This is a genomic window from Streptomyces sp. YIM 130001 (genome assembly GCF_003574445.1).
Lineage (GTDB): Bacteria > Actinomycetota > Actinomycetes > Streptomycetales > Streptomycetaceae > Streptomyces.
On sequence record NZ_KZ984557.1, the window covers coordinates 113,746 to 299,541 of the forward strand.

At 70.8% G+C, this 185,796-nt stretch carries 155 protein-coding genes, 2 tRNA genes, 2 pseudogenes and 1 riboswitch (1 of these 160 only partly in view); of the genes and pseudogenes, 92 read left to right on the plus strand and 67 right to left on the minus strand.

Going from position 1 to position 185,796, the window contains the following annotated elements:
• The 3 genes in view from DSC45_RS19135 to DSC45_RS19145 are tightly spaced (each overlapping or abutting the next) and all read left to right on the plus strand, a layout consistent with a single transcriptional unit that may run on beyond the window.
• Nucleotides 1–664: the 3' end of a flavin-containing monooxygenase gene (locus tag DSC45_RS19135; protein WP_119292559.1), read on the plus strand. Its footprint begins 872 nt before the window's first position; the window shows 664 of its 1,536 coding nt (coding positions 873–1,536); its start codon lies off the left edge, out of view; the stop codon is at nt 662–664.
• Entirely contained in the window at nt 661–1,731 is a 1,071-nt protein-coding gene (locus DSC45_RS19140) for an alpha/beta fold hydrolase (protein ID WP_119292561.1), read from the plus strand. The genes DSC45_RS19135 and DSC45_RS19140 overlap by 4 nt, the downstream gene beginning before the upstream one ends.
• A complete protein-coding gene (locus tag DSC45_RS19145; RefSeq protein ID WP_119292563.1) occupies nt 1,728–2,606 on the plus strand; it encodes an SDR family oxidoreductase in 879 nt (292 codons plus the stop codon). The genes DSC45_RS19140 and DSC45_RS19145 overlap by 4 nt, the downstream gene beginning before the upstream one ends.
• A gap of 135 nt (nt 2,607–2,741) precedes the next feature.
• Here DSC45_RS19145 and DSC45_RS19150 read toward each other — a convergent pair whose 3' ends face one another.
• The 3 genes from DSC45_RS19150 to DSC45_RS19160 form a co-directional block, all read right to left on the minus strand.
• Nucleotides 2,742–2,936, minus strand: a complete 195-nt coding sequence (locus DSC45_RS19150; RefSeq protein WP_119292564.1) for a hypothetical protein — start codon at nt 2,934–2,936, stop codon at nt 2,742–2,744.
• Between the two features lie 85 nt (nt 2,937–3,021).
• The gene (locus DSC45_RS19155; protein WP_119292566.1) at nt 3,022–6,384 is read right to left on the minus strand and encodes a S41 family peptidase; all 3,363 of its coding nucleotides are present in this window, start codon (nt 6,382–6,384) and stop codon (nt 3,022–3,024) included.
• Nucleotides 6,385–6,520: 136 nt separating this feature from the next.
• Nucleotides 6,521–6,961 carry an SsgA family sporulation/cell division regulator gene (locus DSC45_RS19160; RefSeq protein WP_119292816.1) on the minus strand — a complete coding sequence of 147 codons (441 nt, stop codon included), beginning with the start codon at nt 6,959–6,961 and terminating at the stop codon, nt 6,521–6,523.
• A gap of 287 nt (nt 6,962–7,248) precedes the next feature.
• Between DSC45_RS19160 and DSC45_RS19165 the strand changes: the two genes are divergently transcribed.
• The gene (locus DSC45_RS19165) at nt 7,249–8,409 is read left to right on the plus strand and encodes a serine hydrolase domain-containing protein (protein ID WP_119292818.1); all 1,161 of its coding nucleotides are present in this window, start codon (nt 7,249–7,251) and stop codon (nt 8,407–8,409) included.
• Between the two features lie 90 nt (nt 8,410–8,499).
• Here the strand turns inward: DSC45_RS19165 and DSC45_RS19170 are convergent, their stop codons facing one another.
• The 4 genes from DSC45_RS19170 to DSC45_RS19185 all read right to left on the minus strand — a co-directional run bounded on the left by DSC45_RS19170 (nt 8,500) and on the right by DSC45_RS19185 (nt 13,529).
• A complete protein-coding gene (locus DSC45_RS19170; RefSeq protein ID WP_119292568.1) occupies nt 8,500–9,354 on the minus strand; it encodes a DMT family transporter in 855 nt (284 codons plus the stop codon).
• Nucleotides 9,351–9,914 carry a YbaK/EbsC family protein gene (locus DSC45_RS19175; RefSeq protein WP_119292570.1) on the minus strand — a complete coding sequence of 188 codons (564 nt, stop codon included), beginning with the start codon at nt 9,912–9,914 and terminating at the stop codon, nt 9,351–9,353. Before DSC45_RS19175 ends, DSC45_RS19170 begins: the two co-directional genes overlap by 4 nt.
• A 60-nt stretch (nt 9,915–9,974) precedes the next feature.
• Complete coding sequence (locus DSC45_RS19180) at nt 9,975–11,645, minus strand: penicillin-binding transpeptidase domain-containing protein (RefSeq protein WP_119292572.1); 1,671 nt, start codon at nt 11,643–11,645, stop codon at nt 9,975–9,977.
• Between the two features lie 150 nt (nt 11,646–11,795).
• The gene (locus DSC45_RS19185; protein ID WP_119292574.1) at nt 11,796–13,529 is read right to left on the minus strand and encodes a dolichyl-phosphate-mannose--protein mannosyltransferase; all 1,734 of its coding nucleotides are present in this window, start codon (nt 13,527–13,529) and stop codon (nt 11,796–11,798) included.
• 134 nt (nt 13,530–13,663) lie between these two features.
• Between DSC45_RS19185 and rsmI the strand changes: the two genes are divergently transcribed.
• The 8 genes from rsmI (at nt 13,664) to DSC45_RS19225 (ending at nt 21,623) form a co-directional block, all read left to right on the plus strand.
• Nucleotides 13,664–14,527 carry a 16S rRNA (cytidine(1402)-2'-O)-methyltransferase gene (gene rsmI / locus DSC45_RS19190; RefSeq protein ID WP_119292576.1) on the plus strand — a complete coding sequence of 288 codons (864 nt, stop codon included), beginning with the start codon at nt 13,664–13,666 and terminating at the stop codon, nt 14,525–14,527.
• A gap of 258 nt (nt 14,528–14,785) precedes the next feature.
• Nucleotides 14,786–15,205, plus strand: coding sequence for a hypothetical protein (locus tag DSC45_RS19195; RefSeq protein WP_119292820.1), 420 nt, complete (start codon nt 14,786–14,788; stop codon nt 15,203–15,205).
• 182 nt (nt 15,206–15,387) lie between these two features.
• Nucleotides 15,388–16,059 carry a DUF3159 domain-containing protein gene (locus DSC45_RS19200; RefSeq protein ID WP_240434727.1) on the plus strand — a complete coding sequence of 224 codons (672 nt, stop codon included), beginning with the start codon at nt 15,388–15,390 and terminating at the stop codon, nt 16,057–16,059.
• Between the two features lie 123 nt (nt 16,060–16,182).
• Complete coding sequence (locus DSC45_RS19205; RefSeq protein ID WP_240434728.1) at nt 16,183–16,839, plus strand: TetR/AcrR family transcriptional regulator; 657 nt, start codon at nt 16,183–16,185, stop codon at nt 16,837–16,839.
• A gap of 86 nt (nt 16,840–16,925) precedes the next feature.
• A complete protein-coding gene (locus DSC45_RS19210; RefSeq protein WP_119292578.1) occupies nt 16,926–17,834 on the plus strand; it encodes a TatD family hydrolase in 909 nt (302 codons plus the stop codon).
• A 303-nt stretch (nt 17,835–18,137) separates the two neighbouring features.
• Nucleotides 18,138–19,580: a resuscitation-promoting factor gene (locus DSC45_RS19215; protein ID WP_119292826.1), complete on the plus strand. Its 1,443-nt coding sequence runs from the start codon at nt 18,138–18,140 to the stop codon at nt 19,578–19,580.
• Nucleotides 19,581–19,803: 223 nt separating this feature from the next.
• Entirely contained in the window at nt 19,804–20,691 is an 888-nt protein-coding gene (gene rsmA / locus DSC45_RS19220) for a 16S rRNA (adenine(1518)-N(6)/adenine(1519)-N(6))-dimethyltransferase RsmA (protein ID WP_119292580.1), read from the plus strand.
• Nucleotides 20,688–21,623, plus strand: coding sequence for a 4-(cytidine 5'-diphospho)-2-C-methyl-D-erythritol kinase (locus DSC45_RS19225; RefSeq protein ID WP_119292582.1), 936 nt, complete (start codon nt 20,688–20,690; stop codon nt 21,621–21,623). Before rsmA ends, DSC45_RS19225 begins: the two co-directional genes overlap by 4 nt.
• Before the next feature lie 150 nt (nt 21,624–21,773).
• Here the strand turns inward: DSC45_RS19225 and DSC45_RS19230 are convergent, their stop codons facing one another.
• The 3 genes from DSC45_RS19230 to DSC45_RS19240 all read right to left on the minus strand — a co-directional run bounded on the left by DSC45_RS19230 (nt 21,774) and on the right by DSC45_RS19240 (nt 27,662).
• A complete protein-coding gene (locus tag DSC45_RS19230; protein ID WP_119292584.1) occupies nt 21,774–23,651 on the minus strand; it encodes an outer membrane protein assembly factor BamB family protein in 1,878 nt (625 codons plus the stop codon).
• Between the two features lie 150 nt (nt 23,652–23,801).
• A complete protein-coding gene (locus DSC45_RS19235; RefSeq protein WP_119292585.1) occupies nt 23,802–25,607 on the minus strand; it encodes an outer membrane protein assembly factor BamB family protein in 1,806 nt (601 codons plus the stop codon).
• Between the two features lie 246 nt (nt 25,608–25,853).
• Nucleotides 25,854–27,662 (minus strand): ABC-F family ATP-binding cassette domain-containing protein, encoded by a 1,809-nt coding sequence (locus tag DSC45_RS19240; protein WP_119292587.1) that lies wholly within the window; start codon nt 27,660–27,662, stop codon nt 25,854–25,856.
• Between the two features lie 238 nt (nt 27,663–27,900).
• Between DSC45_RS19240 and DSC45_RS19245 the strand changes: the two genes are divergently transcribed.
• Nucleotides 27,901–28,674 carry a helix-turn-helix transcriptional regulator gene (locus DSC45_RS19245; protein WP_240434729.1) on the plus strand — a complete coding sequence of 258 codons (774 nt, stop codon included), beginning with the start codon at nt 27,901–27,903 and terminating at the stop codon, nt 28,672–28,674.
• A gap of 44 nt (nt 28,675–28,718) precedes the next feature.
• Here the strand turns inward: DSC45_RS19245 and DSC45_RS19250 are convergent, their stop codons facing one another.
• On the minus strand, nt 28,719–29,024 hold the full coding sequence (locus DSC45_RS19250; protein WP_119292589.1) for a hypothetical protein: 306 nt from the start codon (nt 29,022–29,024) through the stop codon (nt 28,719–28,721).
• 21 nt (nt 29,025–29,045) lie between these two features.
• On the minus strand, nt 29,046–30,716 hold the full coding sequence (locus tag DSC45_RS19255; RefSeq protein WP_119292591.1) for a sodium:solute symporter family protein: 1,671 nt from the start codon (nt 30,714–30,716) through the stop codon (nt 29,046–29,048).
• Between the two features lie 269 nt (nt 30,717–30,985).
• Between DSC45_RS19255 and galT the strand changes: the two genes are divergently transcribed.
• The 4 genes from galT to DSC45_RS19275 all read left to right on the plus strand — a co-directional run bounded on the left by galT (nt 30,986) and on the right by DSC45_RS19275 (nt 35,445).
• Nucleotides 30,986–32,044 carry a galactose-1-phosphate uridylyltransferase gene (gene galT, locus DSC45_RS19260; protein ID WP_119292592.1) on the plus strand — a complete coding sequence of 353 codons (1,059 nt, stop codon included), beginning with the start codon at nt 30,986–30,988 and terminating at the stop codon, nt 32,042–32,044.
• Complete coding sequence (gene galE / locus DSC45_RS19265; RefSeq protein ID WP_119292594.1) at nt 32,041–33,048, plus strand: UDP-glucose 4-epimerase GalE; 1,008 nt, start codon at nt 32,041–32,043, stop codon at nt 33,046–33,048. The genes galT and galE overlap by 4 nt, the downstream gene beginning before the upstream one ends.
• Before the next feature lie 47 nt (nt 33,049–33,095).
• Nucleotides 33,096–34,238 (plus strand): galactokinase, encoded by a 1,143-nt coding sequence (galK, locus tag DSC45_RS19270; protein WP_240434743.1) that lies wholly within the window; start codon nt 33,096–33,098, stop codon nt 34,236–34,238.
• 436 nt (nt 34,239–34,674) lie between these two features.
• The gene (locus DSC45_RS19275) at nt 34,675–35,445 is read left to right on the plus strand and encodes a response regulator transcription factor (RefSeq protein ID WP_119292598.1); all 771 of its coding nucleotides are present in this window, start codon (nt 34,675–34,677) and stop codon (nt 35,443–35,445) included.
• Here the strand turns inward: DSC45_RS19275 and DSC45_RS19280 are convergent.
• Entirely contained in the window at nt 35,404–35,901 is a 498-nt protein-coding gene (locus tag DSC45_RS19280) for a MarR family winged helix-turn-helix transcriptional regulator (protein WP_119292600.1), read from the minus strand. The genes DSC45_RS19275 and DSC45_RS19280 overlap by 42 nt on opposite strands.
• 187 nt (nt 35,902–36,088) lie before the next feature.
• On the opposite strand from DSC45_RS19280, the gene DSC45_RS19285 reads away from it, so the two are divergent.
• Together DSC45_RS19285 and DSC45_RS19290 are read left to right on the plus strand one after the other, a co-directional pair.
• A complete protein-coding gene (locus DSC45_RS19285) occupies nt 36,089–36,910 on the plus strand; it encodes a trans-aconitate 2-methyltransferase (protein WP_119292602.1) in 822 nt (273 codons plus the stop codon).
• A gap of 18 nt (nt 36,911–36,928) precedes the next feature.
• Nucleotides 36,929–37,261 (plus strand): annotated as a pseudogene (locus tag DSC45_RS19290) (VOC family protein); the annotation flags it as partial.
• Here DSC45_RS19290 and DSC45_RS19295 read toward each other — a convergent pair.
• From DSC45_RS19295 to DSC45_RS19305, 3 genes are all read right to left on the minus strand, one after another.
• On the minus strand, nt 37,262–37,864 hold the full coding sequence (locus DSC45_RS19295) for a Uma2 family endonuclease (protein WP_119292603.1): 603 nt from the start codon (nt 37,862–37,864) through the stop codon (nt 37,262–37,264). It abuts the pseudogene before it with no gap.
• A 96-nt stretch (nt 37,865–37,960) separates the two neighbouring features.
• Nucleotides 37,961–38,665 (minus strand): TetR/AcrR family transcriptional regulator, encoded by a 705-nt coding sequence (locus DSC45_RS19300; protein WP_119292605.1) that lies wholly within the window; start codon nt 38,663–38,665, stop codon nt 37,961–37,963.
• On the minus strand, nt 38,662–39,657 hold the full coding sequence (locus DSC45_RS19305; RefSeq protein WP_119292607.1) for an acyl-CoA desaturase: 996 nt from the start codon (nt 39,655–39,657) through the stop codon (nt 38,662–38,664). Before DSC45_RS19305 ends, DSC45_RS19300 begins: the two co-directional genes overlap by 4 nt.
• A gap of 342 nt (nt 39,658–39,999) precedes the next feature.
• On the opposite strand from DSC45_RS19305, the gene ppc reads away from it, so the two are divergent.
• On the plus strand, nt 40,000–42,732 hold the full coding sequence (gene ppc, locus DSC45_RS19310) for a phosphoenolpyruvate carboxylase (protein WP_119292609.1): 2,733 nt from the start codon (nt 40,000–40,002) through the stop codon (nt 42,730–42,732).
• Between the two features lie 89 nt (nt 42,733–42,821).
• Here the strand turns inward: ppc and DSC45_RS19315 are convergent, their stop codons facing one another.
• The 7 genes from DSC45_RS19315 to DSC45_RS19345 all read right to left on the minus strand — a co-directional run bounded on the left by DSC45_RS19315 (nt 42,822) and on the right by DSC45_RS19345 (nt 48,622).
• Nucleotides 42,822–43,361: a hypothetical protein gene (locus DSC45_RS19315; RefSeq protein ID WP_240434730.1), complete on the minus strand. Its 540-nt coding sequence runs from the start codon at nt 43,359–43,361 to the stop codon at nt 42,822–42,824.
• Nucleotides 43,362–43,498: 137 nt separating this feature from the next.
• Nucleotides 43,499–44,092, minus strand: coding sequence for an aminoacyl-tRNA hydrolase (gene pth / locus DSC45_RS19320; RefSeq protein WP_119292828.1), 594 nt, complete (start codon nt 44,090–44,092; stop codon nt 43,499–43,501).
• A 130-nt stretch (nt 44,093–44,222) separates the two neighbouring features.
• On the minus strand, nt 44,223–44,816 hold the full coding sequence (locus DSC45_RS19325; RefSeq protein WP_119292613.1) for a 50S ribosomal protein L25/general stress protein Ctc: 594 nt from the start codon (nt 44,814–44,816) through the stop codon (nt 44,223–44,225).
• Nucleotides 44,817–45,024: 208 nt separating this feature from the next.
• On the minus strand, nt 45,025–45,999 hold the full coding sequence (locus DSC45_RS19330) for a ribose-phosphate diphosphokinase (protein ID WP_119292615.1): 975 nt from the start codon (nt 45,997–45,999) through the stop codon (nt 45,025–45,027).
• Nucleotides 46,000–46,106: 107 nt separating this feature from the next.
• A complete protein-coding gene (gene glmU / locus DSC45_RS19335) occupies nt 46,107–47,552 on the minus strand; it encodes a bifunctional UDP-N-acetylglucosamine diphosphorylase/glucosamine-1-phosphate N-acetyltransferase GlmU (protein ID WP_119292617.1) in 1,446 nt (481 codons plus the stop codon).
• 120 nt (nt 47,553–47,672) lie between these two features.
• Nucleotides 47,673–47,743 (minus strand) — tRNA-Gln (locus DSC45_RS19340).
• A gap of 6 nt (nt 47,744–47,749) precedes the next feature.
• A complete protein-coding gene (locus DSC45_RS19345; protein WP_119292619.1) occupies nt 47,750–48,622 on the minus strand; it encodes a hypothetical protein in 873 nt (290 codons plus the stop codon).
• Nucleotides 48,623–48,787: 165 nt separating this feature from the next.
• Between DSC45_RS19345 and DSC45_RS19350 the strand changes: the two genes are divergently transcribed.
• On the plus strand, nt 48,788–50,182 hold the full coding sequence (locus tag DSC45_RS19350) for a sensor histidine kinase (protein ID WP_119292621.1): 1,395 nt from the start codon (nt 48,788–48,790) through the stop codon (nt 50,180–50,182).
• A gap of 15 nt (nt 50,183–50,197) precedes the next feature.
• Here the strand turns inward: DSC45_RS19350 and DSC45_RS19355 are convergent, their stop codons facing one another.
• Together DSC45_RS19355 and DSC45_RS19360 are read right to left on the minus strand one after the other, a co-directional pair.
• Nucleotides 50,198–50,701, minus strand: coding sequence for an SUKH-3 domain-containing protein (locus DSC45_RS19355; protein ID WP_119292623.1), 504 nt, complete (start codon nt 50,699–50,701; stop codon nt 50,198–50,200).
• Nucleotides 50,701–51,222, minus strand: a complete 522-nt coding sequence (locus DSC45_RS19360; RefSeq protein ID WP_119292625.1) for a YwqJ-related putative deaminase — start codon at nt 51,220–51,222, stop codon at nt 50,701–50,703. Before DSC45_RS19360 ends, DSC45_RS19355 begins: the two co-directional genes overlap by 1 nt.
• A gap of 343 nt (nt 51,223–51,565) precedes the next feature.
• On the opposite strand from DSC45_RS19360, the gene DSC45_RS19365 reads away from it, so the two are divergent.
• The 3 genes from DSC45_RS19365 to DSC45_RS19375 all read left to right on the plus strand — a co-directional run bounded on the left by DSC45_RS19365 (nt 51,566) and on the right by DSC45_RS19375 (nt 56,335).
• Entirely contained in the window at nt 51,566–52,543 is a 978-nt protein-coding gene (locus DSC45_RS19365; RefSeq protein ID WP_119292627.1) for an SMI1/KNR4 family protein, read from the plus strand.
• 5 nt (nt 52,544–52,548) lie between these two features.
• On the plus strand, nt 52,549–55,155 hold the full coding sequence (locus DSC45_RS19370) for an SUKH-4 family immunity protein (protein ID WP_119292830.1): 2,607 nt from the start codon (nt 52,549–52,551) through the stop codon (nt 55,153–55,155).
• 286 nt (nt 55,156–55,441) lie between these two features.
• A complete protein-coding gene (locus DSC45_RS19375; protein WP_119292628.1) occupies nt 55,442–56,335 on the plus strand; it encodes a coiled-coil domain-containing protein in 894 nt (297 codons plus the stop codon).
• A 48-nt stretch (nt 56,336–56,383) separates the two neighbouring features.
• Here the strand turns inward: DSC45_RS19375 and DSC45_RS19380 are convergent, their stop codons facing one another.
• The 3 genes from DSC45_RS19380 to DSC45_RS19390 form a co-directional block, all read right to left on the minus strand.
• Nucleotides 56,384–57,985 (minus strand): sodium/solute symporter, encoded by a 1,602-nt coding sequence (locus DSC45_RS19380; protein ID WP_119292832.1) that lies wholly within the window; start codon nt 57,983–57,985, stop codon nt 56,384–56,386.
• Between the two features lie 98 nt (nt 57,986–58,083).
• Nucleotides 58,084–58,554 (minus strand): DUF485 domain-containing protein, encoded by a 471-nt coding sequence (locus DSC45_RS19385; RefSeq protein WP_119292630.1) that lies wholly within the window; start codon nt 58,552–58,554, stop codon nt 58,084–58,086.
• 241 nt (nt 58,555–58,795) lie between these two features.
• Entirely contained in the window at nt 58,796–60,400 is a 1,605-nt protein-coding gene (locus DSC45_RS19390; protein WP_276145466.1) for an MDR family MFS transporter, read from the minus strand.
• 547 nt (nt 60,401–60,947) lie between these two features.
• Between DSC45_RS19390 and DSC45_RS19395 the strand changes: the two genes are divergently transcribed.
• From DSC45_RS19395 to mfd, 3 genes are all read left to right on the plus strand, one after another.
• A complete protein-coding gene (locus DSC45_RS19395) occupies nt 60,948–61,736 on the plus strand; it encodes an ABC transporter ATP-binding protein (RefSeq protein WP_119292632.1) in 789 nt (262 codons plus the stop codon).
• Complete coding sequence (locus tag DSC45_RS19400) at nt 61,733–64,312, plus strand: ABC transporter permease (protein ID WP_119292634.1); 2,580 nt, start codon at nt 61,733–61,735, stop codon at nt 64,310–64,312. The genes DSC45_RS19395 and DSC45_RS19400 overlap by 4 nt, the downstream gene beginning before the upstream one ends.
• Nucleotides 64,313–64,629: 317 nt before the next feature.
• Entirely contained in the window at nt 64,630–68,166 is a 3,537-nt protein-coding gene (mfd, locus tag DSC45_RS19405; RefSeq protein ID WP_119292636.1) for a transcription-repair coupling factor, read from the plus strand.
• Between the two features lie 85 nt (nt 68,167–68,251).
• On the opposite strand, the gene DSC45_RS19410 is transcribed toward mfd, so the two are convergent.
• Nucleotides 68,252–68,887: a TetR/AcrR family transcriptional regulator gene (locus DSC45_RS19410; protein ID WP_119292638.1), complete on the minus strand. Its 636-nt coding sequence runs from the start codon at nt 68,885–68,887 to the stop codon at nt 68,252–68,254.
• Nucleotides 68,888–69,063: 176 nt separating this feature from the next.
• Here DSC45_RS19410 and DSC45_RS19415 point away from each other — a divergent pair, with 176 nt between their 5' ends.
• The 15 genes and pseudogenes from DSC45_RS19415 to DSC45_RS19485 all read left to right on the plus strand — a co-directional run bounded on the left by DSC45_RS19415 (nt 69,064) and on the right by DSC45_RS19485 (nt 85,345).
• Nucleotides 69,064–69,924 (plus strand): SCO6745 family protein, encoded by an 861-nt coding sequence (locus DSC45_RS19415; RefSeq protein ID WP_119292836.1) that lies wholly within the window; start codon nt 69,064–69,066, stop codon nt 69,922–69,924.
• Between the two features lie 40 nt (nt 69,925–69,964).
• A pseudogene (locus tag DSC45_RS36440) lies at nt 69,965–70,263 on the plus strand (PucR family transcriptional regulator); the annotation flags it as partial.
• A gap of 103 nt (nt 70,264–70,366) precedes the next feature.
• Nucleotides 70,367–70,693, plus strand: coding sequence for a hypothetical protein (locus tag DSC45_RS19425; protein ID WP_119292838.1), 327 nt, complete (start codon nt 70,367–70,369; stop codon nt 70,691–70,693).
• Between the two features lie 115 nt (nt 70,694–70,808).
• Nucleotides 70,809–71,558: an N-acetyltransferase gene (locus DSC45_RS19430; protein WP_119292840.1), complete on the plus strand. Its 750-nt coding sequence runs from the start codon at nt 70,809–70,811 to the stop codon at nt 71,556–71,558.
• A gap of 257 nt (nt 71,559–71,815) precedes the next feature.
• Nucleotides 71,816–72,472 (plus strand): SurA N-terminal domain-containing protein, encoded by a 657-nt coding sequence (locus tag DSC45_RS19435; RefSeq protein ID WP_119292640.1) that lies wholly within the window; start codon nt 71,816–71,818, stop codon nt 72,470–72,472.
• Nucleotides 72,473–72,984: 512 nt separating this feature from the next.
• On the plus strand, nt 72,985–73,947 hold the full coding sequence (locus tag DSC45_RS19440) for a nucleoside triphosphate pyrophosphohydrolase (protein ID WP_119292642.1): 963 nt from the start codon (nt 72,985–72,987) through the stop codon (nt 73,945–73,947).
• Entirely contained in the window at nt 73,944–75,368 is a 1,425-nt protein-coding gene (locus DSC45_RS19445; protein ID WP_119292644.1) for a cytochrome P450 family protein, read from the plus strand. Before DSC45_RS19440 ends, DSC45_RS19445 begins: the two co-directional genes overlap by 4 nt.
• A gap of 120 nt (nt 75,369–75,488) precedes the next feature.
• Nucleotides 75,489–76,670 (plus strand): transglycosylase family protein, encoded by a 1,182-nt coding sequence (locus DSC45_RS19450; RefSeq protein WP_119292646.1) that lies wholly within the window; start codon nt 75,489–75,491, stop codon nt 76,668–76,670.
• A 181-nt stretch (nt 76,671–76,851) separates the two neighbouring features.
• Nucleotides 76,852–77,039, plus strand: a riboswitch (cyclic di-AMP (ydaO/yuaA leader).
• A gap of 4 nt (nt 77,040–77,043) precedes the next feature.
• The gene (locus DSC45_RS19455) at nt 77,044–77,742 is read left to right on the plus strand and encodes a transglycosylase family protein (protein ID WP_119292648.1); all 699 of its coding nucleotides are present in this window, start codon (nt 77,044–77,046) and stop codon (nt 77,740–77,742) included.
• Nucleotides 77,743–78,276: 534 nt separating this feature from the next.
• Nucleotides 78,277–79,557, plus strand: a complete 1,281-nt coding sequence (eno, locus tag DSC45_RS19460; protein WP_119292842.1) for a phosphopyruvate hydratase — start codon at nt 78,277–78,279, stop codon at nt 79,555–79,557.
• 208 nt (nt 79,558–79,765) lie between these two features.
• On the plus strand, nt 79,766–80,254 hold the full coding sequence (locus DSC45_RS19465) for an FtsB family cell division protein (protein WP_119292650.1): 489 nt from the start codon (nt 79,766–79,768) through the stop codon (nt 80,252–80,254).
• 89 nt (nt 80,255–80,343) lie between these two features.
• Entirely contained in the window at nt 80,344–80,880 is a 537-nt protein-coding gene (locus DSC45_RS19470) for a DUF501 domain-containing protein (RefSeq protein WP_119292651.1), read from the plus strand.
• A gap of 74 nt (nt 80,881–80,954) precedes the next feature.
• Nucleotides 80,955–81,908: a Ppx/GppA phosphatase family protein gene (locus DSC45_RS19475; protein ID WP_119292653.1), complete on the plus strand. Its 954-nt coding sequence runs from the start codon at nt 80,955–80,957 to the stop codon at nt 81,906–81,908.
• A gap of 398 nt (nt 81,909–82,306) precedes the next feature.
• On the plus strand, nt 82,307–83,722 hold the full coding sequence (locus DSC45_RS19480) for an NAD(P)/FAD-dependent oxidoreductase (protein WP_119292655.1): 1,416 nt from the start codon (nt 82,307–82,309) through the stop codon (nt 83,720–83,722).
• 294 nt (nt 83,723–84,016) lie between these two features.
• Nucleotides 84,017–85,345: an SAM-dependent methyltransferase gene (locus DSC45_RS19485; protein ID WP_119292656.1), complete on the plus strand. Its 1,329-nt coding sequence runs from the start codon at nt 84,017–84,019 to the stop codon at nt 85,343–85,345.
• A gap of 91 nt (nt 85,346–85,436) precedes the next feature.
• Here DSC45_RS19485 and DSC45_RS19490 read toward each other — a convergent pair whose 3' ends face one another.
• The gene (locus DSC45_RS19490) at nt 85,437–87,971 is read right to left on the minus strand and encodes an ABC transporter permease (protein WP_119292658.1); all 2,535 of its coding nucleotides are present in this window, start codon (nt 87,969–87,971) and stop codon (nt 85,437–85,439) included.
• 90 nt (nt 87,972–88,061) lie between these two features.
• Nucleotides 88,062–88,832 carry an ABC transporter ATP-binding protein gene (locus DSC45_RS19495; RefSeq protein ID WP_119292660.1) on the minus strand — a complete coding sequence of 257 codons (771 nt, stop codon included), beginning with the start codon at nt 88,830–88,832 and terminating at the stop codon, nt 88,062–88,064.
• Nucleotides 88,833–89,250: 418 nt separating this feature from the next.
• Here DSC45_RS19495 and DSC45_RS19500 point away from each other — a divergent pair.
• From DSC45_RS19500 to DSC45_RS19510, 3 genes are all read left to right on the plus strand, one after another.
• Nucleotides 89,251–89,333 (plus strand) — tRNA-Leu (locus tag DSC45_RS19500).
• Between the two features lie 293 nt (nt 89,334–89,626).
• Complete coding sequence (locus DSC45_RS19505; protein WP_119292662.1) at nt 89,627–90,181, plus strand: hypothetical protein; 555 nt, start codon at nt 89,627–89,629, stop codon at nt 90,179–90,181.
• 135 nt (nt 90,182–90,316) lie between these two features.
• A complete protein-coding gene (locus DSC45_RS19510) occupies nt 90,317–90,676 on the plus strand; it encodes a VOC family protein (RefSeq protein WP_119292664.1) in 360 nt (119 codons plus the stop codon).
• Between the two features lie 57 nt (nt 90,677–90,733).
• Here the strand turns inward: DSC45_RS19510 and DSC45_RS19515 are convergent, their stop codons facing one another.
• Nucleotides 90,734–91,492: a phosphotransferase family protein gene (locus tag DSC45_RS19515; RefSeq protein WP_119292665.1), complete on the minus strand. Its 759-nt coding sequence runs from the start codon at nt 91,490–91,492 to the stop codon at nt 90,734–90,736.
• A gap of 288 nt (nt 91,493–91,780) precedes the next feature.
• Here DSC45_RS19515 and DSC45_RS19520 point away from each other — a divergent pair, with 288 nt between their 5' ends.
• The gene (locus tag DSC45_RS19520) at nt 91,781–92,782 is read left to right on the plus strand and encodes a YihY/virulence factor BrkB family protein (protein ID WP_119292667.1); all 1,002 of its coding nucleotides are present in this window, start codon (nt 91,781–91,783) and stop codon (nt 92,780–92,782) included.
• A gap of 103 nt (nt 92,783–92,885) precedes the next feature.
• On the plus strand, nt 92,886–93,953 hold the full coding sequence (locus DSC45_RS19525) for a fatty acid desaturase family protein (RefSeq protein ID WP_119292669.1): 1,068 nt from the start codon (nt 92,886–92,888) through the stop codon (nt 93,951–93,953).
• A 67-nt stretch (nt 93,954–94,020) separates the two neighbouring features.
• Here the strand turns inward: DSC45_RS19525 and DSC45_RS19530 are convergent, their stop codons facing one another.
• The gene (locus DSC45_RS19530) at nt 94,021–94,332 is read right to left on the minus strand and encodes a glutaredoxin domain-containing protein (RefSeq protein WP_119292671.1); all 312 of its coding nucleotides are present in this window, start codon (nt 94,330–94,332) and stop codon (nt 94,021–94,023) included.
• A 103-nt stretch (nt 94,333–94,435) separates the two neighbouring features.
• On the opposite strand from DSC45_RS19530, the gene DSC45_RS19535 reads away from it, so the two are divergent.
• Nucleotides 94,436–95,137, plus strand: coding sequence for a DinB family protein (locus DSC45_RS19535; RefSeq protein ID WP_119292673.1), 702 nt, complete (start codon nt 94,436–94,438; stop codon nt 95,135–95,137).
• Here DSC45_RS19535 and DSC45_RS19540 read toward each other — a convergent pair.
• The 3 genes from DSC45_RS19540 to DSC45_RS19550 all read right to left on the minus strand — a co-directional run bounded on the left by DSC45_RS19540 (nt 95,134) and on the right by DSC45_RS19550 (nt 97,062).
• Nucleotides 95,134–95,658: a GNAT family N-acetyltransferase gene (locus DSC45_RS19540; RefSeq protein ID WP_119292675.1), complete on the minus strand. Its 525-nt coding sequence runs from the start codon at nt 95,656–95,658 to the stop codon at nt 95,134–95,136. The two genes, DSC45_RS19535 and DSC45_RS19540, sit on opposite strands and share 4 nt — an antisense overlap.
• 103 nt (nt 95,659–95,761) lie before the next feature.
• Nucleotides 95,762–96,499 carry a LolA-like protein gene (locus tag DSC45_RS19545; protein WP_119292676.1) on the minus strand — a complete coding sequence of 246 codons (738 nt, stop codon included), beginning with the start codon at nt 96,497–96,499 and terminating at the stop codon, nt 95,762–95,764.
• A 77-nt stretch (nt 96,500–96,576) separates the two neighbouring features.
• Nucleotides 96,577–97,062 (minus strand): DUF1269 domain-containing protein, encoded by a 486-nt coding sequence (locus tag DSC45_RS19550; RefSeq protein ID WP_119292678.1) that lies wholly within the window; start codon nt 97,060–97,062, stop codon nt 96,577–96,579.
• 393 nt (nt 97,063–97,455) lie between these two features.
• Here DSC45_RS19550 and DSC45_RS19555 point away from each other — a divergent pair, with 393 nt between their 5' ends.
• Nucleotides 97,456–98,355 (plus strand): Bax inhibitor-1/YccA family protein, encoded by a 900-nt coding sequence (locus DSC45_RS19555; protein ID WP_119292680.1) that lies wholly within the window; start codon nt 97,456–97,458, stop codon nt 98,353–98,355.
• 148 nt (nt 98,356–98,503) lie between these two features.
• Here DSC45_RS19555 and DSC45_RS19560 read toward each other — a convergent pair whose 3' ends face one another.
• Nucleotides 98,504–98,734, minus strand: a complete 231-nt coding sequence (locus DSC45_RS19560; protein ID WP_119292682.1) for a DUF4287 domain-containing protein — start codon at nt 98,732–98,734, stop codon at nt 98,504–98,506.
• A 105-nt stretch (nt 98,735–98,839) separates the two neighbouring features.
• Here DSC45_RS19560 and DSC45_RS19565 point away from each other — a divergent pair, with 105 nt between their 5' ends.
• Nucleotides 98,840–99,151, plus strand: coding sequence for a hypothetical protein (locus DSC45_RS19565; RefSeq protein WP_119292684.1), 312 nt, complete (start codon nt 98,840–98,842; stop codon nt 99,149–99,151).
• Nucleotides 99,152–99,181: 30 nt separating this feature from the next.
• On the opposite strand, the gene DSC45_RS19570 is transcribed toward DSC45_RS19565, so the two are convergent.
• From DSC45_RS19570 to DSC45_RS19580, 3 genes are all read right to left on the minus strand, one after another.
• A complete protein-coding gene (locus DSC45_RS19570) occupies nt 99,182–100,006 on the minus strand; it encodes a hypothetical protein (protein ID WP_119292685.1) in 825 nt (274 codons plus the stop codon).
• A gap of 345 nt (nt 100,007–100,351) precedes the next feature.
• Nucleotides 100,352–101,572 (minus strand): acetyl-CoA C-acetyltransferase, encoded by a 1,221-nt coding sequence (locus DSC45_RS19575; protein ID WP_119292687.1) that lies wholly within the window; start codon nt 101,570–101,572, stop codon nt 100,352–100,354.
• 115 nt (nt 101,573–101,687) lie between these two features.
• Nucleotides 101,688–102,761 (minus strand): SGNH/GDSL hydrolase family protein, encoded by a 1,074-nt coding sequence (locus DSC45_RS19580; protein ID WP_240434731.1) that lies wholly within the window; start codon nt 102,759–102,761, stop codon nt 101,688–101,690.
• A 187-nt stretch (nt 102,762–102,948) separates the two neighbouring features.
• Between DSC45_RS19580 and DSC45_RS19585 the strand changes: the two genes are divergently transcribed.
• Nucleotides 102,949–104,352, plus strand: coding sequence for a cystathionine beta-synthase (locus DSC45_RS19585; protein WP_119292690.1), 1,404 nt, complete (start codon nt 102,949–102,951; stop codon nt 104,350–104,352).
• Between the two features lie 427 nt (nt 104,353–104,779).
• Here DSC45_RS19585 and DSC45_RS19590 read toward each other — a convergent pair whose 3' ends face one another.
• From DSC45_RS19590 to DSC45_RS19610, 5 genes are all read right to left on the minus strand, one after another.
• A complete protein-coding gene (locus tag DSC45_RS19590; RefSeq protein WP_119292692.1) occupies nt 104,780–105,208 on the minus strand; it encodes a hypothetical protein in 429 nt (142 codons plus the stop codon).
• Nucleotides 105,209–105,524: 316 nt separating this feature from the next.
• On the minus strand, nt 105,525–106,457 hold the full coding sequence (locus DSC45_RS19595; RefSeq protein ID WP_119292846.1) for an ABC transporter substrate-binding protein: 933 nt from the start codon (nt 106,455–106,457) through the stop codon (nt 105,525–105,527).
• Between the two features lie 19 nt (nt 106,458–106,476).
• The gene (locus DSC45_RS19600) at nt 106,477–107,148 is read right to left on the minus strand and encodes an ABC transporter permease (RefSeq protein ID WP_119292694.1); all 672 of its coding nucleotides are present in this window, start codon (nt 107,146–107,148) and stop codon (nt 106,477–106,479) included.
• On the minus strand, nt 107,148–107,798 hold the full coding sequence (locus DSC45_RS19605; RefSeq protein ID WP_119292696.1) for an ABC transporter permease: 651 nt from the start codon (nt 107,796–107,798) through the stop codon (nt 107,148–107,150). Before DSC45_RS19605 ends, DSC45_RS19600 begins: the two co-directional genes overlap by 1 nt.
• Nucleotides 107,795–108,970: an ABC transporter ATP-binding protein gene (locus tag DSC45_RS19610; protein ID WP_119292844.1), complete on the minus strand. Its 1,176-nt coding sequence runs from the start codon at nt 108,968–108,970 to the stop codon at nt 107,795–107,797. The genes DSC45_RS19605 and DSC45_RS19610 overlap by 4 nt, the downstream gene beginning before the upstream one ends.
• 140 nt (nt 108,971–109,110) lie before the next feature.
• Here DSC45_RS19610 and DSC45_RS19615 point away from each other — a divergent pair, with 140 nt between their 5' ends.
• The gene (locus DSC45_RS19615) at nt 109,111–110,601 is read left to right on the plus strand and encodes an aromatic amino acid ammonia-lyase (RefSeq protein ID WP_119292698.1); all 1,491 of its coding nucleotides are present in this window, start codon (nt 109,111–109,113) and stop codon (nt 110,599–110,601) included.
• A 41-nt stretch (nt 110,602–110,642) separates the two neighbouring features.
• On the plus strand, nt 110,643–111,479 hold the full coding sequence (locus DSC45_RS19620) for a MurR/RpiR family transcriptional regulator (protein ID WP_119292700.1): 837 nt from the start codon (nt 110,643–110,645) through the stop codon (nt 111,477–111,479).
• 100 nt (nt 111,480–111,579) lie between these two features.
• Here DSC45_RS19620 and DSC45_RS19625 read toward each other — a convergent pair whose 3' ends face one another.
• Nucleotides 111,580–112,938: an APC family permease gene (locus tag DSC45_RS19625; protein ID WP_119292702.1), complete on the minus strand. Its 1,359-nt coding sequence runs from the start codon at nt 112,936–112,938 to the stop codon at nt 111,580–111,582.
• Nucleotides 112,939–113,145: 207 nt separating this feature from the next.
• On the opposite strand from DSC45_RS19625, the gene hutU reads away from it, so the two are divergent.
• From hutU to hutI, 4 genes are all read left to right on the plus strand, one after another.
• Complete coding sequence (gene hutU / locus DSC45_RS19630; protein ID WP_119292705.1) at nt 113,146–114,810, plus strand: urocanate hydratase; 1,665 nt, start codon at nt 113,146–113,148, stop codon at nt 114,808–114,810.
• 98 nt (nt 114,811–114,908) lie between these two features.
• Nucleotides 114,909–116,099 (plus strand): allantoate amidohydrolase, encoded by a 1,191-nt coding sequence (locus DSC45_RS19635; protein ID WP_119292707.1) that lies wholly within the window; start codon nt 114,909–114,911, stop codon nt 116,097–116,099.
• Complete coding sequence (locus DSC45_RS19640; protein WP_240434732.1) at nt 116,090–117,457, plus strand: formimidoylglutamate deiminase; 1,368 nt, start codon at nt 116,090–116,092, stop codon at nt 117,455–117,457. The genes DSC45_RS19635 and DSC45_RS19640 overlap by 10 nt, the downstream gene beginning before the upstream one ends.
• A gap of 92 nt (nt 117,458–117,549) precedes the next feature.
• Nucleotides 117,550–118,728: an imidazolonepropionase gene (gene hutI / locus DSC45_RS19645; protein ID WP_119292709.1), complete on the plus strand. Its 1,179-nt coding sequence runs from the start codon at nt 117,550–117,552 to the stop codon at nt 118,726–118,728.
• Nucleotides 118,729–118,735: 7 nt separating this feature from the next.
• On the opposite strand, the gene DSC45_RS19650 is transcribed toward hutI, so the two are convergent.
• Nucleotides 118,736–120,412, minus strand: coding sequence for an RICIN domain-containing protein (locus tag DSC45_RS19650; protein ID WP_119292711.1), 1,677 nt, complete (start codon nt 120,410–120,412; stop codon nt 118,736–118,738).
• A gap of 344 nt (nt 120,413–120,756) precedes the next feature.
• On the minus strand, nt 120,757–121,644 hold the full coding sequence (locus DSC45_RS19655) for an RNA polymerase sigma factor SigF (protein ID WP_119292713.1): 888 nt from the start codon (nt 121,642–121,644) through the stop codon (nt 120,757–120,759).
• Nucleotides 121,645–121,882: 238 nt separating this feature from the next.
• Between DSC45_RS19655 and DSC45_RS19660 the strand changes: the two genes are divergently transcribed.
• From DSC45_RS19660 to DSC45_RS35790, 6 genes are all read left to right on the plus strand, one after another.
• A complete protein-coding gene (locus DSC45_RS19660) occupies nt 121,883–122,251 on the plus strand; it encodes an STAS domain-containing protein (RefSeq protein ID WP_119292715.1) in 369 nt (122 codons plus the stop codon).
• Nucleotides 122,252–122,478: 227 nt separating this feature from the next.
• Entirely contained in the window at nt 122,479–122,958 is a 480-nt protein-coding gene (locus DSC45_RS19665) for an ATP-binding protein (protein WP_119292716.1), read from the plus strand.
• Nucleotides 122,959–123,374: 416 nt separating this feature from the next.
• Nucleotides 123,375–124,031, plus strand: coding sequence for an LPXTG cell wall anchor domain-containing protein (locus DSC45_RS19670; protein ID WP_240434744.1), 657 nt, complete (start codon nt 123,375–123,377; stop codon nt 124,029–124,031).
• A 104-nt stretch (nt 124,032–124,135) separates the two neighbouring features.
• Nucleotides 124,136–125,155, plus strand: coding sequence for a COG1470 family protein (locus DSC45_RS19675; protein WP_119292719.1), 1,020 nt, complete (start codon nt 124,136–124,138; stop codon nt 125,153–125,155).
• A gap of 80 nt (nt 125,156–125,235) precedes the next feature.
• Nucleotides 125,236–126,480, plus strand: coding sequence for a neocarzinostatin apoprotein domain-containing protein (locus DSC45_RS19680; protein ID WP_240434733.1), 1,245 nt, complete (start codon nt 125,236–125,238; stop codon nt 126,478–126,480).
• Between the two features lie 38 nt (nt 126,481–126,518).
• A complete protein-coding gene (locus DSC45_RS35790; protein WP_205571376.1) occupies nt 126,519–127,844 on the plus strand; it encodes a hypothetical protein in 1,326 nt (441 codons plus the stop codon).
• A gap of 112 nt (nt 127,845–127,956) precedes the next feature.
• Here DSC45_RS35790 and DSC45_RS19695 read toward each other — a convergent pair whose 3' ends face one another.
• Together DSC45_RS19695 and DSC45_RS19700 are read right to left on the minus strand one after the other, a co-directional pair.
• The gene (locus tag DSC45_RS19695; RefSeq protein ID WP_119292725.1) at nt 127,957–128,859 is read right to left on the minus strand and encodes an alpha/beta hydrolase; all 903 of its coding nucleotides are present in this window, start codon (nt 128,857–128,859) and stop codon (nt 127,957–127,959) included.
• Between the two features lie 127 nt (nt 128,860–128,986).
• Nucleotides 128,987–130,507 carry a peptide MFS transporter gene (locus DSC45_RS19700; RefSeq protein WP_119292727.1) on the minus strand — a complete coding sequence of 507 codons (1,521 nt, stop codon included), beginning with the start codon at nt 130,505–130,507 and terminating at the stop codon, nt 128,987–128,989.
• A 490-nt stretch (nt 130,508–130,997) separates the two neighbouring features.
• On the opposite strand from DSC45_RS19700, the gene DSC45_RS19705 reads away from it, so the two are divergent.
• Both DSC45_RS19705 and DSC45_RS19710 read left to right on the plus strand, forming a co-directional pair.
• Nucleotides 130,998–131,675, plus strand: coding sequence for a response regulator transcription factor (locus tag DSC45_RS19705; protein WP_119292728.1), 678 nt, complete (start codon nt 130,998–131,000; stop codon nt 131,673–131,675).
• 93 nt (nt 131,676–131,768) lie between these two features.
• Nucleotides 131,769–133,046 carry an ATP-binding protein gene (locus tag DSC45_RS19710; protein ID WP_119292730.1) on the plus strand — a complete coding sequence of 426 codons (1,278 nt, stop codon included), beginning with the start codon at nt 131,769–131,771 and terminating at the stop codon, nt 133,044–133,046.
• A 12-nt stretch (nt 133,047–133,058) separates the two neighbouring features.
• Here DSC45_RS19710 and DSC45_RS19715 read toward each other — a convergent pair whose 3' ends face one another.
• Complete coding sequence (locus tag DSC45_RS19715; RefSeq protein WP_119292732.1) at nt 133,059–133,601, minus strand: GtrA family protein; 543 nt, start codon at nt 133,599–133,601, stop codon at nt 133,059–133,061.
• Nucleotides 133,602–133,853: 252 nt separating this feature from the next.
• Here DSC45_RS19715 and DSC45_RS19720 point away from each other — a divergent pair, with 252 nt between their 5' ends.
• From DSC45_RS19720 to DSC45_RS19735, 4 genes are all read left to right on the plus strand, one after another.
• The gene (locus DSC45_RS19720) at nt 133,854–135,005 is read left to right on the plus strand and encodes a 5-(carboxyamino)imidazole ribonucleotide synthase (RefSeq protein ID WP_119292734.1); all 1,152 of its coding nucleotides are present in this window, start codon (nt 133,854–133,856) and stop codon (nt 135,003–135,005) included.
• Complete coding sequence (gene purE / locus DSC45_RS19725) at nt 135,002–135,568, plus strand: 5-(carboxyamino)imidazole ribonucleotide mutase (protein ID WP_119292736.1); 567 nt, start codon at nt 135,002–135,004, stop codon at nt 135,566–135,568. Before DSC45_RS19720 ends, purE begins: the two co-directional genes overlap by 4 nt.
• Nucleotides 135,565–136,773, plus strand: coding sequence for a dipeptidase (locus DSC45_RS19730; RefSeq protein WP_240434734.1), 1,209 nt, complete (start codon nt 135,565–135,567; stop codon nt 136,771–136,773). The genes purE and DSC45_RS19730 overlap by 4 nt, the downstream gene beginning before the upstream one ends.
• A gap of 184 nt (nt 136,774–136,957) precedes the next feature.
• Nucleotides 136,958–137,959: a hypothetical protein gene (locus DSC45_RS19735; protein ID WP_240434735.1), complete on the plus strand. Its 1,002-nt coding sequence runs from the start codon at nt 136,958–136,960 to the stop codon at nt 137,957–137,959.
• On the opposite strand, the gene DSC45_RS19740 is transcribed toward DSC45_RS19735, so the two are convergent.
• Nucleotides 137,904–138,761: a class I SAM-dependent methyltransferase gene (locus tag DSC45_RS19740; protein ID WP_119292737.1), complete on the minus strand. Its 858-nt coding sequence runs from the start codon at nt 138,759–138,761 to the stop codon at nt 137,904–137,906. The two genes, DSC45_RS19735 and DSC45_RS19740, sit on opposite strands and share 56 nt — an antisense overlap.
• A gap of 88 nt (nt 138,762–138,849) precedes the next feature.
• On the opposite strand from DSC45_RS19740, the gene DSC45_RS19745 reads away from it, so the two are divergent.
• On the plus strand, nt 138,850–139,398 hold the full coding sequence (locus DSC45_RS19745; protein ID WP_119292739.1) for a helix-turn-helix domain-containing protein: 549 nt from the start codon (nt 138,850–138,852) through the stop codon (nt 139,396–139,398).
• An 83-nt stretch (nt 139,399–139,481) separates the two neighbouring features.
• Nucleotides 139,482–139,724 carry a hypothetical protein gene (locus DSC45_RS19750; protein ID WP_119292741.1) on the plus strand — a complete coding sequence of 81 codons (243 nt, stop codon included), beginning with the start codon at nt 139,482–139,484 and terminating at the stop codon, nt 139,722–139,724.
• Nucleotides 139,725–139,776: 52 nt separating this feature from the next.
• Here the strand turns inward: DSC45_RS19750 and DSC45_RS19755 are convergent, their stop codons facing one another.
• Nucleotides 139,777–140,934 carry an acyl-CoA dehydrogenase gene (locus tag DSC45_RS19755; protein WP_119292743.1) on the minus strand — a complete coding sequence of 386 codons (1,158 nt, stop codon included), beginning with the start codon at nt 140,932–140,934 and terminating at the stop codon, nt 139,777–139,779.
• Nucleotides 140,935–141,154: 220 nt separating this feature from the next.
• On the opposite strand from DSC45_RS19755, the gene DSC45_RS19760 reads away from it, so the two are divergent.
• Together DSC45_RS19760 and DSC45_RS19765 are read left to right on the plus strand one after the other, a co-directional pair.
• Nucleotides 141,155–142,498 (plus strand): UDP-glucose dehydrogenase family protein, encoded by a 1,344-nt coding sequence (locus tag DSC45_RS19760; protein ID WP_119292745.1) that lies wholly within the window; start codon nt 141,155–141,157, stop codon nt 142,496–142,498.
• A 4-nt stretch (nt 142,499–142,502) separates the two neighbouring features.
• The gene (locus tag DSC45_RS19765; protein WP_240434736.1) at nt 142,503–142,967 is read left to right on the plus strand and encodes a hypothetical protein; all 465 of its coding nucleotides are present in this window, start codon (nt 142,503–142,505) and stop codon (nt 142,965–142,967) included.
• 27 nt (nt 142,968–142,994) lie between these two features.
• Here DSC45_RS19765 and DSC45_RS19770 read toward each other — a convergent pair whose 3' ends face one another.
• Nucleotides 142,995–143,507, minus strand: coding sequence for a CGNR zinc finger domain-containing protein (locus DSC45_RS19770; protein WP_119292747.1), 513 nt, complete (start codon nt 143,505–143,507; stop codon nt 142,995–142,997).
• 162 nt (nt 143,508–143,669) lie between these two features.
• On the opposite strand from DSC45_RS19770, the gene DSC45_RS19775 reads away from it, so the two are divergent.
• Nucleotides 143,670–144,047, plus strand: a complete 378-nt coding sequence (locus DSC45_RS19775) for a VOC family protein (RefSeq protein WP_119292749.1) — start codon at nt 143,670–143,672, stop codon at nt 144,045–144,047.
• Between the two features lie 42 nt (nt 144,048–144,089).
• Here DSC45_RS19775 and DSC45_RS19780 read toward each other — a convergent pair whose 3' ends face one another.
• The gene (locus DSC45_RS19780) at nt 144,090–145,262 is read right to left on the minus strand and encodes a membrane dipeptidase (protein WP_119292750.1); all 1,173 of its coding nucleotides are present in this window, start codon (nt 145,260–145,262) and stop codon (nt 144,090–144,092) included.
• Between the two features lie 215 nt (nt 145,263–145,477).
• Complete coding sequence (locus tag DSC45_RS19785; RefSeq protein WP_119292752.1) at nt 145,478–146,710, minus strand: LCP family protein; 1,233 nt, start codon at nt 146,708–146,710, stop codon at nt 145,478–145,480.
• Nucleotides 146,711–146,818: 108 nt separating this feature from the next.
• Here DSC45_RS19785 and DSC45_RS19790 point away from each other — a divergent pair, with 108 nt between their 5' ends.
• Nucleotides 146,819–147,379, plus strand: a complete 561-nt coding sequence (locus DSC45_RS19790; RefSeq protein WP_119292754.1) for an acyl-CoA thioesterase — start codon at nt 146,819–146,821, stop codon at nt 147,377–147,379.
• A 21-nt stretch (nt 147,380–147,400) separates the two neighbouring features.
• Here DSC45_RS19790 and DSC45_RS19795 read toward each other — a convergent pair whose 3' ends face one another.
• Nucleotides 147,401–148,771, minus strand: coding sequence for an LCP family protein (locus DSC45_RS19795; protein WP_119292857.1), 1,371 nt, complete (start codon nt 148,769–148,771; stop codon nt 147,401–147,403).
• Nucleotides 148,772–149,001: 230 nt separating this feature from the next.
• Here DSC45_RS19795 and DSC45_RS19800 point away from each other — a divergent pair, with 230 nt between their 5' ends.
• Nucleotides 149,002–150,063, plus strand: coding sequence for a glycosyltransferase family 2 protein (locus DSC45_RS19800; protein WP_119292756.1), 1,062 nt, complete (start codon nt 149,002–149,004; stop codon nt 150,061–150,063).
• A gap of 87 nt (nt 150,064–150,150) precedes the next feature.
• On the opposite strand, the gene DSC45_RS19805 is transcribed toward DSC45_RS19800, so the two are convergent.
• From DSC45_RS19805 to DSC45_RS19820, 4 genes are all read right to left on the minus strand, one after another.
• Complete coding sequence (locus tag DSC45_RS19805; protein ID WP_119292757.1) at nt 150,151–151,827, minus strand: LCP family protein; 1,677 nt, start codon at nt 151,825–151,827, stop codon at nt 150,151–150,153.
• A 78-nt stretch (nt 151,828–151,905) separates the two neighbouring features.
• On the minus strand, nt 151,906–153,618 hold the full coding sequence (locus DSC45_RS19810; protein WP_119292759.1) for an LCP family protein: 1,713 nt from the start codon (nt 153,616–153,618) through the stop codon (nt 151,906–151,908).
• Between the two features lie 264 nt (nt 153,619–153,882).
• Nucleotides 153,883–155,490: an LCP family protein gene (locus tag DSC45_RS19815; protein ID WP_119292761.1), complete on the minus strand. Its 1,608-nt coding sequence runs from the start codon at nt 155,488–155,490 to the stop codon at nt 153,883–153,885.
• Nucleotides 155,491–155,679: 189 nt separating this feature from the next.
• The gene (locus DSC45_RS19820) at nt 155,680–156,435 is read right to left on the minus strand and encodes a TIGR03089 family protein (RefSeq protein WP_119292763.1); all 756 of its coding nucleotides are present in this window, start codon (nt 156,433–156,435) and stop codon (nt 155,680–155,682) included.
• A 127-nt stretch (nt 156,436–156,562) separates the two neighbouring features.
• Between DSC45_RS19820 and DSC45_RS19825 the strand changes: the two genes are divergently transcribed.
• The 3 genes from DSC45_RS19825 to DSC45_RS19835 all read left to right on the plus strand — a co-directional run bounded on the left by DSC45_RS19825 (nt 156,563) and on the right by DSC45_RS19835 (nt 160,327).
• Nucleotides 156,563–157,999: a peptidoglycan recognition protein family protein gene (locus tag DSC45_RS19825; RefSeq protein ID WP_119292765.1), complete on the plus strand. Its 1,437-nt coding sequence runs from the start codon at nt 156,563–156,565 to the stop codon at nt 157,997–157,999.
• 99 nt (nt 158,000–158,098) lie between these two features.
• The gene (locus DSC45_RS19830) at nt 158,099–159,181 is read left to right on the plus strand and encodes a mannose-1-phosphate guanylyltransferase (RefSeq protein ID WP_119292767.1); all 1,083 of its coding nucleotides are present in this window, start codon (nt 158,099–158,101) and stop codon (nt 159,179–159,181) included.
• A 222-nt stretch (nt 159,182–159,403) separates the two neighbouring features.
• Nucleotides 159,404–160,327, plus strand: coding sequence for a DNA-3-methyladenine glycosylase family protein (locus DSC45_RS19835; protein ID WP_119292859.1), 924 nt, complete (start codon nt 159,404–159,406; stop codon nt 160,325–160,327).
• A gap of 86 nt (nt 160,328–160,413) precedes the next feature.
• On the opposite strand, the gene DSC45_RS19840 is transcribed toward DSC45_RS19835, so the two are convergent.
• The 3 genes from DSC45_RS19840 to DSC45_RS19850 form a co-directional block, all read right to left on the minus strand.
• Complete coding sequence (locus DSC45_RS19840; RefSeq protein ID WP_119292769.1) at nt 160,414–161,763, minus strand: coenzyme F420-0:L-glutamate ligase; 1,350 nt, start codon at nt 161,761–161,763, stop codon at nt 160,414–160,416.
• Complete coding sequence (cofD, locus tag DSC45_RS19845; protein ID WP_119292771.1) at nt 161,760–162,716, minus strand: 2-phospho-L-lactate transferase; 957 nt, start codon at nt 162,714–162,716, stop codon at nt 161,760–161,762. The genes DSC45_RS19840 and cofD overlap by 4 nt, the downstream gene beginning before the upstream one ends.
• Before the next feature lie 143 nt (nt 162,717–162,859).
• Nucleotides 162,860–163,360, minus strand: coding sequence for a cysteine dioxygenase (locus tag DSC45_RS19850; protein WP_119292773.1), 501 nt, complete (start codon nt 163,358–163,360; stop codon nt 162,860–162,862).
• A gap of 687 nt (nt 163,361–164,047) precedes the next feature.
• Here DSC45_RS19850 and DSC45_RS19855 point away from each other — a divergent pair.
• The 3 genes from DSC45_RS19855 (at nt 164,048) to DSC45_RS19865 (ending at nt 170,097) form a co-directional block, all read left to right on the plus strand.
• Entirely contained in the window at nt 164,048–164,311 is a 264-nt protein-coding gene (locus DSC45_RS19855; protein WP_119292775.1) for a WhiB family transcriptional regulator, read from the plus strand.
• A 378-nt stretch (nt 164,312–164,689) separates the two neighbouring features.
• Entirely contained in the window at nt 164,690–168,574 is a 3,885-nt protein-coding gene (locus DSC45_RS19860; protein WP_119292777.1) for a glycosyltransferase, read from the plus strand.
• Nucleotides 168,571–170,097 carry a DUF5719 family protein gene (locus tag DSC45_RS19865; RefSeq protein ID WP_119292778.1) on the plus strand — a complete coding sequence of 509 codons (1,527 nt, stop codon included), beginning with the start codon at nt 168,571–168,573 and terminating at the stop codon, nt 170,095–170,097. Before DSC45_RS19860 ends, DSC45_RS19865 begins: the two co-directional genes overlap by 4 nt.
• Before the next feature lie 53 nt (nt 170,098–170,150).
• Here the strand turns inward: DSC45_RS19865 and DSC45_RS19870 are convergent, their stop codons facing one another.
• A complete protein-coding gene (locus DSC45_RS19870) occupies nt 170,151–170,609 on the minus strand; it encodes a metallopeptidase family protein (RefSeq protein ID WP_119292861.1) in 459 nt (152 codons plus the stop codon).
• 369 nt (nt 170,610–170,978) lie between these two features.
• Here DSC45_RS19870 and DSC45_RS19875 point away from each other — a divergent pair, with 369 nt between their 5' ends.
• The 7 genes from DSC45_RS19875 to DSC45_RS19905 all read left to right on the plus strand — a co-directional run bounded on the left by DSC45_RS19875 (nt 170,979) and on the right by DSC45_RS19905 (nt 178,562).
• Nucleotides 170,979–171,356 (plus strand): DUF3499 domain-containing protein, encoded by a 378-nt coding sequence (locus DSC45_RS19875; protein ID WP_240434737.1) that lies wholly within the window; start codon nt 170,979–170,981, stop codon nt 171,354–171,356.
• 143 nt (nt 171,357–171,499) lie between these two features.
• Nucleotides 171,500–173,116 (plus strand): L-lactate permease, encoded by a 1,617-nt coding sequence (locus tag DSC45_RS19880; RefSeq protein ID WP_119292865.1) that lies wholly within the window; start codon nt 171,500–171,502, stop codon nt 173,114–173,116.
• A gap of 94 nt (nt 173,117–173,210) precedes the next feature.
• Nucleotides 173,211–174,578, plus strand: coding sequence for a phosphomannomutase/phosphoglucomutase (locus tag DSC45_RS19885; RefSeq protein ID WP_119292867.1), 1,368 nt, complete (start codon nt 173,211–173,213; stop codon nt 174,576–174,578).
• Between the two features lie 223 nt (nt 174,579–174,801).
• Nucleotides 174,802–174,972 carry a Trm112 family protein gene (locus DSC45_RS19890; protein WP_119292780.1) on the plus strand — a complete coding sequence of 57 codons (171 nt, stop codon included), beginning with the start codon at nt 174,802–174,804 and terminating at the stop codon, nt 174,970–174,972.
• 141 nt (nt 174,973–175,113) lie between these two features.
• Nucleotides 175,114–176,247 carry an SIS domain-containing protein gene (locus tag DSC45_RS19895; RefSeq protein ID WP_119292782.1) on the plus strand — a complete coding sequence of 378 codons (1,134 nt, stop codon included), beginning with the start codon at nt 175,114–175,116 and terminating at the stop codon, nt 176,245–176,247.
• A 114-nt stretch (nt 176,248–176,361) separates the two neighbouring features.
• On the plus strand, nt 176,362–177,513 hold the full coding sequence (manA, locus tag DSC45_RS19900) for a mannose-6-phosphate isomerase, class I (protein ID WP_119292784.1): 1,152 nt from the start codon (nt 176,362–176,364) through the stop codon (nt 177,511–177,513).
• Nucleotides 177,514–177,602: 89 nt separating this feature from the next.
• Nucleotides 177,603–178,562 (plus strand): cation diffusion facilitator family transporter, encoded by a 960-nt coding sequence (locus DSC45_RS19905; protein ID WP_119292786.1) that lies wholly within the window; start codon nt 177,603–177,605, stop codon nt 178,560–178,562.
• A gap of 71 nt (nt 178,563–178,633) precedes the next feature.
• On the opposite strand, the gene DSC45_RS19910 is transcribed toward DSC45_RS19905, so the two are convergent.
• The gene (locus DSC45_RS19910) at nt 178,634–180,772 is read right to left on the minus strand and encodes a fructose-specific PTS transporter subunit EIIC (RefSeq protein ID WP_119292788.1); all 2,139 of its coding nucleotides are present in this window, start codon (nt 180,770–180,772) and stop codon (nt 178,634–178,636) included.
• 376 nt (nt 180,773–181,148) lie between these two features.
• Between DSC45_RS19910 and ahcY the strand changes: the two genes are divergently transcribed.
• Both ahcY and DSC45_RS19920 read left to right on the plus strand, forming a co-directional pair.
• The gene (gene ahcY / locus DSC45_RS19915) at nt 181,149–182,606 is read left to right on the plus strand and encodes an adenosylhomocysteinase (RefSeq protein ID WP_119292789.1); all 1,458 of its coding nucleotides are present in this window, start codon (nt 181,149–181,151) and stop codon (nt 182,604–182,606) included.
• A gap of 136 nt (nt 182,607–182,742) precedes the next feature.
• Nucleotides 182,743–183,357, plus strand: a complete 615-nt coding sequence (locus DSC45_RS19920; RefSeq protein WP_119292791.1) for a hypothetical protein — start codon at nt 182,743–182,745, stop codon at nt 183,355–183,357.
• Between the two features lie 32 nt (nt 183,358–183,389).
• On the opposite strand, the gene DSC45_RS19925 is transcribed toward DSC45_RS19920, so the two are convergent.
• Nucleotides 183,390–184,403: an RDD family protein gene (locus DSC45_RS19925; RefSeq protein ID WP_119292793.1), complete on the minus strand. Its 1,014-nt coding sequence runs from the start codon at nt 184,401–184,403 to the stop codon at nt 183,390–183,392.
• Nucleotides 184,404–184,490: 87 nt separating this feature from the next.
• On the opposite strand from DSC45_RS19925, the gene DSC45_RS19930 reads away from it, so the two are divergent.
• Entirely contained in the window at nt 184,491–185,498 is a 1,008-nt protein-coding gene (locus tag DSC45_RS19930; RefSeq protein ID WP_119292795.1) for a stage II sporulation protein M, read from the plus strand.
• Nucleotides 185,499–185,796 lie beyond the last annotated feature (298 nt).

A 185,796-nucleotide genomic window follows, 5' to 3' on the forward strand; every position in this document is an offset into this window, starting at 1 on the left:
CAAGCGGATCCTGCTGTCCAACACGTACTATCCGGCGCTCGCGCAGCCGAACGTGGACGTCGTCGCCTCGGGGCTCGAGGAGGTGCGCGGCAACACCCTGGTCGCCTCCGACGGCACCGAGACCGAGGTCGACGCGATCGTCTTCGGCACCGGCTTCCACGTCACGGACATGCCGATCGCCGAACGGGTGGTGGGCGCCGAGGGCCGCACCCTCGCCGAGACCTGGACGGGCGGGATGAACTCGCTGCGCGGTGCGACGGCCGCGGGCTTCCCCAACTGGATGACGATCATCGGCCCGAACACCGGCCTCGGGAACTCCTCGATGATCCTGATGATCGAGTCCCAGCTGAACTACATGGCCGACTACCTGCGGCAGATCGACGTGCTCGGCGGCCGCGCCGCGCTCGACGCCCGCCCCGGCGCCGTGCAGGGCTGGAACGACCGCGTCCAGGAGCGGATGAAGCGCACCGTGTGGAACACCGGCGGCTGCACCAGCTGGTACCTGGACGAGAACGGCAAGAACACCACCATCTGGCCGGGCACCACCACCGAGTTCCGCGCGGCCACCCGCCGCGTCGACCTCGCCGAGTACGACGTACTACGCCCCACGGCCGCCGCGAACCGTGCCGCCGCGACCGCCGAGAAGGTGGAGGCGGACGCATGAGCCGGCTGACCCACGTCACCTCGGGGCCGTACGCACCACCCCCCGCCGCCCGCGAACTGACCGCGGTGTCGGCCGACGGCGCCCGCCTCTACGTCCAGGTGCACGGGCCCGAGGGCGCGCCCGCCGTCGTGCTCGCGCACGGCTGGACCTGCTCCACCGCCTTCTGGGCGGCGCAGGTGCGCGACCTCGCCACCGACCACCGCGTGATCGCCTACGACCAGCGGGGTCACGGGCGCAGCCCGGCCGCGGCCGACGCAGACGGGTACAGCACCCGGGCGCTCGCGGACGACCTGGAGGCGGTGCTCGCCGCGGCGCTCGCGCCCGGTGAGAAGGCGGTGCTCGTCGGGCACTCGATGGGTGCGATGACGCTCGTCGCGGCGGCCGGGCGGCGCGGGCTCAGGGAGCACGGGGCGGCCGCGCTGTTGTGCAACACGGGCGCATCCGACCTGGTCGCCGAGGCCACGGTGCTGCCGATGCGGGCCGGCCGGCTGCGTACCCGGCTGACCCGCTCGGTCCTCGGGTCGTCGGCCCCGCTCGGGCCGGTCACGCCGGTCGGCCGGAGCGTGCTCAAGTACGCGACCATGGGCCGCGCCGCGTCCCGGGAGCAGGCCGAGGCCTGTGCGCGGATCGTGCACTCCTGCCCGCGCCTGGTGCGCAGGAGCTGGTCGCACATGCTGCGGACGCTCCGGATCGACCGGAACGTACCGGAGTTGACGCTTCCCACCCGTGTCGTCACCGGTCTCGCGGACCGGCTGACCCCGCCGGTGCACGCGCGCCGGATCGCCGCCGCGCTGCCGGACGGCCGCCTGACCGAGCTGACCGGCGTGGGACACATGTCGCCGGTGGAGGCGCCGGACGCGGTGAACCTGGCGATACGGGAGCTGACCGGGGCGTATCTGGGAACCGCTTCGGCACCGCAGGCCGAGACGCCCGCACGTGAGACCCCTGCGAACGAGACCCCCGTGCCTGTGACCCCCGCGAACGAGACCACGGCAGGCGAGCGCGACTCCGTACGCAAGAAGCCCGCACCTACGAACTCCGGACAGACGAAGGAGGAGGCCGCATGAGCAGGGTGAGCCTCGAAGGACAGGTAGCCGTCGTCACCGGAGCCGCCCGCGGCGTCGGTGAACTCCTCGCGCGCAAGCTCTCCGCGCGCGGCGCGAAGGTCGCACTCGTCGGCCTCGAGCCCGACGTGCTCAAGGACGTGGCGTCGCGGCTGCACACCGAGAGCGATCACTGGTACGCCGACGTCACCGACCACGCGGCGATGGCGCAGGTCGCCCAGGAGGTCAAGCAGCGCTTCGGCAAGGTCGACATCGTCGTCGCCAACGCCGGTGTCGCCGGCGGAGGCCCGTTCATCGACTCCGACCCGGAATCCTGGCGGCGGGTCATCGAGGTCAACCTCATCGGCAGTGCGGTGACGGCCCGGGCCTTCCTGCCGGTCCTGATGGAGAGCCGCGGCTACCTCCTGCAGATCGCCTCGCTCGCCGCGATCACGCCGGCACCGATGATGTCCGCGTACTGCGCCTCCAAGTCGGGCGTCGAGGCGTTCGCGCACAGCCTGCGCGCGGAGGTCGGCTACAAGGGCGTACGGGTCGGGGTCGGCTACCTGTCGTGGACCGACACCGACATGGTGCGGGGCGCCGACCAGGACGACGTGATGCGTGAGCTGCGGCAGCGGCTGCCGTGGCCGTCCAACAGGACGTATCCGCTCGGCCCCGCCGTGGACCGGATCGTGGCCGGCATCGAGCGGCGGTCCTCGCATGTGTACGCGCAGTGGTGGCTGCGCGGGATGCAGTCGATCCGGGGGTATCTGCCGATGGTGATCGGGTCGGTGGGGCAGCGGGAGATGAAGCGGTTCGAGCCGCGGCTCGGGTCGGTCCCGAAGGGGCTCGTGGGGTCGGGCGGCGCCGCCGACGAGAAGGCACGGTCCGCGTCGTAGCGGGACGTGCTCCGAGCCGGAACGCGACGGCATCGAGCGCCGGACGGGCTTCTGGGAAAGCCCGTCCGGCGCTCGATGGCGACACGCGTCAGGGGCGCGCCCTCGGGCACGCCCCTGACGGGGTACGGGTGAGGGTTACTGGCCCTCGTCCGGCCGACGACGCTCGGTTTCGCGCTCACCGCGCTCGCGGAGCTGGTCGCCCTGCTCCTGCGCCTTGTCGCTGCCCTCCGACGACCGCTCCGACGCTTCGTCCTTCTTGTCGCCGAGGGCGTCGGTGGCCTTGTCCTTGAGCTCGTTGGCCTTGTCCTTGAACTGGTCCTGCATGCCCATGAGATTCACTCCTAGGGGTGAGGGGGGATCGGGCCTCGACCAGCGTTGCATGAGGTGACATACCTCGCATGTCGGACGGTTGCGCTCAGTCGCCGCGGCCTTCTGCACCGGTCTCCGAGCCGCTCTGCGCACTGTCCGCCGAGCCGCGCCCGGCGCCGTGTTCGGCCCGCGGCGGCAGCGGCGGGCGGCGGCGGTCCGGAACCTCCGAGTAGTCGGGCGGCGAGGCGGGCGGACCGCTCTCCAGCAGGTCGAGCGCCAGCTGCACCGCATCGTCCAACTGGGCGTGCCGCCCCTCCGCCCAGTCCAGAGGCGTACGCAGGATCTCCAGGTCGGGGGCCACACCCTGGTTCTCGATGGACCAGCCGTACTCCTCGAACCACGCCGCGTTCATCGGCACCGTGATCACCGTGCCGTCGCCGAGCCGGTGGCGGCCCGTCATACCGACCACACCGCCCCAGGTACGGCTGCCGACGACCGGCCCGAGGCCGAGCAGCTTGAAGGCCGCGGTGATCATGTCGCCGTCCGACGAGGTCGCCTCGTCGGCCAGGGCGACGATCGGGCCGCGCGGGGCGTTGGAGGCGTAGCTCACCGGCTGGGCGTTGCGGGTGAGGTCCCAGCCCAGGATGGTGCGGGTGAGCTTCTCGACGACCAGCTCGCTGATGTGGCCGCCCGCATTGCCGCGTACGTCGACGATGAGCGCCGGGCGGGAGACCTCCATCCGCAGATCGCGGTTGAACTGGGCCCAGCCGGAGCCGCCCATGTCGGGGATGTGCAGATAGCCGCACTTGCCGTGGCTCAACTCCCGTACGACGTCACGGCGTTTGGCCACCCAGTCCTGGTAGCGCAGCGGACGTTCGTCGATCAGCGGGACGACGGCGATACGGCGTGCCCGGGTCTCGCCCTCGGCCTCCGTCGTCGCCGGTGTGAAGGTCAGCTCCATCGTTGTGCCGCCTGCCCCGGCGAGCAGCGGGAACGGGCCCGTGAGCGGGTCGACCGGCCGGCCGTCCACATGGGTGAGTACGGCACCCTCGCGCAGCCCCGCACCGGCCAGCGGCGAACGCGCCTTGGAGTCCGAGGAGTCGCCCGGCAGGATCCGCCGGATCATCCAGCGGCCGTCCTTGCACACCAGGTTCGCGCCGAGCAGGCCCATCAGGCGCTGGTAGTGCGGCGGGCCCTCGTTGCGCCGGGCCGGGGCGACGTAGGCGTGCGAGGTGCCGAGCTCGCCGAGGACCTCGCGCAGCAGATCGGCGAACTCGTCGGGGGACGCGACCCGTTCGACGAGCGGGCGGTACTGGTCGAGCACCGCGGGCCAGTCGATGCCGCACATGTCCGGTTCCCAGAACAGGTCCCGGATGAGCCGGCCCGCCTCGTCGTACGCCTGCCGCCACTCGGCGGGCGGTTCCACCTCGTGCAGGATGCGGCGCAGGTCGATCCAGACCGTCGAATCGCTGTCGCCCGCCTCGGTCGACGGTGCCGCACGGAGGTCGTCGTCGTCCATCACGACGATCCGGCTGCCGTCGCCGCTCAGGGCGAACCAGTCGAGGTCGCCCACGAGTTCGGTGCGGGTGGCCTTGACGATGTTGAAGTACTCGAGGGTCGGCCGGCCCGAGGTGTCCGCGGGGTTGGCGAAGGTCTCGCCGAGCGCGCCGGAGATCGGCCAGCGCAGCCAGAGCAGTCCGCCGCCGGCCACCGGCTGCAGACCGGAGTACTTGGAGGCGGCCACCGGGAACGGCGTCACCCGGTTCGCCAGCCCCTCGATCTCGACGATCACCGAGCCGTCGGCCGTGATCCCGTCGGCCGGATCGAGCCCGCCCGCCGCGGGCCGCCCGTCCGGGGAGAGTGCGAACGGCGACGGGGTCGCGGACGACAGCGGCACCAGATACGGCCGGCAGCCGAGCGGGAACGACAGGTCCCCGGTGTGCACGTCGTAGACCGGGTCGAAGCCGCGCCAGGACAGGAAGGCGAGATAGCGGCCGTCGCGGGTGAAGACCGGATTCTCGTCCTCGAATCGGCCATTGGTGACGTCGATGATCGTGCGGTCCTGGATCCGGGCCATCTTGATCTGCCGCAACGAGCGGCCGATCCCCGGATGGGACCACGTCAGCCAGCTGCCGTCGGGGGAGAAGGCGAGGTCGCTCACCGGGCCGTTCACGGACCGGATCAGTTCGGTGACCTCGCCCTCGCCCTCCTCGCTCGCGTCGACCAGGAGGACGCGGCCGTCGTGCGAGGCGATCGCCAGACGCTCGCCCGCCGGGTCCGACACCAGCTCGAGAACCCGGCCGAGCCGGCCGGAGGCGATCCGCCGCGGCGGCCGGTCGCCGCTCGCCCTCGGCAGATATGCGATCTCGATCGCGTCCGGTCCCTCGGCGCTCGTGACGTACGCGACCTGCCCGCCGAGGCCCAGCATCTCCGGCAGCCGGACCCGTACGCCCGGGGTGTCGGTGATGGTGCGGGCCGGGCCGTCGCGGTGGGTCAGCCAGTACAGGCTGCCGCGGACGGCGACGGCGCTGGCCCGGCCCGTCTCGTCGACCGAGAGGCTGTCGAGGTTCCGCGCGGCCGGCACCTGGTAGCTGCGGCGGCCGGAGCGGGGGCCGCCGAGATTGACCTCGAGGCGGCGCGGGCGGGCGCCGGGGGAGAGGTCGTCGACCATCCAGAGGTCGCCCGCGCACTGGTAGACGACGCGCCGGCCGTCGCCGGACGCGTGCCGGGCGTAGAACGCGTCGTGGTCCGTGTGCCGGCGCAGATCGGTGCCGTCGGTCGCGCACGAGTACAGGTTGCCGGTGCCCTCGTGGTCGGAGAGGAAGGCGATCCGTCCCGCCACGAACATCGGGCTGTCCAGATGTCCTTCCAGATCGGGCAGCAGCCGCTCGCCGTGCAGCCAGAGCCGGCCCGTCGCGCCGCCCCGGTAGCGCTTCCAGGCCGCGGGTTCGTGCGGCGGCTTTCCGGTGAGCAGCAGGGTGCGGCGCTCGCCGCCGAGGTCCGCGACCGCGATGTCGTTGACCGGGCCCCAGGGGAGCTGGGCGCCGGGGGAGCCGTCGGTGGACATGCAGTAGGCCCAGCTGAAGTACGAGAACGGCTGGCCGTACGAGGACACCGCGAGGATGTCCGTGTTGCCCGCGGCGTCCGGGGGCGTCCAGCCGCACACGCGGGTGTCGGAGCTGCCCCAGTAGCTGAGCCGTCTTGACGGTCCGCCGTCCACCGGCGCGATGTGGATCTCCGGGTCGAGGCTGCGCCAGGTCGTGTACGCGATGGTGGCGCCGTCGGGGGAGAAGCGGGGGTGGCCGACGCGGGTGCGGTCCACGGTGACGCGCCAGGCGCGGTCCGGGGGCGTACGTCTTGATTCGCCCTCGGGAGTCAGCGGGGCGACCCAGAGGTCGTCCTCGGCGACGAAGCAGAGGGTGTCACCGTGGAGGTGCGGGAATCGGAGATATGCGGCGTCGTCACTCACGAGTCCATGCTTTTCCGGGGGGAAAGGGGCAGCAACTCGAGCGTGGGTTCGGGCGGCCGTGGGGCGGGGGTGCCGGGCGGGCGTTCCCGGGGCCGGCGGGCCTGCCCCGGGGCGCCGGTCGGACAGGGAGATGTGCTCAAACGCCGGACGGGCTCACGGTGCCGGACGGGCTCACGGTGCCGGACGGGCTCACGGTGCCGGCCGGTGTGTGCGAGGTCCCCGCCGGTGCGGGGGTCGCTGACCCGCCGACCTGGATCGCGTACGTGCGCTGCAGGAAGCGGATCAGGGGGCCCATGTCGAACTGGATGACCGTGACGCCGTCCGCTTCGTGGAACTCGAGTACGAGCTGGGCGCGCCCGCACGGCCATACCTGGATCTCACCGTGCCGGGCGGGTGACCTGGACCCGCGTTCGAGCAGCTCGCGCGGGCACGTCCATTCGTGACCGCCGGGGAAGGCGATCCGTACGGCAGGGGCGTCGCCGGCGACGTCGTAGCGCAGTGCGGCCCGGATGGCCCGGCTGCCTTCGGGAGAGTCCGTGACGATCCGGCACCGTGCGTGACCCTCGACGACCGACACCACTGCCCCTCACCCTTTCGACCTGCTTGTCCTGCTGAGACCTGCTGCGTCCTATTGCTCAAGTTGTGCTGTTTGTCCATCAATGTCGCATATAAGTGCGGACTTGAGCCACCCCTGAAGCCCTTCCGCAGGGACCCTTCGGCGACCGTTCACTCACTGTTGTCGGGTCGCGTACCCAGCACGGGCGCGCTCAGCACCGTGTGCCCACCCGGAATCGGCCGCGCAGGGCGAGCGTTGCACCATGGAGCGTGCGTCACCGTGGCGCAGGTGGAGCGGGGAGTGCAGTGGTGGACGTCCAGGGCACGGTGGCACCGGGGTTCGAGCCCGTCAGGGACGCTTTCGTGCGCAACTTCGAGACGCTCGGCGAGCGCGGCGCGGCGGTGGCCGTCCACCGCGACGGCCGCAAGGTCGTCGACCTGTGGGGCGGCGTGCGCGACGTCGACGGCGAGAGGCCCTGGGAGCCCGACACCGCGCAGATCGTGCGCTCGGCGACCAAGGGGGTGGCCGCCGCCGTACCGCTGATCCTGCACCAGCGCGGCGGGCTCGACCTGGACGCACCGGTCGGGGCGTACTGGCCCGAGTTCAAGGCCAACGGCAAGGAACGCACCCTGGTACGCCACCTGCTCACCCACCGCGCCGGCGTCCCCGCCCTCGACCGCCCGCTGACCGTGGACGAGCTCGCCCGCGGACCGGAAGCGGTCGCCGCCCAGGCTCCCGCGTGGGAGCCGGGCACGGACCACGGCTACCACGCGCAGACGTTCAGCTGGCTGGTGGGCGAACTCGTGCGCCGGGTCACCGGCCGGACCCTCGGCCACTGGATCGACCAGGAGATCGCCGGGCGGCTCGGGCTCGACCTGTGGCTCGGCCTGCCGGACGCGCGAGCGGGCCAGGTCGGCAGGGTGGGGCCCGTGGAACCGCCCACCGGCTCCTCCGCGCTGCGCCTGCGGCCCAAGCGGAACGTGGCCGAGGCATACGCGGACCCGCAGTCGCTCACCCGGCGGACCTTCGGCTCCCTCGCCGCGCCCGACGAGAACGCGCCCGCCTACCGCGCCGCGGAACTCCCCGCGTCCAACGGCATCGCGACGGCGCGGGCGCTGTCCGGCTTCTACGCCTCGCTCATCGGCGATGTGGAACGCGAGGACGGCTCGTGGGCCCGCCCGCTGTTCGCCCCGGCGACGGTGACTCTGGCGCGTACGGAGGAGTCGGCGGGGCCGGACCGGGTGCTCGTCGTCAACACCCGTTTCGGACTGGGGTACATGCTGCACGGTCCGGCTTCGCCGTTGCTCGGTCCGGGGTCCTTCGGACACCCCGGCCGTGGCGGCCCGCTCGGCTTCGCGGACCCCGAATCCCGAGTCGCCTTCGGCTACGTCACGAACGGCCTCCACAAGGGCGTGACCGCCGACCCTCGAGCGCAAGCGCTCCTCCGGGCCCTGAAATCAGCCCTCTGACCTCCGGCCGTCCGGGCCCGCCCGGCGGCAGGGGCCCCGATGGGGCGCGCCCTGGACCATCGGTCCGGCCGCCCCGGGAGACGTCCCCTTTCAAGCCCCCGGCAGCAGCATCAGCGAGATGCCCGCAACCATCACACCCGCCGCCACCAGGCGATACGTGCCGAAGCGTTCCTTGAAGAACACCGTCCCGATCCCCGCCCCCACGATGATCGACGACTCCCGCAGCGCCGCAATCGGCGCCAGCGCGGCGCGGGTCTGCGCCCACAGCACCAGCCCGTACGCAAGCACGGAGAGCGCGGCCCCGAGCAGCCCCCGCAGCGCGTACGGCCGTAGCAGGGAAGGCAGTCGGGCCCCGTGCCTGCGCAGCGCGAACAGCGGGACCGCAAGGCCCTCCAGGATCATCAGCCAGGCGATATAGCCGAGCGGCGTTCCCGAGGCCCGTACCCCGACCCCGTCGACGACCGTGTACGCGGCGATCGACAGCCCCGTCGCGGCCGCCGCGACCAGCGCCGGCCAGTGCGGCCGACGGCCCGAACCGCGGATGCCCCACAGCGCGAGCCCGACCAGACCCGCGCTGGCGACCGCCACACCCGCCGACTGCCAGCCGCCGATGCTCTCGCCCACGAACACCGCGGCCGCCACCGTCACCACGAGCGGCGCCGTACCCCGGGCGATCGGATACATCTGCCCGAAGTCGCCGAGGCTGAACGACCGCATGAGCAGCGTCAGATACGCGACGTGCAGTACCGCGGAGGTGACGAGCGCAGGCCACGCATCGGCCGCCGGGAGCGGGGCGAAGCAGGCGAGTACCGCGCCGATCAGCGCGCCGCCGCCGGACACCAGGGTGAAGGCGACGAGTTGGTCCTTGATGTGGTGCGCGATCGCGTTCCAGGACGCGTGCGTCACGGCGGCCAGGACGACGGCCGCCGCGACTATCGGACTCACGCGGAGTGCTCGGCGGCGTCGGAGGCGTCGCTCCCGGCCGGCTGCTCCCGCACGTCGACGAGCGTCGCGCCCGCGTGCGCGACCAGGTCCTTGGGCGTCATCGGGAACACGGTGTGCGGGGTGCCGGCCGCCGCCCACACCACCTCGTGATCGAGCAGACCGCGGTCGGCGAGCACCCGGGTGCGGGTCGTGTGGCCGAACGGCGGCACACCGCCGATCGCGTAGCCGGTGGTCTCCCGCACCAGCGTGACCTTCGCCCGCGTCACCTTCTCGGCACCGAGCTCGCGGCGTACGAGCTCCAGATCCACCCGTGACGAACCGTCCATCAGGACCAGGACGGGCACCCCGTCGGCCGCGAAGACCAGGGACTTGACGATCTCGCTCAGCTCGCAGCCGATCGCCGCGGCGGCCTCCGCGGCGGTACGGGTCGCCTCCGGGAAGGCGCGGACCTCACCGATCAGCCGCTCGAGCCCGAGTTCGCGCAGGGCTTCGGCGAAGCGGGGGTGGGCGGCGGGGCGCTCCGGACCATCGGCGGGCGTGGCGGTGTCTTCAGTGCTCATGGACGGCCACGCTAGCCGTCGGTGCAGGGGGCATGCGAATGGGTTACCCGGCGTCGCCCGTCAGCCGGCGGCACCGAGGACCGACGCCACCAGGGGACCCGCCGACTCGCCGCCGCGGCCGCCCTGTTGGACGACCGCCGCCGCGGCCATGTCGCCGTGCCAGGCAGCGAACCAGCCGTTGGGCTTCTTCTGGCCGTCGACCTCCGCCGAGCCCGTCTTGCCCCCGATGTCACCGCTCAGCGAGGCCATCGCCTCGGCCGCGGAGCCGGAGGTGGCCGTGTGGTTGAGCAGTGTGCGCAGCTGACTGTGGGCCTTGGGGTTCAGCTTGCGCGGGGCGGTGGCGAGGGTGCGCTTGTCGATCGTGGGGGAGATCACGTACGGCTGCTTGAAGGTGCCGGTCTTGGCGGTGGAGATGTACGAGGCCACGTTCAGCGGGCTCATCCGCACGCCGCCCTGACCGATCAGCGAGGCCGCCTTCTGGGCGTCCTTCTGCGCCGGCACCGCACCGTCGAAGGTGGGCACGCCGCTCGACCAGTTGCCCCGGCCGAGGCCGAAGACCTCCTGCGCCTGCTTGGTCAGATCGCCGTCGCCGAGCTTCTTGGCCTGGGTGATGAAGGCGGTGTTGCAGGACGCGGCGAAGCTGTCCCGGAAGGTACCGCCGTCGATCTTGAACTTCTCGACGTTCTGGAACTTCCAGCCGCCGTACGAGGCGTACTTGGGGCACGGGTGCTTCTTGTCGATCCCGGCCAGGTTCTTCTCGAGGAGCATCGAGGCGGTGACGATCTTCATCGTGGAGCCGGGGGCGAGCGAGCCCTGGAAGGCCACATTGAAGCCGCTGGGGCGGGAGTTGGCGGCCGCGAGGATCTCGCCGGTGCTCGGCTTGAGCACCACGACCGAGGCCTGCTGCCGGGCGCCCGCCTCCTTCTCGGCCGCGGCCTGCGCGGTCGCCGAGATGGTCGTCTTCAGCGTCCCGGGCGTGCCCTTGGAGAGCGTGGCGAGGGTCTTGTCGGGCAGCCCCTTGTCGTCCGATGAGTCGTCCTCGCCCTTGGCGCCGTCCTCGGCGGGCTTGCCGCGCACGATCTGCAGCTCGACGCCCGCGTCGCCGCCCGCCTTCTTGCCGTACTTCTCCCGCAGGCTGTCCAGCACGCCGCCCAGCGAGGGGTACTCGGCCTTGGTGAGCTCGGCGCCGTCCCGGTCCACGGCCTTGATCGGCGGGTTGCCCGACGCGCCGGTACGCAGCCGGTCCCCCTCGCGCAGGTCGGGGTGGAGCACGTCCGGCTTCCAGTCGACCACCGGCTCGCCGGTCTTCTCGTCCCGTACGACGGTCAGTTCGGAGGCGTACGCGACCGGCTTGCTCTTGCCCTTGTAGAAGACCTGGGCCGACACCTTGAACGGGACCTTCGTGCCGGTCCGCTTGCCCGGGGTCAGATCGACCTTGTCCAGGTGGGCGTCCTTGCGGTACCCGGTGAGCGCGGTACGGGCGGCGGCCGAGTCGTCGGTGTGCGAGGCGGCCTGTGCGGCGTCGCCCTTCGACCAGGCGGTGAGGAATTCGTTCGCGGTGGCCTTCACCTCGGCCGCGCTCGGCGGCCCGGTGGGTACCGCACGCTCCCCGGCGGTCTGCTGCCCGTCGTCGCCGTCGCCGCCGACCAGCAGGTACGCGGTCACGCCGACGGCCGCCACCACGACACCGACCGCGCAGGAGACCAGCGCGACCTTCATCTCCTTGGACATCTGTTCGCGCCCTTCGGCGCGCCCTCTAGTACCCACAGCCCTGCCTGCTCCTCCGGTACGGCCCCACGCATCTGCCGGACTGCGCACCCTATCCGCCGCCGAATCACCCCCGGCACTCAAGGGGTCACTGTGCGCGCAGCCGGTCGGGGGTCAGACCCAGGTGTCGAACCACATCCGGGACCGCCACTGGTCCATCGGGATCGTCTGGCCGGTGTAGATCGGCCAGAAGTAGATGAAGTTCCAGACGATGAGCAGCACCAGGACGCCGGAGACGACCGCGCCGATCGTGCGCCGCCGGTCCGTCGCGCCCGGTGGCCCCAGCAGCGCGCCGATCATCATCGCCACCGCGAGACACAGGAACGGGACGAAGACCACCGCGTAGAACACGAAGATGGTCCGCTCCTGGTAGGCGAACCAGGGCAGATAGCCGGCCGCGATGCCGCACAGGATCGCCCCCGCACGCCAGTCACGCCGCAGCAGCCAGCGCCACACCGCGTAGGCGAGCGCGAAGCAGCCCACCCACCACAGCAGCGGGGTGCCGAGCGCGAGGACCTCGCTCGCGCACTTGTCGGCGGTGCCGGAAGGACAGCCGTCGCGGCCGGCCGCCGGAGACTCGTAGAAGTACGACACCGGACGGCCCGCGACCAGCCAACTCCACGGATTCGACTGGTAGGTGTGGTTGTCGGTGAGACCCACGTGGAACTGGTACACGGTGTACTCGTAGTGCCACAGGCTGCGCATCCAGTCCGGCAGCCAGCTCCAACTGCCGCCCTGGCCCGCGGTGGTGGCCCAGTCCCGCAGATAGCCCTTGTCGCTCAGGATCCAGCCGGCCCACGAGACGACGTACGTGGCGATCGCGACCGGCACGGTGGAGACGAACGCGGGGAACACGTCCCGCCGCAGCACCGCGCGGTAGGGGGCGGCGGCCCCGGCGGTACGGCGGGCACCGACGTCCCACAGGACCGACATCAGGGCGAACGCGGCCAGGATGTACAGGCCGTTCCACTTGGTGGCGAAGGCCAGCCCGAGGCAGAGCCCCGCGGCCAGCCGCCAGGGCCGCCATCCCAGACGCAGGTCGTCACCGACCGAGACGTCCGGGCGCACCGTCCCGTCGGGATCCGTCGGCAGCGCCGCGGCGAGCCGGGCCCGCACCTTGTCGCGGTCCACCACCAGACACCCGAAGGCGGCGAGCACGAAGAACATCACGATCAGATCGAGCAGCGCGGTGCGGCTCATCACGAAGTGCAGCCCGTCGACCGCGAGCAGCCCGCCCGCCAGACAGCCGAGGAACGTGGACCGGAACAGCCTGCGCCCGATCCGGCAGAGCATCAGCACCGACAGCGTGCCGAGCACCGCGACCATGAACCGCCAGCCGAACGGATCGAAGCCGAACATCCACTCGCCGAGCCCGATGATCCACTTGCCGACCGGCGGATGGACCACGTACGAGGGATCCGTCGGAACGGTCACCCCGGAGCCCTGGCTCAGGACGTTGTCGTCGAAGTTCTTCGGCCACTCGACCTCGTAGCCGCGCTGGATCAGCGCCCAGGCGTCCTTCGCGTAGTACGTCTCGTCGAATATGACGTCGTGCGGCTTGCCGAGCTTCCAGAACCGCATGAGGCCGGCCACCAGGGCCACCAGCAGCGGACCCGCCCAGGCGAGCACCTTCACGAGCCGGGCGGCCCGGTGGGCGGGGACACCGAGCGCCGCCCACAGCCGCGGGCCCGGTGCGCGGTACGGGGGGACCAGCCGTTCACGCACCGGGGTGCTGGGCGTCGGGACGTACCCGAAACGGCGCAACCGGCGCTGCCACGACGGCTGCTGCTGTTCTGCCGGGCCCTGTTGCCGGGCTGCGGCGTCGGTGGAGGACGCGGTACTGGTCACCGCGCCATCGTAGGGAACCGCGCTGTGCGAGTCCCGCGCCGTCCCGGCGTGGAACCGGACGGCGTGCTGCCGGTTGTCCGCGGGCGGTACGGCGGACAACCGGGCGCCCCGCGGCGGGCTGCGAGGATGGGGGCGTGACTGGAACGCTCGTACTCGCAGGGACGCCCATCGGGGACACCGCCGACGCACCGCCGCGGCTGGCCACCGAGCTGGCCGGCGCCGACATCGTGGCCGCGGAGGACACCCGCAGGCTGCGGCGCCTCACCCAGGCGCTCGAAGTGCAGCCGCGCGGCCGGATCGTGTCCTACTTCGAGGGCAACGAGACCGCGCGTACGCCCGAGTTGGTCGAGGCGCTGGTGGGTGGCGCGCGGGTCCTCCTGGTGACCGACGCGGGCATGCCGTCCGTGTCGGACCCCGGCTACCGCCTGGTCGCGGCCGCCGTGAAGCAGGACATCAAGGTCACCGCGGTGCCCGGCCCGTCGGCTGTCCTGACCGCGCTCGCGCTCTCCGGCCTCCCGGTGGACCGCTTCTGCTTCGAGGGCTTCCTGCCCCGCAAGGCGGGCGAACGGCTCGGCCGGCTCCGCGAGGTCGCCGGCGAACGACGCACCCTCGTCTACTTCGAGGCCCCGCACCGCCTGGACGACACACTCGCCGCGATGGCCGAGGCGTTCGGCGGGGACCGCCGCGCCGCGGTCTGCCGCGAGCTGACCAAGACGTACGAGGAGGTACGGCGCGGGCCGCTCGCCGAGCTGGCCGCCTGGGCCGCGGAGGGCGTACGCGGCGAGATCACGGTGGTCGTCGAGGGAGCACCCGAGGTCACCGAGGAGCTCGACGCCGGGGAACTGGTGCGGCGGGTGCAGGTGCGCGAGGAGGCGGGCGAGCGGCGCAAGGAGGCGATCGCCGCGGTCGCGGCCGATGCGGGGCTTCCCAAGCGGGAGGTGTTCGACGCGGTCGTCGCGGCAAAGAACGCCGCTCGGCAGTCCCCGCGCGGGGCATAGGGACTATCGTGAAAAGCAAAGCAAAGGCCGCGCATCAGGCGCTTTCCCCATGACGGCCCCAAAACCGCGCCAATAGTCGACAGGCCTGGTGCGCTCCCCGCCATCGAGGCGTCCACTGGAGTGGGGGACGGATCCCGTTCCCGCCCGGTGGGGCTTGCCCTCCGGGGCGTCCTCGTCCGACGGACAGGAGGAGCCGGCATGAGCGAGATCACCGGCCGCGAGGCGGGCCTTCCGGGCCCTGCGGCGGCACCGTCCCCGATGGCCGCGTCCGCGCCGTCGCCCCGTCCCGTACCGGTGGCCACGGCGCACGAGTCGTACGCGTTCGCCTGCATGAGGTGCGGGCACGGGTGGGAGCAGGACTACACGATCGAGCACCACGTCGACGGCAAGGGCGAGGAGTTCGTGAACTACCTGGCGGACGGCGTCCGGGTCCCCTCGCCCCTGTCCCGCCCCACCTGTCTGAACTGCGGCGGGCACGTCGTCCGCATCATGCGTGCGGGCCGGGTCTCGTCGGTACGAGAGGTCACTCGACGGCTCTACGAAGGCCCCGCGGACGAACGTCCCGAGGCGGAGGCCGAGCCCGCCCCGGCCGCCGGCGGCGCCACGGCCGCGCCGTCCGGCGATGAGCACCACTGGCACCTCGCGGACCTCCTTCACCCCTTCCGCCACCGGGGCTGAAGCCCGTCCGAACCCCAGCCCGTCCGCCGCTCGAGGACGCAGGGCCGTCAGGCCCCCTCCCGCGCCGGACGGGTTCGGCGTTCCCAGGAATTTCCGGACGGGCCACCACTCCCTTGCGGATCGCGTCACTTAGTGACATGCTGTCACTCAGCGACGAAACGCGACCGGGAGGACCGATCACCATGACGATGACCACCGCACCTTCCCAGCAGCAGCACCAGCAGCGGACGGCGGCGCGAGGTACGACCCTGGACCAGCTGGGAGGCCCCAAGGGCCTCGTGTACACGACGCTCCCTGTGGTCGCGTTCGTCGCCGCGAACAGCCTCCGCGGCCTCACGGCGGCGATCATCACCGCAGGCATCGTGGCGCTGGCCATCGCCGTGGAGCGGCTGCTCCGCAAGGAGTCGCTGATGCCCGCGCTCGGCGGCGTGTTCGGCGTCGCGTCCGCCGCCGGCATCTCCTGGTACACCGGATCCGCGAAGGACTTCTTCGTGGTCGGGATCTGGGCGAGCCTGGCGGGCGCCGTCGTACTCCTCGCCTCCGTACTCGCGCGGTGGCCGCTGGCCGGTCTGATCTGGAACCAGGCCACGGGCAAGGGCACCGTCTGGCGCGCGGACCGGCGCTCGATGTTCTACTACGACGCCGCGACCCTGTTCCTCACCGTCATCTTCGGCTCCCGCTTCGTCGTCCAGCAGTGGCTGTACGACGCCGACCAGGTCGGCTCGCTGGGCTTCGCCAAGATCGCCATGGGCTTCCCGCTGCTCGCCGTCGGCCTCGTGGTCGTCGCCTGGGCGGCCAAGGCCTCGGACAAGCGCCTCAAGGTCGTCGGCCTGCTGCCCGCCCGGCGCGCCTGACCCGGCCCCGGCAGGTGTCTGCCGGGCAGCCCGACAGGGCACTTACTGTCATCGTGACACTCGACGCGTCGAGGAAGCACCGGAAGCCGACGCGTCCAGGAAGTACAGGAAGCAGGGATCGAGATGGCCGGCACGGCATCGGTGAAGCGCAGCGGCATGAGTGACGAGCGGCGTCGCCGACTGCGGCTCGAGATCTCCCGGGAGGCGGCCCGGCTCTTCTGGGCGCAGGGCGTGGACGCCACCAGCGGTGACCAGATCGCGGCGGCCGTCGGCCTGTCCACCCGTACCGTCTGGCGCCACTTCCGCACCAAGGAGAGCTGCGCCGAGCCCATCGTGATGCAGGGCATCAAATGGGGCCTGACGACGCTGCGGACCTGGCCGAGGGAGCTCTCCCTCGAGGAGCATCTCGCCGTGACGACGACGAGCTACGTCCGCGAGACCACGGAGGCCGAGCGCCACGACGACGGGCTCGCCGTCAAGATGATCGAGCTGGCCGACCGCGAACCGGCCATCCGTACGGCCTGGTTGATGGCGTGCGACGAGCTGGAACGCGAGATGGTCGAGATCTTCGCGGAACGCCTCCGCCTCCCCGCCGACGGTATGCAGGTGCGGATGTACGCGGCGGCGGCCTCGGCCGTGCTGCGGGTGATCAACGAGGTGGTGGGGGCCGCGGTGCTGGCCGGTGAGGACCTTACGCAGTACGCCGACGTCTCCGACCTGATCGCGAGGGCGATCCGCGATTCGACCGGCGGCGTGGTGGGGGACCCGGTCCCCGCGTGACCCTTCGGGGTGCATGTGTGGGGTGGCGCGGGGGTGAACGGGCGGGCGCGGGCGTCGGCGTTCGGCCGGTTCGTAGGATCGGGGTTATGAGTTCGAAGGATTCCGCACCGCCGTTGCCCGAACCGCTCCGCGGGGAGGTCGCCGATTCGCACACGCATCTCGACATGCAGGACGGGACGGTGCAGGAGGCGCTCGACAAGGCCGCTTCCGTCGGTGTGACGACCGTGGTCCAGGTCGGCTGCGACGTCGCCGGATCCCGGTGGGCCGCGGACACCGCGGCCGCGTACGCGCCGGTGCACGCTACCGTGGCACTGCATCCCAACGAGGCGCCGCGGATCGTACTGGGGGATCCTGGGGATCCTGGGGGTACCGCCCAGCCGTCCAGGTCTGGGGGAGGCCGGTCACGGCACGGGGAGCGGGCGGCCGGGGGAGAGGCCGCGCTCGACGAGGCGCTCGGTGAGATCGACCGGCTCGCGGCGCTCGACCACGTCAAGGGGGTCGGGGAGACCGGGCTCGACTACTTCCGTACCGGGCCGGAGGGCAAGGACGCACAGGAACGGTCGTTCCGCGCCCACATCGAGATCGCCAAGCGGCACGGCAAGGCCCTGGTCATCCACGACCGCGAGGCGCACGCCGACGTCCTGCGGATCCTCAAGGAGGAGGGCGCCCCCGAGCGCACCGTCTTCCACTGCTACTCGGGCGACGCCGCGATGGCCCAAATCTGCGCCGAACAGGGCTACTTCATGTCCTTCGCAGGCAATATGACGTTCAAGAACGCGGTGCCGCTGCGGGAGGCCCTCGCGGTCGCTCCGACGGAACTCGTCCTGGTCGAGACGGACGCGCCCTTCCTCACTCCGGCCCCGTATCGCGGCAGGCCCAATGCTCCCTATCTGGTGCCCGTCACCGTGCGCGCGATGGCTGAGGTGAAGGGACTGCCGGAGGAGGCGCTCACGGAGGCGCTCCGCGTCAACACGGCGCGCGCGTTCGGTTATTGAGTCCTGCGCAGGCCCTGCGCGTGGCCCGGCCGGCGGGCTGCCGGCCGGCGGTGACCGAGCGCGTGAATGGCCGTGACTGATCGCGACACAGCGTGTTCGAGCGACTTTGGAGAGTGACGGTCGCTCGGCTAGGTTCTGTCAGCCCGATGCAGAACCCAGCGAGCCCGGAGCGTCGTCGTGAGCAGTGCGCAGGGTGGTCAGCAGGCGGTACGCGGCGGCCAGGACACCGACACCGTGACCGCACCTCGGTACGGCGAGGCGTACGAGCCGGCCTTTCACGAGCCGCACCTGTACGCGTCGGAGATGTACGCGTCGGACGTGTACGCGTCGGCCCTCGGAGCGGGGGCCGGTCCGTACGGGCGCTGGTCGGAGCCTTACCGGGCGCCCTACGGCCAGAGCCCGGACGCCACTTGGGTGGACTCCCCGGGGGTGGCAGCGCCCGGGTTCGGGCCCGCGCCGATCGCGTACGCCCGCGCGGCCGCGGCGACGCTGGACGCAGGGCCCTTGGACACGGGGCCGCTGGACAGGGCGCAGTCGGTCACCGGGCCCCCGGGCGCGGCGACGCTCGACGTACCGACTGCGGGCATGCGGCCCGCCGGTGACATGCCGGCGGCGACCCCGCGCGGCCCGCGGCGGCGCCTCGCACCGGTGCGGCCCGATTCGTGGCGGCGGCTCGTCCCGCAGGCGCTGGTCGTGGCCTTCCTCGCCGGCGGCACCTCCGCGTTCGTCTCCGCCGACAAAGGCGTGACCCTTTCCGTCGACGGCAAGACCCGCACCCTGCACACCTTCGCCGACGACGTCGACGAACTCCTCGACGAGGAAGGCCTCGACCTCGGCGCCCACGATGTCGTCGCCCCCGGCCGCGGCGCCGGACTCGACTCCGGCGACGAGGTCGTCGTCCGGCACGGCCGCCCCCTGCAACTCACCCTCGACGGCATCTGGCACCAGGTGTGGACGACCGCGGACACCGTCGACGGGGCGCTGCGGGAGCTCGGCGTACGCGCGGACGGAGCGCATCTGTCGGTGCCGCGGTCGCAGCGGATCGCCCGCACCGGACTCAGCCTCGAGGTCCGTACCGAGCGCACCGTCACGGTGATGGCCGACGGCCGCGAACGGACCGTGCGCACCAACGCCGCCACGGTGCGCGAGGCGGTCCGCGCCGCCGGCGTCACCCTGCACGGCCAGGACACCACCTCGGTGCCGCAGGACAGCTTCCCGCGCGACGGGCAGACCCTGAAGGTGCTGCGCATCGTCGCCAGCCAGGAGGTGCGCGACGAGCGGGTCGCCTACGACGTGCGGCGGGTCGAGGACGCGTCGCTCGACCGCGGCACGGTGGAGGTCGTACGGCAGGGCCGGCCCGGTGCGCGCCGCCTCACCTACGCGGTGCGCACGGTCAACGGCGTCCGGGAGAAGCCGCGGCTGGTCCGCACCGAGACGGTCCGCGAGCCGCGCGCCGAGCACGTGCGGGTCGGCACCCGGGAGCTGCCCGCCTCCGTGCAGGGCGCCGACGGGCTGAACTGGGGCGCGCTGGCCGCCTGTGAATCGGGCGGGCGCCCGGACGCGACGGATCCGTCCGGGACGTACGGAGGGCTCTACCAGTTCGATACGCAGACGTGGCAGAGCCTCGGCGGGAGCGGACGCCCCCAGGACGCCTCCGCAGCGGAGCAGACCTCGCGGGCCAAGAAGCTGTACGTCCAGCGCGGCGCGAGCCCGTGGCCTCATTGCGGTGCCCGTCTGGAGGCGTGAAGGGCTTCGTGTGCTGCGGATCTCCGCGAAGGCCGTGCGGGTCTCCCCGCGGACCCTGCGGCTCTCCCCGGCCGTGGGTCACCGATCAGCCCGTCCGGCGTCTCGGGAAAGGCAGCCAGGACAAGCCTGAGGACGCGAGAGCGGCGGCGGCCCGCACGCGGACGCGACCGCCACCCGGACACACCTGGAATCACACGCCCCCGGGGCCCCGTACCCTGGGCCCGTGAGCAGCCCCACTTCTGATCCCCTGCTCGGCCCCGCCGAGATCCGTGAACTCTCCGCCGCCCTCGGCGTACGCCCCACCAAGCAGCGCGGTCAGAACTTCGTCATCGACCCGAACACCGTGCGCCGCATCGTGCGCACCGCCGAGGTCAGCCCCGACGACGTGGTCGTCGAGATCGGCCCGGGGCTCGGTTCGCTGACCCTGGCCCTCCTCGAGGCCGCCGACCGCGTCATGGCCGTGGAGATCGACGACGTCCTCGCGGGCGCGCTCCCCGCGACCGTCGAGGCCCGACTGCCCGCCCGCGCCGACCGGTTCGCCCTCGTCCACCGTGACGCGATGCTCGTCGACGAGCTGCCGGGGCCGGCCCCGACCGCCCTCGTCGCCAACCTGCCGTACAACGTCGCCGTCCCCGTACTGCTGCACATGCTCGCCACCTTCCCGAGCATCGAGCGCACGCTCGTCATGGTGCAGGCGGAGGTCGCCGACCGCCTGGCCGCCGCACCCGGCTCCAAGGTCTACGGCGTGCCCTCGGTCAAGGCCAACTGGTACGCGGAGGTGAAGCGCGCCGGCTCGATCGGCCGGAACGTCTTCTGGCCCGCGCCGAACGTCGACAGTGGCCTCGTCTCCCTGGTCCGCCGCACCGAACCGGTGGCGACCACCGCGACCCGCAAGCAGGTCTTCGCCGTCGTCGACGCCGCCTTCGCCCAGCGCCGCAAGACGCTGCGCGCCGCGCTCGCCGGCTGGGCCGGATCGGCGGCCGCGGCGGAGGCCGCGCTCGTGGGCGCCGGTGTCTCGCCGCAGGCGCGCGGCGAGGCGCTCACCGTCGAGGAGTTCGCCAGGATCGCGGAACAGCATGCCGCCGGCCGCCAGGAGGAGGCTTCCGCATGAGCAGGCAGTCCGTCACCGTTCGCGTACCCGCCAAGGTCAATGTGCAGCTCGCGGTCGGCGGGCCGCGCCCCGACGGCTTCCACGGCCTGGCCAACGTCTTCCTCGCGGTCGGCCTGTACGACGAGGTGACGGCGACCGCCGCCGGCGAACTGCGCATCACCTGCTCGGGCCCCGACGCGGGCCAGGTGCCCCTCGACCGTTCCAACCTGGCGGCCCGCGCCGCCCTCGCGCTGGCCGAACGGCACGGCCGCGGCGCCGACGTACACCTCCACATCGACAAGGACATCCCGGTCGCCGGCGGCATGGCAGGCGGCAGCGCGGACGCCGCCGGAGCCCTGGTGGCCTGCGACGCACTCTGGGGCACCGAGACGCCACGCGACGAACTCATGGAGATCTGCGCCGAGTTGGGCAGTGACGTGCCGTTCAGCCTGGTCGGCGGCGCCGCACTGGGCACCGGACGCGGTGAGCGGCTCGCCCCGATCGAGGTCGGCGGCACCTTCCACTGGGTGTTCGCCGCGGCCGACGGCGGGCTCTCCACACCCGCCGTGTACCGGGAGTTCGACCGGCTCTGCGAGGCAGCGGGCCGCACCGTACCGGAGCCCGAGGCTTCGCCCGTACTGCTCGACGCGTTGCGCGCAGGCGACCCGAAGGCGCTCGCGGACGCGGTGAGCAACGATCTGCAGCCCGCCGCCCTCTCCCTGTTCCCGTCCCTCGCGGACACCCTGCGCGCGGGTTCCGAGGCCGGCGCGCTCGCCGCCCTGGTCTCCGGCTCCGGCCCGACCACGGCCTACCTCGCGGCCTCCGCGGAATCGGCGCGGGAGATCGCCGACGCCCTGCGCGCCTCCGGCACCTGCCGCACGGTCCGCACCACGACCGCCCCCGCACCGGGCGCCCACCCGACCGACGCCCCGGACCGGTCCTCCGCTCCATGACCTGCTCCATGGAGCCACGTACTCAGCCGAGTTGAGTACGGGCGCGCTGCCGCCCCGCTCCCGCTGACAAGCCGAAGGGGCGGCCCGGAGAAGACCGCTCGGCCGTGAACAGCCGCGCCTTCCCGGACCGCCCCTTCGCGGGCGTCGCGCCTACTGGGTGCTGAACACGATGGCCAGCGGCGTCACGTCGGAACCGGTGGGCTTGCGTGCGTAGGTTCCTGCCATGAACAGTCGGCCGTCGACGTAACGGATCTCGGAGTAGCTCGGCTGGAAGCTCTTCTCCACCCGGTTGAGGCTCCGGTCCGCCGGGTTCTCCATCAGCACGGTCGACTGGAAGGAGTCGCCGTTGATGCTGACGACCTGGCCGCCCTTGTCGTACGGGCCGGTCTTGTACGCGAGCAGGTTCGTGCCGTCCATCCGCAGCGGGCTGATCGAGTACTTGTCACCCGCGTCGGCACGGTCGGAGGTCTGCTTGCCGGTCTTCAGGTCGAAGGACACGATCTCGTTGGTCTGTCCGTACTCGCCGGTGCCGGCGTCGTGCTCCTCGGTCGGCAGGTAGATCTTGCCGTTGCCGATGACCACCTGGGAGCAGCCGCTGACCTCGGTGCTCTTGCACTCGGCGCCGTACTTCTCGGCATCCGCCGTGATCTTGGTGATCAGCTTGCCGGTCTTGTCGTCGATCGAGAAGAAGTCCGAGATGCCGCTGCCGTCTCCCGCGGTGTCACCGACGTCCGCCGCGACCACCAGCGGCTTGCTGGAGACGATGTGCGGGTACTCGATGCCGGACGACATCTTGTACGAGGCCAGGACCTTGCCGTTCTTGGGGTCGATCGTCTGGATCGTGTTCGTCGCGCTGTCGTAGGGACCGCACTTGCGGACCACGGCGAGGGCCTCGCCGCCCTGATAGCCGACGTCCTTGCACTCGTCCGCGCTCACCTCGGGCTGCCACAGGGACTTGCCGGACTTGACGTCCCACGCGGCGCCGCCGCTGGTGCCGCCGGCCGCGACCGTGTCACCGCTGATGGTGACCTCGTCCATGCGGACCTTCTCGTCACCGGTCTTCGCCTGCTTCGTCCACAGGAGCTTGCCGGAGTTCAGGTCGAGGGCGCCCACCTCGGTGCAACCCTTGTGGGTCTCCTCCTTGGTGGGCTTGCCGCCCTGGAAGACGACGGCGGTGATGCCGTCCTCGTTGACCTCGTCCGAGGCCCAGCAGATCGGGCCCTTCAGCGGTACGTCCCAGGACTTCTTGCCGGTCTTGACGTCGTACCCGACGATCTGGCTGATCCCGCTCTTGGCGTACACCTTGTCGGTGGTCCAGGAGCCGTCGACGACGACGCTGTCGTTCTTCTCCTTCACCTCCGGCATGGGGATCTGGTAAGCGACCTTGGACTTGGTGTTGGCCGGCGCCTTCTCCTTGCCGCCGCCGGTACCACCGCCGCCCTTGGTGTTGCCGCCCTTGCCCTCGGTGCCGGCCGAGCTCTTGGCCTCGTCCTTCTTGTCGTCGTCGCCCTTGGAGTTGGCGAACAGGACGCCACCGCCGACGATCAGCGCCACCGCGACCACGGCCGCGATGATGATCGTCATCTGGGTGTTCAGCTTCTTGCCGCCGCCGGGCCCACCGGAAGGCGGCGGAGGCTGCTGCTGGTACGAGCCGTACTGCGGCTGCTGCTGTCCCGGGTAGCCGTACTGACCCGGCGCGGGAGTCGGCTGTCCGGGGCCCTGCGGATAGCCGTAACCGGGTGCAGGGGTGGCCGGCGGCTGGCCGGCACCCGGCGCACCGGGCGGTGGCATCGACGGCGGACCCGAAGGCGGCGGGGTCTGCGGCGGGCCGGCGGGCGGCGGCGTCTGCGGGTAGCCGTAGCCCGGGTCCTGCGGAGCACCGAAGCCGCCCGGAGGCGGGTCCTGCGGAGCACCGAAACCGCCGGACTGAGGCTCCTGGGGCGTCCCCGGCCCACCTGGCGGCGGGTCCTGAGGCGCTCCGAAGCCTCCCTGCGGGGGCTCGTTGGGCGGCTGGGGCGGCTGCGTCATTTCTCTACCTCTGCGATACGGAACGGGGGCCTTGGCGGTGAGCCACGGTCGACTTCCGGGAGACCTCGGTCAACTACGGGCGTACTTCACGTACTTGGCGGCCGTGACGATGACGGCCGCCGTCGATCACTCGGGGATGTCCGGCATCGATCACTTACCGAAGGACAGCATGCGCGCCGCGTCCTTGCTGTCGCCGCCGAGCAGCCGCGACGAGGTGATGAAGAAGTGTCCTCCGGAGTACTTCAGCTTCCCGCTGGTCATCGAGTTCTCGATGCTCGCCGCCGACTCGGGGTGCTTGAGCACGGTGGTCGGCTTGCTGCCGCCTGCACCGAACTTCACGATCGAGCCGGGCTTGTCGTACGTGGGGTCCACATAGGCGAGCAGGCCGGTGCCCTCGCGCTGCAGCGGCAGTGCGGAGCGGCCCTCGCCGGCCTTGGCGCGCCACTTGGGCTTGCCGGTGTTCAGGTCGAAGGCGACGATCTCGTTCGACCGGCCGGAGCTGGCGCTGCCCTTGGGCTCGGTGGCCATGTAGAAGCTGTCGGCGTCGGCCACCATGCCGTCACAGCCGTTGAGCTGGCGCTCGAGGACCGCGAAGCCGCCGCACTGCTGTCGGAAGTTGTCCTTGCCGCCGTCGAGTTGGGAGCGCACCTTGCCGCTGTCGGTCAGCGCCATGATGCTCCAGCTCTTCTCGTCCCGGTTGGTCACCGAGATGACGATCGGGTTCGTCGAGTAGACCTTGCTGACCTCCCAGCCCTTCTTGGAGGCGAACTTCCACTTGGCCTTGCCGGTCTTGGGGTCGATCAGCTTGAGGTTGTCGTTCTCCGTGGAGGTGGAGCAGGAGTCGACCTGCATCAGGCGCTCACCGCCGGCGAAGGCGGCGGGGAAGCAGTTGCCGTCCTTCGACGCCTTGAAGAGCTTCTTACCGTCGCTGACACGGAACGCCGTGCCGGACTGCGAGCGCGCCGCGGCGACCGTGTTACCGGAGATCGAGAGCTCCAGGCTGATGGCACTGTCGAAGTCGTTGTCCTTCTTCGGCTCCGACTTCCAGCCCTTCTTGCCCGTCTTGAGGTCGATCATCTGGAGTTGCGAACACTCGGGGTTACCGGTCTTCCCCTCCTTGAACGCGACGACCACCTTGCCGTCCTCCGTGGCATTGCGCGGAGTGGCGCACACCTCGTAAGGAAGCTTGATCTTCCACTTCTCCTTGCCGGAGGAGACGTCCCAGCCGGTGACCTCGTTGTAGGCGGCCTGCGCCACGGTGTCGCCGACGACCCAGATGTCCTTCAGCTCCGCGCCGTTGCCGGGCAGGTCCATCTTGTTCGTGCTGACCCAGGCCTTCGCCTCGCCGGGCTTGCTGGCGAGGTCGTTGTCGCTCTCGCGTCCGCCGCCGCTGCCGTCGCCCTCGTCCACCGGGTCGGACTTGCCGGGCTTCGGGTCGTTGGACTTGCCGGCCACCGGCTTCTTCGGGTTCTCCTCGTCGTCGCCCCCGCTGACGGCCAGGTACACACCGCCACCGACCACCAGGAGACCGGCCACCGCGGCCGCGATGATCATGCCGGGCTTGCCCTTGAAGAACTTGCCGGGGCCGGAACCGCCGTCACCCGGACCACCGGGAGCGGGGGCACCGGGGAACTGGGGCGGCGGCGTCTGCCCGTAGCCGGGCTGCTGCTGGCCGTACGGACCGGGCTGGTTGTACGGACCGGGCTGCTGGCCGTAGGGGCCGGGCTGGTTGTACGGGCCGGGCTGGCCGTAACCGCCACCCGCCGGCGGAGTCTGCGGATAGCCGTAACCGGGCGCCGGCGCGGGCCCGCCCTGCGGCGGAGCCGGGGGCTGGGCCGGCGGCTGGCCGGGCGGCTGGGGCGGCATGCCCGGGGACGCGGGCGAGCCCTGCTGAGGGTCCTGCGGAGCACCAAAACCGCCCTGGGGCTGTGGCGGCTGGTCGGGCGGCTGGGTCATCAGCGCGATACCTCATCACACGGTTCCCCACACCCGTACGGCCTCCCCCGCAATTCCGTTGGTCAAATCCCCCCGGAAAGGAGCGTATCGGGCATGGTTCCCGCAACTCTGCGTCAGTCGAGCGGGAGTTCTTTCTATCACTGACCTGTGCATGGACACTGGTGCGGTCGATCCCCTGTTCCCAAGGGCGGACCCGGCCGTGATGCCTCCGTTACGTCGGCGTCCGGCGCTTCGGCCACCGCCGAATCAGACGTCCTCGGCGAGCTCGAGCCAGCGCATCTCCAACTCTTCACGCTCTCCGGTCAGTTCACGCAACTCCGCGTCCAGCTTGGCGACCAGGCCGAAATCCGTGGCGTTCTCGGCGATCTCCGCGTGCAGTTTCGATTCCCTGCCGGAGACCTTGTCCAGCTGCCGCTCGATCTTCTGCAGTTCCTTCTTCGCCGCCCGGGTGTCCGCGGACGAGCGGCCGCCGCTCGTGGCTGCCGGGGCTGCGGGCGCGGACGCCGCGGACGCCGCCGCGGCCATCGCGTGCCGGCGCTCCAGGTACTCGTCGATCCCGCGCGGCAGCATCCGCAGCGTCGCGTCACCCAGCAGCGCGAACACCCGGTCCGTGGTGCGCTCCACGAAGAACCGGTCGTGCGAGATCACCACCATCGAGCCCGGCCAGCCGTCGAGGACGTCCTCGAGCTGGGTGAGGGTCTCGATGTCCAGGTCGTTGGTCGGCTCGTCGAGGAAGAGGACGTTGGGCTCGTCCATCAGGAGCCGCAGGATCTGCAGCCGCCGCCGCTCGCCGCCGGAGAGGTCACCGACGGGCGTCCACTGCTTGTCCTTGTTGAAGCCGAACTGCTCGCAGAGCTGGCCCGCCGTCATCTCCCGGCCCTTGCCGAGGTCCACCCGGTCGCGTACCTGCTGGACGGCCTCGAGGACCCGCAGATTCGGGGCCAGTTCGCCCACTTCCTGGGAGAGATAGGCCAGTTTGACCGTCTTGCCGACCACGATGTGGCCGGCAGCCGGCTGCTCCTCGCCCTCACTGCGGGCTGCGTCGGCCATCGCGCGCAGCAGTGAGGTCTTGCCCGCGCCGTTCACGCCCACCAGGCCGACCCGGTCGCCCGGGCCGAGCTGCCAGGTCAGATGCTTCAGGAGCAGCTTGGGCCCGGCCGTCACGGTGACGTCCTCGAGGTCGATGACCGTCTTGCCGAGCCGGGACGAGGCGAACTTCATCAGCTCGGACGCGTCCCGCGGTGGCGGTACGTCCTTGATCAATTCATTGGCCGCCTCCACCCGGAAGCGCGGCTTCGAGGTACGGGCCGGGGCGCCGCGACGCAGCCACGCCAGCTCCTTGCGGACCAGGTTCTGCCGCTTGGTCTCCTCGGTGGCGGCGATCCGCTCGCGCTCGGCCCGCGCGAACACGTAGTCGCTGTAGCCGCCCTCGTACTCGTAGACGTCGCCGCGCTGTACGTCCCACATGCGGGTGCAGACCTGGTCCAGGAACCAGCGGTCGTGGGTGACGCAGACGAGCGCGGAGCGGCGGGCGCGCAGATGCGCGGCGAGCCAGGAGATGCCCTCGACGTCCAGGTGGTTGGTCGGCTCGTCGAGGACGATCAGGTCGGGTTCGCCGATCAGTAGCTTGGCGAGCGCGATACGGCGGCGTTCACCACCGGACAGCGGGCCGATCACGGTGTCCAGGCCGCTCTCGAATCCCGGCAGGTCGAGGCCGCCGAAGAGCCCCGTCAGCACGTCCCGGATCCGGGCGCTGCCCGCCCATTCGTGGTCGGCGAGGTCGCCGATCACCTCGTGGCGCACGGTCGCTGCCGGGTCGAGTGAGTCGTGCTGGGTCAGCACGCCGAGCCGCAGTCCGCCGCTGTGCGTGACCCGGCCGGTGTCGGGCTCCTCGAGGGCGGCGAGGAGCCGGATCAGGGTGGTCTTGCCGTCCCCGTTCCGTCCGACGACGCCGATCCGGTCGCCCTCCGAGACGCCGAGGGAGACGCCGTCGAGCAGGGCACGGGTGCCGTACACCTTGGCCACAGACTCGACATTGACCAGATTGACGGCCATCAAAGCTCCAGAAGAGGGGACGATCGGTTCTCCAGCTTACGGCCCTGACCACGGCCCTCCGTCGGCGCGTCTCGCGCCGCCGATACCCGAGAAAGGGCTGCAACGGCGGGGATTCGGTATTCCGGGCGACATCTCGACGAGAGGGGGCGCGCAACGTCGAACAAGCGTGTAGCTTCCGGGGAACGGAGGGCCGGGGGGCCCGGTCGTTCGGGTCGGTGGGGGAATTGGGGGTTGCCCGATGGGTGTGCGACTCATGGTGGTGGACGACCACCGGCTGCTCGCCGAGGCACTCGCCTCGGCACTCAAACTGCGCGGGCACCGGGTGCTCGCCGCGGCCGCGCCCGCCGCGGGGGCCGCCGAACTCGTCGTACAGCGCGCGCCCGAGGTCTGTCTGCTCGGCACGGCCACGCCCGCGGAGCCGGGCATCTTCGATCCGGTCGTCCGCATCAAGCGCGAGCGCCCGCAGATCGCCGTGGTCGTCCTGGGCCCGGTGCCGAACCCGCGCGGGATCGCCGCCGCCTTCGCCGCCGGTGCTTCCGGATACGTGCGCCACGACGAGCGCATCGAGGGTGTCGAGCGGGCCATGATGAAGGCGCGGGCCGGCGAGGCAGCAGTGGCTCCGCAACTGCTGCAGGGCGCCTTCGGCGAGCTGCTCAACCCGGCCGCTCAGCCGGACGACGAGGGCCAGCGGCTGCTGCAACTGCTCACCCCGCGCGAGGTCGAGGTCCTGGTCCGGGTCGCCGACGGCGAGGACACCCGGCTGATCGCGGCCGGCATGGGCATCGCTCCCAGCACGGCCCGTACCCACGTACAGCGGGTCCTGATGAAACTGAACGTGGGCTCCCGCCTGGAGGCGGCCGCCCTCGCGGCCCGGACCGGTCTGCTCGACCGTGCGGTTCCGCTGGGCGATACGGCGGGGCGCGGCGGCGAGGTGCCGGCCGCGCGCAATGGCGGCGAGGTGGACCGACACGTCTCGTACCCGTCCACGCCGCAGGGGCCGGAGTTGCGATGAACTCCGGCCCCTGCGGCGTGTGTTGATCCGGCACCCGTGACCGGTCAGCCGGTCTCGTCCGTGGCCGCCGACTGCTCGGCCTCCGGCGCCTGGGGCGCCTCGGTCGGCCGCAGCTTCAGCCAGACCAGGAAGAACAGGCCGAGCGCGAGCATGGCGAGCCCGGTCCACAGGTTGATGTTGACGCCCTCGGCCTTGTCCAGGTCCGCGTCGGACACGGTGAACCCGGCGATCGTCACGATCACGCCGTAGACGACGAACAGGCCGCCGATGATGCGCCTGATGTCGAAGAGCCGGGCCGCGGTCGCGGACTTGCGCTCCAGCTCGGAGACTTCCTTCTGCAGTTCAGACATGGTGTTTCAGCCTCCGATCGGTCAGAACGAGTACGGGATGTAGCAGAGGGCGGAGATCACGAGCGCGCTCCAGCCGAGCAGCGCGGGCTTGCGGTACCAAGCCTGGTCGCCCTCCTCCGGCGGTGCCTCCATACCCGGACTCGGCATGCCGTAGACGAGTCCCGCGAGCTCGGACTCGGGCTTCGGCGTGGTGAAGAGGGTGACCGTCACCATCACGACGGCACCGGCCACGAAGCCCACGATCGCAGACACGAAGTTGGCGCCCTGGTCGCTGGGGATGTCGATGATGCCCTGCTTGTAGAGCACGAAGTAGTTGACCATCGCGGCGCCGGTGCCGGCGACGAGGCCCCAGACACCCGACTTCATCGAGGCCCGCTTCCAGAACATACCGATGATGAAGACCACGAACATCGGCACGTTGAAGAACGTGAACAGCGTCTGCAGGTACGTCATGATGTTCGAGAAGCTGGCGGCCACGAAGGCCGTGCCGATCGAGGCCACCACGCCGATCGCCGTGATGAGACGCCCGAAGCGCAGGTAGTACCGGTCGTCCCGGTCCGTCTTCACGTACTTGCCCCAGATGTCGTACGTGAACACGGTGTTGAACGACGACACGTTGGCCGCCATACCGGCCATGAAGGCCGCGATCAGACCGGTCACGGCGATGCCGAGCACACCGTTGGGCAGCAGTTCCTGCATCAGCAGCGGGATGGCGTCGTTGTACGTCAGGTCGGAGCCCGAGGTGCCGATCTTCGGGACCACGACAGCGGCGGCCAGGCCCGGGATCATCACCAGGAAGACGATGAAGATCTTCGGGAAGGCGGCGATGAGCGGGGTGCGCTTGGCGGCGGACATGTTCTTCGCCGACAGGGCGCGCTGCACCTCGGCGAAGTTGGTCGTCCAGTAGCCGAAGGACAGCACGAAGCCGAGGCCGAGGATGATCGTGAGCCAGTTGGCCCCGAGCGCGTTGGAGTCGCCGATGCCCGTATTGCCCCAGGCGGTCATGAAGCTGTCGCCGTGGTTCTTGGTGAGCGACGCCGAGAGGCCGTCCCAGCCACCGACCCGCTTGAGGGCGAGGATGGTGAGCGGGATGAGGGCCGCGAGGATCACGAAGAACTGCAGGACCTCGTTGTAGATCGCCGAGGACAGGCCGCCGATCGTGATGTACGCGAGGACGAAGACGCCGGCGACGACGATCGACACCCACTGGGGCCAGCCGAGCAGCGCTTCCACGACGATCGACATGGCGTACAGGTTCACGCCCGCGATCAGGATCGCGGCGAAGGCGAACAGTACGGAGCTCAGCAGGTGTGCGGACTTGTCGAATCGCTGCAGCAGGAACTCGGGGACGCTTCGGACCTTGGAGCCGTAGTAGAACGGCATCATCACCAGGCCGAGGAAGACCATGGCGGGGATGGCGCCGATCCAGTACCAGTGCACGACGGCGACGCCGTACTGGGCGCCGGTGGCTGCCATGCCCAGGATCTCGGTGGCACCGAGGTTGGCCGCCACGAAGGCGAGACCGGTGACCCAGGCGGGCAGTGAGCGGCCCGACAGGAAGAAGTCCAGGCTGGTCTTCACGCTTCGGCGAGCGGCGAATCCGATACCGAGCACCACGACGAAGTAGATCGCCAGGAGCGTGTAGTCCAGACCGTTGGTGGGGAGCCGAAGCCCTTCGGCCAGGTATTGCATGGGGGAACTCGCTTCGTTGCGCGAACTGATCAGACGCGAACCTACGCTTCCATGTTCAAAAAATGAACACCTCGCTGAGGTTCTTTGTTTGTTCGTGATCGAGTGAGGTGGATTCGATCGCGTCGTCCGGCGGCTGAAGGTGTACTCCCAGGGGGAGTTGGCATCGAAGCTGGTTCACCGGCGGGGTGCGTGGCGTCCGTCTCTTGACGGTGGTGTTTGCTTGTGGTTTGTTGTGTTGAGTTCTGTGTGATGGACGTGGGGAGTCCCAAGTGAAGAAGACCTCGACCCGGCTCGCCGACGGTCGTGAGCTCGTCTACTACGACCGGCGCGACGACGCCGTGCGCGACGCCGTCGACCGCCGGCCTCTCGATCCCATCTCCACGAACTCCGAGACCCGGGCCGACCGGCTGCTCGGCGACTTCGTCGCCGTCGCATCCCACCGCCAGGGCCGCACCTACCACCCGCCGGCCGACGAGTGCCCGCTCTGCCCCTCGCAGGGCGAGGCCCTCAGCGAGATCCCCGACTCCTCCTACGACGTCGCGGTCTTCGAGAACCGCTTCCCCTCCCTGGCCGGAGACTCGGGCCGCTGCGAGGTCGTCTGCTTCACCTCCGACCACGACGCGTCCTTCGCCTCGCTCACCGAGGACCAGGCCGGCCTCGTCCTCGACGCCTGGACCGACCGCACCGCCGAGCTGTCCCACCTCGACTCCGTCGCCCAGGTCTTCTGCTTCGAGAACCGCGGCGCCGAGATCGGCGTCACCCTCGGCCATCCGCACGGGCAGATCTACGGCTATCCGGGGGTCACCCCGCGCACCGCCTTGATGCTGCGCTCGCTCGCCGCGCACCGCGAGAGCACCGGCGGCAACCTCTTCGACGAGGTGGTCGCCGACGAGCTCGCGGACGGCAGCCGGGTGGTCCTGGAGGGCGAGCACTGGGTGGCGTTCGTGCCGTACGCCGCGCACTACCCGTACGAGGTGCACCTCTACCCCAAGCGACGGGTGCCGGATCTGCTCGCGCTCGACGCGGCCGCGCGCCATGAGTTCCCACAGATGTATCTGGAACTCTTGAGGCGCTTCGACCGGATCTTCGGTGAGGGACAGCCGCCGACGCCGTACATCTCGGCCTGGCACCAGGCGCCCTTCAGGGGACTGGACGCGTTCGGTGTGCGGCGTGACGAGTTCGGCCTGCACCTCGAGCTTTTCACCATCCGACGCACTTCCGGCAAGCTGAAGTTCCTCGCGGGTTCCGAGTCCGGCATGAACGTGTTCATCAACGACGTGCCGCCGGAGACCGCGGCCGAGCGACTGCGAGAGGTAGCGAGCAAGTGAGCACTTCCCCCAAGAAGTACCTGGTGACCGGCGGCGCCGGTTACGTCGGCAGCGTCGTCGCCACGCATCTGCTCGAAGCAGGTCACGAGGTCACCGTGCTCGACAACCTCGCCACCGGCTTCCGCGCCGCCGTCCCCGGGGGCGCCGCCTTCATCGAGGGCGACGTCAAGGACGCCGCCAAGTGGCTCGACCCGTCCTACGACGGCGTCCTGCACTTCGCCGCCTTCTCCCAGGTCGGCGAGTCCGTCGCCAAGCCCGAGAAGTACTGGGACAACAACGTCGCCGGCACCCTCGCCCTGCTCGCCGCGATGCGCGGCGCAGGCGTGCGCAAGCTCGTCTTCTCCTCCACCGCCGCCACCTACGGCGAACCGGCCGGCAGCACCATCACCGAGTCCGACCCGACGGCACCCACCAGCCCGTACGGCGCCTCCAAGCTCGCCGTCGACCACATGATCACCGGCGAGTGCGGTGCCCACGGCCTCGCCGCGGTCTCGCTCAGGTACTTCAACGTCGCCGGCGCCTACGCCGCACAGTCCGGCACCGTGACCGGCGAGCGCCACGACCCCGAGTCCCACCTCATCCCGCTGGTCCTCCAGGTCGCCCAGGGCCGCCGCGAGGCGATCTCCGTCTACGGCGACGACTACCCGACCCCGGACGGCACCTGCGTACGCGACTACATCCACGTCGCCGACCTGGCCGACGCCCATCTGCTCGCCCTCGACGCCCCGGCCTCCGGCGAGCACCTGATCTGCAACCTGGGCAACGGCAACGGCTTCTCGGTGCGCCAAGTCATCGAGACCGTAAGGGAAGTGACGGGCCACCCGGTCCCCGAGACCGTCGCACCGCGCCGAGCGGGCGACCCCGCCGTGCTGGTCGCCTCCGCGGACCTGGCCCGGGAGCGGCTCGGCTGGAATCCGTCCCGCGCGGACCTCGCGGGGATCGTCGCCGACGCCTGGGCGTTCGCACGCTCCGGCGAGGCCGCAGGGGAGGGGCACACCGCGTGACCGAGAACGAGACCGCGACCGCCTTCGTCGCCGACGACCCCGCGGCAGTGACCGACGGCTTCCGCGCGGTGTACGGCACCGAGCCGACCGGCGTCTGGGCCGCCCCCGGGCGGGTCAACCTGATCGGCGAGCACACCGACTACAACGACGGCTTCGTGATGCCCTTCGCGCTGCCGCACGCCACGCTCGCCGCGGTCAGCCCCCGCACCGACGGCCTGCTCAGGGTGCACTCGGCATCCGGCGAAGTCCCGGGCGACATCGTCGAGTTGGCGCTCGACGACCTCGCACCCGGCCGCCGCGACGGCTGGGCCGACTACCCGGCAGGCGTCCTGTGGGCGCTGCGCGACGCGGGCCACGCCGTCACCGGCGCGGACCTGCACTTCGTCTCCGACGTCCCGCACGGCGCAGGCCTGTCCTCGTCGGCGGCCATCGAGGTCGTCACCGCCCTCGCCCTCAACGAGCTGTACGAACTCGGCCTCGCCGGCTGGCAGTTGGCCCGCCTGTGCCAGCGTGCCGAGAACGTCTACGTGGGCGCCCCCACCGGGATCATGGACCAGACCGCGTCGGCCTGCTGCACCGCAGGGCACGCACTGTTCCTCGACACCCGCGACCTCACCCAGCGACAGGTGCCCTTCGACCTCGCCGCGCACGGGATGCGGCTCCTCGTCGTCGACACCCGCGTCCAGCACGCGCACAGCGACGGCGAGTACGGCAAGCGGCGTGCGGGCTGCGAGGCGGGGGCCGCGGCCCTGGGCGTACCGGCCCTGCGGGACGTGCCCCACGACGGACTCGAGGAAGCGCTCGGCCGTATCGAGGACGACGAGGTGCGGCCGCTGGTCCGCCACATCGTCACCGAGAACCACCGGGTGGAGCGGGTCATCGAACTCCTCTCGCAGGGCGGTGTGCGGGCGATCGGGCCCGTGCTGACCGAGGGGCACGCCTCGCTGCGCGACGACTTCCGCATCTCCTGCCCCGAGCTCGACCTGGTGGTCGACACGGCGCTCGCGTCGGGCGCCATCGGTGCGCGGATGACCGGCGGCGGCTTCGGCGGCTCGGCGATCGTCCTGGTCGACTCCGATGCGGCGGACACGGTCACGAAGTCCGTCCAGGAGGCGTTTGCCGCGGCTGGGTACGCGGCGCCTCGGGTGTTCACGGCTGTGCCGGGTGCGGGGGCGCGGCGGGCGCGGTGAGCTCCGCTCGGGTGTCCGCGGTGAGCTCCGCTCGGGTGTCTGGGGGCGGGCGGCTTCCGGGGCTCTGCTCCGGACCCCGCTCCTCGGTCGCCGGAGGGGCTTGATTGCCGATCGCGGCCGGTTCCCGGGGCTCTGCCCCGGACGTGACTCCTGAATCGCCGCAGGGCTGGGTCGAGCCTGATTGGTGAAACAGTTCTGCAAATCGACTTCCGCTCCCCGCGCCCGGCTCTACGCTGATGCACAGCATCGGTGGGGGCCGGTGCTGTTCAGGGGGCGAGACAAGTCGGGTACGACGCCCGGAGCAGGGTGAGCGGCGGCACGGCGGCGGTCGTGGCACCGCGCCGAACTCCGCACCGGACGTCGTACCCGCGCAGGTCCGTCCCCCACCGGGGGCTCGGCGAACGGCCCCCGGAATCATGAAGCCTGGGGGTTTCACGTGGTCCGGATCCGGGTCCTGGTCGTCGACGACCACCGCATCTTCGCCGAATCGCTCGCGGCCGCACTCGCCGCCGAGCCCGATGTCGACGTCGCCGCCGCAGGCAGCGGGCCTGCCGCGCTGCGCTGTCTCGAGCGCGCCGCGTCCGAGGGCCGTCGCTTCGATGTGCTGCTCGCCGACGCCGACCTGGGCGCGACGGCCGTGCCCGAGGCCCGCGCACCCGCTCCGGTGCGCGACGGCGGCCAGGACGACCTGGTCGACGGCATCTCCCTGGTCACAGCGGTCCGTTCGGTCCAGCCCGCGGTCCGTACGGTGGTCCTCGCGGAGAAGGACGACCCGCACCGCGCAGCGCTCGCGCTCGGCGCCGGCGCCTCCGGCTGGGTCGCCAAGGATTGCTCGCTCTCCCGGCTCCTCACGGTGATCAGGGGAGTCCTGCGGGACGAGACGCATCTGCCACCCGCCCTGCTCACCGGCGTACTCAGGGAGCTGACCGCGGCCAGAAAGCACCGCACCGAGAGCGAACGCCTCGTCGAGTCGCTGACCCCGCGCGAGCGCGAAGTGCTGCGGTGCATGGTCGCGGGTCTGGGGCGCAAGGCGGTCGCCGAGCGCCTCTATCTGTCTCCGCACACCGTTCGTACGCACATGCAGAACGTGCTGGGGAAGCTCGGCGTCCACTCGACGCTCGCGGCCGTCGCGCTGGCCCGGAGGGCCGGGGTCGGTCCGGCCGACCTAGCCGGGGACGTTGTCGAACGGGGCGGTCAACTGGCGTAGCAGTCCGGCCAGTTCGGACCGCTGGCCGCGGGAGAGCTCGGCGAGGATCGCGCGCTCCTGGGCGAGCAGTGCGGCCAGTGCCTCGTCCGCCCGGTCGCGTCCCTCGGCGGTGAGCCTGACCAGTACACCGCGCCGGTCGCTGGGGTCGGGCAGGCGCTCCACCAGGCCCTTCTTGGCCAGCCTGTCGATGCGGTTGGTCATCGTGCCCGAGGTGACCAGGGTCTGTGTGAGGAGCTGACCGGGGGAGAGCTGGTAGGGCGCGCCGGCCCGCCGCAGCGACGTCAGGACGTCGAACTCCCACGGCTCCAGATGATGCTCGGCGAACGCGAGCCGCCGGGCCCGGTCGAGGTGGCGCGCGAGTCTGCTCACGCGGCTCAGTACCTCGAGCGGTTCCACGTCGAGGTCAGGGCGTTCCCGACGCCATGCCGCGACCAGCCGATCGACCTCGTCCTCCATGGCGATCAGTGTAAGGGGTCCCTCGACATGAAGTCTCTTGACGTCGAGAGATATTTGGGGTTCGGTATGGGCATCGTGATGTGCATCGTCGCGGCGGAAGCCGATCAACGGCTGTCCGATGGCTGCTCAGTGGCCGATCGGCAGCTGATCGAAGCTTCCCCGCTCGCACCAAGCAGGGAGCTTGTACATGCATGCCGCACCTACCTGGGACCCGCAGCAGTACCTGCGCCACTCCGGGCACCGTACCCGGCCCTTTCACGATCTTCTCGCCCGCATACCCGACCTGCCGGCCACCGGCGCACCCGCCCGCATAGCCGACCTCGGCTGCGGCCCCGGCAACGTCACCGCCCTGCTCGCCGAGCGCTGGCCGAACGCCCACATCACCGGATTCGACAGCTCCCCCGAGATGCTCGACCGCGCCGCCTCCCACGCCGGCGCCACCCCGGGCGGCGGGCTCCTCGAATTCCGCGAGGCCGACGCCGCGCACTGGACACCCGACGACACCTACGACCTGATCGTCTCCAACGCGGCCCTCCAGTGGGTCCCCAACCACCCCGAGTCCTTCCCCGCCTGGATCGCCGGCCTACGCCCCGGCGGCACCCTCGCCTTCCAGGTCCCCGGCAACTTCACCGCCCCCAGCCACGCACTGCTCGGCGAACTCTGCGACCTCCCGCACTGGCGCGACCGCCTCGGCACCCACGGCCGACGCTTCGTCCACATACTCAGCCCGGCCGACTACCTGATCCGGCTCACCGACCTCGGCTGCGCCACGGACACCTGGGAAACCACCTACTCGCAGCTCCTGCCCGGCGAGGACCCCGTACTCGACTGGGTCAAGGGCACCGCCCTGCGCCCCGTCCTCACCGAGCTCGCCGACGACCCGGCGGCCTCCGCCGAATTCGTCGCCGAATACCGCGACCTGCTCCGCAAGGCCTATCCACCGGGCCCGCACGGCACCGTCTTCCCGTTCCGCCGCATTTTCGCCGTCGCCCGCAAACCCGCTCTGTGAAGCACTGAGGATCCTGCGATGCTGACCGCCGTCGACCACGTCCAACTCGCCGCCCCACCGGGCTCCGAGGACCTGCTGCGTACGTACTACGTGGACGTCCTCGGAATGACGGAGACCGCCAAGCCCGCGGTCCTCGCCGCCCGCGGCGGCTGCTGGTTCGAGGCCGGCGGCGTCCGCCTCCACCTAGGCATCGAGCCCGGCTTCCGCCCCGCCCGCAAGGCACACCCCGGCCTGCGCGTACGCGACATCGACGCCTACGCCGACCGCCTCACCGCCCGAGGCGCCGAGGTCACCTGGGACGACGCCCTGCCTGGCCACCGCCGCTTCTACTCGACGGATCCGGTCGGTGATTCAGAAACGACTGAGCGCGTCCAACGAGATGTCCATCGTGATCGGGAAGGGGACGCCTGTCTTCAGCTGCTCGTGGTGGATGCCGGACACGACATACGACTTCGCCACGATGTCGAGCTCGTAGACATGGACGACCGGGTGACCGTCACTGCCCGCCGCGTCTACGAGCCAGAAATGCGGGATGCCGGCGGCGGCGTACTTACGGGGCTTGGCGTCGCGGTCCCGGGCCTCCGAATCGGGGGAGACCACCTCGATGGCCAGGACGACGTCCTCGGCCCGGAAGTGGGTCTGATCCAGGCCAGTGACGGCTTCGGTCCGCACGATGCTGACATCGGGCTCCGGGCCGTTGCGTCTGTCGAGGACGACGGTCATCTCGCGCTCCGCCGTCAGTGACTCCGGCAGTGTCTGCCGCAGCCCGTTCATCAAGAGGTCGATCATCTTGGCGTGGAAACGCCGTTGCGGCCTCAAGAAAACAAGGCTCCCGTCGATCAGCTCAGTGTGCGGCGGGAGATCGGGCAGCGTGAACAGGTCGTCCACGGTGTAGCCGTTCGGCGGCGGCGCAGGCCGGCGCGCGCCTCGATCGGAGATCGGCTCGGCGGTCATGGTTCCTCCCATGGACGGGATTCTCGGCCTGCTGTTCCACGGTAGCCGGGCCCTTCCCCGCACGTCATCACAAAGAGTGACAAGCGCAGGTCGGGCTCAGTTCTTGCGATGCCCTATCAGGCGCGGCTTCGCCTCCAGATTGCCCAGGCCGTGCCAGGCCAGGTTCACCAGATGGGCCGCGACCTCGGCCTTCTTGGGCTTACGGGTGTTCACCCACCACTGGCCGGTCAGCGCGACGCTGCCGACCAGGGCCTGGGCGTAGAGCGGTGCGAGCTTCGGATCGAAGCCGCGGGCCTTGAACTCCAGACCCAGAATGTCCTCGACCTTCGTGGCGATGTCCGAGATCAGCGACGCGAACGTCCCCGTCGACTGCGCCACGGGGGAGTCACGGACCAGAATGCGGAAACCGTCCGTGTACTCCTCGATGTAGTCGAGCAGCGCGAACGCGGCCTGCTCACACAGCTCCCGCGGATGCCCCGCGGTCAGCGAACTCGTCACCATGTCGAGCAGCCGCTGCATCTCACGGTCCACCACCACCGCGTACAGGCCCTCCTTGCCGCCGAAGTGCTCGTACACGACCGGCTTGGAAACACCCGCCTTCGAGGCGATCTCCTCGACAGACGTGGCCTCGAAGCCCTTCTCGGCGAAGAGGCCACGTCCGATGTCGAGCAGCTGTTGGCGGCGCTCCGCCCCGGTCATCCTGGTCCTGCGCGCCCGGCGGGGCGGCTTCTCGTCGCTCTTGCTGGAACTCGAACTGGAACTGGAGGTGGAACTCGGGTCCGTGGCCACGCCCCCCATCATGCAGGGTCGGCGGCCTCGGACTTGCGGCGGGACTCGATCCGCCTCGCCGACGGCCACCGGACGTCGTACGCCCACCCCAGCTGCTCGCACCACCGGATGAAACGGGCACTGGAATCCACCTGGCCGCGCATCACCCCGTGCCGGGCCGACGTCGGGTCCGCATGGTGCAGGTTGTGCCAGGACTCGCCGCAGGACAGGACCGCGAGCCACCACACGTTGCCCGAACGGTCACGGGACTTGAAGGGCCGCTTGCCCACCGCGTGGCAGATCGAGTTGATCGACCAGGTCACGTGATGCAGCAGCGCCACCCGTACCAGCGACCCCCAGAAGAACGCGGTGAACGCACCCCACCAGGACATCGTCACCAGACCACCGACCAGTGGCGGGATCGCCAGCGAGAGCAGTGTCCAGTAGATGAAGTCGCGGGAGATCCGGCGGATCGCGGGGTCCTTGATCAGATCCGGCGCGTACTTGTCCTGCGGAGTCTGCTCCTCGTCGAACATCCAGCCGATATGGGCCCACCACAGACCCTTCATCAGCGCCGGCACCGTCTCCCCGAACCGCCACGGCGAATGCGGGTCGCCCTCGGCGTCCGAGAACTTGTGATGCTTACGGTGATCCGCCACCCAGCGCACCAGCGGCCCCTCCACCGCGAGCGACCCGGCGATCGCCAGCGCGATCCTCAGCGGCCGCTTCGCCTTGAACGAACCGTGCGTGAAATAGCGGTGGAAGCCGACCGTGATGCCGTGGCAGCCGACGAAGTACATGACGACGAGCAGGCCCAGATCGAGCCAGCTCACCCCCCAGCCCCACGCCAGCGGCACAGCCGCGAGCAGGGCGAGGAAAGGGGCGGTGATGAAGAGAAGCAGCGTGAGCTGCTCCAGCGAACGCTTCTGTTCGCCGCCGCGGGTCGCGGAGGGGAGTGGCGAATCAGACGATCGCGCGGAGTCGATCACATCGGAGCGGTTGCTCACATCGGAGCTCGGGGTCATGGGCGTCCCCTGTGGGGTGTTGAGGGATGGCGACGGCTTGTGCCTGGTCACGGCACCGATCAAACCTCCTACCAGCGCGTAACCTACGGCGACGTAAGTATGGCAGCGCGCAAGCGGGAGGCAAGAGGTCGCGGCGGGCAAGGTGAAAGGGAGACCTATCCTGGTGGGGTCGGACAGCGTGGTCCGCTCTGAGTCTTCCCGGGAATCCGGCTCTCACGATGTACGAGTACCCACCTCGGACCGCCGGATCCCCTCCAGACGCGCCGTCCGGCCCTCGCGACCACCCTCGCGGCGGGCCACGCGGTGCGACGCACCTCCTCATCACCGCAAGGAGCCGCACCTGTGAGCAGTGCCGACCAGCAGAACACCACGACCAGCGCCGAGCTGCGGGCAGACATCCGCCGACTCGGTGACCTGCTCGGTGAGACCCTCGTCCGCCAGGAAGGGGCCGAGCTGCTCGAACTCGTCGAACAGGTCCGCGCCCTCACCCGCAGCGACGGCGAAGCCGCCGCCCGGCTGCTCGGCGACACCGAACTGGAGACCGCGGCCCAGCTCGTCCGCGCCTTCTCCACCTACTTCCACCTCGCCAACGTCACCGAACAGGTGCACCGCGGCCGCGAACTGCGCACCCGCCGCGACCTCGAGGGCGGCACCCTCGCCCGCACCGCCGACCGCCTCAAGGACGCCGACCCGGACCACCTGCGGCAGACCGTCGCCCACCTCAACGTGCGCCCCGTCTTCACCGCGCACCCCACCGAAGCCGCCCGCCGGTCCGTACTCACCAAGCTCCGCCGGATCGCCGAACTCCTCGAAACCCCCGGCCCCGAGGCAGACCGCCGCCGACTCGACCTCCGCCTCGCCGAGAACATCGACCTCGTCTGGCAGACCGACGAACTGCGCGTCGTACGCCCCGAGCCCGCCGACGAAGCCCGCAACGCCATCTACTACCTCGACGAACTCCACGCCGGCGCCGTCGGCGACGTCCTCGAGGACCTCACCGCCGAACTCGAGCGCGTCGGCGTACAGATGCCCGCCGGCACCCGCCCCGTCACCTTCGGCACCTGGATCGGCGGCGACCGCGACGGCAACCCCAACGTCACCCCCGACGTCACCTGGGACGTCCTGATCCTGCAGCACGAGCACGGCATCACCGACGCACTCGAGATGATCGACACCCTGCGCGGACTGCTCTCCAACTCGATCCGCTACACCGGCGCCACCGAGGAACTCCTCGCCTCCCTCCACACCGACCTCGAGCGCCTCCCGGAGATCAGCCCCCGCTACAAGCGCCTCAACGCCGAGGAGCCCTACCGCCTCAAGGCCACCTGCGTACGCCAGAAGCTCGTCAACACCCGCGAACGCCTCGCCAAGAGCACCGCGCACGAGCCCGGCCGCGACTACCTCGGCACCGCCGAACTCCTCCAGGACCTCACCCTCATCCAGACCTCCCTGCGCGAACACCGCGGCGGACTCTTCGCCGACGGCCGCATGGACCGCACCATCCGCACCCTGGCCGCCTTCGGCCTGCAACTCGCCACCATGGACGTACGCGAACACGCCGACGCCCACCACCACGCACTCGGCCAGCTCTTCGACCGGCTCGGCGAAGAATCCTGGCGCTACGCCGACATGCCCCGCGACTACCGGCAGAAGCTCCTCGCCAAGGAACTCCGCTCCCGCCGCCCCCTCGCCCCCTCACCCGCCCCGCTCGACGCCGCGGGCGAGAAGACCCTCGGCGTCTTCTCCACCGTCAAGCGCGCCCTCGAAGTCTTCGGACCCGAGGTCATCGAGTCGTACATCATCTCCATGTGCCAGGGCGCCGACGACGTGTTCGCCGCCGCCGTCCTCGCCCGCGAGGCCGGCCTCGTCGACCTGCACGCCGGCTGGGCCAAGATCGGCATCGTGCCGCTCCTCGAGACCACCGACGAACTGCGCGCCGCCGACGTCATCCTCGACGAGATGCTCGCCGACCCCTCCTACCGACGCCTCGTCTCCCTGCGCGGCGACGTCCAGGAAGTCATGCTCGGCTACTCGGACTCCTCCAAGTTCGGCGGCATCACCACCTCCCAGTGGGAGATCCACCGCGCCCAGCGCAGGCTCCGCGACGTCGCCCACCGCTACGGCGTACGCCTCCGCCTCTTCCACGGCCGCGGCGGCACCGTCGGCCGCGGCGGCGGCCCCTCCCACGACGCCATCCTCGCCCAGCCCTGGGGCACCCTCGAAGGCGAGATCAAGGTCACCGAACAGGGCGAGGTCATCTCCGACAAGTACCTCGTGCCGTCCCTCGCCCGCGAAAACCTCGAACTGACCGTCGCCGCAACCCTGCAGGCCTCCGCCCTGCACACCGCGCCCCGCCAGTCCGACGAAGCACTCGCCCGCTGGGACGCCGCCATGGACGTCGTCTCCGACGCCGCCCACGCCGCCTACCGGCGCTTCGTCGAAGACCCCGACCTGCCCACCTACTTCCTCGCCTCCACCCCCGTCGACCAGCTCGCCGACCTGCACCTCGGCTCACGACCCTCCCGCCGCCCCGGCTCCGGCGTCTCACTCGACGGACTCCGCGCCATCCCCTGGGTCTTCGGCTGGACCCAGTCACGGCAGATCGTGCCCGGCTGGTTCGGCGTCGGATCCGGCCTCAAGGCCCTGCGCGAAGCCGGCCTCGACACCGTCCTCGACGAGATGAACGACCACTGGCACTTCTTCCAGAACTTCATCTCCAACGTCGAAATGACCCTCGCCAAGACCGACCTGCGCATCGCCCGCCACTACGTCGACACCCTCGTGCCCGACGAGCTCAAGCACGTCTTCGACACCATCGAGGAAGAACACGCGCTCACCGTCGCCGAGGTCCTGCGAATCACCGGCGGCAAGCAACTCCTCGAACGCAACCCGGTCCTCCAGCAGACGTTCTCCATCCGCGACGCCTACCTGGACCCCATCTCCTACCTCCAGGTCGCGCTCCTCAAGCGCCAGCGCGACGCCGCCGCAGCCGACCAGGAACCCGACCCACTCCTCGCCCGCGCACTCCTGCTCACCGTCAACGGAGTCGCCGCAGGCCTGCGCAACACCGGCTGACCACAAGCCGGTTCACCCGCACACACGAGTGCCCCCGCCCCGCCTGCACAGGCGGAGCGGGGGCACTCGTGCGTCACCGGACACGACCGCTACAACGTCACGAACGCAGCCCCCAACAACGCCGCACCCAAAAGACCCGTCCCCCACGCAACCCGCGTCAGCCGCAACCCACCACCCACCACCACACCCGCCAACACCAACGCACCACCCAACGGCATCCACGCATGAAAAAACCCACCCGCCCCGGTACGCACCACCTCAGAACTCCCCGGCTTCACCACCACCGACAACCGCGCCCCCTTACGCACATCGATCGACCGGTCCACCACCACCCGCTCGCGCGCCTCGGACCCCGGCGAACTCGGCACATACGCCCCACTGCACCGGTCCTCACCACACTCCGCCACCGTCAACGTCCCCCGCTCCCGACTGTCCGAGAGCACCACATGCTGCGCCGTCCCCCACGACGCCCACACACCCGCCACCACCAGCAACACCGCCACACACACCGTCGCCGCCACCCGCCCCACCGTCACCAGCCCCGGCCGATCACCGGACACACGACGCGAACGACCACGCCCGACCTGGCCGGATCTCGACGTCGAACGCTTCGCAGGGAGAGCAGGCATGGCCGCGATCCTTGGCCATGCGACCGCACCCGTCAACTTGCCCCACACCGGCCGCGACACGTCCGTCCCGCTACATCAGGACATGTACACCAAGCACCGCCGCACACGTCCCCACGCCGCCGACCCACCCCCGTACATCAAGAGTTGTAGGTGCTCTGCGCACGCTCCAGACCCTCCAGAACCAGCGCCTCCACCGCATCCGCCGCACGATCCACGAAATACCCCAACTCCTTGCGCTCCGCCCCGGAAAAATCCTTCAGAACGAAATCAGCCACCGGCATCCGACCCGGCGGACGACCAATACCGAACCGCACCCGGTAATAACCAGGACCCATCGCCTTCGTCATCGACTTCAACCCGTTGTGCCCGTTGTCACCACCACCCGACTTCAGCCGCAACGTGCCGTAATCGATGTCCAACTCATCATGAACAGCCACCGTCCGCTCAAGCGGCACCTTGTAGAAATCCCGCAACGCCGTCACCGGCCCACCCGACAGATTCATGTACGACGTCGGCTTCGCCAACACCACCCGACGACTCCCCGGACCCGGCGGACCGACCCGCATCTCCACCACCTGCGCCTGCGCCCGCCCCGCCCGCTTGAACCCACCCCCCGCACGCTCAGCGAGCAGATCCGCCACCATAAAACCCACATTGTGCCGATTACCCGCATAACCGGGGCCCGGATTACCCAACCCCACCACCAGCCACGGACCCGCCGCCTCAACCATCTGCATAACTCCCTTCATACGCCGGCCACCACACCGGCCACCCACTCAAACGCCGACCGCCGTCCCGCACCTCGCGGGCGGAACGGCGGTCGAACGGACAACTCCCGGGCCACACCCGGGAAAAAGAAGATCAGGCCTCGGCGCCCTCGGCCCCCTCCTCGCCCTCAGCAGCCGGCTCCTCGGCCTGCGCCGCCAGCACCTGCAGCACAACCGCGTCCTCGTCGCCGGCAAGCGTCGAACCCGACGGCAGCGGAATGTCCTTCGCCAGAATCGACGCACCCGCGTCCAGACCCGCGATGGAAACCGTCACGGACTCCGGGATGTGCGTCGCCTCGGCCTCGACCGACAGCGTGTTCAGCACGTTCTCCAGCAGGTTGCTGCCCGGGGCCAGCTCGCCCTCGGTGAGCACCGGGATCTCCACGACGACCTTCTCGCCACGCTTCACCGTGAGCAGGTCGACGTGCTCCAGAATGCCCTGACGCAGCGCGTCACGCTGCACGGCCTTCGGGATCACCAGCTGGCTCTTGCCCTCGATGTCCAGGTTGATCAGAACGTTCGAGTTCTTCAGCGCCATCAGGGTGTCGTGGTGCGGAAGCGCCACGTGAATCGGGTCCTCGCCATGGCCGTAGACAACGGCAGGCAGCTTGTCGGCACGACGCAGACGGCGGGACGCACCCTTACCGAACTCGGTGCGGGACTCGGCTGCGATCTTTACCTCGGACATATGCACTCCTCGTAAGCGACGGAAAGCTGTGGCAGTCACCCGGCCACGACTGGCCTGCTACGAAGAGCGCGCCGATAACGGACCACCGACCCATACAGGTACGGCCTCCCTCGCCGAGCAACTCGATGAGTCTACCCGGCAGGAAGGCCGCACCCAAAAGGATCTTCGAGAGCCCGCACACAGCAGACCCACGTCACCAGAAAAAGACCTACTGCTCCTCGAAGAGGCTGGTCACCGAACCATCCTCGAAGACCTCACGCAGCGCACGCGCAATCGTCGGTGCGATCGACAACACCGTGATCTTGTCCAACTCCAACTCACCAGGCGTCGGCAACGTGTCCGTGAAGATGAACTCACTCACCTTCGAGTTCTTCAGACGATCCGCAGCCGGACCGGACAGCACACCATGCGTCGCCGTCACGATCACATCCTCCGCACCATGCGCGAACAGAGCATCCGCCGCAGCGCAGATCGTGCCACCCGTATCGATCATGTCGTCGACCAGCACACACACCCGGCCCTCGACATTGCCCACCACCTCATGGACCGTCACCTGATTCGCGACGTCCTTGTCACGCCGCTTGTGCACGATCGCCAACGGCGCACCCAGCCGATCGCACCAACGGTCCGCAACCCGCACACGACCCGCATCCGGCGACACCACCGTCAGCTTGTCCCGATCCACCTTCGCGCCCACATAATCCGCCAGGATCGGCAGCGCGAAGAGATGGTCGACCGGACCGTCGAAGAACCCGACGATCTGATCCGTGTGCAGATCCACCGTGACCACACGGTGAGCACCCGCCGTCTTCATCAGATCCGCAACCAGACGAGCCGAGATCGGCTCACGGCCACGATGCTTCTTGTCCTGACGGGCATACCCGTAGAACGGCACGATCACCGTGATGCTGCGGGCCGAAGCACGCTTCAACGCATCGATCATGATCAGCTGTTCCATGATCCACTTATTGATCGGAGCCGTGTGGCTCTGAATCAAGAAGCAATCCGCACCACGCGCCGACTCCTGATAGCGCACATAGATCTCACCATTGGCGAAATCGAAAGCCTTGGTCGGGACGAGACCCACACCCAGGTGGTGCGCGACCTCCTCGGCAAGTTCGGGGTGGGCGCGTCCGGAGAAGAGCATCAACTTCTTCTCGCCGGTCGTCTTGATCCCGGTCACAGCACCTGTCTCCTCAGACTGTTCTCTGGCCGCGCATCCAGTCGCCCGGACCAGCCGAAATGTGTGCGCCTATCACGGTACGCCGAGTTGGACGCACCGATTTCCGGTCAGGTTTCGTCCACCGGCCCCCCAGCCGCCGACTCCGCCGCCCGCGCAGCCGCACTCCCCGGCCGCTTACGAGCCACCCAACCCTCGATATTCCGCTGCTGACCACGGGCGACAGCCAACGAACCCGCCGGCACATCCTTCGTGATCACCGACCCGGCAGCCGTGTACGCCCCGTCCCCCACCGTGACAGGCGCCACAAACATGTTGTCCGAACCCGTCTTGCAATGTGAACCCACCGTCGTGTGGTGCTTCGCCTCACCGTCATAGTTCACAAACACGCTGGCCGCACCGATGTTGGTGTGCTCACCGATCGTCGCGTCCCCCACATAACTCAAGTGCGGAACCTTCGTCCCCGCACCGATCGACGCGTTCTTCATCTCCACATACGTACCCGCCTTCGCACCCGCACCCAACCGCGTACCCGGACGCAGATACGCATACGGACCCACCGACGCCCCCGCACCCACCTCGGCATCCAACGCCACCGTGTTGTCCACCCGCGCATCCGAACCCACCGACGTATTCGTCAGACGCGAGTTGGGACCCACCTCCGCCCCCGCGGCAACATGCGTCGAACCAAGCAACTGCGTCCCCGGACACACCACCGAATCCGGCTCGAACGTCACCGTCACATCCACCCACGTACTCGCCGGATCCACCACCGTCACACCGGACATCATCGCCTCCACGAGCACCCGCTCGTTCAGCACCCGACGCGCATCCGCCAACTGCACACGGTTGTTGATCCCCGCGATCTCCCGATGATCACCCGCCACCGCAGCACCCACCCGGTGCCCCGCCTCGCGCAGAATCCCGAGCACATCAGTCAGATACTCCTCACCCTGACTGTTGTCCGTACGCACCTTCTTCAACGCCTCCGCCAACAGACGGCCGTCGAACGCGAACACACCCGAATTGATCTCCCGGATCGCACGCTGCTCCTCCGAGGCGTCCTTGTGCTCCACGATCGCCGTCACCGCACCCGAGGCGTCCCGCACGATTCGGCCGTAACCCGCGGCATCCGGCATCTCCGCCGTCAGCACCGTCACCGCGTTCCCGTCCGCGGAATGCGTCGCCGCCAGACCGGCCAGCGTCTCGCCGGTCAACAGCGGTGTGTCACCACAGACGACGACCACCGTGCCGTCGACCTCGCCACCCAGCTCCTCCAGACCCATACGCACCGCATGACCGGTGCCGTTCTGCTCCTCCTGGACCGCGCTGCGGCAGGCCGGGTCGATCGCGGCGAGGTGCGCGGTCACCTGATCACGGCCGTGACCGACCACCACGACGAGCTCCCGCGGATCCAGCTCCCGCGAGGCGGCGACGACATGGCCGACCAACGAGCGGCCGCAGATCTCATGCAGAACCTTCGGCGTCCGCGACTTCATGCGGGTGCCCTCACCCGCTGCAAGCACGACAACGGCGGCCGGGGAATTGGCGCTCACGGGGGTGTCCTTCGAGTCTGGTACTTCGGGTGGTGGACATCCGCAGGATACCGGGGCGTAGTGGGCCGGAAATGAGGGCGGGTCCTGACCTTGCCGGTCAGGACCCAAACCTTGCAGTTGCTCCCGGGGGAGGACTCGAACCCCCATGATCAGATCCAAAATCTGACGTCTTGCCCTTAGACGACCCGGGATGGGCGCTATGTCCGATTTTCGTGATCGGCCTCAGCGACGGCATCTACTATGCCCCACCACGAGCCCTCGATGCGACGGTACAAATCGGCGCTTCCCAGGACTTTCACCGTGAGGCAACCCCGGTAGGTGGGGCCGATGTTCTTCCGTCGGGTCCTGGGGGAGTGCTTCTTGATCGTCGTCTTGTAGAACGCTGAGCGGTCGGCGCCGACCAGGTCGGCCCAGTAGCGTTCGGCGGCCGGTATGTCCGCTGATTCGTGGATCATCACGGTGAAACGGATGCGCTCGCGTTCGATGCCGAGAAGGTCGAGGAAGGCCAGGTAGACCTGGATCATCCCTGGGTCGCTGTTGACGAAGACGACCTTCTCGCGCCGGTCGTACGGCTTGTCCTTGGATCCCTCGGACCAGTAGAGGCCGACGCCGACCAGGAACAGCTCGCGCGGCGAGAGTGCGCCGACGGATCGGGCGGCCTCCAGCTTCGCCTGTTGTCGTTCTTCCTCGCGGATGCGCAGTTTCGCTTCCCAGCCTCGCCTGGCGATGGCGGCGGACTCCTCGCGGCTGCGCTTGCGCTCCGGCGTCGGCAGGTCTCGTACCCACAGGGAGATCGAGCTCTTCGATACGCCGAGTTCCAGCTGTATCTGGTCGTAGGTCCTGCCTTGGAGGCGGAGTTCGCGGGCCTTGGCGCGGAGGTCGTCCTTGGCGTTGGGGCGTTTGGTCCACTCCGGTGGGGGTTCGCCTTTGACGAGGCGTTGGAGCAGGTCGTTGTTGTGGATGCCGAGGCGGTCGCGGATCTGGCGGAGGCTGAGTCCTGAGCGGCGGAGGGCGATGGCCTGGTCGCGGAGGGTGTTGTAGTGGGTGTGGAGGTCTCGGATGTTCGGCATGCGTCGAGTGTTGTCCGGAATGCGGACGTCCGGGTCGAATGTTTGAGCGATTCAGTAGTTCGAGCTAATTGTGTGGGTTCGGGTGGTGGTTTCTGGTGTTGTGTGCTGGGGCGGTCGGGGAAACTCACCGGAAAAGCGGATGGTTTCGCCCGTAGGCTGGAAGCTATGACCACGACGGGGGAAGACCACCGACCGGCGGCCGGGGGGCCGTGGTGGTGGCAGCGGAGGCGGAGTGCGGCCCTTGATGTGGGCCTCGCGGTCGTATCGGCGGGTGAGTGTGCCGCGGAGGGTGTTGTTTTCGCGGGTGACGCGGGGGTGCCGTCGCCGGTGGGGGTGCTGTTCGGCCTGGTGGCCGGCAGTGCGTTGGTGGTGCGGCGGCGTTGGCCGATCGCGAGTGTGCTGGTCGCCATTGCGGTGACGCCGGCGAATATGGGCGTTCTGCTGACGATCGTGGGCCTGTACAGCCTGGCTGCGTCCGATGTGCCGCGGCGGATCACTGCGGTGCTTGCGGGGATGTCGGTGGTCGGCACGTTGATCGTGACGTTCGTGCGGACTCAGCAGGACTCGGTGCGCGGTGATCTGGATGTCGGCGAGTGGTTCGTGTTCTTCATGGCGATGACGGCGTCGCTGGGGATCACTGCGCCGCCGGTGTTGTTGGGGCTGTATATCGGGGCGCGGCGTCGGTTGATGGAGAGTTTGCGGGAGCGTGCGGACAGTCTTGAGCGTGAGTTGATGTTGCTTGCGGATCGGGCGGAGGAGCGTGCGGAGTGGGCGCGGAGTGAGGAGCGCACGCGGATTGCCCGGGAGATGCACGATGTGGTGGCGCATCGGGTGAGTTTGATGGTGGTGCATGCGGCGGCGTTGCAGGCGGTTGCTCGTAAGGATCCGGAGAAGGCGGTGAAGAACGCTGCGTTGGTGGGGGATATGGGGCGGCAGGCGTTGACGGAGTTGCGGGAGATGTTGGGGGTGTTGCGGACGGAGCCTGTGCCCTCGGTCTCGGCCTCGTTCGAGGCGTCTGATGCGGGTGGTGCTGTGGGGGCGGGGTCGGGGTCGGTGTCTGGTGGGGAGGGTGTTGAGGGGGGTGGTGCGCCGTTGGCGGCGGTGGGTGTTGCTGCGGCTGTGGCGGCGTCGCGGGTGTGGCCGGAGGATGGTTCGGACGGGCCGTGTCTGGCTGAGGTGGATGAGTTGGTGGGGCAGTCGCGGGCTGCGGGGATGGTGGTGGAGCTGTCCGTGGACGGGGAGCCGGGGGTGTATGCGGCGGAGTTGGAGCAGACCGCGTATCGGGTGATTCAGGAGGGTCTGACGAACGTCCACAAGCATGCTCCGGGTGCGAAGGCGCAGGTGCGGCTCGCGTATCGGGGTGGTGAGGTGGCGATGCAGGTGGAGAACGGTCCGGTGCCTGAGGTGGGGCCGGACGGTGCGAGGTTGCCGAGTGGCGGTAATGGTCTGGTGGGGATGCGGGAGCGGGTGACGGCGCTGGGGGGTGTGTTTGTGTCGGGGCCGACGGATGCGGGTGGGTTCCGGGTTTCGGCGGTTCTTCCGGTGGTGGGGGGCGCGTAGTGCGGGTGGGGTTCGTCAGTTGCCGCTGTGGGGTGTGAGGCGGGTGGGCAGGGTGCCGGTGAGGAGTGTGGTGAGGGCTTGGTCGATGTCGGGGCCGAGGTACCAGTCGCCGGTGTGGTCGAGGGTGTAGACGCGGCCGTCGGCGTCGATGGCGAGGACTGCTTGGCTGTCGGTTTCTTCGCCGAGTGGGCATACCTGGGTGTCGATGGCGCGGCCGAGGTCGGCGAGGGTGCGGGCCATGTGCAGTCCGGCGAGGGGGTCGAGGCGCACGGTGGCGGGGGTGATCTGGCGGCCGGGGGCGGTGGGTGTGATGTGGAGGTTGCCGAATTCGGCCCAGGCTTCGACGGCGGCGGGGAAGACGGTGTGCTGGTGTCCGGCGGGTGAGGTGTGGGTGCGCAGGGTGTCGGCCCAGAATTCCGCTTGTCGGATGTCCCAGCGGCCGGGTTCCCAGCCGGCGTCGCGTAGTGCGGCGTCGACGGGTGTGGGGAAGCGGGTGACGGACGTGCGGTCGGTCGGCATCAGCGGGTGTTCTCCGTGGGGTCGACGACGCGTACTCCGAAGTGGTCGGTGAGGGCGGTGCAGGAGCGGCAGGGGTGGGCGAAGCTGCCGTGCAGGGGGTCGCCGTCCTCGCGGATGCGTCGGGTGGTGAGTTTGGCGTGTTTGAGTGCTTTGCGTCCTTCGCCGGGGGTGAGGGGTTTGCGTCGGGCGCGTTTGGAGCGGGTGGCGTCGACGGCGGTGAGGTGCCGGGAGAGCAGCAGGGCTTCTGGGCAGCGTCCGGTGAAGCGTTCGCGCCGGCTGCTGGGAAGGGTGTCGAGGAAGTCCTGGACGAGGGGGTGCAGGGTCGGGGCGCGGTCGCCGCGTGCGGCGGTGGAGGTGAGGGTTTCGCCACGTACCGAGAGGGCGGCGGCGACGGTGGGCAGGATGCCGTCGCGGCGGTGGCCGGGCACGGGTGTGGCCGGCTCGGTGGTGGCGCTCCAGTCGAGGCGTGGATCCCCCTGGGTGCGCGGCGGTGGTGTGCCGTGCGGCGATGCGGTGTGCATGTGGTGTGACGTTCCTCCCCGTGCCCGCGGTGATCGACCGCGTCCGGCACTCCCCCCGAGTGCGGTGCACTCCCCGCAGGAGTGCGGGGACAGACTGCCAAATGGTGCGGTGGGTGGGGAAGCTGGGGGCTTTGGCGGTGTGTCGTACGGGTGTGTCGTCACTGGTGAGTGATGGCTGGTCACGCAGTGCTCGGGGGTGTGGTTGCGGGGAGGTGGGGTGTGCGCGGGTGGGGTGGTCGGGGGACGCTGGTCGGCGGTCCGGTGGCCGGTGACCGGTGCTGCTTGAGCACATAGGCTGTGAGCATCCACGATCCGTAAATCAGTGCCGCAGGGGGCAACCGCCATGACGACAGGTCGGCTCGGGCAAGCAGCCGCGCCGCCGAACGCGGCTTATGCCGGGCAGTCCGTGCAGTTCCCGGATCCGGTCCGGGCCGCCCGGCATCCCGGTGGGGTGCGCATCGACGAGCACGGTTACCCGGATTTTTCGGCGTACGCGCGCGCTGCCGCGGAGATCGCCGAGCCCCCGGAGGGGTTCGGGGTGGACGAGTTGCGGTTGACGGACTATGTCTCGGCGAATGCCGCGTTGGCGGCGTCGGACCATGATCTGTGGGACACGATTCCGGCTGTGGCGACGCCGCACGGCTGGACGTGGCATCACGTGCCGGGTGGTCGTCGGCTGGAGTTGGTGCCGGTCGAGATCAAGGCGCTGTTGAGGCATCACGGTGGTCTGGCGACGGCGCGGGTGGACCACGGCAAGCGGGGTACGCGGCCGTTGCAGGAGACGCGGCCGGCGCATCTGGTGCTGCCGAAGGGCGGTGTCGCGGTGTCGGAGCAGCAGTTGCTGGCCGTGGAGGAGGATCTCGGTTATCGCCTGCCGGGCGCGTACCGGGGCTTTTTGAAGGCGGCCGGTGGGTGTGCGCCGGTGGGGGCCGCGCTCGATGCGGAGCTGGGGCTCTTGGTGGATCAGCCGTTCTTCACGGTGCGGGATCAGGCCGCGATGAACGATCTGGTGTACGCGAACAAGTGCCTGCGCGACCATCTCACCAAGGATTATCTGGGTGTGGCGTTCGTGCAGGGCGGCATTCTCGCGGTGAAGGTCAAGGGCGACCGGATCGGCTCTGTGTGGTTCTGCGCGTATGACGATGCGCGGGATCAGAACGGTCTGACCGTGGATGAGCGTATGGAGCGGTTGTTGCTGCCGTGTGGTGGCGATTTCGACGAGTTCCTGGGCCGTCTCGCGGGTAATCCGCCGGAGCTGGAGACCGTGGCGAACCTGATGGTGGACGGCGGCTTCGCGCATGTCGTCCCGTTGGAGGGGTGAGCGTGATGGTGACGTTCGCGCAGGCGCAGGAGCGTGCGGAAGAGTGGATCAACGGGGATGTGCCCGGGTACCAGCATCGTGAGGTGCGGGTGCGGGAGTTCGAGCTGGGTTTCGTCGTCTGGGCGGAGGACCGCGAGGGCGGTCCGGTGTCGGACGGCGGGCGGCAGCGCCTGGTGATCGCGCGGGACAGCGGGGATGCCTCGTTGTGGCCGGGGTTGCCGGTGGGTGAGGTGATTCGGCGTTACGAGGAGGAGTACGGCGTTCCGGCTGCTGCTTCTGAGGCTCCGGCGCCGCAGCCGGAGCGGATCGATCTGAATCAGACGTCGTTCCTGCTGACTCCGCCGGAGTGGTTGCAGGAGGCGGCGGACAACATGGGGATCCCGGACCGGCGTTCGGATTCCGGTGGTGGCGTGGCTGGTTCTTCGGGTGCGGGTGTGCCTGCTCCGGCTCCGCAGCCGCCTGCTCCGACGGATCCTGGTCCTTCGCCTGCCGCTGCGCCGGCGGCTGCTTCCGGTGGTGCGGGGTGGCCGGCTGCGGGGCAGTCCGACGGGCGGGGTGGTCCGGATGCGTCCGCGGGAGGTGCGGCGTGGGCGGGTACGGACACCAATGCGCGCTCCGACGACCGTTCGGTGCCGCCGCCTGCGACGGTGTTCGCGCCGCCGTTGTCCGGTGCGGATGACGACGCTGAGCCGCCGGCTGTCGCGCCGGAGGCGAAGACCGCGCTGATCTCGGGCGGCAGTCAGCTTCCGGCGACCGCGGTGGCTCCTTCGATCGATCCGACGCGGGGGCCCCAGGGTGGGCCGCAGGCGCCGGGTGCTCCTGCGGCTCCGGGGGGTGGTCCGTCCTCGGGTGCGCAGCCGGGTGCGGGTGACATCGCCGATGCTGCGACGAGCAAGGCGCAGGGTCCGCCGCCGGGTGCGCGTGGCGCCGGCGGTGCGTCGACTCCGCCTCCGCCCGGTGCTCCGGGTACGCCGGGTGCGGGTGGTGCGCCTGCGCCGTCGAGTGGTCCGGGTGCGCCGGGAGCTCCGGCGGGGGGCTATGTGCCGACGAGTCTGGTGCCGGAGGCGGGGCCCGGTGGGCCTGCTGGTCCGCAGCCGCCCGGTTCGCCGGGTGCTCCTGGTGGCAGTGACGGTGGCGGCGGTGTGCATCATGCGGCGACGATGCTGGCCGATCCCAGTCAGGGGCGCGGTGTCGGGCAGCCTCCGCCTCCGCCCGGCGCGCCTGGTGCCCCGGGTGCCGGTGGTCCGCAGCCGCCTGGTCCGCCTGGTGCGCCGGGGGCTGGTGGTCCGCAGCCGCCTGGTCCGCCTGGTGTTCCTGGTGGCAGTGACGGTGGCGGCGGTGTGCATCATGCGGCGACGATGCTGGCCGATCCCAGTCAGGGCGGCGGGATTCCGCAGCCCCCGGCCCCGCCCGGTACGCCCGGCGCCGGTGGTCCGCAGCCTCCCGGCCCGCCCGGTGCCCCCGGTGGTACGCCGCCCGGCCAGGGCGGCGGTGTGCACCAGGCGGCGACGATGCTGGCCGGTCCCGGTGGCCCGGGTCCGTCCGGTCCGGGCGCTCCGCAGCCTCCCGGCCCGCCGCCCGGTGCGCCGGGTGCGCAGGGTCAGGGTGCGTACGGATATCCGCAGCCGCCGCCCGGTGCGCCGCTCGTCGGCCCCGGCTATCAGGCTGTGCTTCGCTACCGGGCGCAGGACGGTTCCGAGCAGCAGTTGATCCGCCGCTCGGCGCCCGGTACGCCGCACCCGGAGTGGCAGATCCTGCACGAGCTGCGCGGCATGAACGTGCCGCCGCAGCAGGTGCTCGAGCTCCACACCGAGCTGGAGTCGTGCGATCTGCCGGGTGCGTACTGTGCGCGGATGATCCGTGAGACCTGGCCGCAGGCGCGGATCACCAGCATCGCGCCGTACGGAAAGGACCGTGCGAGCCGTCAGCAGGGCATGCAGCAACTGATCTCTCACCAGGGTGAGTTGCATCAGGTTGCGGACGGACCTGCGCGTCCGGCGCCGGTGCGTGTGCCGCTGCAGCCGATGCCTCCGGCGCCGCAGGTTCCGCCGGAGGGTGTGGCGCACGAGCTGGCGTCCGCTTTCGGGCCCGGGGTGTTCCGGTTCGATCAGCGGGCGGTGTCGCGGCAGGGTGTGCCGGATCTGGTCGCGCACACGCTGATGATGGCGGGTCTGCCGGTCGATTTCGGGCCGTTCTTCTGGGCGCAGGCGCAGCCGGGGAGGCCGGTGCCGACGCTGGCCGAGCTGGCGCAGGAGCGTGGCGTTCCGGCCGCGTCCGACGCCGGTTCGTATCTGGTGATGGGCAGTGACTTCGGTCGGGCGATCTGTGTGCAGTACGGCACGGCGCACATCGTGGCGGTGCCGGTGGAGGCCGGTCCTGGTGGTGCGCCGGTGCCTCCGCAGTTCGTGAACACGGGGCTGCCCGAGTTCGCTCGCTGCCTGGCGCTGCTCGGGCACATGTGGCGGCTGCGGTTCGGTCTCAATCAGGAGCAGGCGGGCCGTTGGACCGTCGACTTCCAGCAGCAGCTGTCGGCTCTCGACCCGGCGGCCCTGTCGTCGCCGGAGAGCTGGTGGTCGGTGCTGCTCGAGCAGATGTGGGACGGGCTGCTCTGAGGTCGTTCCGGGGCTGCCCGGAGCCGGGCCCTGTAGGGGGCGTACGCGTCATGGAGGGCGTTCCGTTTTCGGACGGGGCGCCCTTCGGCGTGTGCGGGGCGGCCTTCGGTGTGTGAGGTCGCCCACCCGATCCGGCTCGATTCCGACTTTCGGTGCATGTTGCCGCATCCTTGACCAGGATGATGGGTGGTGTGTCGCGTTATGAGCGCTTCGCGGTAACCCGCCCAGTGCGCATACCGAACGGCGCGCACGCATGTGTCGTAGCAGGCCGGAGAGGGGCTCCCCGATGAGTGCACCGACGTCACCGCAGGGTTTCGACGTGGTGAGGCGACGCGGCTATCGGCCGGAGCAGGTCGACACCCACCTCGCGGTGCTCGCCGCCGACCGGGACGAGGCAGACGACCGGGTCGTGCGGCTCACGGTCGCGGTCGAGGAGCTGGAGGCGGAGGCGGCCCGGCTGCGCCGGATCGTCGCCGAGCTGCCGCCGCAGACGTTCGAGGAACTCGGTGAGCGGGCCACCTCGCTGCTCGCGATCGTCGAGGAGGAGGCCGCCGATGTGACGGCGGCCGCCCGGCAGTACGCCGAGGCCGAGGAGGTCGCGGCCGGTGCGCACGCCGACCAGGTCAGGGCGGCGGCCCGGGCGCACGCCGACCGGGTCAGGGCGGCGGCCGAGCAGCGGGCGGCGGAGATCCTGTCCGCGGCGGAGGCGACGGCCGAGGGCGAACGTACCGCGGCCCGGGGCGAGGTGGACGAGCTGCGCGCCGCGCTGGGTAGCGAACTCGAGGAGCTGCGCGAACGCGGCGCGGGTCTGCTCGCCGCCCAGGAGCAGGACGAGCAGGACCGCACCGAGGCGCTGGACGCCGAGCTCGCCGCCCGCCTCGCAGAGCAGGAGGCCGCGATCGCCGCCCGCACCGAGGCGGCCGAGGCCCGGCTCACGGATCTGCGGCGCAGCTTCGCCGAGGCGGAGGAGGCGGCCCGGCACCAGCAGGAGGACGCCGATGCGCGCGCCGCTGACCTGGTCGCCGAGGCGAGGGCGGCCGCCGAGCGGGTCGAACGCGAGACGGCACGCATCCTGCGCGAGCACGACGAGGCGCGCGACGAGATGCACGCGCGCATGGAGCACGTGCGCAACAGCTTGGCCGCGCTCACCGGGCGGGATCCGGTGGAGGAGCATTCCTGAGCCCGGCCCGAGGCGTCCGGAGGCGTCCGCGTCTCCGGGCCCGCCGCGTCACCCCTGCTCGCGTCGTACCGCCCCCGCGAGGATGCGGCGTTCCACGGCCTCGTACTGGCGGCGCTGTGCGGTGCGGCGCACGCGCGGGCTGAGGACCGTGCCGAGCCAGCCGAGCAGGAAGCCCAGTGGGATGGACACGATGCCGGTCGTGGTGAACGGGAACCAGTTGAAGTCCATGCCGGGGAAGGCCGATCCGGGCGACCCGGACACCAGATTGGTGCCGGTCATCAGCACGATCGAACCGGTCGTGCCGCCGATCAGTGTGCACAGCAGCCCGGCCCGGGTGAACCGGCGCCAGAACAGCCCGTAGACCAGAGCCGGTGCCAGGGCGGAGGCGCCGAGGGAGAACGACAGGACGACCAGCGGCTGCAGTGTGCGGTGCTGCGCGAAGGTGGCGAGCACGATGGTCGGCACGCCGATCGCCAGCGCGGAGACCCGGGCCAGCGTCATCTCGGTGCGGGCGGAGATCCGCTTCCCGCGGTGCGCGAAGACGTCGTGGGCGAGGGAGTTGGCGCAGGCCAGGATCATTCCGGCCACCGAGGCGAGGACGGTCAGGAAGATCGTGGTGGCCATCGCCGTGAACACCAGGGCCTCGACGGTGGTCACGTCCGGGCCGAGAGCGCCCTGGGTGCCGAGCAGCAGCGCCGTGTTGCCCTGCGGATCGGAGCCCGCGATCAACTCCCGCCCCACCAGCGCCGATGCGCCGAATCCGATGACGGCGATCAGCAGAATGAACACCACGACCGCCGACACCGCCCACGACATCGAACGGCGCACCTCGGTGGCGCTGCGCGAGGCGTACATCCGCATGGTGACGTGCGGCAGGCAGGCGCCGCCGAGGACCACGGTCAGCTCGGAGGAGATCATGTCGATCCGCGGGCTCCAGCTGTCGGTGAACTGCAGGCCGGAGCGCAGATACGCCGGTCCGGCGCCGCTGCCCTTCTCGGCGGCCGCCACCAGCTCTCCCGGACTCCAGCCGAACCGGCTCATCACCAGGCCCGCCACCACCGCACCCGAGCCGAGCAGCATCACCATCTTGACCAGCTGGATCAGGGCGGTGCCCTTCATCCCGCCGATCGCCGCGTAGCTGATCATCAGGACGCCGAGGCCGACGATGCAGCCGGTCTTCAGGCCCGCGTTGTCGAAGCCGAGGACGAACGCCACCAGGTCGCCCGCGCCCGCGAGTTGGACCAGCATCATGGGGAGCAGTGCGGCGATGGTGGCGCCGCAGACCGCGATGCGCACCGAACGGCCGGGCAGGCGGCGGCCGATCGCGTCGCCCATGGTGAACCGGCCCGCGTTGCGCAGGGGTTCGGCGAGCAGGAACATCAAGAGGACGAGGGAGAGGCCGGTGCTCAGAGCGAGCACCACCCCGTCGTATCCGGTGAGCGCGATGACGCCGACGGTGCCGAGCACGGTGGCGGCCGAGATGTAGTCACCGGCGATCGCCAGGCCGCCGCGGAACGGCGAGAGGCCCCGGTACCCGGTGTAGAACTCGTCGAGTTCGTCGAGTTCGTCGCGGTTGTGGCGGTCGGGGCCGGTCAGCACGCAGAGCAGCAGCGTGATCGTGGCGACGGCGGTGAAGGCGACCAGGGACATGGTCTGTGCGGTCGGGCCGAACTCGGCGAGGGCAAGCGGGGTGTCGTCGCCCGGAGGCAGGGACCGTGCCGTGGTTGCGGACGGCTGTGCGGTCAGGTTCACGGGGCGTCCTCCGCCTCGGCTGCCGCCTGGCGGCGCAGTCGGCGGGCGAGCGGGTCGACGCGGCCGCGGGCGTACGCCTCGTACACGAGCAGGGCCAGGCAGGTCACCGGGAGCTGCCAGAACATCAGGAGCAGTCCGGCGCTCATGCCGCCGAGCCAGGTGCGGGTCATCAGGGACGGTGCGTACGCGGACAGGACGAGGAAGAGCGTGAAGTAGCCGAGCGCGGTGAGGGTGGCGACGCGGCGCAGTCTGCGGTACGCGGTGCGCAGCAGCCGTAGGTCGCTGTGCTGCCCGGGCGGCGGTGTGGCCCGCCGGTGCGGGCGGGGCGGCGCGGGTGGTGGCGGGGGCTGCCAGGGGAAGGTGAGCCGGCCGTCGGACGGCGGGTTGGAGTAGGACGCGGGGCCGGAGTGGGGGGTGGTTCCCGGGTGGGGGCCGGGGTGGGGTGGTACGCCGTGCAGGTCGGACATGGCGGACTCCTTGCGCGGCTCGGTCCCCTTCGGGGGACCACAGGGAGGAGCCCGGTACGTTACTCGCCGGTGTAGGCGGAGTGCGGCGTTTCCGGCGAACTGGTCAGGAAGGGGACAGGCGGCGGTGCGGTGGTCTCCGCGGCCGGTGAGCGCCCTGCCCGTACGCCTGTGCCGGCCGGACGGCGCACGGCAGGTGCGGCCGGTACGGCGGTGGTTGACGCCCGGCGGGCGGTGGCCCGCATCAGTCGATGCGCCGTTGGTCCGGGTGCGGTCGGTCGGGTGGTGAGGGGGTGGGGGACGGGGCCCCGGAGCCGCCCTTGTCCGGTGCCGGGCCGGCTGCCCCGGCCGGTTCTGCGGCCGGTTCTGTGGCCGGGGAGTCCTGGGTGAGCACCGGAAAGCGGCGGGGCGCGACCACGAGCAGGACCAGGAAGGCGACCGCTGCCGCGCCCGCCGCCCACAGGAAGACCGAGTCGACGGCCGCGTCCACGGCCCGGCGCACCCCGTCGTCGGAGGGTGCGTTCGCCACCGAGTCCAGGTCGGCGGCGGTGCCGAGGCGGCCGGCGATCACCGAGTTGGCGACCGCGCCGAGCAGGGCCGCGCCGATGGTCTGGCCTATCTGCCGGTTGAACAGTACGGATGCGGTCGCCGTGCCGCGCTCGGCCCAGCCCACCGTGGACTGCACCCCCACGATCAGGGGGAGTTGGAAGAGCCCGAGCGACGCCCCGAGCAGCAGCATCAGCAGGGCGGGCTGCCAGGGAGAACCCGGGTAGGGCAGGACCTGGAAGGCGAGCAGGACGAGGAAGGCCGCACCGATGCCCGTCATCGCGGTGCGGCGGAAGCCGATCCGGGTGTAGACGTGCTGGCTGAGCGCCGCCGAGACGGGCCAGCTCAGCGTCATCACCGACATCACGAACCCGGCTTCCATCGGCTCGAGCCGGAGCACGGTCTGCGCGTACGTCGGCAGGAACACGGTGGGTGCCACCATCAGCAGGCCGAGCGCCCCGAGCGACAGGTTGACCGCCGCGATCGTGCGCCGCCGCCACACCCAGCCGGGCAACACCGGTTCGGTGGCCCGCCGTTCGATCACGACGACGGCCGCGGCGAGCAGCAGGCCCGAGCCGAAGAGGACGACCGACGGCCTGGACAGCCACGGCCAGGCGACTCCGCCCTGGACGAGTGCGGTGAGCAGGACCCCGCCGCAGGCGAAGACGGCTGCCGCGCCCGCCCAGTCGGTACGCGCGCGTGCGTCGCGTTCCCGGGCCGGTTCGTGCAGATGGCGCACGATCAGCCAGAGCGCGACCGCGCCGACCGGCAGATTGATCAGGAAGATCCAACGCCAGTCTGCGTACCCCGCGAGCAGACCGCCGACCGCCGGTCCCGCGACGGACGACAGGGCCCACACCGTGGACAACTTGGCCTGGATCTTGGGGCGTTCCTTCAACGGGTACAGGTCCGCGGCCAGCGTCTGCACCGTGCCCTGGATGGCGCCGCCGCCCAGGCCCTGGACGATACGGAAGGCGATCAGGGCCGTCATGTCCCAGGCGAGCGCACACAGCAGGGAGCCCAGCAGGAACAGGGCGCTGCCCGCGATCAGTACGGGCTTGCGGCCGAAGGTGTCGGAGAGCCTGCCGTACACCGGCAGCGTGACCGTGACGGCCAGCAGATAGCCGGAGAACAGCCACGAGAAGACCGAGAAGCCGCCCAGATCGCCGACGATCTGCGGGACGGCCGTCGAGACGATCGTCGAGTCGAGCGCCGCCAGCGCCATCGACAGCATCAGGGCCGCCACGACGGCACCCCGTCTGCGGGTCGGCTGCCGGTCACGGGCGGACTGACTGGCAGTCACCGTAAGTCCCTTTCCCCCTGCACCTATTGGTCCGGGGACACCTTCTCACCCGGGCGGGACGCGCCGGGAGGGTGGAGCGTCCCTGAGGAACCCTCCACCGACGGGTTGAGGACCCCTAGGGGTTCCTCCGTACATCGGCCAGGGGAAGGCTCGTACCGCTGGAGGACGAGGCGGGGCAGGGGTGTTGCCTAGCCTGGTCGTGGCGCGACGGTGCGGGGCCCGCACGACGGTGCGGGGGCCGTGGCGGTCGCCCTGCGGGACTCAGCAGCGCTGGGGTGGGGTTTTCCCCAGCTGAAGAGTGTGCTGCGCACCAGGGCGTCGGGGCTCGCCGATCAGCACACTGGATACAGACGCGAGAACCACGCCGCACCGTGCGGCCGCTGGGGGGGCGGCCGCACCACGACTTCGTACGACCAGCAGTTCCCGAAGATCCCGCTTCTGCACCACGAAGCGCATCACCACTCCCGACGATGCAGCGGATCACGACTCCCACACCGCGAGTTCGCGATGAACTCCGCACCGACCACACCGATATAGGAGACATACCGTGACAACGGCTGTAACCATTCCCAGGCACGGGGGCACTGGAGGACGTACGGCTGTCGCGGCACGAGCGCGCCAGGTCCTCAAGGCCTACGGCTCCGGGGAGACCCGGGTCGTCGCGCTCGACCACGTCGATGTGGACATCGCCCGCGGCCAGTTCACCGCGATCATGGGCCCCTCGGGCTCCGGCAAATCCACGCTGATGCACTGCCTGGCCGGACTCGACAGCGTGACGAGCGGGCAGATCTTCCTGGACGACACGGAGATCACCCGGCTCAAGGACAAGAAGCTCACCCAGCTGCGCCGGGACCGCATCGGTTTCATCTTCCAGGCGTACAACCTGCTGCCCACGCTCAACGCCATCGAGAACATCACGCTCCCGCTGGACATCGCCGGCCGCAAGCCCGACCGGGCCTGGCTGGACCGCGTCGTGGAGACCGTCGGCCTCGCCGGGCGGCTCAAGCACCGGCCCACGCAGCTCTCCGGCGGACAGCAGCAGCGCGTCGCGGTCGCCCGCGCCCTCGCCGCCCGACCCGAGATCATCTTCGGCGACGAACCGACGGGGAACCTGGACTCCCGGGCCGGCGCCGAGGTCCTGAGCTTCCTGCGCCGCTCCGTCGACGAGCTCGGCCAGACCATCGTCACCGTCACGCACGACCCGGTCGCCGCGGCCTACGCGGACCGCGTCCTGTACCTCGCGGACGGGCACATCGTCGACGAGATGCACCACCCGACGGCCGAGCAGGTCCTCGACCGCATGAAGGACTTCGACGCCAGGGGGCGTACGTCGTGACCGTCCTCAAGAGCTCGATGCGCAACTTCTTCGCGCACAAGGGCCGTATGGCGCTCTCCACCGTGGCCGTACTCCTGTCCGTGGCGTTCGTGTGCGGCACGCTCGTCTTCACGGACACCATGAACACGACGTTCGACAAGCTCTTCGCCGCCACCTCGGCCGACGTCACGGTCAGCCCCGAGAAGGCCAAGGGCGCCGAGGACGCCACCCGCAGCGGCAAGCCCGAATCGCTCCCTGCCGGCGCCCTGCAGCAGGTGCGTACGGCGGACGGCGTGAAGTCCGCCGAGGGCGCCGTCTCCAGCATGAGCGTCACGGTCGTCGACGCCGACAACAAGAACGTGGGCGCGACCAGCGGCGCCCCCACCATCGCGGGCAACTGGACGCGGAACGACCTGCGTTCGATGAAGGTCACCTCCGGCCACCCGCCGCGCGGCCCCACCGAGGTCATGGTCGACGCCGACACCGCCGACAAACACCACCTGAAGATCGGTGACGAGCTGCGCACCATCGCCGTCACCGGCGACTTCAAGGCCAGGATCTCCGGTATCGCCTCGTTCAAGGTGACCAACCCGGGCGCCGCGGTCGTCTTCTTCGACACTCCCACCGCTCAGCGCCAACTCCTCGACCACGCCGACACGTTCACCCATCTCAACGTCACCGCGGCCCCGGGCGCCAGCGACACGGCAGTCAAGCAGGCCGTCGCCGCAGAGCTGGGCGGCAGTTACAAGCTGCAGACGCAGGCGGAGGCCGCCGAGGCGAACCAGGACGAGATGGGCTCGTTCCTGGACGTCATGAAGTACGCGATGCTCGGCTTCGCGGGCATCGCCCTCCTCGTCGGCATCTTCCTGATCATCAACACCTTCTCGATGCTGGTCGCCCAGCGCACCCGCGAGATCGGCCTGATGCGGGCCATCGGCTCCTCACGCAAGCAGGTCAACCGCTCCGTCCTGATCGAGGCCCTGATGCTCGGCGTCGTCGGTTCCGTGGCGGGCGTCGCCGCCGGGGTCGGCCTCGCCGTCGGCCTGATGAAGCTCATGGGCTCGATGGGCATGAAGCTCTCCACGGACGACCTCACGGTCGCCTGGACCACCCCGGTCATCGGCCTGGTGCTCGGCATCGTCGTCACCGTCCTCGCCGCCTACCTGCCCGCCCGCCGGGCCGGCAAGGTGTCGCCGATGGCCGCGCTGCGGGACGCGGGCACCCCCGCGGACACCAAGTCCGGAGTCGTGCGGGCCGTCCTCGGCACGCTGCTCACCGGTGCCGGTGTCGCCGGGCTCTACCTCGCCGCGCAGGCCGACAAGGCGAGCGAGGGCTCGCTGTTCCTCGGCGGCGGTGTCGTCCTCAGCCTCCTCGGCTTCATCGTCGTCGGGCCCGTCCTGGCCTCGGGCGTGGTCCGGGTCCTGAGCGCCGTGGTGCTGCGGATCTTCGGCCCGGTGGGACGTATGGCCGAGCGCAACGCCCTGCGTAACCCGCGGCGCACCGGTGCCACCGGCGCCGCCCTGATGATCGGCCTCGCCCTGGTGGCCTGCCTTTCGGTGGTCGGCTCGTCGATGGTGGCCTCGGCGACCGACGAACTCGACAAATCCGTCGGTGCCGACTTCATCGTGCAGTCCGGCGGGGACGGCGGGCGGCCGATCGTGCCCGGCGCCCAGCAGGCGATGAAGGACAGCCCTCACCTCGACCACGTCACCGAGTACAAGGCGGTCGAGGCCAAGGTGACCACGCCGGACGGCAGGACCACGTCGGAGGACCTGACGGCCGCCGATCCGAGCTACGCCGAGGACGTCCGCCGCGAGACCGTCTCGGGCGAACTCTCCGCGGCCTACGGCAAGAACGCCATGTCGGTCGGCGACACCTACGCCGAGCGGCACGGACTGAAGACCGGCGACGAACTGACCGTCGACTTCGCCGCCGGCCGCACCGCCACCCTGGAGATCGCCGCCATCACCTCGGACGACGTGTCGATCGACAAGGGCGCGATGTATGTGAACATCGCGACGGCCGCGCGGTACATCCCGGCGGACCGCATGCCGGCCGACATGATCATGTTCGCCAAGGCCGCCGACGGCAAGACCGACCAGGCCTACAGCGCCCTGAAGAAGTCCCTTGCCGACTACCCGCAGTACACGGTCCGCGACCAGACCGACTTCAAGGAGAACCTGCAGGACCAGATCGGCCAGCTCCTGAACATCGTGTACGGACTGCTCGCCCTCGCGATCATCGTCGCCGTGCTCGGGGTGGTGAACACCCTGGCGCTCTCCGTGGTCGAGCGGACGAGGGAGATCGGCCTGATGCGGTCCATCGGCCTCTCCCGGCGCCAGCTGCGGCGCATGATCCGGCTCGAGTCGGTGGTCATCGCCCTCTTCGGAGCGCTGCTCGGCCTCGGGCTCGGCATGGGCTGGGGTGCGACGGCGCAGCGGCTGCTCGCACTCGAGGGGCTCGAAGTCCTCGAGATCCCCTGGCCGACGATCGCGGCGGTCTTCGTCGGGTCCGCCTTCGTGGGGCTGTTCGCGGCGCTGGTGCCGGCGTTCCGGGCGGGCCGGATGAACGTCCTGAACGCGATCGCGACGGACTGAGACCGCGAGGATCCGTCGGGCCGGCCCGGCCCGACGGATCAACGGGCCAACGGGGGAACGGGGCGCGAGGGGCGCGCCCCAGGGGGACGGTACGGGCCCCGGCGGCAGAACCGCCGGGGCCCGTACCCGTACCCGCGGAGGGCGCTGTCCCGCGGCGGCCCGGGAGCGCCGGGCCCCGGTGCCCCGAGGCGGGCCCGCTCCGGCGTCGGCGGCGCGCGCTGTCACACCATCGACGTACTCTGGAGACCCCGGCCCGTTCGACGTGTCGGGCCGTTTGCGTTGTCACGTCATCCGCTACCCCGGACGGAAAAGCCTTCATGAGCCTGCACGGTCTCCTCGACGCCGTCGTCAAGGACACGGCACTTCACCAGGCGGTCCAGGCCGCGTCCGACGGGCACCGGATGCACGTCGACCTGGTCGGACCGCCCGCCGCCCGCCCCTTCGCGGTCGCCGCCCTGGCCCGCGAGACGCGGCGCACGGTGCTCGCCGTCACCGCCACGGGCCGCGAGGCGGAGGATCTGGCGGCTGCGCTGCGTTCGTTCCTCGACCCCGACTCGGTGGTCGAGTACCCCTCCTGGGAGACCCTGCCGCACGAGCGCCTCTCGCCCCGCTCCGACACCGTCGGCCGCCGCCTCGCCGTCCTGCGCCGGCTCGCCCACCCCACCACCGACGACCCGGAGACCGGCCGGGTGTCCGTAGTCGTCGCCCCGATCCGCTCCGTACTGCAGCCGCAGGTCAAGGGCCTCGGCGACCTGGAGCCGGTGAGCCTGCGCCAGGGCGGCAGCGCGGACCTGCAGGAGACCGTGGAAGCGCTCGCCGCGGCCGCCTACTCGCGGGTCGAACTGGTCGAGAAGCGCGGCGAGTTCGCCGTGCGCGGCGGCATCCTCGACGTGTTCCCGCCCACCGAGGAACACCCCCTGCGCATCGAGTTCTGGGGCGACGACGTCGAGGAGATCCGGTACTTCAAGGTCGCCGACCAGCGCTCGCTCGAGATCGCCGAGCACGGCCTGTGGGCACCCCCGTGCCGCGAGCTCCTCCTCACCGAAGGCGTACGCGAGCGGGCCGCGGCCCTCGCCGAGCAGCACCCGGAGCTCGGTGAACTGCTCGGCAAGATCGCCGAGGGCATCGCCGTCGAGGGCATGGAGTCACTGGCGCCCGTCCTCGTCGACGACATGGAGTTGCTCCTCGACGTGCTGCCGGAGAGCAGTATGGCCGTGGTCTGCGACCCGGAGCGGGTGCGTACCAGGGCCGCCGACCTGGTGGCCACCTCGCAGGAGTTCCTGCACGCGTCGTGGGCGGCCACCGCCGGCGGCGGCAAGGCGCCGATCGACGTCGACGCGGCGTCCCTGTGGGGGATCGCCGATGTGCGCGACCGGGCCCGTGAGCTCGGCATGATGTGGTGGACGGTCTCGCCGTTCGCCGCCGACGAGGAGGCCGAGGGCGCCGCCGACACGCTCAAGCTCGGGATGCACGCCCCGGAGACCTACCGCGGCGACACCGCCCGCGCCCTCGCCGACACCAAGGGCTGGATCGCCGACGGCTGGCGCACCGTCTTCGTCACCGAGGCCCATGGCCCCGCGGCCCGCACCGTCGAGGTGCTCGGTACCGAGGGCATCGCCGCCCGCCTCGAAGCGGATCTGGCGGAGATCGCCCCCTCCGTCGTGCACGTCGCCTGCGGCTCCATCGACTTCGGATTCGTCGATCCCGCACTCAAGCTGGCCGTCCTCACCGAGACCGACCTCACCGGCCAGAAGGCGGCCGGCAAGGAAGGCGCCCGGATGCCGGTCCGGCGCCGCAAGACCATCGACCCGCTGACCCTGGAGGCCGGCGACTACATCGTCCACGAGCAGCACGGCGTCGGCCGCTACATCGAGATGGTGCAGCGCACCGTCCAGGGCGCCACCCGCGAGTACCTCGTCGTCGAGTACGCCCCCGCCAAGCGCGGCCAGCCCGGCGACCGCCTCTACATCCCGACCGACCAGCTGGAGCAGATCACCAAGTACGTCGGCGGCGAGGCACCCACCCTGCACCGGCTCGGCGGCGCGGACTGGACCAAGACCAAGGCCCGCGCCAAGAAGGCGGTCAAGGAGATCGCCGCCGACCTGATCAAGCTCTACAGCGCCCGCATGGCCGCCCCCGGACACACCTTCGGCGCGGACACCCCCTGGCAGCGCGAACTCGAGGACGCCTTCCCGTACATCGAGACGCCCGACCAGGCGACGACGATCGCCGAGGTCAAGGAGGACATGGAGAAGTCGGTCCCGATGGACCGGCTGATCTGCGGCGACGTCGGCTACGGCAAGACGGAGATCGCGGTGCGCGCGGCCTTCAAGGCGGTGCAGGACGGCAAGCAGGTCGCCGTGCTCGTACCGACGACACTGCTTGTACAGCAGCATTTCGGCACGTTCTCCGAGCGGTACTCGCAGTTCCCGGTCAATGTGCGCGCGCTCAGCCGCTTCCAGTCGGAGACCGAGTCGAAGGCGACCCTGGAGGGGCTCAGGGACGGTTCGGTCGACCTCGTCATCGGCACCCACCGGCTCTTCTCCTCCGAGACGAAGTTCAAGGACCTGGGCCTGGTCATCGTCGACGAGGAGCAGCGCTTCGGCGTGGAGCACAAGGAGCAGCTCAAGAAGCTCCGGGCGAACGTCGACGTGCTGACCATGTCCGCGACCCCCATCCCGCGCACCCTGGAGATGGCCGTCACCGGCATCCGTGAGATGTCCACGATCACCACCCCGCCGGAGGAGCGGCACCCGGTGCTGACCTTCGTCGGGCCCTACGAAGAACGGCAGATCGGCGCGGCGATCCGCCGTGAACTCCTGCGCGAGGGCCAGGTCTTCTACATCCACAACCGAGTGGACTCCATCGACCGGGCGGCCTCCCGGCTGCGCGCGATCGTGCCCGAGGCGCGGATCGCCACCGCGCACGGGCAGATGTCGGAGGCCGCGCTCGAGCAGGTCGTGGTCGACTTCTGGGAGAAGAAGTTCGACGTGCTGGTGTCGACGACGATCGTCGAGTCGGGCATCGACATCTCCAACGCCAACACCCTGATCGTCGAGCGCGGCGACAACTTCGGTCTGTCGCAGCTGCACCAGCTGCGCGGCCGGGTCGGGCGCGGCCGTGAGCGCGGGTACGCGTACTTCCTGTACCCGCCGGAGAAGCCGCTCACCGAGACGGCGCACGAGCGGCTCGCGACCATCGCCCAGCACACCGAGATGGGCGCCGGCATGTACGTGGCGATGAAGGACCTGGAGATCCGCGGTGCGGGAAACCTGCTCGGCGGCGAGCAGTCCGGACACATCGCGGGCGTCGGCTTCGACCTCTACGTCCGCATGGTGGGCGAGGCCGTCGCGGACTACCGCGCCTCGCTCGAGGGCGGCGTGGAGGAGGAGCCGCCGCTCGAGGTCAAGATCGAACTGCCCGTCGACGCCCACGTACCGCACGACTACGCGCCCGGCGAGCGCCTGCGCCTGCAGGCGTACCGCGCCATCGCCTCCGCCAACACGGAGGACGACGTCAAGGCGGTACGTGAGGAACTCACCGACCGCTACGGCAAGCTCCCCGAGCCGGTGGAGAACCTGCTCCTGGTGGCCGGCCTGCGGATGCTCGCCCGCGCCTGCGGGGTGGGTGAGATCGTGCTGCAGGGCACCAACATCCGCTTCGCGCCGGTCGAATTGAGGGAGTCCCAGGAGCTGCGTCTCAAGCGCCTCTACCCGGGGACGGTCATCAAACCGACCAACCACCAGCTCCTGGTCCCGCGCCCGAAGACCGCGAAGGTCGGCGGCAAGCCGCTGACGGGGCGCGAACTCCTCGCGTGGGTCGGGGAGTTCCTCACGTCGATTCTGGGGTCGTGAGGACGGGTGTCGTGAGGACAGGTGTCTTGAGGGCGGAGGCTGTCGGGGCGGGGCCGTGACGAAGGCAGAGGTGTGAGAGCGGAGTTCAGGATCCGGCCGGTCTGAAGAGCATCTCCGCCAGCGCGCGGAACATGTTCTCGGGATCCTGCTCGCCCACGGCGTCGTCCAGATTGTGGTTCATCAGCAGCGTGGCGAAGCCGTGGGCGAGCGACCAGGCGGCCACACCCGCGAGCCGTGCGTCCTCACCGCGCCCCTCCGCCGGTACGGAGTCGACGGCGCTGCGAAGGCTGTGGGAGGCGAGAGCCTGCGCGGTGGACAGCTCCAGATCCTGCGTACGCAGCAGCTCCGGCCGGAACATCACGACGAAGTACGCCGGTTGCTCGCGCGCGAACCGCACGTACCGCACCCCCGCCTCGCGCAGGCTGCCCGCTGCCGACAGGGTCTCGGCGAGCAGGGCGTAGCCCTCCGCGGCGATGGCGGTGAGCAGGCCGGTGCGGTCCTTGAAGTGGTGAGCGGGCGCGGCGTGCGAGACGCCTGCCCGGCGGGCGAGATCGCGCAGGCTGAGCGCGGCCGGTCCGTGGGCGGCGATCGCTTCGAGGGCTGCGGTCAGGATGGATCTGCGCAGGTCGCCGTGGTGGTAGGGGCGGTCGGTCGGCTCGGTCGGGTGGGGAGGTGGGTCGGTTGGGTCGGCGGGTTTCGGGGGCTCGTCGGAACGGGGCATGCGATCACCCTACGAAGAATCTAGGCATTGACAAGTTCATCGGCATCGTGGAATCTTGTCAGTGTCAAGATTCGGTAGTGGTTGTAGTCGTGATTCGTACCGAGGGGGAGGCCGTCATGTCGGGAAGCGAGCGCATCGAGACGCAGGGGCGTGAGATCGGGGGACCGGAGCCGGAGATGAGCGTGGCCCGCGTGCGGCAGATGTGGCATCTGCTGGAGCCGCTGCATGCGGTGCTGTACTACGCACCGGAGGCGTTCGACGAGGCCGCGAAGCTCGGCTTCGCGGTCGAGGAGCGGTGGCCCAGCTACTTCGCCTGGCGGGCCGCGCCCCTGGGCGCCGCAGGCGCGGAGCGCGTGACCTCCGCCTTCTACAGCTTCAGCCCCCGCACGGTGGCCGAGCACGTGCCCGCCGCCTGGGCGGTGGCCGGCCCGGAGCGCATCCTGCAGAGCCGACTGCGAGCCGTCGACCGCGCCTACCGAGCCCTGTTCGGCGCGCGCCTCGACGGACCGGAGCTGGCCGAGGCAGCCGAACTGGCCCGCGCCGCCGCGGAGTCGGCGGACACGGCCGGCCGGCCGTTGGCCGCGGCCAACGCGGCCCTGCCCTGGCCCGAATCACCCCACCTGATCCTGTGGCAGGCCGCGACGATACTGCGGGAGCAGCGCGGCGACGGTCATCTGGCCGCACTGCTCACCGCAGGACTGGACCCGGTCGAGTCCCTGGTGTCCTTCGCGGCGATCGGCGCCGCCCCGACGGAGCGCTTCGAGAGCCGGGGCTGGAGCAGCACCGAGTGGGCGTCCGCACGCGAACGACTGGTCACGCGCGGCCTGTTGGACCCGTCGGGTGCCGCGACGGACGAGGGCCACCGACTGCGCGCCGAGGTCGAGCAGCGCACCGACGTACTGGCCGCCGTTCCCTGGCGGACTCTCGGCGAGGACCGCACGGCCCGTCTCGCCGACCTCCTCGGCGACTTCTGGCTCACCACGATCACCTCCGGACTCCTCCCCTCCGAGAACACCCTGGGCATAGGCAAGGTCTGACTGTCCGAGGGCGGGGAGCGATGCGGTCGGCTCGGCGAGGCGGGCTCGTCGGCTCGCCGAACTGCCTCTGCGTACGTGCGCGCCGGACGCCACCGGCATCGTGCGGCTCGACCGGCGGATGCCGGCCGCACTGGTGGTCAGCCAGCCGGAGTTGGCGGGCCTCCTGGTGTCCGACGTCTTCGCGGCGCTGCTCGCGCTCGATCCGGCGGACCGGGCGGTGCTGCTCGAGGCGCTGGAGGCGTGGTCGGCGTGGTCGGCGTGGTCGGCGTGCGAAGGCTCGGCGGGGCGAGCTGCGAGGCGTCTGTACTGCCACCGGACACGGTCTTCAACCGCGGGCGCGCGTACGCTCGGCGTCTCGTACGTCCCAGGGCCGAGTCGACAGTCCGGGAGAGTCCGAGCAGCCGTGCCGCGCCGTCACAGCGAGGAGGGGGAGGTGGGTGCCGTGCCCTGTCACCTGCGGTTCTTCTTCGAGTACGGCGTGGACACCCCGCTGTGGCCCGGCTCGCCCGGCGATCCGCACCTGGACAGCCCCTACGGCTACCCGTGCGACCTGGACAGGCTCCCGATCACGGCGGCAACCCGGGCCGAGCTGACGAGACTGGCCGATCGCTACCAGTCGTCGCTCGACGAGGAGTATCCGCCTGGCCCTTCACGGTGGCCCATGGACGAGCGGGAACTGTTCCAACGGCAGTCGGACGCCGCCGTCGAAGCGCTGCGCCGAGAGCTGGGCAGCGGCTGGACGATCGAGTACCGGCGCCCGCAGTTCTGACCCGAAGCGCGTGCGTCACGCGCCGCTTCCCCGGCCGGGGCAGGTGCCGACTCCGCAGACCGGCCGTAGGCAAATGCGCTTCCTCCCGGTGAAGGTGGTGAATACCGTGCACGCCATGGAGCTAGATATCAGCACGCTCGCCGAGCGGCCCGAACTGCAGGACGCTCTGTGGCAGCTGTCCGACACCTGGCCCGAGTACATCCAGAACGACCCGGTGGGCTGGTCGCACTTCGACCGGATCGTGGCGGAGCTGCCGGAGTACGTCCTGGTGGCGACGGACGAGCAGGGCGCCTTGGTCGCCAGGGCGCTGAGCGTGCCGTTCGCGCTGCACGAGAAGGGCCGCGACGGAGAACTTCCCGATGGCGGCTGGGACCAGGTCCTGGTGTGGGCGTTCGCGGACCGGCGGCACGGCGTCGACCCGGACACGGTGAGCGCCATCGAGATCACCGTGTCCGCCGGTCGGCAGGGCAGCGGGATCTCGGCCGTCATGCTGGCCGCGATGCGGGAGAACGCACGGGCGCGGGGGTTCAGCGAGGTGGTCGCCCCGGTCCGGCCCAGCGCCAAGCACCGCGAGCCGCACGCCTCGATATACGAATACGCCCGCCGGATCCGGCCGGAGGACGGCCTGCCCCACGACCCGTGGCTGCGGGTGCACGTACGGGCCGGCGGTGTGATCGAGAAGGTGGCACCGACCTCGATGTGCGTACCGGGCTCGGTGGCGCAATGGCGCGACTGGACGGGTCTGCCCTTCGACCGGCCGGGCGAGGTCGAGGTGCCGGGCGCCCTGGTCCCCGTCCACTGCGATCCCGAGCGCGGACACGCGGTGTACGTGGAGCCCAACGTCTGGGTACGACACCGCATGTGAGCCCGCCCGGGTCCCGCTCCGGAAGGGCGCCCACCCCGTCCACGTACGACACCCGCGCGAACCCTGACCCTGCGATGCGATCGACGCGTGCCCCCAACTCCCGCCGAATCGTTGGTCGAATCAGTGGCCGAACCTGCGGCCACTGCCTAACATCGATCACCGCAACACCTGTGCCCGTCCGTCGTCCCGACCGCCACCCAGGCGGCGGGGTCGAGCGCGGCACCCGAAGGTGTCAATCTCGCCGCCGGGAGGCCTCCTTGCACCGCCGCCGTCGCACCGCGCTCACCGTTTCCGCCGCTCTGCTCGTCGCGGCACCGCTCCTGTCCGCCTGTGGGAACGAGGCGCACCCGGGAGCCGCGGCCGTGGTCGGCGGGGACCGCATCACCGTCGAGCAACTGCAGTCCCGGGTCGGCGAGGTCAGGACGGCACAGCAGAAAGCCACCGCGAAGTCGGACGAGTACGCACAGGCGGTCGAGAAGACCGGCGGCCTCACCCGGAGCACCCTGCAGTCGATGGTGCTCGACCGGGTACTGCACCGGGCCGCCACCGACGCGGGCGTCGAGGTCAGCCGGCGCGAGGTGCAGGAGCTGCGCGACCAGGTCGAGCAGCAGGCCGGCGGCCGCAAGGCGTTCGAGACCGGCTGGCTGCAGCAGTACAGCATCGCTCCGGGCCGGATCGACGACAGCCTGCGCACCGAGATCGAGGCGCAGAAGCTGTACGCCGCGCTGGGTGTCCAGCCGCAGAGCGAGGAGGGGCAGGCCGCGTTCTGGAGTGCGCTCGCCGACGCCTCGAAGGCCCTGAAGGTCGACCTCAACCCGCGCTACGGCAGCTGGGACGTGGCCAAGAGCCGCCGGGCGGACGCCAAGACGCCGTGGCTGCGCGAGGTCAGCGCCAAGGATCAGCAGCAGGCGTAACGTCGCCGAACGGGCCGCCCGCCGGGGCAACCGCCAGGGCGGCCCTCAAGTGTCTGCTCGCAACGCCCGAACTCCGCGCCCGCCGCAAGGAGCCGGTTAGCGCGACGAACCACCCGTCGCGATGAACTGCCCCCCCCGCAAGGAGCCGGGCGGCGGCCCGCTCGCGTCCTGGCCCGGTCCGGCCGGGAACTCACCGGCCCGGTCCGGCCGGGAACTCACCGGCCCGGTCCGGCCGGGAACTCACCGGCCCGGTCCGGCCGGATACTCACCGGCCCGGTCCGGCCGGGAACTCACCGGCCCGGTCCGGCCGGGAACTCACCGGCCCGGTCCGGCCGGGAACTCACCGGCCCGGTCCGGCCGGATACTCACCGGCCCCGTCCGCCCGGATACACACCGGCCCCGCCCGCCCGGAACTTCACCGGCCCCGGCGGGGCGCGTACACCGGCCCGAGGACTTCCAGGCCCCTCGGGCCTCCCCGCACGGGTGTCGGTGGAGGGCGTTAGGTTCGTGGGGTGAACGCTGAAGATGCCGGTCGTGTCGTCCTGCTCACCACCAGCCACCGGGTCGCGCCGGGCCTGCTGTCCTGGCCCGCGTGGCAGGTGCTGCACAGTGCCCGGCGGGTGCTGTGCTCCGACCCGGAGCACCCGCAGTTGCCGTATCTGCGCGAGGCAGGTGTCGCCGTGGAGGAGGCGGCGCCCGAGGCGCAGGACCTGGTCGACGCCACCGCCGGCGGCGACACCGTGGTCGTCGTGGCCTCCGGAGAGGGGGAGTCCCGGCTGACCGACGGCCTCGCCCGTCTGGCCGGTTCGGGTCGGGTCGAGATGCCGGCTCTGGAGCTGCTGCCCGCCTCCTACGATCTGCCCGGCGCGCGGCTGCTCGACCTGGTGCAGGTGATGGACCGGATCCGTCTCGAGTGCCCGTGGTCCTCGCGGCAGACCCACGAGGGACTCGCCAAGTACGGCATCGAAGAGGCCTACGAACTCGTGGAGGCCATCGAGGACGGCGACCGCGTCGAACTGCGCGAGGAACTCGGCGACGTACTGCTGCAGGTGGTGTTCCACGCCCGGATCGCAGAGGACGACGACGAGGAGCCGTTCTCCGTGGACGATGTGGCGGCCGGCATCGTCGCCAAGCTCATCCACCGCCACCCGCACGTGTTCGGCGACGAGCATGCCGAGACGCCCGAGGACGTCAAGGCGCACTGGCTGCGCACGAAGGCCGAGGAGAAGCAGCGCGATTCGGTCACCGAGGGTGTACCGCTCGGGCAGCCGGGCCTGGCGCTCGCCGCCAAACTCGCGGGCCGCGCGCGTACCGCCGGTCTCGACGTCGCCCTGCCTTCGGGCGACGGCATCGGCTACGAACTCCTTGCGATGGCCGTACGAGCCCAGGCGGAGGGCACCGACCCGGAGTCGGCCCTGCGCGCCGCCGGCCGCGCCTACCGCGACGCGATCCTCGCCGCGGAGTCCGGAGCATGAGCGACTCCTCCACTCCTGCCTCCACCCCTTCTTCCTGCCCGCACGCCGACGCCACCGCGCCCGACGCCACCGCACCCCGCCCCGCCCCGGCCGGCACCCCGGCGGACCCCGCCTCCGGGCCTGCCCCCGGACCCGCCCCCGGCCCTCAACCCGATCTGTTCAGCTGGCAGTTCGCGGCCGACCCGTACCCCGCGTACGCCTGGCTGCGGGAGCATGCGCCGGTGCACCGCACCCGGCTGCCGAGCGGGGTCGAGGCCTGGCTGGTCACCCGGTACGAGGACGCCCGCGTGGCCCTCGCCGACCAGCGCCTGTCCAAGAACGCGGCGCACCACGACGAGCCCGCGCACGCCAAGGGCAAGACCGGCATCCCCGGTGAGCGCAAGGCCGAGCTGATGACGCATCTGCTCAACATCGACCCGCCGGACCACACCCGCCTGCGCCGCCTGGTGTCGAAGGCCTTCACGCCACGCCGCGTGGCCCGCTTCGCACCCCGGGTCCAGGAACTGACGGACGAACTGATCGACGGCTTCGCGCAGCGCGGTGACGCGGATCTGATCCACGAGTTCGCCTTCCCTCTGCCGATCTACGCGATCTGCGATCTGCTCGGCGTCCCGCGCGAGGACCAGGACGACTTCCGCGACTGGGCGGGCATGATGATCCGGCACGGGGGAGGACCGCGCGGCGGAGTGGCTCGTTCTGTGAAGAAGATGCGCACGTATCTCGCCGAGCTGATTCACCGTAAGCGTGCGGAACTGCCCGAAGTGCCCGACCCCGACGAGGATCTGCTCTCCGGTCTGATCCGGGCCTCCGACCACGGCGAGCATCTGACGGAGAACGAGGCCGCGGCGATGGCCTTCATCCTCCTCTTCGCCGGCTTCGAGACCACCGTCAACCTGATCGGGAACGGCACTCTCAACCTGCTCCGCCACCCCGGCGAGCGTGAGCTTCTGGCCGCCGCGATCGAGGCGGACGACACCACCCTTCTCGACACCGGGATCGAGGAACTCCTGCGCCACGACGGGCCGGTGGAGATGGCCACCTGGCGTTTCGCCACCGAACCACTCACCGTCGGCGGGCAGCAGATCGCCGCAGGCGACCCGGTTCTCGTGGTGCTCGCGGCGGCTGACCGCGACCCGGAGCGGTTCCGCGATCCGGACACCTTGGACCTGACGCGAAGTGACAATCAGCACCTCGGTTACGGACACGGCATCCACTACTGCCTCGGCGCACCCCTCGCCAGGCTCGAAGGGCGGACCGCTGTCGCGACGTTGCTGCGCCGGCTTCCCGACCTGCGGCTCGCGGTGAATCCGGACGATTTGCGCTGGCGTGGCGGCCTGATCATGCGTGGACTGCGCACGCTGCCCGTGGAGTTCACGCCCGCGCCCCCGCGTAAACGTTCTGACGCATCGTCAAGAATGTGACTTTCGCGTGATCTCCCCTGAACCGGCTTGTGACAAGCGTTCGACTCCCGCTACGTTCACCGTCGACTCACCAGTCACGCGACTCACCCGTCACGTGGATGTCAGGCGAAAGGCAACTGCATGCTCTCCGGGAACGGCCGACACCGTCGACCCCGTCAGGCGCCGGCCCTCGTGGTCGCGGCCGGCGTCACCGGCTCGGCCATCGCGATTCCGCTGATCGGCGCCACCGGTGCGAGTGCCGAGGAGGCCCCGACCTGGGACCGCCTCGCCGCCTGCGAAAGCGGCGGCCTGTGGAGCGCGCACATGAACAACGGCTTCTACGGCGGCCTGCAGATGACCCAGGACACCTGGGAGGGCTACGGCGGCCTCGACTACGCACCGCGTGCAGACCTGGCCAGCCGCTCCCAGCAGATCGCCGTCGCGGAGAAGGTACTGGCGGACCAGGGACCGACCGCCTGGCCGACCTGCGCGCCGATAGCCGGCCTCGACGGAGCCGATGACGACGCATCGGGCGACACCGGAGCGGACGACTCCGCGGACCCCGAGGCGAAGCCCTCGGACTCCGCCGACCCGTCGGATTCCACCGAGCCCACCGACGACGCGAGCAAGCCCTCGGGCGAAGCGGGCGAGGACGGTGAAGAGGGCGGCGAGAAGGCCCCCACCGGCACCCCGGACACCTCCGAGTCCGCCGACCCCACCGAGTTGCCGTCCGGCGCCCCCGAGTCCGGGGCCGGCGACGAGCCTTCCGGCGAGACCGGCCCGTCCACCTCGCCCGGAGCCACCGACGGCACCGATGCCACTGAAGGCACAGAAGATGCAGAGGGGTCGGGCAAGGGCGATTCGGGCAAGAGTCGCGAAGGCACTGAAAAGCCCTCGGGCGAGAAGCCGTCCGACAGCTTCGGTGACGGCTCATGGGTCACAGAACCGGACAACTCCGGCGAGAACGGCACCCCTTCGCCCGGCGACACCGAGACCGCCGACCCCTCGCCGTCCGGGTCCGGGGAGTCCGGCGGGTCCGGTAAGGGCCGTCACCGCGGTGACGAAGCTCATGAGGGTGACAAGGGCGACAAGGGTGGCCGCGGCGGGGGCTCCGGGCGGCACGCCTCGCGCGACGGCGACTCGTCCCGCGACGGCGACGACGGCGCGTACAAGGTGCGCGCCGGAGACAACCTCTGGGCGATCGCGGACGGGCAGAAGGTGGACGGTGGTTGGGCCGCGATCTACGACCTCAACAAGGACGTCGTCGGCTCCGACCCGGATTTGATCCTTCCTGGCCAAAGCCTTGATCTGGGCGAAAAGTAGCGGCAGTTCGCGCTGAATGTCCGAGTTAAAGTCGCTTGGGCTGAAGTGAGAGATGGGTCTCATGAGCCCTGATCGTCTTTGTATTTCCCCGGATTCGGTGCTTAACGTCATCACCGCTCGCCACTGGCGGGCCCCGATGGCCGTCACGCCGAATCCTGCCGGCGGCCCGAGGGAACAGTCGTCGCGTAAAGCGCCGTAGGCAGGAGCGGGGGACCCAAGGTTTGCGCCGGGCCCGGCCGTTGAGCATCTGCTCGACGGCGGACCGGCTTGGGGTGAAGTCTCGCGAGAGGGTGGAAACCCTCCCGAGACCGGACAACTCACTTGGTCCGAACCCGACAGCTCACCTCGCAGGCGTCGGTGAGGGGATCACTTGATGCTGTTCAACTCCAAGGGCAAGCACCGCCGTCCGTCCAAGGCCACCCGCGTCGCCACGATCGCCGGCGTCACCGGTGCCGCCGTCGCCGTCCCGCTGATGAGCGCCACCGGCGCCTCGGCCGCCACCACCTCCGAGTGGGACCAGGTCGCGCAGTGCGAGTCCGGCGGCGACTGGTCGATCAACACCGGCAACGGCTACTCCGGCGGCCTGCAGTTCTCGCCGTCCACGTGGTCCGCGTACGGCGGCACCGCCTACGCCGCGTCGGCCGACCAGGCCTCCAAGTCCCAGCAGATCGCGGTCGCCGAGAAGGTCCTCGCCGGCCAGGGCAAGGGTGCCTGGCCGAGCTGCGGCGTCGGCCTGTCCAGCGCCTCCCCGGACAGCGGTGCGGCCGAGCAGCCGCAGGAGTCCGCTCCGGAGCAGGCCGCCCCGCAGCAGGAGCGCCAGGACGACCAGGCCGCCAGCCGCTCGCAGGAGCGCGCCGAGCCGAAGCCTGCCGAGAAGACCGTCGAGACCCCGACCGGCAAGAAGGTCGAGAAGGGTGACGGCGAGTACAAGGTGAAGACCGGCGACACCCTCTCCAAGATCGCCGAGTCGGAGGACGTCGACGGCGGCTGGAAGAAGCTGTTCAAGCTCAACGACGACATCGTCGACGACGCCGACTACATCTTCCCGGGCCAGCAGCTCCACCTGAGCTGATCACTGGACCCCGGCGGGTCCGGTCCGTACGGGTCTCCGGCGGGCCCCGTCCGAACCGCACCCGCCCGCGTCCGCGGTGCCGCCCCCGTGGCGGCGCCGGGACGCAGGCAGCCCGCCCCGTGTGGGCAGCCACCGCTCCATCCCCCCCCCACGGAGCGATCCCCCCATGTTTTCCCCGGACTGCCCCGTCCCGGCGCGACTCCCCCGTACGCGCCGGGGCGGGGCACACCCTTGCGCGGACCCCGCCGCAGCGGCCGGGTCCGCGCTCACCGTCCCGTTACCCGTAGGTAGGGAACGGGTCGCTTTGCCCCGTAACAGTGGCCTTCGACCACCATTTCGTCCCAGCGGACGGGCGGTCGGCTGGCCGAAGGCCGCGGGCCGGTTAGGCTCATGACCGCGGGGCGTTGATGACTCCGCACCCGCGGGGACACACAGAGCCCCCGCACCGCAGGGGCAACGAGGCCCCCGCACCCGCAGGGGCCACCGCGCCCCCGCACCCGCACTCTCAGCGTCACATCCCAGAAGGAGATGCTCGTGCCGTCCATCGACGTCGTCGTAGCCCGGGAAATCCTGGACTCCCGAGGCAACCCCACGGTCGAGGTCGAGGTAGGCCTCGACGACGGCAGCACCGGCCGTGCTGCCGTCCCGTCCGGCGCCTCGACGGGAGCCTTCGAGGCCGTCGAGCTCCGCGACGGTGACCCGAACCGCTACCAGGGCAAGGGCGTCGAGAAGGCCGTACTGGCCGTCATCGAGCAGATCGGCCCGGAGCTCGTCGGCTACGACGCCACCGAGCAGCGCCTGATCGACCAGGCGATGTTCGACCTGGACGCCACCGACAACAAGGGCTCGCTCGGCGCCAACGCGATCCTCGGCGTCTCGCTCGCCGTCGCGCACGCCGCCTCCGAGGCGTCCGACCTGCCGCTCTTCCGCTACCTCGGCGGCCCGAACGCGCACCTGCTGCCCGTTCCGATGATGAACATCCTGAACGGCGGCTCGCACGCCGACTCCAACGTGGACATCCAGGAGTTCATGATCGCGCCGATCGGCGCCGAGTCCTTCTCCGAGGCCCTGCGCTGGGGCGCCGAGGTCTACCACACCCTCAAGAAGGTGCTGAAGGAGAAGGGCCTGTCCACCGGCCTCGGCGACGAGGGCGGCTTCGCCCCGAACCTGGACTCCAACCGTGCCGCCCTCGACCTCATCATCGAGGCCATCGAGAAGGCCGGTTACACGCCCGGCGAGCAGATCGCGCTCGCCCTGGACGTCGCCGCCTCCGAGTTCTACAAGGACGGCAAGTACCAGTTCGAGGGCAAGGAGCGCTCGGCCGCGGAGATGACCGAGTACTACGAGGAGCTCGTCGACGCGTACCCGCTCGTCTCCATCGAGGACCCGCTCTTCGAGGACGACTGGGCCGGCTGGAACGTCGTCACCGCGAAGCTCGGCGAGAAGGTCCAGCTGGTGGGTGACGACCTGTTCGTCACCAACCCGGAGCGCCTCTCCCGCGGCATCGAGGAGAAGTCCGCGAACGCCCTGCTCGTCAAGGTCAACCAGATCGGCTCGCTCACCGAGACCCTGGACGCCGTCGAGCTGGCCCAGCGCAGCGGCTTCAAGTGCATGATGAGCCACCGCTCCGGCGAGACCGAGGACGTCACCATCGCCGACCTCGCCGTCGCCACCAACTGCGGCCAGATCAAGACCGGCGCCCCGGCCCGCTCCGAGCGCGTCGCCAAGTACAACCAGCTGCTGCGCATCGAGGAGATCCTGGACGACGCCGCGGTGTACGCGGGCCGCAGCGCGTTTCCCCGCTACAAGGGCTGACGCCCTGCGCTCGGCGGTCCCGCGCTTCAAGGGCCGAGTCGCCTCAAGGGCCGAGTCCCTTCAAGGGCTTGGGCCGCTGAGGCGCCCGACCAGGTCAAGCCTCGTCGAGCGTTAGCCAGTCGTACGTACGTCCCCGGCCGCGGTCCCGTACCGTGTCCGGGGACGTACGCGCGCGTGGGCGGCGTACGCGGCACAGGGGAGGCGAGCCATGGGAGCGGACAAGAACCGGGACAGGTTCTCCACGGCCACCAGGATCCGCCTGATCGGCGAGCAGACCGCGGCCCGTGTCTACCGTTCACAGACCCGCCGTCAAGCCCGCCGCTCGCGGCTCACCGGCCGCGCGGCCCTGCTGGCCCTGGTCCTGTGCTCCCTGATCGTCGCCCTCGCCTACCCGATAAGGGAGTACGTCGGTCAGCGTGCCGACATACAGCAGCAGGAACGGGAGTTGGCCGAGGCCCGGGCCCAGGCGGAGCGGCTGCGCGACGCCAAGGCCCGCTGGAAGGACCCGGCGTACGTGGAGCGGCAGGCGCGCGAGCGGCTGCACATGGTGCTGCCCGGCGAGACCGGTTACACGGTGCCCGGCACCGGGGCGCCGGCCGCGCTCCGCAGCGACCCGGGGGCAGCGGACCGCGCCTGGGAGTCCAACCTCTTCGACGGCCTCGACAAGGCCGACGGCGCGGACCGCACGGAGGACTGACAGCCCGTATCCGCCGCGCGCCACCTCGACCCGTACCGAATCAGCAGGCCGTCACCCCGGCCGGTCATCAACCGAAAGACACGCCAGGCATGGAATCCGCCCCGCCGTCCACCCCGCGCACCGAGCCCACCGACGCCGACGTCGAGGCGTTCAAGCAGCAGCTCGGGCGGCCGCCGCGCGGGCTGCGTGCCATCGCGCACCGCTGCCCCTGCGGACAGCCCGATGTCGTGGAGACGGCGCCGCGACTGCCCGACGGCACTCCGTTCCCCACGCTGTACTACCTGACGTGCCCGCGGGCCGCCTCCGCGATCGGCACCCTGGAGGCGAACGGCGTGATGAAGGAGATGACCGAGCGCCTGGCCACCGATCCCGAACTCGCCGCCGCCTACCGGGCCGCGCACGAGGACTACATCCGGCGGCGCGACGAGATCGAGGAGCTGACGGGCTTCCCGAGCGCGGGCGGCATGCCGGACCGCGTGAAGTGCCTCCACGTCCTCGTCGGCCACTCGTTGGCCGCGGGCCCCGGAGTGAACCCGTTGGGCGACGAGGCCATCGCGATGCTCCCCGAGTGGTGGGCCAAGGGCCCCTGCGTATCCCCCGAACCCACCCCGGCCCCCGGGGCTTGAACCCGGCCCCGCCCGTCCGGCAGGACTCTCGGGACGGGGCGGGCTCGGGACAGACAACCAAGGAGTCAGCACTCGTGACCCGAGTCGCAGCCATCGACTGCGGAACCAACTCGATCCGCCTCCTCGTCGCAGACGCGAACCCCGCGACGGGTGAACTCGTCGAACTGGACCGCAGGATGCAGATCGTCCGCCTGGGCCAGGACGTGGACAGGACCGGCCGCCTCGCCCCGGAGGCGCTGACAAGGACGTTCGCGGCCTGCCGCGAATACGCGGACATCACCGAGAAGCACCGCGCCGAGCGCATCCGCTTCGTCGCCACCTCCGCCTCCCGCGACGCCGAGAACCGGGACGACTTCGTTCATGGCGTGCGCGACATCCTCGGCGTCGACCCCGAGGTCATCACCGGCGACGAGGAGGCCGAACTCTCCTTCGCCGGCGCCACCAAGGAACTCACCGGACGCACCGACCTGCCGCGCCCCTACCTGGTGGTGGACATCGGGGGAGGCTCCACCGAGTTCGTCGTCGGCGACGACCACGTGCGCGCCGCGCGCTCGGTGGACGTGGGCTGCGTACGCATGACGGAACGTCACCTCACGCGTGACGGCGCCGTCGTCGACCCGCCGGAGCCCGCGGGGATCGCCGCGATCCGCGCGGACATCGAGGCGGCACTCGACCTGGCCGAGCGCACCGTCCCGCTGCGCGAGGCGCGGACCCTGGTGGGCCTGGCCGGGTCGGTGACGACCGTCGCCGCGATCGCGCTCGGGCTCGAGGAGTACGACCCGGCCGCGATCCACCACGCACGCGTCCCGTTCGCCCGGGTCGAGGAGATCGCCGGCCGGCTCGCGCGCTCCACGCACGCCGAGCGGGCCGCTATCGGGGCCATGCATCCCGGCCGGGTCGACGTGATCGCGGCGGGCACCCTCGTCCTCCTCGCGATCATGGAGCGCACCGGTGCCGCGGAAGTCGTCGTGAGCGAGCACGACATCCTCGACGGGATCGCCTGGAAGGCTGCGGAGCAGCTCGACTGAGCGCTCTCAGGGCGCGCCTGAGCGCGCTGTTCGGCCCGGAATGAAGCGTTCCGGCGAGTCGCCCCGACGAACTTCGTGAAGTTCTTCACAAGGAATGGCGGCCCATCCGAGGGACTTCGCGTCCGATCGACCCGAATCGGGGACCAGGAAGCGATTGCCTGCGGGATTCGGGAGTGTTTCCGCTGTGTCGACGGACGGTGAAGCGGGCCTCCGGTCCACCCGCTCCGCCGGCCGGAGTGGCAGCTCAGCGGGGGTCTCAACGGTTCGGACCCGCCTCGCGGTTCCCTTGCGTGACGATGACCTCGATCACGTGGGCCGCGCAGTGTAGCAGAGGGGACCCCTACCCTTGTGAAGGGGCTCACGAGCGACCCCCTCGGGTGGGGTGGATACTCGATGGCATGAGCACCACGGAGCGTCCCAGGATCCTCGTTGTAGGCGGTGGGTACGTAGGCCTGTACGCAGCTCGTCGCATTCTGAAGAAGATGCGCTACGGCGAGGCGACCGTCACGGTCGTCGACCCGCGCTCGTACATGACGTACCAGCCCTTCCTCCCCGAAGCCGCCGCCGGCAGCATCTCCCCTCGGCACGTCGTCGTCCCGCTGCGACGCGTACTGCCGAAGGCCGAGGTGCTCACCGGCCGGGTCACGACCATCGACCAGGACCGCAAGGTCGCGCGCATCTCGCCGCTCGTCGGCGAAGCGTACGACCTGCCGTTCGACTACCTGGTCATCGCGCTCGGCGCGATCTCCCGAACCTTCCCGATCCCCGGCCTCGCCGAGCAGGGCATCGGCATGAAGGGCATCGAGGAGTCGATCGGGCTGCGCAACCACGTCCTCGAGCAGCTGGACAAGGCCGACTCCACGACCGACGAGGAGGTCCGCCGCAAGGCGCTGACCTTCGTCTTCGTCGGCGGTGGCTTCGCGGGCGCGGAGACCATAGGCGAAGTCGAGGACATGGCGCGCGACGCCGCGAAGTACTACACCAGCGTGTCCCGCGAGGACATGCGCTTCGTCCTCGTCGACGCCGCCGACAAGATCCTCCCCGAGGTCGGCCCGAAGCTCGGCCAGTACGGCAAGGAGCACCTCGAGGGCCGCGGCGTGGAGGTCTACCTCTCCACCTCGATGGACTCCTGCATCGACGGTCACGTCGTGCTGAAGAACGGCCTCGAGGTCGACTCCAACACGATCGTGTGGACCGCAGGCGTCAAGCCGAACCCGGCGCTGCAGCGCTACGGCCTCCCGCTCGGCCCCCGCGGCCACGTGGACACCCAGGCCACCCTCCAGGTGCAGGGCACCGACTACATCTGGGCCGCGGGCGACAACGCTCAGGTCCCGGACCTCGTCGCCCGCAAGGCCGGCAACGAGAACGCCTGGTGCCCGCCGAACGCCCAGCACGCACTGCGCCAGTCCAAGATCCTCGGTGACAACGTGATCTCCGGAATGCGGGGCTTCCCGCAGCGGGAGTACAGCCACGCGAACAAGGGCGCGGTCGCCGGTCTCGGCCTGCACAAGGGCGTGGCCATGATCGTCATGGGCAAGATGAAGATCAAGCTCAAGGGCCGCCTCGCCTGGTACATGCACCGTGGTTACCACGGCATGGCGATGCCGACCTGGAACCGCAAGATCCGCATCTTCGCCGACTGGACTCTCGGCATGTTCCTCAAGCGCGAGGTCGTCTCCCTCGGTGCGATGGAGACGCCGCGCGAGGAGTTCTACGAGGCGGCCAAGCCCGCTCCGGTGGCGCCGCCCGCCACCGAGGCCGGTGACAGGCCCGCCGAGTCGAAGGGCGAAGCGCAGAAGGCCAAGGCCTCCTGAGTCACGCAGCCAGCTGAACCCGAAGGGGTCGTCCGCCATCCGTGGTGCGGGCGGCCCCTTCGGCGTTCCCGCGGCCGTACGCGCGACGTCCCCGGCGTGATGCCCGAGGGGTGGGGGAGTCCTGGTGGGGCCGCTGCGCCGATATAGATGTTGCGTACACATGTTTTGCCGACCCGTTACGGAGCAACGGGACTGCGCAGGCGGTGGGTTGGTGTTTACGTGGTGTAAGAGGTGCCCGCAGGTGACTGTGCGGCACCCACGGCGCCCCGGGACGACACCAGGGAAGGACGCATCATGCCAGACGTCGCGACGCGGCTCAGGACCCTTGCCGAGCAGCTCCTCGCCACCCCCCTTCCGGTACGCATCAAAGCGTGGGACGGCAGCGAGTCAGGTCCCCCCGCTTCGCACCTGCCCGCCCGGGAGCCCACCGCCGAGGTCCCCACCCTCGTCGTACGCCACCGCCGCGCGCTGCGCAGGATCCTGTGGAAGCCGGGCGAGCTGGGCCTCGCCCGGGCCTGGGTCGCGGGCGAGATCGACGTCGAGGGCGACCTCTACCAGGCGCTCACCGAGATGGCCGGACTGATCTGGGAGAGCGACGCACCGCCGCGGACCCGCCTCGACCTCGCGCGCGACCCCGTCGTACGGTCCGCCGCCCGCGAGATGCTGGAGCTCGCCGGCCCGCTGCCGCCCCCTCCGCCGCCCGCCGAAGAGGTCAGACGCCGCTCCGGCACGCTGCACACCAAGGTCCGCGACCGCGCCGCGATCAGCCACCACTACGACGTCGGCAACGACTTCTACTCGCTGGTCCTCGGCCCGTCCATGGTCTACTCCTGCGCGTACTGGTCCTCCGGTGACGACGCCACCCTCGAGGACGCACAGCGCGACAAGCTCGAACTCGTCTGCCGCAAGCTGGACCTGCAGCCCGGCCAGCGGCTGCTCGACGTCGGCTGCGGCTGGGGCTCGATGGCCATCCACGCCGCCCGCGAGCACGGTGTCTCCGTCGTCGGCGTCACCCTCTCCACCGAACAGGCCGCCCACGCACGCAAGCGGATCGCCGAGGAAGGGCTCACCGACCGCATCGAGATCCGCGTCCAGGACTACCGGGACGTCCGCGACGGCCCCTACGACGCGATCTCCTCGATCGGCATGGCCGAGCACGTCGGCTCGGTGCGCTACCTCGAGTACGCGCGCGACCTCTACTCCCTCCTGAAGCCAGGCGGCCGGCTCCTGAACCACCAGATCGCCCGCCGCCCCCAGCAGGACGAATCGGCCTACGAGATCGATGACTTCATCGACGCCTACGTCTTCCCCGACGGCGAACTGGCTCCGCTCGGCCGGACCGTCTCGCTCCTGGAGGACGCCGGCTTCGAGGTCAGGGACGTCGAGTCGATCCGGGAGCACTACGCGCGGACCCTGCGGCGCTGGGTCGCCAACCTGGAGGCCGCCTGGCCCGAGGCCGTACGCCTGAGCAGCCCCGGCCGGGCCAGGGTCTGGCGCCTCTACATGGCCGCCTCCGCGCTGTCCTTCGAACGCAACCGGATCGGGGTGAACCAGGTGCTCGCCGTGCGCACCCCGGAGTCCGGCGACGCACGGATGCCGCTGCGCTCGCGCGACTGGCGCTGAGCCGGTGCCGTAGTACGCGGGCGGCCGTACGCACACACGAGGGGCCCCGGACGCAACTGCCGTCCGGGGCCCCTCGGTTGCTGCCGTGGCCTCACTCGGCCTTGATCGCCGCCAGCATGTTCAGGCGGGCCGCGCGGCGGGCCGGCCACAGGGCGGCCAGGATGCCGACCACCGCGGAGAGCACGAGGAACACGGCCATCCGGCCCCAGGGCAGGATCAGCTCGTAGGTCGGCAGCGCACTGCCGATCAGCTCGCCCGCTGCCCAGCCGAGGAACACCCCGAGCCCGACCCCGAGCAGACCTCCGAACAAGGAGATCACCAGCGACTCGATGCGGACCATGCGCTTGATACCGCGGCGGTCGAGACCGATGGCGCGCAGCATCCCGATCTCCTGGGACCGCTCGAAGATCGACATCGCCAGGGTGTTGATCACCCCGAGGACCGCCACGATCACCGCCATCGCGAGCAGGCCGTAGAGCATGTTCAACATCAGCGTGAACACCTGGGCGATGGCCTCGGAGACGTCCTTCTTGTCCTCGACCAGGACCGCCGGGTTGTTGCCCAGCTCCTTCTCCAGGGAGTCCTTGACCGCCTGGCTCGCGCCGTCCTCGGTCTTCACCATCACCTGCATGTCGGTGACCTCGGTCTGGTGCGGGGCGAGGGCGTCCTTGTCCACGAGGATGCCCTGCATCACCTCGTTGCCCTCGTACACGCCGCCGACCTTCAGCTCGCCCTTGCGGCCGTCCTCGTACACGGTGCCGAGGGAGGAGCCGACCTTCCAGCCCTCACGGTCGGCCATGGCCTTGTCGACGACGACGCCGGAGCCGGAGATCGCGTCGAAGGAGCCCTTCTCGAAGGGCAGGTCGGCCAGGTCACCGATGGTCTTCGGGTTGACACCGGTCAGGCGCTGGGTCGAACCGTCGATCTCGGCGGGGGAGTTGCGCATCGGGCTGGTGGAGACGACGCCGTCCGCCTTGGCGAGCGTCTTCTCGACGTTCGGCGACAGCGGCGTGAAGTTCGCCATGCTGACGAGGTAGTCCGCCTTCAGGGAGTCCGTGGCCATCTTGTCGATGGCCTGCTGCACACTGCCCGCGATCACGGTCATGCCGGTGATCAGCGTCAGACCGATCATCAGCGCCGAGGCGGTCGCGGCGGTACGACGCGGATTGCGCACCGAGTTCTGCCGGGCGAGCTTGCCCGAGATCCCGAACACCCGCAGCAGCGGGGCCGCGGCGGCGATGATCGGCCGCGAGAGCAGCGGCGTCAGGATGAAGACACCGATCAGGAGCAGACCGGCCCCGGCCCCCATCGGGAGCTTGCCGCCCTCGCCCATGGTGGTGGCCGCGATCACCGAGGCGGCACCGGCGCCCGCGAAGAGCGCACCGATCGTGTTCCGCAGGACCAGCGACTTGGTGGTGGCGGCCGCGTGCAGACTGCTCATCGCCGCGACCGGCGGGATCTTCGCCGCACGGCGGCCCGGCAGCCAGGCCGCGAACATGGTCACGACGATGCCGACGACCAGTGCGGCGATGACCGTACCCGGCGAGACGACCAGCGGACCGTCCGGCACGGTCCCACCGAACGAGCCCATCAGCGAACGCAGTCCGGCCCCGATACCGATACCGGCCGCGAGTCCGGCCACGGCCGCGATCGTGCCGACCACGAACGCCTCGAGCAGGACCGAACGCGTCACCTGCCGGCGGCTCGCACCGACCGCGCGCATCAGCGCCAGCTCCTTGGTGCGCTGCGCGACGAGCATGGTGAACGTGTTGGCGATGATGAAGATGCCGACGAACAGCGAGATACCGGCGAAGGCGAGCAGGCCTGTCTGCATGCCGCTCATCTGGTTGGAGATGGCCTTCGCCTCGTCGTCGGCGAGCTGCTTGCCCGTCGTCGCCTCGGCGTCCTTCGGCAGGACCTTCTCGATCCCGGACTTGAGCGCGGCCTGCGAGGTGCCGTCCGCCGCGGTCACGGTGATCTGGCTGAACCGGCCCGGCTTCGTGTACAGGCTCTGCGCGGTCTTCGTGTCGAACAGCGCGATGCTGCCGCCGGCCGCCACGTTGCCGTCGTCGGTGGTGAAGATGCCGGTGAGCTTCGGGGCGAGCACGGGGCCGTTGACCGACATCCGCACGGTGTCGCCGACCTTGTACCCGGCGCGCTCGGCGGTCTTGGAGTCGAGCGCGATCTCCGACTTGGAAGTGGGCGCCCGGCCGTCCTTCATCGGGTAGCGCGGGTCCTTGCCGTCCTTGCTCGGGTAGTAGTTGGCGCCCTTGGTGGACCAGCCGTCGCCGACGAGCTTGCCCTTCTTGTCGGCGATCGCGGCGAAGCCGGAGGCGTCACCGGTCGCGGACGCGGCGCCGGGGACGTCCGTCACCTGGTCGAGGAGCTTCTGGGTGAGGTCGGGGGCGGAGCCCGGCGTCTCGGATCCGTCGTCGGACTTGGACGGGTCGATGGCGACGTCGACCTGGTCGAAACCCTTGGCCGAGCTCTTCTGGAAGGCGTCGGAGATGGTGCTGGTGAAGACCAGGGTGCCCGCGACGAAGGCCACGCCGAGCATGACGGCGAGCACGGTCATCAGCAGTCTGGCCTTGTGCGCAAGGACGTTGCGCATGGCGGTACGGAACATGAGAAGTCCAGGAGTCGGTGGGGGCGAGTCGGCTGGGCCGGTCGGTGAGGTGCGAAGGGCGCGGTCCCGTCCGAGGGACCGGCGGGGCGGTCAGCTCACGCGGCCCTTGGCGTCGAAGCGCTTCATCCGGTCGAGGACGGAGTCGGCTGTCGGCGCCGTCAGCTCGTCCACGATGCGGCCGTCGGCGAGGAAGACGACCCGGTCCGAGTACGCGGCGGCCACCGGGTCGTGGGTGACCATGACGACGGTCTGGCCGAGCTCGCGCACCGAGTTGCGCAGGAAGCCGAGCACCTCCGCGCCGGAGCGCGAGTCGAGGTTTCCGGTCGGCTCGTCACCGAAGATGATGTCCGGCTTGGACGCGAGTGCACGGGCCACCGCGACGCGCTGCTGCTGACCGCCGGAGAGCTGGCTCGGGCGGTGCTTGAGGCGGTCGGAGAGGCCGATCATGTTGATCACCGTGTCCAGCCACTGCTTGTCGGGCTTACGCCCGGCGATGTCCATCGGCAGCGTGATGTTCTCGAGCGCGCTGAGCGTGGGCAGCAGGTTGAACGCCTGGAAGATGAAGCCGATCTTGTCGCGGCGCAGCTGCGTGAGGCGCTTGTCCTTGAGTGAACCGAGCTCGGTGTCGCCGATCCGTACGGAACCGCTGCTGAACGAGTCGAGGCCGGCGACGCAGTGCATCAGGGTCGACTTGCCGGACCCGGAGGGGCCCATGATCGCGGTGAACTCGGCCTGCCGGAAGTCGACCGTCACGCGGTCGAGGGCGACCACCTGGGTCTCGCCCTGACCGTAGACCTTGGTCAGCTCGGTGGCGCGGGCGGCGACGGCTGTCGCCTGGTGGGCGAGCGGGGTGGTGGTCACGGGCCATGCTCCTGTCGGCGTGACGGGTGTTGCGGACTGTCCCATCGTCTCCGCCGGATCGCGGCCCGGGGTCAACCGAAGATGCCGTTTGCGACCGCCTCTTCAGGCGGACCTCGAGCGCGATCGTCATACCTGGGGATGAGTCGCACCCTGAGACACTGCCCGGCGCCCCGGCCTCCGCGGTGCCCGCGCTCGGGTGGTCGCAGGCGAACCAGAGCCGATGCAATCGCGTCATTCCTCGACGACGTCCGGTCACGGCCAACATGCTCCCCGCATGTGCCGATGGTCCTTTCCTGCTGCTGACGCCCCCTCAGGCGCCAATAAAATAAGACAACATCGGACTGACGTTCAACTGTTCAGGGGATCTGTCCGGATAGGCTCAGGCGATCGCTGACAGGGGAAACACGGGACCCGACCAGCCCGGATGGTGGAATGCAGACACGGCGAGCTTAAACCTCGCTGCCCCTCGGGGGCGTACCGGTTCAAGTCCGGTTCCGGGCACATCCCGCTCTCTGCGGTGACCTGCGTTGACCTGCTTTGACCTGCGGGGATGGCGGATTTCGGGTGTCTTGTTCCCGTGACGCGTACACGGTCCCTGCGGCGGGGCATGGCGTACGTCGCAAGTCGAAGAGACACTGACGACTAGTTCTCCGACTGCCGGTTGAGGCAGCGCCACCGGGTGAAGTAGCGCCTGGGCGGGGGCTGTTGCAGCGATGTGCGGAACGAGCGGTTCGACGACGAGCCGTCTGCCGAGGTCCTGGATCCGGGCAGGCTCGAGGCGAGCGGAGGTCGGAGTGCAGCAGATCGGGCCCAGAGTCGGAATGCGGCTGATCCACGTCACCCACACCGAGCGCCGCGGATCAACTACGTACCGCTACTACCGGATCCAGACGGCCTGGGTCGATCGACCGCCCGAGCGGGCCCGCCTGGGGTACCTGCGGTGCGCCACGTGCGGTGACATGGTCGGCTTCCGGCTGCACAGTGAGGCGGGTGCTCGGGCCCGCCGACGGTGGTGGCTCGCTGCCGTGCTCATCGCGGCGACGGTGCCCGCGGTGCTGTCGGTGCTGACGGCGACGGCGGTCCACGGCGACGAGTGGATATCGACGACCGCCCTGCCCATCGGCCTTGCGCTGGCTGCCTTGATCGTGTTCGTCGCGGTCCTTCACCAGGAGGACGGAGTGACGCCCGTCCGTCGGAAGAGCGGCCCCCACCACTTCAAGCCACTGAACCCGCGCGGTGCGCGGTCCAAGCCGCACGCAACGGACTGGCCGGTCCGCGCGGAGATCGTCTTCCACGACTCGGACCCACTCGACTACGGCGGTTCGGCGCGGGACCCGCTCGACCCCTGAGCCCCCGTACGTCGGCGAAGCCGTCTCCCGTACGCGCCGGACGTGAGCGGTCCCATGGAAGTCTGGGCGAGACTTCGATGAGCGACGGCCGCAGGACGAGTGACGTCAGCGACGGGGAGACAGGGAGAGCAGGACATGGAGACCACTTTCCGCGGGGTGTTCCTCACGAGCCGGAACCCGGAGGCGACGGCGGGCTTCTACCGGGACGTCGCGCTCCTCCCGATCGAGACGGTCGGCGATCCCGGCTCGTACGTCTACTGGCGGCTGGACCGGGGTGGAATGCAGGTGGCGATCCACGACTCCGCAGCGTTCGCCGACTACGCCCACCCTCCCGTTCCGGACTCGAACCTCACGCACCTCTACTTCAGGATCGACGACCGCGAAGCGTTCCTCGCTCACCTGGACGGCCTGGGCATCACCCCGCTCGCCGCGGACGACGTCGTCATCACCGTGGCCGACCCCGACGGCCGTAAGGTCATGTTCGGGACTGCCTGAGCCCCGGGCGGGGACGGCCGGCAACGCGTCGGTCGGCGCTGGAGGGCCCAGGAGCCTCTACCGACCCGGCAGCCGGGATTTGAGTACGTCGACCTCGCAGCCGGGGGCGAACGGGTCGAAGCCGTGCTCGAGCAGCCAGCGGACTATCAGCAGGCTTCGCAGTGACCACCAGGCGTGGATCACGTCGAGGTCGACGGCTGTGCCGTAGCCGGTGACGACGTCGTCGAGGTGTTCCTCGTGGCCGAGCGTCAAGGTGGCGAGGTCGTGCAGGGCGTCGCCCCGGCCCGCCTCGGACCAGTCGATGATGCCCGTGACCTCGTCACCCTCGACGAACACGTGGGCGATCTGGAGGTCGCCGTGGGTGAAGACCGGGTTCCACGGCCGGAGCGCGGCCTCGGCGACCCGGCGGTTGTGGGCGACCAGGCCGGCGGGCAGGATGCCGGTCGACACGAGCAGTCCGCACTCTTCGTCGAGGCTCGCCGCCAATGCCTCGGGGCTCCGGCCGGCGGTGCCGAGCCGGGACGGCGGAGGGGCGTCGTGCAGTGTCCGCAGGGCCGCGCCTGCAGCGGCCCACGCCGCCGACGACGTGGGCGACGGTTCGCCGAGGCGCCCGAGCGCGGCGCCAGGGACCGCGGTGATCGCCAGCACCGGCGGCATGCGCCACAGGACCTCCGGAGTAGGGACCGGCGCCAGGGCCATCGCCTCGACCTCGACGTCGATACGCGTCTGATCGGCATCCACCTTCAGGAACACGTCACCCACCCGCAGGGTCGCCCGCTCGGCATGGGATACGACGACCTCGACCACCTCATCCATGGCGACCAGTCTCCCGGGCAGCCGTCCGCGTGAGGAAGCTGTCGTGTGCGACCACCGGGTCGCACGGCCGCCGGAGAAACCCGGCCGTCCCCGGCCCGCCGACGCCGTGCCTCCGGTCTCCTGGCGAGGCCTTCGGCACGCGGACCGGCGTGCCACTCCGGCTCGTCCTCGGCCCCGCTCGTTTCAACTGCGTCTGCGCGGACACCCGGAGGTCCGCACGACTGACGAGCGGAACCGGGCCGGGCGGCCGGGTGACCGGGGCACTCCGACAGCTAGGAGTTGGTTCTCATGTCCGAGGCGGTGCCCACGGGAAGGCGGCGCTTCGAGAAGCGCAGCGGACGGCAGCCGGAAGGCCCTCCGCATCCGCAGAAGGGCGGCCTCGGGCAGACGCTCAAGCGCACGGTGGCCGAGTTCCAGGAGGACAACCTGTCCGACACGGCTGCGGCGCTGACCTACTTCGCCGTACTCGCGATCTTCCCGGCACTGCTCGCACTGGTCTCCCTCGTCGGTCTGGTGATGAGCCCGCAGAAGCTCGTCAGTACGGCGACGGACCTGGTCAGCTCGTTGGGACCTGCCTCGGCCGTGGACACCTTCAAGGGGCCGATCAACGCCCTCGCCTCGAACAAGGGCACAGCGGGAGTCATGCTGATCGTCGGTGTCGCCGCAGCGCTGTGGACCGCCTCGGCCTATGTCGGCGCGTTCATGCGCGCCTCGAACGTGATCTACGAGGTGGAGGAGGGCCGCTCCTTCATCAAGCTCCGTCCGCTTCAGATGCTCGTCACGCTGATTCTCATCGTGTTCCAGGCCCTGATCCTGATCGCCCTGGCCGTCAGCGGACCCTTGGCACAGAAGGCGGGGTCGGCCGTCGGCCTCGGGGACGCGGCAGTGACCGCCTGGCAGATCGGCAAGTGGCCCGTCCTGCTGCTCGCCGTCGTCCTGATGTTCTGCGTGCTCTACTACGCCTCGCCGAACGCGCAGGTGGGCGGCTTGAGATCCGTCCTTCCCGGCGCCGTCCTCGCGCTCGGCATCTGGCTCGTCGCCTCGGTCGCGTTCACCTTCTACGTGGCCAACTTCGGCTCCTACGACAAGACCTACGGGACGCTCGGCGGTGCGATCGCGCTGCTCGTGTGGCTGTGGATCACCAACCTCGCCGTCCTGCTGGGCGCGGAGTTCAACGCGGAGCTGGAACGCAGCCGCGAACTCGACGCCGGCACCCGCGGCGCAGAGCGGGAACTCCAACTCGACGAACGCACAAGTCCCGAGCGGAAGAAGCGTTCACGCACCGCCTGAGCCGACTGACTCGACGCGCCGCCGAGCGTCGCGAGGGCCGATCACCCGATGGCCGACGGACGAGCGCCCGTCCTGCCCGTACCTGAGAGAGGGACGTTCCGCAATGGAAGCCGGCATCACGCCCAGGGCACCGGTGCCCGTGGACGAACCTCCTGACGTATCGCGTACCGGCAGTGATTACGCGGCACTCTCCCGTCGGGTCCGGGACGCGGGTCTGCTGCGCCGCCGCCCCGTACGAGGCAGCATGCTGCTGATCGTCACGGCGGCGATGCTGGCGGGCGGCTGGGCGCTCCATCTCGCCGTGGGCGACTCGTGGTGGCAGCTCGCCGTCGCCGCGCCCCTGGCCTTCGCCTTCGTCCAGTGCGGTTTCCGCAGCCACGAAGCCGGCCATCGTCAGACCTTCCGCAGCAAGCGGCTCGACAACGCCGTCGGCCTGGTCTTCAGCAACCTCTTCATCGGACTGGGCTTCGGCTGGTGGATGCACAAGCACAACCGCCACCACGCCCACCCCAATCACATCGGGCGTGACCCCGACATCGAGACCGGCGCCCTGGTGTTCGACGGCGCCGACCCGCCCGGTCGCAGACGCACGGGGAGGCTGGTGACCCGGCACCAGGCCGGACTCTTCTTCCCGATGCTGCTCCTCGAAGGCTGGAATCTGCACGTGGCCAGCGCCCGGGCGCTGCGCGCCCGACACACGGGCGCCCCCGCACCGAGGTGGGTCGAGGCGCTGCTCCTGCTGGTGCACGCTGCGGCGTACTTCGGCGTCGTCCTGCTGGTGCTCCCGCCGCTCAAGGCTCTGCTGTTCGTCCTGGTTCAGCAGGGGCTCTTCGGGCTCTACCTGGGATCGTCGTTCGCGCCCAACCACAAGGGCATGGAGATGCTCAGCCCGAACCAACGCCTGGATTTCCTGCGCAGCCAGGTCCTCACCTCGCGCAACGTGCGCGGCGGCGTGGTCACCGACTTCCTGCTTGGAGGGTTGAACCACCAGATCGAACACCATCTGTTCCCGAGCATGCCCACCTCCGCCCTGCCTCGCGCCCGGACGCTGGTACGCGCCCACTGCACAGACCTCGACCTGCCCTACGCCGAAACCGGTCTGGTCGACTCCTACCGGCAGACGCTGCGCCACCTGCACGAGGTGGGCGAACCGCTGCGAACCGGAGCCTGAACGGTGGTACTTGCGGGACGACCCGAAAACGGCAGGCCACCGTCCGTCTGCAAGGGGCGCCGGGTGCTCAGTCCTGCCGGTGGAGCAGGTGCGGGGCGCGCTCGCCGACGGCGGCGACGAGGCGGTTCAGCGACGGGTTGACCATCGGCTTTCCGGCGACGGTCACCGTGGGGACCGTCTCGTTCCCGTCGGCGACCGAGCGGACGAATGCGGCCGCCTCCGGGTCCCGCCAGATGTTGACCGCGGTGTACTGCAGCCCCTTGACGCGGAGTTGGGCGCGCAGCTTCATGCAGAACGGGCACATGGGACGCCAGTAGACGACCAGCCCGTCGTCCGCGTTCCCCGTCGGTTCCGTGTTCTCGCTCCCCTGATCGCGCATGGGAACGCCCCCCTCGTCCTGTGCCTGCCGAAGGCCCTTCGTGCCGTGCCTGCCGATGGCCGAGGATACGGCGCCCCTCCGACACCGGCGCTAGGGTTTCGTCATGTCTCGATCATCGCGCGCGAACGCATCCGACGGGCAGGCGTCCGACGGAGCCTCTCCCGGTCCCGTCACCGCCGACGACGTGGACCTGGCAGTGCAGTTGGCGGTGGCCGCGCTGCGTACCGCTCCCGCCGGGGCCTGGGGCGCGAAGGCGGGGTCGCTGGAGTGGGACTGCTGGGAGACCGTCGAGCATCTCGCCGACGACCTGTTCGCGTACGCCGTTCAACTGGGCCCCAGGACACCGCCGTTGGACCGTGAAGTGCCCTTCGTGTGGCAGAGCCTGCGGCCCGGCGGCCCGGCCAACTCCGTGCACGCCGACCGCGAGGCCGGTCCGGACGGGCTGCTGCAGGTGCTCGAGGCCTGCGGGGCGCTGCTCGTCGCCATGGTGCGCACGGCGTCCCCGGAGCTGCGCGCCCACCACAGTTCCGGCGCCTCGGACCCCGAGGGCTTCGCCGCCATGGGGATCGTGGAGACACTGGTGCACACGTACGACTTGGCCGAGGGCCTCGGCCTCGACTGGGACCCGCCCGCCGACCTGTGCGCCCGCACGCTCGCCCGGCTCTTCCCTGACGCCCCCGACACCACGGGCCCGTGGACCACACTCCTGTGGTCCACGGGCCGCACGGAACTGCCCGGCCGTCCCCGCCGCACCACCTGGCGCTGGTACGGAGAGCCGCGGGTGGAGCAGTCTTCAGCCGACTAGCTCTTGACCAGGCGCACTTCGGGAACCCCGACGGCGTCGTCGGGGTCGAGGCGCGTGGTCCCGTCCGGCGTGAAGCCGGCGCGCCCGTAGAAGCGGAGAGCCGGGGTGTTCGGGGCGTACGCGTAGACGCACAGGGGGCGGTGCCCGCGCCGTTCGAGGTCGGTGACCGCATGCGCGAACAGGGTGCGGCCGAGGCCGGTTCCGATGCGGGCGGGGTCGATGTAGAGACCGTAGATCTCGGCCGCCCCGTCGCCGAGGTCCCCGTCAAGGGAGGCGTCCGCCGGGCCCGTGCGGCAGAAGCCGGTGATCCCGGCGGCGCCCTCGGTGACCCACAACCGGTCGTCGGCCGGGACGAGGGAGAGGTAGTCGGCCCACTGTGCCGCGTCGTCCGCCGGATCCAGCGAGTCGAGCAGTGCCCGGCTCACGAACGCCCCGTACGCCGCGCGCCAGGCCCGGACCTTCAGGGTGCCGATGCCGGGGGCGTCGAGCGGGGTGGCAGGGCGGACGTGATGGGGCGGCATCCGCTCACCGTAGTGACGGACGGTCCGGCGTCGAAGCGGGTTTCGGTGCCGGGTGCCGGGTGCCGGGTGCCGGGTGCCGGGTGCCGGGTGGCCGATGGTGGCGTTACCGCTCGGGCCACTGCTCCGTCTCGGCGGCGGGTGGAGTGTTGGTCGGGACCGGCTGGTCGAAGTCGTAGGTCGCCTGCTCGGCCTCGTCGCCGGACCGGGTCAGTTGGAGCGGGTACGGCTTGCCGTCCGTGGCGACCGCGACGGTCACGTCGTCCCCGTCGTCGCTGCCCGTGAGCTCGATGGCCTTGGAGCCGTCGACGGTCGTCTCGCCGCCCTTGCGCAGCGAGTCGGCGCCGAGGGCCTCGTCCACGGTGTCCCGGAACTCGGAGAGATCACAGAGATCGGCGGCGTCGGCGAGTTCGTCGTCCGCCGTGGTGCCCTGCAGGTACTTGCCCTCGAACTGGGCGGTCTCGTCGGCCGCGTCGGCGCCGAAGTTGGCCCGCCACCAGGCCGAGTCCGGCTTCAGCCAGATGTCGTCGCCGCGCTTGACGATCTCGAAGTTGCCGCCGCTGCCCGCGAAGCCGACCGTGCCGGCGCAGTTTCCGCCGCGATCGACGGCCAGGTCGACGGACTTCGGGTCGTCGGTCTCCGTGGCGCCGTCCATGGTCATGCTGAGATGCAGGGACTGGGCGCCCCGTACTGCCTCACGGGACTTCTCGGCTATCTGGCCCGCGTCCATATCGGCGATGCCGTTGTCCTGGGCGTACGCGAGGCCGGCCGTACCGCCGAGCAGTGCGGCCGCGCACAGGGTGGCGCCCGCGGCGACGAGCGGGGCCCTACGGGTCCTGGGCATCGCGGTTCCTTCCGGTGGGAGGTCCCCCGAACGCCTCCCAGCCTGGAACAGGCCGGGCCGCGTCGCATCCGCAGGGATCACGCGGAGAAGATCTCCCGGATCCGCGCCTCGCTCTCCGTGTCCAGGTTGCTGTGCAGCAGCTCGGCCTTCATGCCGGGCAGAGCCTCGCGTACGCGGTCCGTGACGACGTCCCGGGTCATCAGGAACAGGGCAGAGGTTCCCGGCGTCACCTGTTCCTTGACCTCCTTGATGAAGTCGTCGTCGATGCCGATGTCGGTGAACCTGCCGGCGAGCGCACCGGAAGCGGCGCCGATCGCGGCGCCGAGCAGGGGCACGAAGAAGATCAGCCCGAAGAGCATGCCCCAGAAGGTGCCGGACAGCGCTCCAGCTCCGACGAGGTTGTGCAGCTGCCGGGTCTGGGGCTTGTTCGCCCCCTCCGGCCAGCTGACGACCGCGGCGTCGAGGACCTTCAGTACTTGCTGCTTCTGCAGCGACTGGAGCGTCTCCTCGACCGAGCCCGCGCCGTCCGTCGAGTCGAATTTCCAAACCGTGAGCGTGGACAAGGTGCCTCCTCGGGCGGAGCTGCCGGATACCGATCTGGAGAGACGTCTGGAGAGACGTCAAAAATAGGGCAGAACATCACAATCTGCCTGCCGGTGAACGGGAGGCTGGATGCCGGGGGTCGAGGGATGCGCGGGGCCACCACCGGATGCCGCACGGCCCTCCGTAATGGATCGTGGACCACGAGGGTCGTCGCACCGGAACCGGAGAATCCATTCAAGTCCCCGACCTGCCCGGATCCGGGCAGGCGGCGCTCCTTGGCGGATCTGATGCCCGTAGGCTCTGGCCACAGACGGGCGTACTGCGAAAAGATCCTCCTAGAGCACTAGGGTGCAACTTTTGCGAACGCATTACTCTTGACCCAAGGCCACACAGGGTGGCCACGGAGGAGTGAAATGAGGAGCAGCAACCCGGTCTTCTCGCGACGGGGGTTCAGCCGCGACAACGGCCACGCGGGCTTCAACGCGGCGCCGCAGGCCGGGGGACCCGCTGTAGGTACACAGGGCGCCCCCCACGCGGGTAACCCGTACGCACAGGCCCCGCAGGCGCCGACCAACCCGTACGCGCAGAACCCGTACGCCCAGCCCGGAACCCAGCCCGGCTTCCCGGGTGCCCCCGGCGCCCCGGCCACCACCGGCCGCATGACGATGGACGACGTCGTCACGCGGACCGCCATCACGCTCGGCCTGGTCATCGCCGGTGCCACCGTGGCCTGGGTCACCGACCTGGCCATCGGCCTCGCCGTCGGCGCCGGCCTGGTCGCCATGGTCCTGGCCCTGGTCCAGTCCTTCAAGCGCAAGCCCATCCCCGCGCTCATCCTGGGGTACGCGGCTCTCGAGGGACTCTTCCTCGGCGCGATCAGCAACTTCGTCAACGAGTTCGTTGCCGAAGGCGCACCGATGCAGGCAGTACTCGGCACGATGGCGGTCTTCGTCACCATGCTGGTGCTGTACAAGACCCGCATCGTCCGGGTCACCGCACGCTTCGTGCGTTACCTGATGATCGCCGCGATCTCGTTCCTGGTCCTGACGGCAGTGAACATGCTGTTCATGGTCTTCGGTGGCGGCGACGGCCTCGGCTTCCGCAGCGGCACGATGGGCGTCATCTTCGGCCTCGTCGGCGTCCTGCTCGGTGCCTTCTTCCTGGCCCTCGACTTCAAGCAGGTCGAGGACGGCATCGCCTACGGTGCCCCGCGCGAGGAGTCCTGGATGGCGGCCTTCGGCCTCACCCTGACCCTGGTGTGGATCTACCTGGAGATGCTGCGCCTGATCGCGATCCTGCAAGGCAACGACTGACGCAGGTGACCACCGGTTTCGGCCGGACTGAAGCACAGCACGACGAAGGCCCCGCGGAGTTGCTCCGCGGGGCCTTCGGCTTGGGTACGGGGGTTCCCGCTGTCCCGCACAGTGCCGTACTGCGGGGACCGGCGGTGGTGCGGCGCGCTCACGTCAGCCGGCGCGCGGCCCTCCTCATGTCGTACTCGTGGACGATGGCCTTGGCGTGGCCGTACGCGAGGTCGTATTCGCCGCGGAGCCAGCTGACCTTCTCCTCGAAGCGGAGGAAGGAGGGGCCGTCGTCCACGGCACGGAGCCAGTCGGACACTTCGCGGCCGGTGCAGTCGGGGATGCGGGCGAGCATGTTGCGATGGGTCTCCTCGGAGAAGACTAGGGACATCGGCGCCTCCGGACGCTGGCGTGACTGGTCGATAGTCCTTCACGCCACCGTGCACGAGGGGCGGTGCGTTGGCAACAGTCCGCGGAGGGCGCATAGGGTCGCGGCGTGCTGGATACCACTTCGCTCACGACCGCCGTCGACCGATTCGCCGACCGACTGCGGGCGGCTCCGCAGAGCCGGCTGCAGCGCGGCGCAGCCGCCGAAGCCCTGGCACTGGCCAGGGAGTTGTCGGTACGGACCCAGGAGCTGGAGGAACCGGGCTCGGCCCCGCGCGAGATGCCGGACGCGGGGATGTTCGCCGCCGCGGATCAAATCACGGTGGCGGCACGGGATTTGGCGCTCGTCCTCACCGACCCCGACGAACTCGCCGAAGCGGTCGGCCTGGTGGCCGAGGCACAGCAACGGGCCGGAGTCTGAGACCCCGGCCCGCAGCGGAAGACAAGGAACTCAGGCGGAGGCTATGACGCGGTCCGCCAGGATGTACACGGTCTCGCCGCCGCACTCGAACGTCAGCGTGTACGCACCGGAGATGCCGGAACCGCCGAGCAGTACCGGAGTCTCGCCGGCCCGCAGCGCCTCGGCGAGGCGCTCCGCCGTCTCCCGGTGACCCGGGGTCATGCAGAGCGTGGTGCCGTCGCTGAAGACGTACACGTCGAGCGTGCCGAGCGGGCCCGGACGTACGTCGGAGAGCTCGGTACGGGCCTGCGCCAGGCCCTCGAGGCGGTGCACCGTCGACTCGTGGTCGCTCACGGTGTCCCGTACGGCCTGCACGGGCACGAAATCGGGGTGCGAGGGGTGCCGGCGACGGGCCGCGGCGAGCTCGGGGGAGTCGTCCGCGAACTCGACCTCGGCGGGCTCGACGGTGTCGAGCTCGGGCTCGAGCCCCGCGAAATCGGCCGGGCGCGGCAGGAACAGGTCTTCGGCGAGGTTCGGCGGCAGGTTGCCGAGCAGCGACGGGGCGTCCGTCATGTCGCGGGCTTCCTGCGCCGCCCAGAAGGCGCGCGCCTCGGCCAGCTCGCGCTCCCGCTCCTCGGCGAGCGCCTCGGCCACGGCGGCGCGGATCGTGGCGAGATCGGTGGAACCGGAGCCCTCTGGCGCGGTGCGGGCGGCAGGGACCCGTGCGGTCTGGTCGAGTTCGGCGCAGTTCGCGGAAAGTTCACCGCGCAGCGACGTGATCTGCTTCCGGAGCCCTCGCACGGAGTGCAGGGCAACGGCGCCCACGGCCGTGGCGGCGGCCGTGGTGAGCAGCAGGGCAAGAGGCATGGCGCTCACTGTCGTTCTCCCGGATTTCAGTCGACCCCCGACTTCCTACCCCAGCTTGTCGTCAGGGACGGGAAACTGTCAGTGCATTAGGTCACGAAACGGTCAGGTCTTAAGGCCCGAGGTTTAGATGGGAACCCCGCTGACCTGCGTATATGCCGCTCCCCCAGGACATAGATCACATCCTGGGGGAGATTGGGTCACGGCTGGGGCTCGGAGGGCTCCTGATGCTCTGGGTGCTCCTGGGGTCACGCCCCGTGCGCCCCTGAGGGAACGCCGGAACAGATGCTCCGTACGTCCATCACAACAGGTCCAGCCGATCGGCGCTCGCGGAACGCCCCGGCCCGTGGGGACGGCTCAGCTCAGGCGCTCGATGACCATCGCCATGCCCTGCCCGCCGCCCACGCACATGGTCTCCAGACCGAACTGCTTGTCGTGGAACTGCAGGCTGTTGATCAAGGTCGTGGTGATGCGTGCACCGGTCATGCCGAAGGGGTGGCCGACCGCGATGGCGCCGCCGTTGACGTTGACCTTGTCCAGCGGCAGACCGAGGTCGCGGTACGAGGGGATCACCTGGGCCGCGAAGGCCTCGTTGATCTCCGCCAGGTCGATGTCGTCGACGGTCAGGCCGGCCCGCTTCAGTGCCTGGTTGGAGGCCTCGACGGGGCCGTAGCCCATGATCTCGGGGGAGAGGCCCGAGACGCCGGTGGAGACGATGCGGGCGAGCGGGGTCAGGCCGAGCTCGCGGGCCTTGGTGTCGCTCATCACGACGAGGGCGGCTGCGCCGTCGTTCAGCGGGCAGCAGTTGCCCGCCGTGATCCGGCCGTCGGGGCGGAAGACCGGCTTCAGGCCGGAGACGCCGTCGAGCGTGACGCCCGCGCGCGGACCGTCGTCGGCCGCCACGACCGTGCCGTCCGGGGTGGTCACCGGAGTGATCTCCCGCTCCCAGAAGCCCTTCTTGATGGCTTCCTCGGCCAGGTTCTGCGAGCGGACGCCGAACTCGTCCATGTCGGCGCGGGTGACGCCCTTGAGGCGCGCCAGGTTCTCGGCGGTCTGGCCCATCGCGATGTACGGGTCCGGGACCAGGCCGTCCTCGCGCGGGTCGTGCCACGACTCGGCGCCCTGCTCGGCGACCGACGCCGTACGGGCCTCGGCCTCCGCGAACAGCGGATTGTGGGTGTCCGGCAGGCTGTCCGAGTTGCCCTTCGCGAACCGTGAGACGGTCTCCACGCCGGCCGAGATGAAGACGTCGCCCTCGCCCGCCTTGATGGCGTGCAGCGCCATCCGGCTGGTCTGCAGGGACGAGGAGCAGTAGCGGGTGACCGTACAGCCCGGCAGGTGGTCCATGCCCATCTGTACCGCGACGATGCGACCCAGGTTGTTGCCCTGCTCGCCGCCCGGGAGGCCGCAGCCCAGCATCAGGTCGTCGATGTCCTCGGGGTCGAGCTCGGGGACCTTGGCGAGCGCGGCCTGGATGATGGTGGAGGTCAGGTCGTCCGGGCGCAGGTCCTTCAGTGAGCCCTTGAAGGCGCGTCCGATCGGGGTCCGGGCGGTAGAGACGATCACGGCTTCGGGCATCGGAGCTCCCAGGTAAGCGGTTCGTTGAGCAGATACGCCGCGGGTCCGCCCTCCGGCGACGGCGGGAACGCGACGACAGGACCGTGGGGGAAGTTACCTGCACGTAGAGCGTGGGTCACCGCTTGCGGCGTGTGACTCCCACCTCTTTTCTAAGCGCTTGCTCACCCGGCGTGGCATCGGCTACGCCGACAGCCGCATCCTCGGGAATCCGGTGCCGGCGGCGCCGCTTGAGCAACGCCCAGGGGCCCCGCGGCCCGGTCGGCATCGCCGCCGCGACCTCGGTGCCGCCCTCGGACGCCGCCTCCGCCGCGGCCCGGGCCACCGGCAGGAAGCCCTCGTTCCGCGAGACATCGGGACGCATCTCCTCGGCCGGCCACAGACCGAGCGACGCACAGACCGTCGGCAGCACCGCCATCGCGGCCGTCGCGTACCCCTCGGCCGACGGATGGAAGTTGTCCGGCCCGAACAGCTCCCGCGGATTCGCCTTGAACTCCGGCCCCAGCAGATCGCCGAGCGACACGGTGCGCGCACCCTGCTCCACCGCACCGATCGTCTGCGCGGCAGCCAGCTGCCGCGACACCCGACGGGCCAGCCAGCGCAACGGCTGGTACACCGGCTCGATCGAGCCGAGATCGGGGCAGGTGCCCACCACGACCTCGGCGCCCGCCGTACGCAGTCGGCGCACGGCCGTCGCCAGGTGCCGCACCGAGAGCGTGGGCGGCATCCGGTGCGTCACGTCGTTCGCACCGATCATGATCACGCAGACGTCGGGGACCGCCGACGAGTTCGCGAGGACCAGATTCACCTGACGGTCCAGATCGTCCGACTGAGCCCCCGGCAGTGCCACGTTCCGCAGTCGCACCTGCCGCTCGGCGATCGCCGCGACGCCCAGCGCCAGCATCGCGCCCGGAGTCTGCCGCGCGCGGTGCACACCCTGGCCCGCCGCCGTGGAATCCCCGAGCAGCGTCAGACGCAACGGACCGCCCGCCGCCAGATCCGATCCGCCCAGGTCACCGTAGAGACCGTCGGCCACCGGCGGGGCCGACGAGCCACCGGCGCCCACCGAACGTTTCGCCAGCTGGACCTCCGCGAGCACCACCCCCACGGTCGCCGCGCCGACCAGCCCGATCCCGCCCCCGCCGAACGCCGCGCCCGCGGCGATGCGCCGTGCCACCCTCGCCCTCGACATGGACGCAGTCACCTCCTCGAAGCCGTACATCAACTGCTTGCCCCGTCGGGGCGGTCGGTCAATCCAGTTGCGGCTCCGGTCGCGGCTCCGGACGAGAAGGGATCAGCAGTACTCGCCGTCCTGCGACGCCTGGGCGCGGACCGCATACGCTGGCCGCATCATCACTCCTTCATGCCTGGAGAACAGGGTGCACTTCCACGACTCCATGATCAGTCTCGTCGGCAACACCCCGCTGCTGAGGCTCAACCGCGTGACCGAAGGGCTCGGGGCCACCGTCCTGGCCAAGGTCGAGTACTTCAACCCCGGCGGCTCCGTGAAGGACCGCATCGCGCTGCGCATGATCGAGGCGGCGGAGGCGAGCGGCGCGCTCCGGCCCGGCGGCACCATCGTCGAGCCGACCAGCGGCAACACCGGCGTCGGCCTGGCCATCGTGGCCCAGCAGAAGGGCTACAAGTGCATCTTCGTATGCCCGGACAAGGTGTCGACGGACAAGATCAACGTGCTGCGGGCGTACGGCGCCGAGGTCGTCGTCTGCCCCACCGCCGTGGACCCCGGGCACCCCGACTCGTACTACAACGTCTCCGACCGGCTGGTCCGTGAGACTCCCGGTGCCTGGAAGCCCGACCAGTACTCCAACCCGGACAACCCCCGCTCGCACTACGAGACCACCGGCCCCGAGCTCTGGAAGCAGACCGAGGGACGGATCACCCACTTCGTGACGGGCATCGGCACCGGCGGCACCATCACCGGCACCGGCCGCTATCTGAAGGAGATCTCCGGCGGCAAGGTGCGCATCGTCGGCGCGGACCCCGAGGGATCGGTGTACTCGGGCGGTTCCGGTCGGCCCTATCTGGTCGAGGGCGTCGGCGAGGACTTCTGGCCGACGGCGTACGACCCCGAGGTGACCGACGACATCGTCGCCGTCTCGGACAAGGACTCCTTCCAGATGACCCGCCGGCTGGCCCGCGAGGAAGGCCTGCTCGTCGGCGGCTCCTGCGGCATGGCCGTGGTCGCGGCCCTCAAGACCGCAGAGGGCCTCGGCCCCGACGACGTGGTGGTCGTCCTGCTCCCCGACTCCGGGCGCGGGTACCTCTCGAAGATCTTCAACGACGACTGGATCAGCCAGCACGGGTTCAGCGAGGATTCCGCCGCCGAGTCGACGGCCGGTGACGTGCTGGCGCTGAAGACGGACGGCATCCCGAACTTCGTGCACGTACACCCCAGCGAGACCGTGGGCGAAGCGGTCAAGATCCTCAAGGAGTACGGGGTCTCGCAGATGCCCGTGGTGGCGCCGGGTGCGGGGCATCCGGACGTGATGGCCGGCGAGGTGATCGGAGCCGTGGAGGAGCGAGTCCTGCTGCACGCGCTGTACGCCGAACACGCGGGTGGCAACGACCGCCTGGACCTTCTCATGAGCCCGCCCCTGCCGGTCGTGGGGTCGGGTGAGCCGGTGTCGAAGATGGTGATGGCGCTGGAAGGAAGGGACGCGGTGGTGGTCCTGGTGGACGGCAAGCCCACCGGAATCGTCACGCGTCAGGACGTCCTCGCGTTCCTGGCCGACAACGGCGACAAGCAGGTGTTCTCCTCCTAGGGCAGTCCGGGGAGGTTGGTGACGCGGCCGGCTGGGGTGCACCGCGCCGTGGAGCACGGTGGCAGGGGCCGACACCGGGCCGGTCGGGATTCCCCGAACTGGTACGGGCGCGACACGTGGGCGCAGCACCCGGTTAACACGGCTCCGTCATAGTCGTGGGTGTCGGCAGGAGGACGGAGACCACCGGGTGGGAGACCCGGGGGCGACCGGAGTCCTGGCGGCGAGCGAGCGGCGCGCAGGACCTCCGGAGCGGCTCCCGGACCTCCTGAACGCCTCGGACGTGCTGTGCCAGGTCCTGACCCGGCCCGCGTCCTTCGCGGGGACCGCCGTCGTCCCGCCCCCCTTCAACAGGGGGTGCGGCGGTCCCCGCGCATCACGTCAAGCGGCTCCCGGCTCTGTGAGTCGGGAGCCGCTGTGGTGTCCGTGCTCAGCCTTCCCAGTCCGAGTCGGTGTCGCGGCGGCGGGCGTCGCCGAAGCGCGGGAGACGCATGCGGGCGTGCACCGCGTTCACCCCCACGATCCCGGCCCAGGTGACGATCAGGCCGGAGAGACCGGCGTTGACCGCGCCGATCGCCGAGAGCGGGACGGACAGGACGAGCGAGACGATGCCGAAGCCGAAGCGCTCGCCCCAGGAGTCCACCGGGTTGCGGCCGCCGCCGCGAGCGTCGCGTGCCGCGTTCATCTGCTGTTCGGCGACCTGGCGGCGGACCCTGCGGTCGACCGTCGTGTCGATGCGCTGCTCGACCTTCTCGAGGAAGGATTCGACGAGCGCGGAGTCGTACTCCTCGCCCAGGTCCCTGCGGGTGTGCAGGGTGGCGTCGAGTTCCTTCTTGAGCTCTGGGTCGCGGGCGTCCATGGGATCCACGGTACGGATTCGCTGCGCTTGGCACAGTGGGGATAACCCGAGGGTTTCTCTTGTGGGGCGCACCCCGGGGGCCAGGCGGTCTGCCTGGCTGGGGGCTTGTCCTTGCCGGACGGGCTCTCCTTCGCCCTGGCGGGCTCGTCCTCAAGCGCCGGACGGGCTGAAGGGTGTCCTCAAGCGCCGGACGGGCTTTAAAAGATGTCCTCAATCGCCGGACGGGCTTGATTGTCGGACGGGCTTGATTGTCGGACGGGCTTGATTGTCGGACGGGCTTGATTGTCGGACGGGCTTGAGGTGGGTGGCGTTGCGGCTACTTGGTGAGGCCGTGTTCCTCGGCCCAGGTGTTGGCTACGTCTTCGGGGTCCTTCTTGTCCTTGTCGACCAGGCGGTTGAGTTCGGTGAGTTCGGGGGTGGTGAGGGCGTTGCCCAGGCGGGCGAGGGCCTTGCGGACCGTGGAGTCCGCCTTGCGGTCGGCGATGAGGGGGACGACGTGCTGGCCGGGGATGAGGTTCTTGGGGTCGGTGAGGACGACCCAGCCCTCGGCCTTGATGTCGGTGTCCGTGCTGAAGAGGTTCGCCACGTCGACGTCGCCCTTCTTGAGGGCTCCCTTGACCAGGGGGCCGGAGGAGTCGAGGGACTTGAACTCCTTGAACTCGACGCCGTAGACGTCCCTGAGGCCGACAGCGCCGACCGTGCGCTTCTTGACCTCGGGGGCGGCGCCGATGACCAGCTTGCCGTTGTGCTTCTTGAGGTCGGCCAGGGTCCGCAGGCCGTACTTCTCGGCGGACTCCTTGCTGACGGCGAACACGTCGGAGTTCTCGGCGCGGCCGAAGGGGAGGATCTGTGTGCCGTTCGGCAGGGCCACGGCGAGGGCGTTCTGCATCTCGCCCTCCTCGGTGGTCTCCGACTTCGGGTCCAGGTAGTGCAGGAGCGCGCCCTGGTACTCGGGCAGCAGGTCGAGGTCGCCGCCCTTGAGCGCGGGGATGAGGATCTCGCGGGTGCCGAGGTTGGCGCGGACCTCGGTCTTCACGCCGGCCGCACCGAGGGCGGCCGCATAGAGGTAGCCGAGGATCTGGTTCTCGGTGAAGTTGGCGGTGCCGATGGTGAGGCCGCTCTTGCTGGAGCCGCCGCCCGAGCCGCCGCCCCCGTCACCGTCGAGCGAGGTGATGCCGCTGCTGCAGGAGGCGAGTGCGGGGACGGAGGCCGTGGCGAGCAGGCCGCCGAGCAGGGTGCGTCGGTTCATCTGGGGCATGCGGGAATCCTTAGGCTGTGGCGCCGCGGCGGTGGCGGAAGAGGAAGCGCTGGAGACCGGCGAGTGCCAGGTCGAGGGTGATGGCGAGCAGGGCGACCAGGACCGCGCCGCCGAGTACCTGGACAAGGTCGCGCTGGGCCAGACCGTCGAAGACGTAGCGGCCGAGGCCGCCGAAGGAGACGTACGCGGCGATGGTCGCCGTCGAGACGACCTGGATGAGGCTGAGCCGCAGGCCGGTCATGATCAACGGCAGGGCGAGCGGCAACTCGACCTGCAGGAGCACCTGATGGCTCCGCATGCCCTGCCCGCGCGCGGCGTCCCGTACCTCCGGGTCGACGGCGCTCATGCCGGCGTAGGTGTTGGTGACGATGGCGGGGACCGCGAGGGCGACGAGGGCGACGTACACCGGGGTCATGGACAGGCCGCTGGCCAGGAAGACCAGGACGACCAGGCCGACGGTCGGCAGGGCGCGTCCGAACGAGGAGAGGTTGATCGCGAGGAACGCGCCGCGGCCGGTGTGGCCGATCAGCAGGCCGATGGGCAGGGCGATGGCCGCCGCGATCACGGTGGCGATCAGCGAGTACTCGAGGTGCTCGATGAGGCGGTGGCCGATGCCGTCGCTGCCCGTCCACTGTTCGGAGCCGACCAGCCAGGAGCCGAGGTCGGTGAAGAGTTCGTACATCAGGCCCTCTGCTTCCTGGTCCGGGTCCACGGGGTGAGCGCGTACTGCACGGCGACCAGGAGCGCGTCGGCGACCAGGGCGAGCAGCAGGGTCAGGACGACGCCGGCGACGACGGGGGTCGGGAAGTTGCGCTGGAAGCCGTCGGTGAAGAGCTGGCCGAGGCCGCCGTCGCCGATGTAGGTGGCCACCGAGACCAGCGAGATGGACATGACCGTGGCGATGCGGACGCCGGCCATGATGACGGGCAGGGCGAGGGGCAGTTCGACGGTGAGCAGGACGCGCAGGGGGCGGGTGCCCATCGCGACGGCGGCTTCCTTGGTCCTGGCCGGTACGGAGTCGAGGCCCTCGACGGTGTTCCGCAGGAGCACGACCAGGGTGTAGATGGTCAGGCCGATGACGGTGGTGGTGCGGGTCAGTCCGGAGACCGGGAGCAGCAGGACGAAGACCGCGATCGACGGGATCGTGAAGAGGACGTTGGACAGGCCGAGGAGTACTCCGCGCAAGGGGCGCACCCGGTGGGCGACGACGGCGAGCGGCAGGGAGATCAGCAGGCCGAACAGGACGGCGGAGAGGGCGGCTTGAAGGTGCGAGACGCTCAGTGAGGTGAGGTCGTCCGCGTGCTCGCTGATCCAGGTGGTGTCGATCGTCATACGGCACCGCCGGTGTCGGCGGGGGCCTTGGCGGTGTCTGTGGCGTCTTCGGTGTCTGTGGCGTCGGCGGCGGTGCTGCCGGCGGTGGTCAGGGCGCTCGTGTGGGCCAGGCCCGCTCCGTCGTGGATGTCGTCGCGTGCCGTGACGCCGGTCAGGGCGCCGGAGTCGTCGACGCGGGCCACGAGCCCGGCGGGTGAGGCCACGGATTCGTTGAGTGCGGAGAGCAGCGTGTCGCCGTCCCGCAGCGGCCGTACGGGGAGCAGGGCGGTGTCGCCCGCTGCGGCGCCCTTGGGCGCGTCGGCGGCGTCGTACCAGCCGAGCGGGCGGTCGGCCTCGTCGGTGACGAGCAGCCAGCCGGCGCCCGCTGCGGGCTTCTCGCCGGAGCGGACCGTGGCCGCGGGGGCGCGCGGGACGTCGGCGAGGGTGACGAGCGAGAGCAGTTTCAGGCCGCGCTCGGCGCCGAGGAAGTCGGCGACGAAGTCGTCGGCGGGGGCGGCGAGCAGTTCCGCCGGCGGGGCGCACTGCACGAGGTGGCCGCCGGTCCGGAAGACGGCGATGCGGTCGCCGAGTCGTACGGCTTCGTCGATATCGTGCGTGACGAAGACGATGGTCTTGCTCAACTCCTTCTGCAGGCGCAGGAGTTCGTCCTGCAGCTGAGTGCGGACCACCGGGTCGACGGCGCCGAACGGCTCGTCCATCAGGAGGACCGGCGGGTCCGCGGCGAGCGCCCGTGCGACGCCGACGCGCTGCTGCTGCCCGCCGGAGAGCTGGTGCGGGTAGCGCTTGCCGGACTCGGCGGTCAGGCCGACCGTCTCCAGGAGCTCCGCGGCCCGGGCGCGCGCCTTGCGGCGACCCCAGCCGAGCAGCAGCGGCACGGTGGCGACGTTGTCGAGGACCGTGCGGTGCGGGAAGAGCCCGGACTGCTGGATGACGTAGCCGATGGAGCGGCGCAGTTCGGCGGCGTCCTGTGCGGTGACGTCGGTGCCGCCGACTTGGACGGTGCCGCTGGTCGGTTCGACCATCCGGTTGATCATTCGCAGGGTGGTCGTCTTGCCACAACCGGAGGATCCGACGAGGACCGTGATGCCGCCTTCGGGCATCTCCAGTGTCAGGTCGTGCACCGCGGTAGTGCCGTTCGGGAAGCGTTTGTGCACTGCTTCGAATTGGATCATCACTCGCCCCTTGCCCGGCTGCATATGCTCATGCAGAGTTCTTGTTGAGTGAATAACTTGTCAATGCCCGCGCACAAAGAGCGGGTGACGAGAGTTCGCCGATCAAGACGCAGTGTCCGGAACGGAGGGATTTACGCCCGATGTCATCTCGCATGGTGGACGAGTCGGCGGGAGTGTCGACGGCAGCGCTGACGCTCGACGGGCAGAGCCTACGGGCCGCCGACGTGGTGCGGCTCGCCGACCGGGCCGTGACGCCGCTGCCCGGGAGCGAGGCCGTCAAGCGCGCCGAGGAGTCCTGGCACACGGCCCGCGAGCTGGCCGCGGCCGGCCGGGTGTACGGAAGATCGACCGGCGTGGGCGCGAACCGGAGCGAGTCGGTGCCCACCGAGGAGGCCACCGAGCACGGGCTCCGGCTGCTCCGCTCGCACGCCGGCGGTATCGGCGAGGAGCTGCCCGCCCGCGAGGTGCGCGCCATGCTCGCCGTCCGCGCCAACCAGATCCTGGCGGGCGGCGCGGGGCTGCGCCCGTCCGTGGTCACCAGCCTGTGCGAGGCCCTGACGAGCGGCGCGTACCCGGCCGTGCACGAGTACGGCTCGGTCGGCACCGGAGACATCGCGGCACTCTCCGAGGCCGGCCTCGCGCTCGCCGGTGAGCGCCCGTGGCACGGCGGGCGCGCCCCCGAACCGCTCGCGCTCGACAACAACGACGCGCTCGCCCTGATCAGCAGCAACGCCCTGACGCTCGGTCAATCCGCCCTGGCACTCGAGGAGTTGCGCAAGCTCATCGTTGCCACCCAGGTGGTCGGCGCACTCTCGCTGCTCGCCGTGGACGGCTCCTACGAGGCCTACGCCGAGCCGGTGCACGCGGCCCGCCCGCACCCGGGTTCGTACGCGGTCGCCGCGCACAGCCGCTACCTGCTCGGTGCCCCGGAGCGCCCGACCCCGCCGCTCGGCCGGATCCAGGACCCGTACGGCTTCCGGTGCCTTCCGCAGATCCACGGTCCCGCACGGGACGCCGCCGACGCCCTGGACCGCACCCTGGCCATCGAGCTCAACGCGGCCGCGGAGAACCCGCTGATCTCGGCCGAGGATCATGCCGCGTATCACCACGGCGGTTTCTATCTGGCCCAACTGGCCCTGGCGCTCGACCACTTCAGGCTCTCCCTGGTGCAGGCCGCGCGCCTGTCCACCTCGCGGCTCTCGGCCCTGAACGAGCCCGGCTTCACCCGGCTGCGCCCCTTCCTCGCGGACGGCGAGGCCGCTTCGTCCGGGGTGATGATCCTCGAGTACGCCGCCGGGGCCGCGCTCGGTGAGCTGCGCGCGGTGTCGGCCCCGGCGTCGCTCGGGCACACCGTGCTGTCCCGCGGGGTCGAGGAGCAGGCCAGCTTCGCCTCGCTCGCCGCCCGGCAGGCGCTGCGCGTGGCGGAGCCGTACCGTCTCGTGGTGGGCTGTGAACTCGTCGCCGCGGTACGGGCGTTGCGCCTGCGCGATCTGCAGCCGGAGCCCGACCTGCCGGTGGGCGCCGCCTATCGGCTCGCCGACGAGCTGCTCGACGACGATCCGACCGACCGCCCGCTGACCGACGACGTCACGGCGGCGGCCGGCCTGCTCGACCGGCTCGCCGCCCTGTAGAGGGAAGCCCCCCGTCCCGTGGAACCGCCCGAGAGGAACTCATGAGCGACCGTCCGGCCACCCGGCTGCAGCAGCTGTTCGAGGGGCACCGGCTCACGCCGACACAGCGGCGTATCGCCCACTGCATGGTCCGGCGCGCCGCGGACGTGCCCTTCCTGTCGTCCGTGGAGCTCGCCGAGCTCGCCGGTGTGAGCCAGCCGTCGGTCACCCGCTTCGCTGTCGCCCTCGGCTTCGACGGCTACCCGGCGCTGCGCAAGCACCTGCGGGATCTGGAGGCCGCCGAGCCGGCGGCGACGGGCGGACCGGACAACACCTTCCAGCAGGCCGTCGAGGCGGAGATCGAGAACCTCAGGTACCTGGCCGACCTGCTCGCCGATCCCGGCGCCGTGCAGCGCGCGGGTGAACTGCTCGCCGGATCAAGGCCGTTGCCGGTCCTCGGCCTGCGCGCCGCGGCCGCCCAGGCGCACGGTTTCGCGTACTTCGCCGCCAAGGTGCACCCCGACGTGCGGCTGCTCGACGAGGGCGGCACCATGCTCGGCGACCGTATCGACTCCGCGGTGCGGGCCGGGGCGAGCGTCCTGCTCTGCTTCGCGCTGCCCCGGCACCCGCGCGAGGTCGTCGAGGCGCTCGAGCACGCGCGGGGCGCCGGGTTGACCGTGGTCACGGTCGCGGACAGCGCCTTCGCGCCGGTCGCCCGCGTCTCCGATCTGCTGTTGCCCGCCGCCGTCGGCACCGGCCTCGCCTTCGACACGGCGTGCGCGCCGATGCTGCTCGGTCGCGCCCTGCTGGAGGCGATGTGCGACCACCTGCCCGAGGCGCAGTCCCGCCTGGAGGCCTTCGACGCCACGGCGGCGGAGCGCGGCCTGTTCGTGGAGTGAGCGGCAGCGGCTGCATCGGGTGGCAGCGCCTGGAGTGCGAGGCCGTTCGTGGAGGGGGGCGTGGGGTGGGGGAGCGTGGAGTGGGCGGCGGCGCGCCGGTTCAGTCCTGCGAACTGGCCCGTAGCACCAGCTTGTTGACCGCCCACAGCGCGATGCCGATGGCCACCAGGACGGCCGCGCGGATGTAGACGTCGGCGGGGCGCTCGGCGAGCGGGCTGGCGAGGATCACGGCGGTGACGGTGCCCAGTACGGGCAGCGCGGTGGGGGTGCGGAAGTGGGCGTGGTCGACGGGGTCGCGGCGCAGGACGAGAACCGCGACGTTGACCACCGCGAAGACGCACAGCAGCAGGAACGACGTCGTGTCGCCGAGCCCTTCGATCTCCCCGGTCGACACCAGGCCGATCGCGAGCAGCGTGACGAAGACGATGCCGACGACCGGGGTGCGCCGGCCCGAGAGCACCTTGCCCATGGCGCGGGGCAGGATGCGCTCGTTGGCCATGCCGTAGCACAGGCGTGAGGCCATCATGATGTTGATCAGGGCCGAGTTGGTGACGGCGAACAGCGCGATCAGGGCGAAGAGTTTCGCCGGGAACTCCACGCCGCCGGCCTTGACCACCTCGAGCAGCGGTCCGCTGGAACCTGCCAGGGTCTCGGTGTCGACGAGCAGCGAGGACACCAGCGCGACCAGGACGTAGATGGTGCCCGTCACCGTGACGCCGATGAAGATCGCCCGCGGGAAGGTGCGCTGCGGGTCGATGGTCTCCTCCGCCATGTTCACCGAGTCCTCGAAGCCGACGAAGGCGAAGAAGCCGAGCGCGGTGGCGCCGAGCACGCTGGTGAGCAGCGCGTATCCGGTACCGGACGCCTCGAACTCGACGAGTCGGCCCGGTTCGCCGTCGCCGCTCAGGACGGCCCAGGCGCCGATCGCGAGGATCACCAGGAGGCCGGTCACCTCGACCAGGGTCAGCACCACGTTCGTCTTCACCGACTCGCTCACGCCCCGCAGGTTGAGCGAGGCCAGGACGACGATGAAGAGGATCGCGACCAGGGTGGGCGGCAGTGCGTCGTTCGTCAGCTCCCCGAGGTAGTCGCCGCTGAACGCGCGGGCCGCCGCGCTCGCCGACGACAGGCCCGAACACATCACCATGAACGCGACGATGAAGGTGAGGAAGGGGATCTTGAACGCCTTCTGCGTGTAGAGCGCGGCGCCCGCGGCCTTCGGGTACTTGCCGACCAGTTCCACGTAGCTGGCGGCGGTCAGGATCGCCACCACGAAGCCGATCGCGAACGGCAGCCAGAGCGCCCCGCCGACCTTCCCGGCGACGCTGCCGGTGGTGGCGTAGATCCCGGTGCCGAGGATGTCGCCGATCACGAAGAGGATCAGCAGCTTCGGGCCGATCGCGCGCTTCAGGGACGGTTCGCCGGCCGGTCCGTCGGTCGGCGGGGCAGTGGCGGACACATGAACCTCCGGGGGGACGGAGAGTGCTCACGACTAGGTAGGGAGTCGTTCTGCCCAGGCCCGGCCGGACGATGCCCCGGTTGCACTCTTGACTAGTTCTATTCAGCGGAACAGGATGTGAATACGTCTGCGAACACGGTCGTCGGCCGGCACCGGTCACCGACCGACGCCGGTCATGCACATCGACAGCAACACGAGGAGGCCCCCATGTCAGGACCCCGCGCCGTACGAGCCCCCCGAGGCACCCGGCCGAGCGCTCTGGGCTGGCAGCAGGAGGCCGCTCTGCGGATGCTGCAGAACAACCTCGACCCGGAGGTCGCCGAGCACCCGGAAAAGCTCGTCGTCTACGGAGGCACCGGCAAGGCGGCCCGCGACTGGCGCTCCTTCGACGCGATGGTGCGCACCCTCACGACCCTCAAGCAGGACGAGACGATGCTCGTCCAGTCCGGCCGCCCCGTCGGCGTCATGCAGACCCACGAATGGGCGCCCCGGGTCCTGATCGCCAACTCCAACCTGGTCGGCGACTGGGCCAACTGGGAGGAGTTCCGCCGCCTGGAGGCCCTCGGCCTCACCATGTACGGCCAGATGACGGCCGGTTCGTGGATCTACATCGGTACGCAGGGCATCCTGCAGGGCACCTACGAGACCTTCGCCGCGGTCGCCGCGAAGAAGTTCGGTGGCACGCTGGCCGGCACCATCACCCTCACCGCAGGGCTCGGCGGCATGGGCGGCGCCCAGCCGCTCGCCGTCACCATGAACGACGGCGTCGCGATCTGCATCGACGTCGACCCGCGGGCCATCGAGCGCCGTATCGAGCACCGCTACCTGGACGTCCGCGCCGACTCCGTCGAGCACGCCCTGCAGCTCGCCGTCGAGGCCCGGGACGCCCGGCGCCCGCTCTCCATCGGTCTGCTCGGCAACGCCGCGGACCTGCTGCCCCGGATGCTGGCCGAGGGCGCGCCCATCGACATCGTCACCGACCAGACCTCCGCCCACGACCCGCTCGCCTACCTGCCGACCGGCGTCGACTTCGACGAGATGGCCTCGTACGCGACGAAGGACCCCGCCGGGTTCACCACCCGCGCCCGCGAGTCCATGGCGCAGCACGTGGAGGCGATGGTCGGCTTCAAGGACGCGGGCGCCGAGGTCTTCGACTACGGCAACTCGATCCGCGGCGAGGCCCAACTCGCGGGATACAGCCGGGCGTTCGACTTCCCCGGCTTCGTACCCGCCTACATCAGGCCGCTGTTCTGCGAGGGCAAGGGCCCCTTCCGCTGGGCCGCGCTCTCCGGCGAGGCATCGGACATCCACAAGACCGACAAGGCGATCCTCGACCTCTTCCCGGAGAACGAGTCGCTGCACCGCTGGATCAAGATGGCCGGCGAGCGCGTCCACTTCCAGGGCCTGCCCGCCCGGATCTGCTGGCTCGGCTACGGAGAGCGGGACAGGGCCGGCGAGCGATTCAACGACATGGTCGCGAGCGGCGAACTCGCCGCCCCGCTGGCGATCGGCCGCGACCACCTCGACTGCGGCTCCGTCGCCTCCCCGTACCGGGAGACGGAGGCGATGCTGGACGGCTCCGACGCGATCGCGGACTGGCCGCTCCTTAACGCCATGGTGAACGTGGCCTCGGGAGCGTCCTGGGTCTCCCTCCACCACGGCGGCGGCGTCGGCATGGGGCGGTCCATCCACGCGGGCCAGGTCAGCGTCGCGGACGGGACCGCGCTGGCCGGGGAGAAGATCCGGCGTGTGCTGACGAACGACCCCGGGATGGGGGTCATCCGGCATGTCGACGCGGGATACGAGTCCGCGGACGAGGTGGCCTCCGCACGCGGGGTCCGTGTGCCCATGCGTGAGGGTGACGACGCGTGAGTGCTCAGTTCCCCGGTCAGCCCCTGCGGCGTTCGAGGGGCGAAGATCCGGTATCGGGGCAGAGCGGGACCCGGGGCGACCCGCCCTCCTTCCACGAGATGTGGAACGACCTGGCCCCCATCGGCCGCGACGCCAGGTCGAAGGGCTACCGGCGCTACGCCTGGACCCCCGCGGACACCGAGTGCCGGGCCTGGTTCCGGGAACAGGCCGAGCGACGCGGCCTCACCTACGAGGTGGACCGCAACGGCAACCAGTGGGCCTGGCTCGGCGACCCTCGTCAGGGCGACGCAGTCGTCACCGGCTCGCACCTGGACTCCGTCCCCGACGGAGGCGCCTTCGACGGCCCCCTCGGCGTGGTCTCCTCCTTCGCCGCCGTCGACGAACTCCGCGCCAGGCAGGCGCAGTTCACCAGACCGCTCGCGATCGTCAACTTCGGCGACGAAGAGGGCGCCCGCTTCGGCCTGGCCTGCGTCGGCTCCCGCCTCACCGCAGGACAGCTGACCGTCGAGGCCGCCCACCGCCTGGCCGACGCCGACGGCCGCACCCTGCCGCAGGCCATGGAGCGGGCCGGTCACGACCCCGAGGCCATCGGCCCCGACCCCGAACGCCTCGCCCGTATCGGGGCGTTCGTGGAACTCCACGTCGAGCAGGGCCGCGCCCTCGACCTGTCCGGCGACCGGATCGGCATCGCGAGCGCGATCTGGCCGCACGGTCGCTGGCGGTTCGACTTCCGCGGCGAGGCCAACCACGCCGGCACCACCCGCCTCGTGGACCGCCGCGACCCGATGCTCCCGTACGCCGAGACCGTCCTCGCCGCCCGCAGGGAGGCCCAACTGGCGGGCGCCGTCGCCACGTTCGGCAAGATCGCCGTCGAGCCGAACGGCGTGAACGCCATCCCGTCCCTGGTGCGCGGCTGGCTCGACAGCCGCGCCGCGGACCAGTCCGCACTCGACACGGTCGTCACCGGCGTGGAGAAGGCGGCCCGGGACCACGCCGAACGGCACGGCGTCGATCTGGACGTGGTCCGTGAGTCGTTCACCCCGGTGATCGAGTTCGGGCACGCACTGCGCGACGAGCTGACCGGCATCCTCGGCCCGGACATCCCCGTTCTCGGCACCGGCGCGGGACACGACGCGGGAATCCTCTCCGAGCGCATCCCGACCGCCATGCTGTTCGTACGCAACCCCACGGGTGTCTCGCACTCCCCGGCCGAGTTCGCCGCGGAGGACGACTGCCTGGCCGGGGTGAGGGCACTCGCCGACGTACTGGAGGATCTCGCGTGCAGGTGACGACGGAGCCGGCGGGGACGCCCGTGCGAACGTACTGGCTGGAGCACGCCTGGCTCGGCACGCATGTGGAGCCGGGGGTGGCCGTGGACGTGGCGGCCGACGGCCGGATCACCTCCGTACGACGCGGGGCCGAGCGGCCGGGGCCGGGAGACGAGATCCTGCGCGGTCTGACGATCCCCGGCCTCGCCAACGCCCATTCGCACGCCTTCCACCGGGCGCTGCGCGGCACCGTCCAGGTCGGCAGCGGCACCTTCTGGACCTGGCGCGAGGTGATGTACCAGGTCGCGGCCCGGCTCGACCCGGACTCCTACTTCCGCCTCGCGCGGGCCGTGTACGCGGAGATGGCGCTCGCCGGGATCACGGCAGTCGGCGAGTTCCACTACGTCCACCATGCGCCGGGCGGGGCGCGTTACGACGACCCGAACGCCATGGGGGAGGCGCTCGTCGCGGCGGCCGGTGAAGCCGGCATCCGGATCACGCTGCTCGACGCGGCCTATCTGGCGGGCGGCTTCGGACAGCCGCCGAACAAGCACCAGTTGCGGTTCTCCGACGGCAGCGCCGAGGCCTGGGCCGAGCGGGTATCGGCGCTCAAGGGCGCCGAGCACGCCCGGATCGGGGCGGCCGTGCACTCCGTACGGGCCGTTCCCGCAAGGGAGTTGGGCACTGTCGCCGCGTGGGCCCGGCAGCGGGGCGCGCCCCTGCACGTCCACCTCTCCGAGCAGACCGCGGAGAACGACGCCTGCGCCGCGGCGCACGGCTGCACGCCCACCCGGCTGCTCGCCGATCACGGGGTGCTCGGGCCGCGGACGACCGGCGTCCACAACACCCATCTCACCGCCGAGGACATCACCCTTGTCGGCGGCTCCCGCACCGGCACCTGCATGTGTCCGACGACGGAACGCGACCTGGCCGACGGGATCGGCCCCGCGCCCGCCCTGGAGAAGGCGGGCTCACCGCTCTCGCTCGGGTCCGACAGCCACGCCGTGATCGACCTCCTGGAGGAGGCGCGGGCGCTGGAGCTGAACGAGCGGCTGCGGTCGCGTACGCGGGGTCACTGGACCGCGGCGGCGCTCCTGCGGGCGGCTTCCGCGGGCGGGCACGCGGCACTCGGCTGGAGCGAGGCGGGCGCGATCGAGGCAGGACGGGCGGCGGATTTCGCGACGGTCGCGCTCGACTCCGTCCGGACGGCCGGACCGGTGCCGCGGCTCGCGGCGGAGGCCGCGGTGTTCGGCGGGACCGCGGCGGACGTCCGTCATGTGGTCGTGGCCGGGCGCCCCGCGGTGCGGGACGGGGTGCATGTGTCCGTACCCGACGTAGCCGGCGAACTGTCCTCCGCCATCGCGGCGTTGCGGCTCTGAGAGACCTCCCCGGCCCCGCCCTTTCAGCGTCTCCTCCTCGCTCGCCGGAGGGCTCCACACGGGCCGGCGGACACACACCACCGGAAGGACCCATGACCACCACCCTCGTCACCAACATCCGCAGCCTGGTCACGAACGACGAGACCCTGGGCACGGGTCCCTTGGGGCTGATCGAGAACGCTGCCGTCGTCCTGGACGGCCCGGGGATCGCCTGGGCGGGCCCCGCGGACAAGGCACCGGAGGCCGACACCGCGTACGACGCGGACGGTCGCGCCGCGATCCCCGGGTTCGTGGACTCCCATTCCCACCTCGTCTTCGCCGGCGACCGCACCCAGGAGTTCAACGCCCGCATGTCGGGCCGGAGTTACACCGCCGGCGGCATCCGCACCACAGTCGCCGCCACCCGCGCGGCGAGCGACGAGGAGCTCTCCGCGAACGTCGCCCGCTACCTCGCCGAGGCGCTCCGCCAGGGCACCACCACCTTCGAGACCAAGTCCGGATACGGGCTGACCGTCGAGGACGAGGCCCGCGCCCTGCGCATCGCCCGCGAGCACACCGACGAGGTCACCTTCCTCGGCGCCCACATCGTGTCCCCGGACTACGCCGACGACCCGGCGGCCTACGTGGACCTGGTCACCGGCGAGATGCTCGACGCCTGTGCCCCGTACGCCCGTTGGGTCGACGTGTTCTGCGAGAAGGGCGCCTTCGACGGGGACCAGGCGCGCGCGATCCTCACCGCGGGCCGCGCCAAGGGCCTCACCCCGCGCGTGCACGCCAACCAGCTGTCGTACGGCCCCGGCGTACAGCTCGCCGTCGAGCTCGACGCGGCGAGCGCGGACCACTGCACCCACCTCACCGACCAGGACGTGGACGCGCTCGCGCAGGGCGACACGGTGGCGACGCTGCTTCCCGGCGCCGAGTTCTCCACCCGCGCCCAGTGGCCCGACGCGCGCCGTCTCCTGGACGCGGGCGCGACCGTCGCGCTGTCCTCGGACTGCAACCCGGGGTCCTCGTTCACCTCGTCGCTCCCGTTCTGCATCGCCCTCGCCGTACGCGACATGGGGATGACCCCGGACGAGGCGCTCTGGGCGGCCACCGCGGGCGGCGCGCGTGCGCTGCGCCGCGACGACGTGGGCCGGATCGCCCCGGGCGCCCGCGCCGACCTGGTGCTCCTCGACGCTCCCAGCCACGTCCACCTCGCCTACCGTCCGGGCGTGCCGCTGGTCACCGAGGTGTGGCAGCGGGGCGCCAGGGTCGGCGGGGTGGCGTAGGGCCCGCTCAGACGGGGGACTTGCCGGCCCTCCAGCGTTGGTCCGGGCCGGAGTCGGACTCGCGCAGGATCACGTCGCTGCCCGCATCGTCGTTCCGGGGCGTGAGGACGTGGCCCGGCACGGAGACCGCGCGGACGGTGCCCGCGGCGTTCACGGTGAACGACAGGTCCGCGGCGCCGTCCTCGGCCGGGGCGCAGTCCGCGATGCCGACGCCGAGGCCGGGCGCCCCCCGACTGTCCAGGCAGAAGTCGGGGTCGGCGTGCGACTGGATCACTCCGCGGCCGATGTCCACGCGCCAGCGCTGGGTGTCGGACGCGCTGCACTTCACGGCGACGACATCGGTGCGCTCCTCGAGGGCGCCGTCCTCGATGTCCAGGCAGAGCCCGGTGCCGGCGTTCACCAGCTGGGTGAAGTCCCCGTGGCGGTACGAGGCGGCGGAGGCAGGCGGCGCCTGGGGTGTCGGGGGCGGGGTGACGGTCATTCCGGGGTCGGGCAGGGCGGTGGACGGCCCCGGTCCGTTCCCGCGCGGCCCGGTGTCGTCGTCCGGCGACCCCGTGGTGAGCAGGAGCAGGGTCAGTGGCGCCAGCGTCACGCCGAGCACCACGGCCCCCAGGACGAACCCGCGCGGCATCCGGCCGGACTCCGACGCAAACCGCCCCGCACCCTCAAGTGCCGCTCCGGCAGCGGGAGTTGCGTCGCTTCCCCGGGCGTCCGGCCGGGCCGTGCCCGCCGCGGACCCGGACCCCGGCCCGGACCCGGGTCCCGCTCCGCGCGGACGCGTAGTGCGGCCGGCCGCCGTCGTGGGCCCGGAAGCCGGTGCCGGGGCGCCGCGCCGGCGGGAGCCGCGGGCGGCGGACGGGCGAGGGGCCAGGGCGTAGCGGTCGCCGCCCCAGGGGAGCAGGCCGTCGGCGAGTACCGCGCGCGGCGTGGCGTTCAGGCGCAGGAGTTCCGCCCGGGCGTCGCCGCAGCAGGCGCAGTCGGCCAGATGCACCTCCAGGTCGGCGCTGTAGCGCGGGCCTCGAGGCAGTACGGCGTTCTCCAGGAGGCGGAGGTGGCCGCGGCAGTCGGGGCCACCGTGGGCGGCGATCCGGCTGGCCAGAAGGGCACTTCGCAGGGCCCCGGGCGCCGCGTCGCGCATCTGCGCCACCTCGTCCGCCCTGATCCCGAGGTACCCGGCGGTGACCGTGTCGGGCTCCTCGTCCACCTCGGCGTACCAGAGCACTGCCTGCGTCCGCAGCGGCAACCGCCGTACCGCATCGAGGAGTTGGGGTGACGGCACGACGGCCGGGTCGCGGGGCACCACCTCGGGCTCCAGGCGTACGGAACGCTCGTCCGCGGACCAGGCGGTCGCCGCGCGGGCGACCAGGAGGAGCAGGCGGTGCCGCCAGGCGCCGGGCGGTTCGATACCGCGTTTCGCCTCCTGCACGGCGCGTGCGAAGGACTGCGCCGCGAGCAGGCGTGCCGAACCCGGAGTGAGGGTGCACACATCGGCGTACGCCAGGGCGGCCGGGAGGTGTCTGCGGCGCAGCTCGCGCGCGGCGGCGAACGCGGTGGTCACATCCCGCCGCAGCAGCCTGGCGAGGACCAGGTCGGGGCTGTCCGCGTACTGCCCGCCGCCCGCGCCGAGTTCCGGTCCCGCTCCCCGGATCCCGCCGCCCGCGCCGGTCCGGCTGTGCCGAGACATCGCGCTCCTCCTCCGCCCGGCGGTGAGGTCCCACCGGGCCTTCCGCATGCCGAAAGACATGAGGGGAGCCCATGGTGGAGGACGCACGGGGATCGGAGAAGAGGTTTCGCGCGGTAACCAGCCTTCCGCGCCGCTCCCGCGCCACGAACCGGCTTGAACGGTGCGGAACTCGACCCCTTCATGCGGAATTCGGGACTACGAACGCAAGCCCCGACACCCGCGCCCGGAAACGGCGATGGCCGCCGGGGCGTGAAGCGGAAGTCGCGCTTTCCGCTTCATGCCCCGGCGGCCACCGGGCCGTGCCGGACCATGTCGTGCCGGGCGGGAGAGGACCCGCCCACCGGTCATTCCTCGAGGGTCAGACCCTTGCGCAGCCGCATCAGCGTGCGGGAGAGCAGCCGGGAGACGTGCATCTGGGAGATGCCGAGCTCCTCACCGATCTCCGACTGCGTCATGTTCGCCACGAACCGCAGGGAGAGGATCTTCCGGTCCCGCGAAGGGAGTTCGGCGATCAGCGGCTTCAGCGACTCGACGTACTCGATGCCCTCGAGACCGTGGTCGTCGTAGCCGATGCGGTCCGCGAGCGCGCCTTCGGAGTCGTCCTCCTCGGGCTGCGCGTCGAGCGAGCTCGCGGTGTACGCGTTGCTCGCCGCCATGCCCTCGACCACTTCGTCGTTCGACAGGCCGAGGCGGTCCGCGAGTTCACCGACCGTGGGGGCGCGGTCCAGCTGCTGGGCGAGCTCGTCCCCGGCCTTGGCCAGGTCGAGCCGCAGCTCCTGCAGCCGGCGCGGGACGCGCACGGACCACGAGGTGTCACGGAAGAAGCGCTTGATCTCGCCGACGATGGTCGGCATCGCGAAGGTGGGGAACTCGACGCCGCGGCTGAGCTCGAAGCGGTCGATGGCCTTGATCAGGCCGATGGTTCCCACCTGGATGATGTCCTCCATCGGCTCGCTGCGGGAGCGGAACCGAGAGGCTGCGAACTTGACCAGGGCGAGATTGAGTTCGACGAGCGTGTTACGGACGTACGCGAATTCGTGCGTCCCTTCCTCGAGCGACTCGAGGCGCTCGAAGAGGGTCTTGGACAATGCCCTTGCATCCAGCGGGGCCACTTCGTCGTACGGCGGGATCTCGGGGAGATCCAGCTCGGCCGCGAAGTCCTCCGCCGGGGGTGTCGACGTCGCGGTTACACCGGGCGATCCGTCGAGCCGGGGTGACATGGTGTCCTCCATCGTTCTCGGCATATGGCTGCCGATGCCAATACGTGCACTACGGAGTGCGGCGCCTCCAAAGCCGGCCGGGTTGATTGCTGTCTCTTATAGGCCTACCCGCATTCGACAGCAGGCCGCAAGTGCACTTGGAGGCGAAATGTCCGATTTCGGGGGGATGTTCGGGTACCGGGCGTGGTGGTGAAGGCGTAGGGTTCAGTGGCGACAATCACCAGCTCGAGACCTTCGGAAGAGAGACGGCATGGACCGCGGGACGGTCGGCAGCGCCAGCAGAGGCCGCCTTCAGGTCGAGGTGCGCCGCGAGGGCTCCAGTGCCGTCGTGACGCCCGTGGGCGAGTTGGACCACCACACGGCCGAACTGTTGCGGGAGCCGCTCGAAACCGCCGTCGACCAGGGCCTGAGCCGGTTGGTCGTCGATTGTTCGCGGCTGGAGTTCTGTGATTCCACGGGCCTGAATGTACTGCTCGGCGCCCGGCTGAAGGCTGAAGCCGCGGGTGGTGGCGTACATCTCGCCGAGATGCAGCCGGTGGTGGCCAGGGTGTTCGAGATCACCGGGGCCGAAGCCGTCTTTGTGGTGCATCCCACACTCGAAGCCGCACTTTCCGATTGACCCGGCTCCTGCGGGGTGTTGTTACCCCGGAGTTGTCACGGTGTGATCGGTACGTAACCCGCATCACACAGCCCGAAGCGAAGTAGTGGGTGTTCTCACGGTTCGGCAGGGCAGGAGACAGCTGGACTTGCTTGCGGCCAAAGAGCGTGAACGGCCGACGGCGGGCTCTTTGTCCCGAATGTTTTGTACTGAACGACGAACTGGTGAATCGGTGAGGTGAAGCGCTGATGAGCACCACCCGGCCCCTCTCGCCGGGCGACCGCGGCCCCGAGCCGGGCGCTGCCGGTGCGCGGGCCGCCCGCCAGGTGCGCAGGCTGAGCCTGGGGGACGCGAGCGGTGTCGTACCGCTGGCCCGGGACTTCACGCGGGGGGCCCTCTCCGACTGGGGCTGGCTGCCGGCTGCGACCGCGGACCAGCGCGCGGCCGCCGAGGACGTCCTCCTCGTCGTGTCCGAGCTCGTCACCAACGCCTGTCTGCACGCCGAGGGCGCGGACGAACTGTGGCTCGCCTCCGACGGCAAGGTGCTGCGGATCGAGATCTCCGACCGCGGTACGGGCCAGCCCGCGCCCCGCACTCCGCATCGGGCCGGACGGCCTGGCGGGCACGGCATGTTCATAGTGCAGCGCCTCTGCCTCGACTGGGGTGTGGTGCGTACGCCGGGGGTGTCCGGCAAGACGGTGTGGGCCGAACTGGCGGCGCCTGCCTGATCGTTCCGCCTCCCGCTGTTCCTTCTGTGCGGCGTCCCGCGATATGCGGGGCGCCGTTCTTCCTGTGCGGTCCTGCCGTTCCGTCCCGTCGGCCGCCGGTGAAGTGAGTCGTTTTCTGGCGGTTCCGCCACTCTTCTCCTGCTGCTTCGTGCGTGGCGGGTGGGGCCCCGGATCCTTCGGTGCCGTGTGTCTTCCCTCTCCAAGGGGCTGGGCGTACCTTGAGCGCCAAATCTGATGTGCCGTCAGTAACTTGGCCGTTCGGCCGGTTCTCGCGGCCCTCACCACCGGCATGAGGGGAACTCGAGGTGTCGTACCAGAAGAGGGATGCAGCCGCGCGCAGTGCCCCGGGGCGCCGCTCGCGCCCGGGTAAACGCCCCGCCGCGGTTCTTGCCGCGGCAGCCGTCGCCGGGTCGGCGGTGCTGTTCGCGGCACCCGCCGCGTTCGCCGAGGTCGTCGACGTCGACTACCAGTGCAAGACGCCGATCGGCAACAAGGGCGCCGTCTCGCCGATCGACATCAAGAGCGTCAAGAGCGGCAGCGGCTACAAGCTCACGATGTCCTTCCAGAAGGGCGTCTCGTCCAGCCCGGTCGAGCTCGGCAAGGGAGCCATGAAGCCGAGCGCGCTGATCAAGATGGGCGGCGCCGAGAGCGGAGACGTGCCGGTCACCGGGCCCACCAACTCCGAAGCCATACCGGCCAATTCACCGATCAAGATCAGTGAACTGTCGGGCACCTACACGCCCAAGAAGAGCGGCAAGGTCACCTTCACCGCGTCCACGCTGACCATCAAGGCGCTCGGCACCACGACCACCTGCACGCCGAAGAACAACCCGAAGCCGTCCCTGAGCCTGGACGTCAAGGGCTCCGGCGGTGGCGGCGGCACGGGCGGTGGCGGCTCGGGCGACGCGGGTGGCAGCGGCGGCTCGGGCGGCTCCCCGGCCGGCGGCGAGGAACTGCCGCAGACCGGACCCGAGGACTCCGCGGTCGCGCTCGGCACACTCGGCGGCACGGTGCTCCTCGCCGGTGCGGCAGGCGTTCTCTGGCTGACCCGGCGCAACCAGGCCACGCGGTAGCGCGGCCGTCCAGACGGCGTACGCCCACGCACAGGGCTTGTCGTACGCCGAGGCCGTGCCACGGTCGCCCGCACCCGGCCGACCCCCACTCCCAGGAGCCGCCGATGCCGTCCGGTCGCCGTGCCGCTGCCGCGTGTCTGCTCGTGGCGGGCCTCTTCGTACTGCCCGCGCCCCCTGCCGGGGCGTCGGACGGTGCCCCGTGGTCTCTCGCACCCGCCACCTCGGGCGGCAGCCGGCCGGCCGCCGACGGACGGCCGTACTTCTATCTGGAGGGGGAGCCCGGGAGCGTGCTCGAGGACACCGTCACCGTGACCAACGAGGGCGACGAGCCGCGCACCGTACGACTGCGGGGCGCCGACGCCGACAACACCGGTGACGGAGGCCTGTCCGTCACCGGAGGGGCGCGTGCGAAGGGCAGCGGCGCCTGGATCACGCCCGCCCGGCGCAAGGTCACGGTGCCGGCGCGGACCCGGGCCGAGGTGCCGTTCTCGATGACCGTCCCGGCCGATGCGACCCCCGGTGATCATCCCGCGGCGGTCGTGGCCGACGGTTCCGGGCGCGAGACGGGTGTCCGGGTGCATCTGCGGGTCAGTGGGCCGACCCTGTCGGCGCTCACCGTGGAGGACGTCGAGGCCGGTTCCGACAGCATCGCGTACTCCCTGGTAAACCGCGGGAACACGGTGCTCAGACCCAAGCTCGCGGTGCGGGCCGACGGAGTGCTCGGGCGGCTCGTCGACCGGCCCGCGCGGGCGCTGCCCGTCGAACTGCTGCCAGGCCGCCGCGTCGAACTCACCGAGCCCTGGAAGGACGCCCCGGCGCTGGACTCGGCCCAGGTGCGGCTCACCGTCACCGCGGGCGGCGGCGCGCGCGACTCGGCGACCGCCGAGGTCCGGTTCGTGCCGTGGCCCGCTGTCGCCGCAGTGGGCGGCGTGCTGCTGCTCGCCGCGGTGGCCGCTACGGGGTTCGTCCGCTCCCGCAGACGCGCCGGGGAGCAGGACACGGACGATCCGGCGCCGGACGCGGAGGCTCGGGTGCCGCAGGACGAGGACCAGTTGGTGACGGCCGGTGCGGGCCCCCGGGGCGGGCCGGCGAGCCGGACAGCGGGAACGGGAGGCGAGCGGTGAACGGTGACGGTCGGTTCGCGGAGCGCGGGGACGGTGCCCGGGGGAGTGCGGCGGCAGGGTCCGCGAGGGGCCGGTCCGGCGTGCCGCGGCCGGCGGTCGGTGCCGCCCGGGTGCGGGCCGGGCGCGCCCTGCTCCTCGTGCTCTGCCTGGTCGCGGCCTGCGCTCTGACCGGTACGGCCAGCGGACCCGCCACGGCCGAACCGGCGGCGGCCGCGCAGCGGAACCAGGCCCGCGCGGACGACAAGCCCGTCGTGAAACTGTCCGACGGGCAGGCCGGCAAGGGCGGTTCCGTCACCGTGACCGGATCCGGCTGGCGCCCGAAGACCCTGCTCATGATGCTGATGTGCGGCCAGAACATGATCGGCGGCACCAACGCCTGCGCGAACTCCGACGGACGCGCCGTCACCACCGACGCGAAGGGCGGCTTCAGCAAGAAGCTGCCGGTGGCCGAGCCGCCGAAAGCGTGCCCCTGCGTGGTGCACGTCGCGACCGTGACCGGCGAAAAGGTCTCCGCCCAGGCGAAGTTCAAGGTCGCGGGCCACCCCGTGAAGCCGCTCCCCGACCGGCGCGGCGCCGGTCGGATCGCCGTACTGGCCACCACCCGCCTCGAGGGCTCGAACGGGATCCTCAACTGGTTCGGTTCGCCGCCCTCCCGCAAACTCGTCGTCACGGTCGGCAATCTCGGCTCGGCCCCGGTCAAGGACCCGGTCTTCGAGATCGGCACCGCGCACGGCGTGTTCGCCCCGGAGTGGGAGGAGCAGCAGTGGCGCGGCACCCTGCAGCCCGGCCGCAAGGCCCAGGTCGACCTGCAGGTCGAACTCTCGGCGGGCGCCCACGGTGACTACCTGGTCTCGCTCAAGTACGGGGAGAAGGTGCTCGCCGAACAGCCCTGGGGCGTGCCGAGGCCGTGGGGCGTGACGCTCTTCTGGATCCTGCTCTGTGTCGTCGTCCCCGCCGCGGTCTTCCGGATCGGCATGGCGGTCGTGGACCGGGTCAGGGGGCCGCGCCCGGTCGCCGGGCCGGCCCGGCGACCGGGCAGCCACCGCGGCACGAGCCCCGCCGCCCGCCTGCGTGCGGCGGTACGGCCGTCGGCGGGCGCGCCCGCGCCGTCCCGTGCGGGAGCGGCCGAGTCCGCGGCCGCGCACGGCAGTTCGCCGGGTGGGGCCGAGGAAGGGGCCCCGTCGAGCACGCACCCCGCACCTCTCCCGTGGTTCACCCCGGACACCGGCCCCGAACCGGCCCGGCACTCCGCTCCACGGGACGACCCCTACTCCGCACCGCAAGAGAACGGCCCGACCACCCCGACGACGAAGGGAAACACGTGATCACTCATCGCAGAGTGAGTGCGGCGGGCGTCGCGCTCATGCTCGGCGGCGCGGGCATGCTGCTCGCCGCGGCCCCGGCGCAGGCCGCCGAGGTCAGTTACGAGACCGAGTGCGTACCGCCTCCGATCTCCGGCCTCGACCCGATCCAGGGCACCACCGTGGTGGAGATCGAGGCGCCCGCCGAGGCGAAGGTCGGCGACGAGGTCGACGTGGTGTGGAAGACGGTCGAAGGGGCGTCCAAGAATCCGGACATCATCGACCTGTCGGAGAACACCGTGAAGCCGACCGGCACGCTCAAGGTCGGCGGCGCCCAGACGGCGGACCTCGCGGTCGAGGGCGAGCGGAAGAACCCGCCGATCCCGAAGGGCGGCGCGATGAAGCTGTCCGACATGGTCGGCAAGCTGAAGCTCACCGCGCCCGGCGAGGTCACCCTGACTCCCGACAAGTACGACATCAACGTCAACCAGCCGGTCTCCACCGACACCAAGTGCTCGCCGAAGGGGGACGTGAAGGCCGGCGCGACGATCGACGTCACCGAAGGCGGCGGCGGTTCGGGCGGCTCCACGGGCGGTGACACTGCGGGCACCACCGGCGGTGACACCGGCGGTGACACCGGCGGTGACACGGGAGGGGCCACGGGCGGCGACTCCGGTGGCGACACGGGTGGCGACTCGGGCGGTGCCACCGGTGGCGGTGGCGGCGGCGAGACCGACTTCCAGGGCAAGGAGGTGCAGGTCCCGTACAAGTGCAAGACGCCGATCGGTGACAAGGAGGCGACCTCGCCGGTCCAGATCAACGCCAAGAAGGACGGCGGGAGTTACGGCCTCACCGTGGAGTTCAAGAAGTCGGTGATGGACTCGCCGGCCGACATCCCCGCGGACTCGGTCAAACCGTCGATGGCGGTGAAACTGGGCGGTGCGGACAAGGGCACCGTGAAGGTCGAGGGCCCGACGAACGCCGAACCCATCAAGTCCGGCGACCCGATGACCATCCCCGACCTCGAGGGCACCTACAAGCCGGGCGCGGACGGCAAGTCCACCCTGTCACCCGGTGTCCTGACCGTGGAGGCTCTGGGCACCACGACCACCTGCACGCCGACGAAGGCCGATGTCTCCCTGGAACTCGACACCTCGGCCCAACCGGGCGGCGCGTCCGGCGGTGACTCGACCGGCGGCGGATCGGCGGGCGGAGCCGCGGGCGGATCGGCGGGCGGCGGCGAGGCCGGAGGCGGCGGGCTCGCCGAGACGGGCGCCGACGACAACGGCATGCTGCGCGCACTCGGCCTGGTGGCCGGCACGGTGATCCTGCTCGGCGGAGCGGTCTTCACCTTCATGCCGAAGCGGCGGCGCCGCACCATCCACTGACCCCGCGCAACCGTCGATCGCCGGACGGGCCCGACCCAGGCCCGTCCGGCGATCGACGGCAACCGGATTCAGGACATCGGCCTCTCCGGACACCGGCCTCCGGACACCGGCCTCAGGACTCCGACTCGAACCCGCGCACGGCCCGCAGCACATCCCGCCGAACCTCGGGCGCGTCCAGCACCTTCGCCCCGTGCGCCGCTCCCGGCACCACCCGGACCCGCACTCCACGCTTCTGCGGCGCCCCGGCCGCCCGCTGCGCCCGCGCCAGCTCGTGCGAGTGGGCGGCAGGCACCCAGTCCCGGGCCGAATGCACCAGATACATCGGTGCATCGTCGGCCCCGGAAGCGTGGTTGCGCGCTGCCATGTCGCCCCACCGCTCCCAGCACCCCACCCGCGCCCGGTCCGGGTCGCAGCCCGCGAGCTGCCGGGCCTGGTTGCGCAGATCCCGCTGGTCCTTCCCGGCCGTCCTGCGCCCACCGTCGAGCCATGCCTTGTACGGGGAGGCGACCGGCGACAGGGCGACCACACCGCGCAGCCGCACCAGACCCGCCCCGTACGTACCGGCGGTGGTCGCGAGGTGGCCGCCCGCGGAGGAGCCGAGCAGCACCGGGCGCTGCCCCTCGGGCCCGCCGTGCCGGGCGACCCAGCGCAGCGCGGCCAGGGTGTCGTCGCGCTGGGCCGGCCAGGGCGCGTCCGAGTTCAGCCGGTAGTCGGTGTCGTAGACGCGCAGTCCCCGGTTCGCGAACCAGCGGGCCCAGCTGCTCCAATCGGTGTCCTTCGCCCACGATCCGCCGTGCAGGATCACCAGGGCGGGTCCGCCGTCCCCGTACACCGTGACGGTCTGCCGCGCGTGCGGCCCGTAGGTGTACGCCCGGACCGGGACCCCGTTGCCCGCGGGTTCCGGAGTGGCCGTCGCGGCGCCGGCCGCGAGCAGTGCACCGCACGCGGCGAGCGCGGTCAGACCTCGCCGGAGATGGGACGGTCCGGTGGATCCCGTACGGGAAAAAGGGCACATGTCCCGATGCTCCACCGGCCTTGGCCGGGCGCGCGCCAAAACGCCGAAGGGCCACCGCACCGGGTGGTGCGATGACCCTTTCGTTCGAGCGGTCCGTACGACAATCCGTACGCAGTCCGGTGAGTCGTCAGCGAACGTCGCCCATGAGCGCTTCGATGCGCTTGCGGGAGAGCCAGACTCCGACACCCGCGATCACCGCGAGCACGCCCTGGGTTCCGACGACCGCCGCTCCGTTGAGGTCGACGCCGCCGATGCCGAGCAGGCCGGTGATGCAGTCGCCCGCCGTGACGGCGAGGAACCAGACACCGGTCATCTGGGAGGCGTACTTCTCCGGGGCCATCTTGGTCGTGACCGAGAGGCCGACCGGGGAGAGGCAGAGCTCGCCGATGGTCTGGATCATGTAGATCGTGACCAGCCACATCGGGGTGACCTTGGTGTCGCCCTCCGCCATCGCCATCGGGATGACGAAGACGATGAACGAGGCGCCGACCAGCCACAGGCCCATGGCGAACTTGCGGGTGGTGCTCGGCTCCTTGCCCTTGCGGTTCAGGGCCAGCCAGCCCCATGCGATGACCGGGGCGAGCGCCATGACCCAGAGCGGGTTGACGGACTGGAACCAGGTCGACGGGAAGTTGAAGCCGAAGACGGAGTCCGCGGTCTTGTTCTCGCCGAAGAACGACATCGTCGAGCCGCCCTGGTCGTAGATCATCCAGAACACGGCTGCGGCGGCGAAGAACCAGATGTAGCCGCTGACCTTGGTCTGCTCGTCCTGGGTGAGTTCCTTGTCGCGCTTGATGCGGACCAGGACGGCGACCGGGATGAGCAGGCCGAGCAGGGTGATCGGGAGGAGCGCCCAGTTGATCGTGAAGTGGCCGGTGAAGCTGACGATGCCGTAGAAGACGGTCGCCACGATCAGCCAGGCGAGACCCTTGAACAGGGTGGAGTTCCGCTCCTGGGCGGAGAGCGGCTTCGGGACGAGGCTGCTCTTCGGGTTCAGGTGGCGGGTGCCGATCAGGAACTGGATCAGGCCGAGCCCCATGCCCACGGCCGCGAGGGCGAAGCCCAGGTGCCAGTTCACGCTCTGGCCGACCGTGCCGATGACCAGCGGGGCGGCGAAGCCACCGATGTTGATGCCGATGTAGAAGAGCGTGAAGCCGCCGTCCCGACGCGGGTCCTGGGGGCCGTCGTAGAGATGGCCGACCATCGTCGAGATGTTGGCCTTGAGCAGACCCGAGCCGGCCGCCACCAGGGCGAGACCGGCGAAGAAGGACGCCTGGCCGGGGATGGCGAGCGCCAGGTGGCCGACCATGATCACACCGGAAGCCACCGCGACCGTCTTGCGGGGACCCCAGACGCGGTCACCGAACCAGCCGCCGGGCATGGCGAGCAGGTAGACCATCGCCAGGTAGACGGAGTAGATCGCGGTCGCCGTGGCCATATCCATGGCCAGGCCGCCGCCCTGGGAGCCCGACTTGGCGTCGGGGCCGCCGGCGACCAGGTAAAGAACAAGCAGAGCCCTCATGCCGTAGAAGCTGAAGCGCTCCCACATCTCGGTCATGAAGAGCGTGGCCAGGCCGCGGGGGTGGCCGAAGAAGGTCTTCTCCGAGCCGGGATTGCCGGCAGAGGCCTTCGTCAGGCTGGACGCCATGTCGATCCTTGTTCGTTCGGGACGCACGTCGCTGGTGGGCGCGCGCCCGGTGGGGGGTGGCCGGCACCGACGTATCCGCGCCTCGCTCCCACGGCCGTGGGGGACCGGCCCGTCAAGGCCGAAGAAGAGGAGCAGCGGACGTCGGGATCCACGCCGAGCGCGCCAACGCGCACAGGGCCCGGCCCACAGGTCATTCACTGGACCATCAGGGACGGACGGGGGTGCCGAACCCTGATGTGCATACGTGTCTTTCGGCGCGAAGGGCCTCTGAAGGCCGCGAAGGACACGGAGTGCAGTAAATATGCTGAAGCACCGAACAGCCGGTTAACAATGGGTAAGTGTGGTTCTGAGAGATGGATCACAGGAACCCTTGTGATGTCACCCACATAATCAAAGGTAACCGTCCGATTACTCCAGCATAGACGCAGGGCCGCGTGCAGCGTCCGCCATCTCGCTCCGCCGTCCGGGGCCCGCGGTCTACCATCTCTGCATGACCCGTGTACTGCTCGCCGAGGACGACGCCTCCATCTCGGAACCGCTGGCCCGAGCCCTGCGCAGGGAGGGTTACGAGGTAGAGGTACGCGAGGACGGGCCCACCGCGCTCGACGCCGGCCTGCAGGGCGGCATCGATCTCGTCGTACTCGACCTCGGCCTGCCGGGCATGGACGGCCTCGAGGTCGCCCGCCGGCTGCGGGCGGACGGGCATGCCATCCCGATCCTCATCCTCACGGCCAGGGCCGACGAGGTGGACACCGTGGTGGGCCTCGACGCGGGCGCCGACGACTACGTCACCAAGCCCTTCCGCCTCGCCGAACTCCTCGCCCGGGTCCGGGCCCTGCTGCGGCGCGGCGCGGCCGAGCCGCAGCAGCCACCCGCCACCCACGGCGTCCGGATCGACGTCGAGTCGCACCGCGCCTGGATGGGCGAGGAGGAGCTGCAGCTCACGGCCAAGGAGTTCGACCTCCTGAGGGTCCTGGTGCGGGACGCGGGCCGGGTCGTGACCCGTGACCAGCTGATGCGCGAGGTCTGGGACACCACCTGGTGGTCCTCCACCAAGACCCTGGACATGCACATCTCCTGGCTGCGTAAGAAACTCGGCGACGACGCCGCCAACCCCCGCTACATCGCAACCGTCCGCGGCGTCGGCTTCCGCTTCGAGAAGAGCTGAGCCGACCACCGAACGCCGAAGACCCGCGAGAAGCCCGGCCGGCCGTCCCGCTCGGCCCGCGCGAGAACCTGCGAGAAGAGCACCCCCACCGCCATGCGCCGCAGACTGATCAACTCCACGCTCGCCGTGGTCCTCGTGGTGATCGCCGTCTTCGGCATCTCCCTGGTACTGGTGGAGACCAACACCATCACCAGCGCCGCCCAGGAGCGTGTCGACTCCGAAGCCATCCGCCTGGTCTCCATCGTCGACGGCCGCCTGATGGGCGACGGCGACGAGGAGATCACCGCCGGCATGCTCCGCGGCCAGGTCGACGTGAAGCGCTACGCCCGCATCGAGATCCCCGGACGCCCGGACGTCGAGATCGGCGAGAAGCCCGAGGGCGGCGTCATCTCCGCCACCGAAGAGGGCGTCGAGGGCGAGACCGTCGTCGTCCAGGAGCCGCGCTCCAACGTCACCACCGAGGTCGGCCGCACCCTCCTGATGATCGGCGCCGTCGCCCTGCTCGCCGTCATCGCCGCCGTACTCCTCGCCGTCCGCCAGGCCAGCCGCCTCACCTCACCGCTCACGGACCTGGCGGAGACCGCCGAACGCCTCGGCTCCGGCGACCCGCGCCCCCGCCACAAGCGGTACGGGGTGGCCGAACTCGACCGCGTCGCGGACGTACTGGACTCCAGCGCCGAGCGGATCGCGCGGATGCTCACCGCCGAGCGCAGGCTCGCGGCCGACGCCTCGCACCAGCTCCGCACCCCGCTCACCGCCCTGTCGATGCGCCTCGAGGAGATCACCCTCACCGACGACCCAGAGACCGTGAAGGAGGAGGCGACCGTCGCGCTCACCCAGGTCGAGCGCCTCACCGACGTGGTCGAGCGGCTGCTGACCAATTCGCGCGACCCGCGCATGGGCTCCGCCGTCGCCTTCGACCTGGACGAGGTCGTCAAGCAGCAGTTGGAGGAGTGGCGCCCCGCCTACCGCAGCGCCGGACGTGCCATCGTCTGCTCCGGACGCCAGGGCCTGCAGGCCGTCGGCACCCCCGGCGCGGTGGCCCAGGTACTCGCGGCGCTCATCGAGAACTCGCTGATGCACGGCGGCGGCACCGTCGCCCTGCGCACCCGTGTCACCGGCAACCAGGTCGTGGTCGAAGTCACCGACGAGGGCCCCGGCGTACGCACCGACCTCGGCGCGCGGATCTTCGAGCGCACCATCAGCGGCCGCAACTCCACCGGTATCGGCCTCGCCGTCGCCCGGGACCTGGCCGAGGCGGACGGCGGGCGCCTCGAGATGCTGCAGATCAAACCGGCCGTGTTCGCGCTGTTCCTGTCCGGCGTGGGCGGATCGGACGGCCGCCCGTCCGAGGGAACGACCGTGCGCTGAGCGTCCCGTCCCTCAGCCGCGGCCCTTGGCCGACGAGGGCTGGTCCTCCGCCAGCGAGTCCCGCAGTGCGGAATCCTCGAGGAACGACTCCGCGTCCGCCACCGCCTCCCGCGCCGGCAGCGCCCGGAACACCCATGTCCGGTACGACCAGAAGCGGAACAGCGTCGCGATACCGATGCCGAGGAACTTGAAGACGTTGCTCTGCAGCGGGGTGTCGAAGCCGAAGCCGTACGTCGCCGCGTACAGCACACCGTTCTCGATGATCAGGCCGACGACGCTGAACAGCAGGAACAGCGTCATCTCCTTGGTGCGCCCGCTCTTGTCGCGGTCCCGGTACGTGAAGTAGCGGAAGCCCACGTAGTTGCAGCAGATCGCGACCGCGGTGGCGATGATCGACGCCCGGACGACGGGGAGGTCGGTGGTGTGCCGGACCAGGTTGAACACGACCAGATTGACCAGCGTCCCGATACCGCCGACCACTCCGAACTTGGCCACCTCGCGCAGGAGCTGATCCAGTCGCGCGCGCAGTGCGCCACGTCCATTTATGGTGATCATCGGTGATCGTTCAGCCCCGTCCGTAGGGATCGAAGGGGATTCAGCCGCCGAACCGCCAGGGATCCAGTTCCAAATCGTCGGTCCCGCCATGCTAACCAGCGCCACCCGCTCGGCGCCCGGCCCTTGGCGTGACCGGTGACACGCCCGGGCCGGGGCGGGCCCGGGACCTGCGGCAGGCCGCCGTGCAGGGCGGGATGTGGCGCAGGTCTCGTGCGTCCGTACCGCTGCCGCGGGCCGGATACCCTGGACGATGTGACGTTCCCGGTAGTCGGCATGGTCGGCGGGGGGCAGCTCGCTCGTATGACACACGAGGCGGGCATCCCGCTCGGCATCAGGTTCAAGCTCCTCAGTGACACTCCGCAGGATTCCGCGGCTCAGGTGGTCGGTGAAGTCGTCGTGGGCGACTACCGGGACCTGGACACGCTGCGCGACTTCGCCCGCGGCTGCGACGTGATCACCTTCGATCACGAGCACGTGCCCACCGAGCATCTGCGCGCCATCGAGGCGGACGGCATCCCCGTCCGCCCGGGCCCGGACGCCCTGGTGCACGCGCAGGACAAGGGGGTGATGCGGGCCCGGCTCGACGCACTCGGTGCGCCGAGCCCCCGCCACCGCATCGTGACCGACCCCGGTGACGTGGCCGCCTTCGCGGCCGAGGGGGACGGATACCCGGTCGTCCTCAAGACCGTGCGCGGCGGATACGACGGCAAGGGCGTCTGGGTGGTCCGTGACGAGGCCTCGGCCGCGGAGCCGTTCCGCGCCGGCGTGCCCGTACTCGCCGAGGAGAAGGTCGACTACGTCCGCGAACTCGCGGCCAACGTGGTGCGTTCACCGCACGGCCAGGCCGTCGCCTACCCGGTCGTCGAGTCCCAGCAGGTCGACGGCGTCTGCGACACCGTGATCGCTCCCGCGCCCGGCCTCCCTGAGGAACTCGCGGGCCGCGCACAGGAGTTGGCCCTCACGATCGCCGCCGAACTCGGTGTCGTCGGCCACCTCGCCGTCGAGCTCTTCGAGACCCGGGACGCCGGTGGTGAGCCGGCCATTTTGGTGAACGAACTCGCGATGCGTCCGCACAACTCGGGTCACTGGACCCAGGACGGCGCTGTCACCTCCCAGTTCGCCAACCACGTCCGTGCCGTCCTCGACCTGCCGCTCGGCGACCCGCGCCCGCGCGCCGGCTGGACCGTGATGGCCAACGTCCTCGGCGGCGACTACCCGGACATGTACGCCGCGTACCTGCACTGCATGGCCCGCGATCCCCAGCTCAAGATCCACATGTACGGCAAGGACGTGAAGCCGGGCCGCAAGGTCGGTCACGTCAACACCTACGGCGACGACCTGGACGAGGTCCTCGACCGCGCCCGCCACGCCGCCGGCTATCTGCGAGGAACGATCACAGAATGAGCGCCCCCGCGTCGGACACCACGAGCGCCGACGAAAGCCCCCGCCCCCTGGTCGGCATCGTCATGGGCTCCGACTCCGACTGGCCGGTGATGGAGGCCGCCGCGCAGGCCCTGACGGAGTTCGAGATCCCGCACGAGGTCGACGTGGTCTCCGCGCACCGCATGCCGCGCGAGATGATCGCGTACGGCGAGCAGGCGGCCGGCCGCGGCCTCAAGGCGATCATCGCGGGTGCGGGAGGTGCCGCCCACCTGCCCGGCATGCTCGCCTCGGTCACCCCGCTGCCGGTGATCGGTGTCCCCGTACCGCTCAAGTACCTCGACGGCATGGACTCGCTCCTGTCCATCGTGCAGATGCCGGCCGGTGTGCCCGTCGCCACCGTCTCGGTCGGCGGCGCCCGCAACGCGGGTCTGCTCGCGGCACGGATCCTGGCCGCGCACGACCCCGAACTCCTTGACCGTATGCGGGAGTTCCAGGGCCAGCTGGGCGAGCAGGCGGCCGACAAGGGCAAGCGGTTGCGCGCCAAGGTCGAGGGCACCGGCTCCGGCTTCGGCTTCGGGAAGTGAGCGCGGTGAACTCCCAGGCGCCGAACCACCTCGACCGGGCACGGCAGTTGCTCACCGAACACCCCGTCGTCGACGGACACAACGACCTGCCGTGGGCCCTGCGCGAGAAGACCGCGTACGACCTTGACCGCCTGGACATCGCCGCCGACCAGACCGGCAGCCTGCACACCGACCTCGCGCGCCTGCGCACGGGCGGCGTCGGCGCCCAGTTCTGGTCGGTGTACGTACGCTCCGACATGGCCGGCGACGACGCGGTCAGCGCCACCCTCGAACAGATCGACTGCGTAAGCCAGTTGATCGCCCGTCACCCCGCCGAGCTGCGTCGCGCGCTCACCGCCGACGACATGGAGGCGGCGCGCACCGAGGGGCGTATCGCCTCGCTGATGGGCGCCGAGGGCGGCCACTCCATCCACAACTCCCTCGCCACGCTAAGGGCGTTGCACACGCTCGGCGTCCGCTACATGACGCTGACGCACAACGACAACATCGCCTGGGCCGACTCCGCCACCGACGAGCTCGGCGTCGGCGGCCTGTCCGCCTTCGGCCGCGAGGTCGTCCGCGAGATGAACCGCATCGGCATGCTCGTCGACCTCTCGCACGTGGCCGCCACCACGATGCGCGACGCGCTCGACACCACCGAAGCCCCGGTGATCTTCTCCCACTCCTCGTCCCGCGCGGTCTGCGACCACCCGCGCAACATCCCGGACGACGTACTGGAACGCCTGCCGGCCAACGGCGGCGTGGCGATGGCCACCTTCGTCCCGAAGTTCGTCCTGCAGGCGGCGGTCGACTGGACCTCCGCGGCCGACGACAACATGCGGGCACACGGCTTCCACCACCTGGACACCACCGCCGAGGCGATGAAGGTGCACGCCGCCTTCGAGGCGACCACTCCGCGTCCGGTCGCCACCGCGTCCACGGTCGCCGACCACCTCGACCACATGCGCGAGGCCGCGGGCGTCGACCACATCGGCATCGGCGGCGACTACGACGGCACGCCCTTCACCCCCGACGGCCTCGACGACGTCGCCGGCTACCCGAACCTGATCGCCGAACTCCTCGCCCGCGGCTGGTCCGACGCCGACCTCGCCAAGCTCACCTGGCACAACGCGGTCCGCGTGCTGCGCGCCGCCGAGGACGCCTCCCGCGAACTGACCGCCACCCGCGGCCCGTCGAACGCGACACTCGGCCAACTCGACGGCTGAGAAGGCCTGTTGACGAACGCCCCCTTCCGGCCGGCCTGGAAGGGGGCTTCGCGCATGCCCACGGTGCTACCCCGCGACGAGACCGCGCTCCACCACGCGGCGGAGGCGGCCCCGCCCGCCGGCGGACGCACCGGGCCACCCCCGTGATCCAGGCTGAACTTCCCGCCGAGGAAGGGACGTTCAGGTGGAACGCTGGGACCGTGTCGGGCGATACGGGGGCTACGGCGCGGCCCTGGCCCTCTCCCCGTACCTGCTGATCAAAGTGTCGTGGGTGATCGGAGCACTGCTCGGCCTGGCCCCGGTCGGTGCGGGCTTCACCCTGGCCGGCTGGGTGTTCCTCAACACCGTCACCGTCGCCATGGCGGCGGTGGGCATCGCCCTCGCGCTCGCCCTGGTGCAGCCCTGGGGTCTGCGGATCCCGGGCCGGCCGGTGGCCTTCTGTGCCTGGACGGGTGCGGGTTTCCTGGTGTCGATCCTGCCGTACGCGGTGCTGAGCACGGTGCTCGACGCCGGACGGGACGAGCCGAAGCCGGCGGGCGGCGGGGGCGACGGTCCGGCCATGCCCGGCTGGGAGGTTCCGCTGGTCCAATTCGGCTTCATCGGGATGGGGTTGGGCCTCGCCCTCGCCGTACCCGGCTATCTGCGGCGCCGGTGGCCGGCGGCCGTCTCGGGGCGGCTACCTGCCCGGCCCGGCCGCGCCACCCCCTGGGCCGCCGCTGCTGCGGCCGTGGTCGGCACCTGCTGGCTGTACTGGGCGGCCGGCGGCACCCTCGGCATCGCCGACCCGGCCGAGCGGGAGACCAATTGGCACCTCCTCGCGGGCGTCGGTGCGCTCTGGGCCCTCGCCGCCGCGGCGGCCGCCGGCCGGGCACCCGGCGGCAGGCATCCCGACCGGGCGCGCGGGCCGCTGCGCACGGCACTCGTCTGGCTCGGCTCCGGCTCGCTCTTCGCCTGGAGCGCCTGGAAGCTGCCCTTCACCCTGTACGCGGCCCTCGCCCACCCCACCGGGGGCACCCTGCCGGAACACGTCGCCGTCGCCGCGCCCCTCCACCTGATCGCCGCACTGTCCGGGGCGCTCCTGCTCCGCTCACTCGTCGGCTCACGCGATCCGCACCTCAGCGGCCGGTACCTCAGCGGCCCGGCGCGTCCCCGGCGCTCGCGTCGACCACCCAGCAAGCCGCGGTGAAGCGGACCTCGTCGCCGTGCACGTACGGCTCGAAGGCGGCGCGCACCGTCTCGACGACGCGGGCGCGGGTCGTCTCCGGCAGATCGGGCAGTACGGTGCCGAGGACGCCGAACCGGGTGAGGTAGGAGTCGAGTTCGGACTCGGGCAGGGTGCAGACCGCTTCGACCGGCCGGGCGTCGACGCTCGTCCAGCCGCTCTCCCGCAGCAACCGTCCGGTCCGGTCCGGGTCCGCGAGGCCGAACTGCCCCGGGTCACCGTCCTTGCGTACCGGCAGACTCGGCACGAGCGGTGCCGCGGCCCGCGCGGCCGTCGTCATGAACGGGTTCTCCTCCATACCGCGCCACACGACGAACCGGAGCCGGGCGTCATCGGCGGCGGCCCGCCGCAGATTGCCGAAGGCCCGCACCGGATCGCCGAAGAACATCACCCCGAAGCGCGAGACGACCAGGTCGTACGCGGCGGACCCGAAGTCGTACTCCTCCGCATCCGCACACACGAAGCGCGCCGACGAGCCGTCCCGCCCGGCCCGGTCCCGCGCGGCCCCGACCATCGTCTCGGAGATGTCCACGCCGACGCACTCGCCACCCGCGCCGAGCTCCCTCGCCATGGCCACCGTCGTCGCACCCGTGCCGCATCCCACGTCGAGGACGCGGCCGGGGTGAGCGGCCGCAGACTCCACGAGGAGTTCGGCGAAGGGGCGGTACATCGCGTCGAGATAGGTCTGCGCCGCCACCCACGCGTCCGCACCGGACCCCTTCCAGCGTGCGGCCTGAGCATCAGCGGCCTCGTGCGTACGGTCCATGGCGGCGCCTCCCGGTCTGGTTCTCCTGCTCTCCGTGTGCCACTGTGCGACTTCAAGCCGACTTGAGGTCAAGTATGTGAGGCCGAGTATGAGCGCACCGGACAAAGCGGCGCCGGACAACGCGGCGCCGGACAACGCGGCGCCGGACAACGCCGCACTGGACATCGCCGAAGTGGTGCGACGTTCCGGCATCCCCGCCTCCACCCTGCGGTACTACGAGGACAAGGGCCTGATCGCCCCGGTGGGCCGGCACGGCCTGCGCCGCCAGTACGACCCCGCCGTACTCGACCGCCTCGCGCTGATCGCGCTCACCCGCTCCGCCGGCTTCTCCCTCGACGAGATCTCCGGCATGTTCGCGGCGGACGGCCGCCCGCACATCGACCGGCACCTGTTCTCGGCCAAGGCCGACGAACTGGACGCCACTCTCCGCCGCCTCACCGCCCTGCGCGACTCCCTCCGCCACGTCGCCGCCTGCCCGGCCCCGACCCACACGGCCTGCCCCACCTTCCGCGCCCTCCTCGCCTCGGCCCTCCCCCCGCCCACCGGACCGCGTCGCCCTTCCGGCGGAGTACGCCCTCGGCACCGAGGTCCGTCACCATGGTCGGTCACCCCGGACTCGCCACCGCGTCCGCGATGAGAGTGCGGGCCACCGCTCCCCGCACGGCCTGCTGCGAGAGACGTCCGAAGGCATCGCAATGGGGGAGCAGGGAAGGGGAACGCATGGATGCGGACCAGGCCCGCCGAGTGGACGCTCTGCTCAGGCAGTCGGGGATCCCGGGTGTGGTCGCGCCGGAGAACCCCTCGGACCCCGCCGGTGCCTGCCGCGTGTACGACAAGGCCGATCCGGCCACTCGCCATGACGTGACCGCAGATGCGCCGGCGGCCGTGGCGGCCGAGTTCCCCGACCCAAAGCCTGCTTCCGGGTCGACGCGAGGATTCGTCGTGCCGCCCAAGAGCGAGTGAACGGCCCCCGGCAACAGAGCCGGGAGCCGTTACATCGGCGTAGGGAGCCGTCCTACGGCAGGTTCCGCGCCATCACGATGCGCTGGACCTGGTTCGTGCCCTCGTAGATCTGGGTGATCTTCGCGTCGCGCATCATGCGCTCCACCGGGTAGTCGCGCGTGTAGCCGTAGCCGCCGAGGAGTTGGACCGCGTCGGTGGTGACCTCCATGGCGACGTCCGAGGCGAAGCACTTCGCCGCCGCGCCCTGGTAGGTGAGGTCGGGGTCGAGGCGCTCGGAGGCGGCCGCGGCCTGGTAGGTCAGGGCGCGGGCCGCCGAGATCTTCATCGCCATGTCCGCGAGCATGAACTGGATGCCCTGGAAGTCGGCGATCGGCTTGCCGAACTGCTTGCGCTCCTTGACGTAGCCCTTGGCGTAGTCGAGGGCGCCCTGGGCGATGCCGAGGGCCTGGGCCGCGATGGTGATGCGGGTGTGGTCCAGGGTCTTCATCGCGGTGGCGAAGCCGGTGCCCTCCTCGCCGATCATGCGGTCGGCGGGGATGCGGACGTTGTCGAAGTAGACCTCACGGGTGGGGGAGCCCTTGATGCCGAGCTTCTTCTCCGGGGCGCCGAAGGAGACGCCCTCGTCGGACTTCTCGACCACGAAGGCGCTGATGCCCTTGGAACGCTTGGCCGGGTCGGTGACGGCCAGCACCGTGTAGTACTCGGAGACGCCGGCGTTGGTGATCCAGCGCTTCACGCCGTTGAGCACCCAGTGGTCGCCGTCGCGTACGGCCTTCGTCTTCATACCCGCCGCGTCCGAACCGGCGTCCGGCTCGGAGAGGCAGTACGAGAACATGCCGTCGCCCTTGGCCAGCGGTCCCAGGTACTTCTTCTTCAGCGCCTCGGAGCCGGACAGGGCGACCGGGAGCGAGCCGAGCTTGTTGACCGCGGGGATCAGCGAGGACGAGGCGCAGACCCGCGCCACCTCCTCGATCACGATGACCGTGGCGAGGGCGTCGGCGCCCGCGCCGCCATAGCTCTCGGGTACGTGGACGGCGTGCAGGTCGTTCGCCGTGAGGGCGTCGAGCGCCTCCTGCGGGAAGCGGGCGTCCTCGTCCACCTCCGCGGCGAACGGGGCGATCTTCGCCTCGGCGAGCGAGCGGACCGACTCCCGGAGCATGTCGTGCTCTTCTGCCGGGCGGTACAGGTCGAATTCGGTCGAACCCGCCAAGTCTCTCACTCCCAAAGATGCTAACTACCGTTAAGTAACCCTGATTTTAGGCCCCCGGTCCCGGACGGGATACGTGAGCTTGACGACAAGGGCCCACGAGGCCCGATGAGAGGGCCGCCGGCCCCGCCCCGGCTCGCATCCATCGGGGCGAAAACGGACGACCGTACGACCCCGACTATGCTCGGGCAGCGCAGTTTCACCGACCCTTCTGGAGCACCGCATGGCCCTCAAGATCACCGTGATCGGCACCGGCTACCTCGGTGCCACCCACGCCGCGGCCATGGCCGAGCTCGGCTTCGAGGTCCTCGGCCTCGATGTGGTCCCCGAGAAGATCGAGATGCTCTCCCAGGGCCGCGTGCCGATGTACGAGCCGGGGCTCGAGGAGCTGCTCGGGCGGCACGTCGCGGGGATGGAGGGTTCCAGCGGGCGGCTGCGCTTCACCACCTCCTGGGAGGAGGTCGGCGCGTTCGGCGACGTCCACTTCGTCTGTGTGAACACCCCGCAGAAGCACGGTGAGTACGCCTGCGACATGAGCTACGTGGACTCCGCCTTCGCCTCGCTCGCGCCCCACCTGACCCGTCCCGCCCTCGTCGTCGGCAAGTCGACGGTCCCGGTGGGCTCGGCGGACCGTCTCGCGGCCGTCCTCGGCGAGCTGGCGCCGGCGGGCGACGAGGTCGAGCTGGCCTGGAACCCGGAGTTCCTGCGCGAGGGCTTCGCCGTGCAGGACACCCTGCACCCGGACCGGATCGTCGCGGGCGTGCCGAGCGAGCGGGCCGAGAAGCTGCTCCGCGAGGTGTACGCGACTCCGCTCGCCGAGGGTTCGCCCTTCGTGGTCACCGACTTTCCGACGGCGGAGCTGGTCAAGACCGCCGCGAACTCGTTCCTGGCCACGAAGATCTCGTTCATCAACGCGATGGCCGAGGTCTGCGAGGCGGCCGGCGGCGATGTGGTGAAACTGGCCGAGGCGATCGGCTACGACGAGCGGATCGGAAGGAAGTTCCTGCGGGCCGGCATCGGCTTCGGCGGCGGCTGTCTGCCCAAGGACATCCGCGCGTTCATGGCCCGGGCCGGTGAGCTGGGCGCCGATCAGGCGCTCACCTTCCTGCGCGAGGTCGACTCGATCAACATGCGCCGGCGCGGCCACATGGTCGAGCTCGCCCGCGAGGCCCTCGGCGGCGGGGCCTTCCTCGGCAAGCGGGTGGCCGTGCTCGGCGCCACCTTCAAGCCGGACTCCGACGACGTACGCGATTCACCCGCCCTGAACGTGGCCGGACAGATCCACCTCCAGGGCGGCCAGGTCACGGTCTACGACCCGAAGGGCATGGACAACGCCCGGCGGCTCTTCCCGACTCTCGGCTACGCGGACTCCGCCGCCGAGGCCGTACGGGGCGCGGACGTGGTCCTGCACCTCACCGAGTGGCGCGAGTTCCGCGAGCTCGACCCGGCCGACCTCGCCGCCGAGGTGTCGGTCCCGACGATCCTCGACGGGCGCAACGCCCTCGACCCGGTCCGCTGGCGCGAGGCCGGCTGGACGTACCGCGCCATGGGCCGGCCGGCGGCCTGATGCCGTGCAGGTGGTGAACGGCGGGGGAGCGGGCCTGGTCGAACGGCTGTGGGCGGCCGGCGAGATGGTGTGCTGCGACGGCCTCTACCGGCCCGACGACACCGCCGTCGAGATCCATGTCCCGGGCCCCGGCGCGTACCACCCGGAGGCCGGGCAGCCGATCCCGTTCCGCCTCGGCGGGCCGCTCGATGTGGCGTACGCCTTCGAGGAGCACGACACCGACGCGTACGACACCTGGTTCGAGAGCGGGCTGCCGGACGGTTCGGGGTGGCTGACCGGTGGGGGCGGCGGGATGGGCAACATCGGATATCTCGCCCGACTCGATGCCGACCGCTCACTGCGGTGGCTGCTGATGATGTTCCAGTCCAACCCGTTCGTGGCGGTGGAGTACGAGGGGCCGAAGGCGGTCTTCGTGAACGACTGGCGCAATCGGCTGACGCTGGACCTCGACCGGCTCGAAGGCGCCTGAGACCGCCGGTCCCAAGCCTCCGCGGTCTCAGGCCTCCGCTCGCCGCGCCCGGTAGCTGCGCATCTTGGCCCGGCTGCCGCAGACCGACATCACGCACCAGCGACCACGGCCGGCCGGGCTGCGGTCGTAGAAGGCCCAGTGGCAGTCCGGCGCGTGGCAGGCCTTCAGGCGGGGCCAGCTGCCGTCCGCGGCCGCCTGCGCGATGGCCGCGGTGATCCGGGACACCAGTGGATCCGGGTCGGCCGGTGCCAGCGTCGCTTCTCCCGTCGCCTCGTCCACGTCGACCAACAGCGGTGCGGCGGCGAGGAGTTGGCCGAGCGGAGTGACCTCGCGGTGCGGCGGGTGCCCCGCGTGCACCAGCAGGACGGCGCGCAGCGATTCGCGCAGCTCCCTGGCCCGCTCGGTGCCGTCCTGCGGGATCCCGAGTGCGCGGCGGGCCTCCTCGGTGTCCAGCGCGTCGGCTCCCGTCTCCAGGTCGAGCGTGTTCACCAGCCGTTCCACCAGGGCGAGTTCACCGGGGGCCGGGGCGCGCTCGGTCATGGCCGGTGTCCGTCCGCCGACGGATCGGTGCCTTCTCTCTGCCGCATGCTTGCGAGGTTACCTCTACTGCGGGAGTATGAGGTAACCGATACCTGTTGAAGCCGAGTACTGGTAACCGCATCGGACCGCGGCGCGCTCGGCACTCTCCCAGGAGGCAGCACCATGGCCGTCACCAAGCTCGGAGCCGTAGTCCTCGACTGTCCCGACCCGCGCGCCCTCGCCGAGTTCTACGCGGGGCTCCTCGGCGGGACCGTCACCCGGCAGCACGACGCAGGCGACGAATGGCACGTACTCGTGGGCGCGGACGGAGCCTCCACGCTCGAGTTCCAGCAGGCCCCCGACCACGTACCGCCGAAGTGGCCCTCCTCCGACGGCTCGCAGCAGTTCCACCTCGACCTGACCGTCACGGTCGACCTGGACACCGCCGAGCGGCACGCGCTCGAACTCGGCGCGACCCTCCTCGACCGGGGCGACCCGTCGCGGACCTGGCGGGTCTACGCGGACCCGGCGGGCCACCCCTTCTGCCTCTGCGCCTGCTGACGGCCGTCGGGCCCACCCCGGCGGACCGACGGCACCGGCGGCTCAGCCGTCGAGCCGTTCGATCGTCGCCGTCGAGGGAGCCCGGCGCAGCTGCGTGGCCCGGGCCGTGAAGTCCGCGTCCCGGATCACCCGCTGCAGGTTCTCCGAGGTGAGCAGCGCGAGTTCGGCGTCGGACCAGCCGCGTTCGAGCAGCTCGCCGAGCAGCAGGGGGTACGCCGCGGGGTCGGCGATACCGGCCGCCGAAGGACCGTCGGTGTCGAAGCCGCCGGCCAGCCCCACGCACTCCGGGCCCGCGACCCGTCGCACATGGTCCAGATGGTCGGCCACGTCCCGCAGCGCGTCACCGGTCTGCGCCGCGGCACAGGGCACCATGCACAGGCCCCGGCCGGTGCGCAGGGCGGTGAGCACCTCGTCGGAGGCGTTGTCCGGATGGTCGGTGAGCGCCCGAGCGCCGGAGTGCGAGAACAGCGACGGCCCGCGGGACACCGCCATGACCCGGTGCACGGTGGCGTCCGCACTGCCCGTCAGGTCGGCGATCACCCCGAGCCGGTTCATCTCGCGGACCACCTCCTCGCCGAAGCGGGACAGCCCCTCCTCACCGGCCCAGCGCGTCCCGGACAGCGAGAGCGTACGGACACCGAGCTGGTGCAGCGCCCGCAGCGCACCCAGCGAATTGCCGAGCGCCGTCGCGCTCGCCGGGCCGAGCAGACAGGCGATCCTGCCGTGCGCCCGGGCATCGGCCACCTCCGACGAGGTGCGTGCCAGCCAGAGGCCCTCGGGGTGGTCGCGCACCACACTCCCGGCCAGGTCGATCAGGTCGAGGGTCGCGCACACGGCCCGGTCCCCGGCGAAGTCGCCCGGCACCTCGAGCGACCAGAACAGCGTGCCCACCGCACCCTCGCGCAGCCGCGGGATGTCCGTCTGCAGCGCGCTCTCGCCCAGCTCCAGGTCGTACCAGGAGAGTCTGCCGAGCGCCCAGAGCAGACCGCTGTGTCCGTCTGCGACCGGGTGGCGGGCGAGGACCGCCCTGACCCGGTCGCGCGGGGACGCCCCCGGCGGTGGTCCACCGTCGTCCGGGGGCAGGTCCGGCTCGTGTTCCGGGGCAGCGGCATCGTCCGGCCGCTCGTCCCCGGCCACGGTGGCGCGGGCCGCGCGTGGCGGGTCCAGGTCACCGACCTCGCCGGTTGCGTGCGCTTCGTCCTGCAGGTCTGCCATGGGGGACTCCGGTCCTGATCGGAGGCAGTGTGGCCACCGTAGGCAGCAAAGCTTCCGGGGTTCGCGGCAGGCTGATGCGAACGGTTGAACGTCCCCGGGCCCGCCGTGCGCGAGCGGACAACGGCGAAGGCTCCGTCCGAGCCCCTGGGGGGTTCGGACGGAGCCTTCACCGACGGCGCTGTCAGGAGGTTCGGCCCCGGTCGGGCCGTACCGCCTCAGTTCTCCGAGACCGTGACCTTGTCGTCGTTCTTCAACTGCTCGACGAGCTCCTTGACCTTGGCCTTGTCCCAGACCAGGTTCCCGCCGTTCGAGCCGGAGATCGGGATGTTCATCGACTTGCCGTCGCCGCTGGTGATGCCCTTCATCGCCCAGAACATCTCGCCGACGTCGAGCAGCCCCATGTCCTTGTCGACGAGGAGCGTGTCCAGGCCGGCGCCCATCGTCGGGTAGAGCCGGAAGGGGTTCAGGATCGTGCTCGGGGTCGCGGCCTGGTTGGCGAGCGTGGCCAGGAACTGCTGCTGGTTCTTGGTGCGCTCCAGGTCGCTGCCGGCCTCCTTGCGGTTGCGTACGAAGGCCAGGGCCTTCTCACCGTCGAGGGTCTGCTTGCCCTTCTTGAAGTCCGAGCCCGAGTCCTTGTCCTTGATGTCGCGCGGGATGTCCATCTCCACGCCGCCGAGCGCGTCCACGATGTTCGCGAAGCCGCCGAAGCCGATCTCCGCGTAGTGGTCGATCTTGAGCCCGGTGTTGTGCTCGACGGTACGGACCAGGAGTTCGGGGCCGTCCTCGGCGTAGGCGGCGTTCAGCTTCGTGCGCCGGCCCTGGTTCGGGTAGAGCTTGCCGGAGTCGGAGCCGCGGAAGGACGGTATCTCCACGTCCGAGTCACGGGGGAGCGAGACCATCGTGTTCCCGTTGTCCCCGACGTGCAGGATCATCATCGAGTCGGTCCGCTTGCCCTCGACCTTGCCGGTGTGCAGCCGCTCCTGGTCCTCCTTGGACATGCCCTCGCGGCTGTCGGACCCGACGATCAGGTAGTTGGTGCCCTCGCCGCCGCCGGGCCGCTCGATCACCTTCGACAGGTCGACCTCGTTCTTCAGCTTCGAGTCGGCCCAGAAGTATGTGCCGATCGTCACGGCCAGGAGCGCCACGACCAGGGTCAGCGCGCCGATCTTCAGGCGCCGGCGCCAGTCGGGTGCCGGGCGTCCGCCCCTGCCGTCGTCGTAGTAGCCGTCGCCGCCACCGCCGTGGGCGCCGCCACCGTTCCCGTAGACCTGGCCGTCGCTGTAACCGCTGTCGTAGCCGCGGTCGCCGTATCCGCCCTGCTGCGGGATGGGGGGTGCGGTCCGGCCGCGCTGCACGTGAGGCATGACGCGGGCGCCTTCCGGCTGCGCGCGTCCACTGCCTTGTCCGTACTGGTCATTACGGCCGTACCCGTCGGGCCAATCGCTCATTGGTCCAGTGTGCCGTGCTGGTCAACGTGCCTCACAAGGCCTGAAGGGGAATCGGGCCAGGGCTGTTGCAGACCTGATGCAAAGCAGGCCCGGCATAAGGTGGACCTCATGACAGATCAGGCCCGAGCCGCGGCTGCGACCCTTACCGGGGCGATTGAGGGCAAGCCCACCTCGGCTTCCCGCACCACCCTCAGCCACATCATGACCCACAACGACACCAACCTCCTGGGTACGGTGCACGGCGGCGTGATCATGAAACTGGTGGACGACGCCGCCGGGGCCGTGGCCGGCCGGCACTCGGGCGGCCCGGCCGTCACCGCGTCGATGGACGAGATGGCCTTCCTCGAGCCCGTCCGGGTCGGCGACCTCGTCCACGTGAAGGCCCAGGTCAACTGGACCGGCCGGACATCCATGGAGGTCGGCGTACGAGTACTCGCCGAGCGCTGGAACGAGTCGACGCCCGCCCAGCAGGTCGGCTCCGCCTATCTCGTCTTCGCCGCGGTCGACGCCGAAGGCGCTCCGCGCGAGGTGCCGCAGGTCGAGCCGGAGACCGAGCGCGACCGCCGCCGCTACCAGGAGGCGCAGATCAGGCGGACCCACCGGCTGGCCCGCCGCCGGGCGATCAGGGAACTGCGCGAGAAGCGCGCGGCCGACGGCATCGAGGACTGATCCGCTCCCGGACGGCGGCTGTCAGTCGCAGACCACCTGGTCGCCGGTGACCACTCCGGATTCGCCCTGCTGCTGGTCCTCCGCCCGCACCCGGTTCACGCCGTCGTAGTCCGTGCCGACGATCACCTTCATCTGCGGACCGCGTCCCTTGACCTTGCGCAGTTCGCTGCCCGGCAGGGCGGTGGCCAGGGTCTTGGCCGAGCGGTCCCAGCGCGGGTCGTACTCCACGACCGTGCGCTTCACGTCCCGCTTGGGCGCGTTGTCCGGAGTGCCCGTGGTGCGGAAGCCGGTGCCGCGCAGCGCCTGGTCGACCTTGCCGCCGAGGCCCGCGGTCGCGGTGCCGTTCGAGACCTGGACCCGGACCTGCTCCGGCGCCACGTCCACCACGGTCGCCTTCGGCTTCGGTTTCTGCTTCTTCAGCGGGGTGAGGGGCTTGTCCGCGCGCAGGGCGCCGAAGAGCTTCGCGGACTTCTCCGGGTCCCATTTGATGGTCGACCCGATGCCCTTCACCGAGTACCCCATCTTCCCGATCGGGACGGAGGTGAACTCCGAGGACGCGGGCGTGAAGCTGCGCATCGTGTGGCCGAGTTGGAGCATCTCGTTGGAGCCGAAGTTCCGGTCCGCGCGCACCGAGCCGAGCACGGTCCGCGACATGTCCCGGAACTTCACCGGGTTCAGGAGCACCCCGGACGAGGTGGCCTTGGCGATCACCGCGGCCAGGAAGCGCTGCTGGCGCTGCATCCGGCCCAGGTCCGCGTCCCCGCCGATGTGCCGGGAGCGTACGTACTGCAGGGCCTGGCCGCCGTTCAGACGATGGCGGCCGGCAGCCAGGTCGAGGCCGGAGTGGGAGTCCTTGAGCGGGCGGACGGTGCAGATCTCGACGCCGCCGAGGACGTCGACCGTCTTCATGAAGGCGGTGAAGTCGACCTCCAGATAGTGGTCGATCTTGACCTTCGTCATGTGCTCGACGGTGCGCACGGTGAGGTTGGGGCCGCCCTCGGCATAGGCGGCGTTCAGCTTCACCGGATGCGGCTTGTGCTTCTCGCCGGAGTTCTGGTCGGTGTGCGCGGGCAGCTCCGCGTACGAGTCACGGGGCAGGCTCACGACGCTCGCGCGGTCACGGTCCTCGGAGAGGTGCACCATCATCACGGTGTCCGTGCAGTGGCAGGGGGCGCCGCCGAGGCGGTACTTGCGGCGCTCCTGCTCGCTGATCTTGTCCCGGCCGTCCGTGCCGACCAGCAGGATGTTCAGGCCGTGGCCCGCCTGCGGCCGGTTCTTCATGTCCTTGAAGGGGTCGACCCGGGAGATGCCGGTGTCCAGGCTCGTCACCACCGCGTGGCCGATGCCGGCGGCCCCGAGGACGATCACCGAGAAGGCAGTGGTGACCCGCATGGCCCAGTTGGGACGGCGGATCACTCTGCGTCTGCCACCGACGGGTGGTCGCGTCGGTCGGCCCGGCCGAGGCGGTCGGGCGGGCGAGCGGGACCCGGTGGGCACGTTGGGACACCTCCGTGGAGCGGGCGCCGGACGCGGGCAACGTTAAGTCGATATGATCTGCGGCCCGCGGAATTGAGCCGTCCGGCGCGCGCCGGTGTCCCCCGTTCGCGGTAACGTGAGGCCCGATGAGCGAGAAAAATCAGGAGCCCGACGTGCAGACCCCGGCCGTATCCGTGATCATGCCCGTCCTCAACGAGGAACGGCATCTGCGCGGCGCCGTCCACGCCATCCTCCAGCAGGAGTACGCGGGAGAGATGGAGGTGGTCATCGCGCTCGGGCCGTCCACGGACCGTACCGACGAGATCGCCGAAGAGCTGGTGCGTGAGACCGCGGACAACGCCTGGGGCCGGGTGCACACCGTGCCGAACCCGACCGGCCGCACCCCCGCCGCCCTGAACGCCGCCATCAAGGCCTCCCGGCACCCGATCGTGGTGCGCGTGGACGGCCACGGCCTCCTCTCGCCCGGCTACATCGCCACCGCCGTACGCCTCCTCGAGGAGACGGGCGCGCAGAACGTCGGCGGCCTGATGTTCGCCGAGGGGGAGAACGACTGGGAGCACGCGGTCGCCGCCGCCATGACGTCGAAGATCGGTGTGGGCAACGCGGCCTTCCACACCGGCGGCGAGGCGGGTCCCACCGAGACGGTCTACCTCGGGGTGTTCCGCCGCGAGGCGCTGGAGCAACAGGGCGGCTACAACGAGGAGTTCATCCGCGCCCAGGACTGGGAGCTGAACTTCCGTATCCGCGAGGCCGGCGGCGGCGTCTGGTTCTCGCCCGAGCTGAAGGTCTCCTACCGCCCGCGCCCGAGCGTGCGCGAACTCGCCAAGCAGTACCGGAACTACGGCCGTTGGCGTCATGTGGTCGCCCGCTACCACAAGGGCTCGGTCAACCCCCGCTACCTCGCGCCGCCGACCGCGGTCTGCGCGATCGCGGCGGGCACCGTGATCGGCGCGCTCGTCACACCGTGGGGCTTCGTCGTCCCCGGCGGCTACCTCGCGGCGATCGTCGCGGGCTCGCTGCCGGCCGGTCGCGGCCTGCCGGCCAAGGCGCGGCTGCAGATCCCGGTGGCGCTCGCCACCATGCACATGTCGTGGGGCTGGGGCTATCTGACCAGCCCGCGTTCACTGGCCGCCAAGGTCATCGCCTCGCGCCGCCCCTCGGCACAGACGGACCCGTCCCACGCCTGAGGCTGCTCTTCTTGCGTACCTACGCGGGTGTCCCGGCCGATCGTGGCCGGAGCACCCGCGTACGTACGTCGAGGTGCACCAACTCGCCTATTCCCAGGTGAAGTTGGGGTCCACGTGCATGCAGGCCGATTCGTCGGCGCCGTTCAGGGCGTCCGCCGATTCGGGCGTACGGTCGTCCTGCTTCTGCTCCTCGGGTGCGTCACCGTTGCGCCAGTCCGCGCCGACCACCACGGTCACCGCGCTGACATCCTTGGATTCCTTGACCGAACTCATCGGCAGACCGAGGGACTTGGCCACCGACTGCGCGTCGCCCTCCAGTTCGGCACTCGGGAAGCGGATCGTCGTACGGTCCAGGCTCGGCGTGGCAGCGTTGTCCGCCGTGGCCCGGGCGAAGCCCTTGCCGGCCAGCAGCTGCGCCACCTGGTGCGCGCGACCCTGGACCGGCTGACGGTCGTCGCCGCCGGTCGCGTTCTGGACCGTCACACCGATCTCGGCGGGCTGTGCGGCCGGGTCGTCGGAGGTGGGCTCCTTGTCGGACGAATCCTTTTTGCTCTTGCCGTCCTTGCCCTTGCCCTTGTCCTTGCCCTTGCCGTCGAGGGCGATGTCCTCGCGCACGAGCCGGAACAGCTGCTCCGCGTCGCCCGGCTTCGGCACCACCCGCGCGCCCTGGTACTCGTACGGCATGGTCGTCATGGTGATGTGCTTCGGCGGCACCTTCTTGAGCTCGTTGCTCAAGTCATAGAGCTTGCCCACCGAGTTGAGGCCGGTGTCGACGGTGAGCGCCTCCGTGGCCTCCTCGGCGAGGTTGCGCAGCCGGCCGGGATTGCTGAGCGTGGCGTTCTCGCGCAGCTCGCGGACCATCGCGTTCATGTACATGTGCTGGGCCTTGGCGCGGCCGATGTCGCTGCCGTCCTCGAAGCCGTACCGGGTACGCAGCCACTGCAGCGCCTGCTCGCCCTTGATGTTCGTGGTGCCCTTCTCCAGGCGCAGCCCGGAACCGTGGCCCTGAGCGTCCCGGGAGTGGATGTTGGCGTCCACGCAGACCGGCACGCCGCCGATCGCGTCCGCCATCGAGACCACTCCCGCGAAGTCGACCATCATGAAGTGGTCGATCCGGACGCCGGTCAGCTTCTCCCAGGTCAGCACGGTGCAGGAGGCGCCGCCCCGGCCCAGGGTCTCGTTCGTCATCATGCGGCCGTTGCTGGCCGGATAGGTCTTGTCGTTCTTGTCGTCCCGGCACTCCGGTACCTCGACGAGGGTGTCGCGCGGCATGCTGATCACCGACATGTCGCTGCGGTCCGCGGACAGATGGACCAGCATCTGCACATCGGCGAGCGGTGTGCCGCCGAAGGTCTCCTTCGCCCCGCCGAGCTTCTGGTTGGCTTTCGAGTCCCGCGCGTCCGAGCCGATGACCAGGATGTTCAGGGGAGTCTGTCCGGCCGCGTTGGGCGAGGCCTCGGGCGCGCGGTTGTCGTCCGGCAACTGCTCCGTGTTGATCCGGTTGTTCAGGTACTCGTAGTAGAAGTAGCCGAGGCCGACCGCGGCCAGGACGAGGACCGTGAGTGAGCCCGCGATCCAGCGAAATATCCGGCGGTTACGGCGCGGTCTGCGCTCGCGGGCGGCACCCCGACGCCGGCCGCGGCCGGACCGCTGCGGCGGTTCGCCCTCGTCCTCCTCGTCGAACCGGCCCTGGTCCTGGCCGTGTTCACTTGCGTGCGGGTCGCGCTCGAGCGGCCCCTCCCCGCGCACGCTGCCCTGCCTCATGCGATCCCCTCCCCGCCTGCCGTGCCCGCCGGTACGCCTGCCCGTCCGGCGCGGGGCCGAACGGGCAGGCGTACGGCGCTACTTGGCGCACACGGCCTTGTCCGCCTCGACCTTCCGCACTCCGTCCGGCACCTTCGTCGGCGCGGAGATGGGTGTGCCGGCTTCCTTGAAATCCGCCCCCAGAATCAAGGTCATGGCCGGCATCCCCTGGCTGTTCTTCTCACTCTTGCCCGGCTTCATCGCGGAAGCCGGCAGGCCCATGATCTCGGCCAGCCTGCGCGCCTCGTCCGCTTGGCCGGGCGCGTACTCGAGGGTCGTCCTGGCCTGGTTCTCGGGCGCGTTGCCCAATTGCGAAGCCTTCAGGACCCCTTGCTCGTTCTGCAGCCAGCTCAGGGTGGTGCCTGCGGCGCCCTGGGTCTCGCTGCCGTTGTAGATGTTCACCCGGACCTCGGAGGCGTCCGCCTTCGGGCCCTTGAGCCTGGCCTGCTCCGCGGCCTTTTTCTTCTTCTTGGTCTCGGTCAACGACTGGTCGGCCTGCAGCATCGAGAACAGCGGGTCGGCCTGCGCCTCGTTCAACAGGACGGTCGCACCGTCGGTGTTGTCGACCACCGGGACCGTGGTGAAGCTGATGTTCTTCAGATCCGCCTTGCCCAACTCCAGGCCCAGATCCTTGAGTTTGTCGAGATCCGCGATCTGGCTGTCCACGGTGAGCGCCTTGGTGGCGGCCTCCGCGAGGCCGAGCAGTTTGGTCGGGCTGGTGAGCGTGTCGTTCGACTTCATCTTCCGCATCAGCGAGCTGAGGAACTGCTGCTGGAGCTCGATCCGACTCAGGTCGCCCCCGGTGCCGACCGAGTACCGGGTCCGTACGTACGCGAGCGCGTCGTCGCCCGCGAGGTTGTGCTTGCCCTTGGACAGCTTGAGGTGGGACTTGGGGTCGTCGATGTCCTTCGCCACGCAGACGGGGACGCCGCCGACCGCGCTGGAGAGCGTCTTGACCGCGTTGAAGTCGGCCATCATGAAGTGGTCGATGTCCAGGCCGGTGATCTTGTTGACCGTCCGCATCGTGCAGCTGGGCGTACGGCCGTTCTGACCGAGACTCTCGTTGAACCGCGTCTGCTGCGTGCCCGGGATGTCCTTGGTGGAGCCGTCCTCCTGCTTGGTCGGGCAGGTCGGGATGTCGGTGATCATGTCGCGCGGGATGCTCAACGCCGTTGCGTTGCTGCGGTCCTTGGAGACATGCAGCAGAACGGTGGTGTCCGCGTGGCCGGCGCTGCCGGAGTCGCCGTAGCCCGCATTGCCCTTGCCCGTGCGCTTGTCGGTGCCGATGAGCAGCACGTTGATCGGGCGGTCCTTGCTGAAGCCGCCGGTGCCGGCGCCGTCAGTGTCTATGCCGTCCAGGTTGTCGTTCAGGTGATCCCAGTAGAGATACGCGCCGACGCCCGCGGCCAGGACGAGGAAGGCCAGGACTCCGCAGACCCACAGCAGGATCTTCTTCGCCCTTGACCGGCGAGGCTTGGGCCGCGGCCTGCGGCGGCCGGGCGGCAGATCGTCGGGGTGCCGGTGCCGGCGCTGGACCGGCACCTCGGGACCGCGGTCGGCATGCTCGCGTCCGGGGGCGGGGGAGCGGCGGCGCTGTGCCGTGGCCGTTCTCGCGGAGCGGCGGGGGCCGGGGACGTTCGACTGCCCTGCGGAAGGGTCCAGTCGCAGTTCGTAATCGCCGGTGTTCGGGTTGAGTACCCATTGGTCTGCGGGGTCGATGTTCTCCGCCCGCCCACGGCCTTGCGCGTCCACGGTTGCCTGAGTCCTCCGTCGGGGCCACGGCGCGCCCTCCCCCTCCAGGGCGTCCGTCAATCGGTCCTGCTCGGGCACCTCGATCCGATCCGTGAAGACCGGGGAGGCATGCCCAGGTGCGCCACCGGGTGGCCGGGTGCACCGGATCGCTCACACTATCCGCCCAGTTCAGCCGGGGGCGACGGCGGTGACAAATTCCACTCCCCTACAACTGGGCAATACGCCCATTTCCCGGAGATCTTGCGGAGTCGCTTGAGGTTGCCTTTACTCGCACGTCGAATCGTCGGCCGTATTTCCACGGAACGTGGGAACTGGACTCGGCTTGTCCGAGGGGCTGTCGGGCTCTTCCGCGGCCGGGAGACGGATGTCGTGCGGGCCGGTGAGGCGCGGGTCGCGGGCGGGCGACTTGCCGTCGTCGAAGTAGTCGCTGCCGCCGAAGTAGTCGCCGTCGTCGTACAGATCGCGGCTGAAGTCCTCACCGGCGTCCGGGGATTGGCCGTCCCCGGTGACGTCACTGTCGTCGTCGGTATCGCCTTCGTCCCGCTGCTCGCTCTTCGTCTTCTTGTCGGCTTTTCCTTCTCCGGCCTCGTTCTTGTCGCGGGCGGCGGATTCCTCGTTCCGGTCCGATACGTGCAGCGGTGCGTCCTTGCGCAGTTGCTCGAAGAGTCGACCTGCGGCGGGCTGCACGAGTTCGTCGCGATTCGCGTCGTACTCGTACGACTGGCGCGGGACGGTCAGGAATTGCACCTTCTCGGTCGGAATGTTGCGCATGCTGCGCACCAGGTCGTACAAATCAGTCAGTCCGGCCAATGCCGGGTCCGTGGTCAATGAGGACGTGGCCGCGTCCAGTACCGGATAGAGCTTCGTCGGGTTGAGCAGGACGCCGTTGCTCTGCACTTTCTTGACCAGAGCGGCCAGGAACTGCTGCTGACGGTCCATCCGGTCGGTGTCGCTGCCGTTGCCGAGCGTCTTGCGGGCCCGTACGTAGCCGAGTGCCTGCTCGCCGTCGAGACGGTGGCGGCCCGCGGAGAGCTTGAGCCGCGAATCCGGGTCGTCGACCGGGTTCTTGAGGCAGACGACCACGCCGTCGACGGCGTCGACCATCTTCTTGAACCCCTGGAAGTCCACGACCATGTGGTGGTCGATACGGACCTTGGTGAGCTTCTCGACGGTACGGATGGTGCAGGCGGCGCCGCCGACCTGGAACGCACCGTTGAACTGGGCGAACTGCTCCTTGGTGCGCGAGCCGTTCGCCTTGCGGCAGCTCGGGAGATCGACCATCAGATCGCGCGGCAGCGAGACCGCGGTGGCGCTCTTCCGGTCGGCGGCCAGGTGCAGAAGGATCGTGGTGTCCGAGCGCTGGGAGCCGACGTCTCTGCCGTAGGGCTTGTTGCCGCTGCCGGCGCGGGTGTCCGAGCCGATCAGCAGGATGTTCAGCGCGTCGTGCTTCGACGGCGGCGGACGCTCCTTGTCGTAGCGCTCCAGCTCGGAGGCGGTCCCGGTGTCCTGGGTGATGTTCCCCTCGAGCTTGCGGTACAGGCTCCAGCCGACGCCTGCCGCCGCGAGGACGACCACCGAGGCGCCGAGCGCGGTCCAGCGCAGCCAGTGACGTCTGCGGCCGGCGGGCTGCTTGCCGCCGTTCCCGGCCGGGGTCTCGGCGTCCGGGGTGGACCCGGCCGGGGTCGCGCTGTCCGCGGTGGCCTCCGCCGTGTCGTTGTCGTCGGTGCCCGACGAGGGTGCGGCGGTCGTCTCGCCGTCCGCCCCCGGTGCCTGGTGCGTGCCGCCGTCGTCCGGCTCCGTCGCGGGCGCGTCGTCGTCCGGACGTTCCGGACCGTCGGGCGTACCGGCGGTGTCGGTCACGTGTGAGTCCACCCCTCATGGCATCGGCAGCGCGTCGACACGACACGACGCTCCTACGACCATGACCTGGGCCCCGCCCCTCCCGCGCGCGGGCCGGGGTCTTCGCTGGGCCGGACGGGTGGTGCCGGACGAGCCTGTCCAGCCATCGAGACGCGTGGTCAGAGGTGGTTGTGCACAAGGGCTCGCGCCCGGCGGGGTTTCCTACCGGTCGACCGACACCGTGACCCGCTCGTCCGCGACCCGTCGCGCCCGCCCGTCCTCGGAGAGCTCGGACAGATTGCGGCACAGCACCACCGACGCACCGGAGGCGAGCGGCGCGAAGAGACCGGCCGACAGCCCGTCCCAGGTGTCGTACGCCCGGCCGGACAGCACCCGCGCCCCGGGCGCGAGCCCCAGCGCGTCCGCGTCGGTGCGCGCCCGCTCGACCAGCTCGGCGCCCGTCAGCTCCACCGAGCCGACCCGGAGCGCGAGTTCATCCGCGTCCACCGGTGCGTACGGCGCGAACCGGTCACCCTGGCCCGGCACATCGACCGCGTAGTCGACGAACCCCTCGGGCGGCTGCGGGAAGCGCCCGCCGAGCGGCCGCAGCGCGAGCGCCACCCGTTCCCCGCTGCAGGCACGGGCCGTCTCCAGATCGTCGGGACCGGCGACGACCAGATCCGCGTCGCCCGGACGGCCTCCGACGTCCGCCAGCACGCCGACCGAGGAACACGCGATCAGCCAGGCGGCCGTCTGCCAGTGCGCGGGCAGGAGCAGCGCGAGCCGGTCGCCGGGCTCTGCGGAGAGATCGCCCTGGAGCAGATTCGCGGTCTTGGCCACCCAATTGGCGAAGGTGGCGACAGAGAGTTCCACCCGCTCGCCGGTGGCGTCGTCGTAGAAGGTCACCAGGGGGCGTACGGGGTCCGCGGCGAGCGCGGAACGCAGCAGGTCGGCAGGGGTTCGGTCGGTTGCGTTCACGCGGGCAAGGGTACGCGGCACGCCCGGCGTCGTGGGGCGGCCGGACAGAGGGCAGGGTCGCCGATTTGGCCGACGGTCCGTCAGTTCTCGATGTGCGGGCCCTTGATCGAGCCCGCACGATCACCGCATGCGTGGATTGATTGCTTCCAGCCTCGGCGTGACCTGCGCGGCCGCCCTCTGCCTTCCGCTCGCCCTGCCCTCCGGGGCTCTCGCGGCAGAGCCCTCTCCCAGGACGGGGTCCCTCGCGGGCTCCACCCAGTCGTTGCCCCTTGCCCCGCTCTCCGGTGACCGGGCCGGCGGCGCGTCCCGGGCACAGGGGCTGATCCGCAAGGACGTCCTGCCGTTCTCTCTGGTCGGTGTCGTCTGGGACAACCCGGGCGCCGAACTCGCGGGCCGCGTCGAGGTCCGTACCCGGGCCAAGGACACCGGCACCTGGTCCGCGTGGCAGCAGCTCGAGACCCACAACCAGGAGCATGCGGCGGACCCCGGCACCGACGAGGGCGCGGCCACCGGCCGCCGCGGCTCGACCGCGCCGCTGTGGGTCGGCGACTCCGACGGCGTCGAGATCCGGGTGACGGCCGCTCAGCCCGACAAGCGCGGCGGCACCGGTGAACAAGGCACCGACAAGCAGGACGCCGGCGAACAAGGCACTCACGAACACAGTGCGGACGAGCAGGGCGGCCACGAGCACGCCACCGAGGAGGGCGGAACCAGGGAGGCCGCCCCCACCACCCTGCCCCAGGGCCTGCGCCTGGAACTCGTCGACCCGGGCGACGACCCGCCGCCGGCCGGCCCTCCGGCCGACGGCCCGCGCGCCACCGGCCTCACCGTGGAGTCCGCCGCCAGCTCGGCGGTCAACGCCGAACTGGCACCGCTCGGCTCCGCCACCATCCCCGAACTCACCAAGGAACAGACCGAGTCGGACCTCGTCGAGTCCCGCGGCCTGGCCGCCAAGCCGTACATCGGCCCGCGCCCGCGCATCGTCACCCGCAAGGGCTGGGGCGCCGACGAGAAGCTCCGCGAGAGCGGCTTCGGCTACACCAAGTCCGTGAAGGCCGCCTTCGTGCATCACAGCGCCACCGGCAACAACTACAGCTGTGCGCAAGCGCCTTCGGTGCTCCGCAGCATCTACCGGTACCACGTGAAAAGCAGCGGATGGCGCGACTTCGGCTACAACTTCGCTGTGGACAAGTGCGGCAACATCTACGAAGGTCGTGCCGGAGGAGTGGCCAAGCCGGTCCTCGGAGCCCACACCCTGGGCTTCAACACCAACAGCACCGGCATCGCCGTCCTCGGCACGTACGCGAACAGCTCCCCGCCCAAGGCCGCGGTCACCGCCGTGGCCCGGCTCACCGCATGGAAGCTCGGCCTGCACGGCGCCAACCCGAAGGGCAAGACGACCCTCGTCTCCGGAGGCAGCAACCTCTACAAGAAGGGCAAGAAGGCCCGTCTGAACGTGATCTCCGGGCACCGCGACGGCTTCGCCACCGAGTGCCCGGGAGCCAAGCTCTACGGCAAGCTCGGCTCGGCCCGTTCGTCCGCGGCCACCTACCAGGGACGCTGACCGCTACCTGCCAGGGGCGCCGGCCGGGACCGGCCGTGCCGTCTGCATACACTGGCCGGCCGAACGAATCCGGCCCCCGGCAGGAAGCAGAGACGACAGGTGACCGAGGCGATACTCCTGGTCGGCGGCAAGGGCACGAGGCTCCGTCCGCTGACGGTCAACACCCCCAAGCCGATGGTCCCGGCCGCGGGGGTGCCCTTTCTCACCCATCAGCTCGCCCGGGCCCGGGCGGCGGGCGTCGAGCACATCGTCCTCGCCACCTCGTACCTCGCCGAGGTCTTCGAGCCGTACTTCGGAGACGGCTCGGACCTCGGCCTGCACCTCGAGTACGTCACCGAGCACGAGCCGCTCGGCACCGGCGGAGCCATCCGCAACGTCGCCTCAAGGCTCACGTCCGGGCCCGACGACCCGGTGCTCATCTTCAACGGCGACATCCTCACCGGCCTGGACATCGGCGCCCTGGTGGACACCCACCGCTCCTCGGGCGCCGATGTCTCGCTGCATCTGACGCGGGTGGACGACCCCCGGGCGTTCGGACTTGTGCCGACGGATCCGACGGGCCGGGTGACCGCCTTCCTGGAGAAGCCGCAGACGCCCGAGGAGATCGTCACCGACCAGGTCAACGCGGGCGCGTACGTCTTCCGGCGGTCGGTGATCGACACCATCGAGCAGGGCCGCCCGGTGTCCGTGGAGCGCGAGACGTTCCCCGGGCTGCTCGCGGCGGGCGCGCATCTGCAGGGCATGGTCGACTCGACGTACTGGCTCGATCTGGGCACCCCCCAGGCATTCGTGCGTGGATCGGCCGACCTGGTACTCGGCCGGGCGCCCTCGCCCGCGGTCCCGGGCCGGCGCGGGGAGGCCCTGGTGCTGCCGACCGCGGACGTCGCCTCCGACGCCAAGCTGACCGGTGGAACCGTCGTCGGCGAGGGCGCGGTCGTGGGGCAGGGGGCCAGGATCGCCGGGAGCGCACTGCTCGCGGGTGCGGTCGTGGAGGACGGTGCGATCGTCACGGACTCGCTGATAGGCGCCGGGGCACGGGTCGGCGCCCGCGCCTCGCTCGACGGGGTGGTCGTCGGCGACGGAGCGTTCGTCGGCGCGGACAACGAACTGCGGGACGGCGTCCGGGTGTGGTGCGATGCGGCGCTGCCGGACGGGGCGGTTCGGTTCTCGTCCGACCAGTAGGCTCCGCTTCCTTTCGTGCGGCTGCGGCCGGCCGGGGGTTCGCCGGGTTCGGTCGTACGCGTCCGGGCGGACCGTTAGGTTGGTGGAGCCCGCTCGGACCTCCCGGACCCGGGCCGTACACACCGATACCGGCTCAGCGCAGCCCCGTTCCCGAGGACCTCATCCGTGGCAGGCCGATTCACCCCGCAGCAGGGCGCCGCATCGCGTGCTCGCCGCCCGGCGGTGCCCCGGCAGGTCACCCCGGACGCCCGGGTGACCTGGACGCCGGCCGAGCCCGTCGACCTGCGCCTGGTGCTCGGTCCGCTGCGTCGCGGGCCCGCCGACCCCACGTTCCGCATGGAGTCCGGCGGTTCCGCCTGGCGGGCCTGTCGTACGCCGGAAGGCGCCGGGACGCTGCGGGTCGTCGCACGTGACGGGCTGGTCGAGGGAACGGCCTGGGGGCCGGGCGCCGACTGGCTGATCCGGTCGCTTCCCGCGCTGCTCGGCGACGGCGACGAACCGGCGGCGTTCGAGCCGCGGCACCGCATCGTGGCCGCGGCCTGGCGACGGCGTCCCGGGCTGCGGCTGCTGCGCACCGGTCTGGTCCTCGAGTCACTGATCCCCTCGATCCTCGAGCAGAAGGTCACCACCGATGAGGCCTACCGGGCCTGGCGGCTCCTGGTACGCAAGTACGGCGAGCCCGCCCCCGGACCGGTGGACCGGATGCATGTCATGCCCGAGCCGCGGACCTGGGCCCTGATCCCGTCCTGGGAATGGCATCGGGCAGGCGTCGACCACAAGCGTTCCTCGACGATCCTGCGCGCGGTCCGGGTCGCCCGCCGCCTCGAGGAAGCCACCGCGATGGAACCCGCCGCGGCGCGGGCCCGGCTCGAACTCGTCTCCGGCATCGGCCCGTGGACCTCGGCCGAGACGGTGCAGCGCAGCCACGGAGCCGCTGACGAGGTCACCGTCGGCGACCTCCACCTGCCCGGCATCGTCGGCTACTGCCTGACCGGCGAGCGCGACACCGACGACGAGGCGATGCTCGAGCTCCTCGAGCCCTACGCCGGACAGCGCCACCGCGCCGTGCGGTACCTGCTGCTCGCCGGACGCACGCCTGCGCGCCGCACCCCGAAGATGCCCCGCTGGGACATCGCCCGCATCTGACGCCCGTACGCACACGGGTCCGGGACCGGTCCCTCAGCTCCCCGGGCCGACGTGCTCCGGCTGCCGCAGCCGCCTATCGCCTCCGCTCAACGCTCGACGAGGAAGTCCCCGGCATCCCGCGCAGGCCGCGACTTCGGCGCCTGGGACGCCCGCCCGACGGCGACGGCGCCCATGGGATCCCAGTCGTCCGGCAGTTCGAGCACTCTGCGCACCACGTCGCGGCAGAACATCGTCGACGAGATCCACGCCGAGCCGAGCTGCTCACCGGCGAGTGCCACCAGGAAGTTCTGGATCCCGGCGCCGGTCGCGACGACGAACATCTCCCGCTCGGCCGCATCCCGGCGGGGATCGCCGTAGTGGTGCGCACCGTCGGCGACCAGGCAGGGCACCACAAGCAGGGGCGCGGTCCGCAGCACGTCACCGCGCCGGATCCGCTTGGCGATCGACTCCTCGGACTTGCCGTCCCGGCGCAGATCCTCGATCCACGCCTCGCGCATCGCGTCGAGCAGCCCGGCACGCGAGGACTCGCCGGCGAGGACCACGAACCGCCAGGGCGTGGTGTGGTGCGGGGCCGGCGCCGTCACCGCGGCGGCGACGGCCCGCCGCACCGCTCCGGGATCCACCGGCTCGTCGCTGAAGGCCCGCACCGTACGCCGCAGGGTGACCGCTTCCCGTACGGCCTCGGAGGTGCCGAGCCGGAACATGTCGTCGGCCGCCGACCTGACGAGTGCGCGGGCGCTGTCATCGGTGCCGTCCCCTTCGGCGGTCACCGCATCGGCTGCACCCCGCACCACGGCGACCGGCAGTCCGGCCGTCTTGCCCTTCACCAGGTCGCCCGCCGCGGCGAGTTCGTCGGCGGTGGCGGTGACCGTGACGCCGAGCGGGTTGCCGTGGGTGTCGGTCCCGCCGCGCAGATCGTCGAGCACCCGGACGCCGGCCGAGCCGATCGCGACGTCGGTCAGGCCGTTGCGCCAGGGGCGGCCGAAGGTGTCGCTGATCAGGACGCCGACATTCACGCCCAGGGCGTCCCGGAGGCCTTCCCTGATGCCGCGGGCGGAGGCGTCAGGATCCTCGGGCAGCAACAGGACGGTCCCGGCCGGGGTGTTGGAGGCGTCGACACCGGCGGCGGCCATCACCAGGCCCTGCCGGTTCTCGACGATGCGCAGGCCGCCGCGGCGGGCGACGACGCGGACCGTCTCGGCGTCGATCGCCGCCTCCCGGTCGGTCGCGCCGAGCACCCGGCCCTCCGCCTTGGAGACCACCTTCGACGTGACGACGAGGATGTCGCCGTCGGCCAGCCCCGGTCCGGCGGCCGCGATCAGCTTGGCCAGGTCGTCGCCCGGCCCGACCTCGGGGATCCCGGCCACCGCCCAGACCCGCAGCTCCGCGGACGGCTCGGCCCCGGTGGACGCTCCGTGGTCGGCAGGTGGGTTCACGCCCGGACCTCCTCGGCAAGCCGCAGCGCCTCGCGGGCCATCCCGGCCGCGGCCTCCTCGTCGGTCATCATCAGCGGCACGGCCCGGCACTTGATGCCGGCCCCGGTGACCCGGTCCACGACACCGGCGTCGACGGTGTCGACCAGCCAGCCGTCGAGCAGCCCCGAACCGTAATGCTCGGCGACCGCGGCCGCACTCGACTCCACCCCGACGGCGGCCAGCACCTTGTCGGCCATGCCCCGCACGGGCGCGTCCCCGACGATCGGCGAGAGCCCCACCACTGGCACGCCCGCGTCCGCGATCGCCTCCCGGATGCCGGGCACCGCGAGGATGGTGCCGACACTGACCACAGGGTTGGACGGCGGGAAGAGCACGACGTCCGCCGCGGCGATCGCCTCGAGCACCCCGGGCGCCGGCTTCGCCTGCTCCGCGCCGACCGGCACCACGGCCTCGGCGGCGACGGACGCCCTGAGCCGTACCCAGTACTCCTGGAAGTGGATGGCGCGGCGCTCGCCGTCGAGGTCGACCGCGACATGGGTCTCGACCCGGTCGTCGGACATCGGGACGAGCCGCACCCCCGGCTGCCACCGCTCGCACAGCGCCTCGGTGACCGCGCTCAGCGGATACCCGGCGGCCAGCATCTGGGTGCGGACGATGTGCGTGGCGAAGTCCCGGTCGCCCAGACCGAACCACTCCGGCCCGACGCCGTACGCGGCGAGCTCCTCCTTGACCCGGAAGGATTCGTCGGTACGGCCCCAGCCCTGCTCCTCGTTGATGCCACCGCCGAGGGTGTACATCACCGTGTCGAGGTCGGGACAGACCTTGAGTCCGAAGAGGTGGATGTCGTCACCGGTGTTGCCGATGACGGTGATGTCCGCGTCGGGCGCGGCCACCTTGAGTCCGCGGAGAAAACGGGCACCACCGATGCCGCCGGCCAGAACCACAATGCGCATGCGCACAGTCTGTCAGGCCCGGCCCGTCCGCTCACCGTTGCCTGTGGACAACTCCGTTCCCAGACAGCGGAATGCAACGTTCGAGAGAGCCCCGGACGGCCTGCGCGCACGTTCTGTGGACAGCGCCCGCAGCCGGACCGCCCTCAGCCCGCCGACACCTCGCGCAGCACCGGGGAGCACTGCGGGCTGTGCATCGGCATCTCGGTGAGTCCGGGGAAGTACACGTGCAGGCTGACGGCCGGTTCGAGGGAATCGTTGACCACCTCGTGCGTGTAGCCGGGTGCGAAGACCCGCTGCGTACCGGCGGCGAGCGCGCGCGTGCGCCGCGGCGTGTGCTCGGTCAGCTCGCCCTGCAGCACGGTCAGTACGCCGGAGGAGGATCCGTGGCCGTGCAGCCCGCTGCCCTGCCCGGGAACCCAGCTGAGCAACCAGACCTCGTATCCGGGACCCTGGCGCAGCCGGTGGTACCAGCGGCTGGTGGCGTCGTACCGGACCAGGTCCTCCCATCCGGAGCGGTCCTCGGCGACAGCACGCGCCAGCCCGGCGAACTCCGCCACGGTGGAGGGGTGTTCGGGCTCGGGGCGCAGGAGATGGGGTACTTCGAGAATGTCGCCGGCGATCTGCAGGTCGCTGTCGCTGTTCATGGTGCGGTGGTTCCTCGGCAGTCACGTGCTGGGGTGTCGCGGATGGGCGCCCGGATCGCGGGCGGGGGTCGCTCGTGAGGAGCGGGAAGGCCGCTCACTCAGGGGAGGAGCGGGGCACAGCCGGAGCGGGATGGGCTCAACAGCCGGTACAGCAACAGCGACAGCTCGCGTGGGCAGCGCAAGAGGACCCACTGGTGTGGGGCCGGGGAAGCGCGAAGTTCGCAAGCATGCCCCATAGGACAGCGGTTTACTCGACCCCTGTCAACCGGATGTCCGGAATGCGAGATTTGATTCACCGTATCCGGTTGTCCTGCGAGGCGAAAGGTTTGTGCAGGGCCTCGGCCGGACATGTGGCGCAGCAGTCGGGCAGGTAAACGCCGTTGCCGACCTGTGATCGCTCTGTGATCTTTTTCGCTTCGGCGTCCGACCCGGCAACGGGATCCGGGTGCCGTGCGTCCTTGTGTTCGACGGGTGTCGCACGGACGGGTCGAAGGACGGTGTCGGGGTTTACCCCGATTTGAACACTTTCTGGAAAGCCTTGGTTCCGCAGAGTGAATAAGGGGCCTAATAGCAGATCCTGGCTTGACTGGTCAGGATCCGCGCACTTGTAATTTCACTCGTGTCGTTCAGCCGAAATCGGTAACGGCAGCATCACGGGGACTGCACAGACGGACGAGGGGCGCGCACATGACCGAGGTGTTCCAGGAGCTGCTGGTCGAGGACGCGGAAGAAGAGCTCGGCTGGCAGGAGCGCGCACTGTGCGCCCAGACCGATCCCGAGTCGTTCTTCCCCGAGAAGGGCGGTTCCACGCGCGAGGCCAAGAAAGTCTGCCTCGCCTGTGAGGTCCGTTCGGAATGCCTCGAATACGCGCTCGCCAATGATGAGCGATTCGGAATCTGGGGCGGTCTTTCCGAGCGGGAGCGGCGTCGTCTGAAGAAGGCGGCGGTCTGACGGGCGGGAGCCGTCCGCCGGGCCGGAAACGGCACATATCGTCGGACGGAATCAGCGCACAACTCCATATATCGAGCCGTATCGACCGGTATTCAGTCGTAAGCAGCGGTCCGTGACAGGTGGCAGATCCACCGGTCGCGGGCCGTTTGTCGTGTGCCGGGTGGCGCTCCGGCCGGGTGCCCTTTCGGCTGCCGCCCCCGGCGCCGTGTGCAGCCGTTAGTGTGGGGCCCCGTCCGAGACGCCCCGGCGCCCCCACGGGGCCCAGGGACTGCCGACCGGATCGGGGCGGGGCCGGCTGAGGGCCGGATTTCCGCGCCGACCGGACGACATGCCTCCGGGGCGTCCACCGCAGTCCATCGAACCGGGGCCCGTACCTCGATGTCCGTGCACAGCCATCCGGCAGACCCGCAGGGCACTGCCGCTCCCGAGTTCCCCAGGCATGTCGTCACCGCCGTGCTCGTCGCCCACGACGGTGCCCGCTGGCTGCCCGACGCGCTCGCCGGCCTGCTCGGCCAGGGACGCCCCGTGCAGAACGTCGTCGCCGCCGACACCGGCAGCGCCGACGACTCCGCCCGCATCGTCACCGACGCGCTCGGCGCCGACCGGGTCGTGCACCTGGCCCGGCGTACCGGCTTCGGTGCCGCCGTCGGCGAGGCCGCCCGCACGGCCGGCGTCCTCACCCCGGAGGACCTCCCGTATCTCAAGCGGCCGAGCAGCTGGGACCCGGTCACCCGGACCTGGCGCGACGAGGCGTACGAGATGCCGGAGCTGCCGCACGGCGAGCCCGTGCAGTGGCTGTGGCTGCTGCACGACGACTGCGCTCCCGAGCCCGGCGCCCTCGCCGCCCTCCTTCAACTCGTGGAGAACGAGCGGGAGCTGAACCGCGACGTCGCCGTCGTCGGCCCCAAGCTGCGCGGCTGGTACGACCGCCGTCAGCTCCTCGAGGTCGGCGTCTCCATCGCGCACAGCGGACGCCGCTGGACGGGCATCGACCGCCGTGAGCAGGACCAGGGGCAGCACGACCAGACCCGGCCGGTGCTCTCGGTGTCCAGTGCGGGCATGCTGATCCGGCGCGATGTCTTCGAGCAGCTGGGCGGTTTCGACCGTCGACTCCCGCTGATGCGTGACGACGTCGACCTGTGCTGGCGCGCGCAGGCCGCCGGCCACCGCGTCATGATCGCGCCGGACGCGGTCGTACGCCATGCCGAGGCCGCTTCCCGCGAGCGCCGCACCGTCGACTGCGCGGGCCGTGGAGCCACCAGCCCGCACCGGGTCGACAAGGCCGGCGCCGTCTACACCCTGCTCACCAACTCACGGGCCGCCGTGCTGCCCTGGGTGCTGCTGCGCCTCGTCGTCGGCACCCTGCTGCGTACGCTCGCCTACCTGGTCGGCAAGACGCCGGGACAGGCGCTCGACGAAGTGGCCGGGCTGACCGGCACGTTGCTGCGGCCCGGACGCATCATCGGGGCCAGGCGCCGCCGGGGCAGACCGGCCACCGAAGCCGCCGAACTGCGGCCGCTGTTCCCGCCACCCGGTGCCACCGTCCGGGTCACCGTCGAGCAGGTCGCCTCCGGACTCGTCGGCCGCTCCGACCCGGACGCCTCATCCGGAGGCCGGCACGGGGCCGTGGAGAGCGGGCCCGGTGACGACGACGCGGACTTCCTGGAGATCGACCAGTTCGCCCGGGTGAAGCGGCTCGCGCGCAAGCCGGGGCCTGCGCTCTTCGCCGTTCTGCTGCTCGTCGCGTTGATCGCGAGCCGTTCGCTGCTCGGCGGCGGGGCACTCGCGGGCGGCGCCCTGCTGCCCGCACCCTCGGACGCCTCCGCGCTCTGGGACCGGTACCTGGACGCCTGGCACGCGGTCGGCACCGGCGGCACGCAGTCGGCGCCGCCCTACATCGCCCTGGTCGCCGGGCTCGCGACGCTGCTGTTCGGTTCGACGGGGCTCGCGGTCACGGTGCTCCTGATCGGTTCGGTGCCGCTGGCCGGCGTCTCCGCCTACTTCGCCTCCCGGCCGCTCGTCCAGTCCCGGCTGCTGCGGGCCTGGGCCGCCGTCGCGTACGCCTTCCTGCCCGCGGCCACCGGTGCTCTCGCGGGCGGCCGGATCGGTACCGCGGTCCTGGCCATGCTGCTGCCGCTGATCGCGCGTGCCGGTCTCGCCGCCAGCGGGCTGCTCGCGGCTTCGCCCGGGGCGCGCGGCAGTTGGCGCGCCACCTGGGCATACGCCCTGCTGCTCACGGTCACCACCGCATTCACGCCGATCGTGTGGCCCATCGCGTTCGTGCTCGGCATCGGCCTGCTCGTGCTGCGCCGCGACGACCTCGTCGCGCAGGGCCTCCGGTTCCTCGCGGCGCTCGGTGTGCCGCTGCTCGTACTCGCCCCCTGGTCGCTCACGCTGCTGCCGTTCGACTTCTTCGGCGAGGCCGGACTCTCGTACGGGACCGGGGCGGCGAGCGCGATCGACCTGCTCGGTCTGAGCCCCGGGGGGCCGGCCGCCGTCGGCGGACTGCTCCTGGCCGGCGTCGTGGCGGCCGCACTCGCCGCGCTGCTGCGTGGCGAACGGCGCCAGGCCGTCCTCACAGCCTGGGCCGTCGCCCTGACCGGTCTGGTCTTCGCCGCCCTCTCGAACATCTCGGCCTGGGCCGGTCCGGCCACCCTGGTCTACGGCATCGCGCTGATCGCAGCCGCGGTCCTCGGCGCCGACGGGGCGCGCTCCCGGGTCGCCGAGGAGAGCTTCGGCTGGCGGCAGCCGGTGGCCGCGCTGATCGCGGTGCTCGCCGCCGCGGGTCCGCTGCTCGTCGCGGCGGGCTGGATGATCCGCGGCGCGGACGGGCCGCTGGAGCGGCGCACGCCCGCGCAGGTGCCGGCCTTCGTCGCCGAGGAAGCGAGCACCCGCGACCAGGCACGCACGCTGGTACTCGACAGCTCCTCGGACGCCCGGGTCTCGTACTCGCTGGTCCGAGGCGCCGGCGCCCGGCTCGGCGACGGCGAACTGACCCAGGCGGGCGGGGGCAACGACCGGCTCGACCGGACCGTCTCCCACCTCGTCGCGGGCTCCGGCGCCGACCAGGCGGACGAACTCGGCCTCTACGCCGTCCGGTACGTCCTGGTGCACGACGGGGCGCCGCGTCGGATGAGTCGTGTCCTGGACGCGACTCCGGGGCTCACCCGGCTCAGTCAGCAGGACGGCAGCGCGCTCTGGCGGGTCGACCGGCAGGTCGCGCGCGCCGCGATCGTGCCGCCCGGCGACGCTGCGGGCGAGCCGCAACCGGTGGCCGCCGGGCCCGTGGAGGTCCACACCCGGATCCCGAACGGCGCCGAGGGGCGCGTGCTGCGCCTCGCGGACGCCGCCGACGACGGCTGGACGGCGACGCTCGACGGCAAGCCGCTGACCCGTACGACCGTGGCCGGCTGGGCCCAGGGCTTCGAACTGCCCGCAGGCGGCGGCCGGTTGGACGTCACCTTCGAGGAGCCGGGAGCCCACACCGGCTGGCTCTTCGCGCAGGGCGCGATGGCCCTCGTCCTCGTGGTGCTCGCCCTGCCGGGGCGCCGCCGGACCGTCGACGACGACCTTCCGGACGAGGTGCCGGTGGTGCCCGCGCAGCCTGTCGAGGGCGAGGGGCGCAGGGCACGCAGGCTCCGGGCGCAAGCTGCGGAGGCCACGGAGGCCACGGAGGCCACGGAGGCCACGGAGGCCACGGAGGCCCCGGGAGGCTCGTCGGCGGACGGCACTGCCGTCGATCCGCAGGCAGGACCTCCCGCCGGCCCCCCGCCGGTCCCCGACGGCCCGCCTGCCGTGCCCCAGCAGCATGCGTACGGCGAGTGGGACGCGCCCAGCCATGCGGGCGCCGACCCGGCCGTGCACGGCATGGACGCGCATGCCGACGCCGCTCAGCAGGGCGCCCCGTACGCCGCCGACCCCTACGGGCAGTACGCGGTCGACCCGTACCAACAGGATGCGTATCAGCAGGCCCCGTACGAGCCGGATCCCTACGCGGCCGCTCCCTACGGCACCGGCACGTACCCGTCCGCGCCGCCTCAGCAGCCCCCCGCGCCCCAGCAGGACGCGGGCTACGCCCCGTACGGCTACCAGGGGGGCTACGGACAGCCGCCCGCCTACGACCCGGCGGCGTACGACCCACAGGGCCGCGGGCCGGACGAGCCGCCGTACGACCCGTCCCAGGACCCGTCGTACCCCTCGTACGACCCCAGCACCTCCGGCAGCCGAAACGACAGCGAGCGCCCCGACGGGAGCCAGCAGTGAACCGCACGACCCTCTCCCTGATCGCGGCGGGCACGGGCCTCGTCGCCGTGACCGGCTTCGCCTCTCTCACGACCCCGGACTCGGGGGACGCGGACGCGTCGTCGGCGGCCGCGCGCAAGCCCGTCGAGCGGTCCAGCGTGCTGTGCCCGGCGCCGAGCACCTCGGACCTGGCGGAGACGGCGTACACCTCCTTCACGCCCAAGTCCGCCGCAGGCTCGGACTCCGCGGCCAAGGGGTCCGCCGAGCTCGCCGAGGCCCAGCGCAAACTCAAGGACGAGACCGACGACGACAAGGGCAAGGGCAAGGGCGACAAGAAGGGCAAGGGGGACAAGGGCAAGCCCTTCCTCACGCCCAAGGACCCGGGCAAGGCGGTCACCGGCGATGCCTCCGGAGCCGACGCCCCCGCGCTCGTCGGCTCCGCCGCCGGCTCGCTGGCGCCCGGCTGGACCGTGCAGCAGACCACGAAGGTCGCGGCCGGCAACGGGCGCGGACTGCTCGGGCTGGCCTGCTCGACACCCGACACCGACTTCTGGTTCCCGGGCGCCAGCACGGCGAAGGAGCGGGGCGACTACGTCCACGTCACCAACCCGGACACCACGGCAGCCGTGGTCGACATCGAGCTGCACGGGCGCGACGGCGCCATCAAGTCCGAGCTGGGGGAGGGCATCCAGGTACCGCCCAAGTCCAGCGTCCCCGTCCTGCTCTCCACTCTCACCGACGAACCGCAGACCAACCTGACCGCCCACGTCACCGCCCGTACCGGCCGGGTGGGCGCCGCCGTGCAGGCCCGCGACGACAAACTGGGCGCCGACTGGCTGCCGCCGTCCGCCGACCCGAGCGGCAGCGTGGTCCTGCCGGGCATACCGAAGGACGCCACCTCGGTCCGCCTGCTCGCCTACGCCCCGGGTGAGGACGACGCCGACCTCAAGGTGTCGCTGGTCGGCCGCACCGGCTCGATCACCCCCGCGGGCAACGAGACTCTGCACGTCAAGAGCGGCATGACCGCCGCCGTCGACCTCGGGGACGTCACCAAGGGGGAGGCCGGTTCGCTGGTGCTCACCCCGACCGAGGACGCGACCCCCGTGGTGGCCGCCCTGCGGGTCACCCGCGGCAAGGGCGCCGACCAGGAGATGGCCTTCATCCCGGCGGCCGCGCCGGTGGGTGAGCGGGCGACCGCCGCCGACAACCGGGCCAAGGGCTCCACGCTCGCTCTGACTGCCCCGCGCGGCACGGCGAAGGTCAAGGTCACCGCGTCCGCGGGCAGCGAGAGCGGACGCCCGGTCTCGAAGACGTACACCGTCAAGAAGGGCACCACACAGGCGGTCGAGGCGCCGGTGCCGAGCGGCTTGAAGGGGACGTACGCCCTCACCGTCGAGCAGGTCTCGGGCACGGTCCACGCGGCGCGGATGCTCGCGGAGACCGAGGACGGAGTGCCCATGTTCACCGTCCAGACCCTGCCGGACGACCGGGGCATGGTCGCGGTGCCCGAGGCCGAGCAGGATCTCGCGGTACTGCAGGACTGAGCGGCGCGTCGCCACTGCTGCGGCGTACGACGGTCCTGCGGGTCAGGAGCGTGTCACTCCTCGCCGTAGCGCGGGTCCACGGACTCGGGGGAGAGGCCGAGCAGCTCGGCGACCTGCTCGACCACGACCTCGTGGACCAGGGCCGCGCGCTCGTCGCGGCTCTTGGTCCTGATCTCGACCGGGCGCCGGTAGACGATGATCCGGGCTCGGCGGTCGCCCTGCGCCTCCGCCGTGCCACCGAGCGGGACGGTCTCCTCGTGCAGCGCGTCCGACGGGGTGGAGGCGTCCTCCAGGCGGGGCACGTCGAGGACCAGGAAGTCGATGTCCGCGAGCTGCGGCCAGCGTCGCTCGAGCCGCTCCACGGAGTCCTGCACGAGGTCCGTGAAGCCCTCGGCCCTGCTGGCCGACAGGGGCACCTGGGGCGGCGCCACCGGTCCACGCATCCCGCGGCCGTGGCGGTCGCGGCGGCGGGGTCCGGGCTCTGCGGTGCGGGGCGGTTCGTGCTTGTCCATCACCGACGCAGCGTAGTCCTCCCCGGTGACAACGGGCTCGCGGCCCACGTCGGCGCTGACCCGTGCGAGGGGCTCCGGCCGGGTGCGCGAGGACCGTACGGCACATCCGCTGTCGCTTCCTGACCGATCCGGCCACTCTTGGGCTCGATTCCGGATAGCTCTCGGACCGTCGCCCCCATGGCAAATGACGGCATTTCCACCAACTGGTGACCGGATCCAACACCCGTGGCCCGAGTGGCTCTTGGGGTACGCGCAGGTCAGCACGGGCGCTCCGGCGAGCACCGCAGGATCGTTTTCCCGGCGACACGGTGGGGTGACCTCGCGGAGAGTCGTCGCGGCCCGCTCAAGAGTGCGGTACCGTCCAACGTCGTGAGCCCTGTACGTCGCTGTTCGCGCACCGCCTGCGGCCGTCCCGCCGTCGCGACGCTGACGTACGTCTACGCCGACTCGACGGCGGTTCTCGGGCCCCTCGCGACGTACGCCGAACCCCACTGCTACGACCTGTGCGCCGAGCACTCCGAGCGCCTCACCGCGCCGCGCGGCTGGGAAGTGGTCCGACTCGCCGACGCCGGTGGACCGTCCCGCCCGAGCGGCGACGATCTGGAGGCCCTCGCCAACGCCGTACGCGAGGCGGCCCGCCCGCAGGAGCGCGCCGCAGAGGCCGGTGGCAGCGGCCCCCGGGCGGCTGACCCGATGGAGGTCGCGCGCCGCGGCCACCTGCGGGTGCTCCGGTCGCCCGACTCCTGAGCGGCGACCGAGTCCCGTTCCCGCCGGCCGGTCCTCGCGGCCGATGTTTTCCCTTCAACCACCGTTACTGTACGAGCCATTGACTTCCGCTTGTCGCGGACACGACCATTCGGCGACCCGTGAACGATCACCGGGAGGCCCATGTGTTCGTGCAGGAACTGGAACCGGTAGCCGACTCACTCACCCTGTCCGCCCTGGTCGCGGCCCTGCCCCTGGTCACCGTCCTGGTGCTGCTGGGCGTCGTACGGATGAAGGCCCACCTCGCGGGTCTCATCGGCCTCGCCGTCGCCGTGCTCGTCGCCTCGATCGCGTTCGGCATGCCCTTCGGGCAGACGCTGTCCAGCGGGGCGCAAGGCGTTCTGTTCGGCCTCTTCCCGATCATGTGGATCGTCGTCAACGCCCTGTGGGTGTACCGGATGACGGTCCGTACCCAGCACTTCGACATCCTGCGCCGGTCCTTCGGGCGCCTGTCCGACGACCCGCGCGTGCAGGCGCTGGTCGTCGCCTTCTGTTTCGGGGCGCTGCTCGAGGCGCTGGCCGGCTTCGGCGCGCCCGTGGCGATCAGTGCGGTGATGCTGGTCGCGCTCGGCTTCGACCCGGTGCGCGCGGCCGTCGTCGCCCTCGTCGCCAACACCGCTCCGGTCGCGTTCGGCGCGATGGGAACCCCGGTCGTGACGCTGGCCCAGGTCACCGGGCTTCCGCTGGACTCGGTGGCCTCGGTGGTCGGGCGCCAGACGCCGCTGCTCGCCCTTGTCGTCCCGCTGATCCTGGTCTTCCTGGTCGACGGCAGGCGCGGGCTGCGCGAGACCTGGCTGCCCGCCGTGGTCTGCGGCGTGGCCTTCGCCGCGGCGCAGTTCGCGGCGTCCAACTACGTGTCCGCCCAGCTCGCCGACATCGGTGCCGCCCTGGCCGGTGCCGCGGCCCTGGTCGCCGTTCCCAGCGCCCGTCGGCCGGCCGACGAACAAGTCCGCGCCGACGTCCTCACCGGGACGCGCAGCGAGGACCTGGACGTCGTGGACCCGCGCCCCGAGGTGGTGCGCGCCTACGCCCCGTACGCACTGATCGTCGCCGTCTTCTCGATAGCCCAGATCCCCGCCGTGAAGGACGTCTTCGACCGGGCGACCCGCAGCTTCGACTGGCCTCTTCTGTACGTCGCCAACCCCGACGGCGATCCTGTCAGCGGCAATGTGTTCTCGCTGCCGCTGGTCTCGACGGGCGGGACCCTGGTCCTGGTGGCGGGCCTTTTCACGGCACTGGTACTCGGGGTCCACGCGCGCGTGGCGCTGCGTGAGTGGGCCGCCACCGTGCACGAGTTGCGCTTCGCCATCCTGACGGTCGTCTCGGTGCTGGCCCTCGCCTATGTGATGAATCTGTCCGGACAGGCCGCCGTCATCGGGCACTTCGTGGCCGCCGCCGGTGCGGGACTGGCCTTCCTGTCGCCGGTGCTCGGCTGGTTCGGAGTCGCCGTGTCCGGATCCGACACCTCGGCCAACGCACTCTTCGGCGCCCTGCAGGTGACCGCGGCGCGGCAGTCCGGTCTGTCGCCCGATCTGCTTGCCGCCGCGAACAGTTCGGGCGGTGTGCTGGGCAAGATGATCTCGCCGCAGAACCTCACCATCGCCTGTGCGGCCGTCGGCCTCGCGGGCAAGGAGGGCGATCTGCTGCGCAAGGTCCTGCCCTGGAGCCTCGGACTGCTCCTGGTGATGTGCCTGATCGTCGTGGCCCAGAGCACCGTGGTCCTGGGCTGGATGCTGCCCTGAGGACACTGCCGGCACCGGCAGCCCCGACCGTCTGGTCCTGGTTGCCGGTGCGCCCGGGTAGTTTTGGGTGACCGCAGTGGATTTCAGGAGAGGGCTGGCCGTGGCTGATCTTTCGCAGATCGTGAAGGCGTACGACGTGCGAGGAGTGGTCCCCGATCAGTGGGACGAGTCCCTCGCGAAGCTGTTCGGCGCGGCCTTCGCGCAGGTGACGGGCGCCGACGCGATCGTCGTCGGGCACGACATGCGCCCCTCGTCGCCGGGCCTGACACGCGCCTTCGCGCGCGGGGCCGCCGACTCCGGGGCGTCGGTCACGGAGATCGGCCTGTGCTCGACGGACCAGCTGTATTACGCGTCGGGGGCGCTCGGCCTGCCGGGCGCGATGTTCACGGCCTCGCACAACCCGGCCCAGTACAACGGCATCAAGATGTGCCGGGCGGGCGCGGCCCCCGTCGGCCAGGACACCGGCCTCGCCCAGATCCGCGCCTTGGTCGAGGAGTGGTCCGAGACCGGCGCACCCGTGGCTGTCGCGACGCCCGGCGAGATCACCGCACGCGACACCCTCGCGGACTACGCGGCCCATCTGCGCGGCCTCGTCGACCTCACCGGGATCCGCCCGCTGAAGGTCGTCGTCGACGCGGGCAACGGCATGGGTGGGCACACCGTGCCCACCGTCTTCGAGGGGCTGCCGCTCGACCTGGTCCCGATGTACTTCGAACTGGACGGCACGTTCCCCAACCACGAGGCGAACCCGCTCGACCCGGCGAACATCGTGGACCTGCAGAAGCGCGTCCGCGACGAGGGCGCCGACCTCGGCATCGCCTTCGACGGCGACGCCGACCGCTGCTTCGTGGTCGACGAGCGCGGCGAGGGCGTCTCCCCGTCCGCCGTCACCGCCCTGGTCGCAGGCCGTGAACTGGCCAGGAACGGCGGCTCGGGCACCGTCATCCACAACCTGATCACCTCCTGGTCGGTCCCCGAGGTCGTCCGGGAGAACGGCGGCACGCCGGTCCGCACGCGCGTGGGGCACTCGTTCATCAAGCAGGAGATGGCCGACACCGGCGCGATCTTCGGCGGCGAGCACTCCGCGCACTACTACTTCAAGGACTTCTGGAACGCGGACACGGGCATGCTGGCCGCGCTGCACGTCCTGGCCGCGCTGGGCGGCCAGCAGGGCCCGCTGTCCGAACTGGTCGCGCAGTACGACCGGTACGCCGGCTCCGGCGAGATCAACTCCACCGTCGCCGACCAGGCGGGCCGCGCCGCCGCCGTCCGGGAGGCGTACGAGGGCCGGGACGGTCTGACCCTCGACGAGCTCGACGGCCTCACCGTCACGGCCGGTGACTGGTGGTTCAACCTCCGTGCGTCCAACACCGAGCCCCTGCTGCGGCTCAACGTCGAGGCCAGGGACGCCGCCACGATGGCCCGCGTCCGCGACGAGGTACTGGCCGTCGTACGCGCCTGACCGCACGTCCGGTGACCGGGGTGCACGCGCGCGTGGACCCCGGTTTTCGCTCGAAGGCGGCCGTCCGTCGCGTACGCCACCGGGGAGTGCTCTCCGCACGCCCCCGGGACACGGCACCGCGCTCTGCGCGGCGGTAGGCTGACCAGGCTCCATTCCGTCGGGTCACGGCCCTCGCCGAGCCCGACCCAACCGTCCTGAACCGCTGTCCGAAGGGACCCACCCCATGCCGCTCGAAGCCGGCCTCCTGGAGATCCTCGCCTGCCCGGCCTGTCACGCGCCTCTCGAGGAGTCGGACACCGAGCTGCTCTGCACCGGCAAGGAATGCGGTCTGGCCTACCCGGTGCGTGACGGCATCCCGGTGCTCCTGGTCGACGAGGCCCGGCGCCCCGGCTGAAACCCGTACGGTGGCCGGACGGCCGCCCGGCCGTGACCCGGCTGAGGGCCGCTCCGCCGCCACCGCCCGTCGCACCTCGGCGCGGCGGCCGACGCCATCAGCGAAGCCACTCCAGGCACCGGCGCATCGGAGGCTGATCCCGTGCTCGACGAATCGCTGCTCGACGACCCGGAAGCGCTGGCCCTGGCCGACCGACGGAGCCTGCTGCGCGGCGCCGCCGAGGCCGGCGCCAGAGTGCGTACCGGACTACGGCACTCCGCCGATGCCGGCCTCACCGAACTCGAGCCCGACGGCCGCCCGCGCGGCGTGCTGATCGCGGGCCCCGGCACCGCCGCGACCTGTGTCGCCGATCTGCTCGGGGCACTGGCCGGTGCCGGCTGCCCGGTGACCCGGCTGCACCCCACCGGCGTCGCGGCCGCGGCAGGCGCTCTGCGCTGGTCGCTGCCCGGCTGGGCGGGCTCGGTCGACCTGCTCCTCATCGCCACTCCCGACGGATTCGAGCCCGGCCTCGGCGTTCTCGCCGACCAGGCCTACCGGCGCGGCTGCACCGTGGTCGCCGTAGCGCCTCCGCGCTCCCCGCTCGTCGAGTCCGTCGAGGGCGCGCACGGTCTCACCGTCCCGATGGCGTCTCCGCCCCACGACGAGTACGACGAGGGCGCGACCGCGGGTCTCGACGCCCTGTGGGCGCTGCTCACCCCGCTGCTGGTACTGCTCGACCGGACCGGTCTGGTCACCGCACCGACCGACACCCTCCAGAAGGTGGCGGACCGCCTCGACAGCACGGCGGAGCGTTGCGGACCGGCCATCGCCACGTACAGCAATCCGGCCAAGACGCTCGCCGCCGAACTCGACGAGTCGCTGCCGCTGATCTGGACCGAAGGCCCGGCCGCAGGGCCGCCCGGACGCCGATTCGCCGCCCTGCTGGCCGAGTTGGCGGGGCGCGCCGCGCTTGCCGCCGAACTGCCCGAGGCGCTGCCCGCGCACGGCACGCTGCTCGCCGGGAACCTCGCGGCGGGCGCCGACCCCGACGACTTCTTCCGCGATCGGGTCGAGGAGGAACAAGTACTACGCGCGCGTGCCGTACTCCTTCGGGACCGGCCCACCGGCGGCCTCAGCGCCGCACCGGCCGCACGGGAACTCGCCCTCGGCCACGGCACCGCCATCAGCGAACTCGAACCCGAGGAGGGCAGCGAACTCGAGTCGATCGCCGAGCTGATCGCCGTCACCGATTTCGCCGCCGTCTACCTGGCGCTCGCCTCCAGCAGCCGATCATGACGTTCCGCCCGGTCATGACGTTCCGCCCATGACCACGTCCCGCAGATCATGACGTCCCGCAGATCATGACGTTCAGTCGAACGTGACCTTCCGTACGAGAGAGCAACTGCACCCATGGACCGCCTCACCAACACCGTCCGCCCCTACGCCTGGGGTTCCACCACCGCCATCCCGGAGCTCATCGGCGAGCAGCCGACGGGCGAGCCGCAGGCGGAGATGTGGATGGGCGCCCACCCCGGCGCGCCCTCGCGTCTCGCCCGGGGCACGCTCGACGCGGTCGTCGCCGCCGACCCCGAGGGCGAACTCGGCGCCGCCACGGTCACCAAGTTCGGCCCCAGGCTGCCCTTCCTGCTCAAGCTCCTCGCCGCCGGCGCCCCGCTGTCCCTCCAGGTGCACCCGAATCTCGACCAGGCCCGCGAGGGCTTCGCCGACGAGACGGAGCGGGGCGTCCCCATCGACGCCCCGAACCGCAACTACAAGGACGCCAACCACAAGCCCGAACTCATCTGCGCCCTCACGCCGTTCGACGGCCTCTGCGGCTTCCGCGCCCCTGCCGACGCGGCCCGGCTGCTCGACGGCCTCGGCGTCGGCTCCCTCAAGCCGTACGTCGACCTGCTGAGCGCCCACCCCGAAGAGGCCGCCCTGCGCGAGGTCCTCACCGCCGTACTGACCGCCGACACCGCCGAGATGGCCGCGACGGTCACCGAGGCGGCGGCCGCGGCGGAGCGCCTCGGCGGCGAGTACGCTCCGTACGCCGCGATCGCCCGGCAGTACCCCGGCGACTCCGGCGTCATCGCCGCCATGCTGCTCAACTTCGTCCAACTCGCCCCGGGCGAAGCGATGTTCCTCGGCGCCGGCGTACCGCACGCGTACCTCGACGGCCTCGGCGTCGAGATCATGGCCAACTCCGACAACGTGCTGCGCTGCGGACTCACCCCCAAGCACATCGACGTACCCGAACTCCTGCGCATCGTCCGCTTCGAGGCCACCGAGCCCGGCGTGCTCCGCCCGGAGGCGGATGAGTCGGGCGAGGAGGTCTACGAGACCCCGACCGACGAATTCCGCCTCTCCCGTTTCGTCCTGGCCGAGGGCTCGCAGCCGCGGGTCCTGACCGCGCCCACCCCGCAGATTCTGCTCTGCACGGCGGGTTCGGTGCGCGCGGGCGACGAACTCCTCACCGCCGGCGGCTCGGTGTTCGTCCCAGCGGGCGACGAAGCGTTCGTCTCAGGCAACGGAACTCTCTTCCGCGCCACCGTGGCGGTCTGACGTCATCGGCCCATGCCGTGCTGCGACAATGACCCACCGCACGGCATGGGCACGACGACAGTCGACGTACGAGAGGACACCGGGCACACATGAGCGCGTCAGGCGGGACCAAGGCGATCGTGGCGGCACTCGCCGCCAACCTCGCCATTGCGGTAGCGAAGTTCGTCGCCTTCCTCTTCAGCGGCTCGTCCTCGATGCTCGCCGAGAGCGTCCACTCGCTCGCCGACTCGGGCAACCAGGGCCTGCTCCTCCTCGGAGGGAAGAAGGCCCAGCGCGCCGCGACCCCACAACACCCCTTCGGGTACGGGCGCGAGCGCTACATCTACGCCTTCCTCGTCTCGATCGTGCTCTTCTCGGTCGGTGGCATGTTCGCCATCTACGAGGGCTACGAGAAGATCAAGCACCCGCACGAGCTCGAGCACTGGTACTGGCCGGTCGGCGTCCTGGTGTTCGCGATCATCGCCGAGTCGTTCTCGTTCCGTACGGCGATCAAGGAGTCCAACTCGGTCCGCGGCAAGCAGTCGTGGAGCGACTTCATCCGCCGCGCGAAGGCTCCCGAACTCCCGGTCGTCCTCCTCGAGGACCTCGGCGCCCTGATCGGCCTGGTCCTCGCGCTCGGCGGCGTCGGCATCGCGCTCGCCACCGGCAACGGCGTCTGGGACGGCATCGGCACCCTCTGCATCGGCATCCTGCTGATCCTGATCGCGATCGTGCTCGCGGTGGAGACCAAGTCTCTGCTGCTCGGCGAGTCCGCGGGCATCGAGGAGGTCAAGAAGATCGAGGGCGCCATCGTCGACGGCGAAACCGTGACCCGCATCATCCACATGCGTACGCTCCACCTCGGCCCCGAGGAGCTGCTCGTCGCGGCCAAGGTCGCGGTCCAGCACGACGACACGGCCACCGAGGTCGCCTCCGCGATCAACGCCGCCGAGGCCCGTATCCGGAACGCCGTCCCGATCGCCCGGGTGATCTACCTGGAGCCGGACATCTACAGCGAGACGGCCGCCGAGGCCGGCGAGAACCCCGGCAGGAGTCCCGGCGGTCACTGAACTCCCGCACACAGCCGTACGAAGGGCCCACGACCGGAGAGGTCGTGGGCCCTTCGGCGGTCGTACGGGGGTCAGCGCACCTCGCGCAGTACCTCGAGGACGGCCGCCCGGTCCGGAGCCGACTCGAGGCGCTCGCGGAAGCCGGTGTCCATCAGCTTGCGCGAGAGCATCGCCAGAATCCGCAGATGCTCGTCCCCGGCGGCGGCCTCGGGTACGGCGATCATGAAGATCAGCTTGGCCTGCGTACCGTCGAGGGCGCCCCATTCGACGCCCTCGGGGGAGCGGGCGAAGCCGACGATCGGCGCGCTCACCGCGTCCGTCTTCGCGTGCGGGATGGCGATCTCCTCGCCGAGCCCGGTGGTGCCCTGCTCCTCGCGGCGCAGCGCGGTCGCGACCAGCTCCTCCTCGTCCGTCACGTGGCCGGACGCGGTCAGCAGGGCGGCCATCTCGCGGATCGCCGCCTCCTTGTCCTGAGCGTCGAGGCTGAGCTTGACGGTCTGCTCGGTGAGGTAGCCGGAGAGCACCTCGTCGGAGCCCTCCGCGGAACCCGCGTCGGCGACGGCGTCCGACTCGGCCACCGGGGCGCTCGCCGCCCCGGAGTCGCCCGGGGCGGACGTACCCGTGCCAGTACCCGAGGCCGTAGCGCCCGAGGCACCGGCAGCCGCCGCGCCCGAACCCGCCGCGACGCCCGCCAGCGCGGGCTCGCCCGCAAGCGCCCCGCCGCCCTTGGTCTCGCCGCGCCGCTTGCGCTCACTGAAGTCGACCAGCGTCACCGTGGTGAGCCCTGTGACGATCGCACCGACGATCACGGCCACGAAGAACATCGGCACCCCGCCGATGGCACCGAGCACCGCGACGATCGGTCCGCCGTGCGGAACCGAGTCCTCCACGCCGGCCACACCCGCGATGGCACCAGCCACGGCACCACCGAGCATGTTCGCCGGGATGACCTGGGCCGGCCGTGCGGCAGCGAACGGAATGGCACCTTCGGAGATTCCGAAGAAGCCCATGAACAACGAGGCCAGACCGGTCTCCCGCTCCTGATCCGTGTAGTGCCGCTTGCGCAGCACCGTCGCGAGTCCCTGCCCGAGCGGCATGACCGGGATCGCGGCGGCGCACATACCCATGACGGACAGGTTGCCGGTGGCGATGAGGCCCGTACCGAACAGGAACGCCGTCTTGTTGACCGGACCGCCCATGTCGAACGCGATCATGAGGCCGAGGATCGCGCCGAGCGCGATGGCGCTGGTGCCGGTCATCCCGCCGAGCCAGCTGGTCAGATTCTCGAAGATCCAGGAGATCGGCTTGCCGATGACGTAGATGAAGAACAGCCCGAGCGCCGTCGTCGAGACGATCGGGATCACGATGATCGGCATCACGGGCTGAGCGAACTTGGGGACCTTGACCTTCTTGATCCACAGCACCAGGTAGCCGGCCAGGAAGCCGGTCACGATCGCCCCGATGAAGCCGGCGCCCGCCTCGGAGTCGTACAGCTCACCGGTATTGGCGATCCAGCCGCCGATCATGCCTGGCACCAGCGCCGGTCGGTCGCCGATCGCGTAGGCGATATAGCCGGAGAGGATCGGCACCATCAGCGTGAAGCCGATCGTGCCGATCTCGTTGACATGCATCCAGAACGAGCCGTCGGGGATGACGAGCCCGCCCTTGGGGTCGGTGTGCCCGCCGAGCGACAGCGAGATGGCGATCAGCAGACCGCCGACGACCACGAACGGGATCATGTACGAGACGCCGTTCATCAGCGCCTTGTAGGCGAGGCTGCGCTCCTTGCCGCCGCCCGCGCCGCCGCCTCCGCCCGCGGGACCGGCCGGGCCGCTGCCGCTGCCGCCGCCGTGCACCGGGGCGCTCTGTACCTGCTCGATCAGGCGCTCGGGATGGCTGATCCCCTCCGAGACGCCGACCGTCAGGACGCGCTTGCCGGCGAACCTGTCGAGATCCACGTCCTTGTCGGCGGCGATGATGATGCCGTCCGCACCTCTGACATCGTTGTCAGTAAGGACGTTCTCAGAGCCGATCGAGCCCTGCGTCTCCACCTTCATCTCGATGCCGACGCCTTCGGCCGCCTGGCTGAGCTTCTCGGCCGCCATGTACGTGTGGGCGATACCGGTCGGGCAAGCGGTGACTGCCAGGAGCCTCACCTTCTTCTGCCCGCTGCTTGCCGCCCCCGGGGGAGGCTCGGCCGCACTGGTCACGTGAATCTCCTATCGCCTGCTTCGAACAGTCCCGGAACATCCGCCGCTGCCTCGCGCACGTGTTCCCGGGCTTCCGGCATCCTGCAACACATCCGCGTGACATCAAAGGCGGGGGAATCCTCCGCAGCCGGCCCGCGGGCCCGAACGCCCAGTGCTGGCAACGCCGAAGGCGGGCTGGGGCGGGCTGGGCCAATCGGTGTAGCTTTGTGGGTGAGCCAGACGTCGCTGCTGATGGCGGTCGGGCGGTGCCTTCGTGGGTACCGGCCGAGGGAGAGAGGGCCTCCGACGGACTGGACCGCGCGTCGTCGGGCATCCGTATGCTCGCTGTCGCGGTCAGCCATGCCCCACCTCGACCCATCACGAGGAGCAGCCAGTAATGACGACTGTCGCCAATGGACAGGACTTCAAGGTCGCCGATCTCTCCCTCGCGGAGTTCGGCCGCAAGGAGATCACCCTCGCCGAGCACGAGATGCCCGGCCTGATGGCGATCCGCAAGGAGTACGCCGCCACGCAGCCGCTGGCCGGCGCCCGGGTCACCGGTTCGCTGCATATGACCGTGCAGACGGCCGTACTGATCGAGACGCTCGTCGCGCTCGGCGCCGACGTCCGCTGGGCCTCCTGCAACATCTTCTCCACCCAGGACCACGCGGCCGCCGCGATCGCCGTCGGCCCGAACGGCACCCCGGACGCCCCCGCCGGCATCCCGGTCTTCGCCTGGAAGGGCGAGACGCTGGAGGAGTACTGGTGGTGCACGGAGCAGGCGCTGAACTGGCCCAACTCCCCGACCGGCGGCCCGAACATGATCCTGGACGACGGTGGCGACGCCACCCTCCTCGTCCACAAGGGCGTCGAGTACGAGAAGGACGGCAAGGTCCCCTCCGTCGACACCGCGGAGAGCGACGAGCACCGCGTCATCCTGCAGGTCCTCAACCGCACCATCAGCGAGGGCTCGCAGAAGTGGACCCGTCTCGCCTCGGAGATCCGCGGCGTCACCGAGGAGACCACCACCGGCGTGCACCGTCTCTACGAGATGCACCGTGACGGCACCCTGCTCTTCCCCGCGATCAACGTGAACGACGCCGTCACCAAGTCGAAGTTCGACAACAAGTACGGCTGCCGGCACTCGCTCGTCGACGGCATCAACCGCGCCACGGACGTCCTCATCGGCGGCAAGACCGCCGTCATCTGCGGCTACGGCGACGTCGGCAAGGGCTGCGCGGAGTCCCTGCGCGGCCAGGGCGCCCGCGTCATCATCACGGAGATCGACCCGATCTGCGCGCTCCAGGCGGCCATGGACGGCTACCAGGTCGCCACCCTCGACGACGTCGTCGGCCAGGCCGACATCTTCGTCACCACGACGGGCAACAAGGACATCATCATGGCCTCGGACATGGCCAAGATGAAGCACCAGGCGATCGTCGGGAACATCGGCCACTTCGACAACGAGATCGACATGGCCGGCCTGGCGGCGATCCCGGGCATCGTCAAGGACGAGGTCAAGCCCCAGGTGCACACCTGGACCTTCCCCGACGGCAAGGTGCTCATCGTCCTGTCCGAGGGCCGCCTGCTGAACCTGGGCAACGCGACCGGCCACCCGTCGTTCGTCATGTCCAACTCGTTCGCGGACCAGACCCTGGCCCAGATCGAGCTGTTCACCAAGCCCGAGGAGTACCCGACCGACGTCTACGTGCTGCCCAAGCACCTCGACGAGAAGGTCGCCCGCCTGCACCTCGCCGCGCTCGGCGTGCGGCTCACCGAGCTCCGCCCCGACCAGGCCGACTACATCGGCGTCAAGGTCGAGGGCCCGTACAAGCCGGACCACTACCGCTACTGAGCACGCTCGGAACCCTGGACCCGTCCGGAGTTCCCGGCACCGCTCGAAGCCGGACCACAGCAGGCCCCCGTCGTCCCACGGCGGGGGCCTGCCCCCGGTACGGGCGCTCAAGGCCACCACCAAGGACCCGATCCTCATGCCCCGCGGCCGCTATTCGCTCCACGACCCGCACGACCACACCCCCCTCGGTGAAGAACACTTCCACTGCGCCCCCGGCCCCTCCGGCTGGCGCTACGTCTCCCAACTCACCGCCCCCACCGGCGATCACGCCGGCTCCGTCGATCTCACCATCGACGACCTCGGCCGCCCCATCCGCCTCGAACTGCATGCCGCGAGCTGGCAGGTGCGCGGCGCCGCCCTCGAGGGGGTCACCTGGGTACGCACCGACCCCACCGGCACCGAGGCCACCGAGGGCAACGTCCCCGCTCACGCGTTCACCGGCACAACCCCCGCTTTCCTCGTCGCCACCGCCCGACTGCTCCGCCTCGAACCGGGCTCCGCACCCACCCGGGTACGCCTCGTCCGCTTCACCGATCCCGTACTCGCCCCGCGTACCGTCGACGAGTCCTGGGCCCTGCTGAAGAGCGAAGCACACGCCACTGACAACGGGCCGCTCGTTGTGGACGAATACCAGGTCACAGCCCTCGACACCGGCGATCAGTCCCTCGTGTACATCGCCGGGGACGTCGTCCTGGCGGCACCGGGCATCGAACTCGAACACCTCGAAACTCCGCCGTCCCCGCTCGGCTGACTCGCCCGCTCACAACCGCAGTCCGCCAACGCTCAGGCCGGCGGCGCAAACCCGCTCCTGCCGGTCCCGCCGCCCGCCCCGGCATCCGGCCGCTGCTCCTGCGCCGGTCGATACGAAGGCCGAACGGGCTCACCGACCGCCGGAGCCGCCGCCCCCGCCGCGGGCCCGGACCATCCCGCCGACTCCGCACCGCCACTCCCCGCAGGCTCGGGCACCGCGAAACCCTGGACCCCGGATTCCTGGACCCCGGATCCCTGGACCCCGAACCCCGCCACCGGGTACGTACCGCCGGACTCGGAACCTCCGAACGCCCGACGCGCGTCCCGCGCCTGCCGTTCATTCACCACCGCGGCCAGATACGCCGCCGGCGGCACGTCCGAAGGCACGGCCACCCCGGTGCACTCCGCGAGATCCCCGGCGAGCCGTTCGGCCAGCGACCACCCCACCTGCGGATCCAACTGCGTCATCCGCGTCAGGTACTGGCGTACCGCCAGCCACAACGAATCCGGCACACCGGAGAGGTCGAGCCCCGAAAAGCGCCCCACCAGCCAGGGCGGAGGCGGAGGGATGAACGGCAGATGCGCTACCGGCACCCGCTCCCGCACGACCAGCGTGCCCGCGAAGACATCCCCGATCCGCCTCCCGCGCGCGGACACCAGCGAGGCGATACAGGCGACCACCCCGAAGGACGCCAGAATCTCGACGACCCCCATCGCCCCCCGCACCAGCGCATGCCGGAACCGGATCGGCCCCCCGTCGTCGCGCACCACCCGGAGCCCACACGCCAGCTTCCCCAACGACCGCCCGTGGCTGAGCGTCTCCACCGCGATCGGCACCCCCACGAGCACGAACAGGAACAACGCCACCGCGACCGCGGCCTGGGCCGCGTCGTCCAGCGAACCGGTCGCGCTCAGCAGACCTATGGATATGGCCAGGTACACCACCCAGGCCACCACCAGATCGATCAGGATGGCGAGCGCCCGGCTGGGAAGCTTCGCGGCACGCAACTCGAGCGCCACCGCCTCGCCCGTCACAAGATCACTCACGCTGCCATCCCTTCCGCCCTGCCCCTGGAACCGCCAGTCTGCCAAGCTATGGGCGCATCGCGCCGCAGTACGAGGAGCAGCCGCCTGATGGACCTGGACGTTTTCGTCTCCGCCCACCGAGCCGAGTGGGATCGCCTGGACCATCTGCTACGCCGCAGGCGCCGCCTCACGGGTGCCGAATGCGACGAGCTCGTGGCCCTCTACCAGCGCACCGCCACCCATCTCTCCCTGATCCAGTCCAGCGCCCCGGACCCACAACTCATCGGACGCCTCACTCAACTCGTGGCACGCGCGCGTAGTGCCGTGACCGGCACCCGCACCGCTTCCTGGCGCGACGCCACGACCTTCCTGACCTCAGGGTTCCCAGCCGCGATGTACCGCGCCCGCCACTGGTGGGTGCCCACCGCACTGCTCTCCACCCTTGTCGCCGTTCTGATGGCCTGGTGGATCGCCACCCACCCGGAGGTCCAGTCATCGATCGCGGCTCCCGACGAGCTCCGCGAGCTCACCCGCCCCGGTGGTGAATACGAGTCCTACTACTCGAGCCACCCCGCAGCCTCCTTCGCCGCTCAGGTGTGGACGAACAACGCTCAGGCCGCGGCCATGTGCCTGGTCCTCGGCGCCTTCCTGTGTCTGCCGGTCGTCTGGATCCTCTTCCAGAACATGCTCAACCTCGCGGTCGGCTTCGGACTCATGTCGTCCGCAGGCCGACTCGACACCTTCCTCGGCCTGATCCTCCCGCACGGCCTCCTCGAACTGACCGCCGTCTTCGTAGCGGCGGGAACCGGCCTACGCCTCGGCTGGACCCTCATCGCCCCCGGCCCCCGACCACGCCGCACCGCCTTGGCCGAAGAGGGCCGCGCGGCCCTGGGCATGGCCATCGGCCTGGCCCTCGTCCTCTTCGTCTCCGGAGCGATCGAGGGCTTCGTGACCCCCTCGGGCCTGCCCACCTGGGCCCGGATCTCCATCGGTGTCGCAGCCGAACTGGCCTTCCTGGCATACGTCTACGTGCTCGGCGGCCGAGCGGTGCGGGCCGGCGAGACAGGTGACCTCAGCACGGCCGAACGCAGTGCATCGGTCCCCACCGCAGCCTGATGTGCGTGGGGCGTCCGGGAGCTGGTACTGTCCTCTGCATCCCGCAAAGGCCGTTGACACGGTCTGCGCCGGGAGGTAGATTCGAACAGTTGCCTAGAGTTCGACAGAACCACTCGCAACGGTTAACATCTACTTCGCTTCCGAGAAATTCAATTCCTCGAGAAGCTTCCCGATTCATCAGAATCCTTCAGCTGGTCAAGGCCCGCGAATTTCTCTGATAAAGTCGGGTCTCGCCGAAAGGCAAATGGCTCTCCAACGGCCACGGATTCGAATTCCGACCGGAAACGGGACGGGGAAA

Bases quoted from the DNA above. Each gene is read 5' to 3' on its own strand.
- DSC45_RS19140 (WP_119292561.1), top strand. From the start codon at position 661: ATGAGCCGGCTGACCCACGTCACCTCGGGGCCGTACGCACCACCCCCC.
- DSC45_RS19145 (WP_119292563.1), top strand. From the start codon at position 1,728: ATGAGCAGGGTGAGCCTCGAAGGACAGGTAGCCGTCGTCACCGGAGCC.
- DSC45_RS19150 (WP_119292564.1), bottom strand. From the start codon at position 2,936: ATGGGCATGCAGGACCAGTTCAAGGACAAGGCCAACGAGCTCAAGGAC.
- DSC45_RS19175 (WP_119292570.1), bottom strand. From the start codon at position 9,914: ATGAGCACTGAAGACACCGCCACGCCCGCCGATGGTCCGGAGCGCCCC.
- DSC45_RS19180 (WP_119292572.1), bottom strand. From the start codon at position 11,645: ATGTCCAAGGAGATGAAGGTCGCGCTGGTCTCCTGCGCGGTCGGTGTC.
- DSC45_RS19195 (WP_119292820.1), top strand. From the start codon at position 14,786: ATGGCCGCGTCCGCGCCGTCGCCCCGTCCCGTACCGGTGGCCACGGCG.
- DSC45_RS19200 (WP_240434727.1), top strand. From the start codon at position 15,388: ATGACGATGACCACCGCACCTTCCCAGCAGCAGCACCAGCAGCGGACG.
- DSC45_RS19205 (WP_240434728.1), top strand. From the start codon at position 16,183: ATGGCCGGCACGGCATCGGTGAAGCGCAGCGGCATGAGTGACGAGCGG.
- DSC45_RS19210 (WP_119292578.1), top strand. From the start codon at position 16,926: ATGAGTTCGAAGGATTCCGCACCGCCGTTGCCCGAACCGCTCCGCGGG.
- DSC45_RS19215 (WP_119292826.1), top strand. From the start codon at position 18,138: ATGTACGCGTCGGACGTGTACGCGTCGGCCCTCGGAGCGGGGGCCGGT.
- DSC45_RS19225 (WP_119292582.1), top strand. From the start codon at position 20,688: ATGAGCAGGCAGTCCGTCACCGTTCGCGTACCCGCCAAGGTCAATGTG.
- DSC45_RS19230 (WP_119292584.1), bottom strand. From the start codon at position 23,651: ATGACGCAGCCGCCCCAGCCGCCCAACGAGCCCCCGCAGGGAGGCTTC.
- DSC45_RS19235 (WP_119292585.1), bottom strand. From the start codon at position 25,607: ATGACCCAGCCGCCCGACCAGCCGCCACAGCCCCAGGGCGGTTTTGGT.
- DSC45_RS19240 (WP_119292587.1), bottom strand. From the start codon at position 27,662: ATGGCCGTCAATCTGGTCAATGTCGAGTCTGTGGCCAAGGTGTACGGC.
- DSC45_RS19245 (WP_240434729.1), top strand. From the start codon at position 27,901: ATGGGTGTGCGACTCATGGTGGTGGACGACCACCGGCTGCTCGCCGAG.
- DSC45_RS19250 (WP_119292589.1), bottom strand. From the start codon at position 29,024: ATGTCTGAACTGCAGAAGGAAGTCTCCGAGCTGGAGCGCAAGTCCGCG.
- DSC45_RS19255 (WP_119292591.1), bottom strand. From the start codon at position 30,716: ATGCAATACCTGGCCGAAGGGCTTCGGCTCCCCACCAACGGTCTGGAC.
- DSC45_RS19280 (WP_119292600.1), bottom strand. From the start codon at position 35,901: ATGGAGGACGAGGTCGATCGGCTGGTCGCGGCATGGCGTCGGGAACGC.
- DSC45_RS19285 (WP_119292602.1), top strand. From the start codon at position 36,089: ATGCATGCCGCACCTACCTGGGACCCGCAGCAGTACCTGCGCCACTCC.
- DSC45_RS19295 (WP_119292603.1), bottom strand. From the start codon at position 37,864: ATGACCGCCGAGCCGATCTCCGATCGAGGCGCGCGCCGGCCTGCGCCG.
- DSC45_RS19300 (WP_119292605.1), bottom strand. From the start codon at position 38,665: ATGATGGGGGGCGTGGCCACGGACCCGAGTTCCACCTCCAGTTCCAGT.
- DSC45_RS19305 (WP_119292607.1), bottom strand. From the start codon at position 39,657: ATGACCCCGAGCTCCGATGTGAGCAACCGCTCCGATGTGATCGACTCC.
- DSC45_RS19315 (WP_240434730.1), bottom strand. From the start codon at position 43,361: ATGCCTGCTCTCCCTGCGAAGCGTTCGACGTCGAGATCCGGCCAGGTC.
- pth (WP_119292828.1), bottom strand. From the start codon at position 44,092: ATGGTTGAGGCGGCGGGTCCGTGGCTGGTGGTGGGGTTGGGTAATCCG.
- DSC45_RS19325 (WP_119292613.1), bottom strand. From the start codon at position 44,816: ATGTCCGAGGTAAAGATCGCAGCCGAGTCCCGCACCGAGTTCGGTAAG.
- DSC45_RS19345 (WP_119292619.1), bottom strand. From the start codon at position 48,622: ATGCCGAACATCCGAGACCTCCACACCCACTACAACACCCTCCGCGAC.
- DSC45_RS19350 (WP_119292621.1), top strand. From the start codon at position 48,788: ATGACCACGACGGGGGAAGACCACCGACCGGCGGCCGGGGGGCCGTGG.
- DSC45_RS19355 (WP_119292623.1), bottom strand. From the start codon at position 50,701: ATGCCGACCGACCGCACGTCCGTCACCCGCTTCCCCACACCCGTCGAC.
- DSC45_RS19360 (WP_119292625.1), bottom strand. From the start codon at position 51,222: ATGCACACCGCATCGCCGCACGGCACACCACCGCCGCGCACCCAGGGG.
- DSC45_RS19365 (WP_119292627.1), top strand. From the start codon at position 51,566: ATGACGACAGGTCGGCTCGGGCAAGCAGCCGCGCCGCCGAACGCGGCT.
- DSC45_RS19370 (WP_119292830.1), top strand. From the start codon at position 52,549: ATGGTGACGTTCGCGCAGGCGCAGGAGCGTGCGGAAGAGTGGATCAAC.
- DSC45_RS19375 (WP_119292628.1), top strand. From the start codon at position 55,442: ATGAGTGCACCGACGTCACCGCAGGGTTTCGACGTGGTGAGGCGACGC.
- DSC45_RS19380 (WP_119292832.1), bottom strand. From the start codon at position 57,985: ATGTCCCTGGTCGCCTTCACCGCCGTCGCCACGATCACGCTGCTGCTC.
- DSC45_RS19385 (WP_119292630.1), bottom strand. From the start codon at position 58,554: ATGTCCGACCTGCACGGCGTACCACCCCACCCCGGCCCCCACCCGGGA.
- mfd (WP_119292636.1), top strand. From the start codon at position 64,630: ATGAGCCTGCACGGTCTCCTCGACGCCGTCGTCAAGGACACGGCACTT.
- DSC45_RS19410 (WP_119292638.1), bottom strand. From the start codon at position 68,887: ATGCCCCGTTCCGACGAGCCCCCGAAACCCGCCGACCCAACCGACCCA.
- DSC45_RS19415 (WP_119292836.1), top strand. From the start codon at position 69,064: ATGAGCGTGGCCCGCGTGCGGCAGATGTGGCATCTGCTGGAGCCGCTG.
- DSC45_RS19430 (WP_119292840.1), top strand. From the start codon at position 70,809: ATGGAGCTAGATATCAGCACGCTCGCCGAGCGGCCCGAACTGCAGGAC.
- DSC45_RS19445 (WP_119292644.1), top strand. From the start codon at position 73,944: ATGAGCGACTCCTCCACTCCTGCCTCCACCCCTTCTTCCTGCCCGCAC.
- DSC45_RS19450 (WP_119292646.1), top strand. From the start codon at position 75,489: ATGCTCTCCGGGAACGGCCGACACCGTCGACCCCGTCAGGCGCCGGCC.
- DSC45_RS19455 (WP_119292648.1), top strand. From the start codon at position 77,044: ATGCTGTTCAACTCCAAGGGCAAGCACCGCCGTCCGTCCAAGGCCACC.
- DSC45_RS19465 (WP_119292650.1), top strand. From the start codon at position 79,766: ATGGGAGCGGACAAGAACCGGGACAGGTTCTCCACGGCCACCAGGATC.
- DSC45_RS19470 (WP_119292651.1), top strand. From the start codon at position 80,344: ATGGAATCCGCCCCGCCGTCCACCCCGCGCACCGAGCCCACCGACGCC.
- DSC45_RS19480 (WP_119292655.1), top strand. From the start codon at position 82,307: ATGAGCACCACGGAGCGTCCCAGGATCCTCGTTGTAGGCGGTGGGTAC.
- DSC45_RS19485 (WP_119292656.1), top strand. From the start codon at position 84,017: ATGCCAGACGTCGCGACGCGGCTCAGGACCCTTGCCGAGCAGCTCCTC.
- DSC45_RS19490 (WP_119292658.1), bottom strand. From the start codon at position 87,971: ATGTTCCGTACCGCCATGCGCAACGTCCTTGCGCACAAGGCCAGACTG.
- DSC45_RS19510 (WP_119292664.1), top strand. From the start codon at position 90,317: ATGGAGACCACTTTCCGCGGGGTGTTCCTCACGAGCCGGAACCCGGAG.
- DSC45_RS19515 (WP_119292665.1), bottom strand. From the start codon at position 91,492: ATGGATGAGGTGGTCGAGGTCGTCGTATCCCATGCCGAGCGGGCGACC.
- DSC45_RS19520 (WP_119292667.1), top strand. From the start codon at position 91,781: ATGTCCGAGGCGGTGCCCACGGGAAGGCGGCGCTTCGAGAAGCGCAGC.
- DSC45_RS19525 (WP_119292669.1), top strand. From the start codon at position 92,886: ATGGAAGCCGGCATCACGCCCAGGGCACCGGTGCCCGTGGACGAACCT.
- DSC45_RS19530 (WP_119292671.1), bottom strand. From the start codon at position 94,332: ATGCGCGATCAGGGGAGCGAGAACACGGAACCGACGGGGAACGCGGAC.
- DSC45_RS19535 (WP_119292673.1), top strand. From the start codon at position 94,436: ATGTCTCGATCATCGCGCGCGAACGCATCCGACGGGCAGGCGTCCGAC.
- DSC45_RS19540 (WP_119292675.1), bottom strand. From the start codon at position 95,658: ATGCCGCCCCATCACGTCCGCCCTGCCACCCCGCTCGACGCCCCCGGC.
- DSC45_RS19545 (WP_119292676.1), bottom strand. From the start codon at position 96,499: ATGCCCAGGACCCGTAGGGCCCCGCTCGTCGCCGCGGGCGCCACCCTG.
- DSC45_RS19555 (WP_119292680.1), top strand. From the start codon at position 97,456: ATGAGGAGCAGCAACCCGGTCTTCTCGCGACGGGGGTTCAGCCGCGAC.
- DSC45_RS19560 (WP_119292682.1), bottom strand. From the start codon at position 98,734: ATGTCCCTAGTCTTCTCCGAGGAGACCCATCGCAACATGCTCGCCCGC.
- DSC45_RS19575 (WP_119292687.1), bottom strand. From the start codon at position 101,572: ATGCCCGAAGCCGTGATCGTCTCTACCGCCCGGACCCCGATCGGACGC.
- DSC45_RS19580 (WP_240434731.1), bottom strand. From the start codon at position 102,761: ATGTCGAGGGCGAGGGTGGCACGGCGCATCGCCGCGGGCGCGGCGTTC.
- DSC45_RS19590 (WP_119292692.1), bottom strand. From the start codon at position 105,208: ATGGACGCCCGCGACCCAGAGCTCAAGAAGGAACTCGACGCCACCCTG.
- DSC45_RS19595 (WP_119292846.1), bottom strand. From the start codon at position 106,457: ATGAACCGACGCACCCTGCTCGGCGGCCTGCTCGCCACGGCCTCCGTC.
- DSC45_RS19600 (WP_119292694.1), bottom strand. From the start codon at position 107,148: ATGTACGAACTCTTCACCGACCTCGGCTCCTGGCTGGTCGGCTCCGAA.
- DSC45_RS19605 (WP_119292696.1), bottom strand. From the start codon at position 107,798: ATGACGATCGACACCACCTGGATCAGCGAGCACGCGGACGACCTCACC.
- DSC45_RS19610 (WP_119292844.1), bottom strand. From the start codon at position 108,970: ATGATCCAATTCGAAGCAGTGCACAAACGCTTCCCGAACGGCACTACC.
- DSC45_RS19615 (WP_119292698.1), top strand. From the start codon at position 109,111: ATGTCATCTCGCATGGTGGACGAGTCGGCGGGAGTGTCGACGGCAGCG.
- DSC45_RS19620 (WP_119292700.1), top strand. From the start codon at position 110,643: ATGAGCGACCGTCCGGCCACCCGGCTGCAGCAGCTGTTCGAGGGGCAC.
- hutU (WP_119292705.1), top strand. From the start codon at position 113,146: ATGTCAGGACCCCGCGCCGTACGAGCCCCCCGAGGCACCCGGCCGAGC.
- DSC45_RS19635 (WP_119292707.1), top strand. From the start codon at position 114,909: ATGTGGAACGACCTGGCCCCCATCGGCCGCGACGCCAGGTCGAAGGGC.
- hutI (WP_119292709.1), top strand. From the start codon at position 117,550: ATGACCACCACCCTCGTCACCAACATCCGCAGCCTGGTCACGAACGAC.
- DSC45_RS19650 (WP_119292711.1), bottom strand. From the start codon at position 120,412: ATGTCTCGGCACAGCCGGACCGGCGCGGGCGGCGGGATCCGGGGAGCG.
- DSC45_RS19655 (WP_119292713.1), bottom strand. From the start codon at position 121,644: ATGGAGGACACCATGTCACCCCGGCTCGACGGATCGCCCGGTGTAACC.
- DSC45_RS19660 (WP_119292715.1), top strand. From the start codon at position 121,883: ATGGACCGCGGGACGGTCGGCAGCGCCAGCAGAGGCCGCCTTCAGGTC.
- DSC45_RS19665 (WP_119292716.1), top strand. From the start codon at position 122,479: ATGAGCACCACCCGGCCCCTCTCGCCGGGCGACCGCGGCCCCGAGCCG.
- DSC45_RS19675 (WP_119292719.1), top strand. From the start codon at position 124,136: ATGCCGTCCGGTCGCCGTGCCGCTGCCGCGTGTCTGCTCGTGGCGGGC.
- DSC45_RS35790 (WP_205571376.1), top strand. From the start codon at position 126,519: ATGCTCGGCGGCGCGGGCATGCTGCTCGCCGCGGCCCCGGCGCAGGCC.
- DSC45_RS19695 (WP_119292725.1), bottom strand. From the start codon at position 128,859: ATGTGCCCTTTTTCCCGTACGGGATCCACCGGACCGTCCCATCTCCGG.
- DSC45_RS19700 (WP_119292727.1), bottom strand. From the start codon at position 130,507: ATGGCGTCCAGCCTGACGAAGGCCTCTGCCGGCAATCCCGGCTCGGAG.
- DSC45_RS19705 (WP_119292728.1), top strand. From the start codon at position 130,998: ATGACCCGTGTACTGCTCGCCGAGGACGACGCCTCCATCTCGGAACCG.
- DSC45_RS19710 (WP_119292730.1), top strand. From the start codon at position 131,769: ATGCGCCGCAGACTGATCAACTCCACGCTCGCCGTGGTCCTCGTGGTG.
- DSC45_RS19715 (WP_119292732.1), bottom strand. From the start codon at position 133,601: ATGATCACCATAAATGGACGTGGCGCACTGCGCGCGCGACTGGATCAG.
- purE (WP_119292736.1), top strand. From the start codon at position 135,002: ATGAGCGCCCCCGCGTCGGACACCACGAGCGCCGACGAAAGCCCCCGC.
- DSC45_RS19740 (WP_119292737.1), bottom strand. From the start codon at position 138,761: ATGGACCGTACGCACGAGGCCGCTGATGCTCAGGCCGCACGCTGGAAG.
- DSC45_RS19745 (WP_119292739.1), top strand. From the start codon at position 138,850: ATGAGCGCACCGGACAAAGCGGCGCCGGACAACGCGGCGCCGGACAAC.
- DSC45_RS19750 (WP_119292741.1), top strand. From the start codon at position 139,482: ATGGATGCGGACCAGGCCCGCCGAGTGGACGCTCTGCTCAGGCAGTCG.
- DSC45_RS19760 (WP_119292745.1), top strand. From the start codon at position 141,155: ATGGCCCTCAAGATCACCGTGATCGGCACCGGCTACCTCGGTGCCACC.
- DSC45_RS19770 (WP_119292747.1), bottom strand. From the start codon at position 143,507: ATGACCGAGCGCGCCCCGGCCCCCGGTGAACTCGCCCTGGTGGAACGG.
- DSC45_RS19775 (WP_119292749.1), top strand. From the start codon at position 143,670: ATGGCCGTCACCAAGCTCGGAGCCGTAGTCCTCGACTGTCCCGACCCG.
- DSC45_RS19780 (WP_119292750.1), bottom strand. From the start codon at position 145,262: ATGGCAGACCTGCAGGACGAAGCGCACGCAACCGGCGAGGTCGGTGAC.
- DSC45_RS19785 (WP_119292752.1), bottom strand. From the start codon at position 146,710: ATGAGCGATTGGCCCGACGGGTACGGCCGTAATGACCAGTACGGACAA.
- DSC45_RS19790 (WP_119292754.1), top strand. From the start codon at position 146,819: ATGACAGATCAGGCCCGAGCCGCGGCTGCGACCCTTACCGGGGCGATT.
- DSC45_RS19795 (WP_119292857.1), bottom strand. From the start codon at position 148,771: ATGCGGGTCACCACTGCCTTCTCGGTGATCGTCCTCGGGGCCGCCGGC.
- DSC45_RS19800 (WP_119292756.1), top strand. From the start codon at position 149,002: ATGAGCGAGAAAAATCAGGAGCCCGACGTGCAGACCCCGGCCGTATCC.
- DSC45_RS19805 (WP_119292757.1), bottom strand. From the start codon at position 151,827: ATGAGGCAGGGCAGCGTGCGCGGGGAGGGGCCGCTCGAGCGCGACCCG.
- DSC45_RS19825 (WP_119292765.1), top strand. From the start codon at position 156,563: ATGCGTGGATTGATTGCTTCCAGCCTCGGCGTGACCTGCGCGGCCGCC.
- cofD (WP_119292771.1), bottom strand. From the start codon at position 162,716: ATGCGCATTGTGGTTCTGGCCGGCGGCATCGGTGGTGCCCGTTTTCTC.
- DSC45_RS19850 (WP_119292773.1), bottom strand. From the start codon at position 163,360: ATGAACAGCGACAGCGACCTGCAGATCGCCGGCGACATTCTCGAAGTA.
- DSC45_RS19855 (WP_119292775.1), top strand. From the start codon at position 164,048: ATGACCGAGGTGTTCCAGGAGCTGCTGGTCGAGGACGCGGAAGAAGAG.
- DSC45_RS19860 (WP_119292777.1), top strand. From the start codon at position 164,690: ATGTCCGTGCACAGCCATCCGGCAGACCCGCAGGGCACTGCCGCTCCC.
- DSC45_RS19870 (WP_119292861.1), bottom strand. From the start codon at position 170,609: ATGGACAAGCACGAACCGCCCCGCACCGCAGAGCCCGGACCCCGCCGC.
- DSC45_RS19890 (WP_119292780.1), top strand. From the start codon at position 174,802: ATGCCGCTCGAAGCCGGCCTCCTGGAGATCCTCGCCTGCCCGGCCTGT.
- manA (WP_119292784.1), top strand. From the start codon at position 176,362: ATGGACCGCCTCACCAACACCGTCCGCCCCTACGCCTGGGGTTCCACC.
- DSC45_RS19905 (WP_119292786.1), top strand. From the start codon at position 177,603: ATGAGCGCGTCAGGCGGGACCAAGGCGATCGTGGCGGCACTCGCCGCC.
- ahcY (WP_119292789.1), top strand. From the start codon at position 181,149: ATGACGACTGTCGCCAATGGACAGGACTTCAAGGTCGCCGATCTCTCC.
- DSC45_RS19920 (WP_119292791.1), top strand. From the start codon at position 182,743: ATGCCCCGCGGCCGCTATTCGCTCCACGACCCGCACGACCACACCCCC.
- DSC45_RS19930 (WP_119292795.1), top strand. From the start codon at position 184,491: ATGGACCTGGACGTTTTCGTCTCCGCCCACCGAGCCGAGTGGGATCGC.